Source organism: Aeromicrobium sp. A1-2 (assembly GCF_003443875.1).
Classification (GTDB): Bacteria; Actinomycetota; Actinomycetes; order Propionibacteriales; family Nocardioidaceae; genus Aeromicrobium.
Map to the genome: position 1 here is coordinate 2,895,418 of NZ_CP027482.1, position 225,097 is coordinate 3,120,514.

At 67.4% G+C, this 225,097-nt stretch carries 218 protein-coding genes, 7 tRNA genes, 1 other RNA gene and 2 pseudogenes (2 of these 228 running past the window's edge); 112 read left to right on the top strand and 116 right to left on the bottom strand.

All coding sequences use genetic code 11. The features are described 5' to 3' along the window. Nucleotides 1-61: the end of a class I adenylate-forming enzyme family protein gene (locus C6I20_RS14225; RefSeq protein ID WP_118397037.1), read on the top strand. Its footprint begins 1,292 nt before the window's first position; 61 of the gene's 1,353 nt are visible here — the last part of the coding sequence; its start codon lies off the left edge, out of view; its stop codon occupies nucleotides 59-61. Then, nucleotides 58-801, top strand: coding sequence for an SDR family NAD(P)-dependent oxidoreductase (locus C6I20_RS14230; protein ID WP_118397040.1), 744 nt, complete (start codon nucleotides 58-60; stop codon nucleotides 799-801). The genes C6I20_RS14225 and C6I20_RS14230 overlap by 4 nt, the downstream gene beginning before the upstream one ends. Here the strand turns inward: C6I20_RS14230 and C6I20_RS14235 are convergent. Next, entirely contained in the window at nucleotides 791-1,510 is a 720-nt protein-coding gene (locus C6I20_RS14235) for an oxidoreductase (RefSeq protein ID WP_254052149.1), read from the bottom strand. The two genes, C6I20_RS14230 and C6I20_RS14235, sit on opposite strands and share 11 nt — an antisense overlap. A 49-nt stretch (nucleotides 1,511-1,559) precedes the next feature. On the opposite strand from C6I20_RS14235, the gene C6I20_RS14240 reads away from it, so the two are divergent. From C6I20_RS14240 to C6I20_RS14245, 3 genes are all read left to right on the top strand, one after another. After that, complete coding sequence (locus C6I20_RS14240; RefSeq protein WP_162891344.1) at nucleotides 1,560-2,240, top strand: class I SAM-dependent methyltransferase; 681 nt, start codon at nucleotides 1,560-1,562, stop codon at nucleotides 2,238-2,240. Between the two features lie 76 nt (nucleotides 2,241-2,316). After that, nucleotides 2,317-2,487 carry a hypothetical protein gene (locus C6I20_RS17180; RefSeq protein ID WP_162891345.1) on the top strand — a complete coding sequence of 57 codons (171 nt, stop codon included), beginning with the start codon at nucleotides 2,317-2,319 and terminating at the stop codon, nucleotides 2,485-2,487. Between the two features lie 28 nt (nucleotides 2,488-2,515). Next, the gene (locus C6I20_RS14245) at nucleotides 2,516-3,973 is read left to right on the top strand and encodes a GuaB1 family IMP dehydrogenase-related protein (protein WP_118397047.1); all 1,458 of its coding nucleotides are present in this window, start codon (nucleotides 2,516-2,518) and stop codon (nucleotides 3,971-3,973) included. Nucleotide 3,974: 1 nt separating this feature from the next. On the opposite strand, the gene C6I20_RS14250 is transcribed toward C6I20_RS14245, so the two are convergent. Next, complete coding sequence (locus C6I20_RS14250) at nucleotides 3,975-5,030, bottom strand: glycosyltransferase family 1 protein (RefSeq protein WP_118397050.1); 1,056 nt, start codon at nucleotides 5,028-5,030, stop codon at nucleotides 3,975-3,977. A gap of 104 nt (nucleotides 5,031-5,134) precedes the next feature. Between C6I20_RS14250 and C6I20_RS14255 the strand changes: the two genes are divergently transcribed. Further along, a complete protein-coding gene (locus C6I20_RS14255; protein WP_118397053.1) occupies nucleotides 5,135-5,968 on the top strand; it encodes a bifunctional 2-polyprenyl-6-hydroxyphenol methylase/3-demethylubiquinol 3-O-methyltransferase UbiG in 834 nt (277 codons plus the stop codon). Here the strand turns inward: C6I20_RS14255 and C6I20_RS14260 are convergent. Next, on the bottom strand, nucleotides 5,922-6,512 hold the full coding sequence (locus tag C6I20_RS14260) for a TetR/AcrR family transcriptional regulator C-terminal domain-containing protein (protein WP_118397056.1): 591 nt from the start codon (nucleotides 6,510-6,512) through the stop codon (nucleotides 5,922-5,924). The genes C6I20_RS14255 and C6I20_RS14260 overlap by 47 nt on opposite strands. A 93-nt stretch (nucleotides 6,513-6,605) precedes the next feature. Here C6I20_RS14260 and C6I20_RS14265 point away from each other — a divergent pair, with 93 nt between their 5' ends. The 12 genes from C6I20_RS14265 (at nucleotide 6,606) to C6I20_RS14320 (ending at nucleotide 17,330) form a co-directional block, all read left to right on the top strand. Further along, nucleotides 6,606-7,205 (top strand): biotin transporter BioY, encoded by a 600-nt coding sequence (locus C6I20_RS14265; RefSeq protein WP_118397060.1) that lies wholly within the window; start codon nucleotides 6,606-6,608, stop codon nucleotides 7,203-7,205. Continuing rightward, complete coding sequence (locus C6I20_RS14270) at nucleotides 7,202-7,900, top strand: energy-coupling factor ABC transporter ATP-binding protein (protein WP_254052150.1); 699 nt, start codon at nucleotides 7,202-7,204, stop codon at nucleotides 7,898-7,900. Before C6I20_RS14265 ends, C6I20_RS14270 begins: the two co-directional genes overlap by 4 nt. Beyond that, nucleotides 7,897-8,508, top strand: a complete 612-nt coding sequence (locus C6I20_RS14275; RefSeq protein ID WP_118397063.1) for an energy-coupling factor transporter transmembrane protein EcfT — start codon at nucleotides 7,897-7,899, stop codon at nucleotides 8,506-8,508. Before C6I20_RS14270 ends, C6I20_RS14275 begins: the two co-directional genes overlap by 4 nt. Nucleotides 8,509-8,535: 27 nt before the next feature. Then, complete coding sequence (locus tag C6I20_RS14280; RefSeq protein WP_118397066.1) at nucleotides 8,536-9,675, top strand: sensor histidine kinase; 1,140 nt, start codon at nucleotides 8,536-8,538, stop codon at nucleotides 9,673-9,675. Between the two features lie 40 nt (nucleotides 9,676-9,715). Next, nucleotides 9,716-10,450 carry a LytTR family DNA-binding domain-containing protein gene (locus C6I20_RS14285; RefSeq protein ID WP_118397069.1) on the top strand — a complete coding sequence of 245 codons (735 nt, stop codon included), beginning with the start codon at nucleotides 9,716-9,718 and terminating at the stop codon, nucleotides 10,448-10,450. Beyond that, on the top strand, nucleotides 10,447-10,842 hold the full coding sequence (locus C6I20_RS14290; RefSeq protein WP_118397072.1) for a hypothetical protein: 396 nt from the start codon (nucleotides 10,447-10,449) through the stop codon (nucleotides 10,840-10,842). The genes C6I20_RS14285 and C6I20_RS14290 overlap by 4 nt, the downstream gene beginning before the upstream one ends. Beyond that, entirely contained in the window at nucleotides 10,839-12,362 is a 1,524-nt protein-coding gene (locus C6I20_RS14295; RefSeq protein WP_118397075.1) for a cation acetate symporter, read from the top strand. The genes C6I20_RS14290 and C6I20_RS14295 overlap by 4 nt, the downstream gene beginning before the upstream one ends. Before the next feature lie 178 nt (nucleotides 12,363-12,540). Then, nucleotides 12,541-12,879 carry a DUF485 domain-containing protein gene (locus C6I20_RS14300; RefSeq protein ID WP_216822899.1) on the top strand — a complete coding sequence of 113 codons (339 nt, stop codon included), beginning with the start codon at nucleotides 12,541-12,543 and terminating at the stop codon, nucleotides 12,877-12,879. Further along, nucleotides 12,876-14,498, top strand: coding sequence for a cation acetate symporter (locus C6I20_RS14305; RefSeq protein WP_118397078.1), 1,623 nt, complete (start codon nucleotides 12,876-12,878; stop codon nucleotides 14,496-14,498). The genes C6I20_RS14300 and C6I20_RS14305 overlap by 4 nt, the downstream gene beginning before the upstream one ends. A gap of 136 nt (nucleotides 14,499-14,634) precedes the next feature. Continuing rightward, complete coding sequence (gene acs / locus C6I20_RS14310; protein ID WP_118397081.1) at nucleotides 14,635-16,590, top strand: acetate--CoA ligase; 1,956 nt, start codon at nucleotides 14,635-14,637, stop codon at nucleotides 16,588-16,590. 147 nt (nucleotides 16,591-16,737) lie between these two features. Continuing rightward, the gene (locus C6I20_RS17185; protein ID WP_162891346.1) at nucleotides 16,738-16,902 is read left to right on the top strand and encodes a hypothetical protein; all 165 of its coding nucleotides are present in this window, start codon (nucleotides 16,738-16,740) and stop codon (nucleotides 16,900-16,902) included. A gap of 38 nt (nucleotides 16,903-16,940) precedes the next feature. Further along, nucleotides 16,941-17,330: a phage holin family protein gene (locus tag C6I20_RS14320; protein WP_118397086.1), complete on the top strand. Its 390-nt coding sequence runs from the start codon at nucleotides 16,941-16,943 to the stop codon at nucleotides 17,328-17,330. On the opposite strand, the gene C6I20_RS14325 is transcribed toward C6I20_RS14320, so the two are convergent. The 5 genes from C6I20_RS14325 to nth are packed head-to-tail and all read right to left on the bottom strand — an operon-like array spanning nucleotide 17,327 to nucleotide 21,297. Then, nucleotides 17,327-18,151, bottom strand: a complete 825-nt coding sequence (locus C6I20_RS14325) for a hypothetical protein (protein WP_118397089.1) — start codon at nucleotides 18,149-18,151, stop codon at nucleotides 17,327-17,329. The genes C6I20_RS14320 and C6I20_RS14325 overlap by 4 nt on opposite strands. Next, nucleotides 18,151-19,323: a MarP family serine protease gene (locus tag C6I20_RS14330; protein WP_118397092.1), complete on the bottom strand. Its 1,173-nt coding sequence runs from the start codon at nucleotides 19,321-19,323 to the stop codon at nucleotides 18,151-18,153. Before C6I20_RS14330 ends, C6I20_RS14325 begins: the two co-directional genes overlap by 1 nt. Next, the gene (locus tag C6I20_RS14335; RefSeq protein WP_118397095.1) at nucleotides 19,320-19,964 is read right to left on the bottom strand and encodes a CoA pyrophosphatase; all 645 of its coding nucleotides are present in this window, start codon (nucleotides 19,962-19,964) and stop codon (nucleotides 19,320-19,322) included. The genes C6I20_RS14330 and C6I20_RS14335 overlap by 4 nt, the downstream gene beginning before the upstream one ends. After that, nucleotides 19,961-20,581 carry a TlpA disulfide reductase family protein gene (locus C6I20_RS14340; RefSeq protein WP_118397098.1) on the bottom strand — a complete coding sequence of 207 codons (621 nt, stop codon included), beginning with the start codon at nucleotides 20,579-20,581 and terminating at the stop codon, nucleotides 19,961-19,963. The genes C6I20_RS14335 and C6I20_RS14340 overlap by 4 nt, the downstream gene beginning before the upstream one ends. Next, entirely contained in the window at nucleotides 20,578-21,297 is a 720-nt protein-coding gene (nth, locus tag C6I20_RS14345) for an endonuclease III (protein WP_254052151.1), read from the bottom strand. Before nth ends, C6I20_RS14340 begins: the two co-directional genes overlap by 4 nt. A gap of 110 nt (nucleotides 21,298-21,407) precedes the next feature. On the opposite strand from nth, the gene C6I20_RS14350 reads away from it, so the two are divergent. Next, nucleotides 21,408-22,085 carry a Crp/Fnr family transcriptional regulator gene (locus C6I20_RS14350; RefSeq protein WP_118397104.1) on the top strand — a complete coding sequence of 226 codons (678 nt, stop codon included), beginning with the start codon at nucleotides 21,408-21,410 and terminating at the stop codon, nucleotides 22,083-22,085. A gap of 11 nt (nucleotides 22,086-22,096) precedes the next feature. Here C6I20_RS14350 and C6I20_RS14355 read toward each other — a convergent pair whose 3' ends face one another. The 4 genes from C6I20_RS14355 to C6I20_RS14370 are packed head-to-tail and all read right to left on the bottom strand — an operon-like array spanning nucleotide 22,097 to nucleotide 24,288. Beyond that, entirely contained in the window at nucleotides 22,097-22,858 is a 762-nt protein-coding gene (locus C6I20_RS14355) for an MBL fold metallo-hydrolase (protein ID WP_254052152.1), read from the bottom strand. Then, nucleotides 22,855-23,664 (bottom strand): NUDIX hydrolase, encoded by an 810-nt coding sequence (locus C6I20_RS14360; protein ID WP_118397107.1) that lies wholly within the window; start codon nucleotides 23,662-23,664, stop codon nucleotides 22,855-22,857. The genes C6I20_RS14355 and C6I20_RS14360 overlap by 4 nt, the downstream gene beginning before the upstream one ends. Before the next feature lie 10 nt (nucleotides 23,665-23,674). Next, the gene (locus C6I20_RS14365; RefSeq protein ID WP_118397110.1) at nucleotides 23,675-24,136 is read right to left on the bottom strand and encodes a RidA family protein; all 462 of its coding nucleotides are present in this window, start codon (nucleotides 24,134-24,136) and stop codon (nucleotides 23,675-23,677) included. Then, on the bottom strand, nucleotides 24,133-24,288 hold the full coding sequence (locus C6I20_RS14370; protein WP_118397113.1) for a DUF4177 domain-containing protein: 156 nt from the start codon (nucleotides 24,286-24,288) through the stop codon (nucleotides 24,133-24,135). Before C6I20_RS14370 ends, C6I20_RS14365 begins: the two co-directional genes overlap by 4 nt. Nucleotides 24,289-24,438: 150 nt before the next feature. Here C6I20_RS14370 and C6I20_RS14375 point away from each other — a divergent pair, with 150 nt between their 5' ends. Next, complete coding sequence (locus tag C6I20_RS14375; RefSeq protein ID WP_118397116.1) at nucleotides 24,439-25,398, top strand: ArsA-related P-loop ATPase; 960 nt, start codon at nucleotides 24,439-24,441, stop codon at nucleotides 25,396-25,398. 71 nt (nucleotides 25,399-25,469) lie between these two features. After that, nucleotides 25,470-26,654, top strand: coding sequence for an ArsA-related P-loop ATPase (locus C6I20_RS14380; RefSeq protein WP_118398967.1), 1,185 nt, complete (start codon nucleotides 25,470-25,472; stop codon nucleotides 26,652-26,654). Here the strand turns inward: C6I20_RS14380 and C6I20_RS14385 are convergent. After that, nucleotides 26,651-26,908: a WhiB family transcriptional regulator gene (locus C6I20_RS14385; RefSeq protein WP_118397119.1), complete on the bottom strand. Its 258-nt coding sequence runs from the start codon at nucleotides 26,906-26,908 to the stop codon at nucleotides 26,651-26,653. The two genes, C6I20_RS14380 and C6I20_RS14385, sit on opposite strands and share 4 nt — an antisense overlap. 169 nt (nucleotides 26,909-27,077) lie before the next feature. Between C6I20_RS14385 and C6I20_RS14390 the strand changes: the two genes are divergently transcribed. After that, entirely contained in the window at nucleotides 27,078-29,240 is a 2,163-nt protein-coding gene (locus tag C6I20_RS14390) for a transglycosylase domain-containing protein (RefSeq protein WP_162891347.1), read from the top strand. 1 nt (nucleotide 29,241) lies between these two features. Here the strand turns inward: C6I20_RS14390 and C6I20_RS14395 are convergent, their stop codons facing one another. After that, on the bottom strand, nucleotides 29,242-29,703 hold the full coding sequence (locus C6I20_RS14395; protein ID WP_118397124.1) for a GatB/YqeY domain-containing protein: 462 nt from the start codon (nucleotides 29,701-29,703) through the stop codon (nucleotides 29,242-29,244). A 39-nt stretch (nucleotides 29,704-29,742) separates the two neighbouring features. Here C6I20_RS14395 and C6I20_RS14400 point away from each other — a divergent pair, with 39 nt between their 5' ends. Both C6I20_RS14400 and C6I20_RS14405 read left to right on the top strand, forming a co-directional pair. Continuing rightward, on the top strand, nucleotides 29,743-30,648 hold the full coding sequence (locus tag C6I20_RS14400; RefSeq protein ID WP_118397127.1) for a metallophosphoesterase: 906 nt from the start codon (nucleotides 29,743-29,745) through the stop codon (nucleotides 30,646-30,648). 7 nt (nucleotides 30,649-30,655) lie between these two features. After that, a tRNA-Pro gene (locus tag C6I20_RS14405) sits at nucleotides 30,656-30,732 on the top strand. A 60-nt stretch (nucleotides 30,733-30,792) separates the two neighbouring features. On the opposite strand, the gene C6I20_RS17430 is transcribed toward C6I20_RS14405, so the two are convergent. The 6 genes and pseudogenes from C6I20_RS17430 to C6I20_RS14420 form a co-directional block, all read right to left on the bottom strand. Next, a complete protein-coding gene (locus C6I20_RS17430; protein WP_216823125.1) occupies nucleotides 30,793-31,050 on the bottom strand; it encodes a hypothetical protein in 258 nt (85 codons plus the stop codon). Then, on the bottom strand, nucleotides 30,963-31,274 hold the full coding sequence (locus C6I20_RS17865; RefSeq protein ID WP_371682688.1) for an integrase core domain-containing protein: 312 nt from the start codon (nucleotides 31,272-31,274) through the stop codon (nucleotides 30,963-30,965). Before C6I20_RS17865 ends, C6I20_RS17430 begins: the two co-directional genes overlap by 88 nt. Nucleotides 31,275-31,294: 20 nt before the next feature. Continuing rightward, nucleotides 31,295-31,570 (bottom strand): annotated as a pseudogene (locus tag C6I20_RS17870) (DDE-type integrase/transposase/recombinase); the annotation flags it as partial. Next, on the bottom strand, nucleotides 31,525-31,968 hold the full coding sequence (locus tag C6I20_RS17440; protein ID WP_216822862.1) for a leucine zipper domain-containing protein: 444 nt from the start codon (nucleotides 31,966-31,968) through the stop codon (nucleotides 31,525-31,527). The pseudogene C6I20_RS17870 and the gene C6I20_RS17440, both read right to left, overlap by 46 nt. 358 nt (nucleotides 31,969-32,326) lie before the next feature. Beyond that, nucleotides 32,327-34,000, bottom strand: coding sequence for a hypothetical protein (locus C6I20_RS14415; RefSeq protein ID WP_162891348.1), 1,674 nt, complete (start codon nucleotides 33,998-34,000; stop codon nucleotides 32,327-32,329). Then, on the bottom strand, nucleotides 33,997-35,010 hold the full coding sequence (locus C6I20_RS14420; RefSeq protein ID WP_162891349.1) for a hypothetical protein: 1,014 nt from the start codon (nucleotides 35,008-35,010) through the stop codon (nucleotides 33,997-33,999). Before C6I20_RS14420 ends, C6I20_RS14415 begins: the two co-directional genes overlap by 4 nt. 18 nt (nucleotides 35,011-35,028) lie before the next feature. On the opposite strand from C6I20_RS14420, the gene C6I20_RS14425 reads away from it, so the two are divergent. The 7 genes from C6I20_RS14425 to C6I20_RS14460 all read left to right on the top strand — a co-directional run bounded on the left by C6I20_RS14425 (nucleotide 35,029) and on the right by C6I20_RS14460 (nucleotide 43,448). After that, the gene (locus C6I20_RS14425; protein WP_118397135.1) at nucleotides 35,029-35,301 is read left to right on the top strand and encodes an XRE family transcriptional regulator; all 273 of its coding nucleotides are present in this window, start codon (nucleotides 35,029-35,031) and stop codon (nucleotides 35,299-35,301) included. A 128-nt stretch (nucleotides 35,302-35,429) separates the two neighbouring features. Beyond that, nucleotides 35,430-35,819 (top strand): hypothetical protein, encoded by a 390-nt coding sequence (locus tag C6I20_RS14430; RefSeq protein ID WP_118397138.1) that lies wholly within the window; start codon nucleotides 35,430-35,432, stop codon nucleotides 35,817-35,819. Further along, nucleotides 35,816-37,552 (top strand): class I SAM-dependent DNA methyltransferase, encoded by a 1,737-nt coding sequence (locus C6I20_RS14435; protein WP_118397141.1) that lies wholly within the window; start codon nucleotides 35,816-35,818, stop codon nucleotides 37,550-37,552. Before C6I20_RS14430 ends, C6I20_RS14435 begins: the two co-directional genes overlap by 4 nt. Then, nucleotides 37,549-38,766 (top strand): hypothetical protein, encoded by a 1,218-nt coding sequence (locus tag C6I20_RS14440; protein ID WP_162891350.1) that lies wholly within the window; start codon nucleotides 37,549-37,551, stop codon nucleotides 38,764-38,766. The genes C6I20_RS14435 and C6I20_RS14440 overlap by 4 nt, the downstream gene beginning before the upstream one ends. Before the next feature lie 302 nt (nucleotides 38,767-39,068). Continuing rightward, nucleotides 39,069-42,206, top strand: coding sequence for a type I restriction endonuclease subunit R (locus C6I20_RS14450; protein WP_118397150.1), 3,138 nt, complete (start codon nucleotides 39,069-39,071; stop codon nucleotides 42,204-42,206). 92 nt (nucleotides 42,207-42,298) lie between these two features. Continuing rightward, nucleotides 42,299-42,643 (top strand): hypothetical protein, encoded by a 345-nt coding sequence (locus C6I20_RS17190; RefSeq protein WP_162891351.1) that lies wholly within the window; start codon nucleotides 42,299-42,301, stop codon nucleotides 42,641-42,643. Between the two features lie 154 nt (nucleotides 42,644-42,797). Beyond that, nucleotides 42,798-43,448 carry an SHOCT domain-containing protein gene (locus C6I20_RS14460; RefSeq protein ID WP_118397156.1) on the top strand — a complete coding sequence of 217 codons (651 nt, stop codon included), beginning with the start codon at nucleotides 42,798-42,800 and terminating at the stop codon, nucleotides 43,446-43,448. Nucleotides 43,449-43,675: 227 nt separating this feature from the next. Here the strand turns inward: C6I20_RS14460 and C6I20_RS14465 are convergent, their stop codons facing one another. From C6I20_RS14465 to C6I20_RS17445, 3 genes are all read right to left on the bottom strand, one after another. Continuing rightward, entirely contained in the window at nucleotides 43,676-44,320 is a 645-nt protein-coding gene (locus tag C6I20_RS14465) for a hypothetical protein (protein ID WP_118397158.1), read from the bottom strand. A gap of 305 nt (nucleotides 44,321-44,625) precedes the next feature. Further along, nucleotides 44,626-45,405, bottom strand: coding sequence for an integrase core domain-containing protein (locus C6I20_RS14470; RefSeq protein WP_216822902.1), 780 nt, complete (start codon nucleotides 45,403-45,405; stop codon nucleotides 44,626-44,628). Then, nucleotides 45,360-45,803 carry a leucine zipper domain-containing protein gene (locus C6I20_RS17445; RefSeq protein WP_216822862.1) on the bottom strand — a complete coding sequence of 148 codons (444 nt, stop codon included), beginning with the start codon at nucleotides 45,801-45,803 and terminating at the stop codon, nucleotides 45,360-45,362. Before C6I20_RS17445 ends, C6I20_RS14470 begins: the two co-directional genes overlap by 46 nt. 504 nt (nucleotides 45,804-46,307) lie before the next feature. Between C6I20_RS17445 and C6I20_RS14475 the strand changes: the two genes are divergently transcribed. Both C6I20_RS14475 and C6I20_RS14480 read left to right on the top strand, forming a co-directional pair. Then, nucleotides 46,308-47,054 carry a hypothetical protein gene (locus C6I20_RS14475; RefSeq protein ID WP_118397161.1) on the top strand — a complete coding sequence of 249 codons (747 nt, stop codon included), beginning with the start codon at nucleotides 46,308-46,310 and terminating at the stop codon, nucleotides 47,052-47,054. Continuing rightward, nucleotides 47,051-48,985, top strand: coding sequence for an acetoacetate--CoA ligase (locus C6I20_RS14480; RefSeq protein WP_118397164.1), 1,935 nt, complete (start codon nucleotides 47,051-47,053; stop codon nucleotides 48,983-48,985). The genes C6I20_RS14475 and C6I20_RS14480 overlap by 4 nt, the downstream gene beginning before the upstream one ends. Before the next feature lie 24 nt (nucleotides 48,986-49,009). Here C6I20_RS14480 and C6I20_RS14485 read toward each other — a convergent pair whose 3' ends face one another. The 10 genes and pseudogenes from C6I20_RS14485 to C6I20_RS14525 form a co-directional block, all read right to left on the bottom strand. Further along, on the bottom strand, nucleotides 49,010-50,035 hold the full coding sequence (locus C6I20_RS14485; protein WP_118397167.1) for an aspartate-semialdehyde dehydrogenase: 1,026 nt from the start codon (nucleotides 50,033-50,035) through the stop codon (nucleotides 49,010-49,012). Beyond that, nucleotides 50,032-51,312: an aspartate kinase gene (locus C6I20_RS14490; protein WP_118397170.1), complete on the bottom strand. Its 1,281-nt coding sequence runs from the start codon at nucleotides 51,310-51,312 to the stop codon at nucleotides 50,032-50,034. The genes C6I20_RS14485 and C6I20_RS14490 overlap by 4 nt, the downstream gene beginning before the upstream one ends. Before the next feature lie 69 nt (nucleotides 51,313-51,381). Beyond that, nucleotides 51,382-52,095, bottom strand: a complete 714-nt coding sequence (locus C6I20_RS14495; RefSeq protein WP_118397173.1) for a flavodoxin family protein — start codon at nucleotides 52,093-52,095, stop codon at nucleotides 51,382-51,384. A gap of 64 nt (nucleotides 52,096-52,159) precedes the next feature. Beyond that, the gene (gene recR, locus C6I20_RS14500; protein ID WP_118397176.1) at nucleotides 52,160-52,774 is read right to left on the bottom strand and encodes a recombination mediator RecR; all 615 of its coding nucleotides are present in this window, start codon (nucleotides 52,772-52,774) and stop codon (nucleotides 52,160-52,162) included. A gap of 19 nt (nucleotides 52,775-52,793) precedes the next feature. Beyond that, nucleotides 52,794-53,420 carry a TetR/AcrR family transcriptional regulator gene (locus tag C6I20_RS14505; protein ID WP_118397179.1) on the bottom strand — a complete coding sequence of 209 codons (627 nt, stop codon included), beginning with the start codon at nucleotides 53,418-53,420 and terminating at the stop codon, nucleotides 52,794-52,796. Between the two features lie 5 nt (nucleotides 53,421-53,425). Continuing rightward, nucleotides 53,426-55,225: an amidohydrolase family protein gene (locus C6I20_RS14510; RefSeq protein ID WP_118397182.1), complete on the bottom strand. Its 1,800-nt coding sequence runs from the start codon at nucleotides 55,223-55,225 to the stop codon at nucleotides 53,426-53,428. Between the two features lie 57 nt (nucleotides 55,226-55,282). After that, nucleotides 55,283-55,855, bottom strand: a complete 573-nt coding sequence (locus tag C6I20_RS17875; RefSeq protein ID WP_371682689.1) for an aminodeoxychorismate/anthranilate synthase component II — start codon at nucleotides 55,853-55,855, stop codon at nucleotides 55,283-55,285. 162 nt (nucleotides 55,856-56,017) lie between these two features. Further along, nucleotides 56,018-57,964: pseudogene (locus C6I20_RS14515) on the bottom strand (aminodeoxychorismate synthase component I); the annotation flags it as partial. After that, nucleotides 57,942-59,888 (bottom strand): DNA polymerase III subunit gamma and tau, encoded by a 1,947-nt coding sequence (locus C6I20_RS14520; RefSeq protein WP_118397187.1) that lies wholly within the window; start codon nucleotides 59,886-59,888, stop codon nucleotides 57,942-57,944. The gene C6I20_RS14520 and the pseudogene C6I20_RS14515, both read right to left, overlap by 23 nt. Nucleotides 59,889-59,942: 54 nt before the next feature. Beyond that, nucleotides 59,943-60,929 carry an alpha/beta hydrolase gene (locus C6I20_RS14525; RefSeq protein ID WP_118397190.1) on the bottom strand — a complete coding sequence of 329 codons (987 nt, stop codon included), beginning with the start codon at nucleotides 60,927-60,929 and terminating at the stop codon, nucleotides 59,943-59,945. 43 nt (nucleotides 60,930-60,972) lie between these two features. Here C6I20_RS14525 and C6I20_RS14530 point away from each other — a divergent pair, with 43 nt between their 5' ends. The 3 genes from C6I20_RS14530 to C6I20_RS14540 all read left to right on the top strand — a co-directional run bounded on the left by C6I20_RS14530 (nucleotide 60,973) and on the right by C6I20_RS14540 (nucleotide 64,685). Then, nucleotides 60,973-62,301 (top strand): threonine/serine exporter ThrE family protein, encoded by a 1,329-nt coding sequence (locus tag C6I20_RS14530; protein ID WP_254052154.1) that lies wholly within the window; start codon nucleotides 60,973-60,975, stop codon nucleotides 62,299-62,301. A 67-nt stretch (nucleotides 62,302-62,368) separates the two neighbouring features. Continuing rightward, on the top strand, nucleotides 62,369-63,547 hold the full coding sequence (locus C6I20_RS14535) for an acyl-CoA dehydrogenase family protein (protein WP_118397196.1): 1,179 nt from the start codon (nucleotides 62,369-62,371) through the stop codon (nucleotides 63,545-63,547). 1 nt (nucleotide 63,548) lies between these two features. Next, entirely contained in the window at nucleotides 63,549-64,685 is a 1,137-nt protein-coding gene (locus tag C6I20_RS14540) for an acyl-CoA dehydrogenase family protein (protein ID WP_118397199.1), read from the top strand. A gap of 89 nt (nucleotides 64,686-64,774) precedes the next feature. Here the strand turns inward: C6I20_RS14540 and ffs are convergent. Further along, nucleotides 64,775-64,871: signal recognition particle sRNA small type (gene ffs, locus C6I20_RS14545), an RNA gene on the bottom strand. A 103-nt stretch (nucleotides 64,872-64,974) separates the two neighbouring features. Here ffs and C6I20_RS14550 point away from each other — a divergent pair. Continuing rightward, a tRNA-Ser gene (locus C6I20_RS14550) sits at nucleotides 64,975-65,062 on the top strand. Between the two features lie 722 nt (nucleotides 65,063-65,784). On the opposite strand, the gene C6I20_RS14555 is transcribed toward C6I20_RS14550, so the two are convergent. Further along, nucleotides 65,785-67,266, bottom strand: a complete 1,482-nt coding sequence (locus C6I20_RS14555; RefSeq protein ID WP_162891352.1) for a hypothetical protein — start codon at nucleotides 67,264-67,266, stop codon at nucleotides 65,785-65,787. 215 nt (nucleotides 67,267-67,481) lie between these two features. Between C6I20_RS14555 and C6I20_RS14560 the strand changes: the two genes are divergently transcribed. Further along, the gene (locus C6I20_RS14560) at nucleotides 67,482-68,063 is read left to right on the top strand and encodes a hypothetical protein (RefSeq protein WP_118397205.1); all 582 of its coding nucleotides are present in this window, start codon (nucleotides 67,482-67,484) and stop codon (nucleotides 68,061-68,063) included. Between the two features lie 8 nt (nucleotides 68,064-68,071). On the opposite strand, the gene C6I20_RS14565 is transcribed toward C6I20_RS14560, so the two are convergent. After that, nucleotides 68,072-69,094 carry a LacI family DNA-binding transcriptional regulator gene (locus C6I20_RS14565; RefSeq protein ID WP_118397208.1) on the bottom strand — a complete coding sequence of 341 codons (1,023 nt, stop codon included), beginning with the start codon at nucleotides 69,092-69,094 and terminating at the stop codon, nucleotides 68,072-68,074. A gap of 144 nt (nucleotides 69,095-69,238) precedes the next feature. Here C6I20_RS14565 and C6I20_RS14570 point away from each other — a divergent pair, with 144 nt between their 5' ends. The 5 genes from C6I20_RS14570 (at nucleotide 69,239) to C6I20_RS14590 (ending at nucleotide 74,884) form a co-directional block, all read left to right on the top strand. Continuing rightward, on the top strand, nucleotides 69,239-70,558 hold the full coding sequence (locus tag C6I20_RS14570; protein ID WP_118397211.1) for an ABC transporter substrate-binding protein: 1,320 nt from the start codon (nucleotides 69,239-69,241) through the stop codon (nucleotides 70,556-70,558). Beyond that, a complete protein-coding gene (locus C6I20_RS14575; RefSeq protein ID WP_118397214.1) occupies nucleotides 70,555-71,703 on the top strand; it encodes a carbohydrate ABC transporter permease in 1,149 nt (382 codons plus the stop codon). The genes C6I20_RS14570 and C6I20_RS14575 overlap by 4 nt, the downstream gene beginning before the upstream one ends. Then, nucleotides 71,700-72,626, top strand: coding sequence for a carbohydrate ABC transporter permease (locus C6I20_RS14580; RefSeq protein WP_254052155.1), 927 nt, complete (start codon nucleotides 71,700-71,702; stop codon nucleotides 72,624-72,626). Before C6I20_RS14575 ends, C6I20_RS14580 begins: the two co-directional genes overlap by 4 nt. 114 nt (nucleotides 72,627-72,740) lie before the next feature. Further along, nucleotides 72,741-73,706 carry a glycosyl hydrolase family 32 gene (locus C6I20_RS14585; RefSeq protein WP_118398971.1) on the top strand — a complete coding sequence of 322 codons (966 nt, stop codon included), beginning with the start codon at nucleotides 72,741-72,743 and terminating at the stop codon, nucleotides 73,704-73,706. A gap of 95 nt (nucleotides 73,707-73,801) precedes the next feature. Continuing rightward, on the top strand, nucleotides 73,802-74,884 hold the full coding sequence (locus tag C6I20_RS14590; RefSeq protein ID WP_118397217.1) for an ABC transporter ATP-binding protein: 1,083 nt from the start codon (nucleotides 73,802-73,804) through the stop codon (nucleotides 74,882-74,884). A gap of 6 nt (nucleotides 74,885-74,890) precedes the next feature. On the opposite strand, the gene C6I20_RS14595 is transcribed toward C6I20_RS14590, so the two are convergent. Beyond that, a complete protein-coding gene (locus C6I20_RS14595) occupies nucleotides 74,891-76,123 on the bottom strand; it encodes a DUF4032 domain-containing protein (RefSeq protein ID WP_118398973.1) in 1,233 nt (410 codons plus the stop codon). Nucleotides 76,124-76,184: 61 nt separating this feature from the next. On the opposite strand from C6I20_RS14595, the gene C6I20_RS14600 reads away from it, so the two are divergent. The 7 genes from C6I20_RS14600 (at nucleotide 76,185) to C6I20_RS14630 (ending at nucleotide 82,576) form a co-directional block, all read left to right on the top strand. Further along, nucleotides 76,185-77,066, top strand: coding sequence for a haloalkane dehalogenase (locus tag C6I20_RS14600; protein WP_118398975.1), 882 nt, complete (start codon nucleotides 76,185-76,187; stop codon nucleotides 77,064-77,066). Nucleotides 77,067-77,294: 228 nt separating this feature from the next. Beyond that, the gene (locus tag C6I20_RS14605; protein ID WP_118397221.1) at nucleotides 77,295-77,921 is read left to right on the top strand and encodes a CDP-alcohol phosphatidyltransferase family protein; all 627 of its coding nucleotides are present in this window, start codon (nucleotides 77,295-77,297) and stop codon (nucleotides 77,919-77,921) included. 22 nt (nucleotides 77,922-77,943) lie between these two features. Further along, the gene (locus tag C6I20_RS14610; protein WP_118397224.1) at nucleotides 77,944-79,182 is read left to right on the top strand and encodes an ABC transporter substrate-binding protein; all 1,239 of its coding nucleotides are present in this window, start codon (nucleotides 77,944-77,946) and stop codon (nucleotides 79,180-79,182) included. A gap of 4 nt (nucleotides 79,183-79,186) precedes the next feature. After that, a complete protein-coding gene (locus C6I20_RS14615) occupies nucleotides 79,187-80,074 on the top strand; it encodes an ABC transporter permease (RefSeq protein ID WP_118397227.1) in 888 nt (295 codons plus the stop codon). Beyond that, complete coding sequence (locus C6I20_RS14620) at nucleotides 80,071-80,856, top strand: ABC transporter permease (protein ID WP_118397230.1); 786 nt, start codon at nucleotides 80,071-80,073, stop codon at nucleotides 80,854-80,856. The genes C6I20_RS14615 and C6I20_RS14620 overlap by 4 nt, the downstream gene beginning before the upstream one ends. Then, nucleotides 80,853-81,896 (top strand): ABC transporter ATP-binding protein, encoded by a 1,044-nt coding sequence (locus C6I20_RS14625; protein WP_118397233.1) that lies wholly within the window; start codon nucleotides 80,853-80,855, stop codon nucleotides 81,894-81,896. Before C6I20_RS14620 ends, C6I20_RS14625 begins: the two co-directional genes overlap by 4 nt. After that, on the top strand, nucleotides 81,893-82,576 hold the full coding sequence (locus tag C6I20_RS14630) for a TVP38/TMEM64 family protein (protein WP_118397236.1): 684 nt from the start codon (nucleotides 81,893-81,895) through the stop codon (nucleotides 82,574-82,576). Before C6I20_RS14625 ends, C6I20_RS14630 begins: the two co-directional genes overlap by 4 nt. Here the strand turns inward: C6I20_RS14630 and C6I20_RS14635 are convergent. Genes C6I20_RS14635 through C6I20_RS14645 form a run of 3 tightly spaced genes read right to left on the bottom strand, consistent with a single transcriptional unit; the run spans nucleotide 82,533 to nucleotide 84,879 of the window. After that, complete coding sequence (locus tag C6I20_RS14635) at nucleotides 82,533-83,987, bottom strand: NAD(P)/FAD-dependent oxidoreductase (RefSeq protein WP_118397239.1); 1,455 nt, start codon at nucleotides 83,985-83,987, stop codon at nucleotides 82,533-82,535. The genes C6I20_RS14630 and C6I20_RS14635 overlap by 44 nt on opposite strands. Continuing rightward, nucleotides 83,987-84,265: a zf-HC2 domain-containing protein gene (locus C6I20_RS14640; RefSeq protein ID WP_118397242.1), complete on the bottom strand. Its 279-nt coding sequence runs from the start codon at nucleotides 84,263-84,265 to the stop codon at nucleotides 83,987-83,989. The genes C6I20_RS14635 and C6I20_RS14640 overlap by 1 nt, the downstream gene beginning before the upstream one ends. Beyond that, the gene (locus C6I20_RS14645; RefSeq protein WP_254052156.1) at nucleotides 84,262-84,879 is read right to left on the bottom strand and encodes an RNA polymerase sigma factor; all 618 of its coding nucleotides are present in this window, start codon (nucleotides 84,877-84,879) and stop codon (nucleotides 84,262-84,264) included. The genes C6I20_RS14640 and C6I20_RS14645 overlap by 4 nt, the downstream gene beginning before the upstream one ends. Before the next feature lie 177 nt (nucleotides 84,880-85,056). Here C6I20_RS14645 and C6I20_RS14650 point away from each other — a divergent pair, with 177 nt between their 5' ends. Beyond that, a complete protein-coding gene (locus C6I20_RS14650) occupies nucleotides 85,057-85,773 on the top strand; it encodes a spermidine synthase (RefSeq protein ID WP_118397245.1) in 717 nt (238 codons plus the stop codon). A 16-nt stretch (nucleotides 85,774-85,789) separates the two neighbouring features. Here C6I20_RS14650 and C6I20_RS14655 read toward each other — a convergent pair whose 3' ends face one another. The 3 genes from C6I20_RS14655 to C6I20_RS14665 all read right to left on the bottom strand — a co-directional run bounded on the left by C6I20_RS14655 (nucleotide 85,790) and on the right by C6I20_RS14665 (nucleotide 89,233). Continuing rightward, a complete protein-coding gene (locus C6I20_RS14655; protein WP_254052157.1) occupies nucleotides 85,790-86,548 on the bottom strand; it encodes a 2-phosphosulfolactate phosphatase in 759 nt (252 codons plus the stop codon). A gap of 9 nt (nucleotides 86,549-86,557) precedes the next feature. Beyond that, nucleotides 86,558-87,328, bottom strand: a complete 771-nt coding sequence (locus tag C6I20_RS14660) for a phosphatase PAP2 family protein (RefSeq protein WP_162891353.1) — start codon at nucleotides 87,326-87,328, stop codon at nucleotides 86,558-86,560. Between the two features lie 171 nt (nucleotides 87,329-87,499). Continuing rightward, entirely contained in the window at nucleotides 87,500-89,233 is a 1,734-nt protein-coding gene (locus C6I20_RS14665) for a helicase HerA-like domain-containing protein (RefSeq protein ID WP_118397251.1), read from the bottom strand. Nucleotides 89,234-89,281: 48 nt separating this feature from the next. Between C6I20_RS14665 and C6I20_RS14670 the strand changes: the two genes are divergently transcribed. Together C6I20_RS14670 and C6I20_RS14675 are read left to right on the top strand one after the other, a co-directional pair. After that, nucleotides 89,282-89,584 carry a type II toxin-antitoxin system VapB family antitoxin gene (locus C6I20_RS14670; protein WP_118397254.1) on the top strand — a complete coding sequence of 101 codons (303 nt, stop codon included), beginning with the start codon at nucleotides 89,282-89,284 and terminating at the stop codon, nucleotides 89,582-89,584. Nucleotides 89,585-89,601: 17 nt separating this feature from the next. After that, nucleotides 89,602-90,093 (top strand): LytR C-terminal domain-containing protein, encoded by a 492-nt coding sequence (locus tag C6I20_RS14675; protein WP_162891354.1) that lies wholly within the window; start codon nucleotides 89,602-89,604, stop codon nucleotides 90,091-90,093. 18 nt (nucleotides 90,094-90,111) lie between these two features. Here C6I20_RS14675 and C6I20_RS14680 read toward each other — a convergent pair whose 3' ends face one another. Further along, nucleotides 90,112-91,602, bottom strand: coding sequence for a potassium/proton antiporter (locus C6I20_RS14680; protein ID WP_118397260.1), 1,491 nt, complete (start codon nucleotides 91,600-91,602; stop codon nucleotides 90,112-90,114). A 119-nt stretch (nucleotides 91,603-91,721) separates the two neighbouring features. Between C6I20_RS14680 and C6I20_RS14685 the strand changes: the two genes are divergently transcribed. From C6I20_RS14685 to C6I20_RS14695, 3 genes are read left to right on the top strand one after another with little or no spacing between them, the layout of a single operon-like run. After that, the gene (locus tag C6I20_RS14685; RefSeq protein WP_216822903.1) at nucleotides 91,722-92,537 is read left to right on the top strand and encodes a S9 family peptidase; all 816 of its coding nucleotides are present in this window, start codon (nucleotides 91,722-91,724) and stop codon (nucleotides 92,535-92,537) included. After that, nucleotides 92,534-93,247 (top strand): 1-acyl-sn-glycerol-3-phosphate acyltransferase, encoded by a 714-nt coding sequence (locus C6I20_RS14690; protein ID WP_118397269.1) that lies wholly within the window; start codon nucleotides 92,534-92,536, stop codon nucleotides 93,245-93,247. Before C6I20_RS14685 ends, C6I20_RS14690 begins: the two co-directional genes overlap by 4 nt. 10 nt (nucleotides 93,248-93,257) lie before the next feature. Continuing rightward, entirely contained in the window at nucleotides 93,258-94,877 is a 1,620-nt protein-coding gene (locus tag C6I20_RS14695; RefSeq protein ID WP_118397272.1) for an AMP-binding protein, read from the top strand. Between the two features lie 162 nt (nucleotides 94,878-95,039). Here C6I20_RS14695 and C6I20_RS14700 read toward each other — a convergent pair whose 3' ends face one another. The 3 genes from C6I20_RS14700 to C6I20_RS14710 form a co-directional block, all read right to left on the bottom strand. Continuing rightward, a complete protein-coding gene (locus C6I20_RS14700) occupies nucleotides 95,040-95,213 on the bottom strand; it encodes a CsbD family protein (RefSeq protein ID WP_118397275.1) in 174 nt (57 codons plus the stop codon). Between the two features lie 71 nt (nucleotides 95,214-95,284). Next, nucleotides 95,285-95,716, bottom strand: coding sequence for a hypothetical protein (locus C6I20_RS14705; protein WP_118397278.1), 432 nt, complete (start codon nucleotides 95,714-95,716; stop codon nucleotides 95,285-95,287). A gap of 44 nt (nucleotides 95,717-95,760) precedes the next feature. Continuing rightward, nucleotides 95,761-96,909, bottom strand: coding sequence for a MalY/PatB family protein (locus tag C6I20_RS14710; RefSeq protein ID WP_118397281.1), 1,149 nt, complete (start codon nucleotides 96,907-96,909; stop codon nucleotides 95,761-95,763). Nucleotides 96,910-97,019: 110 nt separating this feature from the next. Here C6I20_RS14710 and C6I20_RS14715 point away from each other — a divergent pair, with 110 nt between their 5' ends. The 3 genes from C6I20_RS14715 to C6I20_RS14725 are packed head-to-tail and all read left to right on the top strand — an operon-like array spanning nucleotide 97,020 to nucleotide 99,725. Then, entirely contained in the window at nucleotides 97,020-98,108 is a 1,089-nt protein-coding gene (locus C6I20_RS14715; protein WP_118397285.1) for a ferredoxin reductase, read from the top strand. A 13-nt stretch (nucleotides 98,109-98,121) separates the two neighbouring features. Then, nucleotides 98,122-99,309, top strand: a complete 1,188-nt coding sequence (locus C6I20_RS14720) for a fatty acid desaturase (RefSeq protein WP_118397288.1) — start codon at nucleotides 98,122-98,124, stop codon at nucleotides 99,307-99,309. Next, the gene (locus C6I20_RS14725; RefSeq protein WP_162891355.1) at nucleotides 99,306-99,725 is read left to right on the top strand and encodes a hypothetical protein; all 420 of its coding nucleotides are present in this window, start codon (nucleotides 99,306-99,308) and stop codon (nucleotides 99,723-99,725) included. The genes C6I20_RS14720 and C6I20_RS14725 overlap by 4 nt, the downstream gene beginning before the upstream one ends. Before the next feature lie 58 nt (nucleotides 99,726-99,783). Here C6I20_RS14725 and C6I20_RS14730 read toward each other — a convergent pair whose 3' ends face one another. Further along, nucleotides 99,784-100,713: a family 16 glycosylhydrolase gene (locus C6I20_RS14730; protein ID WP_118397294.1), complete on the bottom strand. Its 930-nt coding sequence runs from the start codon at nucleotides 100,711-100,713 to the stop codon at nucleotides 99,784-99,786. A gap of 493 nt (nucleotides 100,714-101,206) precedes the next feature. Here C6I20_RS14730 and C6I20_RS14735 point away from each other — a divergent pair, with 493 nt between their 5' ends. From C6I20_RS14735 to C6I20_RS14745, 4 genes are all read left to right on the top strand, one after another. Then, nucleotides 101,207-101,524, top strand: a complete 318-nt coding sequence (locus C6I20_RS14735; RefSeq protein WP_118394108.1) for a helix-turn-helix domain-containing protein — start codon at nucleotides 101,207-101,209, stop codon at nucleotides 101,522-101,524. Between the two features lie 17 nt (nucleotides 101,525-101,541). Further along, nucleotides 101,542-102,273, top strand: a complete 732-nt coding sequence (locus tag C6I20_RS14740; protein WP_216822904.1) for an IS3 family transposase — start codon at nucleotides 101,542-101,544, stop codon at nucleotides 102,271-102,273. Next, a complete protein-coding gene (locus C6I20_RS17450; protein ID WP_216823105.1) occupies nucleotides 102,201-102,470 on the top strand; it encodes an integrase core domain-containing protein in 270 nt (89 codons plus the stop codon). Before C6I20_RS14740 ends, C6I20_RS17450 begins: the two co-directional genes overlap by 73 nt. Nucleotides 102,471-102,571: 101 nt before the next feature. Then, nucleotides 102,572-102,856, top strand: a complete 285-nt coding sequence (locus C6I20_RS14745) for a hypothetical protein (RefSeq protein WP_118397297.1) — start codon at nucleotides 102,572-102,574, stop codon at nucleotides 102,854-102,856. A 10-nt stretch (nucleotides 102,857-102,866) separates the two neighbouring features. Here the strand turns inward: C6I20_RS14745 and C6I20_RS14750 are convergent, their stop codons facing one another. Further along, nucleotides 102,867-104,492 carry a peptide chain release factor 3 gene (locus C6I20_RS14750; RefSeq protein WP_118397300.1) on the bottom strand — a complete coding sequence of 542 codons (1,626 nt, stop codon included), beginning with the start codon at nucleotides 104,490-104,492 and terminating at the stop codon, nucleotides 102,867-102,869. 297 nt (nucleotides 104,493-104,789) lie between these two features. Here C6I20_RS14750 and C6I20_RS14755 point away from each other — a divergent pair, with 297 nt between their 5' ends. Continuing rightward, the gene (locus tag C6I20_RS14755; protein ID WP_174232956.1) at nucleotides 104,790-106,292 is read left to right on the top strand and encodes a SulP family inorganic anion transporter; all 1,503 of its coding nucleotides are present in this window, start codon (nucleotides 104,790-104,792) and stop codon (nucleotides 106,290-106,292) included. Nucleotides 106,293-106,295: 3 nt separating this feature from the next. On the opposite strand, the gene C6I20_RS14760 is transcribed toward C6I20_RS14755, so the two are convergent. Then, nucleotides 106,296-106,709, bottom strand: coding sequence for a MerR family transcriptional regulator (locus C6I20_RS14760; RefSeq protein ID WP_216822905.1), 414 nt, complete (start codon nucleotides 106,707-106,709; stop codon nucleotides 106,296-106,298). 388 nt (nucleotides 106,710-107,097) lie between these two features. Then, nucleotides 107,098-107,940, bottom strand: coding sequence for an SDR family NAD(P)-dependent oxidoreductase (locus C6I20_RS14770; RefSeq protein ID WP_216822906.1), 843 nt, complete (start codon nucleotides 107,938-107,940; stop codon nucleotides 107,098-107,100). A 524-nt stretch (nucleotides 107,941-108,464) separates the two neighbouring features. Between C6I20_RS14770 and C6I20_RS14775 the strand changes: the two genes are divergently transcribed. After that, the gene (locus tag C6I20_RS14775; RefSeq protein WP_162891356.1) at nucleotides 108,465-109,385 is read left to right on the top strand and encodes a glycosyltransferase family A protein; all 921 of its coding nucleotides are present in this window, start codon (nucleotides 108,465-108,467) and stop codon (nucleotides 109,383-109,385) included. A gap of 124 nt (nucleotides 109,386-109,509) precedes the next feature. Here the strand turns inward: C6I20_RS14775 and C6I20_RS14780 are convergent. Further along, nucleotides 109,510-109,596, bottom strand: a tRNA-Ser gene (locus C6I20_RS14780). 247 nt (nucleotides 109,597-109,843) lie between these two features. Here C6I20_RS14780 and C6I20_RS14785 point away from each other — a divergent pair. From C6I20_RS14785 to C6I20_RS14795, 3 genes are read left to right on the top strand one after another with little or no spacing between them, the layout of a single operon-like run. Further along, complete coding sequence (locus C6I20_RS14785) at nucleotides 109,844-110,497, top strand: SIS domain-containing protein (protein ID WP_118398983.1); 654 nt, start codon at nucleotides 109,844-109,846, stop codon at nucleotides 110,495-110,497. Beyond that, nucleotides 110,490-111,545, top strand: coding sequence for a dipeptidase (locus tag C6I20_RS14790; protein WP_118397312.1), 1,056 nt, complete (start codon nucleotides 110,490-110,492; stop codon nucleotides 111,543-111,545). Before C6I20_RS14785 ends, C6I20_RS14790 begins: the two co-directional genes overlap by 8 nt. 7 nt (nucleotides 111,546-111,552) lie before the next feature. Then, the gene (locus C6I20_RS14795) at nucleotides 111,553-112,191 is read left to right on the top strand and encodes a nucleoside/nucleotide kinase family protein (protein WP_118397315.1); all 639 of its coding nucleotides are present in this window, start codon (nucleotides 111,553-111,555) and stop codon (nucleotides 112,189-112,191) included. 12 nt (nucleotides 112,192-112,203) lie between these two features. Here the strand turns inward: C6I20_RS14795 and C6I20_RS14800 are convergent, their stop codons facing one another. Genes C6I20_RS14800 through tadA form a run of 4 tightly spaced genes read right to left on the bottom strand, consistent with a single transcriptional unit; the run spans nucleotide 112,204 to nucleotide 115,524 of the window. Then, a complete protein-coding gene (locus tag C6I20_RS14800) occupies nucleotides 112,204-112,806 on the bottom strand; it encodes a CE1759 family FMN reductase (protein WP_118397318.1) in 603 nt (200 codons plus the stop codon). Then, on the bottom strand, nucleotides 112,803-113,915 hold the full coding sequence (locus tag C6I20_RS14805; RefSeq protein WP_118398985.1) for an LLM class flavin-dependent oxidoreductase: 1,113 nt from the start codon (nucleotides 113,913-113,915) through the stop codon (nucleotides 112,803-112,805). Before C6I20_RS14805 ends, C6I20_RS14800 begins: the two co-directional genes overlap by 4 nt. A gap of 56 nt (nucleotides 113,916-113,971) precedes the next feature. Beyond that, nucleotides 113,972-115,063 (bottom strand): GNAT family N-acetyltransferase, encoded by a 1,092-nt coding sequence (locus tag C6I20_RS14810; RefSeq protein ID WP_118397321.1) that lies wholly within the window; start codon nucleotides 115,061-115,063, stop codon nucleotides 113,972-113,974. A gap of 5 nt (nucleotides 115,064-115,068) precedes the next feature. Next, a complete protein-coding gene (tadA, locus tag C6I20_RS14815) occupies nucleotides 115,069-115,524 on the bottom strand; it encodes a tRNA adenosine(34) deaminase TadA (RefSeq protein WP_256372158.1) in 456 nt (151 codons plus the stop codon). A 72-nt stretch (nucleotides 115,525-115,596) separates the two neighbouring features. On the opposite strand from tadA, the gene upp reads away from it, so the two are divergent. Then, nucleotides 115,597-116,238, top strand: a complete 642-nt coding sequence (gene upp / locus C6I20_RS14820) for a uracil phosphoribosyltransferase (RefSeq protein ID WP_118397324.1) — start codon at nucleotides 115,597-115,599, stop codon at nucleotides 116,236-116,238. A 203-nt stretch (nucleotides 116,239-116,441) separates the two neighbouring features. Here upp and pntB read toward each other — a convergent pair whose 3' ends face one another. The 3 genes from pntB to C6I20_RS14835 all read right to left on the bottom strand — a co-directional run bounded on the left by pntB (nucleotide 116,442) and on the right by C6I20_RS14835 (nucleotide 120,461). Further along, nucleotides 116,442-117,845, bottom strand: coding sequence for a Re/Si-specific NAD(P)(+) transhydrogenase subunit beta (pntB, locus tag C6I20_RS14825; protein WP_118397327.1), 1,404 nt, complete (start codon nucleotides 117,843-117,845; stop codon nucleotides 116,442-116,444). A gap of 6 nt (nucleotides 117,846-117,851) precedes the next feature. Next, nucleotides 117,852-119,414 carry a Re/Si-specific NAD(P)(+) transhydrogenase subunit alpha gene (locus C6I20_RS14830; RefSeq protein ID WP_118397330.1) on the bottom strand — a complete coding sequence of 521 codons (1,563 nt, stop codon included), beginning with the start codon at nucleotides 119,412-119,414 and terminating at the stop codon, nucleotides 117,852-117,854. A gap of 141 nt (nucleotides 119,415-119,555) precedes the next feature. Further along, complete coding sequence (locus tag C6I20_RS14835; protein WP_118397333.1) at nucleotides 119,556-120,461, bottom strand: 1,4-dihydroxy-2-naphthoyl-CoA synthase; 906 nt, start codon at nucleotides 120,459-120,461, stop codon at nucleotides 119,556-119,558. 124 nt (nucleotides 120,462-120,585) lie between these two features. Between C6I20_RS14835 and C6I20_RS14840 the strand changes: the two genes are divergently transcribed. Beyond that, nucleotides 120,586-121,467, top strand: coding sequence for an SDR family oxidoreductase (locus tag C6I20_RS14840; RefSeq protein WP_118397336.1), 882 nt, complete (start codon nucleotides 120,586-120,588; stop codon nucleotides 121,465-121,467). A 24-nt stretch (nucleotides 121,468-121,491) separates the two neighbouring features. On the opposite strand, the gene C6I20_RS14845 is transcribed toward C6I20_RS14840, so the two are convergent. Further along, nucleotides 121,492-122,136 carry an amino acid-binding protein gene (locus C6I20_RS14845; RefSeq protein ID WP_118397339.1) on the bottom strand — a complete coding sequence of 215 codons (645 nt, stop codon included), beginning with the start codon at nucleotides 122,134-122,136 and terminating at the stop codon, nucleotides 121,492-121,494. A 55-nt stretch (nucleotides 122,137-122,191) separates the two neighbouring features. Here C6I20_RS14845 and C6I20_RS14850 point away from each other — a divergent pair, with 55 nt between their 5' ends. Next, entirely contained in the window at nucleotides 122,192-122,533 is a 342-nt protein-coding gene (locus C6I20_RS14850; protein ID WP_118397342.1) for a DUF3817 domain-containing protein, read from the top strand. Between the two features lie 207 nt (nucleotides 122,534-122,740). On the opposite strand, the gene C6I20_RS14855 is transcribed toward C6I20_RS14850, so the two are convergent. Further along, nucleotides 122,741-123,634: a LysR family transcriptional regulator gene (locus C6I20_RS14855; protein ID WP_118397345.1), complete on the bottom strand. Its 894-nt coding sequence runs from the start codon at nucleotides 123,632-123,634 to the stop codon at nucleotides 122,741-122,743. Nucleotides 123,635-123,704: 70 nt separating this feature from the next. Between C6I20_RS14855 and gabT the strand changes: the two genes are divergently transcribed. Both gabT and C6I20_RS14865 read left to right on the top strand, forming a co-directional pair. Further along, nucleotides 123,705-125,036: a 4-aminobutyrate--2-oxoglutarate transaminase gene (gene gabT / locus C6I20_RS14860; protein ID WP_118398989.1), complete on the top strand. Its 1,332-nt coding sequence runs from the start codon at nucleotides 123,705-123,707 to the stop codon at nucleotides 125,034-125,036. Next, on the top strand, nucleotides 125,033-126,463 hold the full coding sequence (locus C6I20_RS14865) for an NAD-dependent succinate-semialdehyde dehydrogenase (protein ID WP_118397348.1): 1,431 nt from the start codon (nucleotides 125,033-125,035) through the stop codon (nucleotides 126,461-126,463). Before gabT ends, C6I20_RS14865 begins: the two co-directional genes overlap by 4 nt. Before the next feature lie 45 nt (nucleotides 126,464-126,508). Here the strand turns inward: C6I20_RS14865 and C6I20_RS14870 are convergent, their stop codons facing one another. The 5 genes from C6I20_RS14870 to C6I20_RS14890 form a co-directional block, all read right to left on the bottom strand. Further along, complete coding sequence (locus C6I20_RS14870; RefSeq protein ID WP_118397351.1) at nucleotides 126,509-127,861, bottom strand: NAD-dependent succinate-semialdehyde dehydrogenase; 1,353 nt, start codon at nucleotides 127,859-127,861, stop codon at nucleotides 126,509-126,511. A 73-nt stretch (nucleotides 127,862-127,934) separates the two neighbouring features. Then, nucleotides 127,935-128,735, bottom strand: a complete 801-nt coding sequence (locus tag C6I20_RS14875; RefSeq protein ID WP_118397354.1) for an ABC transporter permease — start codon at nucleotides 128,733-128,735, stop codon at nucleotides 127,935-127,937. A gap of 9 nt (nucleotides 128,736-128,744) precedes the next feature. Then, the gene (locus C6I20_RS14880) at nucleotides 128,745-129,656 is read right to left on the bottom strand and encodes an ABC transporter permease (RefSeq protein WP_118397357.1); all 912 of its coding nucleotides are present in this window, start codon (nucleotides 129,654-129,656) and stop codon (nucleotides 128,745-128,747) included. A 6-nt stretch (nucleotides 129,657-129,662) separates the two neighbouring features. Next, nucleotides 129,663-130,844 carry an extracellular solute-binding protein gene (locus tag C6I20_RS14885; RefSeq protein WP_118397360.1) on the bottom strand — a complete coding sequence of 394 codons (1,182 nt, stop codon included), beginning with the start codon at nucleotides 130,842-130,844 and terminating at the stop codon, nucleotides 129,663-129,665. Between the two features lie 37 nt (nucleotides 130,845-130,881). After that, the gene (locus tag C6I20_RS14890; RefSeq protein ID WP_118397363.1) at nucleotides 130,882-131,946 is read right to left on the bottom strand and encodes an ABC transporter ATP-binding protein; all 1,065 of its coding nucleotides are present in this window, start codon (nucleotides 131,944-131,946) and stop codon (nucleotides 130,882-130,884) included. 131 nt (nucleotides 131,947-132,077) lie between these two features. Here C6I20_RS14890 and C6I20_RS14895 point away from each other — a divergent pair, with 131 nt between their 5' ends. Both C6I20_RS14895 and C6I20_RS14900 read left to right on the top strand, forming a co-directional pair. Next, nucleotides 132,078-132,821 (top strand): FadR/GntR family transcriptional regulator, encoded by a 744-nt coding sequence (locus tag C6I20_RS14895; RefSeq protein WP_118397366.1) that lies wholly within the window; start codon nucleotides 132,078-132,080, stop codon nucleotides 132,819-132,821. A 46-nt stretch (nucleotides 132,822-132,867) separates the two neighbouring features. Further along, entirely contained in the window at nucleotides 132,868-133,536 is a 669-nt protein-coding gene (locus tag C6I20_RS14900; RefSeq protein WP_254052159.1) for a cache domain-containing protein, read from the top strand. On the opposite strand, the gene C6I20_RS14905 is transcribed toward C6I20_RS14900, so the two are convergent. The 3 genes from C6I20_RS14905 to C6I20_RS14915 are packed head-to-tail and all read right to left on the bottom strand — an operon-like array spanning nucleotide 133,526 to nucleotide 135,479. After that, the gene (locus tag C6I20_RS14905) at nucleotides 133,526-134,146 is read right to left on the bottom strand and encodes a Pr6Pr family membrane protein (RefSeq protein ID WP_118397369.1); all 621 of its coding nucleotides are present in this window, start codon (nucleotides 134,144-134,146) and stop codon (nucleotides 133,526-133,528) included. The two genes, C6I20_RS14900 and C6I20_RS14905, sit on opposite strands and share 11 nt — an antisense overlap. A 25-nt stretch (nucleotides 134,147-134,171) precedes the next feature. Continuing rightward, the gene (locus tag C6I20_RS14910) at nucleotides 134,172-134,765 is read right to left on the bottom strand and encodes a hypothetical protein (RefSeq protein WP_118397372.1); all 594 of its coding nucleotides are present in this window, start codon (nucleotides 134,763-134,765) and stop codon (nucleotides 134,172-134,174) included. 60 nt (nucleotides 134,766-134,825) lie between these two features. Next, a complete protein-coding gene (locus tag C6I20_RS14915) occupies nucleotides 134,826-135,479 on the bottom strand; it encodes a methyltransferase (protein WP_118397375.1) in 654 nt (217 codons plus the stop codon). A gap of 117 nt (nucleotides 135,480-135,596) precedes the next feature. On the opposite strand from C6I20_RS14915, the gene C6I20_RS14920 reads away from it, so the two are divergent. Then, nucleotides 135,597-136,457 (top strand): Ku protein, encoded by an 861-nt coding sequence (locus C6I20_RS14920; protein ID WP_118397378.1) that lies wholly within the window; start codon nucleotides 135,597-135,599, stop codon nucleotides 136,455-136,457. A gap of 7 nt (nucleotides 136,458-136,464) precedes the next feature. Here C6I20_RS14920 and C6I20_RS14925 read toward each other — a convergent pair whose 3' ends face one another. Next, nucleotides 136,465-137,190 carry a GAF and ANTAR domain-containing protein gene (locus C6I20_RS14925; RefSeq protein ID WP_118397381.1) on the bottom strand — a complete coding sequence of 242 codons (726 nt, stop codon included), beginning with the start codon at nucleotides 137,188-137,190 and terminating at the stop codon, nucleotides 136,465-136,467. 136 nt (nucleotides 137,191-137,326) lie between these two features. On the opposite strand from C6I20_RS14925, the gene C6I20_RS14930 reads away from it, so the two are divergent. Continuing rightward, nucleotides 137,327-137,851, top strand: a complete 525-nt coding sequence (locus C6I20_RS14930) for a hypothetical protein (RefSeq protein WP_162891357.1) — start codon at nucleotides 137,327-137,329, stop codon at nucleotides 137,849-137,851. A 58-nt stretch (nucleotides 137,852-137,909) separates the two neighbouring features. Here C6I20_RS14930 and C6I20_RS14935 read toward each other — a convergent pair whose 3' ends face one another. Beyond that, the gene (locus C6I20_RS14935; RefSeq protein ID WP_162891358.1) at nucleotides 137,910-138,677 is read right to left on the bottom strand and encodes a sigma-70 family RNA polymerase sigma factor; all 768 of its coding nucleotides are present in this window, start codon (nucleotides 138,675-138,677) and stop codon (nucleotides 137,910-137,912) included. Between the two features lie 213 nt (nucleotides 138,678-138,890). Between C6I20_RS14935 and C6I20_RS14940 the strand changes: the two genes are divergently transcribed. The 4 genes from C6I20_RS14940 to lepB all read left to right on the top strand — a co-directional run bounded on the left by C6I20_RS14940 (nucleotide 138,891) and on the right by lepB (nucleotide 142,995). Continuing rightward, nucleotides 138,891-141,266, top strand: coding sequence for an ATP-dependent DNA ligase (locus C6I20_RS14940; protein WP_118397390.1), 2,376 nt, complete (start codon nucleotides 138,891-138,893; stop codon nucleotides 141,264-141,266). Between the two features lie 47 nt (nucleotides 141,267-141,313). Further along, nucleotides 141,314-141,790: a hypothetical protein gene (locus tag C6I20_RS14945; protein WP_118397393.1), complete on the top strand. Its 477-nt coding sequence runs from the start codon at nucleotides 141,314-141,316 to the stop codon at nucleotides 141,788-141,790. 109 nt (nucleotides 141,791-141,899) lie between these two features. Continuing rightward, nucleotides 141,900-142,277 carry a TraR/DksA C4-type zinc finger protein gene (locus C6I20_RS14950; protein ID WP_118397397.1) on the top strand — a complete coding sequence of 126 codons (378 nt, stop codon included), beginning with the start codon at nucleotides 141,900-141,902 and terminating at the stop codon, nucleotides 142,275-142,277. Nucleotides 142,278-142,332: 55 nt separating this feature from the next. Beyond that, nucleotides 142,333-142,995, top strand: coding sequence for a signal peptidase I (gene lepB / locus C6I20_RS14955; RefSeq protein ID WP_118397400.1), 663 nt, complete (start codon nucleotides 142,333-142,335; stop codon nucleotides 142,993-142,995). Between the two features lie 30 nt (nucleotides 142,996-143,025). Here the strand turns inward: lepB and C6I20_RS14960 are convergent, their stop codons facing one another. The 4 genes from C6I20_RS14960 to C6I20_RS14975 all read right to left on the bottom strand — a co-directional run bounded on the left by C6I20_RS14960 (nucleotide 143,026) and on the right by C6I20_RS14975 (nucleotide 148,006). Beyond that, nucleotides 143,026-143,466, bottom strand: coding sequence for a hypothetical protein (locus tag C6I20_RS14960; protein WP_118397403.1), 441 nt, complete (start codon nucleotides 143,464-143,466; stop codon nucleotides 143,026-143,028). Nucleotides 143,467-143,572: 106 nt separating this feature from the next. Then, nucleotides 143,573-145,309, bottom strand: coding sequence for a chloride channel protein (locus C6I20_RS14965; protein WP_118397406.1), 1,737 nt, complete (start codon nucleotides 145,307-145,309; stop codon nucleotides 143,573-143,575). 71 nt (nucleotides 145,310-145,380) lie between these two features. Next, on the bottom strand, nucleotides 145,381-146,682 hold the full coding sequence (gene nhaA, locus C6I20_RS14970) for a Na+/H+ antiporter NhaA (RefSeq protein ID WP_118397409.1): 1,302 nt from the start codon (nucleotides 146,680-146,682) through the stop codon (nucleotides 145,381-145,383). Between the two features lie 85 nt (nucleotides 146,683-146,767). Next, nucleotides 146,768-148,006, bottom strand: coding sequence for an MFS transporter (locus tag C6I20_RS14975; protein WP_118397412.1), 1,239 nt, complete (start codon nucleotides 148,004-148,006; stop codon nucleotides 146,768-146,770). A gap of 59 nt (nucleotides 148,007-148,065) precedes the next feature. Between C6I20_RS14975 and C6I20_RS14980 the strand changes: the two genes are divergently transcribed. Continuing rightward, entirely contained in the window at nucleotides 148,066-149,226 is a 1,161-nt protein-coding gene (locus C6I20_RS14980) for an ROK family protein (protein WP_162891359.1), read from the top strand. A gap of 94 nt (nucleotides 149,227-149,320) precedes the next feature. Then, nucleotides 149,321-149,884, top strand: coding sequence for an AhpC/TSA family protein (locus tag C6I20_RS14985; RefSeq protein WP_118397418.1), 564 nt, complete (start codon nucleotides 149,321-149,323; stop codon nucleotides 149,882-149,884). Nucleotides 149,885-149,893: 9 nt separating this feature from the next. On the opposite strand, the gene C6I20_RS14990 is transcribed toward C6I20_RS14985, so the two are convergent. Beyond that, a complete protein-coding gene (locus tag C6I20_RS14990) occupies nucleotides 149,894-150,508 on the bottom strand; it encodes a cysteine hydrolase (protein WP_118397421.1) in 615 nt (204 codons plus the stop codon). A gap of 89 nt (nucleotides 150,509-150,597) precedes the next feature. Here C6I20_RS14990 and C6I20_RS14995 point away from each other — a divergent pair, with 89 nt between their 5' ends. Both C6I20_RS14995 and C6I20_RS15000 read left to right on the top strand, forming a co-directional pair. Next, nucleotides 150,598-151,299 carry a FadR/GntR family transcriptional regulator gene (locus tag C6I20_RS14995; RefSeq protein WP_118397424.1) on the top strand — a complete coding sequence of 234 codons (702 nt, stop codon included), beginning with the start codon at nucleotides 150,598-150,600 and terminating at the stop codon, nucleotides 151,297-151,299. Continuing rightward, nucleotides 151,296-152,654, top strand: a complete 1,359-nt coding sequence (locus C6I20_RS15000; protein WP_118397427.1) for an FAD-binding oxidoreductase — start codon at nucleotides 151,296-151,298, stop codon at nucleotides 152,652-152,654. The genes C6I20_RS14995 and C6I20_RS15000 overlap by 4 nt, the downstream gene beginning before the upstream one ends. A 28-nt stretch (nucleotides 152,655-152,682) precedes the next feature. On the opposite strand, the gene C6I20_RS15005 is transcribed toward C6I20_RS15000, so the two are convergent. Further along, nucleotides 152,683-153,006 (bottom strand): cupin domain-containing protein, encoded by a 324-nt coding sequence (locus C6I20_RS15005; RefSeq protein WP_216822908.1) that lies wholly within the window; start codon nucleotides 153,004-153,006, stop codon nucleotides 152,683-152,685. 112 nt (nucleotides 153,007-153,118) lie between these two features. Here C6I20_RS15005 and C6I20_RS15010 point away from each other — a divergent pair, with 112 nt between their 5' ends. Further along, complete coding sequence (locus C6I20_RS15010; protein ID WP_118397433.1) at nucleotides 153,119-153,589, top strand: MarR family winged helix-turn-helix transcriptional regulator; 471 nt, start codon at nucleotides 153,119-153,121, stop codon at nucleotides 153,587-153,589. 56 nt (nucleotides 153,590-153,645) lie between these two features. On the opposite strand, the gene C6I20_RS15015 is transcribed toward C6I20_RS15010, so the two are convergent. From C6I20_RS15015 to C6I20_RS15025, 3 genes are all read right to left on the bottom strand, one after another. Continuing rightward, complete coding sequence (locus C6I20_RS15015; RefSeq protein WP_118397436.1) at nucleotides 153,646-154,344, bottom strand: cation diffusion facilitator family transporter; 699 nt, start codon at nucleotides 154,342-154,344, stop codon at nucleotides 153,646-153,648. Further along, the gene (locus C6I20_RS15020; RefSeq protein ID WP_118397439.1) at nucleotides 154,337-154,705 is read right to left on the bottom strand and encodes a helix-turn-helix transcriptional regulator; all 369 of its coding nucleotides are present in this window, start codon (nucleotides 154,703-154,705) and stop codon (nucleotides 154,337-154,339) included. Before C6I20_RS15020 ends, C6I20_RS15015 begins: the two co-directional genes overlap by 8 nt. A 108-nt stretch (nucleotides 154,706-154,813) precedes the next feature. After that, nucleotides 154,814-154,886, bottom strand: a tRNA-Arg gene (locus C6I20_RS15025). Nucleotides 154,887-155,140: 254 nt separating this feature from the next. Between C6I20_RS15025 and C6I20_RS15030 the strand changes: the two genes are divergently transcribed. Further along, nucleotides 155,141-156,961, top strand: coding sequence for a phosphoenolpyruvate carboxykinase (GTP) (locus C6I20_RS15030; RefSeq protein WP_118397442.1), 1,821 nt, complete (start codon nucleotides 155,141-155,143; stop codon nucleotides 156,959-156,961). A gap of 94 nt (nucleotides 156,962-157,055) precedes the next feature. Here the strand turns inward: C6I20_RS15030 and ppc are convergent, their stop codons facing one another. The 6 genes from ppc to C6I20_RS15060 form a co-directional block, all read right to left on the bottom strand. Beyond that, nucleotides 157,056-159,881, bottom strand: a complete 2,826-nt coding sequence (ppc, locus tag C6I20_RS15035) for a phosphoenolpyruvate carboxylase (protein WP_254052160.1) — start codon at nucleotides 159,879-159,881, stop codon at nucleotides 157,056-157,058. A gap of 101 nt (nucleotides 159,882-159,982) precedes the next feature. Continuing rightward, nucleotides 159,983-161,239 carry an HNH endonuclease signature motif containing protein gene (locus C6I20_RS15040; protein WP_118397445.1) on the bottom strand — a complete coding sequence of 419 codons (1,257 nt, stop codon included), beginning with the start codon at nucleotides 161,237-161,239 and terminating at the stop codon, nucleotides 159,983-159,985. A 108-nt stretch (nucleotides 161,240-161,347) separates the two neighbouring features. Beyond that, a complete protein-coding gene (locus C6I20_RS15045; RefSeq protein WP_118397448.1) occupies nucleotides 161,348-161,611 on the bottom strand; it encodes a hypothetical protein in 264 nt (87 codons plus the stop codon). A 9-nt stretch (nucleotides 161,612-161,620) separates the two neighbouring features. Continuing rightward, on the bottom strand, nucleotides 161,621-163,069 hold the full coding sequence (locus C6I20_RS15050) for an MFS transporter (protein WP_118397450.1): 1,449 nt from the start codon (nucleotides 163,067-163,069) through the stop codon (nucleotides 161,621-161,623). A 124-nt stretch (nucleotides 163,070-163,193) separates the two neighbouring features. Further along, nucleotides 163,194-163,448: a hypothetical protein gene (locus tag C6I20_RS15055; RefSeq protein WP_162891360.1), complete on the bottom strand. Its 255-nt coding sequence runs from the start codon at nucleotides 163,446-163,448 to the stop codon at nucleotides 163,194-163,196. 44 nt (nucleotides 163,449-163,492) lie between these two features. Beyond that, the gene (locus C6I20_RS15060) at nucleotides 163,493-164,236 is read right to left on the bottom strand and encodes an MBL fold metallo-hydrolase (protein WP_216822909.1); all 744 of its coding nucleotides are present in this window, start codon (nucleotides 164,234-164,236) and stop codon (nucleotides 163,493-163,495) included. A 215-nt stretch (nucleotides 164,237-164,451) separates the two neighbouring features. Here C6I20_RS15060 and C6I20_RS15065 point away from each other — a divergent pair, with 215 nt between their 5' ends. After that, nucleotides 164,452-164,793 (top strand): VanZ family protein, encoded by a 342-nt coding sequence (locus C6I20_RS15065; protein WP_162891361.1) that lies wholly within the window; start codon nucleotides 164,452-164,454, stop codon nucleotides 164,791-164,793. Between the two features lie 278 nt (nucleotides 164,794-165,071). Here the strand turns inward: C6I20_RS15065 and C6I20_RS15070 are convergent. The 7 genes from C6I20_RS15070 to C6I20_RS15100 form a co-directional block, all read right to left on the bottom strand. After that, a tRNA-Ser gene (locus tag C6I20_RS15070) sits at nucleotides 165,072-165,158 on the bottom strand. Nucleotides 165,159-165,242: 84 nt separating this feature from the next. After that, entirely contained in the window at nucleotides 165,243-165,674 is a 432-nt protein-coding gene (locus C6I20_RS15075) for a hypothetical protein (protein ID WP_118397461.1), read from the bottom strand. 1 nt (nucleotide 165,675) lies between these two features. After that, nucleotides 165,676-165,764 (bottom strand) — tRNA-Ser (locus C6I20_RS15080). A gap of 42 nt (nucleotides 165,765-165,806) precedes the next feature. After that, nucleotides 165,807-166,862 carry a hypothetical protein gene (locus tag C6I20_RS15085; RefSeq protein WP_118397464.1) on the bottom strand — a complete coding sequence of 352 codons (1,056 nt, stop codon included), beginning with the start codon at nucleotides 166,860-166,862 and terminating at the stop codon, nucleotides 165,807-165,809. Beyond that, a complete protein-coding gene (locus C6I20_RS15090) occupies nucleotides 166,859-167,644 on the bottom strand; it encodes a carbon-nitrogen hydrolase family protein (RefSeq protein WP_118397467.1) in 786 nt (261 codons plus the stop codon). The genes C6I20_RS15085 and C6I20_RS15090 overlap by 4 nt, the downstream gene beginning before the upstream one ends. A 50-nt stretch (nucleotides 167,645-167,694) precedes the next feature. Continuing rightward, nucleotides 167,695-176,286, bottom strand: coding sequence for an isopeptide-forming domain-containing fimbrial protein (locus C6I20_RS15095; protein WP_118397470.1), 8,592 nt, complete (start codon nucleotides 176,284-176,286; stop codon nucleotides 167,695-167,697). 88 nt (nucleotides 176,287-176,374) lie between these two features. After that, the gene (locus tag C6I20_RS15100) at nucleotides 176,375-177,283 is read right to left on the bottom strand and encodes an alpha/beta hydrolase (RefSeq protein ID WP_118397473.1); all 909 of its coding nucleotides are present in this window, start codon (nucleotides 177,281-177,283) and stop codon (nucleotides 176,375-176,377) included. 56 nt (nucleotides 177,284-177,339) lie between these two features. Here C6I20_RS15100 and C6I20_RS15105 point away from each other — a divergent pair, with 56 nt between their 5' ends. The 3 genes from C6I20_RS15105 to C6I20_RS15115 all read left to right on the top strand — a co-directional run bounded on the left by C6I20_RS15105 (nucleotide 177,340) and on the right by C6I20_RS15115 (nucleotide 179,524). Next, nucleotides 177,340-178,311, top strand: a complete 972-nt coding sequence (locus C6I20_RS15105) for an NAD(P)H-quinone oxidoreductase (RefSeq protein WP_118397476.1) — start codon at nucleotides 177,340-177,342, stop codon at nucleotides 178,309-178,311. Nucleotides 178,312-178,381: 70 nt separating this feature from the next. Beyond that, nucleotides 178,382-178,885, top strand: coding sequence for a bacterial proteasome activator family protein (locus C6I20_RS15110; RefSeq protein ID WP_118397479.1), 504 nt, complete (start codon nucleotides 178,382-178,384; stop codon nucleotides 178,883-178,885). A gap of 75 nt (nucleotides 178,886-178,960) precedes the next feature. After that, a complete protein-coding gene (locus C6I20_RS15115; protein WP_118397482.1) occupies nucleotides 178,961-179,524 on the top strand; it encodes a transcription factor WhiB in 564 nt (187 codons plus the stop codon). Between the two features lie 19 nt (nucleotides 179,525-179,543). Here the strand turns inward: C6I20_RS15115 and C6I20_RS15120 are convergent, their stop codons facing one another. After that, entirely contained in the window at nucleotides 179,544-180,329 is a 786-nt protein-coding gene (locus C6I20_RS15120; protein WP_216822910.1) for an HAD family hydrolase, read from the bottom strand. Beyond that, nucleotides 180,326-181,597, bottom strand: a complete 1,272-nt coding sequence (serS, locus tag C6I20_RS15125) for a serine--tRNA ligase (protein ID WP_118397485.1) — start codon at nucleotides 181,595-181,597, stop codon at nucleotides 180,326-180,328. The genes C6I20_RS15120 and serS overlap by 4 nt, the downstream gene beginning before the upstream one ends. A 73-nt stretch (nucleotides 181,598-181,670) precedes the next feature. On the opposite strand from serS, the gene C6I20_RS15130 reads away from it, so the two are divergent. Both C6I20_RS15130 and C6I20_RS15135 read left to right on the top strand, forming a co-directional pair. Further along, nucleotides 181,671-183,287 carry a YegS/Rv2252/BmrU family lipid kinase gene (locus C6I20_RS15130; RefSeq protein ID WP_118397488.1) on the top strand — a complete coding sequence of 539 codons (1,617 nt, stop codon included), beginning with the start codon at nucleotides 181,671-181,673 and terminating at the stop codon, nucleotides 183,285-183,287. Nucleotides 183,288-183,312: 25 nt separating this feature from the next. Then, nucleotides 183,313-184,179, top strand: a complete 867-nt coding sequence (locus C6I20_RS15135; RefSeq protein WP_118397491.1) for an alpha/beta fold hydrolase — start codon at nucleotides 183,313-183,315, stop codon at nucleotides 184,177-184,179. Between the two features lie 13 nt (nucleotides 184,180-184,192). Here the strand turns inward: C6I20_RS15135 and C6I20_RS15140 are convergent, their stop codons facing one another. Beyond that, nucleotides 184,193-185,197, bottom strand: coding sequence for an adenosine deaminase (locus tag C6I20_RS15140; RefSeq protein WP_118397494.1), 1,005 nt, complete (start codon nucleotides 185,195-185,197; stop codon nucleotides 184,193-184,195). 42 nt (nucleotides 185,198-185,239) lie between these two features. Further along, nucleotides 185,240-185,629, bottom strand: a complete 390-nt coding sequence (locus C6I20_RS15145; RefSeq protein WP_118397497.1) for a hypothetical protein — start codon at nucleotides 185,627-185,629, stop codon at nucleotides 185,240-185,242. 444 nt (nucleotides 185,630-186,073) lie between these two features. Here C6I20_RS15145 and C6I20_RS15150 point away from each other — a divergent pair, with 444 nt between their 5' ends. Beyond that, entirely contained in the window at nucleotides 186,074-188,875 is a 2,802-nt protein-coding gene (locus C6I20_RS15150; protein ID WP_118397500.1) for a LuxR family transcriptional regulator, read from the top strand. Here the strand turns inward: C6I20_RS15150 and C6I20_RS15155 are convergent. After that, complete coding sequence (locus C6I20_RS15155; protein ID WP_118398997.1) at nucleotides 188,782-191,235, bottom strand: glycoside hydrolase family 65 protein; 2,454 nt, start codon at nucleotides 191,233-191,235, stop codon at nucleotides 188,782-188,784. The two genes, C6I20_RS15150 and C6I20_RS15155, sit on opposite strands and share 94 nt — an antisense overlap. Before the next feature lie 29 nt (nucleotides 191,236-191,264). After that, nucleotides 191,265-191,975, bottom strand: coding sequence for an HAD family phosphatase (locus C6I20_RS15160; protein ID WP_118397503.1), 711 nt, complete (start codon nucleotides 191,973-191,975; stop codon nucleotides 191,265-191,267). 104 nt (nucleotides 191,976-192,079) lie between these two features. On the opposite strand from C6I20_RS15160, the gene C6I20_RS15165 reads away from it, so the two are divergent. Further along, complete coding sequence (locus C6I20_RS15165; RefSeq protein WP_118397506.1) at nucleotides 192,080-193,261, top strand: arginine deiminase; 1,182 nt, start codon at nucleotides 192,080-192,082, stop codon at nucleotides 193,259-193,261. Between the two features lie 16 nt (nucleotides 193,262-193,277). On the opposite strand, the gene C6I20_RS15170 is transcribed toward C6I20_RS15165, so the two are convergent. After that, on the bottom strand, nucleotides 193,278-194,114 hold the full coding sequence (locus C6I20_RS15170) for a DUF5926 family protein (RefSeq protein WP_118397509.1): 837 nt from the start codon (nucleotides 194,112-194,114) through the stop codon (nucleotides 193,278-193,280). Between the two features lie 34 nt (nucleotides 194,115-194,148). Then, a complete protein-coding gene (locus C6I20_RS15175; protein WP_118397512.1) occupies nucleotides 194,149-194,544 on the bottom strand; it encodes an ATP-binding protein in 396 nt (131 codons plus the stop codon). A gap of 167 nt (nucleotides 194,545-194,711) precedes the next feature. Between C6I20_RS15175 and C6I20_RS15180 the strand changes: the two genes are divergently transcribed. After that, nucleotides 194,712-195,029 (top strand): rhodanese-like domain-containing protein, encoded by a 318-nt coding sequence (locus C6I20_RS15180; RefSeq protein WP_118397515.1) that lies wholly within the window; start codon nucleotides 194,712-194,714, stop codon nucleotides 195,027-195,029. Here C6I20_RS15180 and C6I20_RS15185 read toward each other — a convergent pair. The 4 genes from C6I20_RS15185 to C6I20_RS15200 form a co-directional block, all read right to left on the bottom strand. Beyond that, nucleotides 195,026-196,075 (bottom strand): CPBP family intramembrane glutamic endopeptidase, encoded by a 1,050-nt coding sequence (locus tag C6I20_RS15185; protein WP_118397518.1) that lies wholly within the window; start codon nucleotides 196,073-196,075, stop codon nucleotides 195,026-195,028. The two genes, C6I20_RS15180 and C6I20_RS15185, sit on opposite strands and share 4 nt — an antisense overlap. A gap of 76 nt (nucleotides 196,076-196,151) precedes the next feature. Further along, entirely contained in the window at nucleotides 196,152-196,424 is a 273-nt protein-coding gene (locus C6I20_RS15190; protein ID WP_216823109.1) for an HU family DNA-binding protein, read from the bottom strand. Between the two features lie 109 nt (nucleotides 196,425-196,533). Then, entirely contained in the window at nucleotides 196,534-197,187 is a 654-nt protein-coding gene (gene aat, locus C6I20_RS15195; protein ID WP_254052161.1) for a leucyl/phenylalanyl-tRNA--protein transferase, read from the bottom strand. Beyond that, nucleotides 197,184-198,149: a phosphotransferase gene (locus C6I20_RS15200; protein WP_118397524.1), complete on the bottom strand. Its 966-nt coding sequence runs from the start codon at nucleotides 198,147-198,149 to the stop codon at nucleotides 197,184-197,186. Before C6I20_RS15200 ends, aat begins: the two co-directional genes overlap by 4 nt. A 71-nt stretch (nucleotides 198,150-198,220) precedes the next feature. On the opposite strand from C6I20_RS15200, the gene C6I20_RS15205 reads away from it, so the two are divergent. Then, nucleotides 198,221-198,895 carry an EcsC family protein gene (locus C6I20_RS15205; RefSeq protein ID WP_118397527.1) on the top strand — a complete coding sequence of 225 codons (675 nt, stop codon included), beginning with the start codon at nucleotides 198,221-198,223 and terminating at the stop codon, nucleotides 198,893-198,895. A 16-nt stretch (nucleotides 198,896-198,911) separates the two neighbouring features. On the opposite strand, the gene C6I20_RS15210 is transcribed toward C6I20_RS15205, so the two are convergent. The 3 genes from C6I20_RS15210 to C6I20_RS15220 form a co-directional block, all read right to left on the bottom strand. Continuing rightward, entirely contained in the window at nucleotides 198,912-199,832 is a 921-nt protein-coding gene (locus C6I20_RS15210) for a hydroxymethylglutaryl-CoA lyase (protein ID WP_118397530.1), read from the bottom strand. Continuing rightward, nucleotides 199,829-201,700: a biotin carboxylase N-terminal domain-containing protein gene (locus tag C6I20_RS15215; protein WP_118397533.1), complete on the bottom strand. Its 1,872-nt coding sequence runs from the start codon at nucleotides 201,698-201,700 to the stop codon at nucleotides 199,829-199,831. Before C6I20_RS15215 ends, C6I20_RS15210 begins: the two co-directional genes overlap by 4 nt. 74 nt (nucleotides 201,701-201,774) lie before the next feature. Continuing rightward, nucleotides 201,775-203,316: a carboxyl transferase domain-containing protein gene (locus C6I20_RS15220; protein ID WP_118397537.1), complete on the bottom strand. Its 1,542-nt coding sequence runs from the start codon at nucleotides 203,314-203,316 to the stop codon at nucleotides 201,775-201,777. 47 nt (nucleotides 203,317-203,363) lie between these two features. Between C6I20_RS15220 and C6I20_RS15225 the strand changes: the two genes are divergently transcribed. Continuing rightward, complete coding sequence (locus C6I20_RS15225; RefSeq protein WP_118397540.1) at nucleotides 203,364-203,915, top strand: TetR/AcrR family transcriptional regulator; 552 nt, start codon at nucleotides 203,364-203,366, stop codon at nucleotides 203,913-203,915. Here C6I20_RS15225 and C6I20_RS15230 read toward each other — a convergent pair. Beyond that, a complete protein-coding gene (locus C6I20_RS15230; RefSeq protein ID WP_118397543.1) occupies nucleotides 203,854-204,783 on the bottom strand; it encodes an EamA family transporter in 930 nt (309 codons plus the stop codon). The two genes, C6I20_RS15225 and C6I20_RS15230, sit on opposite strands and share 62 nt — an antisense overlap. 72 nt (nucleotides 204,784-204,855) lie before the next feature. Here C6I20_RS15230 and C6I20_RS15235 point away from each other — a divergent pair, with 72 nt between their 5' ends. Next, the gene (locus C6I20_RS15235; RefSeq protein WP_118397546.1) at nucleotides 204,856-205,761 is read left to right on the top strand and encodes a LysR family transcriptional regulator; all 906 of its coding nucleotides are present in this window, start codon (nucleotides 204,856-204,858) and stop codon (nucleotides 205,759-205,761) included. A 120-nt stretch (nucleotides 205,762-205,881) separates the two neighbouring features. Here C6I20_RS15235 and C6I20_RS15240 read toward each other — a convergent pair whose 3' ends face one another. Further along, on the bottom strand, nucleotides 205,882-207,408 hold the full coding sequence (locus tag C6I20_RS15240; RefSeq protein WP_118397549.1) for an MFS transporter: 1,527 nt from the start codon (nucleotides 207,406-207,408) through the stop codon (nucleotides 205,882-205,884). Between the two features lie 95 nt (nucleotides 207,409-207,503). Between C6I20_RS15240 and C6I20_RS15245 the strand changes: the two genes are divergently transcribed. After that, nucleotides 207,504-208,031: a TetR/AcrR family transcriptional regulator gene (locus C6I20_RS15245; protein ID WP_118397552.1), complete on the top strand. Its 528-nt coding sequence runs from the start codon at nucleotides 207,504-207,506 to the stop codon at nucleotides 208,029-208,031. 59 nt (nucleotides 208,032-208,090) lie between these two features. Further along, nucleotides 208,091-208,357, top strand: coding sequence for a DUF2277 domain-containing protein (locus C6I20_RS15250; RefSeq protein WP_118397555.1), 267 nt, complete (start codon nucleotides 208,091-208,093; stop codon nucleotides 208,355-208,357). Between the two features lie 103 nt (nucleotides 208,358-208,460). Here C6I20_RS15250 and C6I20_RS15255 read toward each other — a convergent pair whose 3' ends face one another. Further along, nucleotides 208,461-209,225: a class I SAM-dependent methyltransferase gene (locus tag C6I20_RS15255; protein ID WP_162891362.1), complete on the bottom strand. Its 765-nt coding sequence runs from the start codon at nucleotides 209,223-209,225 to the stop codon at nucleotides 208,461-208,463. A gap of 53 nt (nucleotides 209,226-209,278) precedes the next feature. Continuing rightward, the gene (locus tag C6I20_RS15260) at nucleotides 209,279-210,082 is read right to left on the bottom strand and encodes a crotonase/enoyl-CoA hydratase family protein (protein ID WP_118397561.1); all 804 of its coding nucleotides are present in this window, start codon (nucleotides 210,080-210,082) and stop codon (nucleotides 209,279-209,281) included. Between the two features lie 87 nt (nucleotides 210,083-210,169). On the opposite strand from C6I20_RS15260, the gene C6I20_RS15265 reads away from it, so the two are divergent. The 3 genes from C6I20_RS15265 to C6I20_RS15275 all read left to right on the top strand — a co-directional run bounded on the left by C6I20_RS15265 (nucleotide 210,170) and on the right by C6I20_RS15275 (nucleotide 212,123). Further along, nucleotides 210,170-211,429 (top strand): YncE family protein, encoded by a 1,260-nt coding sequence (locus C6I20_RS15265; RefSeq protein WP_118397564.1) that lies wholly within the window; start codon nucleotides 210,170-210,172, stop codon nucleotides 211,427-211,429. 43 nt (nucleotides 211,430-211,472) lie between these two features. After that, nucleotides 211,473-211,754: a WhiB family transcriptional regulator gene (locus tag C6I20_RS15270; protein ID WP_118399001.1), complete on the top strand. Its 282-nt coding sequence runs from the start codon at nucleotides 211,473-211,475 to the stop codon at nucleotides 211,752-211,754. A gap of 63 nt (nucleotides 211,755-211,817) precedes the next feature. Next, nucleotides 211,818-212,123 carry a DUF4235 domain-containing protein gene (locus C6I20_RS15275; protein WP_118397567.1) on the top strand — a complete coding sequence of 102 codons (306 nt, stop codon included), beginning with the start codon at nucleotides 211,818-211,820 and terminating at the stop codon, nucleotides 212,121-212,123. A gap of 33 nt (nucleotides 212,124-212,156) precedes the next feature. Here the strand turns inward: C6I20_RS15275 and C6I20_RS15280 are convergent, their stop codons facing one another. Further along, nucleotides 212,157-212,501 carry a helix-turn-helix transcriptional regulator gene (locus C6I20_RS15280; protein ID WP_118397570.1) on the bottom strand — a complete coding sequence of 115 codons (345 nt, stop codon included), beginning with the start codon at nucleotides 212,499-212,501 and terminating at the stop codon, nucleotides 212,157-212,159. Between the two features lie 137 nt (nucleotides 212,502-212,638). Here C6I20_RS15280 and C6I20_RS15285 point away from each other — a divergent pair, with 137 nt between their 5' ends. Then, nucleotides 212,639-214,477 carry a phosphoenolpyruvate carboxykinase (GTP) gene (locus tag C6I20_RS15285; protein WP_118397574.1) on the top strand — a complete coding sequence of 613 codons (1,839 nt, stop codon included), beginning with the start codon at nucleotides 212,639-212,641 and terminating at the stop codon, nucleotides 214,475-214,477. Nucleotides 214,478-214,647: 170 nt separating this feature from the next. After that, nucleotides 214,648-216,153 carry an acetyl-CoA hydrolase/transferase family protein gene (locus tag C6I20_RS15290; protein WP_118397577.1) on the top strand — a complete coding sequence of 502 codons (1,506 nt, stop codon included), beginning with the start codon at nucleotides 214,648-214,650 and terminating at the stop codon, nucleotides 216,151-216,153. 10 nt (nucleotides 216,154-216,163) lie between these two features. Here the strand turns inward: C6I20_RS15290 and C6I20_RS15295 are convergent, their stop codons facing one another. Further along, a complete protein-coding gene (locus C6I20_RS15295; RefSeq protein ID WP_216822911.1) occupies nucleotides 216,164-216,769 on the bottom strand; it encodes a GNAT family N-acetyltransferase in 606 nt (201 codons plus the stop codon). A gap of 394 nt (nucleotides 216,770-217,163) precedes the next feature. Further along, nucleotides 217,164-217,246 (bottom strand) — tRNA-Leu (locus tag C6I20_RS15300). Nucleotides 217,247-217,402: 156 nt separating this feature from the next. Between C6I20_RS15300 and C6I20_RS15305 the strand changes: the two genes are divergently transcribed. The 6 genes from C6I20_RS15305 to pknB all read left to right on the top strand — a co-directional run bounded on the left by C6I20_RS15305 (nucleotide 217,403) and on the right by pknB (nucleotide 224,613). Then, nucleotides 217,403-218,125, top strand: coding sequence for a DUF3662 and FHA domain-containing protein (locus tag C6I20_RS15305; RefSeq protein ID WP_118397580.1), 723 nt, complete (start codon nucleotides 217,403-217,405; stop codon nucleotides 218,123-218,125). After that, nucleotides 218,126-218,596, top strand: a complete 471-nt coding sequence (locus C6I20_RS15310; RefSeq protein WP_118397583.1) for an FHA domain-containing protein — start codon at nucleotides 218,126-218,128, stop codon at nucleotides 218,594-218,596. Nucleotides 218,597-218,599: 3 nt separating this feature from the next. After that, complete coding sequence (locus C6I20_RS15315; RefSeq protein ID WP_118397586.1) at nucleotides 218,600-219,907, top strand: PP2C family serine/threonine-protein phosphatase; 1,308 nt, start codon at nucleotides 218,600-218,602, stop codon at nucleotides 219,905-219,907. Continuing rightward, a complete protein-coding gene (locus C6I20_RS15320) occupies nucleotides 219,895-221,277 on the top strand; it encodes an FtsW/RodA/SpoVE family cell cycle protein (RefSeq protein ID WP_118397589.1) in 1,383 nt (460 codons plus the stop codon). Before C6I20_RS15315 ends, C6I20_RS15320 begins: the two co-directional genes overlap by 13 nt. Then, on the top strand, nucleotides 221,274-222,749 hold the full coding sequence (locus C6I20_RS15325; protein WP_118397592.1) for a penicillin-binding protein 2: 1,476 nt from the start codon (nucleotides 221,274-221,276) through the stop codon (nucleotides 222,747-222,749). The genes C6I20_RS15320 and C6I20_RS15325 overlap by 4 nt, the downstream gene beginning before the upstream one ends. A gap of 97 nt (nucleotides 222,750-222,846) precedes the next feature. Further along, on the top strand, nucleotides 222,847-224,613 hold the full coding sequence (gene pknB / locus C6I20_RS15330; protein WP_118397595.1) for a Stk1 family PASTA domain-containing Ser/Thr kinase: 1,767 nt from the start codon (nucleotides 222,847-222,849) through the stop codon (nucleotides 224,611-224,613). Nucleotides 224,614-224,619: 6 nt separating this feature from the next. Here the strand turns inward: pknB and C6I20_RS15335 are convergent, their stop codons facing one another. Then, on the bottom strand, nucleotides 224,620-225,097 hold the 3' portion of the coding sequence (locus C6I20_RS15335; protein WP_162891363.1) for a DUF881 domain-containing protein. Its footprint extends 254 nt past the window's final position; the window shows 478 of its 732 coding nt (coding positions 255-732); the start codon falls outside the window, past its right edge; the stop codon is at nucleotides 224,620-224,622.

Here is a 225,097-nt window from a genome sequence, read left to right on the forward strand (position 1 = left end):
ACGCTTCGTCGAGACCTTCGACATGACCGGCAACAAGATCAGCAGAGGTGCTCCCCGATGAGTGAAACCACAGGACGAGTCGTCGTCATCACCGGCGGAAGCCGGGGTCTCGGTGCCGGGATCGTCCAGTCCTACCTGGACTCGGGGGACCGGGTCGCGACGTGCGCCCGATCGCGTACCCCCGAGATCGACCGGTGGGAGAAGGATCCTGAGCTCGAGGGACGTTTCCTGTTCCGCGAGATCGATGTCAGCAAGCGTGACCAGACGGCCTCATTCGTCAAGGACGTCGTGGAGACCTGGGACGTCATCGATGTCCTGGTCAACAACGCCGGTGTGGCCCGCGACGGCATCCTCAGCCTGGCCACCGATGACGACATCGACACGGTCATCGACCTCAATCTCAAGGGCACGCTCGCGATGAGCAAGCTCGTGTCACGCCGGATGCTCGCCCGCGGCTCGGGCAGCATCATCAACATCTCGTCGATCGTGGGCATCTCGGGCTACCGCGGCCTCGCGGTCTACAGCGCGACCAAGGCTGCGATGGACGGCATGACACGCGCCCTCGCCCGAGAGCTCGGCTCCCGTGGCATCACCGTGAACTCCGTCGCGCCGGGCTACCTGCGCACCGAGATGTCGCACGGGCTCGACGAGGCGCAGATGCAGCAGATCATCCGCCGCACCCCGGCCGGCCGACTCGGCGATCCCGCCGACATCGCCCGGATCGTGCAGTTCCTGACCGATCCGCAGAACGACTACATCACCGGACAGACGATCGTCGCCGACGGCGGTCTCACGGCCTAGCGAGCGGGGAGGCCTCGGCGGCCCGGGTGAAGGCCAGCGAGGCGTACATCAGCCACTGGTGCACGCCTGTCATATCTCCACCCGCGTACGCCGCGAGCGCCGACCGGTAGCCATCGGGTTCGGCGGCGTGTCCTGCCTCCGGGACGGTCACGGAGGCGGGGTCGACCCCCTTGGAGACCAGCACGAGTCGCTCGGCCGCACGTCCGACGACCGCATTGTGTGTCGCGAACGCCCCGGCCGCGGCGATCTCGGCGTGCACGAGGGCCGCGACGACAAGTCCGGGTGCCGCTGTGGGCTCCCCGAGCATCGCCGCCAACGCCGTGAGCCGGGAGACTCCGGCCGGATCGACGGGCCGACCCAGGTCGATGTCCTCGACCGATCCGGCCGCGGCGATCGCGTGCATGCGGGCGAGCGCCTGGACCGGCGAGTGATTCCACACCGGGAGCAGGCCCAGCAGCTCGGTCGAGAGCCGTACGGCGGCGCGGGCCAGTTCGTCCCCTCCGCCGCCTGCCAAGGTCTCCACGTCGTACGCACTGCCCTCGAGCGTGGCGGTCGCCGCCGCGCCCAGCAGCAACGATCGTGCGGTGTCGTCGGGGGTGCTTCGGCGCAGGCCGCGGTCTCGCAGCATCGAGTCGATGCCGTCGCGGGTACCGGCATACGCCGAGGGGATGCCCTCGAGCAGGGCTGCCGAGATGAACGGATCGGACACGCCCGAAGCGTACCGGCTGCCCTCCACGCCGGACGGTAGCCTTCGGAACATGAACGACTCCCCCGAAGATCGCACAGCCAAGTGGCTGGTCGGGGATCGTCTGGCCTGCGTCCTGCACCTGGGTGACGCAGCTCTGGCCTACCAGCTCGCCGAACAGGGTCACGAGGTCCTCGTGGCCGGGGACGACGTCACCGCCAGCCGGCATCCCGACATCCAGTACGTCCGCACCAGGGGCGAGCGGCTGCCCTTCCTGGCCGAGGCGTTCGACGTCGTGATCGCGCCCGAGCTGCGCGAGCCCCCCACCGCGCTGGCCGAGTACGCCCGGGTCCTGCGACCCGATGGCCTCGTCTCGACGATCTCCCAGCGCTACGACGACTCGATCCCGTGGATGCGCAAGCTGCGCGAGATCACGGGTGACCGTGGCGCACCGCCGACCCCGGTCGACACGTTCGGCGCCTCGGGCTTGTTCCACGAGCCGGAGACCCAGGAATTCAGCACGTGGGAGAAGCTCGACCTGCCCGGCCTCATGCGTTTCGCCGAGGCGACCCGGCACCCATCGGTCGGTGAGTCGGCGCTGGCGCAGGTGCGGGACCTCTTCATGAGCTACGGCGCCCAGACCGGATTCCTGCGGCTGCGGCACGAGACGTCGTGCCTGCGGGCCAGGGTCGACAAGTCGAGCCTGGCGCAGGACGTCACGCCCCCCGACACGATGCTGCTCGACTTCCGCTGAGCAACACGCCGCAGCACCCGGTTCGCGGCAGCTGTCCGACTCAGTTCCTACTCTGGAAGGGACGAAAGGCAACCGGATGCGAACCTCCTTGCACCATGTCGGACTCGCGATGGAGTGCGAGGCCTGCGGCGACGACATCGATCTGCCCGCGGACCTCGAGTCGGGCACGGGCGTCTGCCGGCAGTGCGGCATCGCGTTCCTCGTCGATGCTCCCTATCCGGCAGCGAGGGCTCGCCGGGGCGCCTGAACAGGCCCACCCGACCTAGACTCGTGGCGTGAAGTTCCTCAACGACCTGCAGCCTTCGTACGACCTGACCTACAGCGACGTCTTCATGGTCCCGGGACGTTCTGAGGTGACGAGCCGTTTCGACGTCGACCTCGCCACCGGCGATGGAGTCGGCACGACCCTGCCGCTCGTCGTCGCCAACATGACCGCGATCTCGGGCAAGCGCATGGCCGAGACGATCGCGCGGCGTGGCGGGATCGCGATCATCCCGCAGGACATCCCGCTCGACATCGTGGCTGCGACGGTCGACCAGGTCAAGGCCGCACACACGGTCTATGACACCCCCGTGACGGTCGACCCGTCGACAACCGTCGGCGAGGCGATGAGCCTGATCCCCAAGCGTGCCCACGGCGCCGTCGTGGTGGTCGAGGACGGCAAGGTGCTGGGTATCGTCACGGAGCGCGACGGCGCCGAGATCGACAGGTTCGCCCAGGTCCGCGAGGTCATGACGACCGACATCCTGACATTCGACGCCGGCAGCGACCCCCGCACCGCGTTCAACGCAATGGCCGCGGGCCACATCGACCTCGCCCCGGTGCTCGACGGCGGACGCCTGGCCGGAGTCCTGACCCGCAAGGGCGCCCTTCGCTCGACGATCTACGACCCGGCCGTCGACCCGGCCGGTCGCTTGGTCATCGGCGCCGCCGTCGGTATCAACGGCGATGTCACCGGCAAGGCCCGGGCCCTGCTCGAGATGGGCATCGACGTGCTCGTGATCGACACCGCCCACGGCCACCAGGTCAAGATGCTCGAGGCTCTGCCACTCGTCACCGCCGCACGCGACGCCCACGAAGCAGCCTCAGGTCGCCGGGTCCCGATCGCCGCGGGCAACGTCGTGTCCGCCGAGGGCGTGCGTGACCTCGTGGCGGCCGGAGCCGACATCGTCAAGGTCGGCGTGGGGCCCGGCGCGATGTGCACGACCCGCATGATGACGGGGGTCGGCCGGCCGCAGTTCTCTGCCGTGCTGGAGTGCGCCACAGCGGCCCGTGAGGTCGGCGCGCATGTGTGGGCCGACGGCGGCGTGCGCTACCCCCGGGACGTTGCGCTGGCGCTTGCAGCGGGCGCGGCCAGCGTCATGATCGGCTCGTGGTTCGCCGGCACGCTGGAGAGCCCCGGCGATCTGCGGGTCGGCGCGGACGGCCGTCCGTACAAGGAGTCCTTCGGCATGGCCTCGGCGCGCGCAGTCTCCAACCGCACCCGCGACGCCGCGGGGTTCGAGCGGGCCAGGATGGCGCTGTTCGAGGAGGGCATCTCCTCGTCACGCATGTTCCTGGACCCGGAGCGGCCCGGCGTCGAGGACCTCGTCGACGCGATCATCGCGGGGGTCCGCTCGAGCGCGACGTATGCCGGGGCGCGCTCGGTCGCGGAGTTCCACGACCGAGCCGTGATCGGGCTGCAGAGCTCGGCAGGCTACGACGAGGGTCGCCCGCTGCACGCCAGCTGGTGACTCACAGCTGCTGCAGCAGTTCACGGGTCTGACGTACGGCGCGGTCCCACGTGAAGGTCCTGCCCCACGTACGAGCCGCTGCGACGGCGACGTCATCGAGCTGCCGTGCCTCGAGCACCGCATCGGCGAGCGCCTGTGGCGTCCAGCCGTCCATCACGACGGCATGGCCGCCGGCGACCTCCAGCGTCGCCCGCTCGGGGCCGATCACGACCGGCTTGCCCAAACTCATGCCCTCGACCACGGGGATCCCGAAACCCTCGAAGTCGGACGGGAACACGATCATGTCGGCGACCGACACGACGCCACGGAACTCCTCCTCGGGAAGGTAGGGTGCCAGTCGGACGGCATCGGTCAGCCCGCGCTGGTCCAGATCGGCCTGCAGCGCCTCACGCGCTCCGCCGACGCCCACGATCAGCAGCGGTGGCGGCGTCGCCTGCTCGGCGATCAGCGCCCACGCCTCGATGATGAGGTCGGGGTTCTTGTTGGTGTGGTGCGCGAACGCGACCGCCGGACCCGTGCGGTCGGGGACAGGCCAGGTGAGCACATGATCAGCCCCGTGATGCACCACGGCAGAACGCCGCTGCCGGGTGGAGGGGTGCAGCTCGTGCAGGTCGTGCAGGGTGCGGGCCGAGACAGCGACGTAGCCGTCGGCGACCGCGTACGAACGACCGTACGAGATGCGGCGAAGCACGCGCCGTGCACGGCTGAATTGCTGTGGTCGCAGCTCGTGGCGAAGGTCGTGGACGACGACGGCGAGCGGGCTGGACGTGCGGCGGAGCGTCGTGGACGGCATCGTGGCAAGAATCGCGTCAGGAGCAATCGCGCGGGTGAGACGTCTCAGCACCGCGGTCTGGGCCAGCGGCCGGCCCGCTGCGACCGGGCGCCGCACCGGAACCTCGTGACGTACGTGCACGTCCGGGGAGATCGTCGAGCCGACCGGCACCAGCACGTGGACCTCGTCGTCGGGGAAGGACGTCGCCCAGGCGGCGAGCAGCTGGTCGACGTAGGTCCGGATCCCACCGAACTCGGCGCACATGGCATCGACGACGATCTTCACGTACGGGCTCCTCTGGGTAACTCAGGACACATCATCGGCTCGGCGGAGTGCCACACCCTACTCCGAGCCGACCCGTAGAGTGTGACGACGTCGAGAGGACCACCATGACCGAAGAACCATCCTCCGTCATCGCTTCGCAGAATGCGTCGCACGGCGAAGGTCACGACTACGTGAAGGGTTCGCCGCACCTGAGGCACACGGTGCTGCGGTCGATGATCGACGACCAGCTTCGCAAACTCGTGCGCGAGACGATCGAGCGTCAAGGGACCTGCCACGTCCTCGAGGTCGGGGCCGGACACGGCACGTTCACCGACTTCCTCCTCGCCGCGGGCGCGAAGGTCACGGTGACCGAGGCCAGCGAGGCGAGCGCGACGATGCTCAAGGAGCGCTACGCCGGGCACGACGATGTCGCCGTGTTCTACGACCGGAGCGGCGAGGACATCTTCGCCGACGGCGAGCACTTCGACGGAGTCGTCTGCGCGTCCCTGCTGCACCACATCCCGGACTACGTCACGTTCGTCCAGCGGCTCAGCGGGCTCGTCCAGCCGGGCGGCTGGTTCTACTCGGTGCAGGACCCGACGTACTACCCCCGCCGGCCTCGTCGCGTGCACCTCGCAGGCCGTGGGACGTTCTACGCCTGGCGGCTCGCACAGGGCGACCTCAAGCGCGGGCTCGGCGCCTTCCTGCGCCGTCGCAAGGGTGCGTACTCCGACACCGACCCTTCAGATCTGGTCGAGTACCACGTCGTCCGCCAGGGCGTTGACGAGCTCGCACTCGAGGCAGAGCTCGCGCAACACTTCGACGACGTCGAGGTGTTCACCTACTGGTCGACGCAGAGCCCCGTGTTCCAGCGGCTACTGGCGCCGGCTCACCTCGGGACCGACTTCGGCCTCATCGCGCGGAAACGGCACGAGACACAGCCGGGCGGCGCTGCCTGATCCCATCGAGGATCAACGTCAGGCCGAGCTCAAACGAGGCGGAGTCGGCCCGAGCCGGCTGATCACCGTCGATCGCACCGGCGCTGTTGGCCTGCAGGTGGGTCTGCTCGTCCGAGACGTGCCCGAACACGAAGTACAGGATCGTGGTCGCCGCGGACCGTGCGAACGAGTCGTCGAACCCGCCCGACGAGATCGCGGCGGAGAGCCGCCCGTCGAGCGTGTCCGCGCCGAGGCCGAAGGCGTGCACCGTGGCGATGAGCTCGGCGCCGTCCCGATAGGCCAGCATCGCGTCGCGCAGCTCGCGGCTCAGTGCGACGGCCTGGTGGTCCCACTCGGCATCGACCGGCAACGGCCGGGTGCCGCGCTCAAGCAGCTCGTCGGCGACGGCCGCCAGCAGCGCCTGCTTGTTGGCGAAGTGGTGGTAGAGCGCACTGGGCTGCAGTCCGAGCTCCGAGGCGATGCGCCGCATCGACATGTCCGGCAGGCCATACATGTCGAGGACGTCGACCGCACGCTCGACGACGTCTGAACGGTGATAGCGCACGCGGACCTCCGGGATTGACAGCGCCGACAGCCTATACGCTAACCTGAACGCCGTTCACCTGACCACCGTTCAGGTATCGTCCCAGGAGCCTCCATGACCAACACCACCACCCCCGTGCGCAAGCAGGGCATCTCGACGACGGACCTCGCGCTCATCGCGACCTTCGCCGCGTTGATCGCCGTCTGCGCGATCCTCCCGTCGTTGAGCGTCACCGGGGTCGGGGTGCCGTTCACGCTGCAGATGTTCGGAATCTTCCTGGCCGGCTCCGCCCTCGGCGCGCGGCGCGGATTCCTCGCGGTGCTGCTGTACCTCGCGGTCGGCACGGCTGGCGTCCCGATCTTCGCCGCCGGCCAGGCCGGACCGTCGGTGTGGGTCGGTGCCACGGGTGGATATCTGGTCGCTTTCCCGATCGCGGCATTCATCGTCGGCCTGGTCGCCACCCGCGTGGCGCGCACCAATCCGGCTGCCTTCACGGTTGTGGTCTCGACCGCCGCCGCGATCGTCACGGTCGCGGTCGTCGGCACGCTCGGCACGCTCGGCATGGCGATCAAGCTCGACGTGGGCCTGGGCGTCGCCTGGGGCTACGCGACACCATTCTTCATCGCCGACATCATCAAGGGCGTGCTCGCCGCCGTCGTCGCCGCGGCGGTCCTTCGCGCCTTCCCCCAGCTCGTCGCCAAGCGCCGGGCGTGACACCTGCAATCGTGCTCGACGAGGTCGCCGTCTCGGTGCCCACACCGGACGGCGACCTCGCGATCCTGCGCCCGACGACTCTGCACCTGACCGAGCGTCGGATCGGGCTGATCGGCAGCAACGGATCGGGCAAGTCGACCGTTGCGCGACTGCTCAACGGCCTGATCGAGCCGACCACCGGTCGGGTGACCGTCAACGGGCTCGACACCGTTCGCGCCGGCGCCGCGGTGCGCAGGCAGGTCGGGTTCGTGTTCACGGACCCGAGCGCACAGCTCGTCATGCCGACGTGCGTCGAAGACATCGCACTGTCGCTGCGCCGGACCATCAAGGACAAGCGGCAACGGACCGAGAGGGCGCGCGCGATCCTTGAGCGGATCGGGCTCGCCGACAAGGCCGACACGAGCGTCCACGCACTGTCTGGGGGTCAGAAACAGATGCTGGCCCTCGCCGGGGTGCTGGCGACCGATCCGGACATCCTGGTCGCCGACGAGCCGACGACACTGCTCGACCTGCGCAACACTCGACTGATCGCCGACCAGATCTTCTCCCTCCGCCAGCAGGTCGTGCTCGTGACGCACGACCTGGAGCTCGCGGAGCGTTGCGACCGGGTGCTGGTCGTCGATGACGCCCGCATCGTGTTCGACGGGGCGCCGGTCGAGGCCGTCCGTCACTATCGCGCGCTGGTCGACCGGTGAGCCAGTTCCTGCTGGGCAACTACCGTCCCGGTTCGACCTGGGTGCACCGGTTCCCGACCGGCCCCAAACTCGCCTGCCTGGCGATCTTCAGCATCGCGACCGTCGTAGTTCCGGGCATGTGGACCGCCGTGGCGTTCCTCGGTGCCGCACTGCTCCTCGCAGCGTGGACACGGATGCCGTTGCGCGGCACCCTGCGTGCTCTGCGGCCCCTGCTGCTCGTGATCGCTCTGGTGTCGGCATTCCAGGTCTGGCAACGCGGCTGGCCCACGGCGATCCACGTGGTTGCCGGGCTCGTCGCGGTCATCGTGGTGGCGCTGGTCTTCACCGCGACCACCTCGATCGACTCGATGCTGGACACCATCACCCGCGGGCTCGGCCCGTTTCGCCCGATCGGCGTCAACCCTGAACGCGTCGCACTGGCCTTCTCGCTCATGATCCGTGCGATCCCAGGCATCCTGGAGATCGCGCACGAGACCCGGGCCGCGGCCAGGGCACGGGGGCTCGAGCGCAGCCCGCGCGCGCTCCTCGTGCCGATGGCGATCCGTACGGTCGCCCACGCGTACGACACCGGTGCGGCACTGCACGCGCGCGGCATCGGGGACGACTGAGGCCGCAGTCGCGGTAGCGTCTGCCGGATGGACAACTTCACGACGGCCGCAGTGGTGGTCGTGGTCCTCGTCGCGACCGCGGCCTTCGTCCGCTGGCGACTCCTGACGAGCCGCCGCACGCTCGGTTCGCCGGCTGACCGGGCGACATACCGGACACTGCACACCGCGTCGCTGGCGGCACCGGCGCTGCGGCTGGGGCTCGACAAAGACAGCGCGACCAGGGCGATCCCGCACGTCCGTGCCCTACTTGGCACCTCGACCGTCGCGATCACCGACATGCACGGACCCCTCGCGTGGGGTGGCCAGCGACGCGAGGTCGACGTCGAGGTCCTGATGTCGGACGCGCTCGCGCGGGGCACGACGCAGGCCTCGGACCGCGTCATCGTGGCTCCGCTCTCGGTCGAGCAGCGCGTCGTCGGAAGCATCGTCGTGATCAGCGACGAGGCCTCCGCCGGGCTCGTCCGCGCGACGACCGAGGTGGCCCGGTGGATGTCGAGCCAGCTCGAGCTTGCCGAGCTCTCGGAGTCCCGCACTGCCCTCATGGAGGCCGAGCTGCGGGCGCTCAGGGCCCAGATCTCGCCACACTTCATCTACAACTCGCTGGGTGCCATCGCGTCATTCGTGCGGACCGATCCCGAACGTGCGCGAGAGCTGCTGCTGGAGTTTGCGGACTTCACCCGCTACTCGTTCCGCGAGCACGGCGAGTTCACGACGCTGGCCGAGGAGCTGCGCTCGATCGAGCGCTACCTGGTGCTCGAGAAGGCGCGCTTCGGCGACCGGCTCCGCGTCGTCACCCGGGTCGCCCCCGAGGTGCTGAGCGTGACACTCCCCTTCCTCTCGGTGCAGCCTCTTGTGGAGAACGCCATCCGCCACGGGCTCGAGGCGAAGGACGGTGACGGCACGCTCACGGTCATCGCCCTCGACGAGGGCGCCGAGTGCGTGATCACGATCGAGGACGACGGGGTCGGCGCGGATCCCGACGTCGTACGGGACGTGTTGATCGGACGGACGACCAGCGGCTCGGTCGGCCTGGCCAACGTCGACGAACGGCTCCGGACGGTCTACGGCGACGAGTACGGCATCGTCGTGGAGACCGCGCCGGGGCTGGGCACCAAGGTCACGCTGCGGTTCCCCAAGTTCCGTCCCGACGTGCCTGCGGCGAGCTGACCGACTTGTGGTCCCGATCACACCCCGACAGGATCGGGACATGGCCGTGTCCCTGAACGCACTCGTGGTCGACGATGAGCAACCCGTCCTCGACGAGCTCGTGTGGCTGTTGGGGCGCGATGTCCGGATCACCTCGGTCCGGGCGGCCCGCTCGGGTGCCGAGGCCTTGCGGATGCTGGAGGCCGGCGACATCGACCTGGTGTTCCTGGACGTCGCGATGCCGGGCCTCAGCGGTCTCGACATCGCCCGGCTGCTGGGACGATTCGCGACTCCACCGCGGATCGTGTTCGTCACGGCGCACGACCAGCACGCGGTCGAGGCGTTCGAGATGAACGCCGTCGACTACCTGCTCAAGCCGATCCGCGAGGAGCGGCTGCGCGAGAGCGTGCGTCGCGCCTGCGCGGACACCGACTCGCCCGCACCCGAGACCCAGGACTCGATCGCGGTCGAGCTCGGGGGTGTCACCCGATTCGTCTCGCGCCGCTCGGTGTCCTACGTCGAGGCGAGCGGCGACTACGTCCGTCTGCACACTGCGGACGGGCCCGGCCACCTCGTACGGGTGCCCATCGGGACGCTGGCCGACGACTGGTCCGATGCGGGGTTCGTCCGCATCCACCGCAGCCACGTCGTCAACCTTGCGCACGTCCGCGAAGTCCGGATCAACGGCGGTCGGTGCAGCGTCCTGGTCCCGGTCGGCGACGACCTCGTCGAGCTCGTGGTGGCACGGCGTCACACCCGGACGCTCCGCGAGATGCTCCACGAGCGCGCGCTGTGACCGAGCCCGTCGGGCGGGTCAGGGTCACCAACCCGCTGACGACCGCCCCCTCCCACGTGCGCCGGAGCATCCGGCAGGAGATCGACGAGTCGACCGGTGTCGGCGAGGTCTACATGCGTTCGCTGATCCGGTCCCAGCTCCGCGCCGCGCTGACCGTCGCGATCACCCTGCTGCTGTCGATCGGGGCATTGCCGCTCGTGTTCCTCGTCTTCGACTCGGTGACCGAGTTCCGAGTCGTGGGGGTCCCGCTCCCGTGGCTGATCCTCGGAGTCGCGGTCTACCCGGGACTGTTCGCACTCGGTTGGCTCTACCTGCGCCAGGCCGAGCGAGCCGAACGAGACTTCGCCGAGCTGGTCGAGCCGGACTCGCAGGACCAGCCGGACCACCCGTGAACTCCACGTACGGCGTCATCGCGGTGGCGCTGGTGTCACTGGCGACCCTGGGGATCGGCGCGTTCGGCCTGCGGCTCAGCCGTACGACCAGCGACTTCTACGTCGCCTCTCGCTCGGTCAGCCCGGTCTGGAACAGCTCGGCCATCGGCGGCGAATACCTGTCGGCAGCATCGTTCCTGGGAGTCGCCGGACTCGTGCTGGCCAATGGTGCGGACATGCTCTGGTACCCGATCGGCTGGACCACGGGCTACCTTCTGCTCCTGGTGTTCGTGGCGGCTCCCCTGCGCCGCTCGGGCGCCTACACGATCCCCGACTTCGCTCAGGTGCGGCTGCAGTCGATCGGTGTGCGCCGGGTCGCCAGCGTGCTGGTCGTCGCGGTGGGCTGGCTCTACCTCATGCCCCAGTTCCAGGGCGCCGGCCTGACCCTTCGCACCGTGACGGGCGCACCGACCTGGGTCGGCACCGCAGTGGTCGCGGTCATCGTCGTGATCAACGTCGTCTCCGGCGGCATGCGGAGCATCACGTTCGTCCAGGCGTTCCAGTACTGGCTCAAGCTCACTGCGCTGCTGATCCCGGTGTTCTTCCTGGTCCACGCCTGGACCGATGATGGCCGGCCCTCGCCCGTCGCCCCGGAAGCGTGGTTCCAACCATTCGGCGAGGCCAACGGGCCCGGGCTCTACCTGACGTACTCCGTCATGGCCGCGACCTTCCTCGGCACGATGGGCCTGCCGCACGTCGTGGTGCGTTTCTACACCAACCCGGATGGCCACGCCGCCCGCCGGACGACGCTGATCGTGCTGGCCCTGCTGGGAACGTTCTACCTCCTGCCGACGATCTACGGCGTGCTCGGCCGGGTCTACGCCTCTGACCTGCTGGACTCAGGACGCACTGACACTGTCGTGCTTGAGCTGCCGAGCCGGATGCTCGGCGGCAACACCGGCGAGCTGCTCGCAGCCCTGCTGACCGCCGGCGCGTTCGCCGCCTTCCTCTCGACCTCGTCGGGCCTGACGATGTCGATCGCCGGGGTCGTCGGTCAAGGGCTCAACCGTGGACTGGGAGCGTGGCCCGGTCTGGGCTGGGCGCGCGGCCTGTCGACCATCACGGCCCTGCGGCTCGGCGCGGTCGGCGGGGTCGTGGTGCCGCTGATCCTGGCCCTGTCCGCTGAGCGCATCGCGGTGGCCAATTCCGTGACGTTCGCGTTCGCACTAGCGGCGTCGACGTTCTGCCCACTCCTGGTCCTCGGCATCTGGTGGCGCGGGCTCACCGCACGCGGAGCGATCGCCGGGTTGGTCGGCGGCGGTCTGTGCGCCGGCATCGCGCCGATCATGACGATCGTGTGGGGACCGGAGGGCTGGCTCGGCGTGCTGATGAGCCAGCCGGCGGCGTGGTCGGTGCCCGTCGGCTTCGGTCTCATGGTGGGCGTCTCCCTGCTGACCCGCAGCGACATTCCGCCCAACGTGGCCCGCACGATGGTGCGGCTGCACACACCCGAGCGGCTCGAGGTCGATCGACGGGGCTGAGCCCCGACCGCTCGTCGTGCGAGGGCGACCGTTCGTCGGGCCTCCGCGACCGTCCGGCGCAGCGGCCCCTCGCGCCCATCGCAACTGCGGTCCGGTGATCTGGCTCACAACTCTGCAGGTCCGTACGTTCGGGACCGCGGCATCCACCTGTCGCCCTGCCCCAGAAAGAGGTGACACCGTGACCGAAAAGATCTCCGACGAGGCCCATGCGGCTTATCAGCGCATCAACGCCACGGACGACTTTGCCGAGCTGAAGCGCTCCTACTTCGGCTTCGTCGTCCCCCTGACCATCGCCTTCATGGCGTGGTACCTGCTGTACGTGCTCATGTCGATCTACGCAGGCGGCTTCATGGGCCACCGACTGTTCGGCAACATCAACGTCGCCCTCGTGTTCGGGCTGCTGCAGTTCGTCACGACCTTCGGCATCGCGATCTGGTACGCGCGCTTTGCCGCGGAGCGGATGGACCCCATCGCTGACCGGCTGCGCGCCGAGTACGAAGAGGAGATCGAGAAATGAGCACAACCCTCCTGGCCGCGGAAGAAGGTGGCAACCAGGCCCTGACCGGGTCACTGTTCATCTTCATCGTCCTGATCACGATCGGCATCACGTTCTGGGCGAGCCGCAACAACAAGACCGCTGCGGACTACTACGCCGGCGGACGCAGCTTCACCGGTGTGCAGAACGGTTTCGCCGTGGCCGGCGACTACATGTCTGCCGCATCGTTCCTGGGCATCTCTGGCGCGATCGCACTGTCGGGCTACGACGGATTCCTCTACTCGATCGGCTTCCTGGTCGCGTGGCTCGTCGCACTGCTGCTCGTCGCGGAGCTGCTGCGCAACTCCGGCCGTTTCACGATGGCCGACCAGCTGGCCTTCCGGATGCGGCAGCGGCCGGTTCGCACCGCGGCCGCGACCTCGACGGTCGTTGTCTCGATCTTCTACCTGCTGGCCCAGATGGTCGGCGCGGGCGCTCTCGTCGCCCTGCTGCTCGGCGTCGACAGCCAGACCGCGAAGAACCTGACGATCGCCGGAGTCGGTGTGCTGATGATCTTCTACGTCACGGTCGGTGGCATGAAGGGCACGACCTGGGTCCAGATCGTCAAGGCCGTCCTGCTGATGACCGGCACGGTGCTCATCACGGTCCTGGTGCTCGCGAAGTTCAACTTCAACATCAGCGACATGCTGGGCCAGGCCGCGGATCGCAGCGGCGCTGGCAAGGCGTTCCTCGAGCCCGGCCTCAAGTACGGCGTCTCGACCGAGAGCAAGATCGACTTCATCTCGCTCGGTCTCGCCCTGGTGCTGGGCACCGCCGGGCTGCCGCACATCCTGATCCGTTTCTACACCGTCCCGACCGCCCGCCAGGCCCGCAAGTCGGTCCTCTGGGCCATCGGCCTCATCGGCACGTTCTACCTCATGACGCTGGTGCTGGGCTTCGGTGCCGCGGCGCTGGTGACCGGCGATGCCAAGGACAAGATCGCGGCGTCCGGAGGCAACCTGGCCTCGCCGCTGCTGGCCGAGGCTGTGGGCGGCGGCGCCGGATCAACCGGTGGCGCCCTGCTGCTGGCATTCATCTCGGCCGTGGCATTCGCCACGATCCTGGCCGTCGTCGCAGGTCTCACGCTGACCTCGGCGTCCTCGGTGGCGCACGATCTGTACGCCAACGTGTGGAAGAAGGGGAAGGTCACCGAGAAGCAGGAGGTCAAGGTCGCCCGCCTCGCGGCGCTGGTGATCGGCGGCATCGCGATCGCGCTGTCGATCCCGGCCCAGAAGCTCAACATCGCATTCCTCGTGGCGCTGGCCTTCGCGGTCGCGGCATCGGCGAACCTGCCGGCGTTGCTGTTCAACCTGTTCTGGCGCAAGTTCAACACCCGCGGCGCGGTGTGGAGCATCTACGGCGGCCTGATCTCGTGCGTGACCCTGGTGATCTTCTCGCCGGTCGTGTCCGGCTCGGACACCGCCATGATCACGGGCGCGGACTTCAGCTGGTTCCCGCTGGCGAACCGGGGGATCATCTCGATCCCGCTCGGCTTCTTCTTCGGCTGGTTGGGCACCATCACGGCACCTGACGCCGATGCCGAGGCGCGCTACGTCGAGCTCGACGTACGGTCGATGACCGGCGCCGGCTCGGAAAAGTAGGCCAGGGGTCATGCGCGGTGGGTTCGGTCTCGGGGGCCGGACCCACCGCGTTGGCAACCCTGCCGCAACCCGCGGTCCGACATCTTGTGGGCTGCGACACAATGCAAACTGACGTCGACGAACCAGGAGCACGACCGTGACCGAGCAGAACATCAGCAACCTGTCGCACGAGAATCGCACGTTCGACCCGCCCGCGGAGCTGGCGGCGAACGCCAACGTCAAGGCCGAGGTCTATGCCGAGGCCGCGGCCGATCGTCCCGCCTTCTGGGGCAAGCAGGCCGAACGGATCAGCTGGGGCGAACCCTTCACGGAGGTGCTGGACTGGTCCAACCCGCCGTTCGCCAAGTGGTTCGTCGGCGGCACGCTCAACGCGGCGTACAACTGCGTCGACCGGCACGTCGAGGCGGGCAACGGCGAGAAGATCGCGCTGCACTTCGTCGGCGAGCCCGCCGACGACACCCGCGACATCACCTACGCCGAGCTGCAGGACCTGGTGTCCCAGGCCGCCAACGCACTGATCGACCTGGGTGTCCAGACCGGCGACCGGGTCGCGATCTACCTGCCGATGATCCCCGAGGCCGTCGTCGCGATGCTGGCCTGCGCACGGCTGGGCGCCCCGCACACCGTCGTGTTCGGAGGCTTCAGCGCCGATGCGCTGAGCAGTCGCATCCTGGACTGCGAGGCCAAGGTTGTCATCACCGCCGACGGCGGCTACCGCCGTGGCGCGCCCTCGGCGCTCAAGCCCGCCGTCGACGAGGCGCTGCTGAAGTGCCCCGACGTCAGCGGCGTCCTGGTCGTCCGGCGCACCGGCGAGGACGTGGAGTGGACCGAGGGTCGGGACGTGTGGTGGCACGACACCGTCGACCAGGCCTCCAAGGACCACACCCCCGAGATGTTTGACGCCGAGCACCCGCTCTACGTCATGTACACGTCCGGCACGACCGGCTCCCCCAAGGGCATCCTGCACACGACCGGCGGCTACCTCGTCCAGTCGGCCTACACGTTCGGGGGGACATTCGACTACAAACCCGAGGACGTCTACTGGTGCACCGCCGACGTCGGCTGGGTCACCGGCCACTCCTACATCGTCTACGGGCCGCTGGCCAATGGCGCGACCCAGGTGCTCTACGAGGGCACCCCCGACACCCCCCACAAGGGGCGCTGGTGGGAGATCATCGCCAAGTACAAGGTCTCGCTGTTCTATACCGCGCCGACTGCTGTGCGCACGTTCATGAAGTGGGGCGAGCAGATCCCCGCGGAGCACGACCTGTCCTCGCTGCGGATCCTGGGGTCGGTCGGTGAGTCGATCAACCCCGAGGCGTGGATCTGGTATCGCGACAACATCGGCGGCGGCCGCACTCCGATCGTCGACACATGGTGGCAGACCGAGACCGGCGCCCACATGATCAGCCCGCTACCGGGGGTGACGTCGACCAAGCCCGGTTCAGCGATGACTGCGATCCCCGGCATCGCCGCCGAGGTCGTCGATGACGCCGGCAACCCCGTCTCCAACGGCGAGGGCGGCTACCTGGTCATCACCGAGCCGTGGCCGTCGATGCTGCGCACGATCTGGGGCGACGACGAACGCTACAAGGAGACCTACTGGGCGCGCTGGCCAAAGTACTACTTCGCCGGCGACGGTGCCCGCAAGGACGAGGACGGCGCGATCTGGCTGCTGGGCCGCGTCGATGACGTCATGAACGTCTCGGGCCACCGGCTGTCGACGACCGAGATCGAATCGGCACTCGTGTCGCACCCCAAGGTCGCCGAGGCTGCCGTGGTCGGCGCGACCGACGACACCACGGGCCAGGCCGTTGTCGCCTTCGTGATCCTGCGGGAGTCCGCCGGCGACGGTGGCGAGGAGATCATCAACGAGCTGCGCAGTCACGTAGCCAAGGAGATCGGGGCGATCGCGAAGCCCCGTCAGATCCTGGTCGTGCCCGAGCTCCCCAAGACCCGCTCGGGCAAGATCATGCGCCGGCTTCTGCGCGACGTTGCCGAGAATCGCGAGGTCGGCAACACCAGCACGCTCGCCGACGCAGGAATCATGGACAAGATCACCGCCGGCATGCAGGGTGCCAAGGAGGACTGAGCGTCACGGTCCAGTGCGACCGAGCGCATGGAGACCACGTCGCGGCCGGGCCACACGCCCGGCCGCGGCGTGGTTTTCGCCACGTCCACACGCTCCGGACAGGCCCCGTTCAGGTTCGCATCAGGTTCGTGTGGGCATCCTGAGATCATGAATGACCCCGCCAACATCCCCGCCACGACCCCGACCGCCACCAAGCGTCACATCAGCGCAGACGTTCTCATTGGTGTGGGCCTGATCGGGTCCGCGGTGGTCGGCAAGCTGGCCTGGAGTGTCTCCGACGGCGGCCTGCTCGCCGCGCTCGGCGCACGCTGACCTGCGCGATCCCCTGAGTCACTTGTAGGCTCGCGGGTATGAGCACTGTGGAAGATCCGACCATCGGGCGCCTGGTCGCCGACGCCAGCCGCGACATCTCGGCACTCGTGCAGTCGGAGATCAAGCTGGCCAAGACCGAGCTCAAGGTGAGTGCAAAGGCCGGCGGCATCGGGGCGGCGTTGTTCCTGATCGCGGGCTTCTTCGGGCTGCTGATCATCATCCTGCTGTCGATCTCGATCGCCTACTTCATCACGATGGCCGGACTGGACCCAGCGTGGTCGTTCCTGATCGTGGCCGGCGGCTACCTCGTGCTTGCCGTGCTGCTGATCGTGATCGGGATCTCCAAGCTCAAGAAGATCCAGGCTCCCGAGAAGACAATCTCCACCGCCAAGGAGATTCCTGCCGCCCTGAAGGGTCGTTCAAGCTAGCCGGTCCGGCCGGCCGCCATCCGCCCCACAGCCCCGACAAGGGCCACCAGGGCCCCGATGACGGCGAGCACCACCAGCCAGGCCGACAGCGAGTCGGCCGCCCGATCGACCAGCAGCTTCTGGACCGTGCGGGCGAACGCCGACGGGGCGGCCGTGTGATCGAGCAGCTCCTGCGCTGCGGGGCCGCTCGAGATCCACAACAACCCTGCGACGACGACTGCTCCGGCGCCGAGGCCGCCGACGGCAACTGACTTGCGACGCGCGAGCACGACGCAGACCAGGGCCCCGGCCAGAGCCATAGCCGCACCCATCAAGCTCAGGCGCCCGGCGCCCTTGAGCCGCTCGACCGAGCGTCGTTCCTGTGCATCACTCACGACCGGCACGACCACGCTGTCGGGTGATGACAGCGTGACGGGGAGCTGGTCGGTGACCCGCTTGACGACGAAGGCTGCCATCGGCCCGATGTCGACCGCCAGGACCCGCGGGGTCGGATCGGCGAAGGCGGAGCGATGGAAGCTGCGCTGCGTCTGCTCCCAGGCGTCGACGAAACCGGGCTGGTTGCTCGCGCCCCCCGCGACCTCGGTCAGCGCCGCGGTGGCGGTCGACCGCAGGGCCGAGGGCAGGAGTCCCTGCGCCGTGAGCTCATCGCTGAGGTATGCGGCGAAGGCCCCCTGCAGCTCGTTGTCCGTGGCCAGGGTGCTGCTGAATGCGACGTAGCCGTCTTCGTTTGCGACGTGCGTCGAGATCCAGAGCAACGGGAGCGTCACCAGGAGTGCCACCAGCGCGACGGCTCCGCCCATGACCGACAGCAGGGACCGCATCAGGCACACCCGCCGGTCGAGACCTGCTTGGACGCGGCGACACCGGCGCGCGCATCGTCGGCGACCTGCTTGGCGGTCAGCGCGTAGCCGGTCGAGTCGTCGGTGATCGAGGCCGCAAAGATCACGCCCAGGACGTCGCCGCCCTCGGACACGAGCGGTCCACCGGAGTTGCCGGAGCGCACCAACCCGCGGACCGAGAACGTCTCGCGGACGACCTGTCCGCGATCGTAGATGTCCGGGCTCCGGAGCCGCATCTCGTTGCGGATACGTGCCGCGCGAGCATCGAACGGACCGTTCTCGGGGAACCCGAGAATCGCGGCGGAGTCTCCCGCCTTGCCGCTGGTGTCGAAGTTCAGCGACGGGATGTTCAACCCGTTGACTGCCAGCACCGCGACGTCCAGCTCGCGGTCGAACAGAACCACACGGGAGCTGATGCGCCTCCCGTCCACGATGACGAACGGCTCACTGACACCCGCGACGACGTGGGCATTGGTCATGACCCGCCCGTCGGAGTAGGCGAACCCGGAGCCTTCGATGCCCCGCTGGCAGTTGGCCTCGCCCAGAATCTTCACCACGCTGCCCGAGGCCTTGCGGACTCCGGCACTGGCGAGCGTCGCGGCGTCGGGCGGACCGACCGGCGCAATGTCCTCGCTCTCGAACGGATCGATGTAGCGAGGGAACAGATTGGCGTCGAGAACCTTGTTGAACGCGCGCAGGACCGACGTCGCCCGGTTAGGCATGACGCTGTCGACCCGGTCGAGAATCACCGAGCCGCGCGACGCCGTCGACAGGTAGGGAATCGAGGTCCCGCTGACCGAGTAGCCGAGCGCCCAGCCAGCGAACAGCACCGCGACCATGCTGAGCGCGCTGCCACCGACCGCGTCGACCCAGCGGAGGGGCCGCCACTTGAGCCCGTTGCGGAGATCCGTGCCGACGTACGTGCCGATGCCCTGCCCGATCGCACCCGCACCCACGACGAGGCCCAGGGCCAGGAGGGAAGAGCTCAGGGTCGGCGTGCCGCCGGAGAGGAACCGAGGGACGATCGCGATCGCGAGCAGACCACCGACCAGCAGCCCGACCGTCGCGATCAGGTTGACGACGAAGCCCTGGACGTAGCCCGAGATCGCGTAGGCGAAGAGGATCACCAAGAGGATGATGTCGAGGGAGTTCATGGGAACTCAGGCAGGGGTCGGGTGACGCTGTCGTCCCAGGGCTGCTCCCAGCCGAGCCGCTCGAACAGGCGCGAGACGACACCCGCCGTGAAGCCCCACAGCGGCACACCCGAACCGACCTCGAAGGCCGGTCCACGCCAGCCGGACGGGTGTTCGACGCTGAACCGGTTCGCCGGGTCCATCAGTCGCCGGATCGGTTGGTGGATGATCGCGCCGACCTCCTGAACACTGACCGGCACCAGCATTTTGGGCTCGCGCCAGTAGCCGAGGACCGGGGTCACGGCGAAGTTGCTGGGCGGCAGCCACAGAGTCGGCAGGGTGCCGAACACGTCGACCGTGACGGGGTCGAGCCCGACTTCCTCCTCGGCCTCACGCAGTGCGGTCGCGGTCGAGTCGGTGTCCGAGGGATCTGTCGCGCCACCAGGAAAGGAGATTTGGCCGGCGTGGTTGCGCATCGTGGTCGCGCGCTCGGTCAACAGCAACTCGGGGCCGTGGTCACCCTCGGCGAACAACATGAGGACCGCGGCAGGGCGTGCGTCCGCCGGGGCGTGCGCAAAATTTGGTGCCAGCTGCTCGGCCTCGACCGTGCCGGCCAACTCGGCCAGCGGCCGGAGCCACTCCGGGAGATGGTCCCACGTCATGGCGCCACTCCCAGATGTCGGTCGATCGCGGCCGTCAGCTCGGCGTACGAACGGAACGCAATGCGCTCCGTGGCGACCATTCTTCCTTGTTGGTCCACAAAGACCGTCTGGGGCAGACCCACGACCTTCAACGGGGACTTCGTCGTGGAGTCAGGATCGCTGAGCAACGGGTATGTCACGCCGGACAGCCGGGCAAGCTCGAGCGCGGCATCAGGAGCAGAGTCGGCGAAGTCAACGCCGATGACACGGAGCCGGTCGCCATACTCCTCGTGCGCCTTCGCGAGCAGCGGAAGCTCCTCGCGGCACGGACCACACCAGCTGGCCCACAGGTTGATGACGGTAGGCGTGCCGGCGAGTCCGGAGAGACGCACCGGGTCTCCGCCGCCCAGGCAGTCCAGTGTCAGGTCTGGGAGGCCCTGCTCGACCGGTGACGTGGCCTCAGCGGTCGGACAGTCCTCGATGCCGGCACGCTGCTTGGCGGCGGCGAGGTCACTGGGATCGATCGTCGTCGTGCCCCCGCCTCCGTCACCGAAGGTCGGCTTCTTCCCAGCTGGGGTCGATCCGGCGCAGCCGGTCAGCAGCAGTACCAACGCGACCAGCAGCACCCGCGCCCTCATGCGGGGCCCTGCGTCGTGATGAGGGCCGCCGCCTCGACGGGGTCGATCGGCCCGGTGCCGAACGCCGGGCACCACTGCGCGACCGGGCACGCACCGCAGGCGGGCTTCTTGGCGTGACAGCAACGGCGCCCGTGCCAGATCAGTCGGTGGCTCAACATCGTCCAGTCCTTCGCTGGGAAGATCGCGGCGACGGCACGCTCGGTCTTGACCGGGTCCTTGGCGATCTCGCCCGGCACCCACTTGAACCGCCGGACCAGGCGGGCGAAGTGCGTGTCGACCGTCAGACCCGGGACCCCGAAGGCGTTGCCGAGCACGACGTTGGCGGTCTTGCGCCCCACACCGCGCAGGGCGACCAGCTCAGGGAGCCGGCCTGGCACCTCGCCGTCGTGGTGCTCGACCAGATCGGCGGACAGCCGCAACAGGCTCTCGGTCTTGGCCCGGAAGAACCCGGTCGGCCGAATCAGCTCCTCGAGGGCCGCCCGGTCCGCTGCGGCCATCGCCCGCGCGTCGGGAAAGGCGGCGAACAGGGCCGGTGTGATCGCGTTGACCCGCCGATCCGTGGTCTGCGCTGACAGCACCGTAGCGACGAGCAGCTCGAAGGGCGTGCGGAAGTCCAGCTCGCAGCCGGCTTCTGGATAAGTCTCGGCGAGCACTCGGTTGATCTTTCGGGCCCGCCGTACCAGCGTCGTCTCGGGTCGGGACACATCGCTCGGCACGGCGCCCAGCGTACGTGGCTCGGCGCGTATGCGGCATGTGCGCTCCCGATGTGGGAAACTTCGAGCGGCACATACTGTGACCCATGCGACATAAGTGATAAGGAAGACCCGTGACCGACGACGTTCTCCGCCAGGCACCGCTGTTCTCAGGCCTCGACGACGAGGTGGCAGCGGCCCTCGAGTCATCGATGTCGTCAACCTCGCTGCGTCGCGGGGAGATCCTCTTCAACGAGGGCGATGACGGCAACCAGCTGTATGTCGTCACCGACGGCAAGATCAAGCTCGGCCGCACCTCACCGGACGGTCGGGAGAACCTGCTGGCGATCCTCGGTCCCGGACAAATGTTCGGCGAGCTCTCCTTCTTCGATCCCGGACCGCGCTCGGCCACGGCCACTGCCGTCACCGACGTCGAGCTCAAGAGTCTCGGACACGAAGCGCTGAGCCCCGTGCTCAATGCACACCCCGACGTCGCGCACGCCCTGCTCAACCAACTGGCCGGTCGACTGCGTCGCACCAACGAGGTCGTCGGCGACCTGGTGTTCTCCGACGTTCCCGGCCGTGTCGCCAAGGCGCTGCTCGATCTGGCCTCGCGCTTCGGTCGTCGGGCCGACGACGGCGTGCACGTCAACCACGACCTCACGCAGGAGGAGCTGGCTCAGCTCGTCGGCGCCTCGCGCGAGACCGTCAACAAGGCCCTCGCCGACTTCGCGTCGCGCGGCTGGCTGCGCCTCGAACCGCGCAGCGTCGTGATCCTGGACCTCGAGCGTCTGCAGCGCCGCGCCCGCTGACCTTTCCGGGGTCAGGCCTGGAGGTAGGCGAGCTGGGCGGCGACGCTGAGCTCGGCTGCCGGCCAGAGAGTCTCGTCGACGTCTCGGTAGACCGTCTCGACGACGGCCCGCGGGGTGATGCCCCCCGAGTCGACAGCAGCGCGTACCTGATCCAGCCGCTCGGCCCGGTGCTCGAGGTAGAAGTCGACCACGCCTGCTGGATCGTCCACGACCGGTCCGTGTCCCGGCAGGATGCGGACCACCAGACCTTCTTCCACGAGCTCACGGACGTGTGCCAACGAGTCGAGGTACGGCCCCAGGACGCCGTCGGGGTGAGCAATCACGGTCGTCCCGCGGCCCAGGATCGTGTCACCGGTCAACAGCGAGCCCTCGGCGGGCAGTCGGAAGCACACCGAGTCGGTCGTGTGCCCGGGTGTCGCGAGCACCTCCATCTCGAGCCCGTCCACGTCGATGGTCTCCCCATCGACGAGCGGCTCCGCGGCGCGGGTGAACTCCGGATCGATCGAGCGGGTCGGCGCACCGGTCAGCTCGACGAAGCGACCGAGCGCAGCGGTGTGGTCGAAGTGACGGTGCGTGAAGAGGATCAGCCCCACGGTCCCTGCCGCAGCGAGCACCGCCTGCAGATGGGCCTCGTCAGCCGGGCCCGGATCGACGACGACCGAGCGCTCCGCGCCCGGCTCGCGCAGGATCCACGTGTTGGTCCCGTCGAGCGTCATGACGCCAGGATTGGCGGCCAGCATGTAGGCCGCACGATCAGTCACGGTGTGGGTCATGCGAACTCCCCCAGGTCGGTCTCGAGGAACAACTCGCCCTCGACCTCGACGAGGCGGGGCTCGATGGGGTGGATCCTACGCTCGGCAGCCGCCCCAAGCACTTGATCCGTGCGCAGACCGGCGATGTCGCGACATGTCACGTGCGTCGGCGGAAGCATCGCGGCCTCCCCTCCGTCCACCGCGGCCAACACGTCGCGAAGTGGCGCCCACGTCGCATGATCCGCCTCGCGCGCGAGGGCTCCGACGGCCTGTCCCGCGGGCAGCACAGCCACGAAGAACCGGGTGTCGTAGCGTCGCGGTTCGAAGGTCGGCGTGATCCAGTGCGCCCATGCGCCCAGCAGATCGGCCCGAAGGACCAGCCCGGACTCGGCCAGGTAGGCGCCGAACGTCAGCTCGTGCGCCTCGAGCGCCAGCCTGGCGTCCTGGAACCTCGCACCGCTGGTGTCCGCGACGACAGAGTGCTCGTCGGGCCCGGCGAGCAGCACTCCACACTCCTCGAACGTCTCGCGCACTGCGGCGCACACGAGCCCGCGCGCGATGTCCTCGCTGCAGCCCAGCCGCTCGGCCCACACGTCGGGCGTCGGCCCCGCCCACGGGACGTCCGTGAAGCGGTCGGGGTCATCCACGCCGCCGCCGGGGAACACATACATCCGGGGGGCGAAAGCCATGCTCTGCTGACGGCGCAGGAGGTAGGCCTCGATGCCGTGCTCGCCGTCGCGGACCACCACCACGGTGGCGGCGTCGCGCGGAGCGGCCGCCTCGTCCTCTCGGCCGACGTGCGAGCGAAGCGCCTCAGGCAGTGGCATGCGCACGACGTCAGCCGATCTCGACGATGAGCTCGACCTCGACCGGAGCGTCGAGCGGCAGGACGGGCACGCCAACCGCGCTGCGCGCGTGCTGGCCCGCCTCACCGAACGCCGCGCCGAACAACTCGCTGGCGCCATTGGCCACACCGGGCTGGCCGGTGAAGTCCGGGGTGCTCGCCACGAAGACCGTCGCTTTGACGACCCGCACGACCGTGTCGAGGTCGTCCACCAGCGATTTGACCGCCGCGATCGCGTTGAGGGCGCACTGGCGCGCGCAGTCGTGCGCCTCCTCGGCGGACACCTCGCCGCCGACCTTGCCGGTCAGCAGCAGCTGGCCGTCGCGCAGCGGAAGCTGTCCGGAGGTGAACACGTAGGCACCCGTGCGGACTGCGGGGACGTAGGCCGCTACCGGCGCCGGAACCGTCGGCACCTCGAGACCGAGCGCGCTCAACCGCTCCTCGACCTGGCTCATGCCACGGGGCGCTTGAAGTAGGCAACGAGGTTCTCGGGGTTCATGCCGGGAACGATCTGTACAAGCTCCCAACCGTCCTGTCCGAAGTTGTCGAGGATCTGCTTCGTGGCGTGCACGAGGACGGGTGCTGTCAGGTACTCCCATTTGGTCATGGATCGACTGTAACTGGACCGGCGCCTGCACCGCCCCCGAGTGCGGCACTGGAGTCACCTTGGTCACACACCAGCCCCTCCCACGGCGCAGCGCAGCAGGGAAGTTTCAGATCGGGATGCGGTCGCGAGCCAGCGAAGTAGGCTCGTCGCGTGGCTCTTTCGACCCAGCTCCATGTCGTCACCGGCAAAGGCGGCACCGGCAAGACAACGGTCGCCGCGGCTCTCGCGATGGCTCTGGCGGGGCAGGGCAAGAAGGTCCTGCTGTGCGAGGTCGAAGGACGACAGGGCATCGCCCAGCTTTTCGACGTTCCTCCGTTGCCCTATGAGGAGCGCCAGATCGCGGTCGGGCTGGGCGGCGGCGAGGTCTACGCCCTGGCGATCGATCCCGAGGCAGCGCTGCTGGAATACCTCGCGATGTACTACCGACTGGGTCGCGCGGGCAAGGCGCTCGAGCGGTTCGGCATCATCGACTTCGCCACGACGATCGCCCCCGGCGTGCGGGACGTCCTGCTGACCGGCAAGGTCTACGAGGCCGCGCGACGCCGCACCGGCAACGACTTCACCTACGACGCGGTCATCATGGACGCGCCACCCACAGGCCGGATCACCCGATTCCTCAACGTCAACTCCGAGGTCGCCGGGCTCGCCAAGGTCGGTCCGATCCGGCGGCAGGCCGACTCGATCATGGAGATGATGCGGTCCAGCACGACGCACGTCCACCTCGTCACGGTGCTCGAGGAGATGCCGGTGCAGGAGACCATCGACGGAATCGCCGACCTGCAGTCCGAGCGGCTTCCGGTCGGCCACGTGATCCTCAACCTGGTGCGGCCGTCGCTGCTCTCCGCCGACACGCGTGACGCCCTGGCGGCCGGGACGCTCAAGCCGGCCAAGGTAGCGGCCTCGCTGGCCAAAGCAGCCTTGGCCAAGGCCGCGGCACCCGCGCTGGTCGCCGGCGGCGAAGCGCACCTCGAGCGGCAGCGACTGCAGGACGGCCAGCGCGAAATCCTCCAGGACTGTGGCCGACCGCTCGTCGAGCTGTCATCGATCCGTGACGGCATCGACCTCGGCGCACTGTTCGAGCTCGCCGAGCAGCTAGGAGACCTCGCGTGACCGGCAAGCCGCAGACCTCGCCGTCGACCCGCAAGGGCCACCCGACGCCACGCGGCGGAACAGGCGGCGCCATCGCCCACACGCTCGACGTCGACCGGCTCCTGGCCGACCGCACGACCGAGATCATCGTCTGCTGCGGGTCCGGCGGTGTCGGCAAGACCACCACGGCAGCAGCGCTCGCCCTGCGCGCAGCCGAGCAGGGCCGCACCGTGTGCGTTTTGACGATCGACCCGGCGCGACGACTGGCCCAGGCGATGGGCCTCACCGAGCTCGACAACACACCTCGACCGGTCAAAGGCGTCGGGGCCGACGGCGGCAGTCTCGACGCCATGATGCTCGACATGAAACGGACCTTCGACGAGGTCGTCGAAGCCCACGCGACGCCAGAGAAGGCGCAGCAGATCCTGGCCAACCCGTTCTACGTCGCTTTGTCGAGCTCGTTCGCCGGCACCCAGGAGTACATGGCAATGGAGAAGCTGGGCCAGTTGCACGCCCAGGCGAGCCGGGCTGTCCAGGACCCCGGTGGACCCGAAACATCAGAAGATCCGGCCGTGAAGGCGTGGGACCTGATCATCGTCGACACACCGCCGTCGCGATCCGCGCTGGACTTCCTCGACGCGCCGGACCGGCTCTCATCTCTGCTGGACGGCCGCTTCATCAAGTTGCTGCTCGCTCCGGCCAAGGGCCCGGCCCGGCTGCTCAGCGCCGGCTTCGGGATCGTGACGAGCGCACTCAACAAGGTGCTCGGGGCACAGGTGCTGACCGACATGCAGACCTTCATCGCGGCATTCGACACCCTGTTCGGCGGTTTCCGCCAGCGCGCGGAGCGCACGTACGCGCTCCTGCAGGCCGACGGCACAGCGTTCGTCGTGGTCGCCGCTCCGGAGCCGGCCGCCATGCGCGAGGCGTCGTACTTCGTCGAGCGGCTGGCCGGCGAGCGCATGCCTCTGGCTGGTCTCGTGGTCAACCGGGTGCACCAGAACGGCGCCGAAGGAATCACCGCGGCTGACGCCGAGTCGGCTGGTCACAAGCTTGCGAGCGGCACCGCGACGGACAAGATGACGGCGGACCTGCTCGAGATCCACGCCGAGCGCATGCGGGTCGCGGCCCGCGAGGCTCGGTTGAAGCAGCGGTTCACTGCGGCCCACCCGGCAGTACCGACGGCATCGATAGCCGCCCTGGCCGGGGACGTGCACGACCTCGACGGACTGCGTGAGATCGGTGACCTGCTGGCCGCACAGGCCAAGAAGAACTAGACAGCGACGGAGAGGATGCTGCGCCAGGTCGTCACGTTGGGCCGGCGGCGCAGGAGCGCACGCCGCTCGCGCTCGGTCATTCCGCCCCAGACGCCCCACTCGATGCGGTTGTCCAGCGCTTCGGTCAGGCATTCAGCCCGCACGTGGCACGTACCGCAGACCTGCTTGGCGCGGTTCTGCTCGGCACCCTTGACGAACAGCGCATCGGACTTTCCGCGACACGCGGCGTCAGCCGCCCAGTTTTCGTTCCACATGATTTCTTACCTCCCCGAGACCGGCCGGTCGGCCGAAGTTGGTACCTCCAATCTAGAAAATCGCCGCCGCGCGCGTCAGACCGTTCCTGACCATCTTTACTAGTCCCGATGAACTAGCACAGGCTGTCTCGCCCAGGACCTCTCAGCATCGTCCCGTACTCTGATGTGCATGTCTTGGGACGAAATTCGCTCATCGCTGCGCCAAGCAGCCCGGCGTGAGAAGCAGCATGACGGACCCCTCTCGATCATCGGCACGATGGCGCTGCTGTCCGCCGTCGTCGGCGTGCTTCTCGCCGCGGTCGTCATCCCCGGCACAGCCTTGTTCGCCGCGACGGCCAACAACGTCAGCAATGCCATCGTCGACCTCCCGTTGCGCCTGGACGACCAGCCCAACGCACAGACCACGCGCCTGCTGGCCTCCAACGGCGACCTGATCGCGTACTTCTACGAGGAGAACCGGCAAGACATCCCGCTCGACAAGATCTCTCCGGTCATGCAGGACGCCCTGCTGTCGATCGAGGATGCCCGCTTCTACCAGCACGGAGCACTCGATCTCAAGGGCACGCTCCGCGCGCTCGTCAACAACGCCTCGGAGGGCCAGACCCAGGGCGGCTCGTCGATCACCCAGCAGCTGGTCAAGCTGACTCTCGTGTCGCAGGCCACGACCAAGGAGCAGCGGCTCGCCGCTATCAAGAAGTCGACCTCGCGCAAGATCCGTGAGCTCAAGCTCGCCATCTCGTACGAGGAGCAGCACACCAAGAAGGAGATCCTCGAGCGCTACCTCAACCTCGCGTACTTCGGTGACAGCGCCTACGGCATCAGCGCCGCGAGCTATCACTACTTCTCGGTGAGCCCCGCCAAGCTCAACGTTCGTCAGGCCGCGACCCTGGCAGGGCTGGTCAAGAACCCCGTCGAGTTCGATCCCGGCGTCTATCCCGAGAAGGCCCTCGCCCGGCGCAACACGGTGCTGGCGGTCATGGCCCGGCTCGGCAAGATCACCGAAGCCGATGCGACGAAGTACCAGGCTGAGCCCCTGGGCCTCAAGATCACCGAGTACCCCAATGGTTGCGTCTCCACGGTCGCCGAGTTCTCCTGCGACTATGTCCGTCGCTACCTGCTCACGCAGGACGCCCTGGGTGCCGACACCGAGGAGCGCCAGCGAGCGCTCGAGCGGGGCGGCCTGACGATCAAGTCCACGATCGACGTGGACAAGCAGAAGGCCACCAACAAAGCCGTCACCGCGACGGTCAAGGCCAAGGACGGGGCGATCGGCGCACTCGCGATGATCGAGCCCGGTACCGGCGCAGTGCGTGCCCTGACCCAGTCGCGGCCGATGGGACGGGACAAGAAGAAGGGCCAGTCCTTCATCAACTTCACGGTGCCGACGGCCTATGGCGACTCGGGCGGCTTCCCGGCCGGGTCGACGTTCAAGATGTTCACCGTCGCGGCGGCGCTCAAGCAGGGCATCAGCGTCGGTCAGTCCTTCAACTCACCAAGCAAGATGACCGTGCCGTCCGGCACCTACTTCGACTGTGAGGGTCGCGGCACCTCGCCATGGCCGGTCAGCAACTCGACGTCGTCAGGTGTCATGAACATGTACACCGGGACGCGGCTGTCCGTGAACACGTACTTCGCTCAGCTCGAGAAGAAGGCCGGACTCTGCAACACCGTGCGCGCCGCCGAGTCGATGGGCATCACGGTCCCCGAGCAGGACATCGTCGGCCCGTTCACCCTCGGCGTCACGAGCGTCAGCCCGCTCGACATGGCGGCCGCCTACGCCACCGCCGCGTCCGGCGGGATGTACTGCGAGCCGCTGCCGGTCACCGAGATCGTCGACGCCAGCGGCAAGACCGTCAAAAAGTTCAAGCCGAGCTGCAAGCGGGTCCTCACCGAGGACCAGGCGGCGCAGATCAACGACATCCTTCGCGGCGTGCAGGAGCCCGGCGGCTTCGGGTTCTCCAACGGCACAGGACTGCGGGTGGCTTCAGCCGCCAAAACCGGCACGACCCAGGACAACAAGGCGGTCTGGTACGCCGGCTACACGCCGGACCTGGCGACCGCCGCGATGATTGCCGGCGTTAGCTCGAACGGCAACCCCAAGTCTCTCGCGGGCGTCACGATCAACGGCCGATTCCTCAACTTCGGGTCGGTCGGCGGCAGCTCGCTCGCCGGACCCATGTGGGCCAAGGCGATGCAGGCGATCCAGGGCTCCCTGGACGGCGAGAACTTCCAGAGGCCCCCTCAGGGCAAGCCAGCTCCACCAAAGGTCGAGAAGAAGGAAAAAAAGCCTAGCTCCGACCAAGGAGCCAATGACGGCGGGGGCCCGGCCTGAGTCAGGCGCCCAGCTGGCGCTTGACCTCGGCCGCGACGGCACCACCGTCTGCCTTGCCCTTGACCTGGGGTGACACGACTCCCATGACGCGGCCCATGGCCTTCATGCCCGCCCCGGCAGACTCGGTCGAGTCGACGGCGGCCGTGACGATCGCGGTGATCTCGTCGGCGGTCAGTTGCGCGGGCAGGTAGTCGGCGAGGATCGCGGCCTCGGCCTTCTCCTTCTCGGCGAGCTCGGAACGGTCGCCCTCAGCGAACGCCTCAGCGGCCTCGCGACGCTTCTTGGCCTCGGACCCCAGGACCGCAATGACGTCCTCATCGGTCAGCTCGCGGACCTCCTTGCCGGCCACCTCGGCATTCGTGATCGCTGAGAGAACCATCCGCAGGGTCGAGGTGCGAAGGGCGTCGCGCGCCTTCATCGAGGTGATGAGGTCGGAGTGGAGCTGGTCCTTGAGAGCTGACATGGACCCAGTGTCCCACCACGACTGTGACAGGCTGGTCACGTGCGTCCCTTGCTCTGGCCGATAGCGGCCGCCGCGGCGGGGCTGGCGTACGCCTCGATCTACGAGGTCCGTGCCTTCACGCTCCGCCGCGTCACGGTCCCGGTCCTTGCCCCCGGCTCGCTGCCGCTCAAGGTCCTGCACCTGTCGGACACCCACATGACGCCAGGCCAGCTCAAGAAGCAGCAGTGGCTCCGCAGCCTGGCCGAGCTCGAGCCCGATCTGGTCATCAACACGGGCGACAACCTGGCCCACCTGGACGCCGTGCCATCGGTCCTGGCCGCCTACGGCGACCTCCTGGATCTCCCCGGTGCGTTCGTCTTCGGGTCCAACGACTACTTCTCCCCCGTGCCCAAGAACCCCGTCAACTACCTGCGGGGCGGGACCGGTGGCAACTGGCAGCGCACCCGCGACCTCCCGTTCGAGGAGTTGCGGCACGCCTTCGAGCAGCGCGGCTGGACCGACCTGACCAACCGCCACGCCTCGTTGGTGGTCAACGACCGGCGGCTGGCATTCGTCGGAGTGGACGATCCGCACCTCAATTTCGACGTGCTCGACGAAGTCCCTGCAGACCCTGCAGCCGACCTGGCGATCGGAGTCGCGCACGCGCCCTACCTGAGGGTGCTCGACCGCTGGAACACACTCGGCTATCCCCTCATCATGGCCGGCCACACCCACGGCGGACAGCTCCGCGTGCCCTTGTACGGCGCGCTCGTGACCAACTGCGACCTGGATCGCGCCCGCGCCCGCGGCCTCCACACCCACCAGGTCGAGGGGCATGAACCGTCCTGGCTGCACGTCTCCGCCGGGCTCGGAACGTCGCCATACACGCCGGTACGTTTTGCCTGCCGCCCCGAGGCAACCCTGCTCACCCTGACTGAGATAGACTCTCCGGGTTCCCTCTCGTAGGGGGCGTCGGGCTGTGGCGCAGCTTGGTAGCGCGCGTCGTTCGGGACGACGAGGCCGCAGGTTCAAATCCTGTCAGCCCGACCATGTGATGTCTCAGGACATCGGAAACTCCCGGACCTGCATTTTGCAGGTTCGGGAGTTTTTTCATTGGCCTTGGTAGTCGCGTTCTGGGTTGATGGTGAGCTCGCGCAAAAGCTCTCCGGTGACGGCGTTGGCGATGCGGACGTGCAGGTCCTGGATGAGCAGGATGACGTGGGTTCGGGCGTGGGTTCGTCCGACTCCGATGTGGTGCAGTTTGCCGTTGACGCGCAGCGTCACGGCACCTGTTTTGTCGATGCGGTCGTGACGGACACGGTCATGCGTGTCGGCGTCCCGGCTGTTGCCGGGCAGAGCTTTCGGCATGGTCTCGAACAAGGCGGCCGGTGTTGCCTGGTGGGGCAGGGATCGGTGGGGCGGCGGCTGTTGTATTCGTCGACGAAGACGTCGAGCACAGCTTGGAGTTCGTCGATGGTGGCGGGTTGGACCGGTTGGGCGCGGAGCCACTTCTTGAGCGTCTGCTGGAAGCGTTCGACCTTGCCCTGGGTCGTGGGTGGTTGGGGCGGCCGTTCTTTTGGACCACGTCCCAGTCGCGGAGTTGTTGCTCGAAGCTGTTGCGTCCGCCTTGCCTGCCGATGCCAGCGAGTCGGACGGTGTAGACCATGCCGTTGTCGGTCAGCGTTGAGGCGGGAATGCCGTGCTGGCCTGCGGTTTTGCGGAAGGTGGCCTTCACGATTGTCGTGGTGATCGCCCGGTGGGCGGACACGTGGAGGGCGTAGCGGGTGCAGTCGTCGAGCCAGGTGATGATCTCGACACCTTTGGGATAGGCCTTGATGTCGGTCAGCGGGTAGTGGGTGAAATCGGACTGCCAGGTCTCGTTTGGCATCTGGGCCTGGAAACGGATGTAGGAGGACTTTGGTCGCTTCTTCGGCTCGGGACAACCAGTCCGCCCTTGGCCAGCTGTCGGGCGATCGTGGCCCTAGAGACCGTCACATCGTGATCTTGTGCCAGGTGCCAGCCGATCGTGTCTGGGCCGGCGTCCAGACCGGCGTCGACCAGCTTGCGGCGGAGCGTCCAGATCAGCTCGACCGTCTCGGCCGGTGTCGCGTTCGGTGTTGTTTTGGGCCGTCGAGAGTGTGGCTCAAAGGCCGCCTCGTCTTCAGTGCGGTAGCGGGCCACGAGCTTGGAGACCCACCCTTTCGACACCCCGTAGGTCGCGGCGACGTCGGCTTGGGTGCGGCCCTCGAGGACGACGGCGGTGATGATCAGGCGGGCTTTCGACATGGCCGAATCCGACCAGCGAAGTGTCTCCTATGTCTTGAGACAGCAGTTTCCTATGACCCGAGACATGGGTTTCCTATGTCCTGAACCAGCACACTGTCAGCCCGACCATGAGTAGTTTGCGGAACTACTCGATTTGATTTGTGAAACTGCCAGATTGAAGGGCGCTCGCTTCGGCGGGCGCCTTTTGTCATGAAAACGGGGCCAGGAACGGCGCGTGGCGCCCGCTTGTGCCTGTCGATCCGTACGGTCATGGCGATCCGTGAGGAAATAGCAAAGCCCCGACCGTTGATCTTCGGTCAGGGCTGGAGGTGTACCTTGCGGGGCCACTTTGTGGCCATTTCGAGGGTGCAGGTTCTACTCAGGTTCGAGCGGCCATCGCCTTTTCGATTTCTTCACGCTCGTCATCGTTCATTCTCGCGGAGTTGTACGGCATCGACTTCCGAAGTTCCTTCTTGCGTGCAACCGACTTGGCGAACTCAACGTCCTCCTGCTTCCTACGTGCAAGTCTCAACAGTTCGATGTTCCTAGCCATGACGACCAACGCCGCGAGGACGAACTGTGCCGTTCGCCCACGCAAGCGTCGCTTCTCCTTCTCGCCGAGGTTGTGTGTCGACCCCCGCTTCAATCCGCCATTGGCCTGCTCGACTGTGGTCCGCAAGTTGTAGGCCGCTTTCCATTCAGGGCTCTCGAACTGAAACTCCTGTGCGTGCTTGAGGCCTGCCGCGAGTGGAATCGAGATGGTCTTCTGGGTGCAGAACAGGTCCGCGTCCTTCCGGTCAGGATTGCAGCGGTGACCCAAGTTGACCGGGTGCGACCAGCGAGTCACGCCTTCCGAATCGGGGCGAGACTTCCGGATTGCCGCGTACTTCCGTCGGGCTTCGACCCGCTTGTTCCGTGTCTTCTTGTCGATGAGGCCGTCCTTGTAGTCCTTGGTGGCAGAGATCAGATTCTTCGGCATGGTCGAGCAGTACCACCACCCATCGACCTGGAGGGCTCCTCGATAGTCGTCCTGCTTGCCCAACTGGTCGACCCTGTATTCGGTGACCGGCTTGAACCCCATCGCCGACGCGAACACATGAAAGTGCTCGGTCTTGGCACCGGAGTAGTACGCCCGGTCGCCCAACCCAAGATTGACTGGAAGACCATGGGCCGGAACTGACTTCAGAGCGCGGATTGCGTTGCGGCCTGGCGCCCGACTCGCCCCGTCCCACCCAATCCCTACAACGACGTGCGGCATCTCCTGTTGGTGGACTTCGCCGTCCCGGCCAACACGAAAGTTGTCAGTCATCGTGGCAAGCGTCAGTTCGAAGCCGAACGCGTGCTTGGCAAACTTCTTCTTGCCCGCCGAGATGTCCGTTCCACTGTGGTCGCCGTCGCGGAAGTAGATGCTGGCGTCCGGCTCCGAAGAGACGTACCTGCCGAACTTCTTGTCTGTTCCGCGTCCGCCGCCAGCCTTGATGAGGGTGCCGTCGAATGCGAAGTTGCCGTCCGTTTGCGCAATCCACTGTCCGCCGTCGGCGTTGGCAGAAGAGAAGACCAGGTCGTTCACGATTTCGTGCAGGACGTCGTTGAGGCGCTCAACCGCCTCAATGTCTCGCGAGTTCACCAGTTGCTCATACTCGGCGAACGTCAGTCGCTTCCGGCGAGGTCCACGGAACGGGTCGCATGGGGCAATGAGGGTTTGCAGAGCGCGGGCCAGTCGGTGATAGACCTGCACCTCGGAGAGTTCGTCGAATCGGTGCAGTTCCAGGTATCGCAATGAGGCAGCATCCAAGCGGCGCCGAACAGTATGTGTGGCAAGTGTGAGATGCATGGCCTCGTGTTCAGTGGCCAAAAGGAACAGGACGACGAGGATGGCACGGTCTGTGACCGACCCCGGACGCCCACCGGCGCCTCGGCCAGCACGCATCTTGGCCCGAAGAGCAGCCAACTTTGGGAGAGCGCCCGATTGGTCAATGAATCGGGCCGCGTTCACCACTCGCTGAAATTCCAGTCTGGTGTCGTGCCGTCCCAAGTAGTCGAGGTCACTCATGAGTTCGCCCCCAGGCGGAGCGCATCCATGTGATCACAAATTTCGCGGACATCGACGAACGGCAGGTACCGCTGGAGCGTGGAGACCTGCGTGACTCCAGCCAGTTTCAGCAAGAGGTCCACGGGGGTCGCGGCATTCAAGTGGTCGACCATCCAAGTCGAGCGCAAGCGCTGGCAATGCGGCTTGACGCCTTCGCCGTTGCAGGTCCAGAGGAAGTCAGCGACGGCGTTGCCGACGCGGTACTTGACGTAGTTCCGAAGAACCAGCGGCCCGGTCTTCGGCGCCGCCTTCGCAACTACGCGGACCATGTCCTCCCACTCGGCGAGAACCGGGACGGTTCGCGAGTTCTTGCCGGGAATGTGAACGAGGACCGTGTTGCGACGGACCTCGATGTGGTCGGACGTGAGCAAAAGCAGTTCGACGGCAGTCACTCCTGCCCCGGCTGCGAGCGCGACGACGACTTCAAGGTTCTTGCGGCGGTGCTCGGTGGCCTGGCCGTTGACGAACGAGCGCAGTCCGACCTTCTCCGAAGCCGTGTACGGCTTCTTTCCTTGGCTTGAGTTGTACGAGCGGCGGTCCTCGGTGGCTCCGGGGTGCTCACCGAGCAACCGGGCCGAGATGCGCAGCAGGATAGAGCGGATGGTTCCCTGCGCCGCGTCCGACCGGCTATCGCGCTGACCGACGAAGTCGAAGATGTTCGACGGGTGGAAGATGACCGCGCGCTCCAGGTCGAGGCACTCGACCTTGATGGACCACTGAACGAGTTGAGCAACGGCGCTCAGCCAGGGCTGTGCCGTCGTGTACCGATCAGGCTCCGCATCGCGGACGGCTTCACGGACGAACGTCTCGATGACCACCCAATCGGTCGGGTCAATCTTCGGAGTGAACGAGTCAATCTTCTTCACCACCAGAGCCCACTCCTCATCCTGCTGGCTATAGTTATCGCCAGCCGCGAGGGTCGACCGTACCTCCAGTTCCCGACAATCTGAAGTGGCGACAGGAATCGCCACGGCGTCTAGGCTCGACCCATGCCCCGCCCCCGGCGCGACGCCCCGAGCACTTTCAGTGCCGACTGGCCCAGCGCCGCCTGCTCGGACCCCGACGCCGAGGTCCTGCGACGCATCGCCGTCAACCTCCGGGCCGCCATCGGCGACAGGAGCCTGCGCTCGGTGGCCGCCGACAGCGGCATCCACCACTCGCTCGTCGCGAAGGTCCTTGACGGGCAAGCCTGGGTCGAGGTCGTCACAGTCGCTCGCTTGGAGCGTGGACTCGGGGCCCGGCTCTGGCCGGATACTGAATGAGTTGTTCATGCCAGCACCTATGCGGCGACCGACGTCGACGCTGATCGAGACAGGCACCAATAAAGTCGAGATCCGGTCTTTTAGACATTTTCCGGTGCTGGGATGGAAAGTCTTCTACCCTGTACCGGGTGAGTGACCCACGATTCGTTCCCCGCGACTACGCGGACGAATGGGACGGGTTCGGCAAGGTGTGGGATATCAATTGGATGAGCAATCCCCGCAATGAACTCGACCGGACTCGCATCGCGGCTGCACTCATCCAGCACCGCTTCTCGTATGTGATCCGAAGGAAAGCGAAGGTCAAGCACGGTTCTGTCAGCGCCTACGCCAAGGATGTTGGAACGCCGTACGACCACCTGTCCAAAGTCTTACGTGGTGAGGCCATTCTGCGGCTCGAAGTCATCGCGCAAGCAGAGCGCCACCTTGGCGGTATCCAAGAGGAAGTGGCGCGGATGTCTGGGCATCTTGCCGATCACACGCAGCCAGCACTGATACAAAATGAATTGGAGCAGCAGTGAGCAACCTGGGGAACCTTGTCTGGTCGATCGCGGATCAGTTGCGTGGCGTATACAAGCCGCACCAGTACGGCAGCATCGTGTTGCCATTCACCATTCTTCGCCGGCTCGACTGCATCCTCGCTGAATCTCGCGACGAAGTTCGAACGCTTGCCACCAAGTACGACAACGGTGCACTCGACGTTCAGGTGAAACGCAAGACCGGACTCAGTTTCTACAACACGTCGGAGTTCGACTTCGCTCGGCTGCTTGAAGACCCCGAAGGTTTGCGCGCCAACTTGCTCGACTACCTGACACGGTTCTCGTCGAACATCGACGTGTTTGAACGGTTCGGGTTCGAGAACGAGATCGCAAAACTGGACGAGAAGAACCGGCTTTACCTGATCGTGTCCAAGTTCGCCGAGGTGGACCTTCACCCGTCGACGGTGTCGAACGCTGACATGGGCGACATATTTGAAGAACTGATCCGCAAGTTTGCCGAGGCCTCGAACGAAGAAGCCGGTGAGCACTACACGCCCCGCGATGCGATCCGCTTGATGGTCGATCTGCTGTTCGCCGAGGACTCCGAGGCGCTTCTCGAGCCAGGCACGGTTCGATCTGTCTACGACCCGACCGCTGGTACGGGCGGAATGTTGTCCGTCGCAGAAGAGCGCCTCCTCGAACGAAACCCTGACGCGCGGCTCCGTTTGTACGGCCAAGAGATCAACGATCAGTCCTACGCCATCTGCAAGTCCGACATGATCGCCAAAGGTCAAGACGCATCGAACATCCGTCTCGGAGACACTCTCGCTGACGACATGTTCTTCGACCGGACCTTCGACTTCTGTATGTCGAACCCTCCATACGGAGTGGACTGGAAAGCATCCGAATCCACGGTCAAGGAGGAACACAAGAAGGGCGGCCCCAACGGACGGTTCGGCCCTGGACTGCCGTCTGTCTCTGACGGTCAGATGCTGTTCCTCACCCATTTGGCTCACAAGATGCGGCCCGAGCATGATGGCGGCGGCAGAGCCGGGATCGTTTTGAACGGTTCGCCATTGTTCAACGGTGCAGCCGGTTCTGGCCCGTCCGAGATTCGGCGTTGGCTGCTGGAGAACGATCTGGTGGAAGCGATCGTCGCTCTGCCAACCAACATGTTCTTCAACACCGGTATCGCCACGTACATCTGGATTCTCGACAACTCGAAAAAGCCCGAACGTGTCGGCAAGGTCCAACTAATTGACGCGACTTCGATGTGGACGAAGATGCGGAAGAACTTGGGCAACAAGGGCCGCGAGATCGACGCGCAAGCACGCGAACAGATCCTGGCACTCTACGACGCCTTTGAAGAGAACGACGAGTCGAAGATCTTCAACAACACGGACTTCGGCTACTGGACCATCACGGTCGAGCGCCCACTGCTTGATGACGACGGCAAGCCAGTCACCGACAAGAACAGCAACCCGAAACCCGACTCGAAGAAGCGTGACACCGAGAACATCCCGTTCACGTACGGCGGCAACATAGAAGGTGAGCCAGGTCAGGCATCGACTATCAAGACGTACTTCGAGGCCGAGGTACTACCACATGTTCCTGACGCCTGGATCGACACCAAGAAGACCAAGGTCGGGTACGAGGTTCCGTTCACCCGCCACTTCTACAAGTACGTCCCGCCACGCCCACTCGCCGAAATCGACGCGGACCTCGAAGCGCAGGTCGCCAAGATCTTGGGGTTGCTTCGTGAGGTTGAGGCATGAGAACTGTTCCGTTGGGCCGTGTAGTTTCGCTCGCAACAGAAAAGACCTCTGACCGGGAGTTTCGTATCGGACTTGAGGCAGTCGAATCCAAGACGGGAAGTCTTGTCTCATCCCCAGTTACGGACTACGACGGGGATGGGATCGCGTTCGAAGTGGGGGACGTTCTCTTTGGAAAACTCCGCCCCTACCTAGCAAAGGTTTGGTGTGCCGATACCGCAGGAGCGGCGGTTGGCGATTTCCACGTCTATCGCCCGAACACCGAACTAGTCGACAGTGCCTACTTGAGATTCGCGCTTCTCTCGGACCGCTTTCTTGATCCAGTGGTTTCCTCGGTGTTTGGCGCGAAGATGCCGAGGGCAAGTTGGGATTTCATACGTGGGGTGGAAATCTGGCTGCCCTCGGTGGCGGAACAGAAAGGCATCGCCGAATACCTAGACCGTGAGACCGCGCAGATCGACACGCTCATCGAAGAGCAGCAACGGCTTGTTGAGATGTTGCATGAACGGCGAAAGTCCTTGGTGGATCGTGGTGTCTTCGGCCTCGATTCGGGCAAGCCGCGAGAACTACGCCTGATTGGACGACATCGCGCTGTCGAACCGCTCCTCGCGAACACTCCGGCACATTGGGGAATCCAGCGCTTTCTCGCTGTCCTTAAACGTGTCGTCGAGCGAAACTCCGATCTGAGCGAACCGATGATGTCCCTCAAATCAACAGGAGAAATAGTTCGACGAGACTCTCTCGGGGGTCGGCAAGAGCCCGATGAAGGGAGCCTCCCCAAGTACCTAGTGACTCACCCGGACAGTCTGGTCGTGAACCCGATGTGGCTCATTGGTGGTGCAATCGGGGTCAGCCAGGTTGATGGCGCAGTGAGCCCCGACTATCGCGTGTTCGATGTCGCTGACGCAGTACATCCTCGCTACCTACATCACCTTTTGCGCTCCAGTCCTTATATCGATCAGTACATGCTTTACACGCGGGCTCAGACAACTTTCGATCGGCGCGTGCAGCAGCCGGAACTGAACAACCTCCCTATCCCTCTGCCACCAATGGAAGAACAGATTGAGATTGCCGTCAGCATTGACGAACAGGCTGCCAAGATCGACTCATTAATCGCTGAGGCGGAGCGCTTCATCGAACTATCCCGTGAGCGCCGGTCAGCGTTGATCACGGCTGCAGTGACTGGTCAGATCGACGTGAGAGAGCAGGTCGCCTGATGGCTGACGACGGCGCTGGCAGCGAGCCAACGAAGGCACCCAAACGGTCGTTCACCGACGACCTATGGGCTTTAGACGAGGCGACCTTGATTCAGCGATTCATCGTGGGGCGCGGGAATGGTGACGATCAGACTGCGCTAGCCATACTTCAGGCGAAAGCCATGGTCGCCGCTCGCGATGCCGCTAGTGAGACCAAGCGCATGGCTCACCAAACGGCGCGACTCGCGTGGGCGACGGTCGCCTTAGCCATCGCGACGGCCGCCCTAGTCATCATTTCCGCGTGGAACTAGAGAAGGCTTCCCATGGCTCAGCACAACGAGATTGAGTTCGAGAAAGAACTCTGTGACCATCTGGCCGCGAGCGGTTGGCTGTACTCGGCGAACGACAAGGGTTACGACCGTGAGCGCGCGGTCTTCCCAGAGGATCTCTTCGGTTGGCTCGGGGACACTCAGCCAGACCAGTTAGCGAAGGTCGTCAAGCCGGATGCGGCTGACGTCGACAAGCAGCGTGGTCTGGTGTTGGACCGGTTGGTGAAGGTTCTGGATACGCCGATGGAGAGCGGCGGCGGAACCCTAAATGTGCTGCGCAACGGGTTCACGCATGTGAACGCGAAGTTCAAGGTGTGCCAGTTCCAGCCCGAATCGACTTTGAACGCCGCAACGGTTGAGGACTACTCGAAGGTACGCGTCCGTGTGATGCGGCAAGTGCATTTTTCGACAGCAAACCAGCAGTCAGTTGACCTGGTGCTGTTTGTGAATGGTCTGCCAGTGGCGACGATTGAGTTGAAAACTGACTTCACGCAGTCGGTGGCTGATGCCATCGAGCAGTACAAGAAGACCCGTTTGCCGAAAGATCCTGGAACGAAGAAGGTGCAGCCGCTGTTTGTTGCTGGCGCACGCGCGGTCGTTCACTTCGCAGCGTCGAATGACGAAGTATGGATGACCACCGAGTTGGCTGGTACCAGTACCCGCTTCTTACCGTTCAACCGTGGTGACGAGGACGGTGGGGCTGGGAATCCGCACAATCCGTCCGGTTCTCCTTCGTCGTACTTGTGGGAACGGATATTGCAGCGCGACGCCTGGCTAAACATTCTGGGCCGGTTCGTGTACATCAAGCATGAAAGGGTCACCGACCCGATCACAGGCAAGAAGTCCAAATCTTCATCGCTACGGTTCCCCCGTTTCCATCAGTGGGAAGCGGTCGCAAACCTGACCGAGACCGTCAAAGCCGAAGGTTCAGGGAACCGATACCTGGTCCAGCACTCGGCAGGATCAGGCAAGACTGACTCGATTTCGTGGTTGTCGCACCGGCTGGCACGTTTGCAGGTCAACAACCAGAAGGTGTTCGACTCGGTGATCGTGGTGACGGACCGCAACGTGTTGGACGAACAGTTGCAGGAAGCGATCCGCCAAATCGACAATGACCAGGACATCGTGGTCGCCATCGACCGTGGCGAAGCGTCCCGTTCAGGCACATCCAAATCTGGGTTGCTCGCCAAGTCGCTGACTGACGGCAAACTGATCATTGTTGTCACCATTCAGACGTTCCCCTACGCGATGGAAGAGATCCGCAAGAACAAGGGTTTGAAGGGCAAGAAGTTTGCTGTAATCGCCGATGAAGCCCACTCGTCGCAGTCCGGCCAAGTCGCGTCGAAGATGAAGGCGGTACTCACTGCCGACGAACTTCTAGACATCGAAGACGGCGGCGAGTTCAGCGTCGAAGACACCCTTGCGGTTGAAGCCACCGAACGCGCCGACTCCGACGACATTTCCTTCTTCGCGTTCACGGCAACGCCCAAAGCGAAAACGTTGGAACTGTTCGGTCGTGTGCCAACCGATTCCAGCACAAGTCTTCCAGCACCGTTCCACGTCTACACGATGAAGCAGGCCATCCAGGAGGGCTACATCTTGGACGTGTTGAAGGGATACCACTCGTTCAAGTTGGCGTTCAGGATCGGGCAGAACGCGGCCGCCCAAACTGCTACCCAGTCTGTGCCGCTCACTGAAGTCGATGAGAGTGAAGCGACAAGCCAGGTGATGCGTTGGGTGAAGATCAACCCGCAAACGATCACCCAAAAGTCGGCCATCATCGTGGAACATTTCCGCGACAACGTTGCCCACCTGCTCGAGGGTCACGCGAAAGCGATGGTCGTCAGCGATTCGCGCAAAGCCGCTGTCCGTTACAAGTTGGCGATCGACACCTACATCACCAAGAAGGGCTACGGCTACTGCACGTTGGTTGCGTTCTCGGGTGGCGTCACCGACACCGATTTTGGGCCAGATGACTTCACCGAAGCGAACATGAACCCAGGCGTCTACGACTTGCGTAACGCGTTCAAGGGCGACGAATACAAAGTCATGATCGTGGCCAACAAATTCCAAACAGGGTTTGACCAGCCGTTGCTGTGCGCAATGTACGTCGATCGCCAACTATCCGGCGTCACCGCCGTGCAAACGCTCAGCAGGCTCAACCGCACCTATGTCACCCCGAACGGTGTGGAGAAGACCGACAGCGCCACCCAGGTAGTCGATTTCGTCAACGACCCGCAACTGATCCAGGAATCGTTCGAGCCGTACTTCAAAGACGCCTACCTGGAAACGGCTACCGACCCAAACCTGGTTCACGATGTCGCATCGAAACTGGACCAAGCAGCAATCTTCACGCAGGCCGAAATCGACCAATGCGCTGAAGCGTGGGTGAAGCAGAAAGGCAACAACGCGCTCACTGCTGCGGTCAACCCAGGCAAAGAACGTTTCCAAACCCGGTACCAGTCGGCGCTGATCGCGAATAGCGGCAGCGGTGACAAACCGCTGATCGACGAGTTGGACATGTTCCGCAAAGACGTAGGGACGTTCATCCGCTTGTACGACTTCATGAGCCAAATCATCGACTTCGGCGACCCCGACCTCGAGAAGAAGTCGATCTATCTACGTCTGCTGGAACCTAAAATCCAGCCCCACAACTACACCGCACCTCTAGACCTGTCAGATGTGTCATTGCTGGGCGTTAAGCAAGTCGACAGAGGCAAAACCGATATCGGCCTGGTCGAGGCGAACGGACTCAAGGGATTGACCGCTGCTGGTTCCGGCGCAAAACGCGACCCGAAACTCGTAGCCTTCCAAGTCGTCATCGACCGACTCAACGACCTATTCGGCAATGAAGACTTCACCACCGGGCAAAAGGTGTCGTTTCTCGAAGCGCTCCTGCGCACACTCCTCGATGACGAAGGACTTGTTCAGCAGGCCAAGGTCAACACCGCGCAGCAGTTTGCAGATAGCCCCGACTTCGACGACGCCGTCGTAGACGCAGTTGCCGACAACCAAGGCTCGCACAACAAGATGGCCGACTACTTCTTCACCAATGGTCCCGGACGCATTGAACTGGTCGGCAGCATCGCCAAAGCCTTCTACGAGTACGCCACCGCCGAGCCAACCCCTTGACCCCTGATTGACGAGACCACCGCCCGGGCCAAGGTTTGCTAGTTGAGGCGTGCCCGCCCGAACTTGTCAGACCCTCGAGCGACCGTCGACAGATGAACGATCTGACCCCCGAACAGATTCACATGCTAAAGGTCGAACTCGATTTACAATCCGAGCACGGCGTTACCTTCGTCGCGAACGGTGTACTCCATAGCGTCCATCCCGAATCGGCATGCTCCGGTCGTCATTGCTGGGTGCACCGTCCGTCTCAACACCCGCTTGCTCATGCTCCGGTCTACTGGGACAGCGACAGCGGTCGCGCCTTCCGGGTGTGCGATCACGACCAACTCCACCCCGACCCCGACGACGCTCACTACCGAATCCGGGCCTTGGGCGACTGGCCAGTGGCCGCCTTTCGGCACGAGTGCGACGGCTGCTGCGGCCACTTCGCCCGCTAGGAAACTCGACAGCAATCGACCGTTGCTCATCAATGGCCGAAGTTGCCCCTGCTGAGCGGCGTAGGGAAACGACGCCCGGCCACTGGTGCGAACGAAAGTTGGACAATTTCGACAACCGCTCGAATGGGCGAGTCGGCGCTGACATCATGGCTCTATGAGCGATCAGGAGATTGAAGGCACTGTCGGTAAAGAGCAGGGCAGACTGGCGAAGTGGGGTTCATCTGTCAAGAAGAGCGTCGACGATGCTCAGGCAGTTCGCAAGGAGCGATTGGCGCAGAACCTTGCTACCTACGGCACTCCGACGATGTCAAAGGTTTTTGGCGGTAGCACAGTCGAGATTTATGACGGCGGCTATGTACGAGTGAGTCCCTTGATGACCGGCAAGACACCTTTTGAAAAGTTGCGTTCAATCGAATACTCGTTCCAGGTTCAAGATAAGAGCGCTGGTGGACGTGCGGTCGCGGGGGCCATGGTCATGGGCGTGAACTACTTGGGCTCCAAGGAGAAGCGGTTTGCGTTCTTAACCATTGCTACAGGCGCGAAGGTTCACACGCTGAAAACGAAGGCCGGTATGACCCGAACTGAAGATCGCATCGGCATGGCACTCGAGGCGGCTGGCAATGCGGTGCTCGACACGGTGAAAAGTGCCACGCCGATGCAGGTCACCCTGGCGGGCTCGACTCCATCTGAAACCCAACCCGACCTCGCCGACCAGATCAAGAAACTGGCCGAATTGCATGCGTCCGGGATTCTCACCGATGAAGAGTTCACAAACAAGAAGGCCGTACTACTTGAACGAATGTGAAATCTGCAGCCGAGTAGCCCTCCTACCCGATGTCGGCGGGCTGGGAAGAAGTCGGACCTTCGCAGGGATCTTGTCTCCGCGTCCGTCACTCCTTCGTAGGTCAAGGTAGTTTCGCCTGTCGAACTGCCTTGATTGAATGGTGCTCGCTTCGGCGGATGCCATTCGTCGTGCAAATCCGACCGCCGTCGATCGGCACAGGACACGTATAGAAGGTGTTCGCCGGACGCCTACGAAATGTCGAGCCATTCCACTGGCGCAGGACCGAACACCTTTTTCGCGGACTTCACCGTCATGCGCCCCACGACGTGGTTCGCACTCGCTCCGATCACCACGCTGATTCCTAGAGGAACCTGCTTGCTCAACACGAGCACTCCTTGCTTCGTTCCGTATTTCGTGACGAACCTTGGACCAAGGACCTTGTTGGCGGCATTTACTGTGGTCATCGGAATCTTGTTGACGATCGACTTTCCCCAGTACGGGACAGTCCGCTCAGCGCCCTTGTTCAACACCGCAATCGCGGAGTCTCCGAGCAAGACGGTCTGGACCAGGAGCCGTCTGCGCTCCATGTCGTCAGGGTGCAGACCGTGGATCTCAGCAAGCGTGAGTGCGTAAAGAACCGAAGCCTCAGTGAACGCAACGAGATCGAGACCCGCTGTTGCAAGCCCCCACCCAGGCACAATGGCACCGCCGCCAGCAGCGCCGCCTGAAGATGTGACGCCAACAAGGTAGAACTTCGTGACTCGCCGCACGAGGTCTGCGGGTGTATCCGTCGGGTTGACCCGACGAAGCCGGTCGACGTTCTTTCTGGCAAGAGGTGCCTGGACGCTCAGAGCCTTCGTGAAGGCGGAGGACACAATCTCTTGGGAACCCATGGGAAGAGAGTAGGGCCAAACCAAGACAATCGTTCACCATGCCGTCGGGCTCGCCTCGCCATAATCGCGTTTCCCATGAGCGCAATGACACAACGCGCCAAACAGGCCGATGCAGTTCCTGTTCGCCTACTGAAACTGCAACGATTTTAGGAATTCGCTGGGAACAAGTCGCAACTTCGCTGGGAGCATCTCCTCGCGGCCGCCACGTACTCGCAGGTCAGGTGAGTTTCACAAACTACTCACCATGTGATGTCTCAGGACATCGGAAACTCCCGGACCTGCATTTTGCAGGTTCGGGAGTTTTTTCATTGGCCTTGGTAGTCGCGTTCTGGGTTGATGGTGAGCTCGCGCAAAAGCTCTCCGGTGACGGCGTTGGCGATGCGGACGTGCAGGTCCTGGATGAGCAGGATGACGTGGGTTCGGGCGTGGGTTCGTCCGACTCCGATGTGGTGCAGTTTGCCGTTGACGCGCAGCGTCACGGCACCTGTTTTGTCGATGCGGTCGTGACGGACACGGTCATGCGTGTCGGCGTCCCGGCTGTTGCCGGGCAGAGCTTTCGGCATGGTCTCGAACAAGGCGGCCGGTGTTGCCTGGTGGGGCAGGGATCGGTGGGGGCGGCGGCTGTTGTATTCGTCGACGAAGACGTCGAGCACAGCTTGGAGTTCGTCGATGGTGGCGGGTTGGACCGGTTGGGCGCGGAGCCACTTCTTGAGCGTCTGCTGGAAGCGTTCGACCTTGCCCTGGGTCGTGGGGTGGTTGGGGCGGCCGTTCTTTTGGACCACGTCCCAGTCGCGGAGTTGTTGCTCGAAGCTGTTGCGTCCGCCTTGCCTGCCGATGCCAGCGAGTCGGACGGTGTAGACCATGCCGTTGTCGGTCAGCGTTGAGGCGGGAATGCCGTGCTGGCCTGCGGTTTTGCGGAAGGTGGCCTTCACGATTGTCGTGGTGATCGCCCGGTGGGCGGACACGTGGAGGGCGTAGCGGGTGCAGTCGTCGAGCCAGGTGATGATCTCGACACCTTTGGGATAGGCCTTGATGTCGGTCAGCGGGTAGTGGGTGAAATCGGACTGCCAGGTCTCGTTTGGCATCTGGGCCTGGAAACGGATGTAGGAGGACTTTGGTCGCTTCTTCGGCTCGGGACAACCAGTCCGCCCTTGGCCAGCTGTCGGGCGATCGTGGCCCTAGAGACCGTCACATCGTGATCTTGTGCCAGGTGCCAGCCGATCGTGTCTGGGCCGGCGTCCAGACCGGCGTCGACCAGCTTGCGGCGGAGCGTCCAGATCAGCTCGACCGTCTCGGCCGGTGTCGCGTTCGGTGTTGTTTTGGGCCGTCGAGAGTGTGGCTCAAAGGCCGCCTCGTCTTCAGTGCGGTAGCGGGCCACGAGCTTGGAGACCCACCCTTTCGACACCCCGTAGGTCGCGGCGACGTCGGCTTGGGTGCGGCCCTCGAGGACGACGGCGGTGATGATCAGGCGGGCTTTCGACATGGCCGAATCCGACCAGCGAAGTGTCTCCTATGTCTTGAGACAGCAGTTTCCTATGACCCGAGACATGGGTTTCCTATGTCCTGAACCAGCACACTGTCAGCCCGACCATTGTGATGTCTCAGGACATCGGAAACTCCCGGACCTGCATTTTGCAGGTTCGGGAGTTTTTTCATTGGCCTTGGTAGTCACGGTCTGGATTGATGGTGAGCTCGGACTCGGCCAGCTCCTCGTGGCTCATCTGAAGGACGGCGGGCGGTGACTTGATCGGCTTTCGCGCGGCCTGCGGTGAGAAGGTCGGCAAATCGGACACCTGAAAGCCGACTGCTCCACCTCCACCACGTCGGCTACGGCCGAGCGGACCGAGCGTCAGGCGCGACGGCGGCCAGCCACGACCATCAGCGCACCGACGAGGACTGCCAGCCCAGCGGAGTCAGCTCGTCGGTCTACTGCCTTCCTGAGGTGAAGGCCGGGCGTCATGACACCCCCTGTGGAAGACTCAGCCCCATGGTCGACGATCCGCAGCAGCCACCCAAGAAGGTGGTCAAGCGCGTCGTCAAGAAGACGGTGTCCCGACCCGCACCCGCCTCCCCTCCGCAGTCGGTCCGCTATGGCCGATCCGTCTCGACCAAGCCGAAGCCACAAGCCAAGGTTGCGACCCGGGCCGGCGCCTCGACTGCAACCACTGTCAAGGCAGCCAAGCCGTCGCGTCCGCGGGTCGAAGTCGGTGCCAAGGTCGGCGCAGCCGGCCGCGCCGTCGGCTCCCGGGCGTCGGTCGCAGCGGGCCTCGCAGGGTCCGCCGGACGCACCTCCGGAACGTTCGTCGCCGACCGGACGCGAACCGTGTTGGCCTGGCGCATCCCGCACATCGAACCTCGCCTCGCCTCGATCATCACCGGAGCCGTCGTCGGACTGGTGTCGATCGGCTTCGCCCTTCTCGCGCTCGAGATATTCACCCAGGTGCGCGGCGTGGCCTCGGGCGGTGGGCGTTGGGGCTCCTTGACGTTCGTCGTTGTCGCCTTCGGCGCGTTCTTCCTCGGCAACCTGCTGCTGTCTGCGTTCGGCACGGCGCAGCCCGGGCTGATCAGCTTCCTCGGTGTGGTCCTGGCCATCGTTGCAATCCTCGCGCTGTTCCTCGGCCTGGCCGAGACGCAGTGGGCGTTCCTGCTCGTGCCTACCCTCGGCGCGCTGACCTATGCCACCTCGAACTGGCTCATCACGCTTGCGGACAGCAGTCCTACACTTCCCGAGTGACTGACATCCTCTGGAGTCCACCGCTGGATGGGCACTCCCGCCTCGAGCAGTTCATGGCAGACCTGGACCACAGGTTCGATGACTACGAGTCGCTGTGGCGTTGGTCGGTCGATGAGCCCAACGCGTTCTGGCGAGCCATCTGGCTCGCCTCCGATCCCCCGTCGGACGGCGACCCCACCCGTGCCCTGATGGACGACTCGATGCCCGGCGCCGTGTGGTTTCCCGACGTGCGCCTGAACTATGCCGAGTCGATGCTGCGGATGCCCGGACGCGCCGACGACGACACTGTCGTGGTCGCGGCCTCGCAGAGCCGCGACGACGTGCTCCTGACCGCCCACGAGCTCCGCGACCAGGTTGCGCGCGCCCGCGCCGGCCTGATCCGCGCCGGGGTGACCGAGGGCGATCGGGTCGCCGCCTACTCGCCCAACATCCCCGAGACGCTGGTCCTGTTGCTCGCCGCGGCGAGCCTCGGCGCGGTGTTCACCTCGTGCGCACCGGAGTTCGGCACCCAGAGCGTCGTCGACCGCTGGCAGCAGATCGAGCCGACGGTGCTGCTCGCGGTCGATGGCTACCGCTATGGCGCCAAGGGCATCGACCGTCGCGCCGAGGTCGAGGCGATCACTGCGAGCCTTCCGAGCCTGCGGGCCGTGGTGTGGCTGCCATACCTGGACCCCGCCGCCGAGGCGCCTGCTGGCGCCATCACCTGGGCCGACCTGACGGCCGAGAGCGCTCCGCTCCAGTTCGTGCGCCTGCCTTTCTCCGCCCCGTTGTACGTGCTGTTCTCCTCCGGCACCACGGGGCTGCCCAAGCCCATCGTGCACGGCCACGGTGGCATCACGGTCGAGCACTTCAAGTCGCTCGCTCTGCAGCACGACCTCGGGCCCGACGATCGATTCTTCTGGTTCTCCACCACGGGTTGGATGATGTGGAACCTGCTGGTCTCCGGTCTGGCCGTGGGCTCTACCGTCGTGATGTTCGACGGCAACCCGGCGTATCCCGACACCGCGATGCTGTGGCAGCTGGCTGAGCGTCTTCAGGTCACGTACTTCGGGACCAGTGCGCCATTCCTGCTGCAGTGCCGCAAGGAGGGGCTCGTGCCTCGCGAGATCGCTGATCTGTCGCGCCTGCGAGGCATCGGCTCGACCGGCGCACCGCTGCCGGCAGAAGGGTTCCGGTGGGTCTACGACTCGGTCAGCGCCACAGCACACCTCGCGTCCACCTCGGGCGGCACTGACGTCTGCGCGGCCTTCGTCGGCGCTGCGCCGATCGTCCCGGTCTACGCCGGCGAGATGTCGTGCCGCATGCTCGGCGCCTCGGTCGAGGCCTACGACGACCAGCACGAGCCAGTTGTCGGCGCCCTCGGTGAGCTCGTGATCACCAGACCCATGCCGTCGATGCCGATCGGATTCTGGGGCGACACCGATGGCGCTCGCTACCGGGCGACGTACTTCGAGGACATACCGGGCGTCTGGCGCCACGGCGACTGGATCACGATCACCGAGCGTGGGACCTGCACCATCACCGGTCGTAGTGACGCCACCCTCAACCGCGGCGGGGTGCGACTCGGCACCTCCGAGTTCTACACCGTCGTCGAGGCACTGCCCGAAGTCTTGGACAGCCTCGTGGTGCACCTCGAGGACGACGAGGGAGGCGCCGGTCGACTGTTGCTGTTCATCGTGCTCGCCGCGGGTGCCGAGCTGGACGACGCGCTGACCGGGAAGATCTCGATGGCGCTGCGGTCACAGCTCTCGCCGCGGCACGTGCCCGATGCGCTCCATCAGGTGGCGGCGCTCCCCCGCACCTTGTCCGGCAAGAAGCTCGAGGTTCCGGTCAAGAAGATCCTGCAGGGCACACCGATCGAGGACGCCGCGGCGACCGGTGCGCTGATCGATCCGACGGCGCTCGAGGTGTTCGCACGTTTCATTCGCTGACGTCGGTGCGCCCTGCCCCTCGCGCTAGGGCAGCAGCAGCTCGGCGATCTGGATCGTGTTGAGGGCGGCACCCTTGCGCAGGTTGTCGCCGCTGACGAACAGCACGAGTCCGCGGTTGCCGTCGATGCTCCGGTCCTGCCGGATCCGGCCAACCAGGCTCGGATCCGTGCCTGCGGCCTGCAACGGCGTGGGGACGTCAACGAGGCGGACCCCGGTTGCCGCCGACAGAATCTCTGTCGCCCGCTCGACGGTGATGTCCGCGGAGAACTCCGCATTGATCGACAGCGAGTGCCCCGTGAAGACCGGGACGCGGACGCACGTGCCGGCGACCCGCAGATCGGGCAGGTGCAAGATCTTGCGGCTCTCGTTGCGGAGCTTCTGCTCCTCGTCGGTCTCGAACGAGCCGTCGTCGACGACCGAGCCGGCCATCGGCAGCACGTTGAACGCGATCGGCGCGACGTAGACCTCGGGAGCCGGGAAGGGCGCCGCCGAGCCGTCATATGCCAGCTCGTCGGCCTTCTCGACCACTGCGAGCGCCTGCCCGTGCAGCTCACGGACGCCGGCGATCCCGGAGCCCGACACGGCCTGATAGCTGCTGATCACCAGCCGTACGAGGCCCGCCTCGTCGTGGAGAGGCTTGAGCACAGGCATCGCTGCCATCGTGGTGCAGTTGGGGTTGGCGATGATGTTCTGCGTCGCGAGCGCGATGTCCTCGGGGTTGACCTCGCTGACGATCAGCGGGATCTCCGGATCCTTGCGGAACGCCGAGGAGTTGTCGATGACCATCGCGCCGGCCGCCGCGAAGCGGGGCGCCTGGGCCCGCGAGGTCGTCGCACCGGCCGAGAACAGTGCGATGTCGATGCCCGAGAGATCAGCAGTCTCGGCATCCTCGATCACGATCTCGCCGCCACGCCACAGGAGTGTCTTGCCAGCAGAGCGCGCGGAGGCGAAGAAACGGACCCGGTCCGCGGGGAAGTCGCGCTCCTCGAGGATGCTGCGCATGGCGATGCCGACCTGGCCGGTCGCGCCGACGATCGCGAGTGTCGTCATCGTCCGGTGCCTCCGTAGACCACGGCCTCGACCTCGTCGGTGCCCAGATCGAATGCTGCATGAGCCGCGTTGACCGCGGCGTCGACCTGGTTTTCGGTCACGACGACTGAGATTCGGATCTCCGAAGTCGAGATCATCTCGATGTTGACCCCGGCGTCGGCCAGGGCGCGGAAGAACCGAGCGGTGATGCCGGGCGACGAGCGCATGCCAGCGCCGACGATCGAGACCTTGCCGACGCTGTCGTCGTACTGCAGGCGCTCAAAGCCGACCGTGTCCTTGAGCCGCGCCAAGGCGGTCATGGCGGTCTGTCCGTCGGCCCGCGGCAGGGTGAACGAGATGTCGGTCAGGTTCGTCGCGGCGGCCGAGACGTTCTGGACGACCATGTCGATGTTGATCTGCGCGTCGGCCAGGGCCTGCAGGATCGTCGCGGCCTCACCCACCTTGTCGGGCACGCCGACGACGGTGATCTTGGATTCGCTGCGATCGTGCGCAACGCCGGAGATTATTGCCTGCTCCATGGGAGCCCCTTCTTGGATGACGTCCTCGGACTTCACGACCCAGGTCCCGGTCTTGTCGGAGAACGATGAACGTACGTGGATCGGCATGTCGTTGCGGCGGGCATACTCGACGCAGCGCAGGTGCAGGATCTTGGCGCCACTGGCCGCCATCTCGAGCATCTCCTCGTAGGAGATGCGCGGGATCTGACGGGCGTTCGGGACGATCCGTGGATCGGCGGTGAAGATCCCGTCGACATCGGTGTAGATCTCGCAGACATCGGCGTGCAGTGCGGCCGCAAGGGCGACCGCGGTCGTGTCAGACCCGCCCCGACCCAGAGTCGTGATGTCCTTGGTGGTCTGCGAGACGCCCTGGAACCCAGCGACGATCGCGACCGCGCCATCGGCGAGGGCGGCCTCGATGCGACCGGGCGTGACGTCGATGATCTTGGCGCGTCCGTGCTCCGAGTCGGTGATCACACCCGCCTGCGAGCCGGTGAACGAGCGGGCCTCCTGGCCGAGTGTGCCTATCGCCATCGCCAGCACCGCCATGCTGATCCGTTCGCCTGCGGTCAGCAGCATGTCGAGCTCGCGGCCCGGGGGCAGCGGCGAGACCTGGTTGGCCAGCTCGATCAGCTCGTCGGTCGTGTCGCCCATGGCAGACACGACCACGACGACGTCGTGACCGGCCTTCTTGGTCGCGACGATGCGCTGGGCGACCCTCTTGATGCTGGTTGCGTCGGCAACCGAGGAGCCGCCGTACTTCTGGACGACAATGCCCACGGGCCCATCCTCTTGCTTGGCGCTACTACCTGACGGTGTACGGGTGCGCGACGCTGCGCACGGTCAAGTCTAGCGATACTCCGGATTGGCTCCGAACTCGTGCACTCCGGAGTCCCACACGGTGCGCTGGTTGCCGAACGCCGGGATGCCACCGGCATCGCGGAACGCCTTCGCCAGGTGCATCAGGTTGTACGTCATGAACGATGTGTTGCGGTTGGTGAAGTCGTTCTCGGGACCGCCCGAATCGGGGTCGAGGTAGGACGGACCCGGCCCGGCCTCCCCGATCCAGCCGGCGTCCGCCTGCGGCGGGATCGTGTAGCCGACGTGCTGCATCGAGTAGAGGATGTTCATCGCGCAGTGCTTGATGCCGTCCTCGTTGCCGGTGATGACGCAGCCGCCGACCTTGCCGTAGAAGGCGTACTGACCAGCATCGTTGAGCATCCCGGAAGCGGAGTACAGCCGCTCGATGACCTGCTTCATGATGCTGCTGTTGTCGCCGAGCCAGATTGGCCCGGCGAGCACCAGGATCTCGGCGGCCATGACCTGGTCGAGGATCTCCGGCCAGGCGTCGACCTCCCAGCCGTGCTCGGTCATGTCGGGATAGACGCCACTTGCGATGGGGTGGTCGATCGCGCGGATCTCGGTGACCGCGACCCCATGGCGACGCATGATGTCGGCGCTCATGGTCACCAGGCCGTCGGTGTTGCTGGGCTCGGGCGACTTCTTGAGCGTCGCGTTGATGAACACGGCACTGAGGCCGGAGAAGTCAGGAGCATCGGTCATGTCGACGAGTCTGCCCTCGCCCGAGTCCCCTGACAACCGGGACGACGTGACGGCCGGTGGTTGCTCAGGCGCGGGTGATGGCGTTGCCGATCGTCGTCCGGCCCTCGAACGCTCGGCCCAGGGTCAGCTCGTCGGCGTACTCCAGATCGCCGCCGACCGGCAGTCCGCTGGCCAGCTTGCTGACCCGCAGTCCGAGCGGCGTCAGCATCCGGATCAGGTACGTCGCGGTCGCCTCACCCTCGAGGTTGGGATCGGTCGCGATGATGACCTCGGTGACGACGCCGTCCTGGAGCCGCTGGAGCAGCTCCTTGATGCGCAGCTGGTCGGGTCCGATGCCGGCGATCGGCGAGATCGCGCCACCCAGCACGTGATAGCGGCCGCGGAACTCACGGGTGCGTTCGATCGCGACGACGTCCTTGGACTCCTCGACCACGCAGATCACCGAGAGGTCACGACGAGGGTCCGCGCAGACCCGGCACTCGGTGTCGACCGTGACGTTGCCGCAGGTCGAGCAGAAGTGCACCTTGGCCTTGACCTCCAGGAGCGTCGCGGCGAACCGGCGGACGTCCTCGGGGTCGGCGTCGAGCAGGTGGAACGCAATGCGTTGCGCACTCTTGGGACCGATGCCGGGCAATTGCCCGAGCTCATCGATCAGATCCTGAATTACACCGTCATACATAGGTACTCAGGGTATGCCGTCAGCGATGAGCCGACTCCGCCGACTCGCTGTCGAACAGACGCTGTCCGGCCAGGATGCGCACGAGCTGCTCTAGCCTGAGGTCCTCGTGCTCGGGATGCGCCAGGACGACCGAGGTGATCGCCTCACCGTCGAGCATGTGAACTACGCCGAGGATCATGGTGTCGAGCTCGTCGGACGGCATCGACTCGGCGATCGGCAGGGCGTGACCGATCTCGATGATCTCGCGGTGGTAGCGCTCGGCGAGCGGAGTCAGCCGCTGCCGCAGGTCGGCATCGGTCCGGGCCGCGACCAGCAGCTCGTACCACGCGGCATTCATGGGTGCCCGGGTCGCGCGGCGCAGCAGGGTCAGGCAGGCCGAGACGCTGAACTCGTCAAGCGCCGCTAGGCCCAGCCGGAAGTCGTCGAACTGCCGGGACCGCACCTCGTCGGCGGCCGCGAGGATCAGGTCGAGCCGGGACTCGAAGTGGCGGAAAAGTCCACCCTGCGAGACCCCGGCACGCCTGGCGATCTCGATCGTGGAGGTGCGCGCGTAGCCCAGCTCGGCCAGCGACTCCGCCGCCGCGACGACCAGCGCCGCGATCGTCGCCTCGCGACGTTCGGTCTGCGTACGACGGGTGGCTGCCACGACGGCTACTGTGCCACCTCGAGCCCGAGCCGGCGGACCGGAGCGACAGTGCCACGGCCCTCTCCGGCCCGAAGGAACCGCCCGGTCCCCAGCGTCCGGCCGTAGCCGTCGGCGAAGACGCCCCGTTCGAACACGACCTCGCCGGTCACGATCGTGGCGGCGACCGCCGCGTCGTTGCGGTTGACCATGCGGCTCATGTTGCCGAACTCCGGCATCAGCGCCTCGTGGTAGTCATCTACCGCGTCGCTGAGCCCGGCCGGGTCGACCACGACGATGTCGGCCCGATCTCCGACCGCGATGCGTCCGGCATCGATGCCGTAGAACTCGCCGAGCTCGCCGGTCAGCTTGAATACCGCCTTCTCGACGGTCATGAACGGCTTGTCCTTCGACTGGGCCTGGTGCACGCGGTTGAGCAACCGGATGCCGAAGTTGTAGAACGCCATGTTGCGCAGGTGCGCGCCAGCGTCGGAGAAGCCGATCGTGATACCCGCGCGGTTGATCAGCTTGTCCTGGATCTCGGGCCGCGTGTTGGCGATGTTGGTCTTCCAGCGCAGCTTGGTTCCGTGCTCGACGACCAGGTCGAGATAGCAGTCGACCGGGTGGAGATCGCGATCGCGGGCGACCTGTCCGATCATCATGCCGATCAGCTGGGTGTCGGGGGACTCGGTGATCTCGGCGTCGTCGAAGTCGCGGTGCCAGACCCGCGGGGAGAACCGCTTGTCGAAGTCGCGGCGGAACCAACGCCGGTACGCCTCGTCGTTCAGCAGCTCGTTGCGGCCCATCTCCTCACGAAGGTGGAGCGCCTCGCGGCCCGAGCCGAACTCCTCGAAGACGACCAGGTCGATCCCGTCGGCCCAGACGCGGAATGTCGTCGGGAGGTGCTGCCAGGTGAACCGACCACGGCCCAGTCGGTTGGCGATGAAGGCCAGCGGCGCGAAGATGCCCTGGACCCACGGCTCGGCCTTGGTGTCGGCCGCGGCCAGCAGCGAGACCTTCAACGGCTTGCGGAACAGGCCCGTCGCGGTCGCGAGGTAGAAGCCGATGTCGTACTTCTTGTTGAGGTTCGGCACGCCCTGCAGGACCCGACCACGCCGGCGGAGGACCCGGCTGAGACCGCGGAACTCCTTCCAGCTGGAGTAGGTCGACGGCAGCGAGCGCGAGCGATAACGGTCGCCGTCGAGCTTGTCCCACGGGTTGGTCATGGTCGAGATGCCGAGGAAGCCCGCATCGAGCGCCTCCTCGAGCCGGCGCTCGATCTCGGCCTGCTCACCCTTGGTCGCCTTCTGGTCCGGATCGGTCGATCGACCGATCCCCATGACGGCCGCCCGGGCGTCGGAGTGCCCGAGGAACGACGCGACGTGTGGCCCCAGCGGCAGCTGCTCAAGAGCATCGACCCACCCCTGCGGCGTCGACCAGGTCTTGGCCCCCTCCAGGGCGGCAAGCACGTGGGGCCGCGGCAGAGCCTCGACACGGCTGAACAGATCGGCGATGTCGAGCGGGGTCGAGTAGACCGTCGAGAGCGAGCAGTTGCCGACCAGCACCGTCGTGACGCCGTGGCGCACCGACTCGTTGAGGCCGGGCGCGACCTGCAGCTCGGCGTCGTAGTGGGTATGTGTGTCGACGAATCCCGGCATGACCCACTGGCCCGCCGCCTCGACAACCTTGGTCGCTGCGCCGATGGCCAGCGGAGCGGGGCTGACCACCACGACCCGCCCGTCGCGCACGCCGACGTTTGTCACGACGCCCGGGGCGCCGGTGCCGTCGAAGTAGGTGCCGCCGGTGATGACCAGATCGAGCTCGAGCATGTGTGCCGCCTTGAGTGATGTGAGACACACAACATAGCGAGTGACCACTCGCTATGTCTAGGCGTTGAGGAAAGACTGCAACATCTCGTGGCCGCGCGAGGTCAGGATCGACTCCGGATGCATCTGTACGCCCTCGACCGGGTGCGTGCGGTGCCGGACGCCCATCACGATCCCGGCCGCGGTGTGGGACGTGGCCTCGAGCTCGTCGGGCAGCGTGTCCGGATCGATCACCAGCGAGTGATAGCGAGCGCAGACCAGAGGGGTGGGCAGGCCCGCGTAGACGCCCCGCCCGTCATGGTGGACCAGCGACGGCTTGCCGTGCACGACCTCCTCGGCACGCACGATCGACGCGCCGTAGACCTCAGCGATCGCCTGGTGACCCAGGCACACGCCGAGCGTCGGGGTCGTCGGCCCGAGTCGGCGGATAGCCTCGACGCTGATGCCGGCATCGGCCGGAGTGCCAGGACCCGGAGAGACCACCAGGTGTGTGAAGTCGCCGCGCTCGCGCAGGGCGACGAGCTCATCGACCGTCACCGCGTCATTGCGGACCACCGAGGTCCGGGCACCGAGCTCGCCGACGTACTGGACCAGGTTGTAGACGAACGAGTCGTAGTTGTCGATGAACAGCACCGAGGCCTGCGAGACAGCCGGCAGCGAGGACTGCCGAGGCGCGGGCGGGTCCAGCGACTCGCCGTGATCCGGCGTCACCCAGAACCGCCGCAAGGCGTCCCCCAGCCACCCGGTCGTCAGGCCGGCCGGCCACCCGCCGACACCCTCACAGGCGACGACCGGAACGATTCCACGCAGCGAGTTGGTCACGAACACCTCAGTCGCCGCAGACAGGTCGACGACCGTGAGCCGACGCTGGAAGACCGGCACCCCGGCCGCGCGCAGCAGCTCGATGACGCGAGCTCGGGCTGTGCCGGGCAGGATCCGACCGTCGGACGGCGGGGTGTGGACGCCGTCGTCGTGCACCACGAAGATGCTGGCTCTCGCGGTCTCGAGGATCGATCCGTCCTCGGCCAGCAGCAGCAGGTCATGATCGGGCCGCGAGTCGGATTCCAGCGCTCGACGATCGGCCCACTTGTGCTGGCCGAACCCGCCGTCGATCGTCCGGGGGGTCAGGGTCCACGCGACCGCATCGTCGTCGATGACACGGTGCGACATCGACACGACCACGCCGCGGGTGTCCGGCACAGCGTCGATGCGCAACCGCTGTCGCCCGGTCAGTGATCCTGCGCGCCGGATCACGGCGTCGTCGAGCCCTGCGCGAATCGTCGTGCCGTAGACCGCGCGGACGCTCGCGTCGAGCCGCGCTAGGTGGGCATCGAGGTCGATGACCCGACCGTCCTCGACCAGCAGCGTGTCGTAGATGCCGGCGGATTCGTCGACGGTCGCCCGGTGCTCGGGCACACCCGGGATCCGCGGCTCGTCGACGACGGGCGTCTCCGCCGTCAGCGCGAGAGTGCCACCGATCGCCTCGATCAACGGACGCGCCTTGACCAGGCACTCGGCGTACTCGCCCTCAGGCGTCGAGTCGGCCACGACACCGCCGCCAACACCCAGCCAGATCCGATCACCCGCGAGCTCGAACGTGCGGATCGCGACGTTGAGCTCGAGCCCCGCAGCGGCACTCACGTGGCCGATTGCCCCCGTGTAGGCCTCACGTCCGGTCGGTTCGAGAGTGTTGATGATCTCCATCGCCCGCACCTTGGGCGCGCCCGTGACCGAGCCGGGTGGGAAGGTCGCCCGCAGGAGCTCGGAGTCGCGGACACCGCGCGCGACGTGACCCACGACGTCCGACACCAGGTGCCACACAGAGTGCCGCTCGGCACGGGTCACCGCCGGCACACGCACCGAGCCCGGCACGCTGACTCGGCCCAGATCGTTGCGCATCAGGTCGACGATCATGATGTTCTCGGCCCGGTTCTTGGCCGAGGCGACCAGCTCTTCCGGGTCGGTGTCGAGGGCGGCGGTGCCCTTGATCGGCGAGCTCAGCACCTCGTCACCGGTGCGCCGCAGGAACAGCTCGGGCGAAAGACTGGCCAACGCGCCCTCTGGGCTGGAGACGAAGGCGGCGTACGCCGGCCCGATCCGCTCGACGCCGGCGCAGAACACGTCGAGCGGATCGCCGTGAAACGGGGCCTCGAGCCGAGCACAAAGATTGGCCTGGAAGATGTCGCCCGCGGCGATGTGCTCGAGGACCGTGGCCAGCGCGGCCCGGTGTGCCTGCGGCGTCGGCGTCATCTCGAACGTGCCGACCTCGTACGCCCGCGGCGCCGACCTGCTCGCGGCCAGCACGGCCACGATCGCCGCGTCACGATCCGGGTCGGTACGCAACGACTCGAGCCACCACGCACCGTCAGTGCGCCTCAGGACGTGGTCATAGAACGCGATGCGATGGTCCGGCTGAGGGACGGGGCGTCGCGGCGTCTCCGGCAGCCGCTCGACGAGCCGGCCAAGCTGGTAGCCCCAGGCGCCGATCCAACCTCCGCCGAAGCCGCCCAGATCCGGGGCGGACGACGCCGATCCGGGAGCGGAGTCGATCCCGTCGAACGCATCGCCCTGCAGCACCTCGACCGGGTCGAATGCGATCAACGCCTCCCCGTGGTGCCAGGCGCCGAGCAGCGCGACCAGCCGCTCACGGCCACGGAACAGACGGAGGACGTCGAGCGGATCGAGGTCGAGGTCGAGGCGGGTGCGGACGAGCCCCGACTCAGTCCGTGCGGGTCTCGTCAATGACTTCTGCTCCCAGCTCCCGCAGCAGCAGCAGCTCGGGATCGACTACCTCGTTGTCGATGACCGGATCGTCGCGATCGGCCGAGGCATCAGGGTGCTCGCGCTTTTCCGGCGCAATGGGATCACGCAGCGCCTCGCGCACCGACTCCGGCGCACCGACCCCCTTGCGGGGTTCGGCACCCTGCGGGCTCGGGTCGATCGAGGCGGGCTCGTCCGAGCCCGCCGAGGGGCCGGGGCGGGCGCCCGGATCGACGATCGCCTCGATCCGCCAGGTCACGCCCAGCACGGCGTGCAATGCCTTTTGGACGTACTCCTCGGAGCGGCTGTTGATGAACGAGTCGCGGGCACCCGCGTTGACCAACGCAATCGTCAGGGTCGAGCCGTCCAGTCCCGTGACCTGGGCGTTCTGGCTGAGCATGACCCACGCAAACCGTCGCAGGTCGCGGATCTTGTCGAGGATCTCCGGCCACAGCCGGCGGACGTCCGCGATCGTCAGGTTGCCCGCCGCAGCGGGCTGGGCGGCGGGTGCCGGCTCGACCGGGACGGCGGGTTCGACGACAGGAGCCGGGACCTCGGCCCGGGCGACGACAGGAGCTGGCGTCTCCACCTGCTCGACGACTGGGGCCGGGACCTCAACCGGAGCGACGACAGGCACCTGTGTCGGGGTCTCCACGGGCACGACTGGCGGCGAAACGGGCTGGGCGATGGTCTGTGTCACGGGCTGGGCAACCGCCGGGACGGGAGCGGCTCCGCCGTCCATCGACAGCCGGCGCTCGACCCGGTCGAGCCTGGCCTGGAATCCCTGCGTCGAGTTGTCCGATCCGGGCACCAGGATCCGGGCGCACATCAGCTCGAGCAGCAGCCGCGGAGCCGTGGCACCGCGGAACTCCATCAGGGCAGCATTGACGATGTCGGCGGCGCGAGTCAGCTCGGACGGGCCGAAGCCGCTGGCCTGGCTGAGGAGCCGCTCGGCTCGGTCGCCCGGCACGTCAAGCAGGCCCTTGTCCAGCGCATCGGGCACCGCCGCAACGATCACGAGGTCACGCAGCCGCTGCAGGAAGTCCTCGGCAAAGCGGCGGGGGTCCTGCCCGGACTCAATGACCTTGTCGACGACCCCGAACACCGTGGAGCCGTCGCCGGCCGCGAACGCATCGATCGCCTCGTCGAGCAGCGAGTCGGGGGTGTAGCCCAGGAGCGCGACCGCCAGCTCGTACGTCACACCTTCGGGACCCGAGCCGCTCAGCAGCTGGTCGAGGACGCTGAGGGTGTCCCGCACCGAGCCCTGACCCGCGCGGACCACGAGCGGCAATGCCGTCGGCTCGAGCTTGACGTCCTCTGCGGCGCACAACTGCAGCAGGTAGTCGCCGAGGGTCTTGGGCGGGACGAGCCGGAACGGGTAATGGTGCGTACGCGACCGGATCGTGCCGATGACCTTGTCCGGCTCGGTCGTCGCGAAGATGAACCGCAGGTGCGGAGGTGGCTCCTCGACAAGCTTGAGCAGCGCGTTGAAGCCCTGCGGCGACACCATGTGGGCCTCATCGATGATGTAGACCTTGTAGCGGCTGCTGACCGGCGCGAAGAAGGCCCGCTCACGCAGGTCACGTGCGTCGTCGACACCACCGTGGCTCGCCGCGTCGATCTCGATGACGTCGATGCTCCCGGGCCCGCCGCGGGCCAGGTCACGACAGCTCTGGCACTCGCCGCACGGATCGGCAATCGGCGCCTTCTCGCAGTTGAGGGCCCGGGCCAGGATGCGCGCGCTGGTGGTCTTGCCACAGCCTCGCGGTCCGGAGAACAGGTAGGCGTGATTGATCCGGTTGGCAGCCAGAGCGTGCCGCAGCGGCTCGGTCACATGATCCTGACCGATCACCTCGGCGAACGTCTCCGGCCGGTAGCGGCGGTACAGCGCGAGGGGGGCATCCACGACGTGAACTCTATCGACCCGGTAAGACGCTGACGAGGCCGTCGCCTCCGGCCGTCATGACACCAGCAGACGGCTGGCTCGCAACCAGGCGTCGACCGCGGCATAGGCGGCCTTCCGCGGCTCGTCCAGCGAGATGAACACATCGTGGCGAGCCCCGTCGATCGGCACGACCGTGACATGGTCGCCGAGGCAGCCGGACCACCGGGCGATCTGCCGGACATCGAGGACGGCGTCGGCGTTGTCGACCTCGGGCGTGTACTTCGAGGCGAACCGGGTGCGATCCGAGCGCAGGACGAGCGAGGGCACTCCGATGTCGAGACCGCGGTGCAGGACGGCCTGCCCCCGGCGGACCGCGGTCAGCCAGCCGTAGGTGACCGGGAACCCCTCGAGCGGCTTGTAGGTCGTGTCGAACTCCCACTCACCGTGCGCGCTGACGTGCAGGCTCGTGCCGTACGCGTCGGTCGGCGGCAGCTTGATGAACGCCTTCGGTTTGATGTGCGAGAAGGCCTCGATCGCGCGGGTGCCGAACGTACGCATCCAGGCCTTGCCCTGCAGGTCGAACCACGGGCTGTTGAGCACAAGGCCTGCGATGCCGGCGCCCTGGGTGCCACCCGGAGTCCGGTTGAGCCGGTCCAGCCACAGCGGCAGGATCAGGCCACCGGTCGAGTGGGCCGAAAGGACGACGGGCTTGTCCCCGGTCTCCTCGCGGATGATCCGCAGCGACTCGGACAGCTCGGCGTCGTAGAGCGCGAGGTCAGAGACGTAGTGACCGGTCTGTCCCTCCCGGCGCGAACGGCCGCACTTGCGCAGGTCGAGCGCGTAGAACGCGAAGCCACGCTCGGCAAAGAAATCGGCCAGCTCGGTCTGGAAGAAATAGTCGCTGAACCCATGGACGTAGAGAACCGCGGCCTCGAACGGCTCGGCCGGAGTCCTGCGGACCAGAGTCGCCTCGACGTCGCCCTCGCCGTCGGGGTCAGACCCCAGCGGGATCGTGCGTCGTTCGTAGCCGTCGCCCAGCTCGTCGGGGATCCAGTCGGTCATGTGTGGTGCTCCTCGTTTGGCGACGGACGTCGGGTCCAACAGTATGGGACTTGTGACCGAGACACGTGAGATCCAGCGGACCCTCGATCTTGCCCTCCGTGTCGGCGAGATGCTGCTGTCCAACGGTGCCGGCGCGGCCGACGTCACTGCCACGATGTCCTCGATCGCCCACCATCTGGGCCTGCGTCAGGCACTCGTGGACGTGACGTTCACGACACTGACCCTGAGCTACCAGGTCAGCTTCGACGAGCCCGCGTTCTCGCTGACCCGGCACGTCACCCATCGCGAGACCGACTTCGACGACCTGACCCGTGCCGATCACCTCGTCACGGCACTGCTGAGTGACGAGATCGACCTCGAGGAGGCGCGGACCCAGATCGCACAGATCACCTCGACAGGTCACCGGGCACCGCGGTGGGCCGTGTCCCTCAGCTGGGGCGTCATCGGTGCCGGCATCGCCCTGCTGATCGGCGGCGACGTCACGGTCACGGCGATCGCGGGGATCGCGGCCATCGGCATCGAGATCCTGCAGCGCTACCTGGCCCGGCTCCGGCTTCCCTTCTTCTACGCCCAGGTGGCCGGCGGTCTGTTCGCGACGTTGCTGGCGGTGGGCGTCTCCGCGGTACACGTCGACGTCAACCCGTCCCTGGTCATCATCGCCAGCATCGTGATGCTGCTCGCCGGACTGGGCTTCATCGGCGCGATCCAGGATGCGCTGACGGGTTTCTACATCACCGCCGGTGCCCGCATCCTCGAGGTCATGATGTCGACGGTCGGCGTGATCGTCGGCGTCAGCGGGGGCCTCACGGTGGGCGGAATGCTCGGTGTCGACATCGCGCTGGACCCGGAGGCATCCGGGTTGTCCCGGTTCCCGCTCATGGTCGCCGGTGCCGCGATCAGCGCGGCGGCCTTCGCGTTCGCGGCCTACGCCCCGGCGCGGATCCTGCTGCCCATCGCCCTGATTGCCGGCTCCGCCGCCTCGATCTTCCTGCTCCTGTCCGAACGCGACGTCGGCCGGGCCTGGCCCGCGGCGGTCGCGGCGATCTTCATCGGCGTCATCAGCTATACGGTCTCGTCGAAGTTCCACGTCCCACCGCTCGTGATCGTGGTGGCGAGCATCGTGCCCCTGCTGCCCGGTCTGTCGATCTACCGCGGGCTGTCCCTGCTGGCCGACGACGACTACACCGGGATCCTCGCGATGATCACCGCCGTTGCCATCGCGATCTCGCTCGCAGCCGGAGTGATCCTTGGTGAGTATGTCGCCCAGCCGCTGCGACGCGAGGCGCGTAGGCTCGAGCAGCGTCTCGCCGGCCCCCGTCTGGTCGGGCCGCTCCGCGCCCGTGCGGTGCGAAAGAAAAAGATGCACCCCTAGTGCATACAGTTGCTCAAAACACTAGACTCACCGTGCGCCACGTGGCGCGATCGCCGAGGAGCCGTATATGAAACTGCACCTGTCAGACGAGGATGTTGCCTTCCGTGAAGAGATGCACGACTTCTTCACGACGCAGATCCCCCAGCACATCCGCGACACCGTCGCCGCTCGCCGCGAGCTCACCAAGGAGCAGATCGTCGAGTCCGTCCAGGCCATGAACGCCGCTGGCATCGCAGTGCCGAACTGGCCGGTCGAGTGGGGCGGCAAGGACTGGACGCCACTGCAGCGTCACATCTGGCACGAGGAGATGCAGCTCGCCTCCGTCCCGGTGCCGCTGGCCTTCAACCACTCGATGGTGGGACCGGTCATCGCCGCGTTCGGCTCCCAGGAGCTCAAGGAGCGCTTCCTGGCCAAGACCGCCAACCTCGACATCTGGTGGTCGCAGGGATTCTCCGAGCCCGACGCCGGATCCGACCTCGCCTCGTTGCGCACGACCGCGGTCCGCGACGGCGACGACTACCTGGTCAACGGCCAGAAAACGTGGACGACCCTCGGCCAGTACGGCGACTGGATCTTCACGCTGGTCCGCACGGATCCGGACGTCAAGAAGCAGGCCGGCATCTCCTTCCTCCTGATCGACATGACGTCGCCCGGCGTCGAGGTCCGGCCGATCGAGCTGATCGACGGTGGCCACGAGGTCAACGAGGTCTGGTTCGACAACGTCCGCGTGCCAGCCGAGAACCTGGTCGGCGAGGAGAACAAGGGCTGGGACTACGCCAAGTTCCTGCTCGGCAACGAGCGGGTCGGCGTCGCGCCGGTCGGCTCGACCAAGCGCACGCTCTCGCTGGCCAAGGAGCACGCCAAGACTGCCGGTCCCGGTGGCACCTCGCTGCTGGACGACCCCCTCCTCGCGGCACAGGTCGCCGATCTGGAGAACGAGCTGCTCGCGCTTGAGCTCACGGCACTGCGGGTCGTGGCCAACTCCGCCGACGGCAAGCCGCATCCGGCCTCGTCGGTGCTCAAGCTGCGCGGCACCGAGCTGCAGCAGGCCGTCACCGAGCTCATCGTGGACCTCGCCGGGCCCGCTTCGCTGGCCTCCGGCGCGGGCGAGGACTCGGACGTGCCCGAGTGGGCGCGTGTGGCGACGCCCAACTACCTCAACTTCCGCAAGGCGTCGATCTACGGCGGTTCCAACGAGGTACAACGACAGATCATCGCCGGCACGATCCTGGGACTGAGGGGCTGACATGGACTTCCAACTGGACTCCGAGCAGGAAGCGCTTCGCGACGCTGTTCGCGGACTGCTGACCAAGGCGTACGACACGTCGGAGACTCGACGCGAGGCGACCAAGAAGGATCCGGGCTGGGACGAGAAGACCTGGCAGCGGCTCGCCGAGATGGGCGTCCTCGGACTGCCCTTCGCGGAGGAGGACGGCGGCATGGGCGCCGGTCCGGCTGAGGTCTCGATCGTGGCCGAGGAGATCGGGCGGGTCATCGCGCCGGAGCCGTTCGTCGAGGCGGTCGTGCTCGCAGGCGGGCTGGTCGCCGCAGCAGGCACCTCCGAGCAGCGTGCCGAGATCCTCGGCGCACTCGCCGAGGGCAACCTCGTGCCAGCGTTCGCGCACACCGAGCCGGGCTCGGGCTACTCCGAGACCGCGACCGGCGTCACGGCTTCCGGTTCGGGAGACTCGTGGACCCTGACCGGCGTCAAGGAGCCCGTGCTGGGAGGCGCCCGCGCCGACCTGCTGATCGTCAGCGCCGCGGTCGAGGGCGGCACCGGACTGTTCCTGGTGCAGCCTGACGCCTCGGGCCTGACCCGCACGGGCTACAAGACGTTCGACGGTGGACGGGCGGCTCACGTCGCCTTCGACAGCACTCCGGCGACGCCGCTCGGCGACGCCGGGGCGGACCAGTCCGCGGCGATTGCGGCAACTGTTGCCCAGGCGCAGATCGCGTACGGCCACGAGTCGCTCGGCGCGATGGACACGGCACTGGCCACGACCGTCGAGTACCTCAAGACGCGCAAGCAGTTCGGCGTCCCGCTCATGACGTTCCAGGCGCTGACGTTCCGGGCGGCCGACATGTACGTGTCGCTCGAGCTGGCCCGCAGCACCGTCTCGTGGGCGACGCTCGTGCTGCTGGACGGTGGCGACGCGACCGAAGCGGCATCCCGCGCCAAGCTGCAGGTCAGCAAGGCCGGACGCCACATCGGCCAGGAGGCGATCCAGCTGCACGGCGGGATCGGCATGACCGCGGAGTACAGCGTCGGCCACTACATGGGCCGGCTCACCGCAATCGACCACGCCCTCGGCGACGGCCGCCACCACCTGAACCGTCTGGTGGCAACTCTCGACGATCACACGGTCATCGAGCCCCTGCCGTAGCTCAGGAGCGCAGACCAGGGCGGTGTCCTGGCGGCGTATCGGGCCCCCCGATGCTCCGCTGGGGCACCGCCCTGGTGTCTGCCCAGGGCATGAAGGACCCCTCGCGCACCCGACAGAGGTCACTGACCCTTGCTGCCTTCCGGCCCTGGGGGAGTTGGGTGATGTGTCGCCGCGCGAGGGGCTTCGACCATCATACGGAGAGGTCCCGCGCGTGCTCAAGTCGGGAGCACGAGACCCGACGGGGATGCCGATTCGTCGGTGGCCGATCACGACCGGTAACCTCATCCACGGAGGATTCGCATAGTGGCCTAGTGCGCTCGCTTGGAAAGCGGGTTGAGTGAAAGCTCTCAGGGGTTCGAATCCCCTATCCTCCGCCAATGTGCTGTGGCCGTCCCTGTTCTTTGGGGGCGGCCACAGTGCGTTGTTGCAGCAGAGCGGATTCGGGGAGGAGCGAGGAACGAGCGACGGAGTCCCCTATCCTCCGCCGATTGAAGCCGGCCTCTGCTATTCGGTTCTCTTCCATGCCTTGAGCGTCCCCGTCAGGTCAGCCCTCAGCTCGGGCCGGGTCTGCACGATCAGGGAGGTATAGATCGTCTCGTCCGAAACCCGCATCTGCTCATCGTCTGGGAAGTTTCGGATGAACAGGCACGAGAATTGTTGCGGTGACCACCACGATCCAAGTCCCGCCTCGACGTGAGCCCGCGGGCGGTCGTCGGCAGCGAGCTTGCCCAACCGCGGCCTCGGCCGAGACCCCTGGAGATGACTTCGCGTTCGTCACGACTCAGACGCAACGCCGGACGCGGCTTTCTTGATCCGCTGTCGAACACCTCGCGCTGCTTCAATCACTTGCACGCCGTCGCTCTCGTGACATTTGCGGCGGCAGCCACATGCCGCAGCGTGGCACTCGATGCCCTCGCATCGAAGAACGCCGTCCGCTGTTCCAGTGCCTTTGGCGTCCGACCCTCAGACCCGCTCATGCTCATCTGGGAAGCAGACATCAGACAGGTTCAAGATCCATGTGGTGGAAACTCAACGCCGGCTCCGCCCGGAGCCATTGCGGGCTGTCCGCAGTCGGTGATCTCAGCGGAGAGTCGGACGACTAGGAGCAGGCGAAGGCGAGGAGCACCTCTTGATCGTGATTGTTGCTGTTGCTCGCGTCGCCTCCGGATCCTGTGAGGATCCTCGCGTCAAGAGGAACTGAGAGTTCCTGAGGGTCGTCCAGGAGTGCGGTGTAGGTGAATTCGATAAAGAATTTCGAAACCACGTCAGGCTCGATGGGCGTGCTGCTCGAGAACTGGTAGTCCGAGCCGACCTCGGTCATGGTCCAATCGGAGTCGTAGGTGTAACTGGGGTCGAAGATGTCGTAGACCGGTATGAGTTTTGCGCCGGTGATTCGCGGATTCGTCGGGAGCGTCACGGTGATGGGCCCGTGCGACGCGCCGGCTCCGAGGTTGCGGATTTCAAACCACAGTTGGACCGTCTTCGAGCAATCAACGATGGACGGCATGAGTGTGATGACCGGCACAAGATCAGGTGGCGGGCAGGCCGTGAATTCAAGCGTTGTCGCGTACGCGTTGTTGGCGGGAGTCGTGTCCCCTCCTGAGCCGGTCGCCAGCGTGGCGTTGAAGACATACTGATTCGATGTCAGCGAGTCGGACGGCAGGCTGGAGAAGGTGAACGACATCACGAACGACGTGCGTTCACGGGCTCCGATTGGCGCACTTCTCGTAATTTTGTAGTTCGTTCCGACCTCGGTCAACGACCACCCCGAAGCGGTGACGACAGCATCTGTGATTCGCGGATTCATCGGCAGAGTCACTGTGACTTCGCCGTCAGAGACCTCCGTGCCTTCGTTCTTGATTTCGAAGGTCAGCGAGTTTCTTGCAGTGCACGCAGTAGAGGGGGCGTCGAGTGTCGTGGTCTGCAGAGCCAGATCAACACCTGAGGCGCTCAGCGTCGGCTGGTTGTTCTCGTCATCGGTGGACAGAACAGTGTTCGCACAACGCGCAAGCGTCGTCACTCGAACCTTCGACTCCTTGTTGATCGCAATCAGCGCTGTACGATCGCCAGCAATACCCTCCGAGGTCGTGACGCCAATCCGTGAGTGAGAAGTGTTCAGCCCATTCACCGGAGCTAGACCGATCTGGAGTGTTGACCCGGCATAAAAGGCCGCGAGGTCTGCGTGGAGTGCCCGGCCCTCGGCCGAAACGTGCTTGCCGTCGGGTGCAATCAGCGGAGAAATGTTATTCGCGTCCGACCAAAAGCCTGCCGCGTATGCCTGCGTCGCAAGTAGGTAGACGCGGTGCTTCGAGGCGTCCAATAGTTGTGTTGCCATTTCGGAGGCCGTACTCGCATGGATGCCGGCGTCGACGAAACGCTGTTCAGCGTTCACCGACACGTCCGCCGACCATGGGTCCGAAGCAGTCGAAGCGGTTCCAGTTCCCTTCACGGACGACCGCGGGTCCGCCCCCCCGCGATCGATCGACGCCCTCGGCTCGGCGTTCACCATGAACCCCGCCAGGATCATGGAGACAGCAAGCGCAGTCGTCAGAACGGATGGCAACTGCCGGCGTGCGCGCATGAAAAGGCCTCTTTGTACTGGCACAAGGTCGGAGACGAATGTCTCAGCCGCGAAATATTAACAGAGACAAACGTCCAACTTTGCGAATCCTGCAAACAGTCGCCAGGAGGCCTGCCTCCGCCGATAGCCGTTTCGACGCCGACCCGCCCACCGTCACAGGTCCGTCACCCACGCGATCCCCGCGAACCACCCCCCGGTGGCCTACGGTCGAGACCGTGAAGTTCACAGCCCTCGTGGCCGCCCTGTGCGCCATCGCCGCAGCGTGCTCGACGACACCAGCAACGCAGGTACCCCGGGGCAACTCCGAGGTCCAGGCCGTCGATCGCCGGATCGAGCAGATCCAGGACGCCGTCGACTCCTGGCGCGACGCCGCGACCCTCGGTGCAGCGCAGGCCGCCGCCGAGGAGGCGCGCAACCTCGTGACCGGTCCCGGCGTCGAGGGATACGGAGACCTGGATCAGGACCGCAAGATCTCAGGCGACGTCGAGCGAGGACTCCTTCCCGACGAGCGCACCGCGCCCGGGCTGGCACTCGCACTCTCCGACTGCGCCGGGCCGGACCTGCTGGGCGGGTCGTGGGCCGACCAGTCGGCTCGCTGGGTGACGCTCCGCGACGCGATTTCCGCGTGGACCCCGACCAACAACACGTTCTCCGGCCTGCCGAGCCACCCTCAACGGGTTGTCGGGTGGGCGACCCTCACGCTCCGCACGAACGACCTGGACCTGGCCCACGAGTACGCCGGGCATGCCCAGATCCACGTCGATGCCTCCCGCGAGGCAGTCGCCGACTGCCGGTAGTCCGCGGGTCAGACCTTGGGCGGCCCGGTCGAACCACGGACGATCAGGTCGCACGAGACGACGAGTTCCTCGGCCTCGGTCGGCCGCCCTGCCAGCAGGTCGAGTGCCATCTGGCCGGCCAGCTTGCCCTGTCGGGACACTGACTGCGTCACGGTGCTCAGGTCGAACACCTCGGCCATCGGGTGGCCGTCGATCCCGATGACCGAGATCTCACCCGGGACCGCGATGCCCCGCGCACTGAGGCCGGCGTACGCGCCGACGGCGATCTCGTCGGAATAGCACAGGATCGCGGTCGGGGGCTCGAGAAGGGCAAGCAGCGCATCGACCCCGGCCGACCCGGCCATCGGTCCTGCGTCGGCGGTCGTCAGGTACTCGGCCGGCACGGTGATCCCATGGGCGTCCAGACGGTCGCGATAGGTCTGGGTCCGGACGATGTCGGCGGACCACGCGGCACCCGCGGTGTCGCCGGTCCGGATCATCGCGATGCGGCGGTGCCCCAGGCCCAGGAGGTGATCCATCGCGAGCGTGGTTGCCTCAACGTCGTCCGCCCGCACGTGGGGATAGTCGCGCAGCTGTCCTCCCGCGACGACGACGTGGACGCCCAGCAGATCGAGGCGTTCCTCCTCCGCGGCCGGCAGCGGCAGCGCGATCAGCACGACGGCATCGACCTTGCGGCGGGCCGGGAGCTGGCGGAAGAATCGGCTGCGCTGGGCAGCGCCGTCGACCTGGTAGACCAGCACGTCCAGGTCTGCCTCTCGGAGCACTCCCTCGATCGCCGCGAGCATCGCGGAGTAGAACCATACGTCGATCTTGGGAACGACCACAGCGACACGACCGGTCGCTCGGCGTGACAGCGCCGACGCCTCCGGCGACACGACGTACGACAGATCCTCGGCGACCAGACGGATCCGGACGCGGGTGGCCTCGCTGACCCCGGGGACATCTCGCAGCGCACGCGAGACCGTCGCGATCGAGACGCCCGCATGACGGGCCACATCGACCATGTTGATCTCCGGCGCGGGGTCAGGCATGCCCTCACGATAGCCAGTTCGCAAACGGTTACGTCGATTCCTTGACGTACAACTGTGACGTGAGTCACTGTGGAAAAGAGGGAGTGCCTCTTCGGTGGCAACTCACGTAAACGTTTGCGCAGGTCGACGATTCGAGGAGTAGGCATGTCCACACGCAGGAGATTCCGGCTGGCGACCATCGGACTGGGCGCGGCTTCGGCCATGGTCCTCTCGGGCTGCCTGTCCGGCGGAGGAAGCGACAACAACAGCAGCGGTGGCGAGAGCAAGGGCGACGGGACCGTGACGATCCTCGGCGCCTTCGGCGGCGCTGAGAAGGAAGCGTTCGTCGCCTCGCTCAAGGAGTTCGAGTCCTCGTCGGGCATCACGATCGACTACACCGACGACCAGGACTTCGCCACGACCATCAAGGCCAAGGTCAACTCGGGCGCCGCGCCTGACATCGGCCTGTTCCCGCAGCCTGGAGGGCTGCTGGAGCTGTCCGACGACATCACCCCGCTCGGCGACGTTCTCGACGTCAACGCGATCAAGTCCACGCTGATCCCGGGCTTCCTGGAAGCCACGACCAAGGGCGGCAACATCTACGGCGCCCCGATGCGCATGGCCGTCAAGAGCCTGGTCTGGTATCCCAAGGACGCCTACGACGAGACCGGACTCTCGAAGGAGCCCGCATCGATCCAGGAGCTCCAAGGCATCACCGACAAGCTCAAGGCCGACACCAAAGCGCCGTGGTGCATGGGATGGGAGTCCGACCAGGCCACCGGCTGGGTCGGCACGGACTGGCTCGAGGAGTACGTCCTCCGCGTCAACGGTCCCGATGTCTACGACCAGTGGGTCAAGCACGAGATCCCGTTCAACGACCCGCAGATCGTCAAGGCGCTCGACGAGTTCGGCAAGATCGCCAAGACCAACGGGGAGGTGTTCGGCGGGGCCAAGGGCATCCTCAACACCGGATTCGCCGATGCCATGAACCCCGCGTTCAAGGCCAAGCCCGACTGCATGCTGATGCGCCAGGGCAACTTCGCGACAGGTTTCTTCCCCGACCAGGTCCAGGCGGACCTCGACGGCTCAGTCGGCACCTTCGTGTTCCCGCCCTTCCAGGGTGGCTACACCGGTCAGCCGATCCTTGGCGGCGGTGACCTCGCGGCGGCCTTCAACGGCGGCGACTCGGACGTCAAGCAGGTCATGGAGTTCCTCACCTCGGACAAGTTTGGCGGCGAGTGGGCCGCAGCCGGCGGCTGGCTCTCCCCGCACAAGACGTTCGATGCGAGCCAGTACGCCGACGAGACGACTCGCAACATCGCGACGCTGGCAGCTGATGCGGATGTCTTCCGATTCGACGCCTCGGACCTGATGCCGAAGGAGGTCGGTTCGGGCACCTTCTGGACCGGCATGGTCGACTGGGTGAGCGGCGAGTCCTCGCAGAAGACGCTGGACGCGATCGAGGCGTCCTGGCCCAAGTCATGACCGTCACCACCGACCGCCCTGACACCGGTTCGCCGGTGTCAGGGTCGGAGGGCAAGCGAAGCGCGGACGTTCGCGCGATCGCGATCGGTGTCGTCGGCATGGCCGTTGTGCTGTGGTTGATGCTCAACGTGTTCCTGGCGTTCAGCCTCTACCCCGAGGTCTTCCTCGACAGCAAGATCGTCATCGGCATTGTCGCCGTGATCGTGGGCGTCGGTGGCGCTGGCGCGTTCTTCTTCTTCCTCAACATGTTCGTCGAGGGCCTCCCGGACCGCCTGTCACGCGGACTCATGCCGTACGCGTATCTGCTGCCGGGCCTGGGCCTTGTCTCCCTGATGCTGATCTACCCGACGATCCAGACGATCCAGTACTCATTCGCGGACAAGAAGAGCGAGCGCTACGTCGGCTTCGAGAATTACCGCTACATCTTCGGCAGCCAGGCGTTTCGCGACTCGATCGTCAACAACTTGATCTGGTTGCTGATCGTCCCCACCATCACCGTCATGATCGGCATCGCGGTCGCGGTGCTCGCCGACAAGCTCTCGACGTCCGGCGAGAAGTTGGCCAAGAGCACGATCTTCCTGCCGATGGCGATCTCTTTCGTCGGCGCCTCGGCGATCTGGGGACTGGTCTACGACTACTCCGTCGGCGACAAGCAGACCGGCCTGCTGAATGCCGTCTGGACCGGTCTCGGGGGCTCGGCCCAGACGTGGCTGCAGATTCCGACCGGCAAGCTCAACTCCCTGTTGCTGATGGTCATCCTGATCTGGCTGCAGGTCGGCTTCGCGATGATCCTGCTGTCATCGGCCATCAAGGGCGTCCCGGAGGACACCGTCGAGGCCGCCCGCATCGACGGGGCCTCGGAGTGGCAGATCTTCGCCCGGGTCGTGATCCCGCAGATCAAGGGCACCATCATCACGGTCTTCATCACCGTGCTGATCCTGGTGCTGAAGGTCTTCGACATCGTCTACGTCCTGACCAACGGGCGGTTCGACACCAACGTCATCGCCAACTTGTTCTTCAACGAGCTGTTCGCCAACGGACAGGCCGGACGCGCCTCGGCGATCGTGGTGGTCTTGCTGCTTGCGGTCACCCCGGTGCTGATCTACCAGGTACGTCACTTCCGCCAAGAGGAGGCGAACGGATGAGCGACCCCATGGATGCCGTGATGGTGGCCGAGGCCGGCTCGGAGCACCAGGGCCGCAAGCGAACCCGCGGGGTCATGAAGGACGGCCGCAGGCGGAGTCCGTTCGCAATCGGCACGATGGTCGCACTCTGCTTGTTGTGGACCCTGCCCACGATCGGCCTGCTCGTGACGTCGTTCCGCTCGCGCGACGACACCGTGAGCTCGGGCTGGTGGACCGCGATCTTCGACCCGTTCGGGACCGGATGGACCTTCGGCAACTACCAACGGGTGTTCGACGGCACGGACCTCGGCACCGGATTCGTCAACAGCATCGTGGTCGCGGTCCCGGCGACGGTCATCCCGATCATGTTCGCGGCATTCGCCGCGTACGCGTTCACGTTCATGGATTTCCGCGGCAAGGACATCCTGTTCATCGTGATCGTGGCCCTGCTCGTCGTCCCGATCCAGGTGGCGTTCCAGCCGATGCTCAACTTGCTCGGCCCGCGCGGCTTTGACATCTCGGGCGAGTACCTCGCGGTCTGGTTGCTGCACACCGGATTCGGGATGCCCCTGGCGATCTATGTCCTGCGCAACTACATGACGACCCTTCCGCGGACCGTCATCGAGTCGGCGAAGATCGACGGCGCGACGCACTACCAAACGTTCTGGCGGCTGATCGTGCCGATGTCGGTGCCTGCCCTCGCAGCATTCGCGATCCTGCAGTTCCTGTGGGTGTGGAATGACCTGCTGATCGCCAAGCTGTTCCTCAACAACTCCAACTCGACCGTCATCGTCGAACTGCAGTCGCTGCTCGGCACCCAGGGTCAGGGCAAGGAGTTGCTGACCGCAGGAGCATTCGTGTCGATGATGCTGCCGATGATCGTGTTCTTCACCTTGCAGCGGTTCTTCGTCCGGGGTCTGACAGCCGGAGCCGTGAAGGGATGAGCGACAGCGAGACCCGAGGCCCCCTTCACCTCGCCCGGGACCGCGTGATCCTCGTGCTCGCACCGTCCTCGTGGGGGGAGCCTCCGATCCTGCACGTCCGCGCGGATGCCGGCCATGTTTGACCTCCCTGACTGTTGGGTGTGGGACTTCTGGACCGCCGAGGATCCCGGTGCCACCGACGGCCACCACTTGTTCTTTCTCAAGGCGTCCCGGTTGCTCGGCGACCCGGATCTGCGCCACTTCCACGCGTCGGTGGGTCACGCGGTCTCCGCCGACCTGACCCGTTGGACCCGCGTCGCCGATGCCATCGACCCGCAGCCGGCTCCGGCGTTCGACGACCGGGCCACATGGACCGGCTGTGTCGTCAAGGATGAAGCCGGCGGGTGGCTGATGTTCTCGACCGGCATCAGCAGTTCAGACCCCGGACTCGTGCAGCGCGTGGGAGTGTCCACGTCACCTGACCTCATGACCTGGACACGCTCGCCCTATGCGCTGCTCGAGGCGGACGAACGGTGGTACGCCCGCCGGCGCGGCGAGGATCTCGACGAGCACTGGCGCGACCCGTGGGTCATCTGTGATGACACCGGGCTGTGGCACATGTATCTCACCGCGCAGGCGCCCGAAGGTATCGGTCCGGGCGTCGTGGGTCACGCCACCTCCCCTGACCTGCGTACCTGGGAGGTGCAGCCCCCGCTGAGCAGCCCGACGGGGCGGTTCGACCAGCTCGAGGTGATCTCGCTCCACCAGGTCGAGGGCCGCTGGGTCCTCCTGTTCTCGTGCATGCACCCCGAGATGCCGGGCTCGGATCCCGGATCGGGAGGGGTGTGGTCGGTGCCGGTCGAAGGGCCTGGCTCCCCGGTCGACATCGACCGGGCGGTGCGCGTCACGACCGAACGCCTCTACGTCGGCAAGCTCGTGTCGACCCGTGACGGCAAGGCGCGGTTCCTCGCGTTCGAGAACCGGCGCGACGACCCGGGGTTCGTCGGCGGCATCATCAACCCCTGCCGCGTGACCTGGAACGACGCCGGCACCGGCTTGCGACTCGTGGACGCCCCAGCGTCGTGGAGCCCCCCGTCGTGAGCATTCATCAGCAGCCCAACCCGCGATAGTGTGATGTGAGTCACTTCGCTACAACGGATCGTCCGACACGTACCTGTCGGTGGAGGAGTTTCAACATGGCAACAGTCAGATTTGAAAAGGCACAGCGTTGGTTCCCCGGAGCCGACAAACCCACGGTCCCGGGCATCGACCTGGAGATCGAGGACGGCGAGTTCATGGTGCTCGTCGGCCCGTCGGGGTGTGGCAAGTCCACGACCCTGCGCATGCTCGCGGGCCTCGAAGAGGTCAACTCGGGCAAGATCTTCATCGGTGACCGCGACGTCACGGAGATGCCGCCCAAGGATCGGGACATCGCGATGGTGTTCCAGAACTATGCGCTCTACCCGCACATGACGGTCGCCGACAACATGGGTTTCGCGCTCAAGATGGCCAAGGTTCCCAACGACGAGCGCAAGAAGCGGGTCGAGGACGCCGCGGAGCTGCTCGGCCTCACCGAGTTCCTCGAGCGCAAGCCCAAGGCGCTGTCCGGTGGCCAGCGTCAGCGCGTCGCGATGGGTCGCGCGATCGTGCGCAACCCGCAGGTCTTCTGCATGGACGAGCCCTTGTCCAACCTCGACGCGAAGATGCGCGTGCAGACCCGCACCGACATCGCCAAGCTGCAGTCCGACCTCGGCGTCACGACGGTCTACGTCACGCACGACCAGGTCGAGGCCATGACGATGGGCGACCGGGTCGCGGTCATGAAGCTCGGTGAGCTGCAGCAGGTCGACACACCGCTGGGGCTCTACGACCGGCCGGTCAACCTGTTCGTCGCGGGCTTCATCGGATCACCTCAGATGAACCTGCTCCAGGGCACGGCGCACGACGGCCAGGCCAAGGTCGGTGACTACCTGGTCCCGGTGGACCCGACGGCCGCCCGCAAGATGCAGGGCAACATCACGGTGGGCGTACGCCCCGAGGCATGGCGCGTCGTCTCGGAGAACGAGGGTGGGCTCCCGGTCAAGGTGACGGTGGTCGAGGAGCTCGGGGCCGATGCCTTCGTCTACGGAACCAGCGGCATCTCCGGCACACCGAGCAACATCATCGTGCGGGTCCATGGCCGCGACACCGTGCACAAAGGCGAGACGATCTACGTCACGACCGATCCGCAGAACGTGCACGTGTTCGACACCGACACCGAAGAACGACTCAGCGACTGAGTCGGCCTACGTCGTGAGGGCGGGTGGCGGCATCTCTGGGGGTGCCATCACCTCGTCCGGGCGACGACTCAGCACGTGCTGGATGTAGTCACGAGCCGCCTCGAAGATGTCGACCTCGCGCCCGGCCTGCTCCGACAGCGTCCAGCGGTGGTGGAGGATCTCGTGATAGACCTCCGGCGCCTCGAGCTTGCCGCGCAGCTCCGGAGGCACCAGAGCCACGATGGGCTCGTAGTAGCGGCTCATCCACTGGTTGGCGACGACGTCTCGATCCTCCCGCGACAGGTCGCAGTTGGCTGTGTACGACGCGAGGTCGTTGAGCAGCCGCCGCGCCTGGTTGTCCTCGACGTTCATGCCGGTGAGCTCCTGCAGCTCGCGACGGTGGTGACCGAGCTCCACGACACGGGGCCTGATCTGGATCTGGTCGCCATCGACACCCGTGTTGATGTCGAGCTCGTCGACGTCGAAGCCCAGGTCGTTGAGCCTTTCGATCCGCTGCTCGATGCGCCACATCTCGTCGGCCCCGAACTGCTCGGCGCCGGTCAGCTCGGACCACAGCGCGTCATAACGCTCACGGATCCGGTCGACGATCGCGAACACCGCGACATCACCTTCCACGGCGTTGCTGGCCTCGAGGTCGAGCAGCTCGGCGAAGACGTTCTCGCAGCCGACCGTCACATCGTGCTCCCGCAAGCGCTCGGAGAGCGTGGGGTGCAGTTCGCCGGTTTCGGCGTCCACGAGGTAGGCCGAGAAGGCGCCCGCATCGCGCCGGAACAGGACGTTGGACAGCGACACATCGCCCCAGTAGAAGTTGCTGAGGTGCAGTCGCACGAGCAGCACGACGAGCGCATCGACCAACGACGGGATGTTCTCGACCGTCAGGCCGTGGGAGAACAAGGAGCGGTACGGAAGGGAGAAGCGCAGGTGCTCGGTGAGCAACGCCGTCGGCAGCGGGTTCTGCTGGGAGTCGGTGCGGCCCGCCACAACCCCCTGCGCGAGCACGGTTGGCAGCCTGAGTCGGTCCAGCTCGCGGAGCAGCCGATACTCGCGGAAGGCGATCTCCTCGGTGGTCTCCTTGATCGCGTACGTCCGACGTCCCAGCCGCACGATGCGGACGACATGGCGCGAGAGGCCCCGCGGCAGCGGCACGACGTACTCGTCGGACCAGTCCTCCAGCGGGGTGCTCCATGGCAGGTTGAGGATCGCCGGGTCAGGCCGATTCGCCACGATGCGCAGGGGCATGCGATCCATATTGCCCCACGAGGAGCGCAACACGCGGCGGCGCGACGCCTATGCTCGGCCCATGCAACGGACCCCCGACGAGCGCTTTGCCGACCTTCCCGACTTCCCGCACGAGCCGCACTATCGCGAGTGGGAGGGCCTGCGCCTGGCCCACGTCGACGTCGGCGAGGGCTCGACGGTCGTGCTGCTCCACGGAGAACCGACCTGGTCGTTCATGTGGCGGAAGGCCATCACGCCGCTGGTCGAGGCCGGACACCGCTGCATCGCGCCAGACCTGCCCGGCTTCGGTCGCTCCGACAAGCCCGCCGACGACTGGTACACGTACGACCGGCTCGTCGCGGCCGTCATCGCACTGTTCGAGGACCTCGACCTCACCGATGTGACGCTGGTCGTGCACGACTGGGGCGGACCGATCGGCCTGCGGGTCGCCACGACCGAAATACCCGAACGCATCTCTCGCATCGTGATCATGGACTCCGGCCTGTTCACCGGGCACCAGAAGATGGGCAAGAACTGGCAGATGTTCCGCGACTTCATCGACGCCGAGCCCGACATGCCGATCGGCATGCTGGTGAACGGTGGCAGCGCGACGGATCTGTCCGCCGAGGTCGTCGCGGCGTACGAGGCACCGTTCCCGACCGTCGACCACAAGGGTGGGGCACGCCGCCTCCCTGCACTGATCCCGCAATCCCCCGACGATCCGGGAGCCGCCGAGGGACGCGCCGCTATCGCGGCACTGACACAGGAGTCCCGCCCGCTGCTGCTGCTGTGGGCCGATGCCGACACGATCCTCCCGCTGGAGCCCACCGGACGAGCCATGGAGTCGACGTTCCCGGTGTCCGAGCCGCTGCACGTCATCGAGGGCGCAGGGCACTTCCTGGCCGAGGACCAGGGCGCCGTGATCGGCGCGACGATCGCCGACTGGTTGGCCCGACAGGCCTGAATGCTCCTCGGCGACCGACTCGAGGTCCGCGACGTGGAATGAATCGCCGGGGTCGGGGGGTTTCCCCTCCAACCATCGCCCACGAAAGAGGTCCCACCATGACACCGCTCGCGCGGCGCATGCACCCGGACTGCGGGACGCTGGACCCATACGCCAGGGCGAGAGCCCATCCCCTCGACGACCAGGAGCGACCCGTGACGCCTCGCTCCGCCTGCACGAAAGGCCGTCGTGCTTGACCAGGCCGCGCGACGCATCACAGGTCCGGCCCTGGATCGCGCCGCTCGGACCATCGCGGCGACCGGGGTCCGGCCGACGACGCTGACCGCGATCGGCTGGCTGGCCGGCGTGGGCGCCTGTGTTTCGGTCGCGACCGGCGCCTGGACCCTGGGCCTTGTCCTGTGGCTCCTCAACCGACTCTTCGACGGGCTCGACGGTGCCGTGGCCAGGCAGGTCGGTCCAACAGACCTCGGCGGCTTCCTCGACATCGTCGCTGACTTCAGCATCTACTCCGGGTTCGTGCTCGCGATCGCGATCCAGGTCCCCGAGGCCCGGCTTGCTTGTGTGGCGCTCCTCGTGGCGTACTACCTGTCCGGCACAGCCTTCCTCGCCCTGTCCTCGATCCTCGAGCGCCGCCGGGCGGACCAGCACCAGGACGGTCGCTCCCTGCGGTTCGTCGGCGGTCTGGCCGAGGGCACCGAGACCGTCATCGCCTACACGCTGTTCACGATCTTTCCCGAGCACGCCGAGCTGATCGCCTGGGCCTTCGCCGGCGCCGTCACGATCACCGTCCTGCAACGCGTAGCCGAAGGTGTGCTGACCCTCGCCTCGGACCGCGTGCTCGCGTCACGTCCCTAGCCACCTGCCACCAGGAGATTCCGTGCCCCACAAACCCGTCCTTCGCCGCCTCGCCGTCCCGTTCGCTGTCGCCGCAGTGACCCTCGCAGCCTGCGGGACCTCCGAGCCCGATGCGCCTGCCGCGGACTCCGCCGACTGGTCGGCCGTGCTCTCCGACGCCAAGGGCCAGACGGTCAACTGGTACATGTACGGCGGCGACGACGCGCTCAACGCCTTCGTCAAGGACGAGGTCGCACCGCGGCTGGCCAAGCGTGGCGTGACCCTCAAGCAGGTGCGCATCACCGACACCGCCGACGCGGTCAACAAGGTGCTCGGCGAGAAGCAGGCCGGACGCACCAGCGGCGGAGCCGTCGACGCGATCTGGGTCAATGGCGAGAACTTCGCCACCGGTGTGCAGGCCGACATCTGGTCGTGCGGGTGGGCCGACGACCTGCCCAACGCCAAGTACGTCGATCTGACCGCAGACGCGGTCAAGAGCGACTTCGGCGTGCCGGTCGACGGCTGCGAAGCGGCTTGGCAGCAGGCCAGCTCTGCGCTGGTGTACGACAGCGCGGACCTCGACCCGGCCGACGTAGCCTCGGTCGACTCGTTGCTGGCCTGGGCCAAGACCAACCCCGGCAAGTTCACCTATCCCGCGCCGCCTGACTTCACCGGCTCGATGGCCGTCCGCTCGCTGCTGTACGACCAGATCGGCGGACCGTCGACGTTGGCCGGGGCCTTCGACGAGCAGGCGTACACCAAGGCGACCGCCGGCTTCTACGACCGGCTCAATCAGATCGAGCCGAGCCTGTGGCGCCAGGGCGAGACGTACCCGACGAGCCAGGCCGCCATCGAGAAGCTGTATGCCGACGGCGAGATCAGTGCGTACTTCACCTACGGCCCTGGCGCGGTGGCGACGCAGGTGACCGACGGCACCTATCCCGAGTCGACCCGCGAGGCGATCCCCTCCAGCGGCAACATCAGCAACTACAGCTTCATCACGATCCCGAAGAATGCCGCGCACCGTTCCGCCGCCTTCGTGCTGGCCGACACCCTGCAGGACCCGGAGGTCCAGCTCGCGCTGTTCGAGGCGACCGGCGCATATCCGGGCATCGACGTGTCGCGGACCAGCGAGACCACGCAGCGCACTTTCGCCGATGTGCCGCAGAGCCCCTCGGTCCTGTCCCTCGAGGAGCTGTCGGCGAATGCGCAGCCCGAGCTGGCCAGCGCGTACCTGACCCGGATCGAGAAGGACTGGACAGCGCAGGTCCTGCAGAAGTAGCCCCATGACGACCTTGTCCGTAGTCACCGGTTCACCCGCGGTCCGGCGCGCCCTCCTGCTTGCTCCGGCGATGCTCGTGATCGGCGTGTTCTTCGTCGGCGGGTTTGCCCAGGCAATCGCCCAGAGCCTGGGTCACCAGCCACTGCTGGGCGGCGGCCGGTGGTCGCTGGACGCCTACCGTGTGGCGGCGGACGATCCGGCGGTCCGGTCCTCGATCGCCCTGACACTGCGGATCGGCATCCTGTCGACGGTCCTGGCGACGACTCTGGGGGTGGGCTTCGCGTTGGTCGTCCGGCGGCTCGGGGCTGGTCGCGCGTGGCTGACCCGCCTGTTCCAGGGGACACTGGCCGTCCCGCACCTGGTCGGGGCGCTGTGCATAGCGCTGCTGCTGTCGCCGTCCGGCATGACGTCACGAACGGCACACGCGGTCGGGCTCGTCGATGACGCCCAGCAGTTCCCCGCCCTGACCCAGGACGGATTCGGCTGGGGCATCATCGCGGAGTATGTGTGGAAGGAGACCCCGTTCATCGCGGTCATCGCCCTGGCCGCCATGAGCGTCAACCTGCAGCGGCTCGAGGACGTCTCCCGCACCCTCGGCGCGGCCCCGTGGCAGCGGCTGCGCCATGTCACGCTCCCGATGCTGTCCGCGCCCGTCGGCGCCGCCGCACTGCTCGTGCTGGCGTTCACGATGGGTTCGTACGAGGTCCCGGTTCTGCTGGGCCGGCCGTTCCCGGCGCCGTTGTCGGTCGTGACGTACCAGACCTTCAACGACACGGACCTGACCTCGCGCCCCGAGGCCATGGCCATCGCGGTCCTGCTCGCGACCCTCACGACCATGATCGCCGCGGGCTACCTCGTCGTGACCCAGCTCGCCCGCAGGAGACACGCATGAGGCGCCTCGCGGCGATTGCGATCGCCGCGGCGGTGATCACGCCGCTGGTTCCGCTGGTGCTGTGGTCGGTCGCCGGCTCCTGGCCCTACCCCGACCTGCTGCCGACCGACGGCACGACCCGAGGGCTGGCGATCGTCGCGTCCTCCGAGTCCTGGCACGCCCTGCTCTCCTCCACGCTGATCGCGACCTCGGTCGCTGTCCTCGCCTGCGCGATCGGGCTTCCGGCCGGCCGGGTCATCGGTCTGCACCGGTTCCGCGGTCGCCGGATGGTGCAATTCCTCCTGGTCACCCCCGTCATCGTGCCGGGGCTCGCGGTGACGTTGGGCCTGCAGGTGTTCTTCATCCGCTGGGGCCTGTCCGAGAGCGCGCTGGGGGTGGTCCTGGTGCAGCTGATCCTCACGGTGCCGTACGCCGCGACCATCCTGGGAGCCGCCTTCGACCACTTCGACGTCGACCTGGAGCGGCAGGCCCAGGTGCTCGGCGCCGGACCGTGGCGCACGACTGCCCTGGTCACGATCCCGGTGCTCGCCCCGGCACTGGCCGCCACCGCCCTGCTGACGTTCCTGATCTCCTGGAGCGAGTACATCCTCACGTTGTTGATCGGTGGGGGTCAGGTGCAGACGCTGCCCCTCCTGCTGCTCTCGGCGATCGGATCTTCCGACACGACGGCGGCGGCGGCCCTGGGACTTCTGGTCGTCATCCCCCCTGTGCTCCTCGTGGCAGTCGCGGCACGGGTGCTGCGACTGCGCGGTGGCATGCTGATGGGTGTGGCCCGAACATGACGTCTGCCCTGCAGACCTGCGGCCTGACCAAGCGCTTTGCCGGCACCACGGCCGTCGACGGGGTCGACCTCGACCTCGCGCCCGGATCGTTCACCGCGCTGCTGGGCCCGTCCGGCTGCGGCAAGAGCACCACGCTGCAGATGATCGCCGGGCTCGTCGCGCCCGATGCCGGGCGCGTCACGGTCGACGGCCGTGACATGGCGGCCGTCCGGACCGAGCAGCGGCCGATCTCGTTGGTGTTCCAGAAGCCGCTGCTGTTCCCCCACCTGTCGGTCACCCAGAACGTCGGCTTCGGCCTGCGGATGCAGCACACTCCTCGTGGGGTGATCGCCGACCGCGTCGCCGCGATGCTCCAGCGAGTCCAGCTCGACGGTCTCGGGCATCGCCGTCCACATGAGCTGTCCGGTGGCCAGGAGCAACGCGTCGCCCTGGCCCGCGCGCTCGTGCTGGAGCCATCGGTGCTGCTCCTGGACGAACCGTTCTCGCAGCTCGATGCCTCATTGCGTCTCGAGATGCGCCACCTGGTGCGTGGGCTGCACGACTCGACGGGTGTCACGACGGTCTTCGTGACCCACGACCAGGCCGAGGCGGTGGACATCTCCGATGAGATCGTCCTGATGCTGGACGGTCGGATCGAGGCTCAGGGCAACCCCGAGCAGCTGTACGTCGCCCCGCCGACGTTGGCGACGGCTCGATTCTTCGGTGTCACCAACGAGCTCACCGGCACCGCCGGCGACGGAGCCTTCAGCCTCGCCGGAAGCGACCTCGCGATGGACGCCGGCACGGTCCGTGGGCCGGCGGTCCTGACGATCCGGCCCGAGGCCATCGAATTGCGATCCGGTGCCACCGCCGACACCGTCAGCCTGGCCGTGGAGTCGGTGCGTTTCGCCGGGGCCTTCCTGGCCGTGAACGGGCGCACCGCCGACGATCAGCTCGTGACCCTGCACGCACCGATCGGGACGTCCGCCGCCGTGGGCGAGACGATCCACCTCGGCCTCCCCCCTTCCCGCTGCACCGTCTTCCCCTGGAGCCCCCCATGAGCCGCCGCCAGATCGCCATCCGCCTCGCAGTGCTTGCCGCCGCCATCTCCGGCTTCGTTCTCCTGGAGACCCAGGTCGGGCTACCCGGCCTCACCGAGGTCCAGGACTACTTCAACGGCCTGGGCTGGATCGCCCTGCCGGCGTTCGCGGTGTTCTACGCCTCGGCAACCCTGCTCCCGCTGCCCAAGGCCGTCTGCACGATCGCCGGTGGCGCGATCTTCGGGTTCTGGCTCGGTCTCGTGGTCGTGCTGGTGGGTGCCGTCGCCGGCTCGACCGGCGCGTTCGCGGGGGCCCGCTGGCTGGGTCGGGACTCGGTGCGTGGCCTGACCGCCGACCGGGTCCGCAAGGTCGACGCCCAGATCGGTGAACGGGGCTTCCTCACGGTGCTGGGTGCCCGGCTGCTGCCGGTCATCCCCTTCACAACGATCAACTACATCTTCGGCCTGACCTCGGTGAAGCTGCGGGCCTACGTCATCGCGACCGCCGTCGGGATCATCCCCGGGACCGCGGTCTACGTCGCTGTCGGCGCGTACGGCTTCTCGCCGGGCTCGTGGCCCTTCGCGATCACCGTGACCGGCCTGGTGGTGCTGACGGTCGTCGGCACGGTGCACGCGAGGCGGACCGCCCGCCGACCCGTCACGACCGGGTCAGCCACCGGCGAAGACGCAGCAACACCCTGACCGCGCGACGGGCCCACGGGCTCGCAAGGTCCTCCTGCAGCTGGGCGAGTGCGGCCTTCCAGACTCCGTCGGCATACGTCGGATAGGCGTGCATCGCGGCAGCGATGTCGCGCGCGCGCAGCCCGTGCCGGGCGGCGAGGACCACTTCGGCGAGCGACTCGCCCGCACGGGGACCAACGATCGTCGCACCGATCACGCGCTGCTTGCGGTCGAGCACGATCCGGGAGAATCCGTCCGTCTGTCCCTCCGCGATCGCCCGGTCCACCTCGTCGTGCCCCACGGTCCGGGCATGGATGCCGTCCGTCCCGTCGTGCTGCAGCCCGACACCGAATGCGGCGACCTCGGGGTGCGTGTAGGTCACCCGGGGGATCGTGGCCAGATCGACACTCCGCCGTAGGCCCAGCACTGCGTTGGTCGCGGCCATGGATCCGTGGCTGCCTGCGACATGGGTGAACTGCGGGTGCCCGGTGATGTCGCCCGCGGCCCAGATGCGCCGGTTGCTGGTGCGCAGTCGGGGGTCGACCTCGATGAAGCCTCGTTCGGTGAGGCTGACTCCGGCCTCCTCCAGGCCCAGACCGGCCGTGCGCGGGCGGCGGCCGACCGACACCAGGACGGTGTCGGTCTCGACGACCGATCCGTCGCTGAGCTGGGCCGCTCCGGGGCGGAACGACTCGACCGAGACGCCGAGCCTCAGCGTCACGCCATCGGCGATCAGCGCCGAGGTGATGGACTCTGCGGCATCCTCGTCCTCGCGCGGCAGGATGCGATTGCCGGACTCGACGATCGTCACGTCCGATCCGAGCCTGGCCAGCGCCTGGCCCAGCTCACAGCCGATGCTGCCGGCACCGAGCACCAACAGGCTGGCCGGGAGGGACTCCAGGTCCCACACCGAGTCCGACGTCAGGACTGTCATCGTGTCGAGTCCATCGAGGGCAGGCACGAAGGGGGACGAGCCCGCCGCGATGACGGCGTTGCGGAACACGAAGCTGGTGCCGTCGACGACGACCGATCTCGGTCCGTCGAAGCGCACCTCGCCGTGGATCACCGTCACGCCCGTCGAGCGGAGCGACTCCGGGGAGTCGATCGGCTCGATCGTCGCCACGACACCGTGAACGGTCTGCATGACGGCGGAGAACTCGACTTCGCCACCCGGGCGGGTCAGCCCGCGACCGTGCCGGCCCGCGACCGCGTCGTGCGCGATCGAGAGCAGCGCCTTGCTGGGGACACAACCGGTCCAGAGGCAGTCGCCGCCGGGGCGTTCCCGCTCGATCAGCAGGACGTCCGCACCGAGGCCGGCCGCCGTCTTGGCGGCGACGATTCCCGCGGTGCCCCCACCCAGGACCACGAGGTCCCACGGATCGGAGCGCGTGGCCGACACGTCGTCGGAGGTCCAGTCCAGTGCTGTGACCATCAGTGCACCGAGCCGTCCGCGAGCCGGCGGGCAGCAAGCTGCAGTCTCGCGATGCTCGCCTCGTCAGGCGTACGTCGTTCGGCGAGTCGCGCCAAAGCCGCCTTGACGCCTCGGTAGTCGCTGACCGCCGCGGAGCACCGGTCGCACACCGCCAGATGGGCCTCGAGCCGGGCCATCTCCTCGCGCGAGAGCGTGGCCGCAGGGTCGGCGTCGAGGTAACGCTGGATGCGTCGCCCCGACCAGCGGCAGGTGACCATCATGCGAAGGGCGGTGATCATCGGTGTCTCCTGTGGGACGAAGGTGTGGTCTCGAGGCTCGCCCGCATGCGACTGCGAGCCCGACTCAGCCGGGACATCACGGTCCCGACGGGTATCCCGAGCGCATCGGCGGTCTCCTGGTAGGAGAGCTGGTCGACGTCGACCAGCAGGAGAACTCCCCGGAATCTGGGATCGAGGTCGGCCAGGGCCTGCTCGACGTGATCGTCCATGACGGTGTCGTTCACCAGGTCCTCCGGAGCCCTCCCCGTCGCATCGCCGAACGCCGGCGGACGGTTGACGAGCTCGCCGTGCGGATCGGCCGGCGCCGGTCGGCGCCGACGGTGGGTGTTGATGTTGGCCCGACGCATGATCGTCAGGAGCCACGCCCGCGGGTGTGCGCCGTCGAAGCGGTCGGCGCTCTTGAACGCCCTGATCAGGGTCTCCTGGACCAGGTCCTCGGCGTCGGCCCGCGATCCGGTGAGACTGCGCGCAACACGCAGCAGCACCTCGATCTCCGGCTCGACGTGGCGAGCGAACGAGAGTGTCTGCTCGTCGTGCTGAGACGTCGTGCTGGTCGGGTCCACGTGGTGGGAACCCTGCGCGCCGTCGGGATCATTCCCGGACTGGTCAGCCACGTCCGCACCCGTCGTGCCAGGTCCCGTGGATCATGCCTGCTCCTCGGTCAAGGGCGGCGTCCCGGTGACAACGGCCCTGCAACGAGCGTACGACGGCCCGGCCGCGGCCTCGCCCTCGTCGCCCGGTGTCCGGCGCTGCGGCCTAGACTCGGCTCCACCCCCGATCCAGGAGCAGCAATGGCGCGATTCCGCGAGATCGACTTCCGACCGACGCCGATGGGCGATCTGATCCTTCGCGAGCGCTGGGACCCTGTGGCCAAGCAGGACCTGCTCGAGATCAAGCTCGGTGACGAGTTCTTGATGTCGAGCCTGTTCACGGTGGCCGAGATCGCACTGGGCCATCTCGCGACCGCCGAGTGCGATGGCACCGATCTCGACGTGGTCGTGGGCGGCCTGGGTCTGGGCTGCACCGCCCTGGCCGTGCTCGAGGACCCGCGGGTCCGAAGCCTCGTCGTCGTCGATGCCCTCCCCGAGGTCATCGAGTGGCACCGAGAGCACCTGATCCCCGCCGGGACCACACTGACCACCGACGCCCGCTGCCGCCTCGTGCACGGCGACTTCTTCGCCGGCCTGCGAGACGGCGGCGAGCTCAACCCCGATGCGCCCGGGCACCTCTGGCATGCCGTCGTCGTCGACATCGACCACACGCCAACCCATCACCTGCACCCCAGCCACGCCGACCTCTACGACGAGGCGGGCCTCAACCGGGTCGTGGCGCGACTGCATCCCGGCGGGGTCTTCGCCCTGTGGTCCGACGATCCTCCCGATGAGACCTTCATGGCGACCCTGGCTGCCACGTTCCCCGAGGTCAGGGCCGAGGTCGTGACATTCGACAATCCCCTGCTGGGCACCGTCGCATCCAACACGGTCTATCTGGCGCGTACGCCACGCTGACCTGCGGGCGAGCCGGTCAGGGTGCCGCGATGAAACCGCGGTCGCTCAGCAGCGGCACGACAGTCGTCGACCCGACCTCGGCAGCGATGTCGACGTCAGCTCCGAAACCACCCTCGATGAGCTCGAGACCACTCGCGCAAGCTCGAAGGTGGGACTGCTCACGACCGGCGACGAGCCGGTACGCATCGGCCGCCATCGCCGCCTCGGGCGAGAGACCCGGCCAGTCGTGGTCCTCGAGCGCCGCAAGGACCGCGCCGGCACCCCAGAGGTCTTCGACGGCTGGCCGTAGCGATCCATCGGGCCAACGCTCGCCAGCAGCCACGACTGCGATCGTCGCGGTCTCCGCATCGTGCTCGCGGGCGATCCAGTTGGCGACCGCGACCGCGTTGCGCAGACAGGCACCCACGACTGTCGTCACCTGTGGTGCGAGCCCGTGCGAGATGGCCGATCCGTTCGGGGAGGGCAGGACCAGTCGATCGATCACGCCCGCCGCACGGATGCTCGCCGGCGAGAGGCTCAGCCGCTCCGGATCGGACCGGTCCCGGGTCGCTGCGAGGTCGGCCCGGTGCTGGGCGGCATACGACGCGGCGTCTGGACGCCCCGCCGGATAGGGAAGCACCACGATGCCGCGGTCGACGGCGACACTCAAGGTCGTCGAGAACGACAACACATCGACGACGACGGCGACATCAGCGCGCTCGGCGATCAGCATGCCGCCGGTCGAACCCCACTCGAACCGGACCTGGTGCCGGGACTGACCTGCCGCAGAGCTCACTGCACCAGCCTAGGGGGAGAGGTGTTGGTCCTCGTGGGCCACGACCGGACTTCGCCGCTCCCAGATGATGACACCGCCAAAGGCGATCAGGACAACGACCCAACCAATCACCGCGTCGAGCACCCAGTGGTTGCCGGTGCCGATGATCACGAGGGTCATGATCGCTGCATAGGTCAGGCCCAGCGCCTGCACGATCTTCGGCATGCCGGCGCGGATCAGCACGATGGCAACCCAGAGCGCCCACCCGGCGTGCAGCGAGGGGGATGCAGCCAGCTCATTGGTCATGCCGCCCAGGCCCTTGGGCGCGGAGGCGTCGCCACCCCACCACCCGACGCCGGAGTGCAGGCTCAGCACATCAGCGAATCGGCCCCCGACCAGACGCGGCGGAGCGGTCGGCATCACGAGGTAGAAGGCGAGCCCGATGATCGTGGCGAACACCAATGCGCGGCGGGCCGTGACGTATTCGGAGGCGCTGCGACGGTAGATCCAGATCAGGACTGCTGCCGTCACGATGTAGTGCGTCGTGGCGTACCAGAAACTGCCGAACAGGCCCAACCAGTCGTGCTGCACGAACTTGTCGTTGAGCCAGCCCTCGGCATCGATCCGCCAGACCTTCTCGAAGTCGAGCACGTCGATCGCTCGGCCGCGCGCCGGCGCGAAGTCGTTGGAGGCGAGCAGGCGGGAGGCGCTGTAGCCGACGTAGAGGAAGCCCAGGAAGGCCAGCTCGATCGCGCCGCGCTTGATCTTGCGGAGCGCAGCAGGCCGGCGGGAGGTCGTCACGTGCCTCACCTGCTGTGACGACTGCGTCATCGCCCCTCCTGCGCTCGAACTGGGGTTGCTTCCTAGGAGAAGGCGCCGAGGTGCGCCTTCGTGCGATCAACTCTCGCGGACAACCGTTGTGTACGGCAACCAGAGTCGACCCTGATTTCTTCCCTGAGACCTTACTTGCCCCTAGCGACGCTTCTTGAACAAATTCTTAATGAGTTCCCGAGCGATCGTCCGACTGGCCTCACCGACCGCACGATCCACGGGCGACATGCGCCGCGACCTGCTCCTCGGCTTCGCCGCCGAGGTCGACTTCTTGCTCGCAAGTCTGTCGGCCTCCTTCTGGAGCCGTTCAGCCTCCTGCTGCTCCTTCTTCTTGCTGGTCTCTGCCGCGGCAGCGGCCTCGACGGCCGCGGCATTGGCGCCCAGCATCTCGGTGGCGGACTCAGGGTTGACCGCGGTGCCGTACTTGGCTTGCAAGGGTGAGGACGCCACGGCCGCCTCGATCTGTTCGGACGGGGTCGGGTCCATTGAGCCCTGCGGGGCGCGGAGACGGGTCCACGCAACCGGGGTCGGCGCACCCTTGTCGCTCATGACCGTCACGATCGCCTCGCCGATGCCCAGCGAGGTCAGCACCTCTTCCAGGTCGTACGTCGTGTTGGGATAGGTCGACACGGTGGCCTTGAGCGCCTTGGCCGCGTCCGGCGTGTGCGCCCGCAGCTGGTGCTGGACCCGTGAACCAAGCTGGGCGAGGACGTCGCTGGGCACGTCCTTGGGGGTCTGCGTCACGAAGAAGATGCCAACGCCCTTGGAGCGGATGAGGCGGACGGTCTGCGTGATGGTGTCGAGGAAGTCCGCGGACGCGTCCGCGAACAGCAGGTGGGCCTCGTCGAAGAAGAAGACCAGCTTGGGCTTGTCCGAGTCGCCGACCTCGGGCAGCTCCTTGAACAGCTGGCTCAGGAGATACATCAGGAACGTCGAGAACAGCGCCGGCTTGTCCTGAACTCCCGGGACCTCCAGCAGCGACACGATGCCGCGGCCGTCGGGCGCGGTGCGGAGGAAGTCGGAGACCGAGATCTCGGGCTGGCCGAAGAACTGGTCGGCTCCCTCGTCCGCGAAAGCGATGAGCTCGCGGAGTATGACCCCGACCGTCGCCGCGGAGAGCCCGCCGAGGGCCTTGAGTTCGCCCTTGCCCTCATCGCCCGTCAAGTACGTCAGCACGTCGCGCAGGTCCTGCAGGTCGATCATCGGCAGCGACGCCTTGCGGGCGTAGTGAAAGACCAGGCCAAGGGACGACTCCTGCGTGTCGTTGAGCCCCAGGACCTTTGCCAGGAGAGTCGGTCCGAAGCCGTCGACCGAGGCACGTACCGGGATGCCCATCCCGATCCCGCCCAGCGCGAAGTACTCCGTCGGCGATGCGAGGGGCTGCCAATCCTGGCCGATGCTGGTGGTGCGGGCGAGCAGCTTGTCGCTGGACGCACCCGGCGTCGCGACGCCGGAGAGATCGCCCTTGATGTCGGCCGCGAAGACCGGGACGCCGTTGGCTGCGATCTGCTCGGCCAGGATCTGGAGCGTCTTGGTCTTGCCGGTGCCGGTAGCGCCCGCGACCAGACCATGCCGGTTGAGCATCGCGAGCGGGATGCGCACCTGCGCATCGGGGACGGGTTCACCGTCGAGCAGCGCCCCCATCTCGATTGCGGTGCCCTCGAACGCGTATCCGGCCCTGACGATCGCGACGATCTCGCTTTGCGGCGACGCTGGCGGCTCATCGGCCGGCGCAGCCGCCCTCGCTTGTGCCGCCTCGGCGGCCACGGCCAGCTCATCGGCCTTCCGCTGGGCGGCCTCGGCCGCGGCCCGGGCCGATTCGGCCGCCTTCGCGGCCTCATCCGCAGCGGCCTGGTCGTCGTCACTCGTGGTCATGGCCACACGCTACCGCCAGGTCGGCCCGCCTCTGTCTACACTGACCGGGTGATATTCAGGAGGGTGAGCGAGGGTCGCCCCTATCCGGACCACGGGCTGACACAGAGCACGTGGGCCGAGATCTCCCCGTCCCAGGTACGGCTCGACGACCTCACGACGACCAAGACCAAGCTCGATCTGGAATTCCTGCTGGACGACGACTCGACCTACTTCGGTGACCTGTTCGCCCACGTCGTGAGCTGGCAGGGCGAGCTGTTCCTCGAGGACGGCCTGCATCGCGCGCTCCGCGCCGCACTTCAGCAGCGCAACATGCTGCATGCCCGCGTCCACTCGATCGGGCGGTCCACGTGAGCAGCATGGTTCGAGGGATGACGCTGCTCGCCGCGGCGGTCGTCCTGGTCTTCGGTACGGTCACGGGCTTCCAGCTCCTGACCTCCCGGGCCGACACCGTCGATCCGGTGCCGACCTGTACCAACACGACCGTCAAGGACGGCGAGGTGCTCAACAGCAATCTCGTCACGATCAACGTCTTCAACGCGTCGACCCGATCGGGTCTGGCCAACCGGGCGACGATCGACCTGCAGGCCAACGGCTTCCTCGGCGGCGAGATCGGCAACAGCGACAGTGCGACGAAACCCAGTCGGGTCGCGATCTTGACCGACGATCCCAAGGATCCCCGCGTCCGCCTCGTCGCCAAGCAGTTCAAGGACAAGGTGAAGTATGCCGAGCCTGACATCGCGGTCGAGGACGGCGTCGTCGTGATCGTCGGCAACAAGTACAGCGGGCTTGATTCCAAGGCATCGACCAAGGTCACCAGCGACCGCACGATCCAGGCCTGCGTCCCGGTCGTCCTGCCGTAGGCACCACCCCATTCGGGGTCAGTCGTCTTTGTTGGCCCAACCAGCCAGGCGCCCGTGTCGACCCACGGCACGTAGTCGCGCCTCGGCCTGCTCACGTACCGAGCGGTCGGTGACGATCAGCAGGTCGTCGCCGATCGCGAGCCGCTGGGTGCGGTGCGGGACGAACGTCGTGCCGTCACGGACCACCAGGGACACCGAGGCACCGACCGGCAGGCGGAGCTCACCGACCTCGACCCCGGCCAGCTTCGACCCGCCGGGCACGTGGATCTGCAGCAGGTCCGCCGAGACCCGCTCGAGCGGCGCGGCCTCGACCTCGACGTCACGGGCTTCATCACTCAGGACGCCGCACATCGCGGCCAGTCGAGGAAGCGGCGCGGCCTGCAGGAGCGTGTAGATCACGACGGCCACGAAAACAACATTGAACAGGTCGCGGGAGCCCGGCACGTCGGCGGCCAGCGGGATCGTGGCCAGCACGATCGGCACGGCGCCACGCAGTCCGGCCCAGCCGACGAACACCTGCTCGGGCACGTCCCGCTTGAACCAGACCGCGCAGGCCGCGACGGACAAGGGTCGGGCGACGAACGTCAGGATCGCGCCGGCGGCGAGACCGTGCCCCACGTGCCACCAGTGCAGCTCGTCGGGACTGGCCAGCAGTCCGAGCATGACGAACAGCCCGATCTGTGCGAGCCAGCCGATGCCCTCGACGAATGAGCGCGTGGCGACTCGGTGCGGGAGCTCGGTGTTGCCCAGGACGAGTGCGGCGACGTAGACCGCCGCAAATCCGCTGGCGTGCAACGCGGATGCCGCTCCGTACGCCAGCACGGCGATCGCGAACACGACCAACGGATACAGACCCGATGCTGGGAGCGCCACCCGGCGCAGCCCGGTGGCACCGATCCAACCGATGGCTATCCCGATCGCGAAGCCCGCGGCGAGCTCGAAGACGATGAGTCCGATCAGTCCCCACAGGCCGTGGTCCATCGCGCTGCCGGCGCTGATCGCCACGACCAGCACGACGATCGGAGCATCGTTGAGGCCCGACTCGGCCTCGAGAGTGCCGGTCACCGAGTGGCGCAGCGGCACCGTGCGCAACACCGAGAACACCGCCGCAGCATCGGTCGGGGTGAGCACCGCAGCCAGCAGCACGGCCAGCTCCCAGTCAAGTCCGAGCAGGAAGTGCGCGCCGGTCGACACGACACCGATGCTGATGACCGATCCTAGGGTTGCCAGCAGCAGTCCGTAGCCGAGATTGGGGCGTACGTGCTCCCACTTCGTGGACAGACCACCCTCGGCCAGGATCAGGACGAGACCACCGAAACCGAGCGCGTGGGCCAGGTTGGCATCTGCGAACTCGATCCCGAGTCCCGAGCTGCCCAGCACCAGGCCGAGGAAGAGGTAGACCAGCAGCGAAGGCAGTCCGACAGTCAGCGAGACACGGACCGCGAGCACGGCGAGGACCAGGACGGCAGAGCCGATCAGAAGGTACCGGTCGAGCTCATCGGCATTCACGCAGTCTCCTCTCCGATGGACTCGACGGACCCTGATTCTATCGGTCCCGGGACGGCCGTCGTGACGCTCCGATCTGGTTTGAGGTGGCGCACCCCGCGACGGGGCTGTTGGCTGGGTCGGTGGACCGACGGAGCATGATCGCGTTGATGGCGGCCGCGAGCCTCGCGGCCTGCACTTCGCGCACCCCGGAAAACAGGAGCGATGCCTTGCAGGTGATCAGATATGGCGACGACTCGCAGCAGTTCGGCGAGCTGACGCGGCCGAGCGGCACGTCCAAGGGTGTCGTCGTGGTGATCCACGGCGGCTTCTGGCGTGCGCAGTACGACTTGTCGCTGGGTCGGCCGCTCGTGACGTCGCTGGTCGAGCAGGGCTGGACCGCCTACAACCTGGAGTACCGCCGGGTCGGTGACGGCGGTGGCTGGCCGCAGACCTTCGACGATGTCGCCGACGGCATCGACGCACTGGCGACCGTCGACGACCTCGACACCTCGAAGGTCATCACGCTGGGGCACTCGGCGGGTGGCCACCTCGGCGTCTGGGCCGCCGGTCGAACGCGATTGACCGGGACACCATGGGCCGTGCCAAAGGTGCCCGTCACGGCTGCGATCGCGCAGGCCGGGGTCATCGATCTGGCGGCCGCCGTGCGGGACAATCTCGGCAATGGCGCGACGCAGGCCTTCATGGGATCCACCGGTGGCGAGCGCTACGTCGCGGCAGACCCCAGCCGACAGATCCCGCTCGACGTACCGGTTCGCTGCGTCCACGGCAGCGCGGACGACACCGTCCCGCCCAGCCAGTCGATCGGTTACGTTGAGCGGGCGAAGGCGGCCGGTTCGGACGCCGAGCTGATCGAGGTGGCTGGTGATCACTTCGTCGTGATCGATCCGTCGTCGCAAGCTTGGGCGCGGACCCTCGAGACCTTGGAGACCCTGTGATCTACGCCGGACTCGTCAACCTCGTCCGTCTCGCCAGCTGGATCGGCGGTCACCAGATCGTCCGGCTCGGTCCCCGCCGGCTCCCTGCGACGGGCGGTGCCGTCCTGGCGATCAACCACACGAGCTACGTCGACTTCGCCTACATGGGCGTCGAGGGCCGCACTCGCGACAAGCGCCTCGTCCGGTTCATGGGCAAGGTCGAGCTCCGCAAGAACCCGATCCTGCGCTGGCTCATGTGGGGGTGCAAGGTCATTCCGGTCGACCGCTCGGCCGGCCACAACTCGTACGTCGCTGCAGTCAACGAGCTGCGGAAGGGCGAGATCGTCGGCATCTACCCCGAAGCAACGATCAGCATGAGCTACGAGATCAAAGCCATGAAGTCCGGCGCCGCCCGCATGGCCCTCGAGGCAGACGTGCCGATCATCCCGAGCATCGTGTGGGGCTCGCAGCGGATCGCACCCAAGGGGCGATCCAAGAGTCTGGGCCGCACCGGGACTCCGGTGATGATCGCGATCGGCGAGCCGATCCGCGCGCTCGGCACCGCCGATGAGCTCACTGCCACACTGCAGACCGCGATGATCGCGCTCCTTCACGAGGTGCAGGAGGCCTACGGTGAGCATCCCTCGGGCGCGGCCTGGGTGCCGGCCCGTCTCGGCGGATCGGCACCGACCCCCACCGAAGCCCTGGCACTGGAAACCAGATCGAGCTGAGGAGAACCCCATGACTGCCACACCCAGCCGCACTGCCGGACCCACCGATGCGAGCCTGCTCGAGGAGACGATCGGGGCGAACCTGGTCGCGACGGCCGCCGCGCACGGCGGACGCGAGGCGCTGGTCGACGTGCCGAGCGGACGTCGGTGGACGTACGACGAGCTGCTCGCGGACGTCGACGCCGTGGCGCTGGGCCTGCTCGCGCTGGGGATCACGCAGGGCGACCGGGTCGGCATATGGGCACCGAACTGCCCCGAGTGGACCCTCGTCCAGTACGCCACGGCGCGGATCGGCGCGGTCCTGGTCAACATCAACCCGGCCTACCGGACGCATGAGCTCTCGTTCGTGGTCGGTCAGTCCGGGATGCGGGCGATCGTCGCCGTCCCCGAGTTCAAGGGCTCCAGTTTCGCCGAGATGATCGACGCCTCGCGCGGCGAGAATCCCGCGCTGACCGATGTCGTGCTGATCGGCGGCGACTCGTGGGATGCGCTGGTCGACTCCGGGCGCGCACAGGACCGGTCGATGCTCGACGAGATCGGTGCTGGCCTGCAGTCGGGCGACGCGATCAACATCCAGTACACGTCCGGCACGACCGGATTCCCCAAGGGTGCCACGCTCTCGCACCGCAACATCCTCAACAACGGTTGGTTCGTCGGCGAGCTGCTCGACTACACCGAGGTCGACCGGATCTGCATCCCCGTGCCGTTCTACCACTGCTTCGGCATGGTCATGGGCAACCTCGCGGCGACCTCGCACGGTGCCTGCATGGTCATCCCGGCGCCGGCCTTCGACCCGGCCGCGACGCTGCAGGCCGTGGCGGACGAGCGGTGCAGCTCGCTGTACGGCGTACCGACGATGTTCATCGCGATGCTGTCCGAGCCCGGGCTCGACGCCCTGGACCTGTCGGCCCTCCGCACCGGGATCATGGCCGGATCGCCGTGCCCGGTCGAGACCATGAAACAGGTCATCGAGCGGCTCGGGATGACCGAGGTGTCGATCTGCTACGGCATGACCGAGACCTCCCCGGTGTCGATGCAGACCCGCACCGACGACTCGATCGAGCGTCGGGTGTCGACGGTCGGCCGGGTCGGTCCGCACCTCGAGGTCACGATCGTCGATCCCGTCACGGGTGACGTGCTCCCCCGCAACCAGGCCGGGGAGCTGTGCACCCGCGGCTACTCGGTGATGCTGGGCTACTGGGACCAGCCCGACAAGACCGCCGAGGCGATCGATGCCGACGGCTGGATGCACACCGGCGACCTCGGCGTGATGGACGACGACGGCTACGTCAACATCACAGGCCGCATCAAGGACATGGTCATCCGCGGCGGTGAGAACATTTATCCCCGTGAGATCGAGGAGTTTCTGCTGACCCACCCGGACGTTCTCGATGCCCAGGTCATCGGCGTGCCGGACTACAAGTACGGCGAGGAGCTCATGGCGTGGATCCGGATGAAGCCGGAGACCGTTGCGCTCGACTCGGGCACCCTGCGGGAATTCTGTCGCGGCAAGCTCGCGCACTACAAGATCCCGCGCTACGTCCACCTGGTTGACGAGTTCCCCATGACGATCACCGGCAAGGTGCGCAAGGTCGAGATGCGGGAAGCCGCCCACGATCTCCTGATCTGACACCCCTGAAGCGGTGGCTCAGTCGTCTATCGACCCCCGAGCGGTGGGCAGTTCGGCTTTCTGGCGTCGGAAGGCCGACTCATCCACCGCTCTCCTCGGCGGCTCAGGGTCCGGGCGCAGAAATGCCCCGGTGCGTAACCGGGGCATCTGCTGGGCGGGAGATCAGTGCTTGAAGGCGTCCTTGATGTTCTCGCCGGCATCCTTGAGATCGGACTTGGCCTGGTCGCCCTTACCCTGACGCTCCAGCTCGTCATCGTTCGTGGCGCCTCCGACGGCCTCCTTGGCCTTGCCCTTGGCGTCTTCGGCAGCGTTGCTCAGCTTGTCATCGAGTCCCATGGTGGTTCCTTTCGTCGGGTTCTTTGGCGGCGTACTACCGAGGTGTACCCGGTTCGCCGAGCCGTAACCACTCAATCGGGGGTTGCTTCGTGGTGGCGACGCCCGTGGGTGCGGCGGTCCTCCTTCATCTCGGCCTCGAACAGGTGCGTACGCCCCTCGGCCAGGGCCTCCCGGGCCTTGCGCTCGTGCTTCTGGAACGTCGCGTAGTAGCCCGCGTCGTACTCTTCGACGATCTGGAAAGTCCAGCGACCCTCGATGACGTTGCGACCGACCAGATCCGCCCAGATCTGCTCGGCCAGATCGTCGTGCCCGGCCTCGCGCAGCAGGTCGACCGCCTCGCCGAGGGCGAGATCAGCCTCGCCGGTGCGGCGGTGGAACGTGTAGAGCAGGCCCCGAGCCTCCTCGACGACCTCGAGCGCCTCACTCAGCTTGCCGAGCGCCTCGACGGTCTTGTCGTCGACGCCATCGGGCCGGGTGTGCTGCGCATGCGGTCGATCTCCCATGCTGCCACGGTAGGACGGCTCCCGCGGACCGGCACCTCGAGCGGTCAGGCGATGACGCGACCCATCCGCTCGAGCGCCTCGGTCAGGATCGCGGGCGTCGTCGCATAGTTGAGGCGCACGTGCCCGACGCCACCGGTCCCGAACGGGAGGCCCGAGTTGACCGCGACCCGGCCACGGTCGAGGAACGCCTGGGCAGGATCATCACCGAGCCCCAGCGAACGGCAGTCGATCCAGGCCAGGAACGTCCCGGGTGCCCCGGCCCAGCTCGCACCGGGCAGGTGCGTCGCTAGCAGATCGGCCAGCATCGTGCGATTGTCGGCGAGATCGGCATGAAGCCCGTCGAGCCACGGCCGTCCCTCGCCGAACGCCGTCGTGTGCGCGATCGCGCCGAAGTGGCTCGGGCCGTGGGACACGACCTCTGGCAGCCTGGCGAGATCGCCCGCCGCGTCCGGCCCGGCCACCAGCAGTGCGGCCTTGAGGCCGGCGAGGTTCCACGCCTTCGAGGCCGACACGACGCTGAACGCGTCGGAAGCACCAGGAACGCTGAGGTACGGCACGAATCCCGTCGGCACCAGGGGCGCATGGATCTCGTCGACCACGACCCGCACGCGATACGTCCCGACGAGCTGCGCGACCCCCGCCAGCTCCTCGGCTGTGTGCACCACGGCAGTCGGGTTGTGCGGGTTGCACAGCACGTATGTCACGGGACGCCCATCGCGGCCGGCGTGGATGAACGCGGCCTCGATCGCGTCGAGGTCGAGACGACCATCGGTGCCGAGCGGCGCCTCGACGACCTCGCGCCGGGCATGCTCGGTGAACCCGAAGAACGGTGGATAGACCGGCGGGTTCAGCACGACCGGGTCACCGGGCTCGGAGACGAGCCCGATCGCCTCGACGATCCCGGTCATGACGTCCGCGACGAGTGCCGTGGCCTCGACGTCGACGCCGGTCCAGCCCCAGCGGTCGACCGCGAACTCTGCGTACGCCTCGGCATATCCACTCCCACTCGGATATCCCGTGTCGCCGTCGACCATGGCCATCGTGATGGCTCGGATGATCGGGTCGGCCGGAAGGACGTCCATCTCCGCGATCCACAACGGCAGGACGTCGGCATCGACCGCTTGCCACTTGATGCTGGTGCGGCGGCGGAGATCGGCAAGATTCAGGTCGCGAAGCGGGTGCATGTGACTCATGCTTCCATCATCGCCCGGGGCGTGACCCAAGTCCTGTTGCACAACAGCGAGCAAGGTGTCACTCTGAGTTACACATTGAGTGAACACTCGTACACCGAAGAGGAGAGCCCATGACCGCACCGCTCATCGAGCGCTCGGCGGCCCTGCGCCGACTACGGCAGCTCGGCAAGGCGATGACCACGCCGTTGTCCCCCCACGACTACCTTGCGCTGATCAATCCGCTGTGGTCACAGCGTGAGCTCCGCGGCCGGATCGATCAGGTCGTGCCGGAGACCGAACGCGCCGCAACCCTCGTGATCCGCCCGGGCTGGGGGTGGTCCTTCGACCACGCGCCGGGGCAGTACATCGGCATCGGCGTCGAGATGGACGGGCGCTTCCACTGGCGCTCGTACTCCCTGTCGTCCGTCCCGCTGGTCGAGGGCAAGACCGTCAGCATCACCGTCAAGGCGATGCCCGAGGGCTTCCTGTCCGACCACCTCGTCAACGGCCTGGCGCCGGGGACCATCGTGCGACTGGCCGCGCCGCAGGGTGACTTCATCGTCCCCGACCCGCCACCGGCCAAGATGCTGATGCTGGTCGGTGGCAGCGGCATCACGCCGATCATGTCGATCCTGCGCACGCTTGAGCGACGGGGCACGCTCCCTGACGTCGTGCTCGCGTACTCCGCTCTGCACGAGGCCGACATGATGTTCCACGACGAGCTCCGTGAGCTCGCCGAGCGGACCGACTCGCTGCACTTCGTCCCCCGTTTCACCGAGGACGAGGGGATGCTGACTGCCGACCGGCTCGTCGAGGTGTCCCCCGACTGGCAGGAGCGGGAGGCGTGGGCCTGCGGTCCGGGCCCGATGCTCGACGCCTTCAGCGCGCACTACGAGGCCCACGGCCTGCTCGACCACCTCCACGTCGAGCGCTTCACCCTGGCCAAGGCCGACGGAACGGCATCCGGCGGCACCGTGACGTTCGGTGTCGGCGGGCCCTCGGTCGAGGTCGACGGCGCGACGACGTTGCTCGAGGCCGGCGAGAAGGCCGGCGTCAACATGCTTTTCGGCTGCCGCATGGGCATCTGCCACACGTGCGACGCCCCCCTGGCGTCCGGAACGGTCCGCGACCTGCGCAGCGGCGCGGAGCACGGCGAGCCCAATGAATACATCCAGACCTGTGTCTCAGTCGCCGCCGGCGACTGCACCCTGACCCTCTAGCGAAGGAGCCACCATGGCCTACGCCGACGTTCGCGAGTACACCCACCTGACCGACGACGAGGTCGACGCCATCGGCGCCGAGCTCGACCAGATCCGCGCCGAGATCGAGGCCTCGAGGGGTCAGGCGGACCGCGACTACATCCTGCGCATCATCACGCTGCAGCGCCGCCTCGCCGCGGCCGGACGCATCACCCTGTTCGCGAGCTTCTTCCCGCCCGCCTGGCTGTTGGGGACGGCGCTCCTGGGGTCGGCCAAGATCCTGGAGAACATGGAGCTCGGCCACAACGCGATGCACGGCCAGTGGGACTGGATGAACGATCCGGAGATCCACTCCAGCAACTGGGAGTGGGACACGACCCAGCCGGCCGAGCAGTGGAAGCATTCGCACAACTACATCCACCACCAGTTCACCAACGTGCTGGGCCACGACAACGACGTCGGCTACGGCATCCTGCGGATGTCCCGCGACCAGAAGTGGCACCCCGTCAACCTCGGCCAGCCGATCTACAACGCGCTGCTGGCGCTGTTCTTCGAGTACGGCGTCGCGCTGCACGATCTCGACATCGAAGCCATCCGCAAGGGCGAGAAGGACCCCAAGCTGCTGATCAAGCAGCTCCGCCAGATCCGCGGGAAGGTCGGCCGCCAGGCGCTCAAGGACTACGTCATGTATCCCGCGCTGACCGGACCGTTCTTTCTCTCCACGCTCACGGCCAACTTCACCGCCAACATCATCCGCAACGTCTGGACGCACGGGATCATCTTCTGCGGGCACTTCCCCGACGGTGCCGTGCACTTCACCGAGGAGGAGCTCGAGGACGAGACCCGTGCCGAGTGGTACCTGCGGCAGATGCTCGGCTCGGCGAACTTCGAGGGCGGCAAGCTGCTGCACGTCATGAGCGGGCAGCTCGGCTACCAGATCGAGCACCACCTGTTCCCCGATCTGCCGAGCAACCGCTACGCGCAGATCTCGGTCAAGGTCAAGGACATCTGCCAGCGCTACGACATCCCGTACACGACCGGACCGCTGTACCGGCAGTACGGGCAGACGCTGCGCACGATCCTGAAGCTGTCGCTGCCCAACCGGCGGACGACAGACAACCCGGCACCCGAGTCGGCTCGGAAGCGTCGCCGTCTCGAGGACTCCGAGCGTCCCGTACGCCGCTCTGAGCTCGGCAAGTGGTCGGGCGCGGCCTCGGTATGACCACGGTGCTGGACGGCCGGCCGAAGTCCGGGGGGCTGCCCGTGCCATTCGTCTGCGAGGACGATGACGGGGCGCTCGACCACTCGCATGTCGTCAAGCGGCGCGCCATCCTGTGCGCACTGAGTCGCATCTGTGGGATCTGCGGTGATCCGCTGACCCGGCCGATCGCGTTCTTCGGACCGGACAGCGAAGGCGAAGCGGGCCTGTTCACCTTCCCGCCGATGCACGTGTCGTGTGCCCAGGCGGCGCTGGACCTGTTCGTCCCGATCGGGGGCAGCCACCTCGGCCAGGTCGAGCCCCCACTCCGGTGGACCCTGCTCACGACCGGTGGCTTCGACCTGGTCCGACCGACCCGGCGCGGGGGCGTCGTCAGGTTCAGTCCCAACTCGGTCCTCGAGACCCACGCGATCGAGTGACCGCAGGGCGCGGGAGCTGTGGCTCCCGCGCCCCTTGGCGGCTACTTCTGGTCGGGCACTACTTCCAGACGTGCACGTAGTCGATCTGCGTCGTCGCCGGCAGCGGCGTCGAGTCGACCAGGTCGTTGCCCGCGACACCGAGCGCCTGTGTCAGCGCGACGATGAACGGCTGGTCGAACGGAGCAGATCCGGTCAGCGGCGCGAGCGGGCTGATCGCGTGTGTCACGCACACCTGGCCGTCGTAACTGATCGTGATGGCGTTCGCGGTCCACTCCGCGAGGTAGGTGTGGAACGACGAGATGTCGTTGATCAGGCAGTAGTTGTTCGTGACGCTCGGGTCGAGTAGCGAGGTGTTGTAGTGGATGTACGGGATCGCCCGGTCGGGGTACGCGCTGTACCGCTCCGCGATGTCGATCTCACCCGACGCGGGCCACGAGCCGTACTTGGACGCGTCCTCCGGCCACAGCCACAGCGCACTGTGCAGGCCCTGCACCGTGGAGGCCGGGAACTTCGCCCGGATCTCGAAGCGGCCGTAGGCCTGCGCGAACTTGGTGTACGTCGACACCATCCCGCTGGTGTGCTGCGACGTGTAGTCGCCGTACGGGCTCTTGCAGGTGAACGGCGCCGCCTCACGCCTGGTCGTGAGCGACAGCACGCCGCTCGCGACGGAGACGTTGTCGGCGGTGTTGACGAAGCAGTCGCCGCCGCCCTGGAAACCGCTGCCGTCGGTCGTCTGCACGAACCAGTTGTCGGTGTTCAGACTCGTCCCGCTGAACTCGTCGGCGAAGGTGCACTCCCACGCAGTCGTGGCGGTCTTCGGCACGGCTGCGCCACACGACAACGCCGGCGCTGGCGGCGGTGGGGGGGTCGGCTTGCCCCGCTTGCCTCCCCTGGCCGCCTCCGCCGGACTGACGACCGACATGATCAACATCAGCGAAACCACGCCAGCGGCCAAGGCCGCCAGCGGGTGTGTGGATCGACGCTTCATCTGCTACTCCCTCGTGATGTGTGCGCCAGCTGGCCATCTCCCCCGAGACACCCGTACGAACACGTCGATCGACTCCATGCGTCGACGACTCACGAGACGGTCCGCCGAAACCGCACGCGGTGCGGCTCTCCCTTCAGCGGCCCGCCCTTTTCGCGGTTCGATGTGTGCCAGCTCCCTCTGACCAGCGCAACGCTATAGGCCGCAGGACCAGGCCCGAGGCCACATTGAAAATAAAATCATCGGCCAGCCGCAAAGATGGTTCTTCTGGGCCATGCCGTGTCAATCGAGACGATCTGTGCCGATCTGCGTCATGATCGGGAGTGAGCCGCGTCTCACTAGGTGTGGCCGTGGTCGGCGCAGATCTCGGGGCTGACGCCGGCCACTGCCACCCATGACCTGAAGCACGTGACCCGGTCCGTCACAACGCCTGCGCGTGTCGCGCGTCAGACTTCTTGGCAGGACCGTTATGTAGGTCCTGAAGGAGAATCTGATTATGGGAAGACCACCAACCATTCCGGTTGAGACCAAGCAGCGAATCGTGCTGGCCGTCATCGCTGGCGAGATCAGCGTGGCCGAGGCTGCCCGCCGCGAGAAGGTGTCTGAGCAGTCGATCGGACGCTGGAAGGCTGAGTTCCTCGAGGCCGGCAAGACTGCTTTGGCGACCGGCCGAAACGGGCCCACGAGTCGTGAGGAGCAGCTCGAGTCTGAGGTGATTGACCTGACCCAGGCGCTTGGCGAGGCCGCGGTCGAGATACGGGTCTGGAGGAAGTCGGCGGAGGGCCGGTTGGGCCCTTCGAGGACCTCGAGGTGATCAGACAAGAGTCTGGGATGTCGACCGCGAGGTGGTGCAGGACCTTCGACATTCCGGAACGGACCTGGAGCCGTTGGCAGGCCAAAGCCCGAGCGGGCAAACCCGCGAAGGGCCCGTGGCCCCAGCCGGCCCGGGCCGCGGCGGCCGAGTTGATCGACAAGCACGCATTGGCTCACCCGGTCTGGGGGCATCGCAAGATTTGGGCGATGGTCCGCCACGACGGCCACGTCGTCTCCGAGGCGACCGTGCTGCGCCGCCTGCGCGACCGGGGTCTGATCCTGCCCGACCAGTATCAGCGCGAACGCCGCAAGCTCGCCGAGCGTCGCAAGGCCGCGTTCGCCAAGGAGCCGACCGGGCCGAATCAGGTCTGGCAGCTGGACTTCAGCGAGTTCGAGACCACCACCGGTGGGACCTGGCGTCTCGCTGGCTGCCGTGACTACTGGTCCAAATACGAGCACCGGTTCCACGTCTCACCAACAGCGAACCAGTACGACGCGATCGATGCCGTCGAGCTCGCGCTGGCCGACTACGAAACCATGTTCGGCCACCCGATGATCGATGACTGCGAAGTCGATGTCGACACCGGTGAAGTGCTGCCGGTCGTGACAATCGTGACCGACAACGGAGGCCCATTCAGGTCGTTCAGATTTGAGGCCTTCATCGCTGGCCACCCGAGCTGCACCACGTCCGCACCAGGGTCCGCACGCCTGGGCAGAACGGGTCACGCGAACGTGGATTCGGGACGCTGAAATACGAACGGCTGTTCATCGACGAGATCGACGACGCGATCATGCTGGCCAAGCACGCCGAGGACTACCGGATCGAATACAACACGATCAGACCTCACGAAGCGATCGCCTGGAACCGGCCTCAGGAGGTGCATCTCGGCCTCGCCGACCCGACCATCCCGACATTTCAAACCATCAAAACCCTGCCAACTACTTGACGCGGGACACGCGAACCACACCTCATGCCCCACAATCTGAGTGGGAGGCTGAACCGCGGGAGAGCGATGCAGTCAAGGGTGAACGGCGACGAGGCGGCCGGATGAAGTACTTCGTCCTGCGCACCCCCGGACAGCCCGATGAGCTGGCCCGGTGGACCCGACGCGGCAACAGCGCGGCGTTCTACGACGACGGGACCGGCTCGTGGATCCCCGATCCGCTGCTGGCCGTCCAGATCACCCGGAGCGATGGCTGGCAACTCCTCGACCCTGCGGACCTGCCGCCCGGCCTAGCCCGCGAGATCCGGCAGCCCGCGCTCCGACGCAGGGCGAGCCGGTCTCCTCGGTGGGTGCGCCGTCTCAGGGTCGGCCGACACGCCCGAGGCTGAGTCACGCAGGTCAGACGGCGCCGGCCGCCAGGGACTCGAGCACGAGTGCGGGGTTCTCCCGTGCGATGCGCTGCATGCGCCACTTGTCGGCGAACACCGCGAGCCGGGTGCCGTCGGTGCGGGTCAGCACCTCCGCGCCGGGCTGACCGTTGACGACCAGTGCGCCATCGGCATCGACCTGGAGGGCCAGGTGGTAGTCCAGGAGGTCCAGGCTGACCTCGGTCTGGAACTCCCGTCGGAGGCGGTCGACGACGACCTCGAACTGCATCGGGCCGACCGCGGCCAGCACCGGCGCCTGGTCTCCACGCAGGTCCGAGCGCAGCACCTGGACGACACCCTCACGATCGAGCTGGTCGATTCCCCGTCGGAACTGCTTGTGCCGTCCGGCGTCCCGCGACCGGACCACGGCGAAGTGCTCGGGGGCAAAGCTCGGGATCGGCGGGTACCGGACCGCGGACTCAGCGAACAACGTGTCCCCGATGCTCAGCTGCGAGGCGTTGACCAGCCCCACCACGTCCCCGGGGTACGCGGTGTCGGCGGTCTCGCGGTGGCGACCGAACACACTCTGGGCGTACTTGGTCGCGAACGGTCGGCCGCTCTGCGAATGCGTCAGCACGTCACCGCGATGGAAGACGCCCGAGCACACGCGCGCGAACGCGACGTGATCACGGTGCGCCGTGTTCATGCCCGCCTGGATCTTGAAGATGAAGGCGCTGAAGTCACCGTCGACCGGACGAGGCACGCCAGCGATGTCGGGTCGAGCGCGAGGACTGGGCGCGATCGTGACCATGACCTCGAGCAGCTGGCTGATGCCGAAGTTGAGCGAGGCCGCCGCGAACAGCACCGGCGTCGTGCGTCCGGCCAGGAACTGCTCCGGGTCATGGTCGCCTTCCGAGGCGCTCAGCAGCTCGTCCTCCTCCGAGGCCAACGCCCACGGCTCACCGAACCGCTCCGCGGCCTCGTCGGGGGAGTGGATGACCTGGCCCGCCATGGTCGCTCCGCCGGCCGTGCGGAGGTACTCGATGCCCGTGCCGTCGCGTCGATCGATCACGCCCTGGAACTCGCCGGCAATGCCGACCGGCCAGGTCAGTGGGGTGGGCCGCAGCGCGATGCGCTGCTCGATCTGATCCATCAGCTCGAGCGGGTCGAGGCCCGGGCGGTCCCACTTGTTGACCACGGTGATGACCGGGATGCCACTGCGTCGACAGACGTCGAACAGCTTGAGGGTCTGGGGCTCAAGGCCCTTCGCGCCGTCGAGCAGCATCACTGCGAAGTCGACGGCGGACAGCACGCGGTACGTGTCCTCGGAGAAGTCTGAGTGCCCCCGGGTGTCGACCAGGTTGAAGACGATGCCGTCGTGCTCGAACTGCAGCGCCGTCGACGAGATCGAGATGCCGCGGGCCTGCTCCATCTCCATCCAGTCCGACACTGTCGCCTTGCGGCCCGCCTTTCCGTGCGTCGCGCCGGCCTCGGTGATGACGTGCGCGTGGAGTGCCAGCGCCTCGGTCAGGGTCGACTTGCCGGCATCGGGGTGCGAGATGACGGCGAAGGTTCGCCGGCGGGCCGCCTGGGTCAGGACCTCGTTCGACGCGGCGCTGGGCGACGTCGAGGCGCTCGACTCACGGGTGGCATCCATGACACGACCGTAACGTCAGAGTTCGAATGCGCTCGCATCAGACAGGTGAAGGCGCCTGCGCTGTGATCCTGCACACAAACCACGAGCTCCCTGCAGCGTGAGTTCGTCGGCAAACCTCACCTAACGATAGAGTTGCTCCCGTCGCCCTGAGGATCTGGCTTGCGCAGTCGGCCCGGGTTGCCGTGTCAGGTGTCGCACGCAGGCCACCATCCCTGCGTCACGCCGACACCCCACACACCTTGTGGGAATCACGCCGGCTCGGACGAGCCCACCACGCGAACGGGACCAACCATGGCCATGAACACTGTCCACCCGCCGGAAGCCGGCGACAACTACTCCGTACGAACAGCGCTCGCCTCCCCCAAGATCCTGCGCGTCGAGGTGCTCGCCGGGCTGGTCGTCGCGCTGGCACTGATCCCCGAGGCGATCTCGTTCTCGATCATCGCGGGCGTCGACCCCGAGGTCGGCCTGTTCGCCTCGTTCACGATGGCCGTTTCGATCGCGTTCCTCGGCGGGCGCCCCGCCATGATCTCCGCAGCCACCGGAGCGATCGCCCTGGTGCTCGCGCCGCTCGTCCGCGAGTACGGCATCGACTACCTCATCGCGACGGTCATGCTCGGCGGAGTCCTCCAGATCGTGCTGGCCGTGACGGGCTTCGCCAAGCTCATGCGCTTCATCCCGCGATCGGTCATGGTCGGTTTCGTCAACGCACTCGCGATCTTGATCTTCACCGCCCAGGTTCCGCACATGATCGACGTGCCGTTCGTCGTCTACCCGATGATCGCCGTCGGCATCATCGTCATGGTGTTCCTGCCCAGGATGACCCAGGTCGTGCCGGCGCCGCTCGTCGCGATCGTCCTACTGACCGCGTTCACCGTGATCGCCGCGATCAACGTCCCCAACGTGGGCGACGAGGGCGACCTGCCCAACAACCTCCCATCGCTGTTCACGCCCGACATCCCGCTGAACCTCGAGACGCTGCGCATCATCGCGCCGTACGCGCTGGCGATGGCCCTGGTCGGACTGCTCGAGTCACTCATGACCGCGAAGCTCGTCGACGACATCACCGACACCCACTCGGACAAGACCCGCGAGGCCTGGGGCCAGGGCGCCTCCAACATCATCACGGGTTTCTTCGGCGGCATGGGCGGTTGCGCGATGATCGGCCAGACCATGATCAACGTCAAGGCATCCGGCGCCCGCACCCGCATCTCGACTTTCATGGCCGGCATCTTCCTCCTCGCCCTCGTCGTCGGCGCCGGAGACGTCGTCGCGGTCATCCCGATGGGCGCCCTGGTCGCGGTCATGATCATGGTCGCGATCGGCACGTTCGACTGGCACAGCGTCCAGCTCAACACCCTGCGTCGCATGCCCAAGAGCGAAAACGTCGTGATGCTGTCGACGGTCGCCGTGGTCGTGGCGACCCACAACCTTGCCATCGGCGTCGGCGTCGGCGTCATCATCGCGATGGTCATGTTCGCCCGCCGCGTCGCTCACTTCACCGAGGTCATCGACGTCGCCCACCCGGACGAGAACACCCGGGTCTACAAGGTCGTCGGCGAGCTCTTCTTCGCCTCGAGCAACGACCTGTTCTACCAGTTCGACTACGCCGGCGACCCGCAGAACATCATCATCGACATGTCGGAGTCACACATCTGGGATGCCTCGACCGTCGCAGCGCTGGACGCGATCGAGACGAAGTACCGCGCCAAGGGCAAGAACGTCGACATCCAGGGGCTCAACGAGGCGAGCATGGACCGTCACGCCAAGTTGGCCGGTCACCTCGGCGGCGGCCACTGAGCGTCAGCCGCGGCCGAGCCGTGAGCGGGACGTCTCGCTGACCTCGGTGAGCTGCACCGCGAACTCGCCGGCCTGCTCGACCTTGGCCACCAGCGAGGCGATCCGCTCGTCGACGCTCGTGCGGACGTCGTCCAGGCGGGCGAGGAGCGCCGTGCGCTCGACAGAGTCCAGGTCGCTGGACGCCAGGTTGTCCAGCACCCCGAGGAAGTCCCCGATCTCCTCGACCGAGAAGCCCAGCGGCTTCATCCGCTTGATGAGCTGGAGCCGGCTGACGTCACTCTCGGAGTAGAGCCGAAATCCTCCGACGCTGCGGCCGGAAGGGATGACCAGGCCGGTCTCCTCATAGAACCGGATCGTGCGCAGACTCAGGCCGACCTGATCGGCAACCTCGCCGATCTGCATGCGTACCGCGTCCACTCGATCCACCCTGTCCCAGCAATCCTTCGGGTCGCCAGTGTAGCCGCGAGCCACGGCAGGCCCGGCTCGTTTCATGCCCTCGCCCGCCGGACCAACAGCGACCTGCGCCTACCTCACGGCGCTGCCGGGGTCACAACAGCAGTGGTGCCTCGTGGACGGACCACATGAGCAGCACGCAGCTGGCGACGACGGTGATCCAGAAGACGGTGCGGAACGGCTGCTCGGTCGTCTTGTGTCGAAAAACCCTTCGGGCGGCCAACGCACAAGGTCGGCGTTCCAGCCGGCCAGCACGCCCTGCTGGCGACCGACGCTGTTGACTGCAGGCAGGTCGTCCGTTCCCTCGCTCTGAGGTTGCCCGGCTGGGTCGTAGGGGAACTCGCCCTGCGGATCAGACCAGCCCGACCAGCGCTTCCGATCGCTCCCACAGGCCGTCGATGATCGCCTGGTCGTGGCTATGCTTGTTCTCCCGGCCGTCGGCCTTGAACCTGCTGAAGTAGCGCCCGTCGACCTCGGGGTCGGGTCCGCGCTCGGCGAGGGCGATCAGCGGCGCCGCACCTTCGGCGACGCTGATGGTGGCCAGCCGCTTGAGCGGGGAGCGATAGAGGAGCCCGACGAACCACGAGTCGCGGCCGAACGAGCTGCCGACCGGGCCGGGGTGGACGGCGACAGCAACAACGCCGTCGCCCGACCACCGCTGGCTGATACCGCGGGTGAAGACGATGTTCATCAGCTTGCCGGTGCCGTAGGCCGGGAACTCGATCGCCCGGCGGTGCTCGTAGTCGAGGTCGTCGAGCACGATCTTGCCCATCAGGTTGCCGACGCTGGAGGTGTTGACAACCAGCGACGTGCCGGCCGCGGCGAGCTGGGGGCGGAGCAGGTTGGTGAGCAGGAACGGCGCCAGGTGGTTGATCTGGAAGTTGGGCTCGTGGCCGTCCGCGGTTTTGTTCGACGGAGCGAACGTGCCGCCAGCGTTGTTCATCAGGACGTCGAGCGTGTCCACGCGATCGCCGAGCTCCTGGGCGAGGCGGCGAACATCGTCGAGCCGGGAGAAGTCAGCGATGAGCGGCTCGGTGCCGACCGCCTCGGCGATCGGACGGAGCTTGTCGGCGGAGCGCCCGGTCACGTGGACCGTGGCGCCCTTGGCCGCCAGCGTCTTGGCAGTCTCGGCCCCGATCCCGTCGCTCGCTCCAGTCACCAGGACAGTGCGGCCTGCCATCGTCTGATCAGTCATGCCATGAGCCTAGGACAACGGGCCAGCCCGCCATCACCTGACGAGAGCGCGATCGCGCTCCCGAACCTTGACAACCTTGGCTTCGCGCAAGCGGGGAGCCTGCGGCGGCGGCTCGTTCACAACTGCACTGCTCCCCCCTGAGGAACCTCGTGCCGATGACGTAGCCGCGGCCTTCGCAGTTCCCGTTCCCGGGATGTCCAAGTTGCGTCTCTGCGAGGCGAAGCGGGCGAGGCGTCAACTGATGGGACGACGCGGATCGTCATCTCTTCGCGCGACCAGCTCGGCTTGCACGACGCGTCCGGTGGACGGGCGCACGATGCGCCGGTACCGTCAGCCTGTCACGCAGCCAGAAGGAACCGCGACGAGCGGTCTCCGTACACACCGCCTTGTCCGGCGGCGACACGACATACTCAGGTTATTGCCACGTCCGGCGTGGACAATATTCATCGAAAGCACAATGCCATGCACACTGACCAGCCGCGCGTCGTCACGACCTGCGATGCCGCCACCATCACGCTTGACGCGTGCATCGCCGCGACAGATACGGGACGGTAGTGCTCGCCTTCATCACCTCGCTCCGTCACCCCAGGAACTCCAAGGACTACGCCCGCGTCGAGCGGCTGCTGCTCGAGACGCTCCGCTCGGTGACCAACCAGACTTCGGAAGAATTCGTGGTGATCGTGGTGGGTAACCGAGCGCCCAGCTTTCCGTTGCCGGAGCGGGTGCATTTCGTCAAGGTCGACTTCCGCGCTCCCGCCCCGAAGACGGTGCGGGTCAGCCGGTCCCCATTCATCCGCGACAAGGGGACCAAGATCGGGGTCGGTCTCATCGCGGCGCGGGAGTTCTCACCGGATTACGTCATGATCTTCGATGCCGACGACTTCGTCCACCGTGACCTGGCCGCGTTCACTGCGCAAAACCCCGGCCAGAATGGGTGGGTCGTCAAGGATGGCTGGATGTACTCAGGCGCGCGCAGCGCCCTCCGGGAGCAACCGAACTTCAATCGCACCTGCGGGACGTGCTTCGTGATCCCGTATGAGGCATACGGCGTCCCGGACGAGCTGGATGTTCACGCGACCCGCGAACAGGTCCGGGTCGCGTACGGGGAACGGCTGTCCAAGATCATTGGAGCGCACAAGCACGCGGCGGAGTGGTACGCGGCGCACGACAGGCCGCTGCAGCCGCTCCCCTTCCGAGGAGCGGTCTATCACGTCGACAACGGCGAGAACCACTCCGCCAACGTCATGACGGGCCGGGCGCGACCGCTCAACGCCGAACTGTCGGCCGAGTTCGGCATCCGCCGCAGGCACGGGCGCCTCTTGACGCTCTGGGCTTGTTACGCCTCGGATCCCATGCGGCGTGTCATGACACCCTTTCAGCCCGTCGTTGACAATCTCAAGCGCGTCTACCGCGCCGTCCGACAGACGGTCAGACGCATCACCTAGCGAGGCGCTCCTCACGGCGTCGGTCAGTCTGTCCAACCCCGCGGAGCGCATGCGACGGAACTACATCCGAGCGAAGAACCCCGGCCCGACTGGTATTCCAGTCAGAACCGGGGCTCTCAACGTGCGGTGGCGGTGGGATTTGAACCCACGGTAGGGATGAACCTACACACGATTTCGAATCGTGCTCCTTAGGCCACTCGGACACGCCACCGCGGACGAGGTTACCGGACGCGGGGGCGACCACCGAATCCGCACCCATTCCTGCGATTCCCTCACTGCTGGGCGCAACCCCTCACGAGGGCAGACAGACTCCCCGATTGGCTCGCGTCGCGGGCCGAATTGACTTACCCGATGACGTGAAGCAAAGTGCGGATGTGCCCGGTCGACCATCGACCCGCACCGGATTCGGGGGACTCCATGATTCACAACGCCTGCACGCGCGCTTGGCGGCCAGCGGCATGACCGCGCACATCGAGACCATGAGCGGGTCGCGATCGGCCGCGGTGCTCAAGTCGCGGCTGATCGACGCTCAGCGCGAGGAGTTCGAGGCCGGTCTCGGCTGGGCCCTCACCGATCCCGCGATCGAGGCCGCCGCTGCGCACATCGCCTCCGCCGGTAGACGATTCGTCCTCGGCACGGCGACATCGTTCACCTATGCCTCCTTGCTGGCGGCCAAGCTGAGCAACTCGCTCGCCCAGGTCACCCTGGTCGACGGCACGATTGTGCGTCCGCTCGACATCGTGTCGGACGTGCGTGTCGACGACGTCCTGATCGTGATCTCACTGCGCCGCTATCGCAGCAGCACGATCCACACCGCCCTGCCATTCGTGCAGTCCGGGGGCTCGCTGGTCCTGATCACCGACTCAGACACTAACCCGCTTGCCGGGCACGCCACCCAGACCATCGTGATCGGTCCCGCGGACTCCGCCGGCCTGGCGCACGTCGACGACGACCTGAGCATGCACCCGGAGACGCCCGAGGTGTCACCTCCCGTTGTGGCGATGGTCGTCGAGCTTCTTGCGACTCTGGTCGCCGCCGACGCCAAGGGTTCCCACCGGCGGTTCACCGAGCGCCAACGTCTCGCATCGGAGCTGGGTCTTTACCATGACTGAGCTGGCCGATCTCCGCCAATCCGCTGCGATCGAAGCCATGGCCCTCGCGCCGCTCGTCGACGGGCACAACGACCTGGCGTGGGAGGCGCGTGGCAAGAGTGCGTACTCACCCGAGGGCCTCGACGGCGACATGTCCGGCAGCTATCAGACCGACATCCCACGCCTGCGCCGCGGCGGCGTCGGGGCACAGTTCTGGTCGGTCTACGCCCCGTGCGAGCAGCGCGGGGCCGACGCCGTGACCTACACGCTCGAACAGATCGACTTCGTGCACCGGATGATCGCCCGCTATCCCGACACGTTCGCGTACGCGTGGAGCGGTGACGACGTCCGCCGGGCCTGGCGGTCAGGTCGCATCGCGTCCCTGCTCGGCGCCGAGGGCGGACACAGCATCGACGGGTCGTTGGCCGTGCTGCGCGACTTCGCCCGCCTCGGGGTCCGCTACATGACGCTGACCCACAACGAGAACACGCCATGGGCTGACTCGGCGACCGATGCGCCGGTCCACGGTGGTCTGAGCGACTTCGGCCGAGACGTCGTGGTCGAGATGAACCGACTCGGCATGCTGGTCGACCTTTCGCACGTCGCGGCGACCACGATGCGCGACGCGCTCGACGCCTCGGTCGCGCCGGTGATCTTCAGCCACTCCTCGTGTCGAGCCGTCACCGATCATCCGCGCAACGTGCCCGACGACGTCCTGGAGCGCCTGTCCGGCAACGGTGGCGTCGTGATGGTGACGTACGTCCCGGCGTTCGTGAACCAGGCTGCGGCTCTGTGGGATACCGGCGACGGCTCCGGCCCCGCTCCAACCGCGACGGTCGACGACGTCATCGCTCACGTCGAGCACGCGCGCGACGTTGCGGGCATCGATCACATCGGAATCGGCAGCGATTACGACGGCGTCGCGGTGCTGCCAGAGGGCATGCACGACGTGACCGGGCACGCGCTCCTGCTTGACCGGCTGGCGGAGGGCGGCTGGTCCAGCGCCGATCTCGCCAAGCTCATGGGTGACAACATCCTGCGTGTGCTGGACGCCACCGTGGTGAACTGAGGGCACCATGCCACCCGGACCCATCGACGAGCTCGCAGGTCGGGCCCGTGGGTTGATCCGCGTCGATCGGCGCAGCATCATCGGCATCGTCGGGCCCCCGGGCGCCGGCAAGTCGACCCTGGCAGAGGCCGTGGTGGAGCAGCTCCGTAGAGATGGCATCGGGGTCGCCCACGTCCCGATGGACGGCTTCCACCTAGCCGACTCGGCCCTCCGCGAGCGCGGGCTCCTCGATCGCAAGGGCGCCCCCGAGACCTTCGACGTCCACGGCTACCTGGCCTTGCTGGCACGCCTGCACGCCGACCTGGCCCGCGAGATCCTCGCCCCGAGCTTCGACCGCGCTCTCGAGCAACCTCTCGCCGGTGCGATCACGGTCCGACCGACCGATCGGCTCGTCGTGACCGAGGGAAACTACCTGCTCGACTCCGACGGGGCATGGCCGGTGGTGCAGGCCGCGCTGGACGAGACGTGGTTCGTCGAGCTCGACGAACCCACACGGGTCACGAGGTTGGTCCGGCGGCACGTGCAGTTCGGCAAGACCGAGTCGCAGGCCCGCGCGTGGGTCGAGCGGGTCGACGAGCCGAACGCCCGGCGGGTGGAGGCACGCCGAGGCGCCGCCGACCTGGTGGTCGACGGCGGCCGCACCTAGGAGCGGCGCCGATCAGGCCGTCGGTCGAGAAGCCGCCAGGAAGGTGTCGCTGAACAGGTCGAACTCATCGGTCCGCGCCCGGCCCGTCCCGGCACTCTTGAGCAGGCTCACGAGCTCACCGGCCGCGCGGTCGATCCGCTGCCCCAGCGCATTGGCACCATCGGTCCCCCAGTCGTGCTGCGAGGCGAAGACTCCGGTCGGCACGACGAGTGCCTGCAAGTACGCGAACAGCGGTCGCAACGAGTGGTCGATCGCCAACGAGTGGCGGGCCGTCCCGCCCGTGGCAGCGAGCAGCACCGGCTTGCCGATCAGCGCGTCGGACTCGAGGACGTCGATGAACGACTTGAACAAACCCGGATAGGACGCCTTGAAGATCGGCGACACGACAATCAGCCCGTCAGCTGCCATGACCTTGTCGATCGCATCCTGCAGCCTCGGTGCGGCGAAACCTGTCAACGTCGCGTCTGTGACGTCGTGCGCCAGCTCGCGCAGGGACACAACCTCGACGGACGCGTCACCGAACTGGCGCGTCACCGAGCCGGCGAGCCGATCGGCAAGCATGCGTGTCGTGGACGGATCGCTCAGACCGGCGGAGACAGCCACGATGCGGGTCATGCGCGCGCCTCCTCGGGGGCCTCGACCGGCTCGACCGAGGAGCGCGCAGCAGCCACACGGGCGGCGTGCGTCGGGGCGTCCGGCACGTTCGCGGGCCGGCGAGCATCGAACTCCGCGCGCAGCGTCGGCAGCACCTCGCCGAGCTCGTCGAGCTGTTCGAGCACGGTCTTGAGTGGCAGACCGGCGTGGTCCACGAGGAACAGCTGGCGCTGGTAGTCACCGAAGTAGTCCGCGAAGGTCAGGGTCTTCTCGACGAACTGCTGCGGGCTGCCCACCGTCAATGGCGTCTGCTCGGCGAAGTCCTCGAGCGACGGGCCATGGCCGTACACCGGGGCGTTGTCGAAATACGGACGGAACTCGTTGACCGCATCCTGACTGTTCTTGCGGATGTAGAACTGACCGCCCAGACCGACCATGGCCTGCTCGGGCTCGCCGTGACCGTGGTGCGCGTAGCGCTGCCGGTAGAAGTTGATGAGCCGGATGTAGTGCTCCTTGGGCCAGAAGATGTTGTTCGCGAAGAACCCGTCGCCGTAGTACGCCGCGAGCTCGGCGACTTCGGGCGTACGGATGGCGGCGTGCCAGACGAACGGCGCGACGCCGTCGAGCGGTCGCGGGGTCGCGGTAAATCCCTGCAGAGGCGTGCGGAACTTACCCTCCCAGTCGACGACCTCTTCGTCCCAGAGCCTGCGCAGCAGGTGATAGTGCTCGACGGTCAGCTCGACGGCCTTGCTGCCGTCGTGGCCGAACCAGGGGTAGACCGGGGCGGTGTTGCCACGGCCGAGCATCAGGTCCATCCGACCGTCCGACAGGTGCTGCAGGGTCGCGTAGTCCTCGGCGATCTTGACGGGATCGTTCGTCGTGATCAGCGTCGTGGAAGTCGAGAGGATGAGCCGCTCGGTCTGCGCAGCGATGTACGCCAGCGTCGTCGTCGGCGAGGACGGCACGAAGGGCGGGTTGTGGTGCTCCCCCGTCGCGAAGACGTCGAGCCCGACTTCCTCGGCCTTCTTCGCGATCGCGATCGTGCTCTTGATGCGCTCGTGCTCGGTAGGCGTCGTGCCGTTGGTGGGATCGGGTGTGACGTCACCGACCGTGAACAACCCGAACTGCATGCTGGTCATCTGTTTCTCCTTCGCCAAACCCGTTCATAGGCTTGTTGAAACTTCAACTAGATTACCGCGCAGTCTATTCCGACCCGCTTCTGCCAGCTGCCCTCGAGCCCGATCGGCATGAACCCAAGCGCCTCATTGACGTCCAGCATCGGGCGGTTGTCCTCGGCGTTGTACGTCGTGACGACCGTGGCATCGGGCGCGACGTCGAGCAGGTGCAGGAGGTTGGCCGCCTTGAGCAGCATCCCCAGCCGATGCCCCCGGTGGCTGCGCAGGACCAGCGTGTCCTCCTGCAGCGCCGGTGGCGCCTCACCCGGCTCGATCTCGATCTCGGTGAACGCGATCAGGCGCCCGGACGACACATGCTCGGCGGCCGCGGTGAGCTTGACCCGACCCGTGGCCCGCTGGCGTTCGTCGTGGGCGCGAACGCGTTCGACGTCCCACGGATCGGGTGCCATCTCGATCCCGGCGTGCGGGGCATCTGTGCTCATGCCGGCCCTGAGTGCGGCCAGGTCATCGAGCCGATCTTCGGGGGTCGCTCCCGCCCACGTCACGACCCGGTAGTCCGCACCGGCCTGCTCCTGCGCCGCCTGCAGCTGTTCCCGGGCCAGCCCGGCGGCACCGGCGAGGTCGAGGCTGCTGATGCGGGTGACCATCTCGAGCCGGTAGCCGTGCCGGACCGCGAACCGGACCCCCGGGTCATCGGCAGGCACATCGCCGAAGCCGGTCGGGGACGGGATCCGCGGCCCCCCGGGGCGGGGCGCGTGCGGCTGATCGGACTGCAGGACGGTCCTCCCGAGCGCGATCGCCTCTGCCTCGACCAAAGTGAGCAGCGCGCTACCGAGGCCCGATCCGCGGTACTCGGCCAGCACGTCGACATTGATACGCGCCTCGACCGCGCCCTCGGCCGTCGGCCAGCCGAGGATCGCGCGGGCGACGATCACGTCGTCGACCCGGGCGACGAAGTGCCGCCGCAGGCGGTTCACGTTGTTGGCGAAGTAAGGCAGGACCCCGGCCGGGGTCACCGACAGCACCGTCGTGCCGAGGATCTGCTCCTCGACCTCGTTGCGCACGCCGATCATGGCGATGAAGTCGGCATCAGGACCGTCGACGCTCGATGGGACCACGATTTCGTCGATCGCGAAACCCATCCCGCTCATCCCCTCCGGTGTCCGGCGAAGAAGTCCTGCAGCAACGAGGTGGATCGCTCGGCCAGGATGCCGCTGACGACCTCGGGCCGGTGATTGAGCCGGCGGTCGCGCACGACGTCCCACAGCGAGCCCACCGCCCCGGCCTTGTCGTCGAACGCGCCGAAGACCAGCTTCTCCAGCCGGGCCGCCACAATCGCACCGGCGCACATCGTGCACGGCTCTAGCGTCACGACGAGCGTGCACCCCTCCAGACGCCACCCGCCGAGCACCGCAGCGGCCTCGCGGATCGCCACGATCTCGGCATGTCCGGTCGGATCGCCGTCGCGCTCGCGGGTGTTGCGCCCCCGGCCGATCACGGTGCCGTGCGGGTCGACGACCACGGCGCCGACCGGCACGTCGCCGTCGGCGAGCGCGGACTCAGCCAGCTGCAACGCCTGCTCCATGAGCTGTTCCTCGGCCACGATGTGCCTCCTGGTGGGCTGGCTCCACAGCGATGGTGACAGACGCCCGAGCGCGACCGCTACCCTGCTGGCATGCAGGTACACGTCGCCGACCATCCCCTGATCTCGCACAAGCTCACCGTGCTGCGAGACGCCAGGACAGACTCACCGACCTTCCGGCGCCTCGCCGACGAGCTGGTGACGCTGCTGGCGTACGAAGCCACGCGTGACGTGCGGGTCGAGCCGGTGGAGGTCACGACTCCGGTCGCCGTGGCCACCGGGGTACGCCTGTCCGACCCGCGCCCCCTCGTCGTGCCGATACTGCGGGCCGGCCTCGGCATGCTCGAAGGCATGCAGCGGCTGCTGCCGACCGCGGAGGTCGGCTTCCTCGGCATGGTCCGCAACGAGGAGACGTTCGAGGCCGTGACGTACGCCGAGCGACTCCCCGACGACCTGACCGGGCGCCAGTGCTACGTCCTGGATCCGATGCTCGCGACCGGCGGGACCCTCGCCGCGGCGATCGACTTCCTGGTCAAGCGCGGCGCCGACCACATCACCGCGATCACCCTGCTGGCCGCACCTGAGGGCGTCGTCCGGCTGGAGCAGGAGCTCGCCGAGATCGACGTGCCGGTGACCCTCGTGACGGCAGGACTGGACGACCGGCTCAACGAGCTGGGCTACATCGTTCCCGGGCTCGGTGACGCCGGCGACCGGCTCTACGGCGTCGCTGGCTGAGCAAGCCCCGCGGACTAGCGGTAGATACCGAAGTAGAAGATCGCGACGACGACAACTCCGAGCACCAGGAAGACCAGCGCCTTGCTGCCTGCGCTCTCGTTGTCTTCGGGGCGGTCGTACTCGGGCTTGTCCACTGGTCCTCCAAGAGTTCGTCGGGTCTGCCTACCTAACGATCCGCCGCGTCAGGCGTCACGTCGTCCCGATCAGAGCTCTCGGATGATGTCCTCGACCCGCTCCTTGGCATCACCGAACAGCATCTGGGCGTTCTCGCGGAAGAACAGCGGGTTCTGGACCCCGGCGTAGCCCGCGGCCATCGACCGCTTGAAGATCACGACGTTGCCGGCCTCCCACACCCGCAGCACCGGCATGCCGGCTATCGGGCTGCTGGGATCGTCCATCGCGGCAGGATTGACGGTGTCGTTCGCGCCGATCACGAGCACCACCGACGTTCCGTCGAAGTCGTCGTTGATCTCGTCCATCTCCAGGGCGATGTCGTACGGCACCTTGGCCTCGGCGAGCAGGACGTTCATATGACCCGGCAGCCGGCCCGCGACGGGGTGGATACCGAAACGCACGTCGATGTCACGCTCGCGCAGCCTGCGGACCAGATCGGCGACGGGGTACTGGGCCTGGGCCACAGCCATGCCGTAGCCCGGCGTGATGATGACGCTCGTCGCATTCTTGAGCAGGTCGGCGGTGTCACCGGCGGTGATCTCGCGGTGCTCGCCGTAGTCAGTGTCGTCGCCACCGGATGCCACGATGCCGAAGCCGCCAGCGATGACCGAGATGAACGAGCGGTTCATGGCCTGGCACATGATGTACGACAGGTAGGCACCCGACGAGCCGACCAGGGCACCGGTGACGATCAGAGCATCGTTGTCGAGCAGGAAGCCCGAGGCCGCAGCCGCCCAGCCGGAGTACGAGTTGAGCATCGACACGACGACCGGCATGTCACCGCCGCCGATCGATGCCACGAGGTGCCAGCCGAGGGCCAGCGCGACGATCGTGACCGCGATCAGCAGCCCGAGGCTCGGCTCGATGACGAACCACACCGTCAGCGCCACGAACGCCAGCAGTCCGCCGAGGTTGATGTAGTTCTTGCCCGGCAGCATCAGCGGGTTGGACTTCATCCGCGCCGACAGCTTGAGGAAGGCGACGATCGAGCCGGTGAACGTCACCGCGCCGATGAAGACGCCGATGAAGACCTCGGCATGGTGGATGTCCAGCAACGACCCGACGTAGTGGTGCTGATCGCTGTTGCCCTCGACCTCGTAGTAGCCGTTCCAGCCGACCAGCACGGCGGCGAGGCCGACGAAGCTGTGCAGCAGGGCGATGAGCTCGGGCATGCCGGTCATCTCGACTACTCGGGCGCGCCACAGGCCGATCGCGGCACCGATCGCGACGGCGACCAGCAGCAGCACGACGGCGGTGCCGTCTGCGACGTCGGCCACCCGGACGAAGGTCGCGACCAGCGCGATCGTCATGCCGGCGATGCCGAACAGGACGCCCTGACGCGAGGTCTCGTGCTTCGACAGACCCGCGAGGCTCAGGATGAACAGGAGGGCCGCAACGATGTATGCGGCGGTGGCGATGCTCTGGGAATCCATCGACGATCAGCCCTTCGAGAACATGCTGAGCATGCGTCGGGTCACGGCGAATCCGCCGAAGACGTTGATGGAGGCAAGCAGGATCGCGATGAACGACAGCACCCGGATCGTGGTGTCGTCCTGCGCGATCTGCAGCATGGCGCCGACGACGATGATCCCGCTGATCGCATTCGTCACCGACATGAGTGGCGTGTGCAGCGCGTGGTGGACCTTGCCGATGACGTAGTAGCCGATCACGATGGCCAGGACGAGAACGGTGAAGTGCTCGGGCAGCGGTTCTGGGGCGTACGCGTTGACGAGGAAGAGGGCCAGCACGCCGATCCCGATCAGCGACAGCTTGCGAGCCGCGGACATCGGCACCTTGGCCGGCTTGGGCTCGACCGCGGCGACCGGCGCGGCGACCGGCGCCGCCGACACCTGCACCGGCGGTGGTGGCCACAATGTCTCGCCGTTGTGCACAACCGTGATGGTGCGCTGCACGACGTCGTCGAAGTCCAGGACGATGCGACCGTCCTTCTCGGGGGTCAGCAGCTTCATCAGGTTGACCAGGTTCGTGCCGTACAGCTGCGAGGCCTGGGTCGGCAGGCGGCCGGCCAGGTCGGTGTAGCCGATGATCGTGACGCCATTGGCGGTCACGATCGCCTCGCCGGCGACCGAGCCGGCAACGTTGCCGCCGTTACCTGCGGCCATATCGACGATGACGCTGCCGGACCTCATCGAGGCCACATCTGCCTCGGTGATGAGCCGTGGCGCGGCGCGACCGGGAATCAGCGCCGTCGTGATGATGATGTCGACGTCGGCAGCCTGCTCGGAGTAGATCTCCGCGGCGCGCGCGTCGTACGCCTCGGAGGTGGCCTTGGCGTAGCCGTCGGTGCTCTGCTCGGTCTCGACGTCGACCGGGAGGTACTCGCCGCCGACCGAGCTGACCTGGTCGGCGACCTCGGCCCGTGGGTCGGTCGCGCGTACGACAGCGCCCAGGCTGCTGGCCGTGCCGATCGCGGCCAGTCCCGCCACGCCGACCCCGGCCACCAGGACCTTCGCGGGCGGGACCTTGCCCGCGGCCGTGATCTGACCGGTGAAGAAGCGACCGAAGACGTGCGCCGCCTCGACGACCGCGCGGTAGCCGGCGATGTTGGCCATCGAGCTCAGCACGTCCAGCGACTGTGCCCGCGAGATGCGCGGGACGGCGTCCATCGCCAGCACCGTGATGGGTCGCTGCGAGAGCGCCTCGACGAGCTCGGGGTTGAGCCCCGGGGCGATCAGGCTGACCAGCGTCGCGCCATCGGCGAGCTGCCCGATCTCCGCGATGGTCGGCGCGTTGACCTTGAACACGATGTCGCTGCGCCAGACGTCGGGCGTCGAGCCGATCGTCGCGCCGGCTTCGGCGTACGCCTCGTCGGTGAAGCTCGCGGCCTCTCCGGCACCGGACTCGACCGCCACGGCATAGCCGAGCCCGATCAGCTTGCCGACGGTCTCGGGCGTCGCCGCGACACGGGTCTCGCCACGCTGCGACTCGGCGACGACACCCACGACCGATGCCTGCGGGGTCTCCTGCTCTGCGGGACTCATTCGGCGAACGTTATCTGCTCGAAACCCTGCCCGACCACCGGGTGAGACGTCTGTCTCACTGGATGGCACCTCGTCAACGTCGCGGAGAGTCCGTTTGCGCTCAGATGCGGCCAGTAACGAGGCAGCCCGAAACGCGCCGGATCAGTAGTACCAGGGGTACGAACTGAAGTCCGGATCACGCTTCTCGAGGAAGGCGTCGCGGCCCTCCTGGGCCTCCTCGGTCATGTACGCCAGACGGGTCGTCTCGCCCAGCAGCACCTGCTGACCGACCAGTCCGTCATCGATCATGTTGAACGAGTACTTGAGCATGCGTTGCGCGGTGGGCGACTTGGCGTTGATCTTGGCGCCCCACTCCAGGGCGACCCGCTCGAGATCGGCGTGCGGGACGACCTTGTTGACCATGCCCATGCGGTGCGCGTCCTCGGCGGAGTACTCGTCGCCGAGCAGGAAGATCTCCCGGGCGAACTTCTGGCCGACCTGGCGGGCGAGGTAGGCCGAGCCGAAGCCGCCGTCGAACGAGCCGACGTCGGCGTCGGTCTGCTTGAACTTGCCGTGCTCGGCCGACGCGAGTGTCAGGTCCGCCACGACGTGCAGGCTGTGACCCCCACCAGCGGCCCAGCCCGGCACGACCGCGATGACGATCTTGGGCATGAAGCGGATCAACCGCTGCACCTCCAGGATGTGCAGGCGGGCGAGCTTGGCGGGGTCGACCGTCGCGGCGGAGTCGCCCTCGGCGTACTGGTAGCCGGCCCTGCCGCGAATGCGCTGATCGCCGCCGGAGCAGAACGCCCAGCCCCCGTCCTTGGGCGATGGCCCGTTGCCGGTCAGCAGGACACAGCCGACGTCGGAGGACTGCCGGGCGTGCTCGAGCACCGCCAACAGCTCGTCGACCGTGCCGGGCCGGAATGCGTTGCGCACCTCGGGCCGGTCGAAGGCGACGCGCACGGTGCCGTGCTCGACGGACCGGTGATATGTCAGGTCCTCGAGCTGTTCGAAGCCCGGGACCTCCTGCCATGCGCTGGGGTCGAAGATCTCGGAGACGGCCATGCCCGCGAGAGTATCGCGCCGGCTGCCGACCTTCCCGCCAGCGCCCGGGGAGCCGGCCGAACCGGCTCTCGGCAGTCACCCGACCCACTGGCGCATTTCAGATACCGACGGTATGTTGACGCGCATGACTGACAACTTCACCGGCAAGGTCGCACTCATCACCGGCGCCGCACGCGGGATCGGCGCAGGCGTTGCCCGCGGCTTCGTCGAGCGCGGCGGCCAGGTCGCACTGGTGGGCCTCGAGCCCCAGCTGCTGGCCGCCCTGTCCGACGAGCTGGGATCCTCGGCCGCCTGGTGGGAGGCCGACGTACGCGACTCGGCCGCGGTCGCCACCGCGATCGACGCGGCCGCCGCGCACTTCGGTCGCATCGACTTCGTGCTCGCCAACGCGGGCATCGCGTCGTACGGCACGGTCCGCCAGATCGACGACTCGGCGTTCGAGCGGGTCGTCGACATCAACATCAACGGCGTGTTCCGGACGCTCAAGTACGCGACCCCCCACCTCGTCGAGACCAAGGGCTACGCCCTCGTGATCGCATCGCTCGCCTCGTTCACGGCGCTCGCCGGCCTGGGGTCGTACAACGCCAGCAAGGCCGGCGCCGAGTCGCTCGCCCTGGCCTACAAGCAGGAGGTCGCCCACCTCGGCGTCGACGTCGGCGTCTGCCACCCCTCGTGGATCGACACCGACATCGTGCGCAACGCCGAGAAGGATCTCCCGTCATTCCGCGAGGTCCGCACCAAGCTGCCCTACCCGGCCAACAGCACCACGAGCGTCGAGGACTGCGTCGAGCTCATCCTGCGCGGCTTCGGCAAGCGCAAGAGCCGGGTCTACGTGCCGAAGGGGGTCATGCTCGCCAACTGGACCAAGGCGCTGACCAACTCGCCGCTCGTGTGGCCCGTGGTCAGGCGTCTGGCCGGCAAGACCGTGCCGCAGATGGAGCAAGAGGTCGACGCCCTCGGCCGCTTCCACCACTCGCACGTGCCGGAGACCAAGGCGACCGACTAGCGGCTCCGACCACCGGTGGGCTGGTCAGACGGTCTGGACGCTGGCGGCGAGAGAGACCATGTGCCCCAACCGGGCGAGCTCGGAGGCCAGGAACTCGGGCCCACCGTGTCGCCCCGCAACGACGACGAAGCCGTCTCCGTGGCGGTCACGAGCTGGCGAGGCGGCCAGAACCATCGAGTCCCACTCCGGCACATCGCGCAGCACCTTCGCGCTACGGATGCCGAGCCACGCCGCCGCCTCGGGCACGAGCTCGGGCGCGGTCGCGGACTTGGACATGACGACGGGCTCGCCCTCCACCCGGTGCAGGGCCATGGCCCAGTCCGTGCGGAACGTCGACGGGATGACCTCGACGAGCTGTGCGACGGCCTGCTTGGGATCCTCAGTAAACCGCTCGACGGCTTCGAGGTCCATGCTCAGATTGGCGCCGGCGTTGTAGCGCGAGATCCACGCCACCTTGACGCCATCGAGCGCGTGGCACGCCGTGATCAGCGCGTCCGGCATGACCCGCGGCGGGAGCTCCAGCAGGACGTCGTCCACGACTCGCCCGTCGGGGCTGCGCTCGACGATCTCGATCGCCTCGATGTCGGCACCGGCGCCACCGAGGGCCGTCGCGAGCGCACCCAGCGAACCGGGCACATCGGGCAGCTCGACGCGGAGCAAAAAGGCCATATGACCATTGTCACCGCCGGTCATTTCGTTGGCGTTACGCGGGTAGCGTGGCAGCGTGAACCCCTCTACCGTCCGCACCGCATTCCGCACCGTCGCGATCGCCGAGGCCCTGTCGTGGGCCGGCCTGCTGACCGCGATGTTCTTCAAATGGGTCGTCGCCGCCGACCCGCATGCCGGCGCCGAAGGCGGCGTCCCGGTCATGGGCCCGATCCACGGCGCCATCTTCCTGGCCTACGTCGCGACGTGCCTGCTCGCGAGCCGCTCGTTCGGGTGGAGCGCCAAGACGACGCTGCTGGCCCTCGCCTCGAGCATCCCGCCGTTCTTCACGTACGTCTTCGAGGTCCTCGCGGACCGCAAGGGGCTGCTCGGCCGGCCCGCCGTCGCCACGACGGTCTAGCGCCAACTGGCACCAAGCATGCGTGTGCCCCCGGGACTCGGAACCCGGGGGCACCACCTGCCGCTGCGCAAACCCGCAGAGGATGCGCCGCGACGACTGCATGCGGGCTGATGGGTCAGCACGCGTTTTTCCCCTGCCAAGGACGGTAGACCGGCGCCCGGCCCGCGGCGAGCCCTACCGCGAACATTGCGGAAACCCGCAACACCCTTAGCGGAACGGTGCGACCTCACGTCCGTATCGCTCGATGCAGAACAACCCCAACCGGGTGGACAGCTCCTCGAGCGTGGCCGCGGCGTGGTGCGAGCGGTCCCACGCCGCGAACAGCTCGACCCGCAATGGCCCGCCCGGGGCGACGATCTCCAGTGGATGCAGCCCGAACCGCGGATCGTCCGACACGACTGCCACGCCACGCCCTGCGGCCGCGAGGGCCTGGGCGACCTGCGGGTTGCTGCAAGCGACCAGGCGCTCGGGCAGGAGGTCTGCCTGCGCGAAGGCCCGGTCGAGGATCTGCCGCGGGTTGAAGGTCGCCGTCAGGGCCAGCACGGTCTGCTCGGCCAGCTCGGCGAGGGGCACCGACACTCGCAGGTGCCAGGGGTGATCCGCGGGGACGTACGCCCACACCGGCAGCACCGCGAGCGCCAGGCTCGCCAGCGGGGCGCGCGGCCGTTCGGTGACGATCGCGAGGTCGGCGCCGTGGCTCAATGCCTCGTACGCCTCCCTGGGCCCGGACTCCACGACGGTCGGCATCGGATCGTCAGGGTGCAATGTCGCCAGGAATGGTGCGATGACATCGGTCAGCGTCGTCGTCGGGGCCGCGATCGCGATTTGCTCCAGACGTCCCGCGGCATACGACCTGGCCGCATCGCGGGCGCTCTCGGCCCGCCGGAGGACGTCCTGCGCGTGCGGGAGGAACTGGTGTCCGGCAGCGCTGAGCCGCAGCCGTCCCGCCGTTCGGGTGAACAGCTCGACGCCCAGCTCGGTCTCGAGCTGGCGGATCTGTCGCGAGATCGCCGGTTGCGTGACGTGCACGACCTCGGCCGCGGCACTCACCGATCCGGCCTGCGCGACCGCGACGAAGTATCCCAACGTTCGTAGTTCCATGCCTGTGAAGCATAGTCATGATCAGAACTAAGTATTGGACGACATACTGATGCCGCGCGACACTGGGGACATGTCTGCCTCGATCGAACAACGTCGTCACCTCGCCACCTCGATCCCCGGTCCCCGGTCGATCGAGCTCATGGCCCGCAAGAAGTCCGCCGTCGCCCAAGGAGTAGGGACGACGCTGCCGGTCTTCGCGATCGAGGCCGGCGGCGGCATCGTCAAGGACGTCGACGGCAACCAGCTGATCGACCTCGGCTCGGGCATCGCTGTGACAACGGTCGGCAACAGCGCGCCGCGCGTCGTCGAAGCCGTCCGCGAGCAGGTCGAGGCCTTCACCCACACCTGCTTCATGGTCACGCCGTACGAGAACTATGTCGCGGTGTCCGAGGCGCTCAACCGGCTCACGCCCGGCGACCACGACAAGCGGACCGCACTGTTCAACTCCGGCGCCGAGGCGGTGGAGAACGCGGTCAAGATCGCCCGTGCGCACACCAAGAAGTCGGCCATCGTCGCCTTCGACCACGCGTACCACGGCCGCACCAACCTCACGATGGCGCTGACCGCCAAGTCGATGCCCTACAAGAGCGGCTTCGGCCCCTTTGCCCCCGAGGTCTACCGCGCTCCGCTGTCCTACCCCTATCGGGACGCCAAGGACGTCGACGGGGCCGTCGCGGCGCAGCGCGCGATCATGTACATCGAGAAGCAGGTCGGCGCCGACAACCTCGCCGCGATCGTGATCGAGCCGATCCAGGGCGAGGGTGGTTTCATCGTCCCGGCCGACGGCTTCCTGCCCGCCCTGGCGCAGTGGTGTACCGCGAACGACGTCGTACTGATCGCCGACGAGGTGCAGAGCGGGTTCGCCCGGACCGGCGCGATGTTCGCCTGCGACCACGAAGGTGTCGTGCCGGACCTGATCGTGACCGCCAAGGGCATCGCCGGCGGTTTGCCGCTGTCAGCGGTGACGGGTCGCGCCGAGATCATGGACGCCCCGCACGTTTCGGGACTCGGCGGCACATACGGCGGCAACCCGATCGCCTGCGCCGCCGCCCTCGCCACGATCGAGACGATCGAGGCAGACGGCCTGGTCGAGCGAGCACGAGAGATCGAGAGATTGATGCTGGACCGACTCAACCGGCTGCAGGCCGACGACGACCGGATCGGTGATGTCCGTGGTCGTGGCGCGATGATCGCCGTCGAGATCGTCAAGAGCGGCACCGACGAGCCCGACCCTGCGCTGACCGGCGCGATTGCGGCTGCCGCCCACCGGGCCGGCGTCATCGTCCTGACCTGCGGCACGTACGGCAACGTGCTGCGCTTCCTGCCGCCGCTGTCGATCGGCGACGCACTCCTGAACGAGGGCCTTGACGTCGTCGCGGACGCCCTCGAGGAGACCCGATGACCCGCCTGTTCATCAACGGCGAGTGGCTGCCCGGCAGTGCCGGCGAGTTCGACGTCGAGAACCCGGCCGACCGCACCGTGATCGCCCGGGTTGCCAACGGCGACGCCGCCGATGCCACCGCTGCGGTCGACGCGGCTGCGACGGCCCTGCCCGCGTGGCGGGCACTCCCGCCCCGGCAGCGCTCGGAGATGCTCCGACGCACGTACGAGCTCATGGTCCGCGACACCGATTCGCTCGCCGAGCTGATCTCCGCCGAGAACGGCAAGTCGTTGAGCGACGCCCGCGGCGAGGTCACGTACGCCGCGGAGTTCTTCCGCTGGTTCGCCGAGGAGGGCGTGCGCACGGGCGGCGACTACGGCGCCTCCCCCGCGGGCGGCACACGGACCGTCGTCTCCCACAAGCCCGTCGGCGTCGCGGCGCTCGTCACGCCGTGGAACTTCCCCGCTGCGATGGCGACCCGCAAGATCGCTCCGGCGCTCGCGGCCGGCTGCACCGTCGTGCTGAAGCCCGCCTCCGAGACCCCCCTCACGACCTTTGCCATCACCCGCCTGTTGACCGAGGCCGGGGTGCCGGCCGGAGTCGTCAACATCGTTCCCACCAAGGACGCGGGCGGGATCGTGACCACGTGGCTCGAGGACCCACGGGTCCGCAAGATCTCCTTCACGGGCTCGACCCGCATCGGCCAGGTCCTGCTCAAGCAGGCCGCCGATCGCGTCGTCAACTCCTCGATGGAGCTCGGCGGCAACGCCCCGCTGATCGTCACGGAGGATGCCAACATCGACGCGGCCGTCGCCGGGGCCATGATCGCGAAGTTCCGCGGCGGGGGTCAGGCCTGCACCGCGGCCAACCGGCTCTACGTCCATGCCGACGTCGCCGAGGAGTTCACCGCGAAGTTCGGCTCCGCCGTCGAGAAGCTCGTGGTGGGACGCAGCAGCGACGGAGCCGACATCGGCCCGCTCATCTCGGCCAAGGCCGTCGGTGACGTCACCGCGCTGGTCGCGTCCGCCGTCGAGGCAGGCGCCACGATCAGCCATCGCGGCGAGGTGCCCGACGACAAGGGGTTCTGGTTCGCCCCGACGGTGCTGTCGGACGTGCCCGCAGATGCCGAGATCGTGCGCCAGGAGATCTTCGGACCCGTCGCGCCGATCGTCACGTGGACGACCGACAGCGAGGTCATCGCGTTGGCCAACGAGTCCGAGATGGGCCTCGCCGCGTACGTCTTCGCCGGCGAGCTCCAGCGTGCGATGCGGCTCGGCGAGGCGATCGACGCGGGCATGGTCGGCATCAACCGCGGGCTGGTGTCCGATCCGTCGGCGCCGTTCGGCGGCATGAAGCAGAGCGGCCTGGGCCGCGAAGGCGCGCGGGCCGGTCTCGAGGAGTTCCTCGAGACCCAGTACCTCTCGATCGACTGGCCCGAGTCCCCGTGATCCCGTGGAGTGCGACCCGCAAGCGTCACACTCCACGGGGTGGGGTCAGTCGGCGATGAAGAACATCCGCTTGTTGACGAACTCATCCATGCCGAGCGGGCCGAGCTCGCGGCCGAAGCCAGAGCGTTTGACACCACCGAACGGGATCTCGGCACCCTCACCGGCGGTCGAGTTGACGTTGGCCATGCCGACCTCGAGCCGCTGCGCCACCTTCTCGGCGCGGGCAGGGTCCTTGCTGAACACCGAACCACCCAGCCCGTAGGTCGTGTCGTTGGCCAGCGCGAGCGCCTCGTCATCGGACCCGACCCTGTAGACCACCGCGACCGGGCCGAACAGCTCCTCGGAGTACGCCCGCATGTCCTGCGTGATGCCGGACAGCACCGCGGGTGAGTAGAACGCTGCCGGCGCCTCGCCGAGCACTCCACCGGCGTGCAGGGTCGCGCCCTTGCTCACCGCATCGTCGACCTGCTCGGCCAGCGCCTCGGCGGCCCGGCGTGACGACAGGGGTGAGAACGAGTCGATCGCCAGGGCCTTCTGGGTCAGCTTTCCGACGAAGTCGTCGAACAGGTCGTCCATCACGATCATGCGCTTGTTGGAGTTGCAGGCCTGGCCCGTGTTGTACATCCGGAAGTCCCACGCGTTGTCGACGACCGTGTCGAGGTCGTCGCTGTCGAGCACGACCATGGGGTCCGAGCCACCCAGCTCCAGGACGCACTTCTTGAGGTTCTTGCCTGCCAGTGCCGCGACGACCGCGCCAGCCCGCTCCGAACCCGTCAGCGACACGCCCTGGATCCGGGGATCGGCGATGATCGTCTCGATCTGGTCATACGTCGCGAACACGTTGAGGTAGGCGCCCTCGGGGACGCCGGCGTCCTTCATGATCTGTTCGACCGCCAGCGCCGACCGAGGCACCGACTCGGCGTGCTTGAGGATGATCGTGTTGCCCAGCATCAGGTTGGGCGCCGCAAAACGAGCGATCTGGTAGAACGGGAAGTTCCACGGCATGATCCCCAGCAACGGGCCGACCGGGAGCCTCTGGACGATCGCCCTGCCGCCGGAGAACGTCTTGATCGGCAGGTCTGCCGTCAGCGTTGGGCCCTCGTCGGCGAAGTAGTCGAAGATCGCCTGGCAGAACTCCGCCTCCTCGACACCCTCGGACTCCGGCTTGCCCATCTCCTGCGTCGCGATCTTCGCGAGCTCGTCGGCCCGCTCGGCGAACAGCGCCGCGACCCGCTTGACGACGACCGCGCGTTCGGTCATCGGCACGTCCTTCCACGCCGCGTACGCCGCCGAGGAGGACGCGAGCGTCGCCTCGACATCGGCGTCCGTCGCGTGCTCGAACGACTCGAGCACCTCGCCGGTCGACGGATCGGTCACTTGGTAGGTCGGGCTGGTCATGGCGTTCTCCTCGTGGTCGTGATGGTGGTGCTGATGTATGTCGGCGGCCGTGTTTTCGAGCGTAGACCGCAGGTCATCGCAGAGCGTCGGTGTCGCCGGAGATCTTCTGGGCCACCCAGATCGGGATGATCGACAACAGGATCAGCACGACGGCGACGACGTTGACGACGGGCGCCTGGTTGGGCCGGAACAAGTTGTTGAGGATCCAGATCGGCAACGTCGTGACACCCGCTCCCGCCGTGAAGGTCGTCACGATGATCTCGTCGAAGCTCAGTGCGAACGCCAGCAGACCGCCGGCCAGCAGGGCCGACCGCAGCTGCGGGAAGGTCACGAGCCGGAACGTTGTCCAGATGCCGGCACCGAGGTCGGCCGAGGCCTCCTCGAAGTTGCCACCCATGCGCCGCAGTCGGGCCTGCACGTTGTTGAAGACCGTGACGATGCAGAACGTCGCGTGCGCGATGATCACCGTCAGGATCGACAGCTGCAGACCGAGGATGCCGCGGAAGGCGTTGTTGAGCGCGATGCCGGTGACGATGCCGGGCAGCGCAATCGGCAGGATCACCAGGAGGTTGACCGAGCTCTTGCCGAAGAAGTCGTACCGCTGCAGCGCGATCGACATCAGGGTGCCGAGCACCAGCGCGATCGCCGTCGAGGCCAGTGCGACCTGAACGCTGGTGATCACCGCCTCGCGGGCGCCGACGCTGTGAAAGGCCCGCACCCACCAGTCGAAGGTCAGCCCCGGCGGCGGCCAGGTCAGCGACTTGCTGGTGTTGAACGAGTTGAGCACGACCACCGCGAGCGGCAGGTACATCACCAGCAGGATCAGGCCGGTCAGCGCTGCCAACAGGCGGCGGACGGGGGTGCTCAGGGTCATCGCGCCCTCCTACAGGTTCTCGAGGGCGCCCGTGCGGCGGACAGCCGTCAGGTAGCCGATCATGATGACGATGGGGATCAGGGCGATCGCCGCGGCCAGCGGGAGGTTGTTGGCCGCGCCGACGTTGGTGTAGACGAGATTGCCGAGCATCTGGTTGGCCCCACCCACGATGTTGACCGTGATGTAGTCACCCAGCGTCAACGAGAAGCTGAAGATCGAGCCCGCGATGATCGCGGGGGTCAGCAGCGGCAGCACGATCGTGCGCATGGTCTGCCAGGTCGAGGCACCCAGGTCACCCGAGGCGTCGAGCAGCGAGTTCGGCACCCGCTCCAGACCCGCGAAGATCGGCAGGATGACATACGGGAGCCAGATGTACGCCTGCGTCATGACGACCGCAACCAGCCCGTAGCCCGGTGTGCCGAGACCGAGGTACCCGGCCGCCCACTGGAAGATGCCGTTGTCGGAGAGCACCGAGCGCCAGGCAAAAGCCTTGACCAGGTAGCTCGCCCACAGTGGAGTCAGCACCGCGATGACCAGGAACCGTTGCGTGCGCTTCGACGCGACCTTGGCCATGTAGAACGCGATCGGCAGCGCGATCATGATGTCGAGGATCGTGACGAGCGCCGCGACCCCGAGGGTCCGCAACGTCACGGTCCGGTACAGCGACTCGGTCGTGATCTCCTTGATGTTCGCGAACGTCAGTCCGCGATCGATCTCACCGGTGAAGCTGTCGACGGTCCACAGGGCCGACACCAGCAGGGCTGCGAGGGCGACGACGTAGATCAGCACGAGCCAGGCCAACGGGGCGCTCAGGAGCAGCCCCAGCCTGGTCCGCGGTCTGGCGCTGAGCGTCGACGAGACACGCCGAGCAACCGTCTCCCGCGGTGGGGAAACGGCTGCTCGGGCAGTGTCGATCGGCATGCGTGCCTAGCCCTTGATCTCTGTCCAGGCCTTGGTCCACTGCGAGTAGTCCATGCAGGTCACATCGCGACCGTCGAGGCACTCGGCAACCGGCGTACGCCAGTACCAGAGCTTCGACGCGAACTCCTCGTCGCCGGCCTTGTAGGTGTCGCAGAACGATGCGTCACTCGCGAAGTCACACGCCTCCTGGCTGTTCGGCGCCTCGCCGAAGTACTCCGTCGCCTGCGCGTTGGCCTTCGGCGACTCGATGTAGTCGAGCCACTTGTACGCACAGTTGGGGTTCTTGGCCTTGGACGAGATCATCCAGGTGTCCGACCAGCCGGTGGCGCCCTCCTCGGGGAGGATCGCCTTGACCTTGGCCTTCTCGACCGAGTTGACGATGACCTGCCACGTCGTGCCGATGACCGAGTCGCCGCTCTCGAATGCCGAGATCTCCTTGAGGTAGTCCGACCAGTACTCGCCGACGTTGGCCCGCTGCCCCTTGAGCAGGTCGACGGTCGCGTCGAACTGCTTCTGGTCAAGCGCGTAGGGGTTCTCGATCTTGAGCTCGGGCTGGGTCTTCATGAGGTACAGCGCGGCGTCCGCGATGTAGATCGGTGAGTCGTACGCCGTGATCTTGCCCTTGTACTTGGCCATCTCGGCCGGATCAAAGACCGCCGACCACGACGTCGGTGCTGGACTGACCTCGTCCTCGTTGTACATCAGCAGGTTGGCGCCGTAGCCGTGCGGAACGCCGTAGTTCTTGCCGTCGAAGGTGTTCCACTCCTTGTCCTTGAGGAAGCCGAAGACGTTGGCGTAGTTCGGGATCAGATCGGTGTTGATCTCGACGGCCTCCTTGGAGGCCACCATCCGCGCGGTCAGGTCGCCCGAGGCGACGACGACGTCGTAGTCACCGGTCTTGGCCAGGTTGAACGCCTCGTCCGAGGTGCCGTAGGTCTTGGAGGTGACCTCGCACTTGGTGTCCTTCTCGAACGCACTGACCCAGTCGACCTCGGGATCGTTGCTGCCGTCCTCGACGTAGCCGGGCCACGCGAGGATCGACACCTTGCCCTCGGTCGCTCCCAGCTTGTCGACGGCCGCGGTGTCGCCGTCGGAGCTGCTGCCGCCGCACGCGGCGAGCACGACGAGCGCACTGCTGGCGAGCACAGCGCCGAAGCCCCTCGTGCGGTAGTGGGATGTGATCCTCATCGTTATCTCCATTTCTCGGTGGTGGGAGCTGTCAGGTTCAGGTGAGTGGGACGAGATCGGTCAGCGACCAGGTTGCGACGACCCGTCCGCCGCGCTCCTCGTCGCTACGGCTGCCGGTGCTCTGCTCGAGCGCGACGAGGCTGGTCCCGTCGTCGAGCCGGACGTGGACGCGGTGCCCCGTGCCGATGTAGATCGACTCGACGACCACGCCCTCGGCCCGGATCGTGCCCTCCCCGACCTCGGCCGGGGCGGTGGCACTCAGAATGATCTTCTCGGGACGCAGCGCGTGCGGACCCGTCCGGCCGAGCAGTCGGGACGCGCTGGCAGCGTCGAAGATGTTGGACGTGCCGACGAACGACGCGACGTACTCCGAGGACGGCCGCTCATAGATCTCCCGCGGGGTGCCGAGCTGCACGATCCGACCCTCGTTGAAGACCGCGATGCGATCGCTGAGGGTCAGCGCCTCCTCCTGGTCGTGCGTCACGAACACGAAGGTGATCCCGAGATCCCGCTGCAGCTGCTTGAGCTCGACCTGCATCTGCTCGCGCAGCTTGAGGTCCAGGGCGCCCAGCGGCTCGTCGAGCAGCAGGACCTTGGGGCGCACGACGATCGAGCGGGCCAGGGCCACGCGCTGTCGCTGCCCACCCGAGAGCTGCCCGGGACGACGCTCCGCAAGGTGCCCGAGCTGAACCGTGTCGAGCGCCTCTGCCGCCTGGAGACGCCGGGCGGCCTTCTTGATGCCCCGGACCCGCAGTCCGTACGCGACGTTGTCCAACACACTCATGTGCGGAAACAACGCGTAGTCCTGGAACACCGTGTTGACGTTCCGGTCGAACGGAGCCTTGGTCGTGACGTCCTGGCCGGCCAGCTCGATCGATCCGGCGGTGGCCTGCTCGAAGCCCGCGATGAGCCTCAGGACGGTGGTCTTGCCCGAGCCCGACGGGCCGAGCATCGAGAAGAACTCGCCGTCGGCGATGTCCAGGTCGACGCCGTCGACGGCCCGGACGTCACCGAAGTGCTTGTTCAGTCCACGCAGCGAGATCGCAGTGCCCGGTGCCGCGGCAGGAGTCGGACTCGTGGCGGCGGAGGTGCTGACGGCCATGCGGTTGCTGTCCCCTCGACGGTGATTGGGTGTGACCTGGGCCACGGGGTGACAAAATCATATGGGACCAGATATTAATTGACCAGACTAGATTTGCAACGATCTGGTTACGTTTTCCCCGGAGGTGAGAGATGGCGACCGTGCGGCGACCCGCCACCCGGGCCCGTTCCGCGATCTTTGCCCCGATCGGCGATGAGGGCCGTGCCGTCCGCGTCGAGAACCGGCTGGCTGAGGCGATCCGGTCCGGAGTGCTGGCCGACGGCGAGCGGCTCCCCAGCGAGCCCGAGCTGGCCTCGATGCTCGGCGTCGCCACCGTCACCGCCCGCGAGGCACTCGTCGCCCTGCGAGCGCAGGGACTCGTCGCCACGACCCGCGGACGCGGCGGTGGCAGCTTCGTGACTCGCCCGGAGCCCAGTGGCGCGGCCGAGATCGGCAGTCGACTGTCGGCCATGTCCAGGGTCGAGCTGCGCGATCGCGGAACGATCTACGGCGTGATCCTCTCCGGCTGCGCGGAGCTGGCGGCCGAGCGTGCCGACGCGACGGACGTCGAGGGACTCCGAGTGCTCCTGCTCGACCAGGACGAGACCGACGTCGGACGATGGCGCCACAGCGACTCCGAGCTCTACCTCTCGCTCGCCGCGATGACCCAGTCTGCCCGGATGACCCGCGAGGTCGTTCGTCTCGAGGCCGACTTCGGAGCCTTGCTGCGACTCCCGTTGTCCGAGCCGGGCTTCCGCGCAGCGACGACGAGTCGGCACTCGGCTCTCGTCGACGCGATCGAGGCTCACCGACCGGACGAGGCCCGACGCCAGGTCAGGGAACACATCGGCGAGGCGCTGGAAAGACTGGCCGATCTACACGCAGCAGTGCCATGATCGACACGTTCCCCAGCGACTTGAGCCACCACCGAGGAGGAGCCCGATGATCACCAGCACGACAGCGCTCGCCGACTGCGTCGACGCGGTGGAGTCGCACTTCCACCGCATCCTGGACGAGCTCGAGACGATGCGCGCCCAGCTGGTCGAGCTGTTCGACCGTGGGCCGGTCGACTCGGACGTGGCCCGGGCCCGGATCGAGCCGCACGTCCGGACGCTCCTGGACACCGCAGACGTCGTGGGCGCCGGATACGTCGCAGCGCGTGGCGCGCTCAGCGACCAGCCGCTCTACCTCGCGTGGTGGCAGGGCGACGACCAGCACCTGCTGGCCGAGGCCGACGCACCCGCAACAGGCGATCCGCTCGACTACACCCGCCACCCGTGGTTCCGCACCCCGCAGCTCACCGGCCGGCCGCATGTCACCGGCCCGTACGTCGACTTCGTGTGCACCGACGAGTACGTCATGACAACCACGGTCCCGGTGATCTCGCACGGCACCATGGTCGGCGTCGTTGGCGCGGACACCCTCGTCGAGACGTTGGAGGCGCTCCTGCTGCCGATCCTTCGGTCCGCTGACGCGACGCTCGTCAACGACCAGGGGCGCGCGGCGGTGTCCTCCGACCCGCACCTCGCGACCGGCAGCCTGATGGATCTCTCGGCCTACGTCGAGATCGTCCCCTGCCGGGGACTGCCGATGTCAGTCGTCAGGCGCTAGCGCCGCGGCGGCTCACCGCGAGGTAGCCCGCCGCGATTGCGGCGAATATCGCGACCAGCACGACGCAGACGACCGCGACGGACACCGCACCGTGCTCGGCCACGTCGAGGAACTCGTAGGGCACCGGCGCCGTGCTGGTCGTGGTCACGGCGAAGGTCGGCTCGGCGACCTCCGCCCGGATCAGCGTGTAGGTCAGCCAGGTCAGCGGGAACGCCATGAACCAGTACGCGCTCCGGTCCAGCAGGGTTCGTGGGCGCAGGGCCAGGAAGCCGACGACGACCATGATCGGCACGAAGTAGTGGAACGCCTTGTCGTACCACCACTCGGCCCCGCTGAAGCTCGCGTTACCGGCGAGCAGGGTCGCGTAGACGATCCCGGTCACGGTGATCGCGACCAGGCTGCCCAGCCGCAGGATCCCGAATGCCGTGCCACCGCGATCGGGTCGCTGGACCAGCAGGACACTCGTCACGAGCACGAGGAGGTTGGACTCGATCGTGAAGTAGCTGAACAGGTTGACCAGGCTGTTGCCCCGATCGGCGGTCAGCACGACCTGCCCGATCAGGGCGGACGCGGCGAGCAGGGCGGTCAGAGCATGCCAGAGTCGAGTCACGCCACGACGATAGTGGTCTCGGTCGTCAGCGTCCCTGCAATGCGTCGAGAGCGACCGCCATGGCCGCGGCCACCCGCCAGTCCAGCTGCCAGCCGTTCTCGAGCACCGGCACCGTGAGCTCGTAGCGGTCGCGCAGCGAGCGCTGCCGCTCCGAGGTCAGGATGATCTGTCCGTCCGGCGCGGTGAAGTCGAAGTGGAAGCGCAGGAAGATCGGCAGCTCGCCGACCATGCTGATGATCCGGCGCGCGATCGCGACGCCCGTGCTGCGCTCCTGGCCGACGGCCACCAGCCCGTCAGGCGTCTGCAGATGCCACGTGGACCGCAGCAACGAGGCACCGAAGTCCTTGCGGAACTCGCCGATCGGCTTGCCATCGGCGTCGGTCACGTCGTAGCCGGAGGCCAGGTCGATCCGCTTGCGAGCCTTGAACCCGAACAGCGGCTGGGTCCGCGACTCGTCGGCGTAGAAGGTCACCTGCTCCTTGAACGCCATGCGCTTCTGCTGGGCGAACGCAAGCAACGGGCCCTCGGAGCCGTCGGCAGTCAACTCGCGCAACTCGTAGCGGTTGACCATCATGGTGATCTTCTGGCGCAGCGTGAAGCGCTCTGTGGTGGTGGTCATGTCCCCATCCTGCAACCCCGACGGGGGCAGCCCGCTGGCGGCCTACGCGTCAGCAGGCGCTCAGGAGTCCGGGCGGACGAGCCGGGCCAGCACGCCCCGATCCTCGAACGTGCGGTACTCGGCGATGCGCAGACGCAGGGCGGGCTCTTCGAACAGGTGGTCCGAGATCGTGGCGAGCTGCTCAGCGGTCCCGACCTGCAGGAGCGCCGAACCACGGTCGTGCAGGTGCCGGCCGATCAGCTCGACACAGGTGCGGGCCAGGTCGAGGCCGTCGGGCCCACCGTCGATCGCCAGCACGGGGTCGTCGGGGAATCTCGCGGTGTCACGGCTCGGCACCCACGGAGGGTCGGCGATGATCAGCGCAAACCGCTCCTCCTCCCCGATCGCCTGTTCCATGCGGCCGCACCGGATGTCGACCTTCGCGGCCAGCCCGGCCCGCTCGGCATTGGCCTCCGCGTGCCCGCACGCCACGTCGGAGGCGTCGACCATCACCATCTTCCGCGACTCGCCGATCAGGGCGAGCAGCCCGATATGGCCCACTCCCGAGCACAGCTCGAGCGCCGGCCCCTCGGGCGCCTCCCGCAGCAGGCCCGACGCCCAGGCGGACTGAGCCGTCGTCCACCGTCGCGGTCGGAGCACACGCTCGTCGTACGTGATGATCAACGAACCGAACTCGATCTGCTCGGTCCGGACTGGTTCGACGTCGATGGCCATGTCTACCCCTTCGTCCCCCGGCACCGTCGGCGATGACGGCATGACACGCGTACCCCGAGGGGGATGTCCAAAACCCACAACACTGGCGTCCGGGGACCAACCGCGATTGACTGAGTCATGCGATCCATCTGGAAGGGCGCGATCAGTTTCGGTCTGGTCAACGTGCCCGTCAAGGTCTACAGCGCGACCGAGAGCCACGACGTCTCCCTGCACCAGGTCCACAACCAGGACGGTGGTCGGATCCGCTACCAGCGCCGGTGCGAGGTCTGCGGCAAGATCATCGCGTACGAGGACATCGACAAGGCCTATGACGACGGTGAGCGGACCGTGGTGCTGACGGACAAGGACTTTGCCTCGCTGCCGGCCGAGCGAAGCCACGAGATCGAGGTCGTCGAGTTCGTCCCGGCCGACCAGGTCGACGTCCTGCGGTTGGACAAGGCGTACTACCTCGAGCCCGACGAGCGCGCGCTCAAGCCCTACACCCTGCTCCGTCGGGCGCTGGAGGACTCCGATCGCACCGCGATCGTGCGGTTCGCGCTCCGCCAGAAAACTCGGCTGGCCGCTCTCCGCGTGCGCGACAACGTGCTCGTACTGCAGACCATGCTGTGGGACGACGAGGTCCGCAGCCCATCGTTCGACGTCCTCGAGAAGACCCCGAGGATCACCCAGAAGGAGCGTGACATGGCCGCCCGGCTGGTCGACTCGCTCTCGGAGGACTTCGATCCCGCAGCGTTCACCGACGACTACCAGGAACAGCTGCGGACTCTGATCGAGGCCAAGCTTGACCAGGGCGCATCGTTGGACACCGGCGCGACGTTCGGCGAGCCCGAGGAGTCCGAGGACGCTGACGTCGTCGATCTGATGGAGGCCCTCAGGCGCAGCGTCGATCGCAAGAAGGCGAGCCAGAAGACCGCCCCGAAGAAGGCGACCAAGAAGGCCGCCGCGAAGAAGGCGACCAAGAAGAAGGCGGCGTCCTAGTCGGACATCACACCTTGCCGACCTTGCTGCGGTCGCTCGCGATCTCGGGGACCTTGAAGGTCGCGTTTGGGGCGCAGCGGTGCTCGACGACCCACTCGGCGACGTACCGAAGCTTGACGTTGTGCTCCTGGGACTGCCGACGCAAGAACTCGAACGACCGCTCGGCGTCCAGATCGAAGCGTTCCATCAAGATGCCCTGAGCCTGACCGATCAGCTTGCGTGCATCGATAGCGACCTGCAGGCCAGCCTCGTTGTGCGCATTCGCGATCGCCACCGCAGCATGCCTGACGAAGATCGTGCCGACCGCGATGTCGTCGTCGTCGAAAGCGCCGAGTCGGTCGGCGTAGAGGTTGAGCGATCCATAGTGACGGCTGCGGGTCTCGAGACGGATGCTCAACGCGCTGCGGATGCCGAGCTCGGCGACCGCCGGACCCCACTTGGTCCACCGGTCGTCGGAGGCGACGTCGGACGAGATGTAGACCGCCTCGCCCTCGATTGCGTCGAGGCACGGGCCCTGGTCGTGAATGATCTGCAAGTTGTGCGACTCGCCGACCCGCTGGGACGTCGCGGCGGCGGTCTCGATCTGGTTGCGAGCATGCACCAGCATGATCCCCGCATCGTCGCAGCTCGTGGCGATCCGGGCGTACTCGGCGATGCGCTCGATCGTCCGCTCGGCAGTCGGCTCGTCGTGCAGGTCCAGCGCCATCTGCGAGAAGAAGGTCGAACTGTCCATGGGGTCGCTCCTCAAGTGGTGTGGACGAGTCAAGAGAACCACAGGTGTTGGGTCAAACCTATAGCCCGCAACGGCCGTGGTTTGTGGCCGCCTGTGCTGGGTACCAATCGTCTTGCCAAGGCAAAATCATCACCACATGGATCGGGGGTCTGCCCAGATGACTCATGGGCTCGATCTGGCCGGAACCGTCGTCACGCTGTTCGGCGATCGAGACCGGCTCGACACCGCGCTGTGCCGGGAGTTCGGCCGTCGTGGCGGCAGCACGCACAACGTGACGGCGAGCACCGGCTGGCTCTCGTCCGCGATCGTCACGGTCCTGCGGCTCGACACCGAGTCAGGTTATGAGGCTCTGGCCCAGCTTGTCGCCGCCGACCTGCCGCGCTCGCACGTCGTGGCGGTCTGTGCCGAGAAGTCCGATCCGGGAGCCGCCCGGCAGATCGACGACCTGTGCCGATCGTGCGGAGATCGCCACGACTTCTCGCTGATCTGGCACCCAGCGTCCGCCATCGCGGTACCGCCGATCGAGCTCGACGAGACGACCACCGACCCCATGAGGGACCTCGCCGCCACGATCGCCGACGAGGTCCAGATCCACGCCGCACCAGGCCGGCTGGCCCGCTACGAGACGCGGACCTTTGACCCGACGGCCTCGGACCATTGAGCGAGCTCGCGGGCGCTCCACACGGTCACGCCCGGCCAGGTCTGCTGACCCCGCCCGGTCAGGCCGCGTCGGCCAGCCCCGCCGACGCGCGGAGCCGCGCGAGCAGCTTCGCGAGGCGACGTGAGATCTGCATCTGGCTGACTCCGACGAGCTCGGCGATCTCCTGCTGCGTCTTGTCCTCGACGAACCGCAACCTCAGCAGCTCCCGCTCGTCGTCGTCGAGGTCCCGGCACAGCGGGCCGACCGTGACCCAGTCGTCGATGAACTCGTAGGCCGAGCCTTCAGCCGCGATCGTCTCGCCGAGTGGTCGTCCGTCCTCACGCACGGGCTGGTCGAGCGAGGTCGGCGAGAAGCAGCTGCGGGCCGCCATCGCCTCGCGCACGTCCTCGACCTCCGCGCCGATCTCGCCGGCGAGCGTCAGCACGTCGGGCTGATGGGAGTCCGCCTGCAGACAGCGCTCCGTCGCGCTCGAGATGTCGGCCTGCATCTGCTGGATGCGGCGCGGCGGACGCACCCCCCAGCAGTGGTCGCGGAAGTACTTCTTGATCTCACCGAGGATCGTGACCGTGGCGAAGGGGACGAATTCGCCCCGGTCGTGGTCGAACCCACGGATCGCCTTGACCAGGGCGAAGCACGCAACCTGAACCAGGTCGTCGCGATCGGCACCTCGACCGGCGTAGCGACCGGCGAGATTGTGGGCGAGGCCCAAGTGCCGGCGGACGATCTCGTCCTCGAGCATCGTCCGCTCGTGACCGTGCGTTGCGCCCGCGGCCTCGATCAGAGCGGTGATGTCGTCGTGCTGGAAATATGCGGAAATACTGTTCACGGAAACCCCCGGGGGCTCTCGATCCGTGCTCGGCAGCTGCTCAACCGGCGGGACCACCATGCCACCCCTGGCCCACGAAGCGCAAGAGGGTCCTGGCCACCAATGACCACGCCGCCTAGTTCCTTAGGACCAGTTCAGGTTCCGGCGGCGTCCGCTACTTTGTGTTTCGCTTGGCTCCACCCGGGTATCTCCGGGTGGGCGAGAGGAGGTCCGATGCCGCGCACCAGCCAGACCCAGACCGTCTCGGTCGCGGGCCATCGCCTCCGCCTCACGCACCCCGACAAGGTCATCTACCCCGAGACCGGGACGACCAAGGCCGAGGTCATGGCCTACTACATGGAGATCGCGCCGCATCTGCTGCCGCACCTCGCGGACCGCATCGTGACCCGCAAGCGCTGGGTCGACGGCGTGGGCTCTGCCGCCGACCCCGGTGAGGTGTTCTTCGAGAAGAATCTCCCGTCGTCGGCGCCGGACTGGATCCGACGCGTCGAGATCGAGCACCGAAACCACACCACGACGTACCCCGTGTTCGACAGCGCCGCGGCGCTGGCGTGGGCCGGGCAGGTGGCCGCCCTCGAGCTGCACGTGCCGCAGTGGCGGGTCGCCTCGCACGGAGTCCCACAGAATCCGGACCGTCTTGTGCTGGACCTCGACCCCGGCCCCGGCGCGGGGCTTCCCGAGTGCGTCGAGGTCGCCAAGCGGGCCAGGGCCTTGCTGCGGGAGCTCGACCTCGAGGCGTACCCGGTCACGAGCGGCAGCAAGGGCCTTCACCTGTACGCAGGACTCGACGGGCAGCACGACGCCGAGTACGTCAACCGGTTCGCCAAGCAGCTCGCGCTGGCGTTGGAGTCCGAGCTGCCCGACCTGGTCGTCAGCTCGATGAAGAAGAGCCTGCGCAACGGCAAGGTCCTGGTCGACTGGAGCCAGAACAACGGCAACAAGACCACGATCGCGCCGTACTCGCTGCGCGGGACATCGGTGCCGCACGTCGCGGCGCCCCGGACCTGGCGCGAGATGACCGCCGATCTCCAGCACCTCACGATGGACGAGGTGCTGACCCGGATGAAGCACCGCACGGATCCGCTGGCCGCCCTTGGCGGCGCGGCCCCCTCCGAGGATCGCCTCGCGACCTACCGGTCCAAGCGGGATTCGGCCAAGACCCCCGAGCCCGTGCCCGAGCTGGTGCCCGGCGGCAGCCACACGACGTCGTTCGTGATCCAGGAGCATCACGCCAGCAGCCTGCACTGGGACTTCCGGCTCGAGCGCGACGGCGTGCTGGTCTCGTGGGCCCTGCCCAAGGGGGTGCCGACCGATCCGAGCAAAAATCATCTGGCGATCCAGACCGAGGACCACCCGCTGGAGTACGCGACGTTCGAGGGTCACATCCCCCGGGGCGAGTACGGAGGCGGTGACGTCACGATCTGGGACGCCGGCACGTTCGAGCTGGAGAAATGGCGAGACGGCAAGGAGGTCATCGCGACGCTCACGGGCCGAGCGGGCGGCGGGCTCGACCAACCCCGCAAGTACGCCCTGATCAAGACCGGCAAGAACTGGTTGATCCATCTGATGGAGCCGAAGACCCGGACCGACGGGCCGAAGGCAGCACGAATGCCGGCCCGGCGGCTGGGTGACGGCTTCATCGCGCCCATGCTCGCGACCCTCGGCTCGACGAAGGACATCGACGAATCGTCGGACGCCTGGGCGTTCGAGATGAAGTGGGACGGCATCCGGGCGGTCGCGGTCGTCGACGGAAGCGACGTCGGCCTGTTCACCCGCAACGAGAAGGACGTCACCGCCGCCTATCCGGAGGTGGTCGAGGCTCTGGCTGCCCTCGGACTCGACGACACGGTGCTCGACGGCGAGATCGTGGCCCTCGACCGCGCAGGCGCGCCCGACTTCGGCCGGCTGCAGCGCCGAATGGGTCTGACCCGCCCAGCCGAGATCGCGGCGGCGCAGCGACACGTGTCGGTCGAGTACATGGTGTTTGACCTGTTGCGGTCCGAGGGTCGTGCGCTCGCGGGCGAGTCGTACGACGATCGACGCACGGCGTTGCTGGACCTGCGTATCGACGGTGCCGTCGCCCGCGTCCCCCTCGCCTTCGACGGATCGCTGGCCAAGGCGGTCGAGTCGAGCAAGGCGCTGGGTCTGGAGGGGGTGCTGGCCAAGCGTCGCGACAGCCGCTACCGCAGCGGCAAGCGCGCCCAGGCCTGGATCAAGATCAAGCACCGTCGCATGCAGGAGGTCGTCGTCGGCGGCTGGCGCACCGGCCTCGGTGCCAGGTCCGGCCGCATCGGCGCTCTACTGCTCGGCATCCCCGATCAGGGTGGGCTCCGCTACATCGGGCGGGTCGGCACTGGCTTCGACGAGCGCACCCTCACGGACCTGCAGCGACGGCTCGCGGGCTCGCCACGCAAGACCAGCCCGTTCATGGATGTTCCGCGTGACTCTGCTCGCGATGCACACTGGGTGACACCACGCCTGGTCGGCGAGGTGTCGTTCGCGGAGTGGACCGCCAGTGGTCAGCTTCGTCAGCCAAGCTGGCGCGGACTACGTACCGACAAGAAGCCGCAGGAGGTAGCCCTGGAGTGAGGTTGCACTTCCCCACGACACCACCGATCGACACGAGGAGAAACTCAATGCCCCGACCATTCAAGAAAAAGACCCTCCGCATCCAGCTCGAGGACCGGCTGGAAGGCCTCACCGAACAGACCGAGGAGCTGCGGCAGCAGGTCGCGGATCGCGCACCCGTCGTCCGCGACCAGCTGATCGACATGCTGCCCGACAAGGACCAGCTGCGGGATCTCCGGGACGACCTGTTCGACCGGCTTCCCGAGAACGTCCAGGACCGCCTGCCCGAGCGGGTCAAGCCCAAGCGCTCCAAGCTCAAGCGCATCGCGGTCTTGGGGATCCTTGCCGGCGCCGGTGCGGCCGCGGTCGCCGCGGTGCGCGGACGGGTCCAGAGCGCTCCTGCTCCGGACCCGTTCCCCCGGCCCCAGGCAGCTCCGGCTCCCCAGGCAGCTCCGACTCCCAAGCCGGCCCCGACACATGCCGCAGAGCCGGTGGCCGAGCCCACCGATGGGACCGACGACAAGTCGGGCGGCAAGAAGTCCTGACCGCACACGGGTCTCCGGGCAACCGCCCGGGGACCCGTGCCGTCCCGGGGGGAATGCACCGGCCGGATCGGGGTAAGTCGATCTCCACCGACGACCGCGGAGGACACGCATGACCGCTGAGCTCAACCCGACCCAGGCCTCGACCTGGACCGACGAGGAGATCGCGACAGTGCGGGCCACGCTCGTGCTCTCGATCGCCCGACTGAAGGCCGAGATCGAGCTGGTCAGCGGCGGGTTGGCGCGCTCTGTGTCCGAGTCGACGCTCGAGGTCCTGCACGACGACCTCGATGTCGCGTCGCACCGGTCCGAGCTCCTGCAGGACGCGGTGCAGGCCGAGAACGCCGTCGCGATCCTTGAGCAGACCGAGCACGTTCTGGATCGGCTCGACCATGGCCTGTACGGCACCTGTGAGCGCTGCTCCGGCTGGATCGCGCGTCCTCGGCTCGAGGCCTTCCCGCGGGCGACTCTTTGCATCTCCTGCGCCTGAACCGGCGCGCCCCGGCCGCACGGTCCGGTTGCACCCCTGCCGCTAGGCTCACTCCGTGACGCAACAGCAGAAGAAGCAGCTCCCCGTGTGGCAGGAGTCGATCCTTCTGGTCGCGACTGCCATGGTCATGGCAATCATCGTCAAGACGTTCTTCCTCCAGGCGTTCTACATCCCGTCGGAGTCGATGGAGCCCACGATGCTCGTCAACGACAAGCTCCTGGTGCAGAAGGTCTCCTACTGGGGTGGGGACGTCAAGCGCGGGGACATCGTCGTCTTCGACGATCCGGGGGGCTGGTTGAGCGCCGACGACTCCAAGCGTGCGTCCAACCCGATCCAGAAGGCGCTCGAGACCGTCGGGCTGTTTCCGACCGGCGGGCACCTGATCAAGCGGGTCATCGGAGTCGGTGGAGACGAGATTGCCTGCTGCAGCGACGGCAAGCTCACGATCAACGGCAAGAAGATCGACGAGCCCTATGTGCTCGACGAGACCGCCACCAAGGACAAGACGTTCGACATCAAGGTGCCCAAGAACCACCTGTGGGTCATGGGCGACAACCGCGGCAACTCCAGCGACTCGCGTGCACACCTCGGCGATCCGGGCGGTGGATTCATCTCCCAGGAATCAGTCGTGGGCAAGGCTTGGCTGCGGGTGTGGCCGTTCGGCCGGGCCGGATTCATCCACAAGCCCGACACGTTCGACGCGAACCTCGCACCCTGACGTCAGGCCGACCTGCGGCCACCTTGGTGGTCAGGTCCCACTGTTGTCCTGCTCAGTCGAGCTGTCCGCAGATCCGTTCTGCTGGGGCACCGTGGCGCGCGGTCCGTTCTGATTGCCGCGGAGTCGGCCCTGACGGCCGCCGATGTTGCCCCGGTCGCCTCGGTCGTCGCCACGGACCGATCCTTGCTTGCCCCGGTCGCTTCGGTCGCCCTGGTCGCTGTGGTTGCCGATCGCGAAGCCACCCAGGCCGCCAACCAGCAGCAGTCCTGCAGCGGCGCCTCCGGCGACGACCCGGCGCTTGGTCACGTGCTCGCTGAGCGGACGGCGCGGCGCGGGAGCCACGGCGGCGGCACTGTTGGCAGCCGCAGGCCCGGTGGCCGCCGGCATCGTGCTGGTCTCGTCCGATGCTGCAGGCGTGGCGGGCATGTCGGTCGTCTCGTCGCCGTCGTTGCTGCTCGGGGTGTCGCTCACTGGTGCTCCTCAGGTCGGTCGGAGTCCAGTCTCGGTTGCCATCCTGAAGTCGGGCTGCGACGGGCCTGTGCTGGCCCTGTGAGCCGTTCAGTCGTCCCACGCTCCGTCAGGCGAAGACGCCGATGATCTCCCGGTGACCGACCCAACCGATCAGAACCCCGTCGGCGACGACCCCGAGGACCTCGATCCCGTGCTCGAGCATCACCAGAGCGTCACCGACCGGAAGATCCGCCTCGACGCTCGCCGAGCTGCCGGTGAGCTCGACGATCCTCACGGTCGTGCCGGACGCGAGGGCGTCCATGAGCTCGTGCGCGGCGATGATGCCGACCAGGTGGCCATCGTCGGACACGACCGGGAGGGCAGGCTCGGCCGTCGCCGCGAACCGGGCCGCGGCCTCGTGCAGCGTCGTGGTCTCGAGCATCGGGCTCGGTGGGGCCGTCATGACGTCGGCGACCGTCGTACGGCGCAGCCGGTCGTCACCCGGCTCGTCGAGGTCGATGCCCCGCCGCAGGAGCTTGCGGGTGTAGACCGTGTCGTGGGAGACCAGGTGACTGACGCCAGTAGCCAGCACGATCGCCAACATCAGCGGCAGGATGATGGAGTACTCGCCGGTCAGCTCGAACAGGATCACAACCGCGGTGATCGGCGCCCGCGCAGCACCCGCGAACAGCGCACCCATGCCGACCAGTGCGTACGCGCCCGGAGAGCCGGCCTGCGACGGGTCGATCGCGTGCACCACGGCGCCGAATGCCGCACCCAGCATCGCCCCGACGAACAGGCTCGGCGCGAAGACCCCGCCCGATCCGCCGATGCCGATCGTCAGGCTGCAGGCCAGCATCTTGCCAACCAGCAGGACGCACAGGAAGGCGATGCCGTACCCGCCGCCGACCGCCTTGTCGAGCACGGGGTAGCCGACGCCGTACATCTGCGGCAGCACCAGTAGCACCACCCCGAGCAACAGCCCGCCGACCGCCGGCCGCAGCCACTCCGGCCCACGCCAGGCCCAGTCGCACACGTCCTCGACGGCATAGAGCACGCGGGAGAAGCCCACACCGAGCAGACCCGCAAGCAGGCCGAGCACCGCAAACAGCGGGTACTGCGTGAGGTGGTCGACGTGGAACGCCGGGAGGCGGAGGAACGGCTCGTCGCCCAGGATTCCCCTAGCGATGACGCTGGCGGTGACCGATGACAGCACGACCATGCCGAACGACTCGGCCGCCCACACTCCGAGGATCAGCTCCATCGAGAAGAACACACCGGCCAGCGGGGCGTTGAAGGTCGCGGCGATCCCGCCCGCTGCTCCGCACGCGACCAGCAGCCGGATGTGCCGCTCGTCCAGACGCAGGGCCTGCGCGATGGACGAGCCGAGCGCCGAGCCGATCTGCACGATCGGCCCTTCCCGGCCGACCGATCCGCCGCCGCCGATGCACAGAGCGCTCGCCAGCGACTTGACGAGCGCGACCCTGGGTCGGATGCGACCACCGTTGCGGGCGACCGCGAACATCACCTCGGGGACGCCGTGGCCCCGCGCCTCGGGTGCGAAGCGGTGGACCAGCGGACCGTAGACGAGTCCGGCGACGACGGGCGCCAGCAGGACGAACCACGGACCGAGCGCCGGGACCAAATGATGGGCCGCGCGGCCCGCGTCGGAGTAGTCGGTGTGCCCGCTGAAGACCTTCGTGAAGCCCTCGATGAGATAGCGGAACGCAACCGCGCCCAGACCCGCACCCGTGCCCACCGCGAGGGCCAGCACCACGAGGCCGACCTGGTGGCGACCCACGACGCGCGCGGCCCGATCGGCAACCGCGGACACGCGATCAGGAGCATCGGCGGAAGAGGGCATCACGTTGCACTATGCAACTGTTGGTGCACGCCGAGCAAATCGAGCCGTCACCGGACGCCGTCCGGCACGGGTCAGGAGCTCTCCTCGAACGCATCCGGCACGCCGTCGGCATTCGCATCCACGGACTCCTCCTCGAGGATCCGGCGATACGTCCGGTTGCGGCGCCGCAGGATCGCCGCAGCGATCAACGCCGCGAGCACCGAACCGACCAGCACGCCGACCTTGACATGGTCGTCGCGCATGCTGTCGGGACCATAGGCGAGCTCGCCGATCAACAGCGAGACCGTGAACCCGATACCGGCCAGCACGGAGACCCCGACCAGGTCGACCCACGCCAGGTCGTCGTCGAGCTCGGCGTGGGTCAACTTCGAGACGGCGTACGTCGTGCCGAAGATGCCCACGGTCTTGCCGAGCACGAGGGCCACCACGATGCCGATGGCGACCGGATCGGTCAGGGCCTCGCCCAGGCCGCTGAACCCGCCGACCGTGACACCCGCAGCGAACAGAGCGAAGATCGGCACCGCGATGCCGGACGAGAACGGCCGCACGCGGTGCTCGAAGTGCTCGGCCATGCCCGGACCGGCGTCCGGACCGCCAGCGGCGTCACTGCGGATGACCGGGACGGTGAACGCGAGCAGCACCCCGGCGACCGTGGCGTGGACGCCCGAGGCGTGGACGAGGCTCCACGCGATGACGGCCAAAGGCAGCAGGAGCCACCACGAGCGGATCCGGCGCTGCACCAGGAACCCGAAGATCGCGATCGGCACGAGGGCCAGCGCGAGCCAGCCGAGCTTGAGCGAGCTCGTGTAGAACAGCGCGATGACGGCGATCGCGAGCAGGTCGTCGACGACCGCCAGCGTCAGGAGGAAGGTGCGGAGCGCGGCGGGCAGGTGGGTGCTGATCACAGCGAGCACCGCGACCGCGAACGCGATGTCGGTCGCGGTCGGGATCGCCCAGCCCTGCAGAGCGCCGTCGCCCGTGCGGGCGTTGATGGCCACGAAGACCAGCGCCGGAGCCACCATGCCGCCGACCGCAGCAAGAACGGGGATCGCGGCGCGGCGCGGCTCACGTAGGTCGCCCGCGACGAACTCGCGCTTGACCTCGAGTCCGGCGACGAAGAAGAACACTGCCAGCAGGCCGTCGGCGGCCCACGTCGACAGACTCAGGTCGAGATGGAGCGCGGACGGGCCGACCGTGACGTTCTTGAGCGAGTCGTAACCGCCCTGCCACGGGGAGTTGGCCCACACGATCGCCGCGACGGATGCGATGAGGAGCAGCACGCCGCCGACGGTCTCCCGCCGCAGCAACTCAGCGATGCGAGCGGTCTCTGCCCAGGACCCGCGGGACAGAAGGGATGGTCGCTGGGGCTGCATGCTCACAATAGAACTCTCGGGGTCGACGACAGGATTGCCGACCAGACTTCCCGGCGCACCTGAAGCCAGTCTACCGGCCCGGGCCCTACGTCTCGACCGTTGCCCGACCCTCGTGGACGGGGGCATCTGGCCCGGACGGCAGCAGCATGAAGGGCGGTCGCGCGGCGCGCGCGCACGCGAAGCCGAGCAGCAGTAGGAAGCCGCCCAGGAGGATCGCTTCCGACAGGCCGATCCACTGGCCGACCAGGCCGATCGCCGGCGGCACCACGAACTGCGCGCCGTAGCCGAACGACGAGACCGCGCTCACGCGTACGTCGGCCATCCGATGGTCGCCCTCGCCGGCGGCCGAGACCGCGATGGGGAAGCCCAGCGACGCCCCGAAGCCCCACGCGACGATGCCCGCCACGATCCACTCACCGGATCCGCCGACGAAGGTCACGGTCCCCGCAAGCGCGAGCGCGGCACTCAGCCGGAGCACGGTCCCGCGGCCCAGCGCATCGACCAACCGACCGCCGACGACTCGCGCCAGCACGGCGCTGACCGAGAAGACCGTCAGCATCGCCGTCGCCCGCGCCGGAGACAGCCCCTTGACGTCGTGCGCCGCGACGATCAGCCAGTTGAAGGCGGCATGCTCGCTGGCGCAGAACACGAACACGATCACACCCAGCCCGATGACCCGTGGATCGAGAAGCTCGCGCAGGGCGCTGGGTCCGGCCGGGGCGTCGACGGTCCTCCTCCGCGGAGTCCGTTGGTCGTCGTACGAGAGCGCTGCCACCAGGAAGCCCGCGGCTGCGAGCGAGGATGCGCTGGCCAGGAATGGCAGCACTGGAACGCCCCACGCCACCGCGGCGACGCCGACGAAACCGCCAGCAACCGAGCCGATGCTGAACATCCCGTTCAGGCCGGGCAGCACGCTGCGCTGCATGACCTGCTCGACCCGCGAGCCCTGCAGGTTCATCCCGACGTCCACCAGCGCGAACCCGAGGCCGAACGTCGTGACGGCAGCTGCCGCTGCCGGGATCGAACCGCCGGCACCGGCCACACCCGCAGACACCGCCGAGAGCAGGAGGAGGATCGCCCCCCCCCGCTGGGTCCGGCGCTGCCCGGCCCACCGCATGACCCGGGGGGCACCGGCCAGCCCGATCAGCCCACCCGCCGCGAAGCCCAGCATCAACAGCCCAAGCTCGGCGGTGCCGAGGCCCAGCTGCAGACGAAGCCGCGGCAGCGTCGTGGTCCACGCACCCATCAGGAGCCCTGCCGACGCAAAGGTCAGCCGGCACCCGACCAGTCGTGACCGGTCGTGGGCGGACAGCTGCGTGGTCATGTCGACAAGTGTTTCTGATGGCTTGAATGGTATGCAATTCTGCGGTTGTATATCCGTCTGTGACGACTAAAGCGTGGATTCCAGCGAGCACATCGGCCCGGCTCGAACAGCTCGTCCGCGTGCGTCCCGGCATCACGCGTCAGGAGGCGGCGACCCGCCTGGGCCTGAGCACGTCGGCGGTCACGACTGCGGTCGCCCGACTCGTCGGGAGCGATCGGCTGGTCGAAACGGGTCCGGCCGAGGGCACCCGCGGACGCGGCCGACCACGCGGCTCGCTGAGCGTCACAAGCCCGGCCTCGACGGTTGGGGTGCTGCTCTACTCCTATGGCGTCTTCGAGCTCGCGGTCCTGGGCTACGACGGCACTACGCGGGCTCGTCAGCGACGGGAGGTGCCCGGGCTCCTGTCGGTTGACGATGTCGTGGCCGCGGCCCGAGGCCTGCTGGCGCGCTCCGCCGGTTGGCAACGGCCCGACCTGCTGGTGTTCGGCATCCCCTCGCCCTTTCACCGCGACGTCGGCCTGCCACCACGCCCGCCGGGTAGCGACACCGATCGTCGTTCATTCGCGAACGTCTTCACCGGAGACCCGTTCGAGGCGCTGGCCGAGGCCGTCGATGCCGAGGTGCTGTGGGAGAACGATGCCAACCTGGCCGCCCTCGGCGAGTGCTCGCAGCAGTCCGAGACCGAACGGTGCGCCCTCTACGTCAAGGTCGGCGGTGAGGGGATCGGGGCCGGACTGTGCATCGACGGTCGGATCATGTCCGGCGGGCACGGTCTCGGGGCGGAGATCGCCCACCTGCGCACCGATGACGACCCGCAGGCGATCTGCTCGTGCGGATCACGTGGCTGCCTCGACGTCAGCACCGGCCCGCGCCTGATGCGGCAGCTCGCCGACGCGTACGACCGCGAGCTCACGTGGGCCGAGTGGCTGGTCCTGGTCGAGACCGGCGCGGCCGGCCCGGTCCGCGTGATGCAGGACGTCGGTCGCCAGATCGCCCGCACGATCGGCAACGTCTGCACCTTCCTGGATCCGTCGAGCATCATCCTCGAGGCCGGCTCAGCCGCCTCGACAGCGGCGCTCGCGGAGGGATTCGCCGACCAGCTCGGTCAGCAGACACCGCCGTTCATCCACTCCGTCACGCAGATCAGGCACGGCAACCTCGGCGACCGAGCCGAGCTGCTCGGCGCGGTGGAGGTCGCGCGCCAGCACATCGGACCGTAGGCGGGGAATTCCGCCGCCACCGAAGGGGTTCCGCTAGGTGGGCTGCAACCCAGCTGCTGGCCACGACGACTCCCGCCACCACGAAAGTGACCTCATGCGACGCCGTTCCACCGAAGACCTGAGCCTTCCTGCCGACCTGACGCTGCTCGAGGCCGACGGGAGCCCCGCGCCGTTCGCGCTGCCCGCCCCGGGACGGCTCGAGGTCGTACAGCTGGTCCGCTACTTCGGCTGCCTGCCGTGCCAGGACTGGCTCGTCGAGCTCGACCGGCTCCGGCCCGAGCTCGAGCTGCGGGGCGCTTCCCCGGCAGCCGTCGGCGGCTCTGCGGACTATCAGGCCCAGTACCTCAAGGACGAGCGTGGCGTGCAGATGCCGATCTACCTCGACCCGACGCACGCCTTCCGCGACGCGGTCGACATGACCCGCCCGCTGGGACTCAAGCTCGCCAACCCCCGTGGCGCGGCAGCGTACGTGGGCTCGCTCCGGCGCGGCTTCCGGCCGCAGAAGATCACCAAGGACACCGTCCGCAGTCCCGGGGTCGTCATCGTCGACTCCCATGGCGCGATCAAGTGGCGCTACGAGGGGACCCGCATCGGCGACTACCCGCCGCACGCCGAGGTGCTCGCCGCACTCGAGAAACTTGCCCCCGCGGCCGCCTGAACCTGCTCGCTACAGGGCGGCGAGCACGTCCTGGGACTCCATCGGGTGCGAGAACATCGGGTAGTCGAAGGTGATCGCGTTGTCGTGCTCCTCCTGTGAGGTGCCGGCCAGGCAGTCCGTCAACGTGATGACCCGGAAGCCGGCCTCGTAGCCCGAGCGCATCGTCGACTCGACGCAGCAGTTGGTCAGGAAGCCGGCGAGGACGATCGTCTCGATGCCCTTGCTGCGCAGGATGAAGTCGAGGTTGGTGCTGGCGAAGGTGTCGAGTCCGCGCTTGCCCTCGATCACGATGTCGGTCTCGGCCGGTGTCAGGTCATCGATGATCGCGGCTCCCCACGAGCCCTTGACGAAAGCGTTGCCGTCGACGACGCCCTTGAGGATGCCGTACGGGTGGCGGGTCAGCTCGTTGTAGCCCGCGGAGAAGGTGATGGGCGCGTGCATGATCGTCGCGCCGGCTGCACGCGCGCTGTCGACGAAGGCGACCGTGTTGGCCAGCATCCCGGTCTTGTCCATGACCGGGGCGACGGCACCGTGCAGGACGCCACCTTCGGAGGCGAACTCGTTCTGGTACTCGATCAGGACGACTGCCGTCTTGGCGGGATCGAGCTTGAGTGTGTCGGTCATGGGATCACCTGTCTGCTGTGGCGTGGGTCACTGTCCGGGTTCATTGAACACCTTGTCAGACAAGCAGGCAAGTTTGGTAGCCTTCCGCCATGGCCCTCACCCCCGTCTCGCGGATCCCGCTCAGCCTGGACGTCGCCCAGCAGCTGCGTGCGGCGATCCTCGACAACTCATTCCCGGCCGACAGCGAGCTCCCGACCGAGTCCGAGCTCGCGGCCTCGTTCGGCGTGGGTCGATCCACGGTGCGCGAGGCACTGCGCGTACTGCAGTCGACCGGGCTGATCAGCGGAGCCGACAGCACCTCGACGGCACGGCCCCGGGTCACCCACGGGCGCACCGCGGACTCGGCCGCCCTGGCCCTCAGCACCGCGGTCCAGGTCGGCTCGATCCCGCTCGAGGACCTGGTCGCCCTGCGCGTCCTGCTCGAGTCGGAGTCGATGCGCTCCAACGTCGGCGTGCCCGATGCGGCCCGCGAGTGCCTGAGCACGATGGACGAGGCGGCCGCGCGCAGGGACGCCGACGCGTTCCACCTCGCCGACATCGACTTCCACGTCAGCCTCGCGCATGCCGGCGGCAACAAGGCGCTCGGCTTCGTGATCGCGGTGCTGCGCGACAGCATCGCTGGCCACCTGCTCGAAGCGCTCCGCAGCATGCCGGATCTCGACCGGGTGCTCGACCGGCTCAGCGCCGAGCATCACGCCATCGTCGACGCGCTCGACGCCAATGACCGGGAGCACGCCGCCGCTCTGGTCGTGGCGCACATCCAGGGCTTCTACGGGCCCGAGACATCATGATCGCCGTCGTCGATCAGCTCCGGGCCGCCGCCGCGGGCTCGGTCACCGAGGATCCAGCCGCGATGGAGGCCTACCGCTACGACCAGTGCGGGTTCGCTGATGCGGGTCGCCCGCTCGCGGTCGTGCACGCTACGTCGGTCGACGATGTCGTGGCCACGCTCAAGATCGCCGATGCGACGGCCACGCCCGTGGTCACCCGAGGCACCGGCACCGGGCTCGCCGGCGCGGCCAACGCGATCGACGGATGCATCGTCCTCAGCACCGCCCGACTGGACTCGATCCTCGACATCGACCCGGTGGCCCGCACCGCGCGTGTGCAGCCCGGCGTCATCAACGGCGATCTCGATCGGGCTGCCGCCGCACACGGGCTCTGGTACGCGCCGGACCCCGGCAGTCGGGACATCAGCTCGATCGGCGGAAACATGGCCACCAACGCCGGCGGCATGTGCTGTGCGAAGTACGGCGTCACGGCCGACCACGCATTGCAGCTGACGGCGGTGCTGGCCGGCGGCGAGATCATCCGGACCGGGTCGGCGACGAGGAAGGACGTGGCCGGACTCGACCTCACCCGGCTGTTGGTCGGTTCGGAGGGCACGCTCGCGGTCATCGTCGAGGCGACGGTTCGACTGCGACCCCGCCCGGCGCACACCGCCACGGTGGCGGCGACGTTCCCCACCGCGCGCGCAGCGATCGCCGCAGTGCTGGCGGTCGGCGACCTCGCTGACCCCTCGGCGGTCGAGGTCATGGACCGTACGACCGTCGCCGCGATCAACGCCATGACGCAGATGGGTCTGGACGAGTCCGCCGGTGCGGTCATGCTGATCCAATGCGACGGTCCGGGCGCGGCGGCCGAGGCCAGCGCCTGCGCCGCCCTGGCCACCGAGCACGGGGCGACCGAGGTGTTCCACACCGACGATCCCGATGAGGGCGAGGCCCTGATGCAGGCCAGGCGCGTGGCCTACACCGCGCTCGAGCGGCTGGGCACTCCGCTGCTCGACGACGTGTGTGTGGCGGTGCACCGACTGCCCGATCTGCTGGACGCCATCGAGCAGATCGCCGAGCAGTTCCAGGTCACGATCGGCACGTTCGGCCACGCCGCCGACGGAAACCTGCACCCCACGATCGTGTTCGACCCGGCAGACGCCGATGCCGCCGCCCGGGCGCGGTCAGCGTTCGACGCGATCGTACGGGCGACCCTCGCGCTGGACGGCACCCTCAGCGGCGAGCACGGCATCGGCGTCCTCAAGGCGCCATACCTGTCGTCGCAGTTCGGCGAGGTCGAGCGCGCGCTCATGAGCCGCATCAAGGCGGCGTTCGACCCGAACGGCGTGCTCAATCCCGGCAAGGCCTACTAGCGTCCAGGCCACCTGCCCTGCGACGCGGCTAGGCGATCCAGTCGGGCACGACAGGCTCGCTGCCATCGGCGCGTGATGCCCGACCGCCCGGGAGTGCGGCGACAACAGCGGTGAATCCCCGTTCACCATCCGCATTGACCTGGCGCTGGACCCCGGCGGGAACGACGATCGTGTCGCCGACCTGCACGTGGTGCTGTGCGGTGTCGACCTGGATGCGAGCGGCTCCGTCAACCACGTTCCAGACCTGCGCAACATCGAACGCATGCGGTGGTCCGGATGCGCCGGGATCCATCGCGACCCGCCAGACGGCGACGTCGGCTCCTCCCTGGGTGGGCGACGCATATGTGGTCATGACGGCATTGGGCGTAGCAGTTCGGCGGCTCTCGGCGTGTCGGATCACAGTCACGGCAGCACATCTCCTAAGTTAGACAACATGGTTGTCCATATAGTGAACCTGGTTGTCTATGTTGTCAACTGACCGCCCGGGCTACCAGCTGCCCCTGCTGCTTCTCGAGGGCTTTCGCATCATCATCGAAGACCTGCACGCCGAGCTCGACCGACGCGGTCACCCCGGCCTGCGTCCGGCCCACGGGTTCGCCCTCCAGGCTGTCGGCACGGAGGGCGCGACCACCGTCGACATGAGCCGCCGCCTCGGGATGACGAAGCAGGCCGCCGCCAAGCACATCGACGCGCTCGAGCGGCGGGGCTACGTCGAACGAACGGCTCATCCGACCGACGCGCGGAGCAAGCTGGTCCAACTCACGGCGCAAGGTGTCGACTGCCTCGACACTTCTGCACGCATCTTCGAGGAGCTGCGGACCGGCTGGGAGCGCGACCTCGGCCGTCCACAGCTCGACCAGCTCTTCGACGCCCTGGGAGTGCTCACCCACGGCAAGCCCCCACGCATGGACATGCCCGGATGGTTCGGGTCCTGAACTGTGCCGCACCCGCAATCAGGTGAGTGGGCCGAAGGCTAGCTGGAAGTAGGAGCTCAGGACTGATCCGGATCGGTCGAGCAGCACGGATCGTCACTGTCGCCGCAGCCATGTTCGCCCGAGAGGGTGCCCGCGCTGGGCGCACAGCATCCCTCACCACGCCATGCCTCGATGCCTTCACGGACAGCAACGGCCGCGATGACCAGCCCGGCGATGGGGTCGGCCCACGACCAGCCGAGGGTCGCGTTCAGCACCAGCCCCACCAGCAGGACTGCCGACAGGTAGGTGCACAGCAGCGTCTGGGTCCCGTCGGCGTAGACCGCGTTGGAGCCCAGCGCCCGTCCCGTACGGCGCTGCGCGAAGGAGATGAACGGCATGATGATCAACGAAGCGATCGCCAGCCCGATCCCGACCCTTGACGGCTCCGCATCCGTGCCCCAGACCAGACCACGGAGCGACTCGAAGCCGACATACGCAGCGAGGGCGAAGAAGGAGTAAGCCAGGAGCCGGAGTGCTTGTTGCTCGCGTTGCTCGGGGATCTTGTGGGAGAACTGCCACAAGATGATCAGACCGCTGGACACCTCGACGAAGGAGTCAAGACCGAACCCCACGAGCGCAATCGAGCCAGCAGCGACACCGGCGGTGATCGCGATGATGCCCTCGATGATGTTGTAGGTGACCGAGACGCTGGCCAGCAGCTTGGCCCGTCGCCCCAGAGCCCCTCTGTCGGAGGCCGCGGTCGTCGAGTCAGTCATGCGCGCGCACCCCGTGTTTGGGGCACAGCGTGACGGCGTAGCCGGTGAGCAGCAGCAGGTTCTCGGCAGCGGTCAGCAGGTCTGCGATTGCCACGGGATGGGTGACGCTGAAAACCGATGCCCGTCCTTCCGGCCGGGAGGTGACCAGCCCGCAGTCCTTCAAGCACGCCAAGTGCTTCGACACGGTCGACTGGGCCAGCCCGAGGTGCTCGGTCAGCTCGACCACGCGGTGCTCCCCCCGGAGGAGATGCTGCAGGATCACGAGTCGCGACTGGTCGCTGAAGCCGTGGAACAGGCACGAAGCCGCGGTCAGCGCCGCCTCGTCTCCACCCAGTTCGATATTTGCCGATATCATCGTCATAAGACGATGCTAACAAACCTTTGGTCCGGAGGCCGATCGAGAGCGGTTCGAGCAGGAACGAGACAAGCCCGCCATCCCGGTTTGCACGGGGATGACGGGCTCGTGTTGCGCGCCCGAAGGGATTCGAACCCCTAACCTTCTGATCCGTAGTCAGATGCTCTATCCGTTGAGCTACGGGCGCACGCCCCGAAGGGCCTCGCTGATCCTATCGTGACGATGCGCCCAACGAAAATCCGGCCTTGGCGACCTGTCATACGTGTGACCATGTTCACCCGTTCTGACGTGCAGATATGCGGCCAATCCGCGTAAAGTCGGCAAAATCGCCATCGCCCGACGGTGGCGATTCATCACACATCAGCTACCCGGGGCGATCGCGCCTCGGGAGTGCGGATCAATGCGCTTGATTCGCGATGCGCGAGAAGGAAAAGCTCACCTATGCCTGCAGACACCATCACCACCAGCTACCGCACCTCCCACGCCAAGCTCCAGGCCTGGGTGGATGAGGTTGCCGAACTCACCAAGCCGGACGACATCTACTGGTGCGAAGGAACCCCCGAAGAGTGGGTCCGCATCACCGACTCGCTGGTCGCCAGCGGCACCTTCGTGCGTCTCGACGAGAGCAAGAAGCCGAACTCCTTCTGGTGCGCATCCGACCCGACCGATGTCGCCCGGGTCGAGGACCGCACCTACATCTGCAGTGTTGACGAGGCCGACTGCGGCCCGACCAACAACTGGATGGAACCGGCCGACATGAAGGCCATCATGAAGGGCCTCTACGACGGCTGCATGCGTGGCCGCACGATGTACGTCATCCCGTTCGTCATGGGCCCGCTCGAGGCCAACAGCCCGATGTTCGGTGTCGAGATCACCGACTCCCCGTACGTCGTCAGCTCGATGACCGTCATGGCCCGCATCGGCCGCACGGTCCTGGACAAGATCGAGGCGGAGACCGCCGACTACGTCCCCGCCCTGCACTCGATCGGCTCGCCGCTCGACGCCGGCCAGGACGACGTCCCGTGGCCCTGCAACGACACCAAGTACATCGTCCAGTTCCCCGAGGAGCGGATGATCTGGTCGTTCGGCTCGGGCTACGGCGGCAACGCGCTGCTGGGCAAGAAGTGCTACTCCCTGCGCATCGCCTCGGTCATGGGCCGCGACGAGGGCTGGATGGCAGAGCACATGCTGATCCTCAAGCTCACCAACCCCGAAGGTGTCGTCAAGTACGTCGCCGCGGCGTTCCCGAGCGCGTGTGGCAAGACCAACCTCGCGATGGTCGACCCGACGATCCCGGGCTGGAAGGCCGAGACGATCGGCGACGACATCGCCTGGATCCGGGTCGGGGCCGACGGACGTCTCTACGCCGTCACCCCCGAGTTCGGCCTGTTCGGCGTCGCGCCGGGCACCGGCTGGGCGACCAACGCCAACGCCATGCGCACGATCGCCAAGGGCAACTCGGTCTTCACCAACGTCGCCCTGACCGATGATGGCGACGTCTGGTGGGAAGGCATGACCGAGGACGCTCCGGCGCACCTGACGGACTGGAAGGGCAACGACTGGACGCCCGACAGCGATGTCGTGTCGAGCCACCCGAACAGCCGCTTCTGCACCCCGATCAAGCAGTGCCCGGTCATCGCGCCGGAGTACGACGACCCGAACGGCGTCCCGCTCGACGCGATCCTGTTCGGTGGCCGCCGCAAGACCACGATCCCCCCGGTGACCGAGGCGCGCGACTGGAACCACGGCACGTTCATGGGCGCGACGCTGTCGTCGGAGACGACCGCCGCTGCGACCGGTGAGGTCGGCGTCGTCCGTCGCGATCCGATGGCGATGCTGCCGTTCATCGGCTACGACGCCGGTGACTACTTCAGCCACTGGATCAACATGGCCAAGAACAACGACGAGTCGAAGTTTCCGAAGATCTTCTACGTCAACTGGTTCCGTCGTGACGAGGACGGCGGGTTCCTGTGGCCCGGCTTCGCCGAGAACAGCCGCATCCTCAAGTACGTCCTCGATCGCGTCGAGGGCAACGTCGAGGCCAACGAGACGCCGATCGGTCTCGTGCCGGCCCCGGGCGCCATCGACACCGACGGCCTGAACGTCAGCGAGGAGCAGCTGGCTGCGGCCCTGCGCGTCGACACGGACGAGTGGAAGGCCGAGATCCCGCAGATCAACGAGTGGTTCGAGAAGTTCGGCGACAAGCTGCCGACCGTGCTCTGGACCGAGCTCGACGGTCTCAAGGCCCGCCTCGGCGAGTAGTCACGGGCAACACCCGCCGGCCCCAAGATGTGGGCACTTTCCGGCCATTTCCATTGTGGAATGTCCCGGGAAGTGCCCACATCTTGCGGTTTGGTCAGCCGGTGTTGCGGAGGCCGGCCGAGATGCCGTTGATGGTCAGGAGCAGAGCCCGCTGCAGGTCCTCGTCGGGCTCCTCGCCGTCGGGCACGGCTCGCACCGACCGCAGGAGGGAGACCTGGAGCGCGTGCAGAGGCGCGAGGTAGAGGTCGCGCAGCTCGAGGGTGTGCTGCAGCACCGGCGCCGCCTCCAGCAGTGTCGCGTCACCTGTCACCCGCAGCACCTGCTCGACCGCGAGCTCGTGCTCGCGCTTGATCGTGTCGAACACACCGCGGGCACCGTCCGGCACGAGCGCCTGGACGTACTCCGCGGCGATGTCGAGGTCGGTCTTGGCGAGCGTCATCTGCACGTTGGAGATGAACGTGCGGAAGAAGGCCCACGACCCGTACATCTCCTGCAGCGTCTCACCACGGCCGTCGTCGAACGCCGCCGCCAGCCCTGACCCGACTCCGAACCAGCCGGGCAGGATGATGCGCGACTGCGTCCAGCCGAAGACCCAGGGAATCGCCCGCAGGTCGTCGAGGCCACCCTCACCGCCGGGACGCTTGGCCGGGCGCGAGCCGATGTTCATCTTGCCGAGCTCGTCGACCGGTGTCGCAGCGACGAAGAACCGTACGAGGTCGGGGTCGCCCACGAGCGCCCGATAGGCCAGCTTGCCCTGTTCGGCAACGAGGTCCATCGTGCCGTTCCAGCCGTCGAGCAGCTCGGCCGGCAGCAGCGACTTGCGGTGCAGCACCGACGCCTCGAGAACCGCGGCGAGCGCCGCCTCGAGGTTTTGCCGACCCAGGCCCGGCAACGCGTACTTGTCGGAGATGACCTCGCCCTGCTCGGTGATCTTGATCTGTCCGTCGAGGCTCCCGTACGGCTGCGACATGATCGCCTCGGCCGTGGGTCCACCCCCGCGACCGGTCGATCCACCGCGTCCGTGGAACAACCGGAGTACCACGCCGTGCCGTGCCGCGACGTCGCGCAGGGCCCGTTGCGCCCGGTGCACCTGCCACTGCGAGGCGGCGATGCCGGCGTCCTTGGAGGAGTCGGAGTAGCCCAGCATGATCTCCTGCACGTCACCGCGCGCCGTCACGACGCGTCGGTAGGACGGGTCGCCGAGGAGTGCATCGAGCAGCGGGCCCGCAGCCTCCAGCTCGGCCACGGTCTCGAACAGCGGCGCGAACCCGATGCGGGCCTTGACCTCGTCGCCGGTGAAGTCGACGAGCCCGACCTCTCGAGCGAGGACGACGACCGCGAACAGGTCGTCCACGTCGTGGGTCATCGACACGATGTAGGTCTCGATGACTTCGGGACCGTACGAGTCGAGCGCCTCGCGGATGACCTCGAGCAGCCCGAGAGAAGCCGCGGCGGCATCACCCAGCCCGCCGACACCGACGCCAGTCAGTGGTCGGACGGACGCCATCTCCTGCGACAGCACCCGGATGCGTTCGGGACGCTCGAGGGCCGCGTAGTCGATCTCGCCGAGACGCGCATACAGCTGCGAGAGGGCGGCGTGATGCTTGGCGCTGTGCTCGCGCACGTCCATCGTGGCGAGCCCCGCTCCGAAGGCCACGACCGTGCGGATGAGCCGCAGGATTCCGCCGTTGCCGGTGAGCTCGTCGTTGCCGGCCAACATCGCGTCGCGGACCAGCATGAGGTCGTTGACCATCTCGTCGAACGCAAGGTAGTCGCGGCCCGGCTCGTGGGGTGTGCCGTTGACCAGCCTGTCCCGGCTCCGCATGAGCCGCACGCGGACGAAGCTCAGCTTGAGCCGGTAGGGCTCGTCGGCGTTGAGGCGGCGGATCGTCTCCCACGTGATCGGCAGCGCGACGGCGTCCGCCTCGAGACTGCGGAGCAGGTCGTCGGTGGCCGTGACGATTCGCGTCGAGGCGGTCATCTCGGTGAGGATCTCGTCGACCATCCCGATCAGCTCGGAGAGGCCCGAGGTGTGCTGCAGATGCAGGATCTCCAGGGTCACGGCCGGCGTGACGTTGGGGTTGCCGTCGCGGTCACCGCCGGCCCACGTGCCGAACCGTAACGGCCGAGCCGTGGCCGGGAGCGCCACGGCGATGCGGTCGAGCTGGCGATCAAGCTCGGCGAGCAGGCCCGGCACGACCTCGGAGGCGATCGATCGCAGGTAGTAGACGGCGGTCCGCGCCTCGTCGGACGGCTCCGGGCGAACGACCCGCAGCTCGTCGGTCTGCCACACCAGGTCGACCAGCTCGGCGAGCCGACGCTCGTCGGCCTGGGCCTCCGCCGCTGGCCGTCGGGGGTCTTCCATGACGCGGATGGTCTCGGCGACCTTGCGCAGCAGTCGAAGGACGCTGCGGCGGCTGGCCTCGGTGGGATGTGCCGTGAACACCGGCCGGTACTCCATCCGGCCGAGCACCTCGGTGAGCAGGTCGCGAGACAGGCTTCCGTCCGTCAGGGCCGAGTCGATGCGTCCGATGGCCGCGGAGAGCGGTCCCTCGCCGTCGGCCGCGAGCTCCTGCCACCGGTGCAGCTGTTCGGTCGTGTTGACCAGCTGGAAGTACGCCGTGAAGGCGCGGGCCAGGACCACGGCCGTACCGGAGTCGATGCCGTCGAGGACTCGATGCAGCTCGACGTCGTCGGGCTGGCGGGCGAGGCCGCGCACCCGCTCGACGAGGGCCAGCAGGTCGGCGCCCTCGTGCCGGGTGAGCGCCTCACCCAGCAGGGCCGAGAGCTGGCGCACCGAGGCGCGCAAGGAGGTGTGCTCGACGTCGGACGACACCCCTCCTCCGAATGACGCAGCGTCTGGCTGGCGGCGGTCGGACTCGAGGATCTCTTCGGTGGTCAAGCGGCTCTGAGGCGTCACGCGTCTAGTCTGCCTCGCGAATGTTGCGTCCGTATGTTCGGATGACGACTGTTCCCTGCGAGCGGGTCGGCGTGCGTGCCTGTGGGCCGCCGGACGTGTGGTCAGGCGGCTTGGCGGTAGTTGCTTCGTCGTCGGCGTCGGAGGGTGCGGCCGGCTTTGGTGGTGAAGGTGAATCCGTCGACCGCGTTGCCGGTGATGTTGAGACGACCACGGTGCAGCAGATGATGGCAGCGGGTGCACAGTCCGACCAGGAGGTCGAGGTCTGTCGGTCCGCCCAACGACCACCAGATGCTGTGGTGGATCTCCAGGTGGGTGTGGTGGCAGCCCGGCGTCGCGCACACCCCGTGTTGACGGGCGATGACCGACCTGCGTTGCAGCAGGTTGGGTTGGTACTTCGCGGTGCCGGCGTTCAGCACCTGCGCCTGGCGGTCGCTGCCGCCGTTTTTCATCAGGAACGCGGTGAAGTCACTGACACACAGCAAATACATCAACAGGTTTGGTCCGATCGCGCCATGTCCGGCGAGCTTGGCGGGTTCGGTGGCGGGCATCGGGTCGGGGATCAGGTGTGGGTTCTCGGTCGTGGCCTTCACATGCGAAGCAGCCGCTTCCAAGGTGTCGGCGTCCACGAACACCGACAGGTGCGGTTTGACGCCCTTGTCGGAGGGGAGCCCGTTGCCCAGGATGTCGGTCAACAGGTCATCGAGCCCCTGGACCCGGCGCTGCGCACCCGTTCGGGTGTCCTCGGCATCGTGTGGTGCCGACACGGAGTCCAGGACCTTCTTGAGCTTGGCGCCAGTCACGGTGTTGAGGAAACCCGTGACGTGCCAGCCGTCGGGGAGGGCGTCTACGGCGATGTCTTCCTTGTCCATGCCCCGCTCCCACGCATCGTCGAGATCTTCGGGATGGATCGTGTCCTTCAAGTGTTTGACGGCCTCGAAAAGCTCGGCCGGCTCATGGTGGGAGGCGACGTCGACGAGCACGTCCTCGAACTGGCGCATCGGCTCCAACCCCACATGGCGTAGTCCATAGACGAACACCCGCACATGGGCGGCGCTGATCTGCCCCGACATAGCTGCGCCGGCCATCAGCGGCAGGTCCCGCAAAGCAACCACATTCTTGACCAACACCGTGGCCTGACCCGGGTTGAGCCGCAACTGGTTGCGGACCCACGTGTTCAACGTCGACGCGCCATCGATCTCGTAATCCTTCGACGCCTCCAGCTCGGCCAGCAACATCGCCTTGGCCGCATCCAAGGCGTCCTGCGCGCACTGGACCGCCCGGATCTTGTCCCGCACGTCACCCGACGACAGCACCTGCGCGGCGGTGCGCATCGCGTCGATCGTCGGGTGGGAATTCATGCCTCCATACTACTCGAACACACGTTCGAAGACAAGACTTTTCCACTGAAATTCAAGCAGATTATGGATGTCCGAGCCGAGTGCAACAATGGCCACGAGGACTGTACGTCAGGCGAGAAGTCGCCACAGTTGCCAGGCCAGGACACCCACGCCGAGCACTCGCCGGAACGGAGTGGCTCCGCGCAACAGCTCGTCCAGACCCCACACCACCAGCGCGCCGGAGCCGATCCAGCGCAGCTCGGCATCGCGTCCGTCGTACGGGCTCCAGCGCGCGACCGTGGCGAAGATGAAGACCCAGATCGCGGCATTGGGCGCCTGGAACAGCACGAGTCGGCCCGACCCGTCGCGGAAGAAGGTGGCGGAGTGGCTCACACCGTGATCCTAGGCGTCGATCGACTCACGCACAGATCCAGCGGACGGCTCCTGCTCGAGGTCGTCCTCGTACTGCTTGCCGGAGACACGCGGGATCGCCAGGCCCGCCAGCGCGGCGAGCAGCAGCGCGCCACCGAGCAGTGCGAAACCGGCCGTGTAGCCGATCTCCTTGGGGAAGCCACTGGGCAGGAAGTGCGCCGTGACGATGCTGGCCATGATCGCCGTGCCGATCGAGCCGCCGATCGTACGGATGTTGGCGTTCATGCCGCTGGCGACGCCGGTCTGCTCCGGGGGAACCGCGCCGACGATCAGGCCCGCGAGGCAGGCGAACGCCAGGCCGATGCCCAGGCCGACGATCCCGTTGGACACGTAGACCTGCCACCGCTCGGCGTGGAAGAACGCCAGCATGAACATGCCACCCGAGCCGAGGGCTGCGCCGAACACGACGACGGCCTTGGGACCCACCCGCCGCGCGATCGATGCCGCGATGAGTCCGGCGATGAACGTCGCGATGGCCGACGGCAGCATCAGGATGCCCGAGTCTGTGACGCTCGACCCGAATCCGTAGCCGTTGGCGGTCGGCGTCTGGTTGAACTGCGGGATGAACCCGAACGACGCGTACATGCCGACGCCGACGAGCAGGGCCACGAGGTTCGTCGTCCACACACCCGGCAGGCGCATCATCCGCATGTCGATCAGGGGGGAGGCCGAGCGCTGCTCGACGCGGATCCACGTCACGACTAGGACGGCCGACAGCACCAGGAGCCCAATGGTCCGCGAGGATCCCCAGCCCCACTTGGGCGCCTCGCTGAGCGCGAGAAGGAGGGCGATCAGCCAGGACGACAGCAGCACCGCGGGCAGCAACGAGATGCGGCCCGGCGTACGGACCGGCGACTCCGGCACCAGGAAGACCGCGGCCACGGCGGCGACCAGCGTCACGATGAACGGCAGCCAGAACAGCCAGTGATAGCCCAGTCCGGAGACGATCGGTCCGGCCAGCACGATGCCGGCACCGAAGCCGACGGCCAGCAGCGAGGACACGACGCTCACGGCCCCACCGACCTTGTGGTGGGGGAATTCGTCGCGGATGATGCCGAACGCCAGCGGCAGCACGCCACCGCCGATGCCCTGGATGACCCGGGCGAAGATCAGCACACCGATGCTGGTCGCCAACGCAGCGAGGAGCGAGCCGAGCGACAGCGCGACCAGCGACAGGACGAGCAGGCGCTGCTTGCCGTACGCGTCGCCGAGCCGGCCCATGATCGGCGTGAACACCGACGCCGAGATCAGATAGGCGGTCAGGACCCACGTCACGGTCGTCTGGTCAGTGTTGAGCTGCTGCTCGATCTCGGCCAGCACCGGGACGGTCAAGGACTGCATGAGCGAGTACGACGACACCGCGACGGCAAGGACGACGAAGGTCAGCCAGTAATGCGTGCGTCGGGTCGACGTGGACACAGGGATACTCCAGAGATGTTCTTCGGTTGGGCGCGGACCGAGATCATTGCTCCGCGCAACCAACCATACGGAGTCATCCTCCGGATCGCTATGTCCAGATCACGTGCGTCTGGTCACCCCAGGCTCAGCCTTCAGCGAGCACGACCACCCGGTCGGCCGGGGTGACCGCGAACAGCGCAGACTTCGCCGGGTTGACGTAGACGCCGTACGCCGACTCCGGATCGTCGGACTCCGCCGAGACCCGATAGCCGATCGCGGTCTCACCGCGCCGAGCCGCGGCCTCGGCCTCGTCGCATACGAAAGCGCACCGCCGGCCGTGACGTAGTGCTCGGCGGGTCGCAGAGGCCTTGGTCCGTCCGCTGGCAGCGCTCTGCTTCATCGACCTGACCGTGCGCTGCCGCAGCCGTTGACCAGTACGGCCCATCAGGCGGAGACGAGGTCGTCGAAGATTCGCTTGTCGTGGGCGTTGAGCACGGTGATGCCGTCCTCGTCATTGAGCAGGCGGAGTGCCGCGTGGTTGCCGGTGATCCTCTTGCGGTCCTCGGCCATGGCCGTCTCGAATGCCCGCATCCGGCGGACCTTGGTCAGCGGCGTCCCCGATGGCGAGGTCGCCGCGTACGAGCTCGCGTCGAACACCGCATCGCCGGCATGCACCAGCAGTCCCCGCTCACCCGCGTCGACCGCGACCGCCGCGTGACCGCGTGTGTGACCAGGCATCGGGACGTAGGTGATGCCCGGGAGCACCTCGATGCCGGACAAACCGTGCTTCCACGGGTCGCCGGGCCCGGCGTGCGTCTGGAAGGTCGGCCCGTACGCCCACTGCTTCTGCGCATAGCGCAGCTTGGACGTGAGGTTGGGATTGACGACTGCCCAGTCGTGCTCGTCGGCGGTCGTGTGGATCGTGGCTCCGGGGAAGTCAGCGGCGCCGCCGATGTGATCGAAGTCCATGTGGGTCAGCACGATGTGCGCGACGTCATCGGCGCGAAACCCCAGAGCCTCGATCTGGCCCACTGCCGTTTTGGCATCGTCGCGCTCGGGCCGGAGCATGAGTCGCGCCGGCCCCATGCGCTTGGGGTCGGCGAAGTCGTGCCGGCCCAGCCCGCTGTCGACCAGCACCAGGCCGTCATCGGTCTCGCACAGCAGCACGTGACAGATGACTTCGGACATCGTCGGAGGGTGCATGGATCCGCAGTTCAGGTGGGTGACTCGCATAGGTGAATCCTGTCGGAATTGCCGATGCCGAAAGACCCGAACGCCAATATCCACGCGACCTCATTCGTACGAGCGTGAGCCTTCTCGCGCTACCCTGACCCGTGGCAACCCAGGACGATCGCCCCACGCGGCCATCGCGACCTATTGCCGTCGCCGGGCTTGCTCTCTACTTGACCGCCCTGGCCGTTATCGGGCTCTGGCCGAGGCATGTCGACGAGGCACTCGGGCTCGGTGGCCACTGGTGGTACTCCCCGCTCGAGTTCGGCGCCAACATCGTGCTGTTCGTCCCGCTCGGCATCCTGTCTATGCTGGTCGCCCGGCGTGCCGGATGGCATCGCGTCGCAGCAGCAGCTTTCGCACTGTCGGGAGCGATCGAGCTGGCCCAGGGCTTGGGTCTCCCCGGTCGCACGGGAGCCTGGCAGGACGTCATCGCCAACACGACGGGCGCCGCCCTGGGTGCCGCCGGTGTCTTCGTCGCTCAACGACGCTCGGTGTGTGGGCGCGTGGGGTGACTGATGCGTTGCGTGACTGGTCTCCGGGCCGGGGTCGTCCGCTTGCGGGCTTTCCCGGGCGGCCGCACCGGCTCTCGTAGCGGAGCGAGCTGCTAAGTGCTCACGACGCAAAATGACCAGCCACGTGAGTGGCTGGTCCGGTCGGGTTGTCGGCCTCCGGGCTTTCCCGGACGGCCGCACCGGCTCGCGTAGCGGAGCGAGCTCCTTAGTTCTCACGACGCAAAATGACCAGCCACGTGAGTGACTGGTCATTTTGATCTTTGCTTCTCGCCTTTCGGCGGAGGTGGCGAGATTTGAACTCGCGAGAGGTTTGACCCTCAACCCGCTTAGCAGGCGGGCGCACTAGGCCACTATGCGACACCTCCCCGCTGCCGATCGAAACCGGCAACCGGATCAGGATACCGACCCGGAGGCACAGGAGACGAATCGGGACCATGGTGAGCCTCGAATCAGCTCGGGTCGAACCGCCGATATCCGTTCGCTGAGTTGAGCCCGTCGTAGATCTCCCGGAGCAGCTCACCCGAGCGAGCGCCCACATACGCCAACGGGAACACCAGCACCTGACCATCGCCGCGGTCGATCAGGAGCCTCGTGCCCTCGACGGTGACGTCCTCGATGTCGAGCCACGGGATGTCGACCGGCCGCACGGTCAGCTGGCCACCAACCCGCAGACTCGCAGGATCGAGCCGGACGACCGTGGGCGGGAAGGCGATCGTGCGCAGGCCGTTGAGCAGGGCCAGGACCGCCCCGACGCCGAAGATCCACGCCAGCGCGGCGACGGAGGACAGCACGAACGCGAGCGCCGCCGCGAGTCCGGCAATGATCAGGCTGATGCCGACAGCGGGCAGCGCGAACCGGCGGTCGAGTCGATAGGTCTTCAAGCAGAGGGGGCGGGATTCGAACCCGCGGCTGACATTGCTGCCAGCGAGCGCTTTCAAGGCGCTTCCGATCGGCCGCTCCGGCACCCCTCCTGGGTGGCAGCACCGGAGTGCTGCGCCGCAACGATTATGGCACTACTTCAACGGCGCGAATCGCGGAGGCTCGACCCGCGCGACGGGGGCGACGGCCCGGGACGCACGCGAGGACCGCTCCTTCATGAACTGGCGGCGCAGCGCCAGGCCCACCAGGAGCCCCCGGATGCTCGAGTAGAGAGTCGAGAGCCCGATGTACGTCGGGAAGGCGCCGGGCGTGACCAACGACGTCGTGAGCACGGCGGTGCCGATGACCGCAAAGACCAGGACCCACCACCCCTCACGTCGCTTGGATCGCAGCGAGACGCCCACCAGGAGCGCTGGGAACCCGATGAACACCTCGACGGGTCGCGGCACGCCCTGGAACGTCTGACGGGTCCAGATCACCAGATCGCTCAGCCCCTGGACCACGGACTGCGAGCCGTGCGTGCGGACGAAGCTGCTGTAGGCCAGCACCATGACCACCAGCGCCGCGACGCCCAGCAGGATCGCCAGGTTCTGCCGGCCGAGCCCGTGCAGGCCGGCGCCGAGGTTCCACACCAGGGTGATCGCGAATCCCAGCGAGACCGTCAGCACGATGAGGTTGAATCGTTGGTAGTTGACCGGAGCGTTCCACGCCGCCACGCCGACCGTGCCGCTCAGGGCGACGACCAGGGCCAGGACGTACTCTCCGATGGCGCGCACCAGCGTCTCGGCCGGTCGGGTGACCAGAACCGCCCAGACCGCGGCCAGCACGGCGGTCACTGCGGCCGAAGCGGCCAGCAGCACATTGGCCTCCAGCACCACCGCCAGGACGCCGAGCACCGCCGTCATCGGGAACCAGATCCGCATGTGACCACCGCCGCGGTGAGTCAGCCCGACCGCGAACACGATCATCAGGAGGGCCGCCGACGGACGCTCGACCCAGTTCGGCGTGCCGACCGCGACCACCGACGTCGCCGCACCAGCGGTCCCGAGAAGCCAGGCGATGAACACCAGCAACATCAACGTGCGGGCGGTGCGCGGTGAATCGATGCGCGGCTCGCGAGTCGGGAGGTCGTACTCCGGGGGGACGGAGGCGTCGAGACGACGACGTCCACCCTTGGGGGCGCGGCTCATGATGTGGGGCGGATCCTTCGGTTGGCGAGCGACGGATTGACCTCCCGAGCCTGCGCCAGGTCCTCGGGATCGAGGTTGGCGCGGATGATCTCGGGGGCGGAATCCGCCTCGCCCACGATAGAGCCCCATGCATCGACAACCAAGGAATGACCCGTGTAGCGTGCCCCACCCTGCGCCGCTGCCAGCACGTGAACCGTGTTCTCGATCGCCCGTGCCGCCAGCAGCGTCCGCCAGTGCTCGAGCTTGCGCTCACCGGCGACCCACGCGGCCGGGATCACGATGCTCACGGCGCCAGCATCAACCAGCGCGCGGGCGTGCTCGGGGAACCGCAGGTCGTAGCACGTCATGAGCCCCACCCGCTCTCCCGCGATCTCGACGACGACCGGCGTGATCTCACCGGCCCGGAGGCGCTCGGACTCGCGATAGCCGAACGAGTCGTAGAGATGGATCTTGCGGTACGTGTCGCGCAGCGAGCCGTCAGGCCCCACCACGACCAGGGTGTTGTACGGCAGGCCGTCGGTCTGCTCGAACATCCCGGCCACGATCGTGGTGCCGAGCCGCCGCGCTTCCTGACCGATCAGGTCGACGAACGACCCGTCGAGCGGCTCGGCGACGGCCGCCAGATCCAGGTCCGGCGGGCCGAAGTCGTGCATCGCGGCCTCGGGCAGGACGACCAGGTCGAGACCGTCTTCGGCGGTGAGCGCCGACAGCTGTCCTCGGATCGCGTCCCGGTTGACCGAGGAGTCGATCGCCGAGGTGAGCTGGACCAGTGCGACGTGCATACCGGCCATCCTTTCAGGTGGGACCTCAAAGGATGGCCGGCCGCATCGAGCTAGCGGTGCTGACCGACGCTCGGACGGCGCCGGGTGACCAGCATGGTGCCGGCCGCCACGCCGCTGAGTCCGAGCAGGAGCAGCCACAGCGCCGCGCCGCCGGTGTCGGGCAGCAGCCCGTCCGGCTGCGGAGCCGTGACGGTGGCGTCGGAGACTCCCTGCACACCACCGGCCGAGACGTTGCCGCCCTGGACCGAGGCTGTGTTGACGATCTTGCCGCCGTCCGTCGCAGTGATCTTCGTCGTGATGGTGAACGACGCGGAGTCATCCACCGCCAGCGTCTCGTCGAACACACACGTGATCGTGCGCCCGTCGATGTCGCACGACCAGCCCGCGCCCTTGGCGTTGGTGTAGGACAACCCCTTGGGCAGCTTGTCGACCACCGTGATGGGCCCCGTCGTCTCGGTCGGGCCGATGTTGGTGACGGTGATGTCCCAGACCGCCGTGGTGCCCGTCTGGCTCGTCAGGCTCTTGTCGATCTGGAGCACCGAGCTGCCGGTCACCGGCACGGTGACGGTCGACGTGTTGTTGTCCGGATCGGTGTCGTCCGCCGCCGTGCTGACCGCAGCCGTGTTGGAGACCGTCGGGTACGCCAGGGCACCCACGTCGACGGTCAACGAGATCGCCTCGGTCGCGTCGACGGCGAGATCGCCGTCGCGGGTGCAGGTGACGAGCTGGTCGACCGCAGCGCACTCCCAACCGGTCGCCTCCGCGGAGACGTACGTCAGGCCCGCAGGCAGCTCGTCCGTCACGGTCACGACACCCGGGTCCGCTGTGGGCCCATCGTTGTGGACCGTCAGCGTGTAGGTGCCCTCGGTGCCGACCTCGAGCTCGCCGACGAGCTCCTTGACGACGCTCAGGTCGACCTTGGGCGGCACGACGACATCATCGGTCGCGGCATCGTTGCTGTCGTCGGTGTCCTCGGAGCTCGTGCTGACCGTCGCTTTGTTCTTGACGCCCGGGTAGGCGTCGGCGGTCACCTCGACCACGACGCTGAGCGGCGCGGCGTCGGCGCTGGGTGCCAGCGGGTCGTCGAGCGTGCAGGTGCCCGCATCGTCGCAGGTCCAGCCGTCGCCCTCGGCGCTGACGAAGATCAGCCCGTCGGGCAACGCGTCGGCGAGCTCGACGTCGCGGGCCTCGGAGGGTCCGTCGTTGGTGACGTCGATCGTGAACGTCAGCCGCTCGCCGATCTCGACCGCACCCGTGTGGCTCTTCTTCACCGACAGGTCGACCTCGTCGGTCGGCGTGACGGTGTCGGACGCGACATTGTTGTCCACGGGGTCCGGCGTCACCGATCTCACCGTGACGCCGTTGTCGAGCTTCACGCCCGACGTGTCCGCGGCGATGTCGACCTTCATGTCGAGCGCCGGAGCATCGGCACCCGGAAGCACCGGGCCACCGGAGACCAACGTGCAGACGACCTCCTGGCCGTCGTCGTCGATCTCGGCCGCGACACAGCTCCACGCGTCGTTGGCCGACACGTAGGTCATGCCGACGGGCAGCTGGTCGATCAGCGTGATGGGGCCACGCGCATCCGACGGGCCGTTGTTGTGACCCGTGATCGTGAACGTGAAGTCCGTGCCCGCCACCGGCGTGCCGGTGTGGGACTTCGTGACAGTCAGGTCGGCGTTGGTCGTCGCGGTGACTGTGTCCTCGGCGGTGTTGTCATCGTCGTCGTCGCCCGGTGTCGCGGTGGACACCGTGGCGCTGTTGGTCAGCTCGGTGTCGGCGTCGACGCCGCTGCCCACCTTCGTGACGACCGTGATCGCCGGAGCCTCGCCAGGGGCGAGGTGGGTCCGGGTGCAGCCCAGCGGCGCCTGGTCGCACGTCCAGCCGGTGCCGCTGACCGAGACGACCGTGACACCGGACGGCAACAGGTCCGCGACGGACACGCCATCGGCCGTCGACGGTCCGTCGTTGGTCACCTGGATGGTCCAGGTGATGGAGCCGCCCGCGTCGATCGTCTCCACGTTGGCTGTCTTGGTGATCGAGACATTGGCCTCGTCGTCGATGACGGTGCGGTCCGAGGCCGAGTTGTTGCCTGGCGTCGGGTCGGCGTTTGGGCCGTCGACCGTGACGATGTTGTGCACGACGGCCGGGCCGGCATTGACGCCGACGTCGAACTTCAGCGCCAACGTGAGCGAGCCGCCGTCGACGATGCCGCCGAGGTTCTCGCAGGACACCGTCCCCGCGTCCACGGAGCACGTCCAGCCCGCACCGCTCACGCTGTTGTAGGTCATGCCGGCCGGCACGGTGTCCTCGACCGTGATCAGGCCGGCGGTGTCGGAGGGGCCGTTGTTGGTGACGATGACTGCGTAGGTGATCGGCTCACCCGCCACGGCATTGCCGCGGTGCGCCTTGGTGACCTTGAGGTCTGAGGACAGCTCGGGCGTGTTGACGTCGTCGTCGGTCGAGCCGACCGGGTCCTCGGTCGCCGTCGCGGTCGCCTTGTTGACGATCTCGCCGGTGTAGTCGGACCTGACGTCGACGATGATCTCGACGCTGGTCGCCGCGGCCTCGCCCACGCCGAGCGATCCGTCCAGATCGCAGGTCACGACCTGATCAGTGTTGTCACAGGTCCAGTCGGCGTTGCCGCCGCTGACGAAGGAGAGGTAGTCCGGCAGGGTGTCGGTGATCGCCACACCCGTCGCGGTCGACGGTCCGTTGTTGGACACGTCCAGCACATAGGTCGCCGGGGAGCCGGCCACAGCGGCACCCGGTCCCTTGAGCGTCTTCTGCAGGAACAGGTCTGCGGTGCGCGTCGGGTCGTCGCGCGTCGTCGAAGTGTTGTTGTTCTCGGCGACCTCGCCTGCAGGTTCGGGCGTCGTGCCACTGACCTTGGCGGTGTTGACGACCTCATCGGTCTGCGTCGCGGAGATCTTTGCGTCGATCACGATCTGACTCGCGCTGGCCAGGGCCAGGAGCTTGGCGTCGCGCGTGCAGGTGACGACACCGCCGTCCTCGTCACAGGCCCAGCCCGCGCCGCCGGCGGAGACGTAGGTGGAGCCCGCGGGCAGGGTGTCGGTGACAGTGATGGGAGCCCGCGAGGTCGACGGACCGAGGTTGGTCACGTCGAGGGTCCACGTTGCTTCCTCGCCCGCCGTCACCTCACCGGTCAGCTCCTTGATGATCGACAGGTCGGCGAACGTCTCCGAGACGACCTTGACCGTGTCTTCGTCGTTGTCCGGGTTGGGGTCATAGGTGCGCGCGTCGACCGATGCCCGGTTGACGATGTCGGTACCGGCCGGCAGGTCAGACCTGACGGTGCCCGTCGCGGTCAGCACGGGAGCGTCGGCGTCGGCCGCGAGCGGCCCGGGTCGGGTGCAGGAATAGGTGTCCGTCGCGGCCGAGCAGGTCCAGCCGTTGCCGGTGATCGAGAAGTCCGCGATGCCGGCCGGGATCTGGTCGGTCACCACGATCGGGCCGACCGCAGGATCGTCGCCGGCGTTGCTGACCGCGATCTTCCAGCTGAACGACTCGCCCGCGACGGGTGTGTCGTCAGGGTCGACCGTCTTGACGATCGCCAGATCCGCGGAGTGGATGCGTGCCGTGGCAGAAGCCGGGCCGCCGTGATAGCTGCCCGCACCGCTTGAACCGGCATCCGTCGCATCCTCGGCGGTGACCGAGGCGGTGTTGGTGTGCGCCGTGGCGGAGCCAGCGCCGGCGTCGGTCAGGGCGCCGGTCAGCGGTGTCGCGGTGTAGGTGATGACGATGGTCTTGTCGACCGCTAGACCTGTCGAGGCAAGCCCCGTCCAGGCGATGGTCTGCGGGTTACCCTCGTCATCGGTCGTCGGCGCCATCGGCGCGGCCGCGGCATCGCCGACCTTGACCGTCGCGCTGTTGAACACCCAGTTCTTGGGCAGCAGGTCCGAGACCGCGATGTCATAGGCCGGCGAGTCGCCGTCGCTGGTCACGGCGATCTCGAAGTTCTGCGGAGCACCGACGTAGGAGACGTCGCTGCCGACGACCCGCTTGGCGATCGTGACGTGCGGGAACTTCGGGGTGACCTTCGCGGTCGCCTTCGGTCCGACGTACTCCCGGCCGTCGGCCGGCAGGCTCTCGAACTCGGTGACCTGCGCGGTGTTGGTCAGCGCGGTGCCGGCGAGCGTCGAGCTTGCGGCGAGCCTGGCCTGGTAGGTGAAGGTCGTCGTGCTGCCCGCGCCCGAGGCGGTCAGGACCGCGACGTCCCACGTGATGGTGCGCGAGTCGCTGTCGTACGTGCCGCCACCGGTGATGGTGTCGGTGTCGACGACGACTCCGACCGGCACGACGTCCTCGACCACGACATTGTGCGCGTCGCTGACGTTGGCGCCGCCGGGGTTGGAGGCCGTGACGGAGTAGGTGAACACGTCGCCGGGGGCCGGCGTCGTGCCGACGACCGACTTGGTGATCGCAGTCCTGGGCTCCAGCACCGTGTAGGTGACCGCACCCGAGGTGGCCGTCTTGTCCAGGGCGGTGCCCGCGTTGGCCGGCTCGTCCTTGTTGGTCAGGTTCCACTTGGCGCTCGCGGTGTTCGAGCGGACCTTGCCGATCGTGTTGCACGCGGTCGTGGCGACTGTGGTGCAGTTGTCGACCACCTCGGCGGAGAAGGTGATCGTGACGGTGCGCGCGCGGGCGTCCGACGGGAGGTCGCCGAAGTACCAGCCGACGGTCTGACCGCTGGCGGCCAGAGCCGTGCCGTTGGACGGAGTCGCGCACGCGGTCGTGTCCGCGTAGGTGCAGGTCACCGAGCTGGTCGTCAGGCTCGTCGGGTCAAGACCCGGCGGCAGCGTGTCGATCACCGAGGCGTCGAAGAAGATCGTGCTCGCCGGGAACGTCGCCGAGACGGTGTACTCGGCGCGCTCGCCGACGATCAGGGTCGAGTCCTCGATGGTCTTGGTCACCGTCGCGCCGGGCACCGTGAGCGTCTTGTCATCGGTCGCCGAGAGCACCTGCTCGGTGGCGGAGGTGTTGCCGCCGTCGTTCAACGAGCTGCCCGTGAGGGTCGCGACGTTCTTGTACGCCCGCCCGCCGGCCGCGTCGTTGCCGACCGTGACGGTGTAGGTCAGGGTTGTGGACGCGCCGCCGGCGATGGCGCCGACGGCCCACGTGATCGTCGTGCCGGTGCCGGGCACCGACGCGCACGCATCGCCACTTGCTGAGGCAGCCTGGCTCGCTGCCGCCGGCAGTGACGTGACCGTGAGGCCTGCCGGCACACAGTCGATGACGACGGTGTCGTACAGCGTCGGGCGTGAGGCGGCGTTGGACGCGGTCAGCACGTACTCACGGCTGTCGCCGATGACGGGCTTGGTGTCCTGGACCGGCGGCGTGGTCAGCGTCTTGGTCAGCGCCGGGAGCGGGTGGACCAGCTTGACGGTCGAGGTGGCTTCGACGTCTGGGACGGCGATCAGTCCGCCGAGCAGCGTCTTGCTGCTGAACGTCGCGGTGTTGACCCGGGTGGCGTTCGCGGTCTGGTTGGCCCTGACCTTGGCCACGATGTTGACCTGGAAGACCTGATCTTCGTCGGTTGCGTTGGTCCACGTCGCGGGCAGCGTGAGCGTGCCGTTGGTGGCGTTGAGTGCTGTCGAGGCCGGCAGCGGGTCGGTCGCCGGGGTGGCTCCGGCCGCAGAGTAGCCCGCGGTCGCGCTGACGAAGTCGAGGTTGTTGGGCAGCGGATCGGTCAGGACCCCGTTGTAGACCGTGGTGCGCGCCGGGATCGTGGCCCGGATCGCGTACGTGACGGTCTCGCCCGGCACCGCATCGCTGGCGCCGTTGTTGGTCTCGTTGACCGAGGTCGTGTTGGCCTTGGCCAGCTTCACGGGCGGGAGCTTGACGAAGGCCGTGTCGCTCGCGACCGGCGCGTCGACCAGGTCGGCGTCCAGGTCGCTCTTGATGTTGTCGGCCGGGTAGTGGCTCGCGGACACGTCGGCCAGGTTCGTCGGGGTCGTGTAGGTCTGGACCGCGGCGACGTTCAGGTAGGTCGTGTCGACGCTCGTGTTGGTCGGGATTGTGACGTCGTACGTCACCGAGTCGGTGGCACCGGCGGCGATCGGACCCGGCAGGGTCCACACGATCGCACTCAGCGTGTCATTGCCGGCGAAGGTCGGGTGCCCCGGCACATCGGCCGGATCGGTGCAGACTCCGCCATCGGTGATCACCGCGACGTCGTCACACGTGAACCCGGGCGGGAGGACGTCCCAGACTGCGATGTCGGAGACCGGGATCGCGTTGCCGTTGGCCGCCGTGCCGAGGTTCTCGACCTCGACCTTGTAGCGCACGACGTCGCCGTGCTTGACGATCTGGCTGTCGGCGTAGACCCCGAGCGGGTCGGTCTTCGCCACGGTCTTGCTGATGCCGACCGGGGTCACCGGTGGCGTCTGGAAGTCAACCTTGTCGCGCAGGGAGGAGACCCGGCCGGCGCGGTTGGTCCAGCGCAGCTTGGCCAGGTTGCCCTGCACGTCGACGACAGCCTTGTCGTTGCTCTGCACGATCGCGCTGAGCCGGAAGGCGAAGACGTCGCCCTTCTCGACATAGCGCGCGTCGCCCAGGACCTCACCCGGACGGAAGGAGGCGGAGCCGTCGGCGAACGCGGTGTCGATCGTCGCCGGGTCGACCGTGAACTGCGCAGTGTTGACTCCGGCCACGAGCTCGAACGAGCCGGGCTCATAGGCGAGGTTGTCCGGCAGGTAGTCCGTGATGACGGGCTTTCGAGTCGAGGTGCTGGTCGGGAACGTGACCCGGACCTGGAAGCACACCCGCGAGCCGATCGTGAACGGGTCGTCGCCGGGCTCGGCCTGCGTGTTCCGCCAGTTGCCGTCGGCCGGGTCGGCCGACCACGTGTCGTCGTCGCACGAGTGGGGGGCGGCGGTGTTCTTGAGGATCCGTTTGTCCAGCAGCGGCGCGTCCGACACCAGGGTCGCCGACGAGGTGTCCTTGACGGCCTGGGTGCCGGTCTCGGAGGTGTCGCCGATGGGTCTCGTCGTGCCGGTCAGTGCGACCCGGTTGGTGAACGTGTCACCGGCCGCGGTCTCCTCGGGGTCGCCGTTGTACGTCGTGCGCATACGCACCTTGTGGCTGATCGTGACCGACGCGTTGGCGGCGCTGAGATCGAACGCCTTGAACGTGACGACGAAGACGCCGTCCACGAAGTCGACGGTCTGGATCGCATCATTGCCGCCGGTGCCCGGCTCGCAGGAACCGGTGGCCGCCGCAGTGGCCGTCGACGTGTAGGTCGTCCCCGGAGCATCAGACGGGCACAGGCCGTCGGGCAGGGTGTCGACCAGCACGATGTCCGAGCCGTCGGTGTATTCGCTGGTCCGCACGAGGAGGTCGAACTGGGCCTCGTCGCCCTGACTGAACTTGTTGGAGTCCTTGATCGACTTGGCGACCGCGATGTCCTCGGACGTGACGGTCTCGGTAGCCTTGTCACTGACCGGGACGTTGGAGTCACCGGCGACGTTCGGGCCCTGGTAGAGGCCGCTGGCCACTGCTCGGTTGGTGTACGCGATCTCGCCGCCGGTCTCCCGGGTCGAGCTGCCGGTGTTGTTGTCGAGGTTGGCGGTCGAGACGAATCCCGAGCCGGCCGGCATCGCGTTCTCCAGAAGCGGGATGCCCGCCGCATAGGTGATCGTGTAGGTGTCGCCAGCAGCCAGATCGGCCGGCAGACGCCACTCGACGCGCGTGTAGACGCCAGCCGGGTAGCCGGTGGGCAGATTGCTGTCGACCGTCGTGACCGAGAAGGCAGTCAGGCAGTCGGGGACCGCAGGCGTGCCGTCGAGACCACCCGAATTCGTGTATTCCTCTGCCGCGCTGTTGTCGACCTGTCCGCAGCCCAGGAACTCCAGCCCCGCCGGGATGTAGTCGACGACCACGATCGTGTCGGTCGGGTTCACGCCGTTGTTGGTGACCTCGAGGCTGTACGTCGTGGTGCGGTCGTGCACGCCGCGCACCAGCTCGGCCTCCGAGCTCGGCTCGGTCTTCTTCAGCGAGATCGCGGTGACGGCCGTCGTGGCGGTGCCGCCGGCCTGGCTGATGTCGCTGTTGGCGATGAAGTCGCCCTGGGGGGTGAACTTGGCGAGCGTCCGCTCGTCGCCACTGGCGTAGCCGGTCGCCGAGTTGGTGACCTCCGAACCGACCGGGTAGGCGATCGGATCGGGCTTGACCTGATAGGTCAGCGTCACGTCGGACCCGTCGGGCAGATCAGCGACATTGCTCCAGATCAGGATCGTCCGACCGGTCGGATCACCCGCGGCGTCGACCTCGGGAATCTGCTTGGGGGCGTCGAGTCCTGCGGGGGCGGAGGTCGACACGTACTCGACGTCGGCCGGCAGGACATCACGGAACGTCAGGTTGTACTGGAAGTCGCTGTCACCGTCGTCGGCCGGATTGCTGGCCTTGATCGAGTAGGTCACCGGCGAGCCGACGAGCACCGTCGCGGGCGCCGACTTGTCCACCGTGATGCTGACCGGTGCCGCGGATGCGGGAGCCGACGTCGTGACGACAGCCAGTCCGCTCAACGCCAGCACCGCGGCCACAGCGACCGTCAGCCGCCGTCCGCCGGGAAAAAACGTGCGCCGCGTACGGCGCGCAAAAATAACCCCTGTTTGGCTCATGCCATCAACTCCCGAGAACTATCAAACACTGCGAAGGGTGCAGGGAGCCGGTTGTGCACTCGCGCGACGCAGAAATCGTCCGATCAGACTATGCCGAGTGATCCCGCATAGCCATGCCAAAGGTGTCGTGGAGAAAAACTATTTGATCTGCGACGACCTGATCGAACCATGGCTCGAGGTAGACGTCGAAGTGACCCGTGCGGTAGCGCTTGATGCGGCCGTGCCGAGCCTTGCGCACGTGCCAGATGGTCGAGCGCGCCGGCGCGACGCTGTCCTTCATCGCGATGCAGAACAGGGCGGGACACTCCAGAGAGGCGGCAGCCCGGCCCGGGTAGTACATCGCGATGCGCAGCCCAATGCGCGCAGCGACGCTGTCGGGCAGATCCCGACCGGCCGGGATGAGCGCCTCGAACCCGGGCCCGGCATCACGCGCCGTCATGAGTGCCGCGTCCCGCCGACCACCGACCAGCCGGACCCGCAAGGGGTCGGCTCCGCGCGCGGCGCGCAGCAGGTCACGTAGCGCGAGCACCGACACCTTCGCGGTGCTGACCAGCCCGAGCGCGCGCAGCGAGGACAACCCGTCGGTGAACGGGACCTGCGAGATGACTGCCGCAATCTGCCCGTCTCGCGCTGCGGTCTCGATGACGTGCCCACCGCTGAACGAGGTGCCCCACAGGACGATGCGTTCCACGTCGACCTGGGGCAGCGAACGTACGTGGTGCAGCGCCGCGGCCCAGTCATCGAGCTGGCGCGCGATGTCGAGCAGCCCGCGCGGTTCCCCCTCACTGGCGCCGAAGTGGCGATAGTCAAAGACCAGCACCCGATAGCCCTCGGCGGCGAACCGCTCGGCATAGGCGTCGAGCCGCATCTCCTTGACCGCGCCCAGTCCGTGCGCCATCACGATGACCGGTCCGCGGCTCTGGGCGGCGGCCGGCTCGAACCACCAGCCCGCGCACCAGCCGGGCCCCGAGGCGAAGCGGGTGTCGACGCGGCTCATGACCGAATCGTAGGACTGTGGGGGGCCACGGCCCGCCGGACCGCTAGCCTGCGGGGATGCGTGCCGTGATTGCTCCCGACCCCGGCGGGGTCAACGCCCTCGTCGTCGTCGACCGCCCCCAGCCCGTGCCCGGCCCCGGTGAGGTCCTGATCCGCGTCACTGCGGCCGGGATCAATCGCTCGGACCTGCTGCAGCGTCGCGGCTTCTATCCGCCGCCCGAGGGCGTCACCGACGTACTCGGACTCGAGTGCTCGGGCGACATCGTCGCGGTCGGCGAGGGCGTCACTGACCTGCCACCCGGCACGCACGTCTGCGCTCTGCTGGCCGGCGGCGGTTACGCGGAGTACGTCGCAGTGCCCGCGGGCCAGGTCGCAACGGTCCCCTTGGGTGTCTCCCTCGTCGATGCGGGCGGGCTCATGGAGGTGGCCTGCACGGTGTGGTCCAACGTCTTCATGATGGGCAAGCTCCAGCACGGCGAGACCTTGCTGGTGCACGGCGGTGCCAGTGGGATCGGAACCATGGCGATCCAGCTGGGCAAGGCTTTCGGAGCACGCGTCATCGTCACGGTCGGGTCGCCTGAGAAGGCCGATTTCTGTCGCGCGCTCGGGGCCGACATGACGATCGACTACACCAAGCACGACTTCGCCGAGGAGATGAAGCGGGCCAATGTCCAGGCTGACGTCATCCTCGACATCATCGGCGCGAAGTACTTCGAGGCCAACGTGTCAGCGCTCGCGACCGCAGGCCGGCTCGTCGTGATCGGGATGCAGGGCGGCGTCAAGGCCGAGATCAACCTCGGCGCGCTGATGGTCAAGCGCGCTGCCGTGATGGCCACGACGCTGCGGGCACGCCCGTCGGCGGAGAAGTCGGCGATCGTGTCGGCGATGGTCGCCCAGGTCTGGCCGTTGATCTCCGACGGCACGGTCCGGCCGGTCACGCACGCGACCTATCCGCTGGAAGACGTCCGGCTCGCCCACCAGGTGCTGGAGGACTCCAGCCACAGCGGCAAGGTCCTGCTCACGACCTGATCACGCACGTACGCGTCGCTTTCGAACCGCAGTCGATGCTGGGGCGAGTCTGCGCGGCTAGGCTCTGGCCATGACTGAGCAGCAGCCGGAGATCATCGGAACCGACGGTCAGGCCGCCCCCCCGCCGTTGGCAGGGACATCGCTGGGCGACCTCGTCGAGCAGCCCGCCAAGGTCATGCGCATCGGCGGAATGGTCCGGCAGCTGCTCGAGGAGGTCAAGGCCGCTCCGCTCGACGAGGCGAGCCGGGCGAGACTCCGCGACATCCACCTGCAGTCGATCAAGGAGCTCGAGGACGGACTGGCCCCCGAGCTGGTCGACGAGCTCGAGCGGCTGAGCCTCCCATTCGACGGCGAGACCCCGAGCGAGGGCGAGCTGCGCATCGCCCAGGCGCAGCTCGTGGGGTGGCTCGAGGGCCTGTTCCACGGCATCCAGGCCGCGCTCTACGCCCAGCAGGTCCAGGCCCAGTCGCAGTTCCAGAACATGCGACTGGCTCTACCGGGTCCAAACGACGTCAAAGGTGACGATTCGACTACTTCGGGCGAAAACAGTGGCTCAGGGGGCATGTACCTCTAGAGTTGACCTCACTGTGAGCTAGGACTGACGCAGGAGTGTCGTCGGTCATGGCTCTCGATGGGAAAGAGGGAGCCCATGACCATCGTGGTCGACAAGACAACACCTCCGTGCGCAACCACGCCGGAGGTCTTTCACGACGAGCTGCTGCACTCGCCCCCGGCGCGGACCGACATCACCGCCGCCGAGTGGGAGCAGCTGGCCGTCAAGCGCGCCGCCGTGCACCGACAGTGCGCCGGGTGCCCACTCATGATCGACTGCCTCTATCGGGCCGTCGTCGAGGTCGACGTGTCGGGCTACGCCGCCTGCACGACCGAGATCGATCGGCAGCAGATCCGCCACCGGCTCGGCATCGTGATCCAGCAACCCAGCTCGGTGCCCTATGGCGCAGCTCGGGTCGGTGGAGGCCCGGTCAGCCACGAGTCCGTCATGACGGTGCGCCACGCGTACCCCAAGGACACCTGCCACCAGCTCGCCGAACGCCTGGGCTGCTCGACCTCGACGGTCAAGCGCCACCTGCGCCGCGCACGCGAGCAGAAGCAGGACCAGGCGATGCAGCCCCGCGTGTCGACACCCACGCTGCCCAGCATCGACGCCGTGCTGGACTGCTTCGACGAGCTGGAGTCCAGCCGGGTCGCCTGAGCAGCACCGCCGGGCTCGGCTAGACGTACTTGCTGAGCTCGGCGACCAGGCCGTCGACGTCGATCGAGCCGGTCACATCATCGGCAGCGGCCTTGAGCGAGTCCGGCGCCTGACCCATCGCGACGCCGCGACCCGCCCAGCGCAGCATCTCCAGGTCGTTGTTGCCGTCGCCGACGGCCAGCACCTCGGACTGCGCGATGCCGAGCTTGGCGCACAGGAACTCCAGCCCGGACGCCTTCGAGACGCCCTCGGGCGCAAGATCGAGCCACGCCGAGTAGCCGATGTAGTAGTTGGTGCCGATCAGCCCGAGGTCCTTGACGATCGCGGTGAACTCATCGGGCGTGTGGTCGGCCGAACGGATCACGACGCGAGCCACGGGCTCGGAGATCAGTGACTCGACGTCTTCGACCACGAACTGACCGCTGATCTCGTTGTCGGGGAACGGCTTGTTGAGCCGAAATCCCACTCCGACCTCCTCGACCGCGACGAGAGCGTCCGGCATGTGCTCCAGAACACGACGGACCGCCTCGCTGGCGTCGAAGGTCACGACGTCGAGCAGCTCGACGTCCGGGTCGTAGCGCATCGTCACGGCGCCGTTGCTCGCGACGGCGTAGCCCTGGGTGAAGCCGAGGTTGGCGACGACGTCCATGACACCGGGGACCCCGCGACCCGTCGCGATGACCGTCTCGATGCCGGCGTCGCGCGCCGCGTGGACCACGTCGCGCACGGCTGTCGACATGACGTTGTCGCCGTCGACGATCGTGCCGTCGACGTCGAGTGCGATGAGCCGCGGGCGCCAGGTCACGATGCGATCGGCCTCAGGACCTCGCCGAGCAATGGATGCAGAGCGGCGGGGAGACGGACCGAGCCATCGGCCTGCTGCCCGTTCTCCAGCAGCGCGATGATCGTGCGGGTCATGGCGCACAGCGTGCCGTTGAGCGTCGCCGCCGGCGAGGTGCCTTCGTCGCCACGCACCCGGATGTCGAGTCGGCGCGACTGGAACTCGGTGCAGTTGGACGCCGAGGACACCTCGCGGTACTTGCCCTGCGTGGGGATCCAGGCCTCGCAGTCGAACTTGCGGATCGCCGAGAGCCCGAGGTCGCCCGAGGCCACGTCGATGACGCGGTACGGCAGCTCGAGGGCGTCCAGCCAGGCCCGCTCCCAGCCGAGGATGCGTTCGTGCTCGGCGGCTGCCTCTTCGATCGTCGTGTAGACGAACATCTCGACCTTGTCGAACCAGTGCACGCGGAAGATCCCGCGGGTGTCCTTGCCGTACGACCCGGCCTCGCGGCGGAAGCACGGGCTGAACGCGGCGTAGCGGCGCGGCAGTGAAGCGGCGTCGAGGATCTCGTCCGAGTGATAGGCCGCCATCGGCACCTCGGAGGTGCCCACGAGGTAGAGGCCGTCCTTCTCGAGGTGGTAGACATCGTCGGCCGCCTGGCCGAGGAATCCCGTGCCCTCCATCGCGCGCTCGTTGACGAGGGCCGGCGGAATCATCGGCGTGAAGCCCCACGCGGCGGCCTTGCTCATCGCGAGCTGGGTCAGCGCGAGCTCGAGCTGTGCACCGACACCGGTCAGGAAGTAGAAGCGGGCGCCGCTGACCTTGGCACCGCGCTCGGTGTCGATCGCACCGAGCATCTGGCCGAGCTCGAGGTGGTCGCGCGGCTCAAATCCCTCGGCGGCGAAGTCACGGGGTGTGCCGACGGTGTCCAGCACGACGAAGTTGTCCTCGCCACCCTGCGGCGCGTCCGCCGATGCGAGGTTGGGAAGCGTCTTCATGAGCCGCTCGAACGTGTCCGCTGCCTCGACCTGAGCGGCCTCGGCGTCCTTGACTTGCTGGCTGAGCTCCTTGGTGCGGGCCAGCAGCTGCTGCTTCTCCTCGCCCTGCGCCTGGGGGATCAGCTTGCCGAGGTTCTTCTGCTCGCCACGCACGGCTTCGTACGCCGAGATCGTGGACCGTCGCTGCTCGTCCGCGGCGATGAGTTCGTCGACGATGTCGGTCGACTCACCTCGGCGTTGCTGGGCGGCGCGCACGGCGTCAGGGTCGTCTCGCAAGATTCTCGGGTCGATCACGGCTTCAGCCTATCGCCCGGCTCGCGGTCCCAGATCGGTCGACTAGAGTTGATCGACCCCTGAGGAGGAAGCCGTGTCGTTCGACCTGCGCCGTGCTGCGCCCGCCCGACCCTCGATCCTCCTGTGGGTCCTGGCCATACCGGCTGCCCTGTTCGCGATCCTCGCGGTCTCGGTCGGCTTCAAGCTCGACGCGATCACCTCGCTGGACCAGGACGTTGCCCAGAACGCCTACGCTTTCAGCGCCCGGCACGACGGCCTCGTCACCTTCCTCGACGTCGTGGCGGTGGTCTTCAGCAACCTGGGCTGCGCCATCGCGCTGGCGCTGCTTGCGGCCTACGCCCTGTGGCGCCGCGAGCGACGGGTCGCGATCTGGATCGTCGCAAGCGCCGCCGTCGCGATCATCGGCAATGCGCTGATCAAGCTGGCCTTCGACCGGCAGCGTCCGGTCTTCGACACCCCCCTGCACGAGATCGGTGGCTACTCCTTCCCGAGCGGACACTCCGCCGGCGCCGGAATGTTCTTCACCGTGGCAATCCTGGTGACGATCGTGCTGACCGGTCGCGGCCTGCGCCGTCGGGTCATCGTGTCGGTCCTGGCCCTGCTCGCAATCGGCGTCGGCGCGAGTCGCATCTATCTCGGCGTGCACTACCTCAGCGATGTGGTTGCGGGGCTGAGCTTCGGCGTCGTCGTCGCCCTCGGCCTGTGGATCCTGCTGGTGACCGACGCAGCCCGCCTGCCGCACGAGCTCGCCGCACTGACCGGCACGGGCCGCAAACGGGCTGCCGTGATCCTCAACCCGGCCAAGGTCGGCGACATCGACGAGTTCAAGGCCAGGGTCCGTCTCGTCGCAATGCGCGACGGCTGGGGCGAGCCCAGCTGGTACGAGACGACCATTGAGGACCCCGGCCACGGTCAGGCGGCCGCCGCCCTGCACGAGGGCGTCGACCTGATCGTCGCGGCCGGCGGAGACGGCACGGTGCGCGCGGTCTGCGAAGAGCTGGCTCGCACCGGGGTCGCGGTCGGCATCCTGCCGCACGGCACCGGCAACCTGCTGGCTCGCAACCTGTCGATCCCGCTCAACACCCGCGATGCGCTCGACGTGGTGTTCGGCGGCCAGGACCGGGCGATCGACCTCTCCACGCTGCACACCGACTCCGGCACGGACACGACATTCCTCGTCATGGCCGGGCTCGGCATGGACGCCGCGATCATGACCGGCGTCAACGACCAGCTCAAGAGCAAGGTGGGCTGGCTGGCGTACTTCGTCAGCGGGGTCAAGGCGGCACGCTTCCCCGCGATGAAGGTCCAGATCTCGGTCGACGACGGCGAGCCCAAGAAGTTCCGCGCGCGCACCGTCGTGGTCGGCAACGTCGGCTTCCTGCAGGGTGGCATCCCGCTGCTGCCGGACGCCGAGATCGACGACGGACTGCTGGACGTCGTCGTGATCGCGCCCAAGCGATTCATCGGGTGGCTCGCGATCATCGTGCGGGTCATCGGTCGACAGAAGCGCACCAACGAACGGCTCGACCGGCTGACCGGCCGCAAGGTGCACATCACGGCCGAGAAGGCCATGCCGATGCAGCTCGACGGCGATCCCGTCGGCGACGGCATGGAAATCACCGCCGAAGTCCAGCCCGGCGTCCTGCTGGTCCGCGTGCCGCTGGCACCCGCACCGGCCGCAGCGATCTGATCCCGACCCCCATGACGGAGACACCATGAGCACGACAGCGGTCGTTGCTGCCCACGAACGTTCCGGCCGGCGTTTCACCGCGGCAGGCCTCGACAGCTTCGCCCTCGACCAGGGAATCGGACCGACCGTGGTGTGCATGCACGGCGTCCCGGCCTCGTCGTTCCTCTATCGCAAGGTCGTGCCTGAGCTCGCGGCCCGCGGCCTGCGAGGTGTCGCCTTCGACCTGCCCGGCCTTGGCCTGGCTGACCGCCCCCGCGGCTTCGACTACTCCTGGACCGGGCTCGGGGCGTTCGCGGCCGAGGCGGTCGACGCTCTGGGAATCACCGGGCAGGTCCATCTCGTCGTGCACGACGTCGGCGGACCCGTCGGCTTCGAGCTCGCCGGCGCCCTGGCCGACCGCGTCGCGTCCATGACGGTCCTCAACACGCTGGTCGAGGTCGACACGTTCCACCGCCCCTGGTCGATGGAGCCATTCGCCCATCGCGGTGTCGGCGAGGTCTACCTGCGCGGACTCACCAAGCCGCTGTTCCGGCTGCTGATGCGGATGCAGGGCGTCGCCGACATGTCCGCCGTGACCAAGGACGAGTTCGGGGCGTACGTCGACCTGCTCAAGCGCGAGGACGGCGGCCGAGCGTTCCTGCAGATCATGCGCGGCTTCGAGCTCACCCGGGCCAAGCGCGACCAGTACGTCGAGCTCCTCGGCAGCGGCCGGTTCCCGGTGCAGGTCGTGTGGGGCGCGCAGGACCCGGCGCTGAAGCTCGCGACGGCGGGCGAGCAGGCCCGGCGCGCGGCCGGGGTCGACTCGATCGTCCGCCTGCCGGGGAAGCACTTTCTGCAAGAAGACCAGGCTCCCGCAATCGCCGAGCAGGTCCGCTCCTTCATCGCCGGCTGACCGTCCGCGGGCGTCAGCCTGCGACGTGGGCGTCGATCTCGGCGAGGATCGTGGTCTTGGTGGCGTCGGCCGCGAACGAGGCCCGCACGGCGCCTCGGGCCAGATCGGCCACGCCGGCGTCGTTGAGCCCCAGCAGGTCGGCGGCAACCTCGTACTCATGGTTGAGGGTCGTCGCGAACATCGGAGGGTCGTCAGAGTTGATCGTGATCGGCACCCCGGCCGCGACGAGCTGGGGCAGCGGGTGCTCGGCCATCGACGGCACCGACTGCGTGCAGACGTTGGAGGTGGGGCACACCTCCAGGGTGATCTGCCGCTCGGCGAGGTAGTGCATCAGCGTTGGATCCTGGGCCGCGGCGATGCCGTGCCCGATGCGCTCGGCGCCGAGATGGTTGATCGCGTCCCAGATCGTCTGCGGACCGGTCGACTCGCCGGCGTGCGGGACGCTGCGAAGGCCGGCAGCGATCGCCTGCTCGAAGTGTGGGGCGAACTGCGGACGCGGCACGCCGACCTCGGGGCCACCCAGACCGAAGCTCACGAGCCCGTCGGGCCGCAACCGCAGCGCGGTGTCGAGCGTGACATCTGCACCGGGAATGCCGAACTCACCGGGGATGTCGAAGCACCACTGCAGCGTGATGCCGAGCTCCGCCTCGGCCCGGCGTCGAGCGTCCTCGATGGCCTCGCAGTACGCCTCGGCCGAGATCCCGGCCAGGATCGAGGTGTACGGCGTCATCGTCAGCTCCGCGTAGCGCACGTTCTGCGCCGCGAGATCACGTGCCACGTCATAGGTCAGCGTCCACACGTCCTCGGGCGTACGGATCAGGTCGACGACGGAGAGATAGACCTCGATGAAGTGCCCGAAGTCGGTGAAGGTGAAGTAGTCCGCCAGCAGGTCCGGATCGCTCGGCACCGTGGTCTGCCCCTCGTACCGGGAGGCGAGCTCGGCAACGGTGTGCGGCGACGCTGAACCAACGTGGTGGACGTGAAGCTCTGCCTTGGGCAGCTCAGAGATGAACGACATCTCGCGAGGGTATCGAGCCGGCGCCGTCTGAGGCACGCAGGCTCAGGCCTCCACGCTCTGCTGCCGCTGGACGACCGTCCCGCGATCGTCGAACTCCACGTCGACGGTCAGCAGGACCTCGCCGTTGATCGAGAACTCGACTCGGTTCTCCTCGGCGGTCAGGTTGCCCGCAGTGCCCTCCTCGAGCCACGTCGTCGAGCCGATGAGGCTGACCAGCGCGACCTTGGCGCCGTTGTCGATCTGGCCTCGGAACACCACTGGTCCCGGTCCCGAGTCGCGAATCACCAGCGCCGTGCGGCTGACCGAAGGATCGTCGACGGCAACCGTGAGGTCCTCGACCCCTCCAGCTCGTCCGAACGTCCATTTTTCATCGACGTCGAGCACGGCTTCGCCGCTCTCGCCGACGGAGCTCTTCCACATCACGGTGATCATGGTGCTGCCTTTCGATCGTGATGACTTTTTCATGGCTCAGCGGCACCCACACGGTGAATCCAGAACTGATCCAGTCCCACAGCGTGACAGAGACAGTCGCATCGGTGCAGGTCAGTGCCCGAAACTGCCGCGATCCCACGCGGCGACGACGGATCCGATGGCACCCGGAGGGCACGCGAGCCGGATTCGGTCGCCGATCGAATATTGGCATAGCTCGTCATAGGCCCGTCTCTCGCTGCTCTCCATGACGGTAGGCAGGTATCGCAGATCCTCAGGACGGCGCCGGAAATCGGTGCTATACCGGAGTGAAGGCTTCGGCACATCGAGGTCAAGACGACCCGATCCACATTCCTCGGGTTGTCAAGGGAGTGCATCATCGCGCAGGGAGCGCGGAACATACGGACGTCGCGTGAGCCGCGACGTCCGTCCACCGAAAGCCAAAGCATGGAGTTCACCAGCTTTTCCGAGGCGATCGCGAGAACGACCGCCCTGACCCGCTCGGACGAGAGCGCCCTGTTGATCATGGGCGAGTCCGGGCTGGGCAAGAGTCACGTGCTCAACTCCGTGCTGCACGAACCGCTCGCCCACACCGTCCTGGTGCGCGCGAACCCGGGAGAGTCCGGATTGCCCCTGGCTGGCTTCGCTGCGTTGTTCGACGCAGTCAGGGGTGACCACTCGTCGAACTTCGCCCAGGAGTTCTCGCTGAAGTCCGAGGAGCCAAGCGAGCTGTTCGCCGCAGCCCAGGGCTTTTTGACAGCCCTACGGGGGCTCAACCTGTCGCCGATTCTCGCGCTCGTCGACGACATCGATGCCATGGACACCGCCAGCCAGGCCGTCATCGGGATGATGGCCGGGCGTCTCCACGACACCGGCGTGCGGCTGGCTCTCACCGCGACCACGATCAATCCTGCCGGTCCGCTGAGCACGCTGCCGGTCGTCCACCTGGCCCCCATGCCCCCCGACGTCACCGTCGGCATCGTGCGGCGGCACGAGCCGGCGGCCGATGAGTCATCGATGCGCATCATGGCCCGCTACGTGCGCGGCAACCCCCAGATTCTGTGCGAGCAGCTGCCGCTCCTGCAGCCCGACCAGCTGACCGGGACAGCCTGGCTGACCCTCCCACCCCGATCCACTCCGACCGTCGCCCGCGTCAGTCCCCGCATAGCCGCCGAGGACGACCCCGTGGCTCGGATCGTGCTGGACGCGATCGCGCTCTCGCCGGTGTCCCATGTCGCCGTTCTGGGCTGCGTGCACCCGGACGCCGCCGACGTGATCGAGGACCTGGTCGACTCCTCGGTGCTGCTGCAGAGCGGGCCGTACGTCCGGCTTGCCGACTCCCGACTCAGGATCCGGCTCTACTGGAGTCAGCGTGCCTGTGTGCGTCGTCAACAGCACGTCGAGCTCGCCGCTGCGGCGGTCGGCGTGGATCCCCACCTCGCGGCGTGGCACGCGAGCTTCGGGACCATCGACACCGATCAGGTCGAGGCGGTGCTCGCATCGGCCATCTGGCTCGTGCGCCGCCGCTGGATCGGCTCGGCCGTCGAGTTCACCGAGCACGCCCTGAGCCGCGCACCCAACATCGAGGACCACGCCGAGTCGCTGATCCGGCTGTGCTCGCACCTGATCCTGACGGGTGAGGTCAGCCTGGCAGCGCGGTACAGCGCCCGGGCCCGACCGCAGCCCTCCGCGCCCAAGCAGTCCATGGACCTGGCCGCCCTCAAGCTCACCGCCCAGATGATCGATCGCCAGATGCTGGTCGACGAAGAGGCCAAGGCCATCGCCGCGTTCCACTCCCAGGCCGATCAGGATGGCGCGTCGAACCTGCTGACCCTGGCCACGTTCTACCGCGCAGAACGGTGGGAGGTCGACGAGGCGCGCAGGCTCTTCGGCTCGGTCCAGGACCACCTCCCCAACGTCAGCGAGACCACCCGAGAGAAGATCCGCGCGATGTCGGAGATCCTCGACGCTCTCGACGGCTCGGCCGGTCGCAAGGGACAGTGCACGTCGGTCACCCTCGCCAGGACCGCCCCCTCGCCCCCGGACCTGCTGCTGATGCAGGGCCGCGCGCTGACTTGGCGCGAGCGATACGCCGACGCCCGCGACGTCTTTGCTCTGGTGATCAACCACCCCGACGCACGGGATCGCATCTGGACCGATCTGGCGACCTACGCCGCGATCGGCAACGAGATCGACGCCGGCATGTTCCGGCTTGCACGCACCGCCATCGACGCCTGGGGACAGTCCTCGCCGTGGATCAACCGCGGCAGCGCCATGCATGCCCTGATCCGGGCCTGGCGCCACTACTCGCTCGGTGAGACCGACGCGGCCGCGACCCTGATCGACACGGTCCTGGACCGGGCCTCCAAGGAATCCACCCAGGCCGTGCGTGCCCGCGCGTACGCACTGCGTGGGGCGATGGATCTGTTGATCGGCGACCCCGAGCAGGCTGTCACGGACCTACGTCACGTCAGCACACTCTCACGGCGCTTCCGCAATCCCACGCTGCTGCGCCACTGGGCCGACTACGTCGAGGCGTGCGTCCTGACCGACCGCAACCAGGAGGCAGCGGCCGCAGTCTCCGCGCTCGAGCGCCGACTCGCTGTGCACAACTCACGATGGGGTGCGCTGGCCCTCGCCCGTTGCCGCGCTCTCGCGCAGGAGGGGCCGCGCTCGCTCGGTCTCTTCGCCGATGCCGTCCGCATGTTCGACCATGCCGAGCTGCCCTACGAGCTGGGCCGCACGCTGCTGTGCTTCGCCGACCGGCAGGACGCTCTCGGCAGACCCGGCGACGGACGACAGACCCGGCTGGCCGCCCTCACCGCGTTCGAGGCCGCCGGTGCAGACTCGTGGGCCGGTCACACCGCCCGACCTGAGGCGGCGATCGGCCGTGCCGGCGAGAGAACCCTGCTGGACCGGCTGACCTCGGACGAGCAGGAGGTCGCCAAGCGGGTCATGCTCGGCCTGCGCACCAAGCAGATCGCCGACGAGATCTACGTATCGGTGCGGACCGTCGAGCTCCGGCTGACGCACATGTACCGGACGCTCGGGGTGCGGTCACGCACCGAGCTCGTGGCCCTGCTCAGCGGCTCGCTCCCGCGGGATGAGGTCACGCACGCACGCCCACCCGTTCGCCCCGCCGACAATGGCGGCGGTCAGGTGCCGGGGACGATCGCCGCGATGATCGTGCCGTCACCCCTGCGCCGGCCCGGGACGGGCTCGGGCTCGCCCTCCAGACGTGGTCCCTGACCGTCGAGCGGAACCACGACCGGATCTCCCGGCAGCACCGTGACCTCCTGGTCACGCACCACGATCGTGGCGCCCTTGCCCTCCTCGACGCACAGCTCGACCTCACCGGGCCGGACCGAGACGCGGACTCGGGTGCCGAGCAGGGTGACCCGGAAGATCAGTGAGTCCCACTCCTCGGGAAGCCGGGGATCCAGGGTGAAGACCCCGTTGTAGTCCCGGAATCCACCGAAGCCGTTGACCAGCGCACTCCACACGCCACCCGTCGACGCCACATGGACGCCATCGGCGGTGTTGTGGTGCCGGTCGGCAAGGTCCACGAACAGTGCGGAGAGGAAGTAGCGCAGCGCGAGGCCGTGATAGCCGACCTCGGCCGCGATGATCGACTGGACGACGGCGGACAGTGTCGAGTCGCCCGTCGTGATCGGGTCGTAGTAGTCGAAGTCGGCGCGCTTCTCCTCAGGCGTGAAGTGATTGCCCTGCAGGAACAGCGCCAGCACGACATCGGCCTGCTTGAGCACCTGGAACCGGTAGATCACCAGCGGGTGGTAGTGCAGGAGCAGCGGCCGCTTGTCCAGCGGGGTGTTGGCCAGGTCCCACACCTCCCGCTCAAGGAAGTGCTGATCCTGGGGATGGACCCCCATGTGCTCGTCGTACGGGATCGCCATGTCGTTCGCGGCACGCTCCCAGTCGGCGACCTCGCGCTCGTCGAGATCGAGGCGTCGGACGACCTGGTCGTACTCGACGCCGTCTCGGATCGCCAGATCACGCACGGCCTCGGCGGCTCGGCGCAGGTTGAACCGCGCCATGACGTTGGTGAACAGGTTGTCGTTGACGACCGTCGTGTACTCGTCCGGGCCCGTCACGCCATGGATATGGAAGGTGCCATCTTCCTCGCTACGCCAGAAACCGAGATCGACCCACATCCGGGCCGTCTCGACGAGCACATCGATGGCCTCGCGGGTCAGGAAGTCGATGTCACCCGTGGCGGCGAGGTACTGGCTCAACGCGTACGAGATGTCGGCGTCGATGTGATACTGCGCCGTGCCCGCCGCGTAGTAGGCCGAGGCCTCCTCGCCGTTGATCGTGCGCCAGGGGAACAGTGCGCCGTGCTGGGCCAGCTGCTTGGCGCGCTTGCGTGCGCAGTCGAGCAACGTGTAACGGAATCGCAGGGCGTTGCGCGCCGCGCGCGGAGTCGTGTAGGTCAGGAACGGCAGGACGTAGACCTCGGTGTCCCAGAAGTAGTGACCCCCGTAGCCCGATCCCGTCACACCCTTGGCCGCGATGCCGGTGCCTTCGGCGCGGGCCGAAGCCTGGGCGATCTGGAACAGGTTCCAGCGCAAGGCCTGCTGGACCTCGGGCTGGCCAGGGACCTCCACGTCCGACCTGGTCCAGAAGTCGTCGAGCCAGGCACGCTGGTCCGCGAACTGCTGGTCCAGTCCCTCGACGCGGGCCCGGTCGAGGGTCCGCCGGCACCGGTCGAGCAGCTCGCGGGACGGAACGCCCCGAGAGGTGTGATAGCTGACGAGCTTGGTCAGCGTGATCGGCTGGCCCGCCTCCGCCGCGATCCGGTAGGTGATCTTGGCGAGGTCGTCGCCCGTCTGGACGTGCGTCGTGAAACGGTTGGCCGTCTCGAGATCGTGATCGGCCACGACGCCGATCGTCATGCCACTCTCGGCGCACTGGTAGCCCAGCGCGACCCGGCCGTCCGCGGCATCGCCGGAGTTGCTCTGCGGGATCAGGACCCGGTGCCGCATGCTGCTGGCCTTGCGCGGGTCGACTCCTTCGCCCATCGACTTGGACCGCACGTGGTACTCGTCCTCGCCGTCCTGACGGTTCAGCACCTGCGAGGAGATCGCCACCGGCGCGGTGTCGTCGAGGAGGGTGACCTCGAACGTCAGCACAGCGAGGTGCCGCTGCGTGAACGAGACCATCCGCCGGGACCGGATCCGTACCCGCTTGCCGCTGGGCGTACGCCACAGGATGTCGCGGGCCATGAAACCGGCCCGGAAGTCGACCCGGCGGTCGTACTCCACCAGGTCGGCGATCGGTAGCAGCAGGGGTTCGTCGTCGACGTAGAGCCGGATGACCTTGGCGTCGGGGGCGTTGACGATCGTCTGACCGACCCGGGCGAAGCCGAAGGCTTCCTCGGCGTGCTGGATCGGCCAGGTCTCGTGGAAGCCGTTGACAAAGGTGCCGTGCGAGTGCGAGTCGCGGCCCTCCTCGACGTTGCCGCGCAGGCCGATGTACCCGTTGCCGACCGAGAACAGCGTCTCGGTCGCGCCGAGGTCGTCGTTGTTGATGTGGCTCTCGACCAACGCCCACTCGTCGACGGGGTAGCGCGAGCGGTCCAGGAAGTCCATGACCTCCGGTGCGATGTGCGACGGGCCGGTCACGCCAACTCCTCCAGATCGTCGACCACGACATCGGCGCCGTGCTCGGTGAGGGCGTCGGCACCGACGCCGCGGTCCACGCCGATGACCAGACCGAAGTCTCCGGCCGCCCCGGCCTGCACGCCGGACAGCGCATCCTCGAACACGACCGCCCGCTCCTTGCTGACTCCGAGCTGCTGCGCCGCGTCCAGGAACGTGTCCGGGGCGGGCTTGCCGGCCAGGCCGCGCTCGGCGGCCTCCTTGCCGCTCACGATGACCGGGAAGTGCTCCCGCAGACCGGCCGCCTCGAGCACGGCTGCGGCGTTGCGCGAACTCGACACGATCGCCATCTTGGTGCCGCGCCGCTCGAGCGCATCGATCAGGGCCACGGAGCCCGGATAGGCCGTGACGCCCTCGGTCAGGAGGATCTGCTCGAAGTCGGCGTTCTTGCGGTTGCCAAGACCCGAGACGGTCTCGGCTGACTCGTCGTCGCTCGGGTCACCCTCGGGGAGCTCGATGTCGCGGCTCTCCAGAAATGACCGCACGCCGTCGTAGCGGGGCTTGCCGTCGACGAAGCGGTAGTAGTCGTCATCGGTGTACGGATCACTGATCCCCCGTCCGCGCAGGAAGTCACCGAACATCTGGGCCCAGGCGCGCATGTGCACCTCGGCCGTCGGCGTGATGACTCCGTCAAGGTCGAACAGGGCAGCGTCGTAGTCATTCCAATCCACTCGTCGAGGGTATGCCCGACCCGGGTCGCAGCGTTAAGCAAAGGCGGGGGTGAGGGCACGTGAACCTCATCACCCGTGGGCCACCGACTCTCTAGGGTGGGGGCATGACACGTGGAGCGGACAGCGAAGTCGGTCGGTTGCGGACAGTCATGCTGCACCGGCCGGGGCCCGAGCTCGGTCGGTTGACACCGCGCAACAACGACCAGTTGCTGTTCGACGGCATCCCGTGGCTCGGCCGCGCCCAGGAGGAGCACGACGCCTTCGCCCAGGCACTGCGCGACCGCGACGTCGAGGTGCTCTACCTCGTGGACCTACTGGTCGAGACACTCTCCGATCCGGAGGCCAGGGCCTCGATCATCGATGGCACCACCGCGAGCCTGCGGCTCGGCGACGGCCTCCGCGACCACCTGCGTCGAGTCATGACCGACCTGGCCCCGGACGTGCTGGCGCACACCCTGACGGCGGGCCTGCGCAATGACGAGGTCAAGAGCTTCCGCAGCATCGTCACGAGCTTGCTGCCCCGCGAGGACTTCCTCATCGAGCCGCTCCCCAACCTGTTGTTCACCCGCGACTCGTCGGTGTGGCTGCGCGGTCACGTCGCGGTCACGAGCCTCGCGATGCCGGCACGGGCCCGAGAGACCCAGCTCACCGGGCTGATCTACGAGCACCATCCCCGCTTCGCGGACGTGCCGCGGGTGCACGGCGCCCACCTCGAGCACGTCGAGGGTGGGGACGTCCTGCTGATGGCCCCGGGCACGATCGCGGTGGGAGTCGGTGAACGCACCACGCCGGCCGGCTTCGAGCGCTTCGCCCGGCAGTCACTCACCGATGGACTCGCGCACACCGTGCTCGCGGTGCCGATCGCGCAGGAGCGCGCCACGATGCACCTCGACACGATCGTGACGATGGTCGACGTCGACACCGTGGTGATGTACCCCAACATGGCCGACACCCTGCGCGCCCACGCCGTCACCCTCGAGGGCGACCAGCTCGTCGTCGCACCCGAGCGGTCGTTCTTCACCGCGGCTGCCGAGGCCATGGGCATCGAGACGTTGCACCAGATCGACACGGGCCTGGATCCCGTCACGGCCGAGCGGGAGCAGTGGGACGACGGGAACAACACGTTGGCGATTGGTCCGCGACTGGCGGTGGCGTACGAGCGCAACGTGCAGACCAACGCCCGGCTCGAGGAGCACGGCATCGAGGTCGTGGCAATCAGCGGTTCCGAGCTCGGCTCGGGCCGCGGCGGACCGCGCTGCATGTCGTGCCCGATGGAGCGCGACTGATCGTCGACCCGTCAGGTCAGATCGTGACCTGACGGCTGACGATCGAGTTGCGGGCCGAGCGCTCCTCAGTGGTCAAGGGGCTGTCGTCCGCCAGCGCCACATCGAGCCGGGAGCGGAACGCCCGCGCCGGCTCCTCCAGTGCTGCCGCGTCGACCTCGAACTCCCACACCGGCACCAGCCGGCCGTGTCCACGGAAGTGCCCGATCAGCTTGGTCCCGTCTCCCAGGGTGTCCTCACCACGCACTCGCAACCGGGCCAGTGCATCCAGCAACGGAGTCTCGTCCTCGGTCATGACCCAGCGCAGGAATCGCTGCGGACCCATCTCGGTCCAGTACGCCGACTCGACCGACTCCAGACGCACCGTCGGGGCGACCGTGTCATTGGCCTCGGCGAGCAGATCGGCGGTCTCGGGACGTTCCTCAGTGCCTTCAACCCAGTAGTCGAAGCCCTGGTGCACCTCGACCTCGAATCCGCTGGACGGGTCGATCAGGTCCTGCAGGCGGGGTCCCACACCGGGATCACCCATCGGCACGGGCTGGCCGGGCTCGAGCTCGAGCGCCGTCTCGACGACGTACGCAAGGTCGCGACTGATGTCGCCGAAGTTGTGGGCGACCTGCAGACCGACCCAGATCTCGCCGTCGGGGCGCACAATGCCGGCGCCGTTGCCCGGCAGCAACGAGCAGATCCGAACGGAGCGGCCTGACGCGAGCTGGATGACCGCGGTGGCGGAGGGGACGAACTCGCGCAGGGCGATCCAGTCGGCCTCGTGCGGGAGCCCTTCGAAGGTGCGTGCCACATAGGGCATGCGCTCCTTCTTGGCGGCCTTGTTCTTGATTCGCGACTTCTTGCCCATGACGGGGGAGTCTATGCCGAGCGGACCGGTCCGCTCAGTGGGGGCTGAGACCGAGCTCGGCGTTGACGCGGGTGCCCTTGGACATGTCGACCCACCAACGATCTGCAACCCGGTTGATGATCGACAGGCCGCGGCCGCTGAGTGAGTCCTCGTCGAAGTCGATCGGCTTGAGCGATGCGCCGACGCCCGCGTCGTAGACGCTCAGCTCGAGTAGCGTGCCGCTGATCGACCAGGAGATCTCGATCGTCCCGTCCGACGTCGGGACGCCGTGGCTGACCGCGTTGGCGATCATCTCGCTGATCACGATCAGGGCGTCGTCGACGACCTCGTCGGATGCTCGGTTGACGGTCAGGAAGGCGGCGAGTCGGGTGCGGGCGACCCCCCGGGTCGAGGCCACGAAGGGCAGACGGATCGTGTCATGAGCCTTCATGACAACCGCCGATCGATCGGGGATGAGGGTGCACGCCAGCCCACACGATGACGGCCAGCAACGCACATGTAGTCCAAAGTAACTACTCGGAGGGGTTCATTACTACTCCCTGCGCGAAAAAAGGACCCATTGGTGTCGCATCACACGCTGCGAGGGACCATGGTCAGATGACTGAGATCGGCATTCCGACCACTGACCTCTCCGGCGTACCGGAGGTGATCCCGTCCGAGCTGGCGGTGCTCGACGTACGTGAGGATCACGAGTGGGCAGCCGGGCATATCGCCGGCGCGACCCACATCCCGCTGGGCCAGCTACAGGCCCGCGTCGGTGAGCTCGATCCGTCGGCACGGACCGTCGTGGTTTGCCATCTGGGCGGCCGATCCGCCCGGGCGACCGAGTGGCTGCACGCCCAGGGTCACGACGTCGTCAACCTCGCGGGCGGGATGGAGGCCTGGGAGCAGGCCGGACGTCCCGTCGCCACCTAGGGCTTCCAGCCCGGCGGCAGCTCCCCGGGATAGTCAGGAGTGTCGGGGTGCAGGGTCGGCTCGGCTCGGACTACGGGCGGCGGCCACTGAGCAACGAGCCCGCCGGACAGAGCCTGGGGTCTGGGCCACACGCCACGTGGTGGCGGCAGTGGCTCGATGGGCGCCCGGGTACGCGCGATCCCCAGCCGATCGGCCAGCCGGCTCACGTAAAGCACCATCGTGATGCTCGTGACGACGGTCGGGATCAGCTCGAGCGGGCCACCGTTGTCGGAGAACCCGACGATCCCGAGCGCCTCCACGACCATCAGCACGACGTTGTTGGCGATGTGGGCGGCGATCGCTGCCTCCAGCCCACCCGTCCGGATCGTGAGGTACGCCGCGGTGAGCCCGAAGACGCCGACGTCGACCAGTCCCCACAGGCCGTAGGTGTGACCCACGGCGAACAACGGCACCGAGACGATCACCGGAATGGCGGCGAAACGGGTCCACGAGCCGACGAGCTGAAGGACGTAGCCCCGGAAGACGTACTCCTCGGCGGCCGCCTGGAAGGGCGTCAGCAGCAGGATCAGTGCGAGCACCAGGACCGCCGTGCCGTCGATCTGCGGTGCGCTGACCTGGCCGGGTGAGGTCGCCGCGGTGACCGCCAACGAGACACCCAGCGCCACGCCGTACACCGCGAACGCGACAGCCGCGACTCGTCCGAGCCACCGCCATCTCATGCGGCCCTCGACCGAGGTCAGGAATCCGATCGGCCGGGGTCCGGTGATCTGCACGGCAATCAGGACGACCGGCAGCAGGATCGCGATCGAGATCATCGAGACTGCGAACAAGCCCGGTGCGGTCAGGTCGAGCTCCGGCGACTCGGACCAGCGGTCGATCACGGTCTCGACATCGCGGCCGGAGGCATAGATCACGAAGGCCGCCGCGGCGAGCAGGCCAACGCCAGCCGCGAAATAGCCGGCGAGACCCAGAATGCCGGCGAGCGGCAGGCGCCACCATCGGTGGACCGGCGTCTCTCGAGCCAGTCGGTGGTAGCTCGTGGACATGGCCGAATCCTCACACCAGACGTACAACAGCGCCACCGGGATCAACCCGATGGCGCTGCGCGGATCGTGCGGGGTGTTACTTGGCCGCTGCCTTGAGGCGCGAGCCGACGCTCACCTTGACGCCGAAACCGGCGGGAATGTCGATCGTCTCGCCCGTCGACGGGTTGCGACCCGTGCGCGCGGCGCGTTCGACACGCTCGACGGACAGGATGCCGGGGATCGAGACCTTCTCGCCATTGCTGACGGAGTCGAGCAGGATCTCGCTGAAGGACGAGAGAACTGCGTCGGCCTCGGCCTTGCTGGTGCCGGCCTTCGAAGCGAGGGCAGCGACGAGGTCGTTGCGTGAGATAGCCACAAAAGCTCCTTGTGAGTGGTGGGGTGTGCCTGCACAGTCTATGAACCAACACCCAAATGATTTTTCCCCACCCCCCCCGGTCTGTGGGGAATTCGGCCTGCTATCAGAACCAGATCGAAGGGGGGTCAGCGTCGACCAGGGGGCCGATCGTGCGCAGGTAACGTTCGCGCGGCCACTCGGTGACGCCCAACGTCGCGAGGTGGTCGGTGCGCCACTGGGTGTCGATCAGCCCCGTGTCGCCCATGATCTCGGTCAGTGAGACCAGCGCAACCTTCGAGGCATCGGTCGCCCGGTGGAACATCGACTCACCGGCGAAGAGTCGGCCGATGCTCAGCCCGTACAGACCGCCCACCAGCGCGCCGTCGGAGTCGCGCGTCTCGACCGAGTGCGCCCAGCCGAGCCGGTGCATGCGCACGTACGCCTCGCGGATCGGCGAGTCGATCCATGCACCGGGCCGGGACGGGTCGGCACATGCATCGATGACCTCCTCGAACGACTCGTCAATCGTGACGTCGTAGCGTCGCCGCGACTTTGCCAGCGACCGGGTGATCCGCAACGCCGACGGCTCCAGGACGCCGCGGAGCATCGGCGACCACCACAGCAGCTCGCGGTCGTGCGGCATCGGGAAGGCGCCGCTGCGGTACGCAGCCAGGAGGGTCCCCGGCTCGAGGTCGGCGCCGGCGGCTACGCAGTCGTCGAGCGGCCACTCCGTGGGGTCGAAGACCCACGGCGAGACGGCCAACGCGTGCCGCGTCACGGCTCGACCAACCGGGACAGGTGGTCGATCGGGGCGTCGCCCCACTCGGCCCACTCCACCGCGGCGGCCTCCGCGAGACACGCCCACCACGTCATCGCCCGGTTGACCGGCTGGGTCAGCTCCGTGGCGACTCGCTGCGACTCCAGATCGGCCGGCTCGACATCCCACATCGCGCAATAGCCCTCTACGACGTCCTCCCACGAGACCGTGCCCCGCTCGATGATCCAGCCATGCGGGACGGTCAGCAGCTCCGCCGCATGCGCCCACTGACCGTCTCCGAAGTCGAAGATGCGCAGTGTGCCGGCACCGACTGCGAAGACGTTCCACGGATGGATGTCACCGTGCTGCCACGTCGACGGCAGGGACGAAGCGGTCAGCTCGTCGACCGCATCCACGATTTCGGGCCGAATCGCTCGCAGCCGGCGCTCCAGGTATGCATCGATCCGCGTCGGGTGCTCGTCCGGCAGGTCGACGAGGATGTCGACGATCCGGTCGAACCGGTCGACCACAGTGGCTGGTGAGCAGTCGGGCAGGCCCGCGGCCAGGAGCGCCTCGGAATGCCCGACAGCGATGCGTTGCACGGCAGCGGCCTCGCCGAGCACCACGCGCCAATCTTCGACGGTCGGCTCGTGCGACTCGCCCAGGGTCGTGCCGCGGTCGCGCGTCAGCATCCAGCCACGCTCGGGCTCGATGGCATACGGCTGGTCCACCGACGCGGGGGCCAGCCGGGCCAGCTCGGCGTGCACGAGCGGCTCGAACGCCAGCCCCGCGCAGTTGGCCTTGAACCACATCAAGCCCAGGTCGGTCGGAATCATGAGCTGCGTCGACCACGGCCGTACGCGTGGCTGCTGAATCGGTCCGGTGATCCGGTGTCCGTCTCGAGCCAGCTGCTGGTCGACCCAGGACTCGACCTCACGACGCCAGCCGAGCTCGACCACACACTCGGAGAAGGGGCGTCCCATAGCAACCAGACTAGGGCCAGACGGGGGCCCACTCCCAGCGCTTCGTGCGGGTTCCCACCTATGCTGGAGCGATGGGAGTCCGCCGTACTGCCGCCGTCACGGCGGGTGCCAAGCTCGCCCCGGCCATGGCATCGGGCTACGTCCGCACGGTCCTTGACCACGCGATCGACGGAATTGGCCCGCTCCGCTCGGCCGCCGCCTCGGGCGAGACCAAGCTCGTCGACCACGGCGGCGACGTCGAGCGGGCCATCCGCGGTATCGTGCGCCTGCACTCGAGCCTGGCCGGCGTCCAGGGCTTCGTGACCAACCTGGGTGGCGTTGCGGCCCTCGCCGTCTCGGTGCCGGCCAACGTCGTCGGCGTCACTGTCGTGCAGTGCCACCTGGTTGCCGGCATCGCCCACCTCCGCGGCTACGACCTCGAAGACCCGCGGGTCCGCAACGCGATCCTGGCCTGCATGCTCGGCGAGGATGCCGTGACCTCCCTGGTCGAGAAGCGCCGGTTGCCGTCCTCGCCGATGGCATTGGCGACCTCACCGGTGCATGACCCCGTGCTCGACGAGACCTTGTCGCGTGAGGTCACCTCCGAGCTCGTCGGACGCACCGCGGGGCGGCGGGCCATCACCCTGATCGGCCGCAGGGTCCCTCTCCTGGGTGGAGCCGTCGGGGCCTCCAGTGACGCGTACGCGACGTGGCAGATCGGCCAGTTTGCCGCCGAGGAGCTCCGCGACCGTAGGCTGGCCCGCTGACGGTTGGCCTGCGTGGTCAGCCCAGGGCGCGCACGACGGCGCTGGCCGGCTCCTTGCCGAGGACGCCGGACATCCACCGGCTGGTCTGCACGAGCGCGTCGAGGTCGACCCCGTGCTCGATGCCCAGGCCGGTCAACATCCAGACCAGGTCCTCGGTCGCCAAATTGCCAGTCGCGCTCTCGGCGTACGGGCAGCCGCCGAGCCCGCCGGCGGATGCGTCGAACGTCGTGATGCCGTGGCGCAGGGCGGCGTACGAGTTGGCGAGCGCCTGGCCGTAGGTGTCGTGGAAGTGCATCGCGAGCAGGTCCACATCGACCCCGGCCGCACCAAAGGCATCGATCAGCGCACCAACGTGAGCCGCCGTCGCGACACCGATCGTGTCGCCGATCGAGAGCTGGGTCGCGCCGAGGTCGAGCAGCCGTGTACCGGTGGCGACGACCTGCTCGATCGGCACGGCGCCTTCCCACGGATCGCCAAAACACATCGAGACATAGGCGCGGACGTCGACCCCGGCGGCCCGTGCGCGACCCACGACCGGCTCGAACATTGCGAACTGGGAGTCGAGCGTCGCGTTGAGGTTCTTCTGGGCGAAGGTCTCGGTCGCGCTGCCGAAGATCGCGATGTGGGGGCAACCCGCAGCCAGCGCACGGTCCAGGCCACGCTCATTGGGCACCAGCACCGGCAGCGGTGTCGGACCATCCAGCGGCAGGAGGGCCACGAGCTCGGCGGCGTCGGCCAGCTGCGGCACCCACTTGGGGTGCACGAAGCTCGTCACCTCGACGACCGGCAGCCCCGCGGCGACCAGGCGGGAGATGAACTCGGCCTTGTCGGCCAGCGGCACGACCGCGGACTCGTTCTGCAGGCCGTCCCGCGGGCCGACCTCGTAGATCGTGACCCGTTCGGGCAGGGCCTCGTCGCGCACGACCATCGGGATCATGACTGCTCCTTGGTGGCGGCGGGGTCCACCGTGAACAGCAGGTGCTTGATCGGCACCTGATCGCCGGCTGCTGCGCCGACGTGCGAGACGACGCCGTCGTACGGCGCCACCATCGACAGCTCCATCTTCATGGCCTCGACCACACCGAGCTGCTGTCCGAGCGTCACGATGTCGCCCGGCGACACGTCGACCCTCAGCACCGTGCCCGGCATGGGTGACACGAGGTCGGCGTCTGTCGCAGCGCCGCGCTGGTGCCCGCCGCGCATCGGGTCGGGGGCGTCCAGCCGCCAGGTCTGGCCCTGCCACGCGATCGTCAGACCGTCGGTGTCGGCGATCGCGAGCTCGGCTGCACCGGCCGGCTCGTCGTCGCCGATCAGGTGCTCCCAGCTGCGGTCCGCCTCGTCGACCAGCACGATCCGCACCGCGGCAGGATCGCCGCCGGAGCGCCAACCGTCGTGCACCGACAGGGGCGAGCTGCCGTCAGGCAGGGTCAGCCCGGCCCAGAGCAGGGCGGCGGCCCGGGCGGCCGGCTCCGAGAGGGTCGGCGTGGTCAGCAGGTCCGCGGCGGCGTCGCTGTCGAGCCAGGCGGTGTGGACCCGTCCGGCCGCGAACTCGTCGGCGGCGACCAGGCGGCGCGCGAAGCCCACATTGGTCGTCACGCCGAAGATGCCGGTGTCGTCGAGCGCGGCGATCATGCGCACGCGAGCGTCTTCACGGTCCGACCCGGTCACGATGATCTTGCCGAGCATCGGGTCGTATGCCGTGGAGACTTCCTGGTCGCCGAACAGGTCGGTCTCGACGCGGACGTCCTCGGGCCACGCGGCGGCCAGCACGTGCCCGGCCTGCGGGAGGAACCCGGAATAGGGGTCCTCGGCGTAGACCCGCACCTCCATCGCGTGCCCGGACGCAGTGATCTCGTCCTGGGCCAGCGGCAGGTCATGTCCCGCCGCGACCAGCAGCTGCCACTGCACCAGGTCAAGACCCGTGATCTGCTCGGTGACGGGGTGCTCGACCTGCAGTCGGGTGTTCATCTCCAAGAAGTACGCCCGCCCGTCGGCGACCAGGAACTCAACCGTCCCGGCGCCGGTGTAGCCGACCTCGCGGCACAGCGCGACGGACGAGTCGTGCAGCGTGCGGCGAAGCTCGTCGGTGAGCCCGTACGCGGGTGCCTCCTCGACGACCTTCTGGTGACGGCGCTGCACCGAGCAGTCGCGCTCGAACAGGTGGACGATGTGTCCGGCGTTGTCGCCGAAGACCTGGACCTCGACGTGCCGGCCGGCCTCGACGTACTTCTCGACCAGCAGGGTGTCGTCACCGAAGGCCGACGCCGCCTCGCGCCGTGCCGCATCGATCGCGGCCGCCAGGCCACCGGCCTCGCGCACGATCCGCATGCCCTTGCCACCGCCGCCGGCCGCGGCCTTGACCAGCACGGGGTAGGCGTCGGCCGGGACCGCCTCGGGGTCGAAGTGTGGAGTGACCGGCACACCGGCGCGCCCGGCAATCGTGCGGGCGCGGTCCTTGCGGCCCATCGCGTCCATGACGTCGGCGGTCGGGCCGATGAACACCAATCCCGCATCCACGACGGCGCGCGCGAACTCGGCCCGCTCGGACAAGAAGCCGTAGCCCGGGTGGATCGCCTCGGCACCGGAATCCTTCGCAGCGGCCAGGACCCGCTCGATCGAGAGATACGACTCGGTGGCCGGAGTCGGCCCGATGTGCACCGCATCGTCGGCAAGCCGCACGTAGGGCGCATCGGCATCGGCGTCGGAGTAGATCGCGATGCTACGCAGACCCGCCTCGCGGCAGGCCACGATGACGCGTCGGGCGATCTCGCCACGGTTGGCGATCAGGACACTCGAGAACGTCATGCGCTCACTCGGTTTCTCGCGGCGGGACCGCAGGCTCGGTTCGGAAGGTGACGGGTCAACGACGGCATGGCGGCCTACATCCGGAAGACGCCGAACTGCGGCGCCGGGGTCGGAGTGGCTGCGGCGATCTCGAGGCCCATGCCCAGCACCCGACGGGTGTCGATCGGGTCGATGATCCCGTCGTCCCACAATCGGGCACTGGAGTAGTAGGGCGAGCCCTGCACGTCGTACTGCTCACGGATCGGCGCGCGGAACGCCTCTTCGTCCTCGGCGGACCACTCGCCGCCCTTCGCCTCGATGCCGTCACGGCGGACGGTCGCCAGCACGGCAGAGGCCTGCTCCCCACCCATCACGGAGATGCGAGCATTGGGCCACATCCACAGGAACCGCGGGTCGTAGGCCCGGCCGCACATGCCGTAGTTGCCGGCGCCGAACGAGCCACCGATCACGACCGTGAACTTCGGGACGACCGAGGAAGCCACCGCCGTGACGAGCTTGGCCCCGTCCTTGGCGATGCCCTTGTTCTCGTACTCCTGGCCGACCATGAAGCCGGTGATGTTCTGCAGGAACACCAGCGGGACACCGCGCTGGTTGGCCAGCTCGATGAAGTGCGCGCCCTTGAGGGCCGACTCGCTGAACAGGATGCCGTTGTTGGCGATGATCGCGACCGGATAGCCCCAGATCCGCGCGAAGCCGCACACCAGGGTGTCGCCGTACAGCGGCTTGAACTCGTGCAGTCGGGAGTCGTCGACGATCCTGCGGATGACCTCACGGACGTCGTACGGCGTGCGGCCGTCGACCGGCACGATGTCGTAGAGCGTCTCGGGATCCTCGGCCGGCTCGACCGGCTCGTGCGGCGGAGCGGCGCTGGTCGGTCGCTCGAGGGTGCCGATGATCGATCGGACGATCTGCAGCGCGTGCTCGTCGTCGTCCGCGAGGTGGTCGACGACACCGGACAACCGGGCGTGCACGTCCCCTCCGCCGAGGTCCTCAGCGGTCACGATCTCACCGGTTGCGGCCTTGACCAGTGGCGGGCCGCCCAGGAAGATCGTGCCCTGCTCCTTGACGATGACCGACTCGTCGCTCATCGCCGGCACGTACGCGCCACCGGCGGTGCACGACCCCATGACGGCGGCGATCTGCGGGATCTGTTGCGCCGACATCTGGGCCTGGTTGTAGAAGATGCGGCCGAAGTGCTCCCGGTCGGGGAAGACCTCGTCCTGCATCGGCAGGAACGCGCCGCCGGAGTCGACCAGGTAGATGCACGGCAGGTTGTTCTCCTGCGCGATGGTCTGTGCGCGCAGGTGCTTCTTGACCGTCAGCGGGTAGTACGTGCCGCCCTTGACCGTCGCGTCGTTCGCGACGATCACGCAGTCGCGACCGCTGACCCGGCCGATGCCGGTCACGATGCCCGCGCTGGGCACCTCGCCGCCATACATCTCGTAGGCCGCGAGAGGCGCGATCTCGAGGAATGGCGAACCGGGATCGAGCAGGTGGTCGACGCGGTCACGGGGCAGCAGCTTTCCGCGACCCACGTGCCGCTGACGGGATGCCTCACCGCCACCGGCACGCACCGTGGCGAGGGTGTTCCGCAGCTCTTCGACGAGTTGACGCATGCTCGCAAGGTTAACAGTCGTTAACCTGTTTCCGCTACAGTGACCGGGTGAGCACGCCCCGTCGCCAGCAGATCCTCGACACCGCTGCGTCGCTGTTCGCCGAGCGAGGCTTCCACGGCGTCTCGGTGCATGACATCGGCAGTGCCTGCGGAATCTCCGGGCCGGCTCTCTACAAGCACTTCGCTGGCAAGGACGACATCCTCACCCAGTCGCTGACCGCGATCAGCGAGGAGCTGCTCGCTGAGGGGGTGGCCCGAGCCGCCGCTGCTCGCAGTCCCGAGGACGCGCTCGAGGAGCTGATCGCGTGGCACATCGACTTCGCGCTGGGACATCCGGCGCTGATCGTGATCCAGGAGCGCGAGTGGGCCAACCTCGATGCCGCGGGTCGCAAGCAGGTCCGCCTCCTGCAGCTGGCGTACGTCGACATCTGGGTCGACGTCGTGCTCCGGTTGCGCGACGATCTGGACGCCAGCGAGGCGCGGGCCGCCGTGCAGGCGACGTTCGGGCTGCTCAACTCGACGCCGCACAGCGCCCGGATCAGCGAGGCAGCGATGCGCTCCCGGCTGGCCTTGATGGCACGATCGGCGCTTCGGGCGTAGGTCCCGGGCGCGGACCGCGCGTCGCCCGGGTCGCTATCGCGACTCCGGCCAGCATGACCGCGCCGCCCACCACCTCGAGTGCCGTGGGCACCTCTGACTGCACGATCCACGCGGCCAGGATGCCGACGACCGGAACCAGCAGGACGTAGGGCACGACGGCGCTGGCCGGGTAGCGCGCGAGCAACGAGTTCCAGATGCCGTAGCCGATCACCGACGCGCCAATGGCCGTGTAGGCCGTGCTCGCGAGCGCGACCCCCGACAGGTGGGTCAGGGCACGGCCGACCTCGTCCGAGCCGTCGATCACCAGCGACAGCCCCAGCGCCGGGAGCGGCACGACCAGCGCCGACCACACGACCAACGAGAAGCCCGACGAGACACCGGCCTTGCGGGCGATGACGTTGCCGGTCGCCCACGACAGCGCGGCGCAGAGGATCACGAGCACCGGCACGACCGGTGCCGAGATGCCGTGGGCGACCACCACGAGCACCAGCCCCGCCGTGCCAAGAAACGCGCCCACGACCTGACGGCCCGTCGGCGGCTCTCTCAGGACGATCGCCGCGATCACGATCGTGAGGATGACCTGCGCCTGCAGAACCAGGGAGGCGAGCCCGGCCGGCATCCCGAGGTCGAGCGCAAGGTAGAGCAGGCTGAACTGACCCAGGCTCATGAAGGCGCCGATCGCGACGACGGTCCGCCACGGCGCTTGCGGAGGCCTGACGAAGAACACCAGGGGGAAGGCGACCAGCACGAACCGCATCGCCAGGAACAGCAGCGGTGGGACGTCGCTCAGCCCTTCGTCGATCACCACGAAGTTGGCGCCCCAGATCAACATCACGACGAGGGCCAGCAGGCCGTGCTTGGGGGACATGACTCCAGTGTGACTCGCCTGACGATCAAGTACCAGCGAGGGTTTCTGCACGAAAGACCGTACTGTTGCTTCATGATCGACCTAGGATCACTGCGTTCGCTCATCGCCGTACGAGATCACGGCAGCATCGTCGCAGCGGCGGCTGCGCTCGACTTCACGCCGTCGGCAGTGTCTCAACAGATCAAGAAACTCGAGCGAAAGAGCCACTCCCCGATGCTCGAGCGGGTCGGGCGCAGCGTGATCCTGACCGAACGGGGTCGGCTGCTGGCCGAGCGCGGCACTGTCCTGCTGGCCGACCTGGAGCAGGTCGAGAACATCGCCGTCGGTGGCGCGGAGGAGCTGCGCGGGACGTTCCGCATCGCCTCGTTCTCGACCGCCAACCGTGGCATCGTCGCGCCCTTGCTGGCCCGCCTGCGCACGACGGCGCCGGAGCTCGACATCACGGTCGTCGAGACCGATCCGCGAGAAGCTGTGACCCTGGTCGAGCGGGGCGGCACGGATCTTGCGCTGGTCCACGACTGGAACTCGTTGTCGCTGGAGATCCCGTCGACCGTGGAGTCACATCAGCTGCACGTCGATCACGCCGACGTCCTGCTCGCGTGGGACCACCGGCTGAGCCTCCAAGACCAGGTCACGCCGATGGATCTGATCGAGGAGCGCTGGATCACGACCCCGGCCGGCACAATCTGCCACGAGTGGCTGGTCCACATGTTTGCGATGCACGGCCACCGACCCGATGTGCGCTACTTCGACGGCTCGTACTCGACCCACGCCGCGATGGTCGAGCACGGCGTGGCGGTGGCGCTGGTGCCACGGCTGGGCCGCGAGCCGCTGTCCCCGCGGGTGCGAGCCATGACCGTCGTCGACCCGACCCCGCAACGCCGGGTCAGTTCGGTGTGGCGGGTCGCCAGCCGCGAGAACCCCGCCCGCCAGCACGTCCAGCACCAGCTCGAGGAGCTGTTCCCCCCGACGTCGTAGCTCCAGGTGCTCCCACCCCCAGCGACGGTTTACCAGGTTCTCCTGGTAAACCGCCACTCCTCTGGGCAGATTCACCCGGTGGACTGGCAGTTGGCCAGCAGGAGTGAGGTACGCCAGCGGTCAGGCGTCCTTGAGCGTCCGCCACGAGACGACTGCGGCGGCCACGGCGACGACGATCGCGGTCGCCGACGTCAGCTGCACGCCCAGCTCGAAAGCGGCATGGGCCGAGCGCACGAGTTCCTCCCCGACCATGTTCGGGTAGTTGCCGGCGTACTCAACAGTGCTGCCCAGCGTCTCGAACGAGGAGTCACCACCGCCCCACCGGGCGACAGCCGGAACGGTCAGGTGCGAGCGGTACGCCGAGGTCAGGATGCTCCCGAGGACTGCCGTCCCCAGCACGGCACCGACCTCGTACGCCGTCTCCGATATCGCCGATGCGGCGCCGGCCTTGTACGGCGGAACGCTCGACAGCATCAAGTCATTGGTCAAGGTCTCGGCGAGTCCGATGCCCAGGCCCATCACCGTGAAGGCGACCATGATCGTCCACGTCGTGGGGGTCCCGAGGAAGGCCGCGATCGCATAGCCCGAGGCCGACAGGCCAAAGCTGCCCGCCACCAGGACCCGCGCAGGGAAGATCCGGACCAGACGCACGGCGGCGAAGCCCGCGATGACGGTCACGACGAGACCAGGCAGCAGCACCGTCGCAGCGGCCATGGGGGACAGGCCGGCTACGAGCTGCAGGAACTGGGCCGCGAAGAACACGAATCCGGCGTAACCCATGAGACTCAACAGGTTGGCCACGATGGCTCCGCTGAAGATCCGGTCAGAGAACAGCGACATGTCCACCATGGGATCGACCAGTCGTTTCTGCCGTCGGACGAACAGCACACCACTGATGATCCCGGTCGAGAATCCGAGCAGTGCGAGATCGCTGAAGCCGTGCTCGGCGACCTGCTTGATGCCCACGACGAACGGCAGCATCGCGGTCATCGACAAGAAGATGCTGGGCAGATCGATGCGACCGGGCCGCGGATCGCGCGATTCAGGGAGTAGGAAGACAGCGGCGACCAGGAAGATGGCGATGATCGGCACGTTGATCAGGAACACCGAGCCCCACCAGAAGTGCTCGAGCAGCCAGCCGCCGACGACCGGCCCCAGGGCCGCGCCACCAGCGAAAGCAGAGGCCCACGTGGCAACGGCGAGCCGGCGGTCCTCGCGATGCGTGAAGATGTTGCGGATCAGCGACAGGGTCGATGGCATGAGGGTCGCCCCGAACACGCCGAGCAGCGCCCGCGAGGCGAACAGGGTCTCGGCGCTGGGGCTGTAGGCGGCGCAGACCGACGCGATGCCGAAGCCGACCGCGCCGATCAACAGGAGCTTGCGCCGCCCGACGCGGTCGCCGATGCTGCCCATCGCGATCAGCAGACCAGCCAGCATCAACGGATAGATGTCGACGAGCCACAACAGCTGCTCGCCGGTCGGGTGCAGCGCGGTGCTGACCTGGGGCAGGGCAAAGCTCAGCACCGTGTTGTCGATCGAGGTCAGCAGGACCGGCAGCATGAGGACGCCCAGCGCCAGCCAGTCGCGCAGTCCTGCGCGAGCCGAGTCAGTCGGTTCGGCGCGGTAGCGCGGGTCGATCGTGGTCATGGGCCCTCCTTCCGACGGACTCCGTGACTGTACCGTCCAGACGGTATAGACAACGAGTCGCGGCATGGTGATATTCCTCTCGGTAGGGTGGGCGCATGACGGCCGGGGAACGATCGACGAGAGATCGCCTGCTCGACGCCTTCGAGACCCTGCTGGTCACCGCCGGAAGTCGGGCGGCAACGCTCGATGCCGTCGCGGCAGAGGCCGAGGTCTCCAAGGGCGGACTGCTGTACCACTTCCACAGCAAGGACTCGCTGGTCGACGGCATGCTGGACCGCTTGCGCGAGCAGGGAGACGCCGATGTCGCCAAGATGCGCACCGCGAGGAAGGGGCCGGTCGAGTTCTACCTCGCCACCTCGGTCAACACCGGCAGCGACTTCGACCGTGCGCTCATCGCGGCCGGACGTATCGCGCAGGAGAGCGACTCCCGGGCGTCCGCGGCACTCGCTGACCTCCGCGAGGGATGGTTTCGGGTGCTCCGTGAGCATCTGGGTGACGAGTCGCTCGCGCGGACGATCCAGCTGATCGGCGATGGTCTGTACTTCGACGACACAACCGGACTGACCGAGAAGAATGCCCTCAAGCACGTGCGGGACGTGCTTCGGCGGCTCGAGGTCCTCTGACCCGCCAGGCAGCAGTCGCGGCTCTGGTCCTCGGCGTATCGCTGTTCTAGCCTGACGGCATGTGCCGCAACATCCGTACTCTTCACAATTTCGAGCCCGCAGCGACCCACGACGAGGTCTACGCCGCCGCCCTGCAGTACGTACGCAAGGTCAGCGGATCGGCCAAGCCGTCCAAGGCCAACGAGGAGGCGTTCAACCGAGCCGTCGCCGAGATCGCCCACATCACAGGGCATCTCCTCGAAGACCTGGTCACCACCGCCCCGCCCAAGGATCGCGAGGTCGAGGCCGCCAAGGCCCGGGCTCGCTCGGCCGAGCGATTCGCCTGACCCGTCACAGCGTCCTCGGCGCCAGTCACCGCTGGGCCTGACGTTTCTGCAGACACGGACGGCGTGTCGCTGCAGGAACGTCAGGCCCAGCGGGAAGGTGAGGTCAGGCCTTGCGGAGCTTGAGGAAGATGCTCGGGCCGAAGTTGTTCTTGGCCAATCGGCTCTGGGTCGCGCGCTCCACCGCGAGCATCGCGCGGGTCGGCAGCGCCCGCTTGAGCTTCTGGCTCCGCAGGTTGGACACCGACAGCTTGCTGTCGAGCGTCAGTCCCGCGGTCTGGAGCTGACCCAGCACGGTGTCGATGTTGTGGTTGACGAACGCGATCGCGTCGGGCTCGTCGGCCTTGACCGTACGGATGCTGACCGGCTCGGTCGGCAGCGGAGTGCCCTGCTTCTTGTGCCGGCGACGATTCTTGAAGTGGCCGTAGTTGGCGACCTCGATGATCGCCGTGCCACCGGGCGCCAGCACCCGGGCGATCTCGGCGAACTCGGCCGTCGGATCGGGCAGGTGGTGCATGACCCGGATCATCGTGATCAGGTCGAGCTCACCGTCGGCGAACTTCAGGTCGTCAGCCTGCATCTGCACCTGGGCGATGTCGGTGCCCTCAAGCACCTTCTTGGCCGCCTCGAGCTGTGATGCGGCCGGCTCGGCGAGCGTGACCTTGTCGGAAAACGTCCGCAGCAGGATGCACAGACGGCCGAAACCGCCACCGATGTCGGCGGCGTTGCCGAAGTGGTCGCCCTTCAGGAGACGCCGGATCGCCATGTGCTCGGCGGCGTTCTCATAATCGCGGTTGTCCCAGTACTTCGTGTAGTCGTAGCCACGCTCGTACTGGTTGGCGACCTTCTTGGAAGGCTTGTCGTCAGTCACGCCGAACACACTAACAACCCAACGCGTACGGCCCGAATCGTCGACCGGGGCGACTATGGCCCGTACGTCCGCGGGCCGAAGACCGGGGACTCCTTGGCCATACCGGCCTTGCGCGCGATCGCGGTGTTCTTCGCCTTGAACATCGCCGCCTGCAACCGGCGCTCGAGCCGGTACGACTTGCGGACGCTCTGGTGCCGGTTGGCGTACAGCAGGCGCTTGGTCGCCGCGACCGAGTCCGGCGAGCGCTCGAGAATCTGATCGACGAAGCCCAAGGCCGCCTTGAGCGGATCGTCGCTGACCTCGGTGGCCAGGCCCAGCTCGACCGCTCGGGCACCCGTGATCGACTCGCCGGTCATCGACAGTCGCATGACGACATCGGCCGGGAGCAGTTCACCGAACGGGACGGTGCCGGCCATGTCCGGCACGAGTCCCCACTTCGCCTCGAGGATCGACCAGGTCGCGTCCGGCGTCGTGAAGCGCAGGTCTGCGCCGGCCGCGAGCTGGACGCCCGCGCCGTAGCAGTGGCCGTGGATCACCGCGACGACCGGCACCGGGAGGTCGCGCCAGATTGCGGTGACCTTCTGGAACCGGTTGACCGTGCGCGGTCCGGCGAAGAAGAACTTGGCGACCCGACGCTTGTCCTTGAAGGCTGCGCCGAAGTCGAGGCCGGCGCAGAACGACCGCCCGTGGCCCTGCAGCACGACGGCGCGGATGTCCCGGTTGCTTCGGAGCGACTCGGCGGCGGCGATCAGCTCGTCGATCAGCTCCAGGTCGACGCCGTTGAGCTTGTCCGGCCGGTTGAGCGTGACGTACGCAATCGGGCCGTCGATATCGGTCAGCACGCGTGGTTCGGTCATGCCTGGATCGTATCCGGAGGGCGTTCGCACCCCACGCACTCCCTGTTGCGACATAACTTCGTTACGTGGCCGCGCGTTGATCAGTCCATGCGTCGTCCCTTGCTGGCCACGATCGGCCTGATCCTGCTGACCCCCGTCATCGTCTCGTCGGTCGCGCGGGCTCCCGCCGACGCCGCGACACCGCCCGGCCCGCGCACCGTGATGTACGTCGGCAACAACTGGGACGGCACGGCCGATGTCATCGATGCCACGACCTACAAGCGGCTCAAGCGGATCGACGTGGCTCCCGATCGGGCGGCGCGCATCGCCGAGATCCAGGCGAATCCGGTCAAGCTGGCGTACTACCTGGCGATCGGACAGCTCGTCGGCGAAGGTCACGACCAGCTCGTGGACGACATGTTCAGTACTCCCGACGGGACGCTCCTGGCGGTGTCGCGCCCCAGCCTGGCCGATGTCGTCGGAATCAGCCTGGCGAGCGGCAAGATCGTGTGGCGGTTCCCGATGGAGGGCTACCGCACCGACCACATGGGCGTCTCCCCGGACGGCAAGCGCCTGTTGGTCTCGGACTCGACGGCCAACAAGGTGCATGAGCTCGAGCTGCGGACGGGCCGCAAGCTGCGCGAGTTCGCCTCCGGCGACACTCCCCACGAGAGCAACTACACCCAGAACGGCGACCGGATCTTCCACGCCAGCATCGGCCGGGTGTACGTCCCGGGCCAGCTCGGGCTGCTGGGCCAGGCGGCCTCGGTCGTCAAGGGCAAACAGGTCTTCCAGATCGTCGACAACAAGACTTTCCAGATCACCAAGCAGTGGGACATCGGCCAGAAGCTCGACGAGGCGGGCTACCCCGGCATGAGCTCGGCCGTCCGACCCATGGCCGTGGCCCCCGACGAGCGGTTCGTCTACCTCCAGGTGTCGTTCTTCCACGGCTTCGTCGAGTTCGACACCGCCGGCGCCGGCAAGGTCACGCGCGTCGCGCTCCTGCCGCAGAGTGAGGCCGCCAAGAAAACGCCGAAGGTCCAGTATGTGCTCAACTCGGCGCACCACGGGATCGCGATGAACTCGGCCGGCACCTCGCTGTGCGTGGCCGGCACGATGTCGGACTACGCCGCGATCGTCAGCCGTGAGTCGTTCCGCCACACGATTCTCGATGTCGGTCCCAAGCCGTACTGGGCCACCACCGGACCGACCGGCAAGACCTGCTGGATGTCGACCAGCGGCAACGACCAGGTCGCGGTGATCGACTACGCCACCAAGAAGATCGTCAAGCGCATTCCCGTGGGCGATCACCCGCAGCGCATCCGCGAGGGTCGTGTCGCCGCCAACGTGCTGAACTCCTGGATGTGAGGTAAGCAGGTTTAGATCGTTCACCATGGGGCACTCACGCACCATGGTGAACGTCAAGAGACTCCCCGTACCGCTCATCGAGACCTACGAGTGGCAGTACCAGGGTGCGTGCATGGGTGCCGACAGCGAAGTCTTCTTCTCGCCGGAAGCCGAGCGAGGCGCCAAGCGCGCCCGTCGTGAGGAGAACGCCAAGCAGGTCTGCTTCACGTGCCCCGTGATCGACCGTTGCCGCGAGCACGCCCTGTCGGTGCAGGAGCCCTACGGAGTCTGGGGTGGCCTGAGCGAGGGTGAACGCGCCGCGATGAGCCGCAACATCGCCAGTTGACCCCCGAGCGGACGCGTCGCCTCGGGGGAGTGGCGTCCGCGCGGCCCCACACCAAGGAGTGACATGACCAGACTGACCGAGCCCCGCAAGCCCAGCACCTCAGCGAAGATCCTCTACCGCCCCGTGGGCGTCGTCAGCTCGATCATCGGCGGGCTGATCGCCTCGCTGCTGTTCAAACAGATCTGGAAACGAGTCAGCGCCGGCGCCGGCGCCGACCCGCCCGGCGCGCTCCAGTCGGAGTACGGCTTCAGGGAGATCCTGCTCGCAGCGGTGCTGCAAGGGGCCATCTACTCTGCTGTGAAAACTGTCATCCAGCGTCAGGGCGCCAAGGGATTCCAGCGCGTCACCGGGGAGTGGCCCGGCTCCTGAGCCCGGCTGGGCTGTCCTGGGTCCGGCCGCGGGTCACACCGGCTCGGCGGAGTCTCGCAGCGCGGCGAGCAGCCCTTCCTGACCGGCCCACATCGTGGCCAGGATCCGCCGCCCGTAGAGCAACAGCTGCGCCACGTCGGGCGTCGCGAGCGTGTAGAGGACCGTTGCGCCCTCCCGGGACGAGCTGACCAATCCAGCCCGTCGAAGCACCGCGAGCTGTTGCGAGAGGTTGGACGACTCGACCTCGATGTCCGCCAGCAGCTCGTGCACGGGCCGCGGGCCCTCCTGGAGCAGCTCGAGGACGCGGATCCTCACCGGGTGTCCCAGCGTCCGAAACAGCTCGGCCTTGGCCTGGTAGAGCGGCACGCTGGTGGTCATGGGGCCTCGTTCCGCAGTGTGGGACATCTCATTTTGTAGATTACATCACTTGAAGAACTCTTCAACTGCGATACCTTTCGGTGAGATACGCGCCACCCGTGAGTGCGTTCTGCAAGGTGAGAGGGCATGATCGAGCGATGGCCGACGTTGACGCAGCACTGGACGAAGCAGGACTCAAGAACCCCCGAGTACGTGAATACGTTCACCACTGGGCCGAGCTGACCGGAGCAGACCGGGTCGAGGTGATCAGCGCCTCCGACGACGCGCGACTCATCGCCGAGGCCCTCGAGGCCGGCGAGCTCGAGCCGGCTGGCGAGGGTCTCTACTACTCGCGCAGCTATGTGAAGGACACCGCGCGCTCCGAGGAGCGCACGATCGTGGCGACGAACACCCCCGAGGACAAGGGCATCTACAACAACTGGCGGCCCGCCTCGGAGATGCGCCCGATGCTCGAGGACCGCATGCGCGGAGCCCTGCAGGGCAAGACCATGTACGTCATCCCCTACCTCATGGCACCTCCCGGCAACGTGCTCGCTCCGTGGGCCACTGGCGTGCAGGTGACCGACGCCCGCACCGTGGTCCTGCACATGATCCGGATGTCACGCGTCGGCGTCGACTTCGTCGAGGGTCTGGAGGACCCCGATCAGTTCGTGCGCGCCGTCCACGTGACCGGCGACCTGGAGAACCTCGGTCAGGGCACGCCCGACGACCAGCGCTACTTCGTGACGGTCGCCGACGAGCGCACGATCCTGCACTTCGGATCGTCGTACGGCGGAAACGCCCTGCTCGGCAAGATCGCCCACGGTCTGCGCCAGGCGGCGTACGACGGCTGGGCCTCGCGCAAGTTCCTCGCCGAGCAGTACATGCTGATCGGCATCCACGACAAGCAGACCGGCAAGACGCACCACATCTGCGGTGGCTTCCCGAGCGCCTCGGGCAAGACCAACCTCGCGATGATGCTGGCCCCCGATGTGCTGGGCGAGCGCTACCACGTGTCGTTCTACGGCGATGACATCGCGTGGCTGTGGGTCGACGAGGCCAGCGGCAAGCTCTACGGCATGAACCCGGAGTACGGCGTCTTCGGTGTCGCAAAGGACACCAACGAGGGCACCAACCCGACCGCGCTGGCGTCCGTCGCCGAGGGCACCGACGCGATCTTCACCAACATCGCGTACAACCCCGCGACCCACGAGGTCTGGTGGGAGGGCCGCACGCCCGCGCCGCCGGCCGATCCGTCCGGTTGGCTCGACTGGAAGGGCCTCCCGATCACCGATCGCCAGGCGGGCGACGACAGCCCGTGGGCGCACCCCAACAGCCGGTTCACGACGACGCTGGACAACGTCCCGAACATCGCGCCGGACTACAACGCCTCGACCGGCGTCCCGATCGACGCGATCATCTTCGGTGGCCGCACCCGCGACCGCGAGCCGCTCATCCGCGCCATCACGGACCTGGCCGAGGGCGTCTACGACGGCCTGACGCTGGGTGCCGAGGCCACCTCGGCGGCCGAGGGCGTCGAGGGTCAGCTCCGGTATGACCCGATGTCCAACCGTCCGTTCATGGCGTACGGCGAGGGCGATTACGCCGAGCACTACCTCAGGATCGTCGGAGCGGCCAAGGACCTGCCGATCTTCGCGCACGTCAACTGGTTCCAGCGCGATCCCGAGGACGGTCACTTCCTGTGGCCCGGCTACCGCGACAACCTGCGTCCGCTCCTGTGGCTCCTGCAGCTCAAGAACGGCGAGGTCACGGGTCGGCAGACTCCGGTCGGCATCATCCCGACCGCCGAGGAGCTCAACCTTGACGGTGTCGACATCACGGCGAAGGACCTCGAAACAGTCCTCTCGATCGACAACGCGCGCTGGCGCCAGGAGATGGGCTTCCGCGAGGAGCACCTGAAGCAGTTCAGGAACCTGCCCGAGGAGATCTGGGTCGCGCACCGTCGCGTCGCCGCAGCCCTCGACGCCGAGGCGTAGCCAGTACGAACCACAGGAGCTCCCGGCCAGACAACCTGGCCGGGAGCTTCTGCGTGGTGCCGGGCGCTCGGATCGTGGGACCTTGGCCCCTGCCCTCGCTGAGCACGAGGTCCTAGGATTGATCGGGTACCCGGCACCGCCGATGTCCGTAGCCCCGAAGGAGCCACCGAATGTCGCGCGTCACCAGCCCGGTCCTGACGTCCAAGATCATGACCGCGGATGCGGCCGCCTCGTTCATCCACCCGGGCGACAATGTCGGCTTCAGTGGATTCACCGGAGCTGGCTACCCCAAGGCCCTGCCGGAGGCCCTGGCCTCGCGCATGGAACAAGCGCACCGGGGTGGCGAGGATTTCCGCATCAGCCTGTGGACCGGCGCATCCACAGCGCCAGATGCCGACGGCCTCCTCGCACGAGCCCACGGCATCTCGTCCCGACTGCCGTACAACTCCGATCCCACCCTGCGCGGCCTGATCAACGCCGGCGAGGTCGCCTACATCGACGAGCACCTCAGCCAGTCCGCCCAACGGATGTGGTTCGGCTTCTACGGACGTCTCGACGTCGCGGTCGTCGAGGTCACTGCGGTGATGCCCGACGGCCTTCTTGTCCCCAGCACGTCGGTCGGCAACAACAAGACGTGGCTCGACCAGGCCGAACGGGTCATCCTCGAGGTCAACGAGTGGCAACCGCGCGCGCTCGAGGGATTTCACGACATCTACTACGGGACCGCGCTGCCACCGCACCGGCGGCCCATCCAGCTCACCGAGCCCTTGCAGCGCATCGGGGAGCCCTACTTGCGAGTCGACCCGGCGAAGGTCGTCGCGGTCGTGCAGACCAACAGCCCGGACCGCAACTCGGACTTCAGCGAGCCGGACGCGGTCTCCCGGGCCATCGCGGGGCACGTGCTCGACTTCCTCCGGCACGAGGTCGCGGCGGATCGCATGCCGGCGAGCCTGCTGCCGCTGCAGTCCGGGGTCGGGAACGTCGCGAATGCCGTGCTGGCCGGTCTCGACGGCAGCGAGTTCACCGGTCTGACTGCCTTCACAGAAGTCATCCAGGACAGCATGCTCGATCTCCTGGACAGCGGCACCCTGAAGGCCGCATCGGCAACATCGTTCGGTCTGTCCGACCGGGGTGCTCGCCGATTCATGCAGGACATCGACTCCTACAAGGGCAAGATCGTCCTGCGTAGCGAGGAGATCTCCAACCATCCCGAGCTGATCAGACGACTCGGGGTCATCGCGATGAACGGCATGATCGAGGCCGACATCTACGGCAACGTCAACTCCACACACGTCATGGGAAGCGCCATCATGAACGGCGTCGGCGGCAGTGGTGACTTCACCCGCAACGCGTTCCTGAACTTCTTCCTCAGCCCCTCCACGGCCAAGGGTGGTGCGATCTCGACGATCGTGCCGATGGTCAGCCACGTCGACCACACCGAGCACGATGTGCATGTCATCGTCACCGAGCACGGCCTGGCGGACCTGCGTGGGCTGTCGCCCCGAGCGCGTTCTGCCGTGGTCATCGACCGATGCGTCGACCCTCGGTTTCGCGACCGGCTCCACGACTACTGCGAGCGCGCGTGGTCCGAGCGACCCAGCCATCGGCACACACCACACCTGCTCGACGAGGCCCTCAGCTGGCACCAGCGTTACCTCGACACCGGCGCGATGTGACGGTGCGGCCTCAGCTGACGCCGGGGTTCTGGTGCGCGATCGCCGACTCATGTCGCGCTGCCGTGGCGGCACGCGCCTCGGGGGTCCGGCAGGTGCTCATGTGCACCGACACGTCGTCGTGCTGGCCGACGAGCTCGGCCTCGAAGCCGGCGTAGCGAAACACCTCGAGCATCGCGTGATTGACCGCGAGGACGTCAGCCACGAAGGTCGTGACGCCCCGGGCCCACGCGTCCTCGGCGGCCCGCTCCAGCAGCAGGGTGGCGACACCGAGTCCGTGCGCCCCGTCCGCGACGAGGAAAGCCACTTCTGCGCGATCGTCCCCCTCCGGTTCGACATCGGCTATTCCGAGCAGCCGACCGTCCCGCTCCACGACGTACGTGATGGTGCCGGTGCCTGCGGTGAACAGGTGCCTGACGTGGTGCTCGACGACGGTCCTGCCCAGCGTGAAGAAGCGGGTGTAGAGGTCCTCGACGGCTACACCAGCGAACAGATCCTCGACCGCCGGGCGGTCCGACGGACGGAGCTCGCGGACGATCGCTACGGTCCCGTCGGCGAGCACGACGGGGTCCGTCACGGTCTCGGACGTCGGCGGGGTGCGCTTGTCGGGGGTGGCCACACCATCAGTCTCGCGACAATGCGCGCCCGAGAGGATGGGCGACGGTCTGGACTGTTGAGGACCTCAGTCCCTGTCCGAGCTCACGCCAGGACCTCATGGCTCAGGAGCCGGCCCGATCCCGGCCCGGGTAGCTCGGCCACCAGAAGCGCTCCCCGATCACCGTGGCGAGGGCCGGCACCGCACCGCACTCGAGGTGGGCCAGTCGATGTTCGGGCTCCTCGCCCGGCACATGCGCAAGGTGCTCAACGACTGGGACGATGCTGACCTGGCCCGCGCCGCCGAGGCGGGGTGGTGACTTCCCGTCAGGTCGGGGCTCCGGATCCTCCCGAACACACCGGCCGGAGACAAGAGCAGGGCCTCGACAACCTTCGTCGAGGCCCTGCTCTTTTTCCTGTGCGCGAGGGGGGATTTGAACCCCCACGCCCTTGCGGACACTGGCACCTGAAGCCAGCGCGTCTACCATTCCGCCACTCGCGCGTGGTCCCTGCACGATTGCTCAGGGACCGGCTAATGAGTCTAACAGGCCCGGAACCGGCCATTTCCGCGCGCCTGTCCTTGATGGAGATGCGGCAGCCGCGGTGACTCCGGATACGATCGCAGGGTACGGACGCGACAACAGAAGGGTGGAGGCCGATGGCGGGTGTGCTGCAGCGATTCGAACAACGCCTCGAGGGCGCCGTTTCTGGCGCGTTCGCCCGGGCGTTCCGCAGTGCCGTGCAACCCGTGGAGATTGCCGCCGCCCTGCAGCGCGAGGTCGACAACTCCGCTCACATCCTGTCGCGCGAGCGGATGCTGGTGCCGAACGTCTTTACCGTCGAGCTGTCGCCGCCGGACTTCGAGCGGCTCAACCCCTTCAGCACCACCCTGGCCGACGAGTTGTCGACGCTGGTCAACGAGCATGTCGTCGAGCAGCGCTACACGATGACCGGGCCGCTCGAGATCTCGTTCACGAACGCCCCCGAGCTCAGCACCGGCCGGTTCCGGGTACGCAGCAGGACAAACTCCTCAGTCACCCCGGTGGCCGGACAGCGGATGACAGAGACCGCGATCCGCGGCTCGAACGTGCTGATCGAGGTCAACGGGATGAAGCACCCGTTGAGCCCGCCCGGTGTCGTGATCGGCCGGGGCAATGAGGCCGACCTGAAGATCGACGACCCCGGCATCTCCCGGCGACACTGCCAGATCAAGATCCACCAGAGCGGCACCGAGACCACCGTGACGGTCGTGGACCTCGACTCGACCAATGGCGTGGTCCTCAACGGGCACCGGGTCAAGACCGGCGTCGTGGTCGACGGGTCAGAGATCCGGCTCGGCAACACCGTCATCGTGATCCGCATGACGGAGGTCGAGGCATAGATGTCCGAACTGACCCTGACCCTGATCAAGCTTGGCTTCCTCGCCGTGCTGTGGCTTTTCGTACTCTCCGCGGTGTCGGTCATCCGTTCCGACATCTTCGGCACGAAGGCGCCCGCATCGCCGCGCCAGGCCAAGCAGAAGGCGCCGGCGAAGTCCAAGAGCCGCAGGGCACCGCGTGGCGTGCCGACCCGGCTCCAGGTCGTCTCCGGTCCCAACGCCGGCCAGAGCGTGCCGTTGGGCGACACCCCGATCCTGCTGGGCCGCGGCACCGATGCCGCGATCAGGCTCGACGACGACTACGTGTCGACCCGACACGCCCGCTTTGCCACCAACGGCGAGCAGTGGTTCGTGGAGGACCTCGGCTCGACCAACGGCACCTACCTCGGCAGCCAGCGCATCACCTCACCCATCCCGATCGGCCTCGGCATCGCCGTCCGGCTGGGCAAGACCATCGTCGAGCTGCAGAAGTAGTCCATGACCGCCCTGACGTATCGCTATGTCGCGCTGACCGACACCGGTCTGCGCCGAACCGACAACGAGGACTCCGGCTACGCCAGCGACCGCCTGCTGGTCATCGCGGACGGCATGGGCGGAGCCGCAGCCGGCGAGCTCGCATCGTCCGAGACCATGCACGTCATCCGCCAACTCGACCGAGCCGACCCCGACGTCGATGCGTTGACCTCCCTCGAGCACGCCGTCGACGAAGCCAATGAGCGACTCGCCTCGCTCATCACGGCCGACCCCGCGGTGGAGGGCATGGGCACGACGCTCGACGCCCTGTTCTGGGACGGCGAGAAGTTCGCGTTCGCCCACATCGGCGATTCACGGGTCTACCGTCTGCGCGGCCAGGACCTCACCCAGATCAGCAAGGACCACACCTTCGTCCAGAGCCTGATCGACGAGGGCCGAATCTCCCCCGCCGAGGCGCGGGTCCACCCGCACCGATCGCTGATCCTGCGGGCCATGCTGGGCCGCGACGACAACGCAGCAGACCTGAGCTGGCTGCAGCCCAGGCTCGGCGACCGCTACCTGCTGTGCAGCGATGGTCTGACCGACATGGTCACCGACGAAGTGATCCGTCACGCGCTGGGCTCCGAGACGATCGACATGGCGGCGACCGAGCTCGTCCGACTCGCACTCGAGGGCGGTGGCTTCGACAACGTCACGGTCGTGATCGCCGAGTTCGTCGAGAAGGGCACCGAGCCGGACGAGCACCTTTCGTCGGCCGACGGACAGCCCCAGCTGGTCGGCGCCGCGGCGAGCCAGGAGCGGCCGCGCACCGGCGATGCCAGCAGCGGGACCGACAGCGGTCGGCGCAAGGCGTCGGCTCTCGACCCCGAAGAGCTGCGCTATGCGCCGCGACCCCCGAGCCGCCTGCGCTGGCTCCGCTGGCTCGCAGTGCTCGTCGTCATCATGGCAATCGTCGGCACAGCCGGGGCCTACGCCTACGACTGGTCGCAGAAGCAGTACTTTGTCGCGGCCGATGGCGGCAAGGTGGCGATCTTCCGCGGGGTCCAGGCAGACATTCCCGGCATCACGCTGCAGCACGTCGAGCAGGTGACCGACGTCGAGCTGGCCTCGCTGCCTGAGTTCCGTCGCCAGCAGGTCGAGGCGGGCATCGAGGCTTCCAGCAAGGCCGATGCGCAGAAGACCGTCGCGGAGCTCGACCAGTTCGCCGTCGATCCGACCCCCACACCCACACCCAGCAAGACCCCTACCAAGAAGCCCACACCGACCAAGTCCACGACCGCGGCAGCGACGAGCACGATATGGCTTCGGTGACCACACCCGCGTGGGTCCCTCGCAAACGGCGAGGGGCCGAATTTGCGTTGACCGTGCTCGCGGTCTTCATCGGCATCGCGGCGTACGCCTCGGTGGGCCTCGGCGTCGAGGGCACCATCCCGGCTGACACCTACAAGCTCGGTGCCGCGCTGATCGTCGTCGCGATTGCGACGCACCTCATCGTGCGACGGGTCGCGCCGTACGCCGATCCCGTGCTGCTGCCCCTGGTCATCGCGCTCAACGGTCTGGGCCTCGCGATGATCTACCGGCTCGACCTCGGCCGCCAGCAGATCAACCCCGACCGTGCCGCCTTCGCCAACTCCCAGCTGGTCTGGACCGCACTCGGCGTCGTGGCGTTCGCCGGCATCCTGATCCTGGTGCGCGACCACCGCCGGCTGCAGTCACTGACGTACACCTTCGGCTTCGCGGCGATCGCGCTGCTGATCCTGCCGCTGCTCCCGCACTTCGGCCGCACGATCAACGGCGCCCGCATCTGGGTCAACTTCGGTCCCTTCAGCTTCCAGCCCGGCGAAGCGGCCAAGGTCTGTCTGGCGATCTTCTTCGCGGGCTACCTCGTGGTCAAGCGCGATGCCCTGGCGCTGGCCGGACGCCGCGTCCTGGGAATCGACCTGCCTCGGGGCCGCGATCTCGGCCCGATCCTCGCGGGTTGGCTGATCAGCGTCGGCATCCTGGTCTTCCAACGCGACCTCGGATCGTCCCTTTTGTTCTTCGGCCTGTTCGTCGTGATGCTCTACGTTGCGACCGAACGGCCCGGCTGGCTGATCGTTGGCGCGGGCCTGTTCGGCATCGGTGCGTATTTCGGCTATCTCGCCTTCGGCCACGTCCGGGTCCGCTTCGACGCCTGGCTCGACCCGTTCAGTGACCCTGACGCCAACGGACAGATCATCAACGGTTTGTTCGGGCTGGCGCACGGCGGTGTGCTGGGCAAGGGCCTGGGCCAGGGCAGCCCACAGCTGACGCCGTTCTCGTTCTCGGACTTCATCGCCGTATCGATGGGCGAGGAGCTCGGGCTGACCGGCCTGATGGCGATCCTGCTGATCTACGGGCTCATCGCCGAGCGGGGCCTGCGGATCGCTCTCACCTGTCGTGACGCCTTCGGCAAGCTGCTCGCTGCCGGTCTGGCGTTCTCGTTCGCGCTGCAGGTCTTCGTCGTGGTCGGCGGCGTCACGCGACTCATCCCGCTGACCGGTCTGACGACGCCGTTCATGGCGCAAGGCGGATCCTCGGTCGTCATGAACTGGGCCATCATCGGGCTGCTGCTGCGCATCAGCGACCAGACCCGGCGACCCGCACCCGAGATCTCCTCGTTCGAGAGCGACGAGGAGACCCAGGTCGTGAAGCTGTCATGAATCGTCCGATCCGCAACATCGCCGTCGCCTGCCTCGTGCTGTTCGTCGCGCTCCTGCTCAACATCAACTACGTGCAGTTCGTCCAGGCCGACAGCCTCAACGCCAAGAACGGCAACAAGCGAGTCATCAACGAGGAGTTCTCCCGCGATCGCGGCGCCATCCTGGTCGACGGCAAGCCCGTGGCCGAGAGCGTCAAGGCGTCCGACGAGTTCAAGTACCAGCGGCGCTACCCCGAAGATGGGCTGTACGCCCCGCTCACGGGCTACTTCTCGTACATCTTCGGTCGAGGCGGCCTGGAGAACTCCCAGAACCGGGTGCTGTCCGGCAGCGACAACCGCTTATTCGTCAATCGGGTCGTCGATCTGGTCTCCAACAAGAAGGCCAAGGGCGGCAGCGTCGACCTGACGATCGATCCGCTGGCGCAGAAGGCAGCCGCGGAGGGACTCGAACGCCTCGGCAAGAACACCAAGGGAGCTGTCGTCGCGCTCGACCCGAAGACCGGGGCGGTGCTCGCGATGGTGAGCCAGCCGTCGTACGACCCCAACCTGCTCGCCAGTCACGACTTCACCGCGGTGCAGAAGTCATGGAACTCGCTGACGTCGGACAAGGATCAGCCGATGATCAACCGGGGCACGCAGCAGACCCTCCCTCCGGGCTCGACGTTCAAGCTCGTGACCGCTGCGGCGGCGCTCGAAAATGGCGTCGTCGACAACATCGACGACAAGATCAAGGCCGGCGCCCTGCTGAAGTTCCCCGGCATCGACTACACCTTGCCGAACGAGAACGGCGGCAACTGCGGCGGCGACAAGATCACCCTCGAAAGGGCGCTCAACGTGTCGTGCAACGTTGCCTTCGGGGGCCTTGCCGGTGAGATCGGCCAGGAAAAGTTGGCCGAGCAGGCGGCCAAGTTCGGCTTCGGCACCGACCCGATCGACGGGATCGCAGCCAACCCCAGCCGGTTCGCCGCTGGTGACCAGACCCTCGAGGCACCCCAGCTGGCGCAGTCGGGCATCGGCCAGTTCGAGGTCGCGTCCACACCACTGCAGATGGCCATGGTCGCTGCCGGCATCGCCAACGGCGGTGACGTCATGAAGCCCTACGTCGTCAAGACCGTCCGCGCCCCCGACCTGCGGGTTCTCGACCAGACGTCCCCCGAGCGCCTGAGCCAGGCAATGAGCGGCTCCAACTCGGCCAAGCTGCGCGAGATGATGATCAGCACCGTGACCAACGGAACCGCGACCTCGGCTCGCATCGCCGGCGTCGACGTCGGCGCCAAGACCGGCACAGCACAGTCCACCCCCGACCGGCCGCCCTACGCCTGGTTCGTGTCGTTCGCGCCCGCGGGCAACAACCCCAAGGTCGCCGTCGCGGTGCTCGTCGAGTCCAGCGACACGGTGCGCAGCGAGATCGCCGGCGGCGCACTGGCCGGGCCGATCGCCCGCTCCGTCATGGAAGCAGTGCTCGGAAAATGACCTACCCCACAGCCCAATTCGCGACCAATCCTGGCGCCACCGTGCGCATGCCAGCGTGCCCGCACGCCCTGGCCACACCTTCTGGGAGACTGAAATCATGACCGAATCCGGCGACGAGACGATCCGCCTGGGCGACCGCTACGAGCTCGGCGGTCTGCTCGGTCGAGGAGGAATGGCCGACGTACGTGTCGGCCGAGACCTCCGCCTGGGCCGCACCGTGGCGGTCAAGCAGCTGCGGGGCGACCTGTCGGCCGACGACACGTTCCAGGCCCGCTTCCGTCGCGAGGCCCAGTCCTCAGCCGCGCTCAACCACCCGTCGATCGTCGCGGTCTACGACACCGGTGAGTCGACCGACAAGCACGGCAGCCACGTTCCGTACATCGTGATGGAGTACGTCGAAGGGCAGACCCTGCGCGACATACTGCGCGGCGCCGAGAACGGCCGCAAGATCCTGCCCGAGCGTGCCCTGTCGATCACCGCCGACGTGCTCAGCGCGTTGGACTACAGCCACCGTTCGGGCATCATCCACCGCGACATCAAACCCGCCAACGTCATGCTGACACCGTCGGGCCAGGTCAAGGTCATGGACTTCGGCATCGCCCGGGCGATCGCAGACACCTCCTCGGCCATGACGCAGACCGCCGCGGTCATCGGCACCGCGCAGTACCTCTCCCCGGAGCAGGCACGCGGCGAGACCGTCGATGCTCGTAGCGACATCTACTCCACCGGCTGCCTCCTCTACGAGCTGCTGACCGGCCGCCCGCCGTTCATCGGCGACAGCCCGGTATCGGTGGCCTACCAGCACGTACGCGAAGAAGCCCGCCCGCCGTCGCAGCTCAACCCTGACGTCAGCGCGGCAATCGACAATATCGTGGCCAAATCCCTCGCGAAGCGCGTCGAGGATCGCTATCAGAGCGCCGCCGACATGCGTAAGGACATCGACCGTGTGCTCGCCGGCCAACAGGTCGAGGCGCCCACCGCGGCCACCGCGGTCGTCGGTGGCACCGCCGTCGCGCCCGCTGCTCCCTCACTTCCGCCACCCACCGGCGGGGCACGTCGCGCCGAGCCGGGCCCGGACGACGAGTCCGAGAGCACGGCCAAGTGGTGGTGGATCGGGCTGGTCGCCGTTCTCCTCCTGAGCGCAATCGCCTTCGGCATCTACAAGGCCACCGAGGCTCCACCCGAGGTCAAGACGGTCTCGGTCGAGGATGTCTCCGGCAAGGAGGTCGACTCCGCGACCCGGGCACTCGAGCAGCAGGGTCTGGTCGTCGCCTCGGAGACCCAGCAGGAGTCCAGCAGCGATGTCGACGAAGGACTGGTCATCAAGACCGATCCGCCCGCCGGTGAGACGGTCGACGACGGCAGCACCGTGACCCTCGTGGTCAGTGCGGGTCCGGAGCAGGTCTCGATGCCCGATGTGCGGCAGCTGCAGTTCGACGTCGCCAAGAAGCAGCTCGAGGGCGGCGACGGCAAGTTCAAGGTCAGCCGCAAGGATGTCGACAACAGCGCCGACAAGGGTGTCGTCATCAACAGCACGCCGCTCGTCGGCGAGCAGGTCGACGTCGGCTCCAAGGTGACCCTGTTCGTGTCGAAGGGACAGGTCACGGTTCCCAACGTGGTCAACCAGAACATCGACGACGCCACCAAGGCGTTGGAGAAGCTCGGCCTCAAGGTCACCACGACCGATGACGCCGAGGCGACTGCCCCGCAGGACACCGTGACGGCACAGTCCATCGACCCCAACACCAAGGTGGCACCCGGCACGACGATCGAGCTGACCGTCTCGGCGAACCCCGGTGAAGATCCGGGCGGGGCGGACGGCACCGATGGCGGCGCGGCCGGCGGCGCGATCGACGGCGGCTGACCGACGCTAGCTCGCGGTCGCCCTCGCGAAGCCGAGGCTGACCTCGCCGGCGTACGCGCCTGCCTTGAGCGTATCGACCGTCTCGATCTTGAGTCCGAGCTGATACTTGTCGGCGTAGTCCGCGTAGGTCACGGTGTCGTACGACGTGACCAGCGCGGAGTTCATCCCGACGGTGTCACCGATCGCCTCGATGACGTACGGCGGCGAGTAGGGCACGCCTTCCAGAACGACAGTGTTGCCGACGCACTTGATGCCGGTCGTCGTGATGAGCCGCTGACCCTGCAGGGTCACAGCCTCGGCTCCGCCGGCCCACAGTGCGTTGACGAAGGCCTGGATGTCCTGCTGGTGCACCACCAGCAGGTTGGGGTTGATGTCGGGGGCATCGACGGTGCGTGGGGCATCGGTCAGCGTGACCCTGACACCCGGCCCGGTCAGGGCAGTGAGACCTGTCGGCTCCTCGAGCTCACTCGCACGCTTGCGGAGC

Bases quoted from the DNA above. Each gene is read 5' to 3' on its own strand.
- C6I20_RS15040 (WP_118397445.1), bottom strand. From the start codon at position 161,239: ATGAATTCCCACCCGACGATCGACGCGATGCGCACCGCCGCGCAGGTG.
- C6I20_RS15020 (WP_118397439.1), bottom strand. From the start codon at position 154,705: ATGACGATGATATCGGCAAATATCGAACTGGGTGGAGACGAGGCGGCG.
- C6I20_RS14985 (WP_118397418.1), top strand. From the start codon at position 149,321: ATGCGACGCCGTTCCACCGAAGACCTGAGCCTTCCTGCCGACCTGACG.
- C6I20_RS14525 (WP_118397190.1), bottom strand. From the start codon at position 60,929: ATGACCGACTGGATCCCCGACGAGCTGGGCGACGGCTACGAACGACGC.
- C6I20_RS15220 (WP_118397537.1), bottom strand. From the start codon at position 203,316: ATGCGTCAACTCGTCGAAGAGCTGCGGAACACCCTCGCCACGGTGCGT.
- C6I20_RS14715 (WP_118397285.1), top strand. From the start codon at position 97,020: ATGACCGCACCGCTCATCGAGCGCTCGGCGGCCCTGCGCCGACTACGG.
- C6I20_RS14830 (WP_118397330.1), bottom strand. From the start codon at position 119,414: ATGAGTCCCGCAGAGCAGGAGACCCCGCAGGCATCGGTCGTGGGTGTC.
- C6I20_RS15180 (WP_118397515.1), top strand. From the start codon at position 194,712: ATGACTGAGATCGGCATTCCGACCACTGACCTCTCCGGCGTACCGGAG.
- C6I20_RS14585 (WP_118398971.1), top strand. From the start codon at position 72,741: ATGTTTGACCTCCCTGACTGTTGGGTGTGGGACTTCTGGACCGCCGAG.
- C6I20_RS15325 (WP_118397592.1), top strand. From the start codon at position 221,274: ATGAATCGTCCGATCCGCAACATCGCCGTCGCCTGCCTCGTGCTGTTC.
- C6I20_RS15185 (WP_118397518.1), bottom strand. From the start codon at position 196,075: ATGTCCACGAGCTACCACCGACTGGCTCGAGAGACGCCGGTCCACCGA.
- C6I20_RS15115 (WP_118397482.1), top strand. From the start codon at position 178,961: ATGACCATCGTGGTCGACAAGACAACACCTCCGTGCGCAACCACGCCG.
- C6I20_RS15310 (WP_118397583.1), top strand. From the start codon at position 218,126: ATGTCCGAACTGACCCTGACCCTGATCAAGCTTGGCTTCCTCGCCGTG.
- C6I20_RS14965 (WP_118397406.1), bottom strand. From the start codon at position 145,309: ATGCCCTCTTCCGCCGATGCTCCTGATCGCGTGTCCGCGGTTGCCGAT.
- C6I20_RS15095 (WP_118397470.1), bottom strand. From the start codon at position 176,286: ATGAGCCAAACAGGGGTTATTTTTGCGCGCCGTACGCGGCGCACGTTT.
- C6I20_RS14635 (WP_118397239.1), bottom strand. From the start codon at position 83,987: ATGGTCACAGCACTGGACTGGACCTCCGACGACGTGTCGGCCACGCGC.
- recR (WP_118397176.1), bottom strand. From the start codon at position 52,774: ATGTATGACGGTGTAATTCAGGATCTGATCGATGAGCTCGGGCAATTG.
- C6I20_RS14415 (WP_162891348.1), bottom strand. From the start codon at position 34,000: ATGAGTGACCTCGACTACTTGGGACGGCACGACACCAGACTGGAATTT.
- gabT (WP_118398989.1), top strand. From the start codon at position 123,705: ATGTCTGCCTCGATCGAACAACGTCGTCACCTCGCCACCTCGATCCCC.
- C6I20_RS15110 (WP_118397479.1), top strand. From the start codon at position 178,382: ATGACTGAGCAGCAGCCGGAGATCATCGGAACCGACGGTCAGGCCGCC.
- C6I20_RS14805 (WP_118398985.1), bottom strand. From the start codon at position 113,915: ATGCAGTTCGGGTTGTTCACGGTCGGTGACGTCACACCCGATCCCACC.
- C6I20_RS14255 (WP_118397053.1), top strand. From the start codon at position 5,135: ATGACCGAAGAACCATCCTCCGTCATCGCTTCGCAGAATGCGTCGCAC.
- C6I20_RS14640 (WP_118397242.1), bottom strand. From the start codon at position 84,265: ATGATCACCGCCCTTCGCATGATGGTCACCTGCCGCTGGTCGGGGCGA.
- C6I20_RS14465 (WP_118397158.1), bottom strand. From the start codon at position 44,320: ATGGGTTCCCAAGAGATTGTGTCCTCCGCCTTCACGAAGGCTCTGAGC.
- C6I20_RS14795 (WP_118397315.1), top strand. From the start codon at position 111,553: ATGCCACCCGGACCCATCGACGAGCTCGCAGGTCGGGCCCGTGGGTTG.
- pntB (WP_118397327.1), bottom strand. From the start codon at position 117,845: ATGGATTCCCAGAGCATCGCCACCGCCGCATACATCGTTGCGGCCCTC.
- C6I20_RS14575 (WP_118397214.1), top strand. From the start codon at position 70,555: ATGACCGTCACCACCGACCGCCCTGACACCGGTTCGCCGGTGTCAGGG.
- pknB (WP_118397595.1), top strand. From the start codon at position 222,847: ATGACCGAATCCGGCGACGAGACGATCCGCCTGGGCGACCGCTACGAG.
- C6I20_RS14895 (WP_118397366.1), top strand. From the start codon at position 132,078: ATGGCGACCGTGCGGCGACCCGCCACCCGGGCCCGTTCCGCGATCTTT.
- C6I20_RS14600 (WP_118398975.1), top strand. From the start codon at position 76,185: ATGCAACGGACCCCCGACGAGCGCTTTGCCGACCTTCCCGACTTCCCG.
- C6I20_RS15260 (WP_118397561.1), bottom strand. From the start codon at position 210,082: ATGACCGAACCACGCGTGCTGACCGATATCGACGGCCCGATTGCGTAC.
- C6I20_RS15280 (WP_118397570.1), bottom strand. From the start codon at position 212,501: ATGACCACCAGCGTGCCGCTCTACCAGGCCAAGGCCGAGCTGTTTCGG.
- C6I20_RS15290 (WP_118397577.1), top strand. From the start codon at position 214,648: ATGTCGCGCGTCACCAGCCCGGTCCTGACGTCCAAGATCATGACCGCG.
- C6I20_RS15015 (WP_118397436.1), bottom strand. From the start codon at position 154,344: ATGACTGACTCGACGACCGCGGCCTCCGACAGAGGGGCTCTGGGGCGA.
- C6I20_RS14650 (WP_118397245.1), top strand. From the start codon at position 85,057: ATGGCGCGATTCCGCGAGATCGACTTCCGACCGACGCCGATGGGCGAT.
- C6I20_RS14865 (WP_118397348.1), top strand. From the start codon at position 125,033: ATGACCCGCCTGTTCATCAACGGCGAGTGGCTGCCCGGCAGTGCCGGC.
- C6I20_RS15210 (WP_118397530.1), bottom strand. From the start codon at position 199,832: ATGATCCCGATGGTCGTGCGCGACGAGGCCCTGCCCGAACGGGTCACG.
- C6I20_RS17430 (WP_216823125.1), bottom strand. From the start codon at position 31,050: ATGCCGAAAGCTCTGCCCGGCAACAGCCGGGACGCCGACACGCATGAC.
- C6I20_RS14265 (WP_118397060.1), top strand. From the start codon at position 6,606: ATGACCAACACCACCACCCCCGTGCGCAAGCAGGGCATCTCGACGACG.
- nhaA (WP_118397409.1), bottom strand. From the start codon at position 146,682: ATGCAGCCCCAGCGACCATCCCTTCTGTCCCGCGGGTCCTGGGCAGAG.
- C6I20_RS14835 (WP_118397333.1), bottom strand. From the start codon at position 120,461: ATGGCCGTCTCCGAGATCTTCGACCCCAGCGCATGGCAGGAGGTCCCG.
- C6I20_RS14305 (WP_118397078.1), top strand. From the start codon at position 12,876: ATGAGCACAACCCTCCTGGCCGCGGAAGAAGGTGGCAACCAGGCCCTG.
- C6I20_RS15030 (WP_118397442.1), top strand. From the start codon at position 155,141: ATGCCTGCAGACACCATCACCACCAGCTACCGCACCTCCCACGCCAAG.
- C6I20_RS14440 (WP_162891350.1), top strand. From the start codon at position 37,549: ATGAGAACTGTTCCGTTGGGCCGTGTAGTTTCGCTCGCAACAGAAAAG.
- C6I20_RS14355 (WP_254052152.1), bottom strand. From the start codon at position 22,858: ATGACCCACACCGTGACTGATCGTGCGGCCTACATGCTGGCCGCCAAT.
- C6I20_RS14280 (WP_118397066.1), top strand. From the start codon at position 8,536: ATGGACAACTTCACGACGGCCGCAGTGGTGGTCGTGGTCCTCGTCGCG.
- C6I20_RS14495 (WP_118397173.1), bottom strand. From the start codon at position 52,095: ATGACCGATGCTCCTGACTTCTCCGGCCTCAGTGCCGTGTTCATCAAC.
- upp (WP_118397324.1), top strand. From the start codon at position 115,597: ATGCAGGTACACGTCGCCGACCATCCCCTGATCTCGCACAAGCTCACC.
- C6I20_RS14325 (WP_118397089.1), bottom strand. From the start codon at position 18,151: ATGCGGTCCCTGCTGTCGGTCATGGGCGGAGCCGTCGCGCTGGTGGCA.
- C6I20_RS14620 (WP_118397230.1), top strand. From the start codon at position 80,071: ATGAGGCGCCTCGCGGCGATTGCGATCGCCGCGGCGGTGATCACGCCG.
- C6I20_RS14385 (WP_118397119.1), bottom strand. From the start codon at position 26,908: ATGTGGAACGAAAACTGGGCGGCTGACGCCGCGTGTCGCGGAAAGTCC.
- C6I20_RS15175 (WP_118397512.1), bottom strand. From the start codon at position 194,544: ATGAAGGCTCATGACACGATCCGTCTGCCCTTCGTGGCCTCGACCCGG.
- C6I20_RS14930 (WP_162891357.1), top strand. From the start codon at position 137,327: ATGGATCGGGGGTCTGCCCAGATGACTCATGGGCTCGATCTGGCCGGA.
- C6I20_RS15265 (WP_118397564.1), top strand. From the start codon at position 210,170: ATGCGTCGTCCCTTGCTGGCCACGATCGGCCTGATCCTGCTGACCCCC.
- C6I20_RS14360 (WP_118397107.1), bottom strand. From the start codon at position 23,664: ATGCCACTGCCTGAGGCGCTTCGCTCGCACGTCGGCCGAGAGGACGAG.
- C6I20_RS15005 (WP_216822908.1), bottom strand. From the start codon at position 153,006: ATGACCACATATGCGTCGCCCACCCAGGGAGGAGCCGACGTCGCCGTC.
- C6I20_RS14570 (WP_118397211.1), top strand. From the start codon at position 69,239: ATGTCCACACGCAGGAGATTCCGGCTGGCGACCATCGGACTGGGCGCG.
- C6I20_RS14395 (WP_118397124.1), bottom strand. From the start codon at position 29,703: ATGTCAGCTCTCAAGGACCAGCTCCACTCCGACCTCATCACCTCGATG.
- C6I20_RS14940 (WP_118397390.1), top strand. From the start codon at position 138,891: ATGCCGCGCACCAGCCAGACCCAGACCGTCTCGGTCGCGGGCCATCGC.
- C6I20_RS14320 (WP_118397086.1), top strand. From the start codon at position 16,941: ATGAGCACTGTGGAAGATCCGACCATCGGGCGCCTGGTCGCCGACGCC.
- C6I20_RS14890 (WP_118397363.1), bottom strand. From the start codon at position 131,946: ATGGCCGTCAGCACCTCCGCCGCCACGAGTCCGACTCCTGCCGCGGCA.
- C6I20_RS14460 (WP_118397156.1), top strand. From the start codon at position 42,798: ATGAGCGATCAGGAGATTGAAGGCACTGTCGGTAAAGAGCAGGGCAGA.
- C6I20_RS14740 (WP_216822904.1), top strand. From the start codon at position 101,542: ATGTCGACCGCGAGGTGGTGCAGGACCTTCGACATTCCGGAACGGACC.
- C6I20_RS14920 (WP_118397378.1), top strand. From the start codon at position 135,597: ATGCGATCCATCTGGAAGGGCGCGATCAGTTTCGGTCTGGTCAACGTG.
- C6I20_RS14910 (WP_118397372.1), bottom strand. From the start codon at position 134,765: ATGACCACCACCACAGAGCGCTTCACGCTGCGCCAGAAGATCACCATG.
- C6I20_RS14240 (WP_162891344.1), top strand. From the start codon at position 1,560: ATGAACGACTCCCCCGAAGATCGCACAGCCAAGTGGCTGGTCGGGGAT.
- C6I20_RS14770 (WP_216822906.1), bottom strand. From the start codon at position 107,940: ATGACTGATCAGACGATGGCAGGCCGCACTGTCCTGGTGACTGGAGCG.
- C6I20_RS15235 (WP_118397546.1), top strand. From the start codon at position 204,856: ATGATCGACCTAGGATCACTGCGTTCGCTCATCGCCGTACGAGATCAC.
- C6I20_RS14870 (WP_118397351.1), bottom strand. From the start codon at position 127,861: ATGACCAGCCCGACCTACCAAGTGACCGATCCGTCGACCGGCGAGGTG.
- C6I20_RS15200 (WP_118397524.1), bottom strand. From the start codon at position 198,149: ATGGGACGCCCCTTCTCCGAGTGTGTGGTCGAGCTCGGCTGGCGTCGT.
- C6I20_RS14530 (WP_254052154.1), top strand. From the start codon at position 60,973: ATGGGACTTGTGACCGAGACACGTGAGATCCAGCGGACCCTCGATCTT.
- C6I20_RS15320 (WP_118397589.1), top strand. From the start codon at position 219,895: ATGGCTTCGGTGACCACACCCGCGTGGGTCCCTCGCAAACGGCGAGGG.
- C6I20_RS15315 (WP_118397586.1), top strand. From the start codon at position 218,600: ATGACCGCCCTGACGTATCGCTATGTCGCGCTGACCGACACCGGTCTG.
- C6I20_RS14285 (WP_118397069.1), top strand. From the start codon at position 9,716: ATGGCCGTGTCCCTGAACGCACTCGTGGTCGACGATGAGCAACCCGTC.
- C6I20_RS15155 (WP_118398997.1), bottom strand. From the start codon at position 191,235: ATGGACTTCCTGGACCGCTCGCGCTACCCCGTCGACGAGTGGGCGTTG.
- C6I20_RS17190 (WP_162891351.1), top strand. From the start codon at position 42,299: ATGAACGATCTGACCCCCGAACAGATTCACATGCTAAAGGTCGAACTC.
- C6I20_RS14630 (WP_118397236.1), top strand. From the start codon at position 81,893: ATGAGCCGCCGCCAGATCGCCATCCGCCTCGCAGTGCTTGCCGCCGCC.
- C6I20_RS14335 (WP_118397095.1), bottom strand. From the start codon at position 19,964: ATGACGTGGGACCATCTCCCGGAGTGGCTCCGGCCGCTGGCCGAGTTG.
- C6I20_RS14695 (WP_118397272.1), top strand. From the start codon at position 93,258: ATGACTGCCACACCCAGCCGCACTGCCGGACCCACCGATGCGAGCCTG.
- C6I20_RS14810 (WP_118397321.1), bottom strand. From the start codon at position 115,063: ATGGGTTTCGCGATCGACGAAATCGTGGTCCCATCGAGCGTCGACGGT.
- C6I20_RS14990 (WP_118397421.1), bottom strand. From the start codon at position 150,508: ATGACCGACACACTCAAGCTCGATCCCGCCAAGACGGCAGTCGTCCTG.
- C6I20_RS15305 (WP_118397580.1), top strand. From the start codon at position 217,403: ATGGCGGGTGTGCTGCAGCGATTCGAACAACGCCTCGAGGGCGCCGTT.
- C6I20_RS15270 (WP_118399001.1), top strand. From the start codon at position 211,473: ATGGTGAACGTCAAGAGACTCCCCGTACCGCTCATCGAGACCTACGAG.
- C6I20_RS15205 (WP_118397527.1), top strand. From the start codon at position 198,221: ATGGGAGTCCGCCGTACTGCCGCCGTCACGGCGGGTGCCAAGCTCGCC.
- C6I20_RS17445 (WP_216822862.1), bottom strand. From the start codon at position 45,803: ATGTCGAAAGCCCGCCTGATCATCACCGCCGTCGTCCTCGAGGGCCGC.
- C6I20_RS14595 (WP_118398973.1), bottom strand. From the start codon at position 76,123: ATGCCCCTGCGCATCGTGGCGAATCGGCCTGACCCGGCGATCCTCAAC.
- C6I20_RS17180 (WP_162891345.1), top strand. From the start codon at position 2,317: ATGCGAACCTCCTTGCACCATGTCGGACTCGCGATGGAGTGCGAGGCC.
- C6I20_RS15000 (WP_118397427.1), top strand. From the start codon at position 151,296: ATGATCGCCGTCGTCGATCAGCTCCGGGCCGCCGCCGCGGGCTCGGTC.
- C6I20_RS14725 (WP_162891355.1), top strand. From the start codon at position 99,306: ATGACCACGGTGCTGGACGGCCGGCCGAAGTCCGGGGGGCTGCCCGTG.
- C6I20_RS14915 (WP_118397375.1), bottom strand. From the start codon at position 135,479: ATGGCCATCGACGTCGAACCAGTCCGGACCGAGCAGATCGAGTTCGGT.
- C6I20_RS14750 (WP_118397300.1), bottom strand. From the start codon at position 104,492: ATGGATGCCACCCGTGAGTCGAGCGCCTCGACGTCGCCCAGCGCCGCG.
- C6I20_RS15085 (WP_118397464.1), bottom strand. From the start codon at position 166,862: ATGAGCCGCGCCCCCAAGGGTGGACGTCGTCGTCTCGACGCCTCCGTC.
- C6I20_RS14840 (WP_118397336.1), top strand. From the start codon at position 120,586: ATGACTGACAACTTCACCGGCAAGGTCGCACTCATCACCGGCGCCGCA.
- C6I20_RS14745 (WP_118397297.1), top strand. From the start codon at position 102,572: ATGAAGTACTTCGTCCTGCGCACCCCCGGACAGCCCGATGAGCTGGCC.
- C6I20_RS14625 (WP_118397233.1), top strand. From the start codon at position 80,853: ATGACGTCTGCCCTGCAGACCTGCGGCCTGACCAAGCGCTTTGCCGGC.
- C6I20_RS14855 (WP_118397345.1), bottom strand. From the start codon at position 123,634: ATGGAACTACGAACGTTGGGATACTTCGTCGCGGTCGCGCAGGCCGGA.
- C6I20_RS15060 (WP_216822909.1), bottom strand. From the start codon at position 164,236: ATGTCCGAAGTCATCTGTCACGTGCTGCTGTGCGAGACCGATGACGGC.
- C6I20_RS15285 (WP_118397574.1), top strand. From the start codon at position 212,639: ATGGCCGACGTTGACGCAGCACTGGACGAAGCAGGACTCAAGAACCCC.
- C6I20_RS14230 (WP_118397040.1), top strand. From the start codon at position 58: ATGAGTGAAACCACAGGACGAGTCGTCGTCATCACCGGCGGAAGCCGG.
- C6I20_RS15215 (WP_118397533.1), bottom strand. From the start codon at position 201,700: ATGACGTTCTCGAGTGTCCTGATCGCCAACCGTGGCGAGATCGCCCGA.
- C6I20_RS15100 (WP_118397473.1), bottom strand. From the start codon at position 177,283: ATGAGCCGCGTCGACACCCGCTTCGCCTCGGGGCCCGGCTGGTGCGCG.
- C6I20_RS17440 (WP_216822862.1), bottom strand. From the start codon at position 31,968: ATGTCGAAAGCCCGCCTGATCATCACCGCCGTCGTCCTCGAGGGCCGC.
- C6I20_RS14945 (WP_118397393.1), top strand. From the start codon at position 141,314: ATGCCCCGACCATTCAAGAAAAAGACCCTCCGCATCCAGCTCGAGGAC.
- C6I20_RS14390 (WP_162891347.1), top strand. From the start codon at position 27,078: ATGTCTTGGGACGAAATTCGCTCATCGCTGCGCCAAGCAGCCCGGCGT.
- C6I20_RS14720 (WP_118397288.1), top strand. From the start codon at position 98,122: ATGGCCTACGCCGACGTTCGCGAGTACACCCACCTGACCGACGACGAG.
- C6I20_RS15140 (WP_118397494.1), bottom strand. From the start codon at position 185,197: ATGTCGTTCATCTCTGAGCTGCCCAAGGCAGAGCTTCACGTCCACCAC.
- C6I20_RS14330 (WP_118397092.1), bottom strand. From the start codon at position 19,323: ATGAACTCCCTCGACATCATCCTCTTGGTGATCCTCTTCGCCTACGCG.
- C6I20_RS15170 (WP_118397509.1), bottom strand. From the start codon at position 194,114: ATGGGCAAGAAGTCGCGAATCAAGAACAAGGCCGCCAAGAAGGAGCGC.
- C6I20_RS15055 (WP_162891360.1), bottom strand. From the start codon at position 163,448: ATGAAGCAGAGCGCTGCCAGCGGACGGACCAAGGCCTCTGCGACCCGC.
- C6I20_RS14675 (WP_162891354.1), top strand. From the start codon at position 89,602: ATGACGCTGCTCGCCGCGGCGGTCGTCCTGGTCTTCGGTACGGTCACG.
- C6I20_RS14875 (WP_118397354.1), bottom strand. From the start codon at position 128,735: ATGACCCTGAGCACCCCCGTCCGCCGCCTGTTGGCAGCGCTGACCGGC.
- C6I20_RS15090 (WP_118397467.1), bottom strand. From the start codon at position 167,644: ATGCACGTCGCACTGGTCCAGCTCACCTCGGCGATCGACTCCTCGGTC.
- C6I20_RS14790 (WP_118397312.1), top strand. From the start codon at position 110,490: ATGACTGAGCTGGCCGATCTCCGCCAATCCGCTGCGATCGAAGCCATG.
- C6I20_RS14485 (WP_118397167.1), bottom strand. From the start codon at position 50,035: ATGACGACACTCGCGATCGTCGGCGCGACCGGCCAGGTCGGCATCGCC.
- C6I20_RS14975 (WP_118397412.1), bottom strand. From the start codon at position 148,006: ATGACCACGCAGCTGTCCGCCCACGACCGGTCACGACTGGTCGGGTGC.
- C6I20_RS14565 (WP_118397208.1), bottom strand. From the start codon at position 69,094: ATGCCTGACCCCGCGCCGGAGATCAACATGGTCGATGTGGCCCGTCAT.
- C6I20_RS14365 (WP_118397110.1), bottom strand. From the start codon at position 24,136: ATGAGCCAGGTCGAGGAGCGGTTGAGCGCGCTCGGTCTCGAGGTGCCG.
- C6I20_RS15275 (WP_118397567.1), top strand. From the start codon at position 211,818: ATGACCAGACTGACCGAGCCCCGCAAGCCCAGCACCTCAGCGAAGATC.
- C6I20_RS14730 (WP_118397294.1), bottom strand. From the start codon at position 100,713: ATGAAGCGTCGATCCACACACCCGCTGGCGGCCTTGGCCGCTGGCGTG.
- C6I20_RS14555 (WP_162891352.1), bottom strand. From the start codon at position 67,266: ATGCGCGCACGCCGGCAGTTGCCATCCGTTCTGACGACTGCGCTTGCT.
- C6I20_RS14925 (WP_118397381.1), bottom strand. From the start codon at position 137,190: ATGGACAGTTCGACCTTCTTCTCGCAGATGGCGCTGGACCTGCACGAC.
- C6I20_RS15230 (WP_118397543.1), bottom strand. From the start codon at position 204,783: ATGTCCCCCAAGCACGGCCTGCTGGCCCTCGTCGTGATGTTGATCTGG.
- C6I20_RS14370 (WP_118397113.1), bottom strand. From the start codon at position 24,288: ATGACCAAATGGGAGTACCTGACAGCACCCGTCCTCGTGCACGCCACG.
- C6I20_RS14755 (WP_174232956.1), top strand. From the start codon at position 104,790: ATGAACACTGTCCACCCGCCGGAAGCCGGCGACAACTACTCCGTACGA.
- C6I20_RS15240 (WP_118397549.1), bottom strand. From the start codon at position 207,408: ATGACCACGATCGACCCGCGCTACCGCGCCGAACCGACTGACTCGGCT.
- C6I20_RS15145 (WP_118397497.1), bottom strand. From the start codon at position 185,629: ATGATCACCGTGATGTGGAAGAGCTCCGTCGGCGAGAGCGGCGAAGCC.
- C6I20_RS15165 (WP_118397506.1), top strand. From the start codon at position 192,080: ATGACACGTGGAGCGGACAGCGAAGTCGGTCGGTTGCGGACAGTCATG.
- C6I20_RS14475 (WP_118397161.1), top strand. From the start codon at position 46,308: ATGGTCGACGATCCGCAGCAGCCACCCAAGAAGGTGGTCAAGCGCGTC.
- C6I20_RS14885 (WP_118397360.1), bottom strand. From the start codon at position 130,844: ATGAGGATCACATCCCACTACCGCACGAGGGGCTTCGGCGCTGTGCTC.
- C6I20_RS14800 (WP_118397318.1), bottom strand. From the start codon at position 112,806: ATGACCCGCATCGTGGCTGTCTCCGCCGGTCTGAGCGATCCGTCCACG.
- C6I20_RS14710 (WP_118397281.1), bottom strand. From the start codon at position 96,909: ATGAGTCACATGCACCCGCTTCGCGACCTGAATCTTGCCGATCTCCGC.
- C6I20_RS14700 (WP_118397275.1), bottom strand. From the start codon at position 95,213: ATGGGACTCGATGACAAGCTGAGCAACGCTGCCGAAGACGCCAAGGGC.
- C6I20_RS14880 (WP_118397357.1), bottom strand. From the start codon at position 129,656: ATGCCGATCGACACTGCCCGAGCAGCCGTTTCCCCACCGCGGGAGACG.
- C6I20_RS14470 (WP_216822902.1), bottom strand. From the start codon at position 45,405: ATGCCAAACGAGACCTGGCAGTCCGATTTCACCCACTACCCGCTGACC.
- C6I20_RS14425 (WP_118397135.1), top strand. From the start codon at position 35,029: ATGCCCCGCCCCCGGCGCGACGCCCCGAGCACTTTCAGTGCCGACTGG.
- C6I20_RS14450 (WP_118397150.1), top strand. From the start codon at position 39,069: ATGGCTCAGCACAACGAGATTGAGTTCGAGAAAGAACTCTGTGACCAT.
- C6I20_RS15245 (WP_118397552.1), top strand. From the start codon at position 207,504: ATGACGGCCGGGGAACGATCGACGAGAGATCGCCTGCTCGACGCCTTC.
- C6I20_RS14615 (WP_118397227.1), top strand. From the start codon at position 79,187: ATGACGACCTTGTCCGTAGTCACCGGTTCACCCGCGGTCCGGCGCGCC.
- C6I20_RS15105 (WP_118397476.1), top strand. From the start codon at position 177,340: ATGCGTGCCGTGATTGCTCCCGACCCCGGCGGGGTCAACGCCCTCGTC.
- C6I20_RS14785 (WP_118398983.1), top strand. From the start codon at position 109,844: ATGACCGCGCACATCGAGACCATGAGCGGGTCGCGATCGGCCGCGGTG.
- C6I20_RS14665 (WP_118397251.1), bottom strand. From the start codon at position 89,233: ATGACCACGAGTGACGACGACCAGGCCGCTGCGGATGAGGCCGCGAAG.
- C6I20_RS14540 (WP_118397199.1), top strand. From the start codon at position 63,549: ATGGACTTCCAACTGGACTCCGAGCAGGAAGCGCTTCGCGACGCTGTT.
- C6I20_RS14845 (WP_118397339.1), bottom strand. From the start codon at position 122,136: ATGGCCTTTTTGCTCCGCGTCGAGCTGCCCGATGTGCCCGGTTCGCTG.
- C6I20_RS17185 (WP_162891346.1), top strand. From the start codon at position 16,738: ATGAATGACCCCGCCAACATCCCCGCCACGACCCCGACCGCCACCAAG.
- C6I20_RS15250 (WP_118397555.1), top strand. From the start codon at position 208,091: ATGTGCCGCAACATCCGTACTCTTCACAATTTCGAGCCCGCAGCGACC.
- C6I20_RS14535 (WP_118397196.1), top strand. From the start codon at position 62,369: ATGAAACTGCACCTGTCAGACGAGGATGTTGCCTTCCGTGAAGAGATG.
- C6I20_RS14590 (WP_118397217.1), top strand. From the start codon at position 73,802: ATGGCAACAGTCAGATTTGAAAAGGCACAGCGTTGGTTCCCCGGAGCC.
- C6I20_RS14705 (WP_118397278.1), bottom strand. From the start codon at position 95,716: ATGGGAGATCGACCGCATGCGCAGCACACCCGGCCCGATGGCGTCGAC.
- C6I20_RS14950 (WP_118397397.1), top strand. From the start codon at position 141,900: ATGACCGCTGAGCTCAACCCGACCCAGGCCTCGACCTGGACCGACGAG.
- C6I20_RS14900 (WP_254052159.1), top strand. From the start codon at position 132,868: ATGATCACCAGCACGACAGCGCTCGCCGACTGCGTCGACGCGGTGGAG.
- C6I20_RS14995 (WP_118397424.1), top strand. From the start codon at position 150,598: ATGGCCCTCACCCCCGTCTCGCGGATCCCGCTCAGCCTGGACGTCGCC.
- C6I20_RS14735 (WP_118394108.1), top strand. From the start codon at position 101,207: ATGGGAAGACCACCAACCATTCCGGTTGAGACCAAGCAGCGAATCGTG.
- C6I20_RS14340 (WP_118397098.1), bottom strand. From the start codon at position 20,581: ATGAGGGCGCGGGTGCTGCTGGTCGCGTTGGTACTGCTGCTGACCGGC.
- C6I20_RS14510 (WP_118397182.1), bottom strand. From the start codon at position 55,225: ATGCTCGAGCTCGATCTGGTCATCACCGGCGGCACCTACTTCGACGGC.
- C6I20_RS14580 (WP_254052155.1), top strand. From the start codon at position 71,700: ATGAGCGACCCCATGGATGCCGTGATGGTGGCCGAGGCCGGCTCGGAG.
- C6I20_RS15150 (WP_118397500.1), top strand. From the start codon at position 186,074: ATGGAGTTCACCAGCTTTTCCGAGGCGATCGCGAGAACGACCGCCCTG.
- C6I20_RS15010 (WP_118397433.1), top strand. From the start codon at position 153,119: ATGTTGTCAACTGACCGCCCGGGCTACCAGCTGCCCCTGCTGCTTCTC.
- C6I20_RS15135 (WP_118397491.1), top strand. From the start codon at position 183,313: ATGAGCACGACAGCGGTCGTTGCTGCCCACGAACGTTCCGGCCGGCGT.